The following is a 218,181-nucleotide window of genomic DNA, read 5'->3' on the forward strand; positions in this document are numbered from 1 at the left end:
AACGATCTGCGCTGTGGAAAGGGGCCCTTCGGGGCCCTTTTCTTTTGGGCTGGTTAAAAGTTGACACCCTCAGGGGGCATCCGTACAATTGCGCCTCCCTCGAACGGGCGTAGTCCGTCTGTGGGAATTAGCAGCTTGGAATCTGAGGTCAAAATGCAAAACCAACAAATCCGTATTCGGTTGAAGGCTTTTGACCATCGCCTGATCGATCAATCTACCCAGGAAATCGTGGAAACCGCGAAACGTACTGGTGCTCAGGTGCGTGGTCCGATTCCTCTGCCTACTCGTAAGGAGCGGTATACCGTTCTGGTCTCTCCGCACGTCAACAAAGACGCGCGCGATCAGTACGAAATCCGCACTCATAAGCGTGTTCTGGACATCGTCCAGCCGACGGATAAAACCGTTGATGCGCTGATGAAGCTTGACCTTGCGGCAGGCGTGGAAGTGCAGATCAGCCTCGGCTAAAACCTGGCGGTTTTAGTCGTGTAACGCTCTGAAATGGGCGGCCATAGCGGGTGAAAGCCCCGTACACTCATGAGGTTTACAACATGACTATTGGTGTAGTCGGTCGTAAAGCGGGTATGACCCGTATTTTCACCGAAGAAGGTGTCTCCATTCCGGTTACGGTCATTGAGATCGAGCCGAATCGCGTCACCCAGTTTAAAACCGAAGAATCCGATGGCTATCGCGCAGTGCAAGTCACTGTCGGTGAGCGTCGTGCTTCGCGTGTCACAGCAGCTCAGGCTGGCCACTTCGCCAAGGCGAACGTCGCGGCAGGTCGTACCGTTATGGAGTTCCGTCTTGAAGAAGGCGACTACCAGGCTGGCGATCTGATCAACGCTGAAATTTTCCAAGCTGGTCAACTGGTGGATGTCACCGGTCAGTCCAAAGGTAAAGGCTTCGCCGGTACCATCAAGCGTTGGAACTTCCGCGGCCAGGACAACACTCACGGCAACTCCGTGTCCCACCGTGTTCCGGGTTCCATTGGCCAGTGCCAGACCCCGGGTCGCGTATTCAAGGGCAAGAAGATGTCCGGCCACATGGGTGCTGAGCGCGTTACCGTGCAGTCCCTGGAAGTCGTGCGCGTAGACGCCGAGCGTAACCTGCTGCTGGTCAAGGGTGCCGTTCCTGGCGCTACTGGCGGCGACGTTATCGTTCGTCCGGCTGCCAAGGCGTAAGGGGAGAATCTGAGATGCAATTGAATGTAAATGGCGCTCAGGCGATCGAAGTGTCCGAAGCGACCTTCGGTGGCGAGTTCAACGAGACTCTGGTTCACCAGGCAGTCGTGGCCTATATGGCTGGCGGTCGTCAGGGCACCAAAGGTCAGAAGTCCCGTTCCGACGTTTCCGGTGGCGGCAAGCGCCCCTGGCGTCAGAAGGGCACTGGTCGTGCTCGTGCTGGTACCACTCGTGGTCCGATCTGGCGTGGCGGTGGTGTGACCTTCGCAGCGTCCACCCGCAACCATGATCAAAAGCTGAACAAGAAGATGTACCGCGCAGCACTGCGCTCCATTCTTGCTGAGCTGGTTCGTACCGACCGTCTGGTCGTGGTCGAAGACTTCGCCGTTGACGCGCCGAAGACCAAGACCCTGCTGGCCAAACTCAATGGCCTGGGCCTGACCGACGTGCTGATCGTATCCGACGCTGTCGATGAGAACCTGTACTTGGCTGCCCGCAACCTGCCGCACGTTGATGTACGCGACGTTCAGGGTTCCGATCCGGTCAGCCTGATCGCGTACGAGAAGGTGCTGGTCACCGTTTCGGCCGTGAAGAAATTCGAGGAGCTGCTGGGATGAACCAGGAACGCGTATTCAAAGTGCTGCTTGGCCCGCACATCTCCGAGAAGGCCACGGTTCTGGCTGACAAGCAAGGTCAGTTCGTTTTCAAAGTCGCTACCGATGCGACCAAGCTGGAAATCAAGAAGGCTGTCGAAGGCCTGTTCAACGTGAAGGTTGAGCGCGTTACTACTCAGAACGTTCTGGGTAAGAGCAAGCGCACCGCTCGCGGTCTGGGCAAGCGTAACGACTGGAAGAAGGCAGTTATCTCCCTTCAGCCGGGCCAAGAACTCGATTTCACCAGCAGTGCTGAGTAAGGAAGGGGTGCATCATGGCAATCGTTAAATGCAAACCGACTTCCGCTGGCCGCCGTTTTGTGGTCAAGGTGGTCAATCAGGAGCTGCACAAAGGCGCTCCGTACGCTCCGCTGCTCGAGAAGAAGTCGAAGTCCGGTGGTCGTAACAACAATGGTCGTATCACTACCCGTCATATCGGTGGTGGTCACAAGCAGCATTACCGTCTGGTCGACTTCCGTCGCAACGACAAAGATGGCATCCCTGCCACTGTCGAGCGCGTGGAATACGATCCGAACCGTACTGCTCACATCGCTCTGCTGAAGTATGCCGACGGTGAGCGTCGCTACATCATCGCCCCGAAAGGCGTGGTAGCTGGCGATCAGCTGGTAGCCGGCATCATGGCGCCGATCAAGCCGGGCAACAGCCTGCAGCTGCGCAACATTCCGGTAGGTTCGACCGTTCACGGTATCGAGCTGAAGCCGGGTAAAGGTGCTCAGATCGCTCGTTCCGCTGGTGCTTCCGCTCAGCTGATCGCACGTGAAGGTGCCTATGTGACTCTGCGTCTGCGCTCCGGCGAAATGCGCAAAGTCCTTTCCGAGTGCCGTGCGACCCTGGGCGAAGTCTCGAACTCCGAGCACAGCCTGCGTTCGCTGGGTAAGGCCGGTGCCAAGCGCTGGCGCGGTGTTCGTCCGACCGTTCGTGGTGTTGCCATGAACCCGGTTGATCACCCGCACGGTGGTGGTGAGGGTCGTACCTCCGGTGGTCGTCATCCGGTGTCGCCATGGGGCTTCCCGACCAAGGGCGCGAAAACCCGTGCTAACAAGCGCACCGACAACATGATCGTCCGTCGTCGCAAGTAAATAGAGGGATACGACAGTGCCACGTTCTCTGAAAAAAGGTCCTTTTATCGATCTTCACCTACTGAAGAAGGTCGAAGCGGCGGTGGAAAAGGGCGAGCGCAAACCGGTTAAAACCTGGTCGCGTCGTTCCATGATCCTGCCGCAGATGGTCGGTCTGACCATCGCTGTGCATAACGGTCGTCAGCATGTCCCGGTCCTCGTGAACGAAGACATGGTCGGCCACAAACTGGGCGAATTTGCCGGCACGCGTACCTATCGTGGTCACGTTGCCGACAAGAAAGGCAAGCGTTAAGGGGTTTGGAAATGGAAGTAGCCGCTAAGTTGTCGGGCGCTCGCATCTCCGCCCAGAAAGCTCGCCTGGTCGCCGACCAGATCCGCGGGAAGAAGGTGGGCGAAGCGCTCAACCTGCTGGCTTTCAGCAGCAAGAAAGCCGCCGAGATCATGAAGAAAGTGCTGGAGTCGGCCGTTGCCAACGCCGAGCACAACGAAGGCGCAGACGTTGATGACCTGAAGGTCAGCACCGTTTTCGTCAACGAAGGGCGTTCGCTTAAGCGCATCATGCCGCGTGCCAAAGGCCGTGCTGATCGCATCGTCAAGCGGTCTTGCCATATCACTGTCAAGGTTGCGGACAAGTAACGGAGTCGATCAGATGGGTCAGAAAGTACATCCCGTTGGCATCCGCCTGGGAATCGTCAAGGATCACACTTCGGTTTGGTATGCAGATGGTCGCACTTACGCCGACTACCTGAACGCCGACCTGAAGGTTCGTGCATACCTGCAAGACAAACTAAAAAGCGCGTCCGTTAGCCGTATCGACATCGCTCGCCCGGCTCAAACCGCACGCATCACCATCCACACCGCTCGTCCCGGCATCGTGATCGGCAAGAAAGGTGAAGATGTTGAGAAGCTGCGTCAGGACCTGACCAAGCAAATGGGTGTGCCGGTGCACATCAACATCGAAGAGATCCGCAAGCCGGAGCTCGACGGTATGCTGGTTGCACAGAGCGTAGCTCAGCAGCTGGAGCGCCGCGTAATGTTCCGTCGCGCCATGAAGCGCGCCGTACAGAACGCCATGCGTATTGGTGCCAAGGGCATCAAGATCCAGGTGAGTGGTCGTCTTGGTGGCGCTGAAATCGCCCGGACCGAATGGTATCGCGAAGGTCGTGTGCCGCTGCACACCCTGCGCGCTGATATCGATTACGCCACCTACGAAGCGCACACCACTTACGGTGTGATCGGCGTCAAGGTTTGGATCTTCAAGGGTGAGGTCATTGGTGGCCGCACTGAAGAGCTGAAGCCGCAAGCGCCCGCTCCTCGTAAAGCTGCTAAGAAATAAGGAGTACGCATCATGTTGCAACCAAAGCGTACGAAGTTCCGCAAGCAGATGACCGGCCACAACCGTGGTCTGGCTCAGCGCGGTAGCAAAGTCAGCTTCGGCGAGTTCGCGCTGAAGTCTGTTGCCCGCGGTCGTCTCACCGCTCGTCAGATCGAGTCCGCTCGTCGTGCTCTGACCCGTCACGTTAAGCGTGGCGGCAAGATCTGGATCCGCGTCTTCCCGGACAAACCGGTTACCAAGAAGCCTCTCGAAGTGCGTATGGGTAAAGGTAAGGGTGGCGTTGAATACTGGGTAGCCCAGATCCAGCCAGGCAAAGTCCTGTACGAGATCGAAGGCGTATCCGAAGAGCTGGCGCGCGAGGCATTTGCCCTGGCTGCTGCAAAGCTGCCGCTCGCCACCACCTTTGTTAAGCGGACGGTGATGTGATGAAAGCGACCGAACTTCGTGAAAAAAGCGCACAACAGCTGAACGAGCAACTGCTCGAGCTGCTGCGCGACCAGTTCAATCTGCGTATGCAGAAGGCAACTGGCCAGCTGGGGCAGTCTCACCTGCTCTCGCAAGTGAAGCGCGACATCGCTCGCGTCAAGACTGTCCTCAGCCAGCAGGCAGGTAAGTGATCATGGCCGAAGTTGAAAAAACAGTCCGTACGCTGACCGGCCGTGTTGTCAGCGACAAGATGGACAAGACCATCACCGTTCTGATCGAGCGTCGCGTCAAGCACCCGATCTACGGTAAATACGTCAAGCGTTCGACCAAACTGCACGCTCACGACGAAACCAACCAGTGCAAGATCGGCGACAAGGTTTCCATTCGCGAAACCCGTCCGCAGTCCAAGACCAAGTCCTGGGCTCTGGTTGAAGTCGTTGAACGCGCCGTCGAAGTCTAAGAGCTAGGGGTCGGAGAAATTTTATGATTCAGACTCAATCCATGCTCGATGTGGCTGACAACAGCGGTGCACGTCGCGTCATGTGCATCAAGGTGCTGGGCGGCTCGCATCGTCGCTACGCCGGCATCGGCGACATCATCAAGGTCACCGTCAAGGAAGCAATTCCGCGCGGCAAAGTGAAGAAAGGTCAGGTCATGACCGCAGTGGTCGTTCGTACCCGTCACGGCGTTCGCCGTGCCGATGGTTCGATCATTCGCTTCGACGGCAACGCTGCTGTTCTGCTGAACAACAAGCAAGAGCCGATCGGCACCCGTATCTTCGGGCCAGTGACCCGTGAACTTCGTTCCGAGAAGTTCATGAAGATCGTCTCGCTCGCCCCTGAAGTGCTTTAAGGAGATCCGACATGCAAAAGATTCGTCGTGACGACGAGATCATCGTGATCGCCGGCAAAGACAAAGGTAAGCGCGGTAAGGTGCTCAAGGTTCTCGCTGACGACCGTCTGGTCGTCGGTGGCATCAACCTGGTGAAGCGCCACACCAAGCCGAACCCGATGTCGGGCGTTCAAGGCGGTATCGTCGAGAAAGAAGCGCCGCTGCACGCTTCCAACGTTGCCATCTTCAACTCTGAGACCAACAAGGCTGACCGCGTTGGCTTCAAGACCGAAGACGGCAAGAAAATTCGTGTCTTCAAGTCCACCCAGAAGCCGGTTGGCGCTTGAGAATCCGTAGGTAAATACCATGGCACGACTGAAAGAGATTTACCGGAAGGAAATCGCGCCCAAGCTGAAGGAAGAACTGAAGCTGGCGAACGTGATGGAAGTTCCGCGCATCACCAAGATCACCCTGAACATGGGCCTGGGCGAAGCGATCGGTGACAAGAAAATCATCGAAAACGCTGTAGCCGACCTCGAGAAGATCACCGGTCAGAAAGTCGTTGTGACTCATGCCCGTAAGTCGATCGCTGGTTTCAAGGTTCGTGAAGGCTGGCCGATTGGCGTCAAGGTCACTCTGCGTCGCGAGCGTATGTACGAGTTCCTGGATCGTCTGCTGTCCATCTCCCTGCCGCGCGTGCGTGACTTCCGCGGTCTGAATGCCAAGTCCTTCGATGGCCGTGGCAACTACAGCATGGGCGTGAAAGAGCAGATCATCTTCCCGGAAATCGATTACGACAAGATCGATGCGCTGCGTGGTCTGGACATCACCCTGACTACCACTGCCCGTAACGATGATGAAGGCCGCGCTCTGCTGCGTGCTTTCAACTTCCCGTTCCGCAACTGATCGGAGTCCTGGACAATGGCCAAGACAAGCATGAAGAACCGCGAGCTGAAGCGTCAGCAAACGGTTGCCAAGTACGCCAAGAAGCGTGCCGAGCTGAAAGCCACCATCGCTAATCCGAACACCAGTCCGGAAGCGCGTTGGGAAGCCCAAGTCGCTCTGCAGAAGCAACCACGTGACGCCAGCGCCTCGCGCCTGCGTAACCGTTGCCGCATCACCGGCCGTCCGCACGGCGTTTACCGCAAGTTCGGTCTGTCGCGTAACAAGCTGCGCGAAGCCGCCATGCGCGGTGACGTACCAGGCCTGGTGAAAGCCAGCTGGTAATCAGCGCAAGCTGAAAAGCAGAGCCGGCCTTGTGCCGGCTTTGCCTTTTATTGAACAAGCCCCTTTTGGGGCTTGATTCATTTTTGATCGGTCTCTAGAATGTCCGGCTCTCCTGAGCCTGGTATTTCCATGCCGAGCTTTTGGATGATCCCACAGCCTTCGGGCTGTTCTTTTTGTATCAGGAGCGTCTAGCCCATGAGTATGCAGGACCCGTTAGCGGACATGCTAACTCGTATCCGTAATGCCCAGATGGCTGAAAAGTCCGTCGTAAGCATGCCTTCTTCCACTCTGAAGGTAGCAGTAGCCAAAGTTCTGAAAGACGAAGGTTATATTGCGGGTTATGAAGTCAATGGTGAAGCCAAGCCACAACTGTCCATCGAGCTGAAGTACTTCGAAGGCCGTCCGGTCATCGAGGAAGTCAAGCGCGTGAGCCGTCCTGGCCTTCGTCAATACAAATCCGTCGATGACCTGCCGAAGGTTCGCGGCGGTCTCGGTGTTTCCATCGTCTCCACCAACAAAGGTGTGATGACGGATCGCGCTGCGCGCGCTGCCGGTGTCGGCGGCGAAGTGCTCTGCACCGTGTTCTAAGGGGGGATAAGCATGTCTCGCGTTGCTAAGAACCCCGTTGTGCTGCCATCCGGTGTCGAGGTCAAACTCGCCGGTCAGCAGCTCTCGGTCAAGGGTGCCAAGGGCGCTCTGGAACTGAATGTTCACTCGTCCGTGGAAGTGATCCAGGAAGGCTCCGAGCTGCGTTTCGCTGCTCGCAATGGCGATCAGCAAAATCGCGCCATGGCCGGCACTACTCGTGCTCTGGTCAACAACATGGTCATCGGTGTCAGCCAAGGCTTCGAGCGTAAGCTGCAACTGGTCGGCGTGGGCTACAAAGCTCAAGCCAAAGGTCAGGTGCTGAACCTCGCACTGGGCTTCTCCCACCCGATCGACTACGAACTGCCGGAAGGCGTCGTGGCCGAAACCCCTAACCAGACCGAGATCCTGATCAAGGGTATCGACAAGCAACTGGTGGGTCAGGTGGCTGCGGAAATCCGTGACTTCCGTCGTCCTGAGCCCTACAAGGGCAAAGGCGTTCGTTACGCGGATGAAGTTGTCCGTCGTAAAGAAGCCAAGAAGAAGTAAGGGGCTGAAAAATGACCGACAAAAAAGTTACTCGTCTGCGTCGCGCTCGCAAAGCACGCCTGAAAATGCACGAGCTCGAAGCCGTGCGTCTGTGCGTGTACCGCTCTTCGCAGCACATCTACGCCCAGGTCATCTCGGCCGACGGCAGCAAGGTTCTGGCCAGCGCCTCTACCTTGGACAAAGCACTGCGTGATGGCGCCACCGGCAACGTCGACGCAGCCAAGAAGGTTGGTGCGCTGGTTGCTGAGCGTGCGAAAGCCGCTGGTGTAACCCAGGTGGCATTCGACCGTTCTGGCTTCAAGTACCACGGCCGCGTCAAGGCGCTGGCTGATGCTGCTCGTGAAGGCGGGCTGGAGTTCTAAGTTATGGCAAATAACGACCAAAAGCGCGACGAAGGCTACATCGAGAAGCTGGTTCAGGTTAACCGCGTTGCCAAGACCGTAAAGGGTGGCCGTATCTTCACCTTCACCGCGTTGACCGTGGTAGGTGATGGCAAGGGTCGCGTCGGCTTCGGCCGTGGCAAGTCCCGCGAAGTTCCTGCTGCCATCCAGAAGGCGATGGAAGCTGCTCGTCGCAACATGATCCAAGTTGATCTGAACGGCACCACTCTGCAGTACCCGGTCAAGTCCGCTCATGGCGCCTCCAAGGTGTACATGCAGCCGGCCTCCGAAGGTACCGGTATCATCGCCGGCGGCGCCATGCGTGCCGTTCTGGAAGTGGCTGGTGTGCAGAACGTTCTGGCCAAGTGCTACGGCTCGACCAACCCGGTGAACGTGGTTAACGCCACCTTCAAGGGTCTGAAGACCATGCAGTCTCCAGAGTCCGTTGCAGCCAAGCGTGGCAAGAGCGTCGAGGAGATTCTCTAACCATGGCTAATACCGTCAAAGTGACTCTGATCAAGAGCACCAATGGCCGTCTGGCCAATCACAAAGCTTGCGTCAAGGGCCTGGGCCTGCGTCGCATCGGTCACACCGTAGAGGTTCTGGATACTCCGGAAAACCGCGGCATGATCAACAAGGCTTACTACCTGCTGAAGGTGGAGGGTTAATCATGCAACTGAACGATCTGCGTTCCGCGCCGGGTGCCCGTCGCGAGAAGCACCGTCCGGGCCGTGGCATCGGTAGCGGTCTGGGTAAGACTGGTGGCCGTGGTCACAAAGGTCAGACCTCCCGCTCCGGTGGCTCCATCGCTCCGGGCTTCGAGGGTGGTCAGCAGCCGCTGCACCGCCGTCTGCCGAAGTTCGGCTTCGTCTCCCTGAAGGCTATGGATCGCGCCGAAGTGCGTACCTCCGAGCTGAACAAGGTAGAGGGTGTTGTAACTCTGCAGGCTCTGAAGGATGCCAATCTGGTTGGTCATCACGTACAGCGTGTGAAAGTCATGCTGTCCGGTGAGGTTACCCGTGCGGTCACCCTTAAAGGTATCGCCGCCACCAAAGGTGCGCGTGCGGCTATCGAAGCAGCTGGCGGTAAGTTCGAGGACTAAATGGCTAAGCAAGGTGCTCTCTCAGCGCTGGCAGGTGGCGGGTTGTCCGAACTCTGGGCTCGTCTGCGCTTCCTGTTCCTGGCGATCATCGTCTACCGGATAGGTGCGCACATCCCGGTTCCTGGCATCAACCCAGACCGACTGGCGGATCTGTTCCGGCAGAATGAGGGGACCATTCTTAGCTTGTTCAACATGTTTTCCGGCGGCGCGCTGGAGCGGATGAGCATCTTTGCACTGGGGATCATGCCGTACATCTCGGCATCGATCATCATGCAACTGATGACCGCCGTCAGCCCGCAGCTGGAGCAGTTGAAGAAGGAAGGTGAAGCTGGCCGTCGCAAGATAAGCCAGTACACCCGCTACGGCACTCTCGTCCTGGCATTTGTTCAAGCCATCGGCATGGCCGTTGGTTTGGGTAGCCAGGGCGTAGCGTTCTCGGTCGATTTCGGCTTCCACTTCGTGGCGGTTACCACTTTTGTGGCGGGCGCGATGTTCATGATGTGGCTGGGCGAGCAGATCACCGAGCGCGGTGTCGGCAACGGTATCTCGATGCTGATTTTTGCTGGCATCGTGGCCGGTCTGCCGTCGGCGATCGGGCAGTCTTTCGAGTCTGCTCGTCAGGGCGATATCAACATCTTCGCTCTGATCGCCATCGGCCTGCTGGCAGTAGCGATCATCGGTTTCGTGGTGTTCATTGAGCGTGGCCAGCGTCGCATTGCGGTGCACTACGCCAAGCGTCAGCAGGGCCGCAAGGTCTTCGCTGCGCAGACCAGCCACCTGCCGTTGAAGGTGAACATGGCGGGCGTAATCCCGGCCATTTTCGCCAGCAGCCTTCTGCTGTTCCCGGCCTCGCTGGGTGCCTGGTTTGGTCAGTCCGAGGGTCTGGGCTGGCTGCAGGACATTTCGCAGGCTATCGCTCCTGGTCAGCCGTTGAACATTCTGCTGTTTAGTGCAGGGATCATTTTCTTCTGCTTCTTCTACACAGCGCTGATGTTCAACCCGAAAGACGTAGCGGAAAACCTGAAGAAGTCCGGTGCCTTTATTCCGGGCATCCGTCCGGGCGAGCAGTCGGCACGCTATATCGATGGCGTTCTGACCCGCTTGACCATGTTCGGTGCTCTGTACATGACGGCCGTGTGCCTGCTGCCCCAGTTTCTGGTGGTTGCGGCCAACGTTCCGTTCTACCTTGGCGGGACCTCGTTGCTGATCGTGGTCGTGGTTGTCATGGACTTCATGTCCCAAGTGCAATCTCACCTCGTGTCTCACCAGTACGATTCCCTGATGAAGAAAGCCAACCTGAAGGGTTATGGCAGCGGCATGCTCCGCTGATCCACCCGTAAGGTTCGAGGAGTTGGTAATGAAAGTTCGTGCATCGGTGAAAAAGCTGTGCCGTAACTGCAAAATTATCCGTCGCGAAGGTGTCGTGCGGGTGATCTGCAGCGCAGAGCCGCGTCACAAGCAGCGCCAAGGCTGAGTGTGAACCACGCGTGATAAGCCCGGCAGCTAGTGCGCTGCCGGGTTGATTATTTGTTTTTACAGCGTTAATATCTCGCGCCCTATTTCTTGGCTTCCGGGGCGTAGGTAGCTGTCAATTGGAGTTCCACTGAATGGCCCGTATTGCAGGCGTTAACATTCCGGATAACAAGCACACTGTTATCTCGTTGACCTACATCTTCGGTGTTGGTCGCACCACTGCACAGAGCATCTGTGCCGCTGCTGGCGTAAACCCGGCTGCGAAAATCAAGGATCTGACTGACGAGCAGATCGAACAGCTGCGTGGCGAAGTAGCCAAGGTGAATACCGAAGGCGACCTGCGTCGTGAAGTGAATATGAAGATCAAGCGCTTGATGGATCTGGGTTGCTACCGCGGCCTGCGCCATCGTAAAGGTCTGCCGGTTCGCGGTCAGCGCACCAAGACCAACGCTCGCACCCGTAAGGGCCCGCGTAAGCCGATCCGCAAGTAATCGCATTCGCGAATCGACAGGAATTTAGTCATGGCAAAACCTGCTGCTCGTACTCGTAAGAAAGTCAAAAAGACGGTGGTTGATGGCATCGCCCACATCCACGCGTCTTTCAACAACACCATCGTGACCATTACCGACCGTCAGGGTAACGCCCTGTCCTGGGCTACCTCTGGTGGTTCGGGTTTCCGCGGCTCGCGTAAGTCCACTCCGTTCGCTGCCCAGATCGCCGCCGAGCGCGCTGGTCAGGCTGCACTGGAGTATGGCCTGAAGAACCTCGACGTTAACGTCAAGGGCCCGGGTCCAGGTCGCGAATCTGCCGTGCGTGCGTTGAACGCCTGCGGCTACAAAATCGCCAGCATCACCGACGTGACGCCTATCCCGCACAACGGGTGCCGTCCGCCGAAGAAGCGTCGCGTGTAAACAGGAGACAGTGAGAAATGGCTCGTTACATTGGTCCCAAGTGCAAACTGTCTCGCCGTGAAGGCACCGATCTCTTCCTGAAGAGCGGTGTTCGCGCGCTTGAATCTAAGTGCAACATTGAAGCAGCTCCCGGTATCCACGGTCAGCGTCGCGGTCGTCAATCCGACTACGGCACCCAGCTGCGTGAGAAACAGAAAGTTCGTCGTATCTACGGCGTTCTGGAGCGTCAGTTCAGCGGTTACTACAAGCAAGCTGCCAGCCAGAAGGGCGCCACCGGCGAAAACCTGCTGCAACTGCTGGAGTGCCGTCTGGATAACGTGGTTTACCGTATGGGCTATGGTGCTACCCGCGCCGAATCCCGTCAGCTGGTTTCGCACAAAGCAATCAGCGTCAACGGTCAGACCGTAAACGTACCGTCCTACCAGGTAAAAGCTGGCGACGTCGTTGCTGTTCGCGAGAAATCGAAGAACCAGCTGCGCATCGCTCAGGCTCTTGAGCTCTGCGCCCAGCGCGGCCGTGTTGAGTGGGTAGAAGTAGACGCTGAGAAGAAGTCTGGTGTGTTCAAGAACGTACCGGCTCGTGGCGATCTGTCCGCTGACATCAACGAGAGCCTGATTGTCGAGCTCTACTCCAAGTAAGGGCTAGAAAATAGGTGCATCCATGCAGATTTCGGTAAATGAGTTCCTGACCCCCCGTCACATCGATGTGCAGGAGGTCAGTTCGACCCGCGCCAAGATCACCCTCGAGCCTCTCGAGCGTGGCTTTGGCCATACCCTGGGCAACGCGCTGCGTCGCATCCTGTTGTCCTCCATGCCTGGCTGTGCAGTAGTCGAGGCCGAGATCGACGGCGTACTCCACGAGTACTCCGCGATCGAAGGTGTGCAGGAAGATGTAATCGAGATCCTGCTCAACCTGAAAGGTCTGGCTATCAAGCTGCACGGCCGTGACGAAGTGACCCTGACTCTGGCTAAGAAGGGCCCGGGCGTAGTTACCGCTGCCGATATTCAGCTGGATCACGATGTCGAAATCGTCAATGGCGACCACGTAATCGCCAACCTGGCCGCCAATGGCTCGCTGAACATGAAGCTCACCGTAGCTCGTGGTCGCGGCTATGAGCCGGCTGACGCTCGTCAGAGCGATGAAGACGAGAGCCGCAGCATTGGTCGCTTGCAGCTGGATGCTTCGTTCAGCCCTGTGCGTCGGGTTGCTTACGTGGTGGAAAACGCCCGTGTCGAGCAGCGCACCAACCTGGACAAACTGGTTATCGACCTGGAAACCAACGGTACCCTGGATCCTGAAGAGGCTATCCGTCGTGCCGCGACCATCCTGCAGCAGCAGCTGGCCGCGTTCGTCGACCTCAAAGGTGACAGTGAGCCGGTGGTGGTCGAGCAGGAAGACGAGATCGATCCGATCCTGCTGCGTCCTGTCGATGACCTGGAACTGACCGTACGTTCGGCCAACTGCCTCAAGGCAGAGAACATCTACTACATCGGTGACCTGATTCAGCGCACCGAAGTAGAGCTGCTCAAAACCCCGAACCTGGGCAAGAAATCCCTGACCGAAATCAAGGATGTTCTGGCTTCTCGCGGTCTGTCCCTCGGTATGCGCCTCGACAACTGGCCGCCGGCAAGTCTGAAGAAAGACGATAAGGCCACTGCCTGATCGTCATCATCACCGAACGAACAAGTTTGGTAAGGAATTGAACCATGCGTCATCGTAAAAGTGGCCGTCACCTCAGCCGCACCAGCGCTCACCGCAAGGCCATGTTCCAGAACATGGCGGTCTCGCTGTTCGAGCACGAGCTGATCAAAACTACCCTGCCGAAAGCCAAGGAGCTGCGTCGCGTTGCCGAGCCGCTGATCACCCTGGCCAAGGAAGACAGCGTTGCCAACCGTCGTCTGGCCTTCGACCGTACCCGTTCGAAAGCCATCGTCGGCAAGCTGTTCAACGATCTGGGCAAGCGCTACGCCACCCGTAACGGCGGCTACCTGCGCATCCTCAAGTGCGGCTTCCGCGCTGGTGACAACGCTCCGATGGCTTACGTTGAACTGGTTGACCGTCCGGTCGGCGGTTCGGTAGAAGCTGCCGAGTAAGTTGCTGTTTGTACAAGAAACCGGGCCTAGTGCCCGGTTTTTTGTTGCCTGAAATAACGCCCCGGGCGCAGCTTCTTGGCTGTTTTCAGCGGCCGCGGCTGCGTTGCCGCACAGTTGGGCCTCACGAAAGAAAATAACTATCGCGTCGTTACGCTTCATGAATTGGTTTGCCTGACAAAGCAGGTCTAGGCTTGTCCCATTGTTGGTCGCACTCGCTGCGGCCGACCCGATGAGGAGAAGGAGAGAACCATGTCGAATCAAGGCAAATGTCCGTTCAACCACGTAGCGGGTGGCGGCACGACCAATAAAGATTGGTGGCCTAATCAGCTGCGTGTGGATCTGCTGAATCAGCACTCGGACCGATCCAATCCGCTAGGCGAGCAATTCAACTACGCCGAAGCGTTCAAGAAGCTCGACTACAAGGCGCTCAAGGCCGATCTGGTCAAGCTGATGACCGATAGCCAGGACTGGTGGCCGGCCGACTTCGGTCACTACGGCCCGCAGTTCATCCGTATGGCCTGGCACTCCGCCGGCACCTATCGCACTACCGACGGCCGTGGCGGTGGTGGCCGTGGTCAGCAGCGTTTCGCGCCGCTCAACTCCTGGCCGGATAACGTCAACATCGACAAGTCGCGGCGCCTGCTGTGGCCCATCAAGCAGAAGTACGGCCAGTCGATTTCCTGGGCTGACCTGTACATCCTGGCCGGTAACGTCGCGCTGGAGTCGATGGGCTTTCGCACCTTCGGTTTCGCCGGTGGCCGGGAAGACGTGTGGGAACCGGATCAGGACGTCAACTGGGGCGCCGAAGTCTCCTGGCTGGGTGTCGATCCCAAGCGTGTCAACGACGATCGTGAGCTGACTGCACCGTTTGGCGCCACCCACATGGGCCTGATCTACGTGAACCCGGAAGGCCCCAACGCCAGTGGTGACTACCTGGCTGCGGCCAAGGACATTCGCGCAACCTTCTACCGCATGGCCATGGATGACGAGGAAATCGTTGCCTTGATCGCGGGTGGTCATACCTTCGGCAAATGCCACGGTGCTGCTCCCGAGTCGCACAAGGGCCCCGAGCCGGAAGGCGCGCCGATCGAGGCGCAAGGTCTGGGCTGGACCAGCAACTTCGGCAGTGGCTCTGGCAAGGACACCGTGTCCAGCGGCCTGGAAGTGACCTGGACGAAGACGCCAGCGCAGTGGAGCAACAACTTCTTCGAGAACCTGTTCGGTTTCGAGTGGGAGCTGACCCAGTCGCCAGCCGGCGCCAAGCAGTGGGTGGCCAAGGATGCGCCGGACATCATCCCGGACGCCCATGTGCCGGGTAAATTCCACAAGCCGACCATGCTCACCACTGACCTGACCATGCGTTTCGACCCGGAGTTCGGCAAGATCTCCAGGCGCTTCCATGACGATCCGCAGGCTTTCGCCGACGCCTTCGCCCGCGCCTGGTACAAGCTGACCCACCGTGACATGGGGCCGAAAGCCCGTTACCTCGGCCCGGAAGTGCCGAAAGAAGACCTGATCTGGCAAGACCCGCTGCCCGCAGCCACGCACAACCCGAGTGCCGTAGATATCGCTGACCTGAAGGCGAAGATTGCGGCCTCCGGTCTGTCTGTCGGTGATCTGGTGTCCGTGGCCTGGGCTTCGGCCTCGACCTTCCGTGGTGGCGACAAGCGTGGCGGCGCCAACGGTGCGCGCCTGGCCCTGGCGCCGCAGAAGGACTGGGCGGTCAACCAGCGGGCGCTCAAGGTGCTGCCGAAACTGGTGGATATCCAGCAGGCGTCGGGCAAGGCATCGCTGGCCGATGTGATCGTGCTGGCGGGTAATGTCGGTGTCGAACTGGCAGCCAAGGCTGCTGGTGTCGTGGTGGATGTCCCCTTCGCTGCCGGCCGCGTCGACGCGCGTCAGGATCAGACCGATGTCGAATCCTTCGATGTGCTGGAACCGGTTGCCGATGGTTTCCGCAACTACAGCAAGGGCAACCTGGGTGTGCCCACCGAGGCCATGCTGGTGGACAAGGCGCAGCTGCTGACCCTGACGGCTCCTGAGCTGACCGCGCTGGTCGGTGGTCTGCGTGTGCTGGGTGCCAACCACGATGGTGGTCAGCATGGTGTGTTCACCGACAAGGTCGGGGTGCTCTCCAACGACTTCTTCGTCAACCTGCTGGATATGGGCATCGCCTGGAAGGCGGCCGATGACAGCAACGAAGTCTTCGAAGGACGTACACGCAAGGACGGCCAGGTGAAGTACACCGCTACCCGTAACGACCTGGTGTTCGGCTCGAACTCCATCCTGCGTGCCTACGCTGAGGTCTATGCCAGTGCCGACGGTAAGCAAAAGCTGGTCAAGGACTTCGTCGAGGCCTGGACCAAGGTGATGAACCTGGATCGTTTCGATCTGGCCTGAACCTGACTCGCGCACCCCTGGTGCGTCGCTGAACCGCAGCGCCTCCCTCGTGGAGGCGTTGTGCTTTTGCTTGACCGAGCCTTACGTCAGGCGGAGCATTGCACCCTGTTCACGAATGCAACAAGGAAAGCCGGCATGAAAGGCCATACCGAAGTCATCGACTATCTCAAACATCTGCTCAAGGGTGAGCTGGCCGCGCGTGACCAGTACTTCATCCATTCGCGGCTGTACGAGGACTGGGGCTTCAGCAAGCTCTACGAGCGCATCAACCACGAGATGGAAGAAGAAACCCAGCACGCCGATGCACTGCTCAAGCGCATCATCTTCCTCGAGGGTGTGCCGGACATGGCGCCCAATACCTTCAAGTACGGGCAGACCGTGCCGCAGGCATTGAAGCTCGATCTCGACCTGGAATACGAGGTGCGTGCAGCCCTCAGCAAGGGCATCGAGTTGTGCGAGAAGCACCAGGATTATCAGAGCCGCGATATCCTCCTGACGCAGCTCAAGGACACCGAAGAAGACCACGCCTACTGGCTGGAGATTCAGCTGCAGCTGATCGACAAGCTGGGTTTGGAGAAATACCTGCAAAGCCAGATGTAAAGCAGGCTGGTGATGAAAGAGCCCCGCATGTGCGGGGCTCTTTCGTTTCAGGCGCGGTCACGTTCCAGCAGCGGTTTGAGGAAGTGTCCGGTGTGCGATGCCGGATTGTCCGCCACTTCTTCCGGCGTGCCGGTGGCAATGATCATGCCGCCCTTGGAGCCGCCCTCCGGGCCGAGATCCACCAGCCAGTCGGCGGTCTTGATCACGTCCAGGTTGTGCTCGATCACCACCACGGTATTGCCGTGATCGCGCAGGCGGTGCAGCACGTCGAGCAGCTGCTGGATATCGGCGAAGTGCAGGCCGGTGGTCGGCTCGTCGAGGATGTACAGGGTCTTGCCGGTGTCGCGCTTGGACAGTTCGCGGCTCAGCTTGACCCGCTGCGCCTCGCCACCGGACAGGGTGGTCGCCGATTGGCCCAGCTTGATATAGGACAGGCCCACATCCATCAGCGTCTGCAGCTTGCGGGCGATGGCGGGCACCGCATCGAAGAAGGTGCGGGCGTCTTCGATGGTCATGTCCAGCACTTCGGTGATGCTCTTGCCCTTGTACTTCACTTCCAGGGTTTCACGGTTGTAGCGCTTGCCCTTGCACACGTCGCAGGGCACGTAGATGTCCGGCAGAAAGTGCATCTCCACCTTGATCACGCCGTCGCCCTGGCAGGCCTCGCAGCGCCCGCCCTTGACGTTGAAGCTGAAACGGCCCGGGCCATAGCCGCGCGAACGCGACTCCGGGACGCCGGCGAACAGCTCGCGGATCGGTGTGAACAGGCCGGTGTAGGTGGCCGGGTTGGAGCGTGGCGTACGGCCGATCGGGCTCTGGTCGATGTCCACCACCTTGTCCAGATGCTGCAGGCCGTCGAACGAATCGTGCGGGGCCGCCTCCAGAGTGGTGGCACCGTTGAGCGCGGTGGCGGTGATCGGAAACAGGGTGTTGTTGATCAGCGTCGACTTGCCCGAGCCAGACACGCCGGTGACGCAGGTGAGCAGGCCGACCGGAATCTCCAGGTCGACCTTGCGCAGGTTGTTGCCACGGGCACCCTTGAGCTTCAGCGACTTCTTCTTGTCGCGCGGGGTACGGGTCGCCGGGTACTGGATCTTCTTGCGCCCAGAGAGGTAGCTGCCAGTCAGCGACTTGGGGTCAGCCATGACCTGATCCGGTGTGCCCTGGGAGACGATCTGCCCACCATGCACGCCGGCACCCGGGCCGATGTCCACGACATAGTCGGCCAGACGAATGGCGTCCTCGTCATGTTCGACCACGATCACCGTGTTGCCCAGGTTGCGCAGGTGGGTGAGGGTGCCCAGCAGGCGCTCGTTGTCGCGCTGGTGCAGGCCGATGGACGGCTCGTCGAGGATGTACATGACGCCGACCAGGCCTGCACCGATCTGACTGGCGAGGCGGATGCGCTGCGCCTCGCCGCCGGACAGGGTGTCGGCGCTGCGGTCGAGGGTCAGGTAGTCGAGGCCGACGTTGACCAGGAACTGCAGGCGCTCGCGAATTTCCTTGAGAATCTTCTCGGCGATCTCGCCACGCCGCCCCGTCAGGTGCAGCTCGCCGAAGTAGTCGCAGGCATCGCCCACCGGTAGGCCGGTGACTGCAGGCAGGGTCTTTTCGCCGACCCAGACGTGCCGCGCCTCGCGGCGCAGGCGAGTGCTGCGGCAGTCCGGGCAGGGCTGAGTGCTGAGGAACTTGGCCAGCTCCTCGCGCACGCTGGCCGACTCGGTCTCGCGGTAGCGGCGCTCGAGGTTGGGGACGATGCCCTCGAAGGGGTGCGAGCGTTTGACGATATCGCCACGGTCGTTGAGGTATTTGAAGTCGACGCTCTGCGTGCCGCTGCCGAACAGGATCACCTTCTGATGCTCGGCCGCCAGTTCGTCGAACGGCTCTTCCAGGCTGAAACCGTAGTGGCTCGAGAGCGAGCCGAGCATCTGGAAGTAGTAAACGTTGCGCCGGTCCCAGCCGCGAATGGCGCCTTCGGCCAGGGTCAGCTCGCCGTTGACCAGGCGCTTGGTGTCGAAGAACTGCTTCACCCCCAGGCCGTCACAGGTCGGGCAGGCGCCTGCCGGGTTGTTGAAGGAGAACAGCTTGGGTTCCAGCTCGCTGATCGAGTGGCCGCAGTGCGGGCAGGCGAAGCGCGCGGAGAAGATGATCTCGTCGCCCGGCTCATCGTCCATCGGTGCGATCAGGGCGATACCGTCGGCCAGGCCGAGCGCGGTCTCGAAGGATTCGGCCAGGCGCTGTTGCAGGTCTTCGCGCACCTTGAAGCGGTCCACCACCACGTCGATGGAGTGCTTCTTCTGTTTATCCAGCTTGGGCAGCTCGTCCAGCTCATGCAGCTTGCCGTTGACGCGGGCGCGGACGAAACCCTGGGCGCGCAGCTCTTCGAACACCGACAGGTGTTCGCCCTTGCGCTCGCGGATGACCGGCGCCAGCAGCATCAGCTTGCGGCCTTCAGGCAGGGCCAGCACCTGATCGACCATCTGGCTGACGGTCTGCGCTTCCAGCGGTACGTCGTGATCCGGGCAGCGTGGCGTGCCGACGCGGGCATAGAGCAGGCGCAGGTAGTCGTAGATCTCGGTGATGGTGCCGACGGTCGAGCGCGGGTTGTGCGAGGTGGATTTCTGTTCGATGGAAATCGCTGGGGACAGGCCCTCGATGGTGTCGACGTCCGGCTTCTCCATCATCGACAGGAACTGCCGTGCGTAGGCCGACAGGGACTCGACGTAGCGGCGTTGACCTTCCGCATAGAGGGTGTCGAAGGCCAGTGAGGACTTGCCGGAGCCGGACAGGCCGGTAATCACGATCAGTTTGTCGCGCGGCAGGGTCAGGTCGATGTTCTTGAGGTTGTGGGTTCGGGCCCCACGGATCAGAATCTTGTCCACTTAAAACAGGCCTCGCTGGGCGGGCGGAAAACCGTCGAGTATAGGGCTTGCGGCTACCCTGCGGCAAAGTGTGCGCCTGTGCCGAAGCGAGCGCTGCTGCTAGAATCGCCGGCTGATTTCCTCAGGGTTTATTCGATGCACGATCCGCACAGCGAGCGCATGAGCAGTAGCGAGACCCGCGCGGCCGGCGGCCTGGCCATGGTCTTCGCGTTTCGTATGCTAGGCATGTTCATGGTGCTACCGGTGCTGGCCACCTACGGCATGGATCTGGCCGGCAGCACGCCGGCACTGATCGGCCTGGCCATCGGCGCCTACGGCTTGACCCAGGCCATGTTGCAGATTCCCTTCGGCATCATCAGCGACCGCATCGGTCGACGCCCGGTGATCTATGTCGGCCTGCTGATCTTCGTCGCCGGCAGCGTGCTGGCGGCCAATGCCGACTCCATCTGGGGCGTGATCGCCGGGCGCGTGCTGCAGGGCGCTGGAGCCATTTCGGCAGCGGTGATGGCGCTGTTGTCGGACCTGACCCGCGAACAGCACCGCACCAAGGCGATGGCCATGATCGGCATGAGCATCGGTCTGTCGTTCGCCGTGGCCATGGTGGTCGGCCCGCTGCTGACTCGCGCATTCGGCCTGTCCGGTCTGTTCTGGGCGACTGCGGGGATGGCGCTGCTGGGCATGCTGATCGTGGTCGGCGTGGTGCCCAAGGATGCCGGGCCGCTGCAGCATCGGGAGTCCGGCGTGGCGGCGCAGGCGCTATGGCCGACCCTGAAGCATGGTGACCTGTTGCGTCTGGACTTCGCCATCCTGGCCCTGCATGCGGTGCTCATGGCCAGTTTCGTGGCCTTGCCGCTGGCGCTGGTGGAAGAGGGCGGGCTGGTCAAGGAGGAGCACTGGTGGGTCTACCTGACCGCGCTGCTGGTCGGTTTCTTCGGCATGGTGCCGTTCATCATCTATGGCGAGAAGAAGCGCCAGATGAAGCGTGTGCTGCTCGGCGCCGTCAGCGTATTGCTGGCCTGTGAGCTTTACTTTGCCCTGTTCGGCCATAGCCTGCGGGCGCTGGTGCTGGGCATCGTGGTGTTCTTCACCGCGTTCAACCTGCTCGAGGCTTCGCTGCCGTCGCTGGTCAGCAAGGTAGCGCCAGCGGGTGGCAAGGGCACGGCGATGGGGGTCTATTCCACCAGCCAGTTCCTCGGCGCAGCGCTGGGCGGCATTCTCGGCGGCTGGCTTTACCAGCACGTCGGTCTGGGCGGGGTGTTCATCGGCTGCGCCGTGCTCTGTGCAATTTGGCTGGCCATTGCTGTTACTATGCGCGAACCGCCGTACGTGACCAGTTTGCGCCTGCCGCTCGATGCCGCGGCACTGGCCGATGTCGGACTGGTCGAACGCCTCAAGGCGACGCCGGGAGTGGCGGACGCCGTGGTGGTGGTCGATGAAGCGGCCATCTATATCAAAGTCGATACCCAACAAGTGGATCGCACGACGCTGGAAAGCCTGATCACATCGGCACCAGTGGCGTGCCGAGTCTAGGAGAACGTTATGGCCCGTGGGGTTAACAAAGTCATTCTGGTCGGTACCTGCGGCCAGGACCCGGAAACTCGCTACCTGCCTAGCGGCAACGCAGTCACCAACCTGAGCCTGGCCACCAGCGAGCAGTGGACCGACAAGCAGACCGGGCAGAAGGTCGAGAAGACCGAATGGCACCGTGTCGCCCTGTTCGGCAAGGTCGCCGAGATCGCCGGCGAGTACCTGCGCAAGGGTTCGCAGGTGTACATCGAAGGCAAACTGCAGACCCGCGAGTGGGAAAAAGACGGCATCAAGCGTTACACCACCGAGATCATCGTCGACATGCAGGGCACCATGCAGCTGCTGGGCGGCCGTCCGAGCGGTGACGACAGCGGTGCTCCGCGTCAATCGCGCCCGGCACCGCAGCGTGAACCGCAGCAGCAGGCGCCGCGTCAGGAACGTCCGGCTCCGCAGCAGGCCCAGCCAGCGCCTGACTACGACAGCTTCGATGACGATATCCCGTTCTAAGCGCGTGATACCGAGCTGATACGAAAACCCCGAGCTGGCCTCGGGGTTTTTCTTTATGGCTTCAGATCAGGCCTTCGGCCTTGAGCGCCTCGATCACTTTCGGGCGTGCCGCGATGCGCGCGCGGTAGGCCTGCAGGCTCGGCCACGGCTCAAGGGAGACGCCAACCATGCCGGCCCAGCCCAGCACGGTGAACAGATAACCATCGGCTACGGTGAAATGCTCACCCAGCAGGTATTCGCGCTCCCCCATCTCCGTCACGAGCCAGTTCAGGCGCTTGCTCAACAGCGCCTTGGCCGCGGCTTTCCAGTCTTCGCTCTGGGCCGGGTTGAACAGGCTGCCCATCGGTTTGTGCAGTTCTGTGGAGATGAAGCTCAGCCAGCTCTGCAGCTGGTAGCGCGCTTCGCTGCCATTGGCTGGCGCCAGGCCGCTTTCAGGCCTGAGGTCGGCGATGTACTGCACGATGGCCGCGCCTTCGGTCAGCACCTTGCCGTTGTCCAGCGCCAGGGCGGGGACATAGCCCTTGGCGTTGATCTGGGTGAAGTCGGCGCCCGACTCGGTGCGCTTGGTTTGAAGGTCGACTGCTTCCATCTCGAAGGTGATGCCGGCTTCGCGCAGGGCGATGTGTGGCGAAAGGGAGCAGGCGCCGGCTTTGTAGTAGAGCTTCATGTGAGATTCCTTGTGGGGTGGCAGGTGTACGCGAAGGAGCTTACTCTTGGCTTTCTTTTCGGCAAGTACCTACCTTTGGGTAAGTTTTGGAGGCGCTTCGATGGCCGATGATTTTCGCCCCGGCAATGTATTCAGTGGCGTCTGCCCGGCGCGGCATGTGCTGACGGTGATTGCCGACAAGTGGTCGCTGCTGCTGATTCATGCCCTGGCTCACGGCGGTGTGCTGCGTACTGCCGAGCTGCGCCGTCGCGTCGAGGGTATATCGGAGAAAATGCTGATTCAGACGCTGCGCCGCCTCGAGCGCTTCGGCCTGGTGTCACGCCAGGCTCATGCCGAGGTGCCGCCACGTGTGGAATATGCGCTGACCTCTCTGGGGCATTCGTTGAGCGAGCCGATTCGGGCGCTCGATCATTGGGTGGAAAGCCATGTCGCCGAGATCGCCCGGGCGCAGCAGGTTTTCGATCAGGCCAATGCTCCGGCTCCTGCCGAGCCTTCGGGCGTGATTGCAGGGTGACGGCTCAGGGTAAAACCAGCAGAATATCGGCCATCGTGGCCGCCATACCGGCAGGCAGAACAATTCTGGAGTCACCCGAACCACCATGCGTATGCGCCTGATGCTGCTGGGCGGCGGTAGTGCCCTGGGGCAAGCGCTGATCCGCCTCGGTGCCGAGGAAGATATCGGCTTCCTGGCGCCGCGCCCGCCGCAAGAGGGCTGGGACGCCGCCAACCTCACCGAGCTGCTCGACGATACCCGCCCGGATGCACTGGTCAATCTGGCCTATTACTTCGACTGGTTCCAGGCCGAGTCGGTGGCCGAGTCGCGCCTGCAGACCCAGGAGCGTGCGGTGGAGCGGCTGGCCGAACTGTGCCAGCACCACTCCATCGTGTTGCTGCAGCCATCGAGCTACCGGGTTTTCGATGGCGCGCGGGTCACTGCCTACAGCGAAAAGGAGGAGCCGCTGCCCCTGGGACTGCGTGGCCAGGCGCTGTGGCGTCTGGAGCAGAGCGTGCGGGCGATCTGTCCACGGCATGTGCTGCTGCGCTTCGGTCTGCTGCTCGATGACAGTCGTGATGGTCTGTTGGGGCGCTTTTTGCAGCGCGCCGAGCGCGATGAGATGCTTTATCTCGCCGATGACCGGCGTGGCAATCCCACGCCGGTGGACGATGCCGCGCGGGTGATTCTAGCGGTGCTCAAGCAGCTCGACTGCGAGTCGCCCTTGTGGGGCACCTATCATTACGGCGGCCACGAGGCCAGCACCTCGTTGAGCCTGGGGCAGGCGGTGCTGACCGAGGCGCGTCACTATCGCAGCAATCTGGTCGAGGATGTCGCGCCGCAGGCGCACGCCGCTCGCCCGGACGCTGCGGATGAGCCGCAACATGCGGTGTTGGCCTGCAAGAAGATTCTTCACACCTTCGGTATCAAGCCGCGCGCCTGGCGCTCCGGTCTGCCGAGCCTACTGGATCGTTATTACCGTCATGGCTGAATTTCTCGTAACAGGTGGTGCGGGTTTCATCGGTTCAAACCTGGTCGACGCCTTGCTGGCCGCAGGTCACTCGGTGCGTGTGCTGGACAACCTGTCCATGGGCAAGCGCAGCAACCTGCCTCTGGACAATCCGCGCTTGCGTTTCATCGAGGGCGACGTCGCCGATGCCGAGGTGGTCGCGCAGGCGGTCGCGGGTTGTGCGGGGGTGGCGCATCTGGCTGCCGTGGCCTCGGTGCAGGCTTCGGTGGATGATCCGGTGTCCACTCACCAGAGCAACTTCATTGGCACCCTGAACCTCTGCGAGGCCATGCGTCAGCATGGCGTGCGGCGCGTGGTTTACGCCTCCAGTGCGGCTATCTATGGCAACAACGGCGAGGGCGTGGCAATCGATGAAGCGACCGCCAAGGCGCCGTTGACGCCTTATGCATCCGACAAGTTGGCGGGCGAGCACTATCTGGATTTCTATCGCCGCCAGCATGCCCTGGAGCCGGCGGTGTTTCGCTTCTTCAATATCTTCGGTCCGCGCCAGGATCCGTCATCGCCGTACTCCGGCGTGATCAGCATCTTCACTCAGCGCGCGCAGCAAGGGCTGCCGATCAGCGTCTTCGGTGATGGCGAACAGACCCGCGATTTCTTCTACGTTGGCGATCTGGTCGTGCTGTTGATGCAGGCGTTGCTCAATGAGCAGGTGGTGAGTGACCCGGTCAACGTGGGCTGGAGTCAGGCCGTCAGCCTCAATCAGCTGCTGACCGAGATCGGCGCGCTGTGTGGTGGCCTGCCGCAGGTGACGCACCTGCCGGCGCGCGCGGGTGATATCCGTCACTCGCGTGCCGACAATACGCGCTTGCAGGCGCATTACCGCCTGCCGCAGCAGACCCCGTTGCGCGAGGGTTTGCGGCAGTTGCTCGGCTTGTGAATCGAGCCCATGAAAAAGCCGGCGTACGCCGGCTTTTTCATGTCTGCGAGGGCTGTCAGAACTTGTAGCCCAGGCCGACCATGTAGACGAAGGGGTCAACGTCAACGTCGACCTTGGCGCGCACGCCGAGGGCGTTGTTGTCGACATAGGCAGTGGTATCGATGTCGATATAGCGCACCTGGGCGTTGAGCATCAGGCTGTCGGTCAGCATGTAATCGGCACCCACCTGCCAGGCCAGACCCCAGGAGTTCTTGGCGCGGAAGTTGTCGAAGCCGTTGGCGCTGGCAGCGCTGCCGACGTGCTCGTCAAAGATCCAAGTGTAGTTGATGCCGGCGCCGACGTAGGGCTGGAAGGCCGACTTCGCGTCCAGCGGGTAGTAGACCAGGCTGAGGGTCGGCGGCAGGTGCTTGAGGGTGCCCAGCTTGCCGTTGGCCGCATCGAGGACGGTGCCCTTGATCTTCACGTCGTGTTCGAACGGGGTTGCCGCCAGCAGCTCGATACCCAGGTTGTCGGTGAGCATGTAGGCGAAGTTCAGACCCAGCTGAGTGTCACTGCTCATGGTTGCCTTGCCGCCGAGATCGGTACCAGCGAGGCCGCCGCGATCAACCTTGACGCTGGAAGAGTCGGCGTCTGGGTTGACGGTGATGGCACCGGCACGGATGAGAATGTCGCCAGCCTGGTGAGCATGAGCGACAGGGGAGGCGATGGCCAGGGCCAGCAGAGAGGCAGTGAACAGTGACTTGTACATATCGAGCTCCAGTTCGAGTCGGTTGTGTCTTTGGCTGGAATCAATGCTAAGCCAAGCAACAATTCACTTTTTGACCTGGCTCAATAGATCGGCTGGCTCTGCTGCGGTGTTTTGTCCATTGCTTCAAATGCATCTCTAGATGATAATGTTTCTCTTTTTGAAGCAAGCCTGTCTGTCGAGGACCCTCTGCGCATGAATCGCTTCCCCCTCCGTTCCCTGGCCGTGGCCCTGATGTTGGCCAGCGGCTCGCTGGCTGCCGCGCCTCTGGATGCCGCGCTGGATGAAAGCCAGCGTCTGGCCGCCGAGGCCAAAGCCTCTCAGGGCCGTGTCGAGCAGCTGGATGATGCCAGCCGAGAGATGCTCAATGAGTACCGAAATGCCCTGCAGCAGGCTGAGGCTTTGAAAGGTTATAACAGTCAACTTCGTGATCTGGTCGAAGCCCAGCGTCAAGAGCTGGCCAGCTACCAGAAGCAGCTCGATGGCATCGAGCGTACCCAGGAAGCGGTGAGCCCGCAGATGGTCAAGATGGTCGAGGTGCTGGGTGAGTTCATCGCCGCCGATCTGCCTTTCCTGCCCGAAGAGCGTGAAGACCGTCTGGCGCAGCTGCAGGATCTGCTGCCGCGCGCCGATGTCAGCCTGGCCGACAAGTACCGTCGTATCCTCGAGGCCTATCAGATCGAGAGCGATTACGGCCGCACGCTCGAAGCCTGGCGTGGTGAGCTGAATCAGGCCGACGGCGGTTCGCGCAGCGTCGAGTTCCTGCGTCTGGGCCGCAGCATGCTTTATTACCAGACCCTCGACGCCCATGAGAGCGGCTGGTGGAACCCGCAGACCAAGGCCTGGGAAGTGCTCGATGGCAGCGCGCGTCGTCCGCTGACCCAGGCCATCGCCATTGCCCGCCAGCAGCAGGCGCCTGCCGCGCTGTCCCTGCCGATCAAGACCCTGGCCGAGGAGGCCGCACAATGAGTCGTCGTGTTGTAGCCGTACTGGCGCTCAGCCTGTTGCCGGCACTGGCCGCCGTGGCCGAAACCCTCAACCCCGATCAACTGCTGCAGCGCATTCGCAGTGAGCGTGCCGCCGAAGTCAGCGCCATGCAGGAGCGCGAGCAGGCGTTTCTCGCCAAGCGCGGCGAGCAGGCGCAACTGCTCGCTAGCGCGCGCTCCGCACTGAATACCCAGAAAGCCGAAAGCGAGCGTCTGAAAGCCGAATTCGACCGCCAGGAAGCCGAGCTGGCCGAGCAGGAAAAACTGCTGGCGCAGCGCGTCGGCCACCTCGGTGAGTTGTTCGGTGTGGTGCGCCAAAGCGCCGGTGACGTCGCCGGGCAATGGCAGGACAGCCTGCTCAACGCCCAATATCCGGAGCGCCTGAAGCGCCTCAAGGCGCTGGCTGAAAGCCGTTCGCTGCCGTCGGCCGAGGACCTCGACGGCTACTGGATGCTGCTGCTCGAAGACCTGGCCGCCAGCGGCCGTATCGAACGCCTGCAACTGCCGGTGGTGAATGCCGATGGTTCGCGTCAGCAGCAGCAGGTGCTGCGTGTCGGCGCGTTCGCCGTGTATGGCGAGGACGCCTTCCTGCGTTACGACGCCGATGCCGGGCAACTGGTAGCGCCGCCGCGTCAGCCGTCCGGCCTGGGTCAGGTCAAGGACTACCTGGACAGCACCGACGCACTGGCCACACTGCCGATCGACCCGAGCCGTGGCAGCCTGCTGGCGCAACTGCAGCAGCAGCCGACCCTGTGGGATCGCCTGCAGCAGGGTGGTCTGGTTGGCTGGGTGATCGTCGTGCTCGGCGCCTTCGGCCTGCTGCTCGCTGTATGGCGCATGGTCTACCTCGCTCGCGTTGGCAGTGGCGTCAAGGCGCAGATGCATGACCTCAGCGCGCCGCGTAACGACAACCCGCTGGGCCGTGTGATCGGGGTACTGGGCGCCAAGCCGCAACTGGCTGACCTGGAAACCCTGGAGCTCAAGCTCGACGAAGCGATCCTGCAGGAGACGCCGCCGCTGGAGAAAGGCCAGGGGCTGCTCAAGCTGCTGGCCGCCGTTGCGCCGCTGCTCGGCCTGCTGGGCACCGTGACCGGCATGATCGTGACCTTCCAGGCCATCACCCAGAGCGGTGGCGGCGACTCGCGCCTGATGGCCGACGGTATCTCCCAGGCGCTGGTAACCACCGTACTGGGCCTGGTCGTGGCCATCCCGCTGCTGTTCCTGCACAGCCTGCTGGCCAGCCGCAGCAAGGGGCTGATCCAGGTACTGGAGCAGCAGAGCGCCGGTTTGATCGCCCTGCACCTGTCGGGAGCGCCGCGCCGTGACTGATCTGTTCGCCTTCTGGCTGCGTGCGGTCGACAGTGCCTATGCACTGCTCGACTTCATGAGCGCCGGCGGCGTGGTGATGTGGGCGCTGGCGGTGCTCTGCGTGGTGTTCTGGACCCTGGTGTTCGAGCGCTTCTGGTACATGCGCAGGATTTTCCCGCGCTGGGTGCTGGAGCGCCGCGAGGCCTGGCAGCAGGTGCTCGCCGATGACAACGGCAACTGGCAACGCGCCGTGCGCCTGGCCTGGCTGGCGCAGGCGCGTCAGCAGCTGGCGGCGCCGCTACGCCTGGGCAAGACCCTGGTCGCGCTGTATCCGCTGTTGGGCCTGCTCGGCACCGTGCTTGGCATGATCGCCGTGTTCGACGTCCTCGCTCTCAACGGCACCGGTAACCCACGCGGCATGGCCGCAGGCGTCTGGCAGGCAACCCTGCCGACCATGGCCGGCATGGTCCTGGCCATTCCTGGATTGTTCAGCCTGGCGCGCCTCGAGCGCGAAGCCAGCCAGGCCATCGAGCGGCTGGCCGACCAGCTGCGTCACGACTGAGATCGCCCAACATGAGAATGCGTCGTCACCACCAGCAGGACGAAGACACCGGCATCGACCTTACGCCGATGCTCGACGTGGTCTTCATCATGCTGATCTTCTTCATCGTCACCAGCTCCTTCATCCGTGAGTCCGGGGTCGAGGTGCAGCGCCCGCAGGCGGAAACCGCCAACCCGCAGGACAAGGGCAACATCCTCATCGCCGTCACCGCTGACGGGCAGATCTGGATGGACAAGCAGCCTGTAGACATCCGCAGCGTACGGGCTCACGTCGAGCGCATGCGCGTCGATCAGCCCGAGGGCGCGGTGGTGGTGCAGGCTGACAAGGATGCGCGCACCGGCCTGGTCGTCCAGGTGATGGATCAGGCGCGTCTGGCCGGTGTGCAGGATGTCGCCCTGGCCGCCGGTAGCGGAGTCAACTGATGCGCCTGCCGCTGTCTTTTCTCTGCGCCTGCCTGATGGCCTTGGGGTTGTTCGCCCTGATGCTGTACATGGTCGCGCCGCCGAGCGCCAAGGTCAGTCAGGACCCGGTCAGCGTGGCCAACTTCGTGCGCATGGACGGCAATACCAGCGAGACGGCCAGCCGCACCCGTCAGCAGGCGCCGCAGCCACCTCAGCCGCAAACGCCGCAGCCACCCACGCCGCCGACCCCGCAAACCGCCACGCCGAGCGCTAACCTGCCGGCGCTGGATATCCAACTGCCCAGTCTGGCCAGCGGCATCGCCGTCAACAGCGCGCCGGCGCCGAGCCTGTCCGGGCTGGCGCCCGGGGCGCCGGCACCGACGCCGCCGAGCGAAGCTGCCGAGTCCGGCGGGCAGATGGGCGGGATGGAAAGCGAGGTCATGCCACTCAACGACGTGCGTCCTGACTATCCGGGCTATGCGCTGCAAAAGGGCATCGAAGGTTTCGTCAAACTGGCTTTCACCATCAACCGCTCCGGCAGCGTGGAAAACATCCGCGTGCTGGAGGCCAACCCGCGTAACGTTTTCGAGCGCGAAGCGCGTCGTGCCGCCTCTCGCTGGCGCTTCGCGCCGCGCACCGAAGGCGGCCTGGCGGTAGACCGCGAAGCGGTGAAAACCCTCTACTTCCGTCTTCAAAGGAGGTGACCATGTACCGTTGGGTGTTGCTCGTGATGCTCAGTGCTGCGGCCATGCCTGGCATGGCCCAGCAGACCGTCGATCCGGCCGTGTTCAAGGCTCTGAATGCGGCGCAGGCCGCGCAGCAGAAGGGCGACTACAGCGCCGCGCGCCAGGCCCTGGATGCCGTCAAACCGGCCGGTGGCAGCCTCGAAGAGGCGCTGGTCTGGCGCAGCAAGGCCTATGTGGCCTGGTCGGCCGGCAACAATGGCCAGGCCATCGACTGGCTGGACAAGGCCGTGCGCAGCGGCAAGCTGGACGACGAAATGCTGGTCGGCGAGCGCCTCAACCTGGCCAAGCTCAACCTCAGCGAGCGCCGCTACGCCAAGGTCGTCGAGCTGCTGGCGCCGAGTCAGGGCACTGCCTCCGAGGAGGTCTTGCAGATGCTGGTGCAGGCCTATCAGGGCATGAACCAGCCGGCCAAGGCGCTGCCGTTGGCCGAGCGTTATGTGCAGGCCAACCCCAATGCCGCTGACATCTGGCTGCAGTTTCTGGTGGGTGCCAATGCCGACCTGAAGCGCTATGCCCAGGCCGAGCGGTGGCAGCGTCAGTTGCTGGTCCGCCAGCCAAACGATGCCAAGAGCTGGCGCCAACTGGCGAGCCTGCAGCAGATGGCCGGCAGCAATGACAAGGCGCTGGCCACTCTGCGTGCCGCGCACAGCAAGGGCCTGCGCTTCAGCGAGTCGGAGCTGGACAATCTGGTACTGCTGGCCGGCGCCGCCGACCAGCCGTGGCAGGGCGCCAAGCTGCTCGCCGGCATGCTCGACAGCGGCCTGCTGGCCAACACCGCCGCGCGTCAGGAGCGCCTTGGCCTGTTCTGGTGGCAGGCGCGTGATCGCGCGGCTGCCGTTCGTGTGCTGCGGCCCCTGGCCGAGCGCAGCGGCAACGGTAAGCACTGGTTGTACGTCGCCCAGCTGGAGTTGGAGCAAGCGCGTTGGCAGGCCGGTCTGGACGCCCTGGCGCGTGCCGAGCGCAACGGTGCCGAACGGTCCAAGGTGCGTTCGTGGCGGCAGTGGGCAGAAAGCGAGCTGCGCTTCGAGCGTGAGAAGCGGGTCGCCAGTCGCAACTGACGACAGCGTTGCCGGATATGAAAAAGCCAGACGCGACGTCTGGCTTTTTCTTTGGCGGGGTATTGGTAGGGGCGGCGGGCGGCGTTGCGATTTATCCGCGAATCCTTTCGCGGCTGAAGCCGCGCCTACGATGATCAGCTGTCGGGCAGTTCGTAGGCGTAGATCTTGTTTGCCTCCATCTGGTAGCCGACCTCGGCCAGCTCACTGCTGACGTGCTCGGTTTTCAGCGGGCCTTCGACCCAGAACGGCTGGTACAGCGCATCGAGCAGCACGCCGAGCTCACTGGTGACATGAACGATCTGGTTCGACGGCGGTGGTGGCACGTGGATGCAGGCGCCGAAGTAGGGGACCAGCAGGAACTCCACCACCCGCCCTTCGTCGGTGACATCGAGCGGAACGATGTAGCCCGGCAACTTGACCATCTGCCCATTGAGCTCCTTCACCACGGGGGCCGCAGGCGATTGCTGCATGGCCGCGGGGCCGGACTCGGCCAATGCGTCGGCCAGTTGCGAGAGGTCATGAATGGGCGCCGGATCGACGACCTGCGGCGGTGCATTCGGAGGGATCAGATCGGACCAGGTGAGTTCGCGCACTTCAGCGGCAGCCAGGGGCAAGGCCAGGGTCAGCAGCAGAGTGGCGAGCAGGGGGCGGCGCATGGACTACCTCTGTAAAGTGATTCGCCCGCACAGTGTACAGGCGAATCGCGGCTTGGAGACCTGTTCAAGGTCTAGCGAGCTAGACCAATGCAAGGCAAAAAAACAGGCGAGGGCGCGCAGTTTACGAGCTGTAAGCGAGGCGCCCGAGCCTGTTTTCAACGCAGCAGTGCCGACACCGCAGACCTCGGGCAGGTTCTTACAGGCGAATCGACAGGCCGTCGGCCAGTGACTGCCGATAGGCGCGCCAGGCCGGCACGCTGCCCATGGCCACGGCGGCGGCGAGAATCCCGCCAAGTAGTTTCCATTCGTAGCTCGACGGCGCACTGAGCGCCAGGTACAGGCCGTAATTGGCCTGTACGAAGCCCTGGCTGCCAGCGATACCCAGATAGAGCAGCGCGACACCGAAAGCGACGCCGGCCAGTGCCAGGGTGAAGGCTTCGAGCACCAGCAGGCTGGCGATATGCCAGGGGCGCGCGCCCACCGAGCGCAGGATGGCCATCTCCCGGCGACGCTCGTTGAGGCTGGTGAGGATCGCCGTGAGCATGCCGATCAGCCCGGTCAGCACGACGAACAGCGAGACCACGAACAGCGCTTGCTCGGCCGTGCCCATCAGGCTCCATAGCTCCTGCAGCGCTACGCCGGGCAGGATCGCCAGCAGCGGCTCGCCACGGAACTCGTTGATCTCGCGTTGCAGGCTGAAGGTGGCGATCTTGCTGTTGAGGCCGAGCATGAAGGCGGTGATCTGCTTCGGCTGCAGATCCATGGCACGTGCCTGATCGGCGCTGACGCGTGCATCGCCACGGGCTGGCATGCCGTTCTGCCAGTCGATGTGCAGCGCCTCCATGCCGGCCAGGGAGATGTGCAGCGTACGGTCGACCGGTGTGCCGGTGCGTTCGAGGATGCCGACCACGGTGAAGGGCTTGTCGTCGTGCTTGACCAGGCTGATGGTGGCGACACCGTGCGCCAGAACGATCTTCTCGCCGAGGCTGTAGCCCAGCGCCTGCGCCACTTCTGCCCCCAGCACCACGTCGAAAGGATCGTCGGAAAATTCACGACCCTGAGCCAGCTTGAGCGCCTGGCCACGGGCGTAGCGGTAGTGCTCGAAGTAGGCGGTGCTGGTGCCCATCACCCGGTAGCCGCGGTGCGAGTCGCCGAGGGAAATGGGAATGGCCCACTTCACCTGACGGTGGTTGGCGAAGTGCTCGAAGCTGTCCCAGCGGATGTTGTTGGTGGCATTGCCGATGCGGAAAACCGAGTACAGCAGCAGGTTCACGCTGCCGGAGCGGGCGCCGACGATCAGGTCAGTGCCGCTGATGGTATTGGCGAAGCTGGCGCGCGCCTCGGTACGCACACGTTCCACGGCCAGCAGCAGGCAGACCGAGAGGGCGATGGCGAACACCGTGAGCAGGGCAGTGAAGCGACGATTGGCCAGGCTGGCCAGGGCTATGCGTAAAAGGTGCATCTCAGACCTCGACGGGTTTGGCGGCGCGGTTGAGTTCGGCCAGCGACAGGTTGCGGTCGAACAGCGGAGCCAGGCTCTGGTCGTGGCTAACGAACAGCAGGCTGGCACCGGCGGCGCGGCATTCGGCGAAGAGCAATTGCAGGAAGGCTTCGCGGGCGTCGTAGTCCAGTGCCGATGTGGGTTCGTCGGCGATCACCAGCTCTGGCTGACCGATCAGTGCGCGCGCGGCGGCGACGCGTTGCTGCTGGCCGATGGACAACTCGTCGGCACGGCGGCCGAGCAGGTCGGCGCGCAGGCCGAGGTGATCGAGCAGTGCTGCGGCGGCATTATCGACGCTGCCATGGCGCTGGCGCGCGCGGTCGGCACGCAGGCGCGAGAAGCGGCAGGGCAGTTCGACGTTCTCGCGCACGGAAAGAAACGGCAGCAGGTTGAACTGCTGGAAGATGTAGCCGGTGTGATCGACGCGGAAACGGTCGCGGGCACCGGCGGAGAGCTGGCCCAGGTCTTGGCCGAGCAGGCGGATATGGCCGCTTTGCGCCCGCTGCACGCCGCCGAGCAGGCCGAGCAGAGTGGTCTTGCCGCTGCCGCTGGGGCCTTTGAGAAACAGGGTTTCACCGCGTGCCAGGGTGAAGGTGGGAATATCCAGCAGCTGCGCCTGGCCGGGCCAGGCGAAACCGAGATCGGCGAGTTCGATCAGAGCTTGGGTCATGGTTTCTTCGAGTCGTCGTTCAAGAAAAGCCGCGTAGGGAGGCCTGATTGTCTGAGCCTAACTCACGGATGGCGTCAATACCGCCGGAGCAGGTTTTGTGGGAGGCGCTTTAGCGGCGAGCTTGCATTCGTAGCCAAAGCGAGTCGCCACCTGGTTCTCCCACAAAGCGAGTAGGGTGGATGCGGGGCACGTCAGCTACGCGCCCCGATCCACCCTACAGCATCAGAACGACAGACGCGGCTGGGCTGCAGTCAGTTCCGCGCCCTGCTGGCCGCTCGGGCCGATCAGTTGCACATTGACCTTGTGCGTGGCGGGGAAGCGTTTGAACAGCTCGCTCAGATCCAGTTCCTTGAGGGCGTCGGCCTGCTTGCAGGAGAGCTCATAGCTGGCTTCGATATCGCTGTGCTCGTGCTCGTGCTCGTGCTCGTCGGCGTCAGCGTGCTCATGCTCATGCTCATGCGCTTCGTCCTTGTGGTGATCGTGGTCGCCGAACAGCGGGCTGTCCAGCTCCTGCTTGGTCACCTGGCAGGCGCCAGCGGCCAGGCCGAACAACTCGATGGGTTTTTCCAGCTCGGCTTTGGCGGCGGCCACCTTGGCTTTGTCGGCATCGCTCTTGGCCGCGTGCTCGAAGCCAACGAAGTTCATCGCCGGGCTGTCGATCTGCAGTTCCAGGGTCTGGCCGTCGAGCGCCACGTTGAGGCTGGCCACGCCGTGCTCGTGCGCACCGAGACTGCCGTGTTCATGGTCATGGTCGTCATGGGCCTGGGCAGCAGCCAGGGGGAGCAGGGCGAAGGGTAGGGCGAGCAGCAGATGGCGCATGGAGGTCTCCGGCATGAGTGTAGTTTCTTGTTACGTTATAACAACTTTTATGCTGGGCTGGCCAGCACACAGGGAGCATGGGAGCATGCAGTTTCCTGACTGGAGGCTGAACATGATGCGAATACGTGGGCGCATCGGCGACTGGCCGGTGGATCTGACGCTGGAGCTGGACGCTGAGGACTGGGCGCAACTGGCGCAGCACGTGGTCGCTACGCCGACACCCAGCGCGGCGGCAGCGCCCGGCGCCACTGCCGATACGGGCGACGCGCTGTGGCAGACCGCGCTGCAATTGGTGCGCGATGCCGGCCAGGTCGAAGGGCCGCGGCTAATGACGCAACTGGCCGCTCTGGCTGGCGGAGAGGCTGCCGGTAAGCGCTTGCTGGTACGTCTGCGTCATTGCGAGCAGATTCGCATGGAAACCGGCGCGGATGCGCCGATCTATCACTGGCAGGAGTAGTCGCCCAGGCTGCACACACTAGCGCTGTGATCGGCGGTGCGCATGGTGCACCTTCACGGCGAGCGCTATGTAGACCCGAGAGATCAGTAGATCGCCTGATACAGCTTGCGGCGATAGGTGGTGACCAGCGGGTGGTCGCCGCCGAGGAGGTCGAACACCTGCAGCAGGGTTTTGTGCGGCAGGCCTTCATTGTAGCTGCGATTACGCACGAACAACTTGAGCAGACCGTCCAGCGCCGCTTCGTACTGCTGGCGCGCCAGTTGCTGTACGGCCAACTGATACAGCGCTTCGTCATCCTCGGCATTCTGTGCCAGGCGGCTCTTGAGCGAGGCCACTTCCGGCAGGTCGGCGGCCTGGCGCAGGAAGGTCAGCTGCGCCTTGGCGCCGGCCAGTGCCTGCTTGTGCTCGTCACCCTTGACCGCGTTGAGTACGGCTTCCGCTTCGCCCAGTTCGCCGCGCTCGGCCAGGCAGCGCGCGTAGAGGATCAGTGCGGCGGCGTTCTCGTTGTCTTCCGTCAGCACCTGCTGGAGCAGGGCTTCGGTTTCAGCGAAGCGACCTTCGGCGAACAGCGCCTGGGCGGCCTCCATCGGGTCAGCAGCGACAGGCGCCGGTTCGGCAACGTGGGGCTTGAGCATTTCGCGGATCGCCGCTTCCGGCTGTGCGCCGGCAAAACCGTCCACCGGCTGGCCGTCCTTGAACAGCACCACGGTGGGCAGGCTGCGAATGCCGAAACGCATGACGATATCCTGCTCGATATCGCAGTTGACCTTGGCCAGCAGCAGCTCGCCGGCATATTCCTCGGTGATCTTCGCCAGCATCGGCATCAGCGCCTTGCATGGCGCGCACCATTCGGCCCAGAAGTCCACCAGCACCGGTTTGTGGAAGGAATTCTCGATCACCAGTTGCTCGAAGTTGGCGGTGCCGGAGATGTCGAAGATGTAGGGGGAGTCGCTCATGGTCGGTCTCGAAAAGCAGGGCAATGGACTATTAATGCGGGCAGCGTCGTGCGGTTACAAGGGGCGTGCGGCGTGATACAGGCTGACTTCGCGAAATTGCGCGGGCTCGGCCAGGTCCGGCCAGGTGCAGCCGTCCAGCAGCGCCAGGCGCTGGTAGAGCGGATGCTGGAAATCCTTCACCCGTGAATCGGCCACCAGGGCCTGGCGTCCGCGGCTGAGGAAATGATCGAGCAGCGGCAGGTTGGCGCGATCATAAAGCACGTCGGCGACCAGGATCAGGTCATAACGATCCGCTTCGGTGAAGAAATCTTCCGAGTAGTTCAGCGTCACGCCGTTGAGTTCGGCATTGGCGCGGCACGCGCTCAGCGCCAGCGGGTCGAGGTCGCAGGCCACTACTTCTGCCGCGCCGGCCTTGGCGGCGGCAATGGCGGCCACGCCCGAGCCCGCACCGAAATCCAGCACCCGCTTGCCGCGTACCCATTCGGGGCGCTCGGCCAGCCAGCGCGCCAGCACCAGGCCGCTGGCCCAGCAGAAGCACCAGTACGGTGGCTCTTCGAGGATGCGCCGGGTTTCCTCGGGGTTGAACGCGCGATCCATGTTGCTGGCATCGATCAGCCACAGGGCGATGTCGCTGCCGGGCAGCTTCTCGGCGACCAGGCGGGCGTCGCCGAGCAGTTCGTGCAGCGCCTGCTGCAGGTGGACCGGAGGGATCATGGTGCCGGCACCAGGTGCAGGACGCCGAGGTCCTGATCGGTCAGTTCGGCGATGGTGCGCGCCGGCAGGCGTTGCACCAGGCGCCCGGAATGGCTGACGCGGCCGCGCAGCTCCAGGCGCAGGTCCTGCGGTGCGGCCTGGGTTTGCACTGGCAGATGAAACGACAGCGGTTCGCCATCGCCACGCAGATGAACCTGGCCAAGCAGCGCGCGTGGGCGGCCGAGCATGTCAACGCCGAGCAGGGCCAGGTCGACATCGGCACCTGGCGCGACGCCGAGCAATTCGCCACGCAGGCTGGGCGGCTGCGCGGCGGCTGCCTTGGCTTCACTCATTGCCGGTGCAGGCGTGGGCTCTGGCGGGGTGGTTCCAGGCGCGCTGGCGCAGGCCACGAGCAGGCCGCTCAGGGCGAGGGGGAGGAGGTGCAGGGATCGGTTCATGACAGGTTCTGCTCTTGGAGGTGCGTCCCCATAGCTTAATTTGTCTTGCTGCCTCGCCCACGTTTTTCAACGGCCTGCTATGCGCTACCATGGCGCCTTTGCCGCCAAAAGCCCGCGCCTGCCATGCATTGTCCCTTCTGCGCCGCCAACGACACCAAGGTCATCGATTCCCGTCTGGTCGCCGAGGGCGACCAGGTCCGTCGCCGTCGCGAATGCGTGGCCTGCGGTGAGCGTTTCACCACCTTCGAAACCGCCGAGCTGGTGATGCCGCGCCTGATCAAGCAGGACGGCAGCCGTCAGCCCTTCGACGAAGAGAAGCTGCGTGCCGGCATGCAGCGCGCGCTGGAGAAGCGCCCGGTGAGTGTCGAGCGCCTCGAAGAGGCCATCGCCCGCATCAAGCAGCAGCTGCGGGCCACGGGCGAGCGCGAGGTGAAGTCGCTGGTGCTGGGCGAGTTGGTGATGACCGAACTGAGCAAGCTCGACGAGGTGGCCTACATCCGTTTCGCCTCGGTCTACCGGCGCTTCCAGGATCTCAACGAGTTCCGCGAGGAAATCGAACGTCTGGCCCGCGAGCCGTCGAAAAGCCGATGAGCGAGCGCGATCATTTGTTCATGGCGCGCGCCTTGCGACTGGCGCGCAAAGGCCTGTACTCCACTCATCCCAATCCGCGTGTCGGCTGCGTCATCGTGCGCGATGGGCAGATCGTCGGGGAGGGCTGGCATGCCCGTGCCGGCGAGCCGCATGCCGAGGTTCATGCCCTGCGCCAGGCTGGTGACAAGGCGCGAGGCGCCACCGCCTACGTGACGCTGGAGCCCTGCAGCCATCATGGGCGTACACCGCCCTGCGCCGATGCATTGGTTGCCGCGGGTGTCAGCCGGGTGGTCGCGGCGATGCAGGATCCCAATCCGCAGGTGGCCGGCAGCGGTTTGCTGCGTCTGGCTCAGGCCGGTATCGAGGTCGCCAGTGGCGTGCTGGAAAGCGAGGCACGCGCACTCAACGCCGGGTTCATCAAGCGCATGGAGCATGGGCTGCCGTTCGTGCGGGTCAAACTGGCGATGAGCCTGGATGGCCGCACGGCCATGGCCAGTGGCGAAAGCCAGTGGATCACCGGGCCGGCGGCGCGCGCCGAGGTCCAGCGTCTGCGCGCGCAGGCCAGCGTGGTGCTCAGCGGCGCCGATACCGTGCTGGCCGACGATGCGCGACTGACCGTACGCGCCGACGAACTGGGCCTCGGCGCCGAGATGACCGAGCTGGCGCAGCGCCGGCCGCCGTTGCGGGTGCTGGTCGATGGGCGTCTGCGCGTGCCCTTGAGCAAGACTTTTTTCCAGGTCGGCCCCGCGCTGGTGGCGACCTGTGCGGCGGCTACCGCCCGTGATCGCTACCAGGAAGACGGCCATGAGCTGCTCGCGGTGCCGGGCAGCAATGGTCATGTCGACCTGCGCAAGCTGTTGCTGGAACTCGCCAGTCGTGGCGTCAACGAGGTGCTGGTGGAGGCTGGGCCGCGTCTGGCCGGCGCTTTCGCGCGTGCAGGGTTGGTGGACGAGTACCGAATCTTCATGGCGCCGAAGCTGCTGGGTTCCAGCGCGCGGGCGCTGCTCGACCTGCCGCTCAACCGCATGGCCGAGGCGCCAGAGTTGCAGATTCTCGATATTCGCGCGGTGGGCGACGACTGGCAGATCACGGCGGTGCCCAAGGCGCGCAGCTAGCCTGCATGGTCGGTAGGCGCGGATTTATCCGCGACAGGCGCTGGCGCCGCAGCCGTGAGGATCGCGAATGAAGCGCAACGCCGCCCGAGATCCGGCAAGCGCATGGGTATGCGCGACATCGCCGCAAACGGCCCGTACCGGCAGCATGCGCCGCGATAATAAATATGGTAAAACGCCACGCGGCCCTTTGAGGGCCGCAACGTTCTCAGGGCGGGGTGCAATTCCCCACCGGCGGTGATGGTTCGCAGAGCCTAGCCCGCGAGCGCTCGCCATGGCATCTGCCATGCGAGGTCAAGCAGACCCGGTGTGATTCCGGGGCCGACGGTATAGTCCGGATAAAGAGAGAGCGGGATTCCCTCCCCGGGCGGTCTATGCCAGCCTGTGAAATCCCTATCGATCGGCATTTGCCCTGTTTTTGACCAAAACAGGAGTTCGTCCATGCTGTTCAGCACCATCTTCAACGTGAAACCGGAGGGCGCATGTTCACCGGCATAATCGAAGCCATTGGCAGTATCCGCGCCATGACGCCCAAAGGCGGCGATGTGCGTGTCTACGTGGCCACCGGCAAACTCGATCTGGGTGACGTCAAGCTCGGTGACAGTATCGCCGTCAACGGCATCTGCCTGACCGCAGTTGAGCTGCCCGGCGACGGCTTCTGGGCCGACGTCAGCCGCGAGACGCTGGCGCGCACCGCCTTCGTCGATCTCAAGCCTGGCAGCGCCGTGAACCTGGAAAAGGCCCTGACGCCGACCAGCCGCCTTGGCGGGCACCTGGTCAGCGGTCACGTCGACGGCGTCGGCGAAATCGTTTCGCGCGCCGATAACGCCCGTGCCGTGCAGTTCAAGGTGCGCGCCCCGCGCGAGTTGGCCAAGTACATTGCGCACAAGGGGTCGATCACCGTCGATGGCACCAGCCTGACCGTCAACGCGGTCGATGGCGCCGAGTTCGAGCTGACCATCGTTCCCCATACCCTTGCCGAGACCATCATGGTCGACTACCAGGCAGGGCGTAAGGTCAACCTGGAGGTCGATCTGCTGGCCCGTTATCTGGAGCGTCTGTTGCTCGGTGACAAGGCCGCCGAATCCAAGGCCTCGGGCCTCACCGAGAGCTTTCTTGCCGAACACGGCTACCTGAAGAATTGAGGAGACGCCCCGATGGCGCTCAACACCGCTGAAGAACTGATCGAAGACATCCGCGCCGGCAAGATGGTCATCCTCATGGATGACGAGGACCGTGAAAACGAAGGCGACATCATCATCGCCTCCGAATGCGTCACCGCCGAGCACATCAACTTCATGGCCCGCTTCGCCCGTGGCCTGATCTGCATGCCGATGACCCGCGAGCGCTGCGAGCTGCTCAAGCTGCCGCTGATGGCGCCGCGCAATGGCTCCGGCTTCGGCACCAAGTTCACCGTCTCTATCGAGGCGGCCGAGGGCGTGACCACCGGCATCTCCGCCGCCGACCGCGCGCGTACCGTGCAGGCTGCCGTGGCGCGCAATGCGGTAGCTGAGGACATCGTCAGCCCCGGTCACATCTTCCCGCTGATGGCCCAGCCCGGTGGCGTGCTGGCGCGTGCCGGCCATACCGAGGCAGCCTGCGACCTGGCGCGCATGGGTGGTTTCGAGCCGAGCGGGGTGATCTGCGAGATCATGAACGACGACGGCACCATGGCCCGCCGTCCGGAGCTGGAGAAGTTCGCCGAACAGCATGGCCTGAAGATCGGCACCATCGCCGACCTGATCCACTATCGCCTGATCCACGAACGCACCGTCGAGCGCATCAGCGAGCAGCCGCTGGACACCGAGCTGGGTCAGTTCAACCTGGTGACCTACCGCGACGGTGTGGAGAACACCGCGCACATGGCCCTGACCCTGGGCACCATCTGCGCCGAAGAGCCGACCCTGGTACGTGTGCACAACATGGACCCGCTGCGCGACCTGTTCCTGGTCAATCAGCCTGGACGCTGGAGCATGCGCACCGCCATGGCCGAGGTGGCCAAGGCCGGTAGCGGCGTGGTGCTGCTGCTGGGTAATCCGCTGACCGGGCCGGAGCTGCTGGCGCTGATCAGCCGCCAGCAACCGGCCAATCCGGCGACCTACAGCACCGTGGGCGCTGGTTCGCAGATTCTGCGTGACCTCGGCGTGCGCAAGATGCGCCTGATGAGCTCGCCGATGAAGTTCAACGCGATATCCGGCTTCGACCTCGAGGTTGTAGAATACCTGCCGTCTAAATAAGAAGCGGCTCGACAGAGCCGCATCTGATGACCCTCTCCCATTTATGGGAGAGGGTGCCCGAAGGGCGGGAGAGGGTGTTTTCGCGCGCACCGCATACCCTCTCCCTACGCGGGCCGCCCCTGCCCCTCTCCCGCAAGCGGGAGAGGGGAGCTAAAGCACGTAGCCCGGATGAAATCCGGGAAGATCGGCACACTGTCCCCGGATTGCATCCGGGCTACGCTGATAAACGAATTTTATTTTCGGAGCGCACGGCGCTCCGGCTCTTTAACCCATGTGAGACCCGTCATGACCCTGAAGACCATCGAAGGTACCTTCATCGCCCCGAAGGGCAAATACGCCCTGGTGGTAGGCCGTTTCAACAGCTTCGTCGTCGAGAGCCTGGTCAGCGGCGCCATCGACGCCCTGGTGCGTCACGGCGTTAGCGAGAGCGACATCACCATCATCCGCGCCCCGGGCGCCTTCGAGATTCCGCTGGTGACCCAGAAGGTCGCCCAGCGTGGCGAATACGCGGCGATCATCGCCCTTGGCGCGGTCATTCGCGGCGGTACTCCGCACTTCGAATATGTCGCCGGCGAGTGCACCAAGGGTCTGGCTCAGGTTTCCATGGAATACGGCGTACCGGTTGCCTTTGGCGTGCTGACCGTCGACTCCATCGAACAAGCCATCGAACGTTCCGGCACCAAGGCGGGTAACAAGGGTGCCGAAGCTGCGCTGTCTGCCCTGGAAATGGTCAGCCTGCTGGCGCAGTTGGAGGCCAAGTGAGCAACTCCGGTAACGGCCAGCCGGCCAAGAAGGGCCCCAGCGGCAAGATTCTCGCACGCCGCGAGGCCCGTACTCTGGCCATGCAGGCGCTGTACTCCTGGCACATCGCCGGGCAGCCGCTGAACGAGATCGAAGCGCAGTTTCGCGTCGACAACGATTTCAGCAAGGTCGATGGCGCCTACTTCCACGAGATCCTGCACGGCGTGCCGCGGCAGAAGACCGAGCTGGACGAGGCTTTTACGCCGCTGCTCGATCGCCCGCTGGAAGAGATCGATCCGGTCGAACTGGCCATCCTGCGCCTGTCCACCTACGAGCTGAAGAACCGCGTCGACGTGCCCTACAAGGTGGTGATCAACGAAGGTATCGAGCTGGCCAAGGTGTTCGGGGCCACCGACGGACACAAGTTCGTCAACGGTATCCTCGACAAACTCGCGCCCAAGCTGCGTGCCGCCGAAGTCAACGCCAACAAACGTTGAGGTCTATGGGATGCTTGATTCACGATCTTGCGAGCTAGAGCCATGCAAGGCAAAAGCAGGCGAGGAAGCGCAGTGTGCTGTAGCACATGAGCTTTCCGAGTCTGCTTTTAACGCAGCAAGGCCGACGCGCAGCAGATCGTTGCTTGCCCGTGAATGAGTTCGAGCTGATCCGTCGCTATTTCGCCGCCGCTCTTTGTGCACAGGGCGGCGATGGCGTGGTTCGCGGTATCGGTGATGATTGCGCCCTGCTGGCGTTGCCGGCAGGTGAGCAGATGGCGGTATCCACCGACACGCTGGTTGCCGGGGTGCACTTTCCCGACGCCTGCGATGCCTTTCTTCTCGGCCAGCGTGCGCTGGCTGTCTCCGCCAGTGACCTGGCTGCCATGGGCGCCACGCCACTGGCCTTTACCCTCGCGCTGACCCTGCCGAGCGCCAGTGAATCCTGGCTGGCCGAGTTCGCCCGGGGTTTGCAGCTGATGGCGCAGAACTGCTCATTGGCCTTGGTCGGCGGTGACACCACGCGCGGCCCGCTGAGCCTGACGCTGACCGTGTTCGGTCGCGTGCCGGCCGGGCAAGCGCTGCTGCGCAGTGGCGCGCAGGTGGGCGATCTGCTGTGCGTCGGTGGTGAGCTGGGGGATGCCGCTGGCGCCCTGCCGCTGGTACTGGGGCAACGCGAAGCCGCGCCTGATGTCAGCGCCGCGCTACAGGCGCGCTACTGGTCGCCGCAGCCACAGCTCGCTCTGGGCCAGGCGCTGCGTGGCCGGGCCACGGCGGCTCTGGATATTTCCGACGGCCTGCTCGCTGACTGCGGGCATATCGCCAAGGCCTCGCAGGTCGCCCTGCAAATCGAACTGGCGCGTGTGCCACTGTCTGCGCCCTTGCGTGCCTTTGCCGGTGAGGAACAGGCGTGGGGCTGCGCGCTGGGTGGTGGCGATGACTACCGCTTGGCCTTTACTCTACCGCCAGCTCTGCTCGACGCGGTTGTGCGTGACTGGCCCGAGGTTCGGGTTATCGGTCGCGTGCTGGCCGGCTCCGGGGTGCAGTTGCTGGACGCTGTCGGCCAGCCAATCGAAGCGCCGCGCAGCGGCTACCAACATTTCTGACAGGACGGAGTGCGTGTGACCGATCACCCCAACCAGGTTCCCGCCGAGTACGTACCGCCCTCGGTGTGGCGCAATCCCTGGCACTTCATCGCCTTCGGCTTCGGCTCCGGCACTCTGCCCAAGGCGCCGGGTACCTGGGGCTCGCTGGTGGCGCTGCCGTTCGTGCCGCTGTGGCAGATGCTTCCGGACTGGGGCTACTGGCTGCTGCTCGGGGTCACCATGCTGTTCGGCTTCTGGCTGTGCGGCAAGGTCGCCGACGACCTGCGCGTGCATGATCACGAGGGCATCGTCTGGGATGAAATGGTCGGCATGTGGATCACCCTCTGGCTGGTGCCTGAGGGTTGGGTCTGGTTGCTGCTAGGCTTTCTCATGTTTCGTCTGTTCGACATCGTCAAACCCTGGCCGATTCACTGGATCGATCGCCATGTGCATGGCGGTGTTGGCATCATGCTCGATGACATCATCGCCGGGGTCTTCGCCTGGCTGGCCATGCAGGGGCTGGTCTGGGCCTGGGCCAACTATGGAGCGGGGCTGGGGTTCTAAGGAGTGAGCATGCGCATGAGGCAAGTCTGGCTAGGCGCGCTACTGATGCTGTGCATGGTGGTCGGCGCTCAGGCCAGCAGTGAGCTGCCAGGGGAGATACGCCTGGCCAGTGAAACCTGGGAGGCTTATACCGAGGCGGACGGTACCGGCCTGGGCTGGGACGTCATGCGCAAGGTCTTCGAGCCAGCCGGCGTTCGCCTGAGCATCCACAGCGTGCCCTACACCCGCGCCATCGGGCTGGTGCAGCGTGGCGAAGCCGACGCCTGGGTCGGTGCCTATCGTGACGAAGTCGAGGAGCAGGTGTTCTACCCCAAGCATTTCTATGATCGTGATCAGATCGTCGCGCTTGGCCTCAAGGACAAACCACGGCCGACCCTGAACAGCCTGGGCAAGTATCGGCTGGTCTGGGTGCGCGGCTACGGTTATCAGGAATATCTGCCGAATGTGCGCGACTACCGGGAAGTGCAGCGGCGAAGCGGTATTCTCGGCATGCTCGACCTGGGACATGCGGATTTCTATATCGACGCTCGCCCCGAGGTCGAAGTCGTGCTGAGCCAGACCGACAGCCCGCAGCAGTATCGGATGACGGATCTGACGCAGTTGCCGCTCTATCTCGGCTTTGCCGATACGCCACGTGGCCATGCCCTGGCTGAGCTTTTCGACCAGCGCATGACCAAACTGATCGCCAGCGGCGAACTGCGGCCTATCTTCGCTCACTGGCGCCAGCCCTATCCCTTCGACTGAGCCGGGAGGCCGTCACACATGCAGCTTCGTCACTGTCTCGCCGTGCTGGCGCTGTTGTGCTCGAGCCCTTCATGGGCCGCGTCTCAGGTTCAGGTGGTCGGCCTGTTTCCGGGGGCGGCGGTGATCAATGTCGACGGCCAGCGCAAGCTGGTTCGCGTGGGGGCCACCGGCCCTGGCGGCGTGCAGGTGGTCAGCGTCGACAAGCAGGGCGCGGTACTGCGTGTCGAGGGTGTCGATCGCGCCTATCCCTTGAGTCGTGAGTACAGCGCCGGTTTTGCCGAGCCGCAGAAGAAGCGCCTGAGCATCGCCAAGGGTATTGGCGGCCACTACTGGGTCGCGGGTTCGGTGAACGGTCAGACCGTGCAGTTTCTGGTCGATACCGGCGCCACCTCGGTCGCGCTCAACGATGCGCATGCCCGGCGCCTGGGCATCGATTACCGGGTCACGGGGCGGCCGCTGCAGGTCAGTACCGCCAGTGGCGTCACCCGTGGCTGGCGGGTGACGCTCGACCGGGTCAAGGTGGGCGATCTGGAAGTGCTTGGCGTCGATGCCGTGGTGCTCGAGGGCGGCGCGCCAAGCGATGCGCTGCTGGGCATGAGCTTTCTCGGCCGGGTTGGCTGGCGCGAGGAGCAGGGCATGCTGGTGCTCGAATCCAAGATTTGAGCGTCAGGCCAAAGTCTGCTGCGTGTCGCTTCTGACGCGTTAGATACAGGCCCAGCAGGCCGTGTGCGGCCAACCCGTTTTAGCGAGACCCCAGCCGGGCGCGCGAAGCGAGTACTGCTCATGCAGTCAGTAGATTCCGCTTCCTTGCCTGTTTGACTCGCTGGCGCTCGCCCTACGGGCCAGCCTTCGGCTGTTACTCCCGCTGGTCGTTGCGCCTGGCATTGCTCTGGCCCGCGAGACTTTGAAGCGACTCTGATCGTGCTTATTGACGGTTTCGATACTGATGATCGGCAATTCTGACTGACCCGCCAGCGGGGGCTGCTGATACAATGCCGGCCCTGTTTCGTACTCATTGCTAGGAGTATCCGGTGTCCGTCGTGTTCGTCGCCGCCTCCCAACTGCCTACACCCTTCGGTGTGTTCACCATGCATGGCTTCCTCGATGAGGCCACCGGCAAGGAACACGTCGCCCTGACCTTCGGCAACGTCGCCGATGGTGCCCCGGTGCTCGGTCGCCTGCACTCCGAATGCCTGACCGGCGACGCCCTGTTCAGCCTGCGCTGCGACTGTGGCGCCCAGCTGCAGGCGGCATTGCAGGCCATCGCCAACGAAGGCCGTGGCGTGCTGCTGTACCTGCGTCAGGAGGGCCGAGGCATTGGCCTGCTGAACAAGATCCGCGCTTACGAGCTGCAGGATGGCGGCGCCGATACCGTGGAGGCCAACGAGCGCCTGGGCTTCGGTGCCGACCAGCGTGACTACGCCATCTGCCTGCCGATGCTCGAACACCTGGGCGTGCAAAGCCTCAAGCTGATGACCAACAACCCGCGCAAGGTCAAGGCCCTGGGTGACATGGGCATCACCGTGGATCATCGCGTGCCGTTGCAGATCGCACACAATCCCTACAACAAGCGTTACCTGGCCACCAAGGCCGGCAAGCTCGGCCATATGCTGGGCAACCAGCATCAGGGCGAGACCGAGGAAAGCCTGTGACCCGAGGCCAGGTGAAACGTCGGCTGGCGCTGCTCTGGTGGCGTCATCTGGGCGTGGCCCTGGCGCCATTGCTGGTCTTCAACCTGCTGTTCGGCGGTGGTGCCCACACGGTCTTGAGCATGCCGATGTTCATTGCCGGCCTGGCCTCGATGTTCGTCAGCCTGCCGCTGTTTTCCGCATACAAGCATGCCCTGATCGCCACGCAGAACGCGCTCGACAGCGATCAGGAGCCTGCCGCCTGGCTGGAACTCGATCGCGTCCGCCTGCGTGCTCTGCTTGGCGCAGCGCTACCGGCCTGGATCGCCGCCCTGGCAGTGTTGGCCGGCCTTGAAGCGATTCCCCTGGTGTTGTTGGCGCTGTCGTCCATCGTGCTGCACAGCCTCTACCGTATTCCCCGTCAGTTGGGCTGATGCGCGCGCTGCTCTTCGCGCTTTGCCTGCTGGCGCTGCCGCTGGCTGCGGCCGAGCGGGTGATCAGCCTGGCGCCCTCGCTCAGTGAAATCATGCTCGACCTGGATGCTGCCGACCTGCTGGTCGGCGTGCTCGAAAGTGATGAGCGTCCGCCTGCGCTGGCGCATCTTCCCACCGTCGGGCGCTATGGCCAGCTGGAGTTCGAGCGACTGTTGCAGCTGGCGCCCGATCTGATCCTTATCGCACCCGGCAGCGTACCGCCGGCGCAACAGGCGCAGTTGCAGCGTTTCGGCATCGACCTGCTGATCATCCAGCCGCAGCGCCTCGATCAACTTGGCGAGGCCTTCGTGCGCATTGGCCAGCGCATTGGGCGGGCAGAGCGGGGCGAGCGCCTGGCTGCCGAGTATCGGGCCGAACTGGCCGCGCTGCGCCAGCGCTACCGACGTGAGCAGCCGCTGAAGGTGTTCTATCAGATCTGGCACCAACCGCTTTACACCATCGGCGGTGAGCAGCTGATCGGCGACGCCTTGCACGTCTGCGGAGCGCGCAACCTGTTCGCCGACCTGCCGCAACCGGCGCCGCAGGTCAGCGTGGAGGCGGTGCTGGCGCGTGACCCGGACGTGATTCTGGGTGGCAGCAATGCCGAACTGAGCGCCTGGCAGGCCTGGCCGCAGGTGCATGCCGTGCGCTTGGGACAGGTCTGGGCTGTGCCGGACAAGGGCCTGGAGCGGCCCAGCCGGCAGATGCTCGGGGCCATCCAGAAGCTCTGCGAGCGGATGGCGGGGGCACGGTAGCCCTTCTCAGGCGACGCGCCCGGGGCGCCCTACAGCGGTCGTAGGATGCGCCGTACGCGCCAAGGTCAGAGTTGCGGCGTCCAGGTTACGGCGAAAAGCGCGGTACGCCCGGCGCTGTTGTAGCCGAAACGGCCATTGGCTGTGCTGTAGGTCGCTTCTGCGTAATCCTTGTCCAGCAGATTATCCAGCTTCAGGCTCAGCCCCAGTTCCTCATTGGCCTGCCAGGCGGCGCGCAGGCTTAGCAGACCGTAGCCGCTCATTTCGATCTCGTTGTCGGCATCGTCGTAGCGGCCACTGATTGCACGCCAGCCTGCGCCCACCGACACATCGCCAAAGCGGCGGTCGAGGTCCAGGTTCAACGTGCGTTTGGCGCGGCGTTGCAGGGTATGGCCGTTGGCGCGGTCACGCGGGTCGGTCAGGGCTAGAGCGAGACTGCTCTGCCAACCGAACAGTTCCTGCTGTACGGCAGCTTCGAAGCCATGAATCCGGGCTGTCTGGACGTTCTGTGGAATGAAGTTCTGATCCAGGACGATGGCGTCCTCGATATCAGTTCGATACACGGAAGCCTGCAACGATCCTGTGTTGCTGTAGCGGCTGCGCCATTGCAGCTCGTAGCTCTTGGAGCGTTCCGGCGCGAGGTCGGGGTTGCCGTACCACTGATCGTAGAGATCGTTGAAGGTCGGCGCTCGGAAACCTTCGCTGTACGACAGAATCAGGTCGTTGGCACTGTTAAGAGGTAGGGTCAGTGCCGCGTTCCAGGTGTTTTCGCTGCCGAACTGCTGGTTATCATCGTGGCGCAATCCCAGCTCGGTCGAGAAGATGTCGCCGGTGTAACGGTGTTGCACGAAGGCCGCACGGTTCCAGCGTGAATCCTCCGCGAAGTCCGCGCTGCTTTGCAGGCGATCCTCATACCAGTCGGCGCCAGTCAGAATTTGCTGGTGGTCGGTGAGGGTCAGGGTATTCACCCAGCTCGCCGAGTCGCGATAGGTGGTGTACGTAAAGAATGAATAGTCTGGCGCTGCCGGTGAGTCATCACCCGTGTCGCGCTGGTCTTTGCTGTGACCCATTTCCAGGCGGCTGCTCCAGCGCTCGTTGAGGCGGCCGTCGATGAACCCGGAAAGGCTGCTGACCTGGAAGTCCGTTGTCGGCAGCAGGCCGGTAAAGACATCGTCGTACTCCACCTGGCCACGCTGATCGAGAGCACTGAGCCCGACCTGCAGATCGTCATTGAATCGGTGCGACAGATTCAGGCTGAGCGAGCGGTTGCGGTAGGCATCGTCGTCGCCATTGGCGCCGAAACCGTCTCGAGTGGCGTCGATGCCGGCGGTCTCGTCCAGGGCTGCGCCCAGATGAAAACGGGTGCGCTCGTCGCCGCCGGAGAGACCGAGGCTGCGCTGGTAGGTGCTGTCACTGCCAGCCGCCAGGCGCGCGTAAGGCTTGAGGCCCTGGCCATCGGCCTGGCGGGTGAATATCTGAATCACGCCGCCAATGGCGTCCGAACCATAGAGTGCCGAACGCGCTCCACGTACTACCTCGATACGCTCGATCTGCTCCGGGGCAAGGAACTCCAGGCTACTGGTGCCACTGGAGGCCGCCGCGATACGTTGGCCGTCGACCAGCACTAGGGTTTGTGCTGTGCTGGTACCGCGCAGGAAAACGCCCGTCTGGCTGCCAGCACCACCGGTGCGGACGATGCTGAGACCCGGCACACGCTCCAGCAACTCGGCGACGCTGCTGACCTGCAGGCGCTCGATATCGTCTCGCTCGAACACGGTCGTGGCCGCGGTGGCCTGAGCTTGCGGTTCGGCCAGGCGGCCGGAGGTGACGATCAGCGGCTCGGCCACGTAGGGCTCGGCGGCCAGCGAAAGACCAGGCATGACGGCGATGGCCAGAGCCAGACGGGACAGTTTCATTCTCTTTCCTCAACGGTCGGCAGACGTTCGAGGAGGGTGGACGCAAGCGCAGGCAGGGCAGCGCTTGACCGTGTCGCCCTCCGCAACACCAGTCGCACCGCCTTGGCCGGTCTCCGGGCTGTCGACCCGCGTCCGCCTTCCCAGGCTGGGCCCAGTGGCTGTTGGACGCGGCGCAAGCTCAGCGCTTGCCATCGATTACCGTTGCGGGGGCAGCGTCGGCATCGCACCGACTTCCCGTTTAACGCCGCTAGCGCAGCGCACCCTGGCGGAACATGAAGTGCGCGCACCTTAGTGCGCGCGCATATGAATCACAAGCAAGCGCCGCTCATTTAGCGATGAGCGGGCTTCATGCTCAGGCCTGCAGGCGGGCGAGGCGCTCACGTACGGCGCGTTCGATACCGGCGTCGTCCAGGCCGCATTCGGCGAGCATCTGGCTCGGCTTGGCGTGTTCGACGTAGTAGTCCGGCAGACCCAGGTGCAGCATCGCTACCTGGCGGTTCTCGGCGGCGAAGAATTCGCTGACCGCACTGCCGGCGCCGCCCATGATGCTGTTTTCCTCGATGGTCACCAGCAGCGCGTGGCTGCTTGCCAGTTCGCGCAGCAGGGCTTCGTCCAGTGGTTTGACGAAGCGCATGTCGACCACCGTGGCGTCCAGGGTTTCACCGACGCGCAGGGCTTCGGCCAGTTGCACGCCGAAGGCCAGCAGGGCGACGCCCTTGCCTTGGCGGCGCACCACTGCCTTGCCGATCTCCAGCGGCGCCAGGCCAGCATCGAGCGGCGCGTTGGGGCCGGTGCCGCGCGGGTAGCGCACGGCGGCCGGGCCGTCGAACAGGTGGCCGGTGGTGAGCATGCGGCGCAGCTCGTTCTCGTCGCTCGGGGTCATCACCAGCATGCCGGGGATGCAGCGCAGGTAGGAGAGGTCGAAGCTGCCGGCGTGGGTCGGGCCGTCTTCGCCGACCAGGCCGGCGCGGTCGATGGCGAACAGCACGTCGAGGTGCTGCACGGCCACGTCGTGAATCAGTTGGTCATAGGCGCGCTGGAGGAAGGTGGAGTAGATCGCCACCACCGGCTTGGCGCCTTCGCAGGCCATGCCGGCGGCCAGGGTTACGGCGTGCTGCTCGGCAATCGCCACGTCGAAGTAGCGATCGGGAAAGCGCTCGCTGAAGGCCACCAGATCGGAGCCTTCCTTCATCGCCGGGGTGATGCCGACCAGGCGGTTGTCGGCGGCGGCCATGTCGCATAGCCACTGGCCGAACACGTTGGAGTATTTCGGGCCGCTGGGTTTCTTCGGCGCGGCGACCGGGGTCACCGGTTCCAGCTTGGTGATGGCGTGGTAGCCGATGGGGTCGGCCTCGGCCGGGGCGAAGCCCTTGCCCTTCTTGGTCACCACATGCAGGAACTGCGGGCCGTCCAGGTCGCGCATATTGCGCAGGGTGGCCAGCAGGGTGGGCAGGTCGTGGCCGTCGATGGGGCCGACGTAGTTCCAGCCCAGTTCCTCGAACAGGGTGCCGGGCACCAGCATGCCCTTGGCGTGTTCCTCGACCTTGCGCGCGATTTCCCAGGCGCCGGGCAGGCGCGAGAGGATCTTCTTGCTGCCCTCGCGCATGCTGGCGTAGGTGCGGCTGGAGATGATCTTGGCCAGGTAGTTGGACAGGCCGCCGACATTCTTGGAGATCGACATGTCGTTGTCGTTGAGGATCACCAGCATGTTGGCGCCGACATCGGTGGCGTGGTTGAGCGCCTCGAAGGCCATGCCGGCGGTCAGGGCGCCGTCGCCGATCACCGCTACGCTCTTGCGCTTCTCGCCCTTCAGGCGGGCGGCGATGGCCATGCCCAGCGCCGCGCTGATGCTGGTGCTGGAGTGGCCGACGCCGAAGGTGTCGTACTCGCTCTCGCCGCGCCGGGGGAAGGCGGCCAGGCCGTCCTTCTGGCGCAGGCTGCCCATGCGCTCACGGCGGCCGGTGAGGATCTTGTGCGGGTAGGCCTGATGGCCGACGTCCCACACCAGGCGGTCATCGGGGGTGTCGAAGACGTAGTGCAGGGCGATGGTCAGCTCGATCACGCCGAGGCCGGCACCGAAGTGCCCGCCGCTCTGGCCAACGCTGTAGAGCAGGTATTGGCGCAGTTCGTCAGCGAGGGTTTCCAGGTCCGCTTCGGCCAGGCGGCGCAGTTCGTCCGGCGTGTTGGCGCTGTCGAGCAGCGGCGTCAACGGGCGCTCGCGGGGGATCTCGTGGAAAGTGGTCGGCATCAGGCGAATCGTTATAGGCGTAAAAGATGCGGCAGTTTACCTGATGCCAGGAAAACAGCCCAATCTGCTATCCATTTCGCCGTCAACGGTAGTGCCTGAGCAGGAAGTCCAGCAGCAGGGCGCTGACCCGCTCGCTGCATTCGGCCTGCAGCCAGTGGCCGGCGCCGGGTAGATCGTGGCGTTCCAGGCGCGGCACCTGGTCGGCCATGCGCTTGAGTGTCGGCGCCTCGAAGCGGCCGACCGGATCGTTCTCTCCAAGCAGGAACAGCGTCGGCTGCGCCACCTGCAGCCCGGCCAGGGGTTCAGTGCGCTGCCAGTTGCGCTCGAAATTGCGGTACCAGTTCAGCGCGCCGCGAAAACCGTGGTGCTCGAAGGTGCGCAGGTAGTGGGCGAAGGTCGCATCGCTGCACCAGGGCGGCAGCGGCAGGTCGTCCGGCATGTCATCGAACAGCCGCGCATCGGCCGGCTTGTCCGTCGCCAGCAGGGCATCGCCGAGGCCGCCGAGCAGCAGGCGCAGGCTGCGGCCGATGTCTTCGTCCAGTTCCGCCTCGGCCAGCCCCGGCTGCTGAAAGTAGAGGATGTAATGAAAACGCCCGGCGTAGGCTTCGCGCATCATGTCGATGGCCGGTCGCTTAGGCCGGCCGCCGAAGGGCACCGACAGCGCACCGAGCGCCTTGACCCGCTGCGGTTCCAGCAGCGCCAGGTGCCAGGCCACCGGCGCGCCCCAGTCATGGCCGACCACCGCCACCTCGCGCTGGCCGAGCATGTCCATGGCGGCCTGGATATCGCCGCACAGGGTGATCAGGTCATAGGCCGCCGGATCAGCCGGCGCGCTGCTGGCGCCGTAACCGCGCATCTCCGGGGCCAGCACGCGGTAGCCGGCGGCGGTCAGAGCCTCGATCTGCGGATGCCAGGCGTACCAGCACTCGGGAAAACCATGCAGCAACCACACCGGCTTGCCGTGCTCGGGGCCGGCGCTGTACAGGCTGAGTTCGATGCCGTTGACGGCGAGCAGGCGGTGATCGATAGGCATTGAGATGTCCTTACCAGGTGTCGACGAATGGACGTTTCTTGCCGTCGCGCCGTGGCGGACGCGGCGCCGCATTGAGACCGCGCAGCAGCCAGGCGCGGCTGTCGGCCGGGTCGATCACGGCGTCGATCTCAAGATAGCTGGCCATGTTCAGGGCCTTGCCGTTGTCGTAGGCCTTGGCCACCAGCTTGTCGAACAGCGCCTGGCGTGCGGCCTCGTCCGGCTGGGCTGCCAGTTCCTTGGCAAAACCCAGGCGCACTGCACCCTCCAGACCCATGGCGCCGAATTCGCCGCTGGGCCAGGCGGCAGTGAACAGCGGCGAATGGAAGCTGCCGGCGGCCATGGCCTGGGCGCCGAGACCGTAACCTTTGCGCAGCACCAGGGTGAAGAACGGCACCGTAAGGCTGGCAGCGGTGACGAACAGGCGCGAAACGTGGCGCACCGTGGCCTGCTGCTCGGCTTGCGGCCCGACCATGAAACCTGGGGTGTCGCACAGCGAGACGATGGGCAGGTCATGCGCCTCGCACAGTTGCAGGAAGCGCGCGGCCTTGTCGCCAGCCACGGCATCGATGGCGCCGCCCAGGTGCGCGGGGTTGTTGGCAATCAGGCCGAACGGCTTGCCTTCGATGCGGATCAGCGCGGTGATCAGGCCGGGGGCGAACTGGCGGCGCAGTTCCAGCACGCTGCCGTAATCGGCTAGCAGTTCGATCACCTTGCGGATGTCGTACACGCGCAGGCGGTTTTCCGGTATCACCTGGCGCAACTCGCGGCTATCGCTGCACTGCCAGTCGCTCACCGGGCCCTGGAAATACCCCAGGTACTGCTTGGCCAGGGCGACCGCTGCGGCTTCGTCCTCGACCAGCACGTCGATCACCCCGTTGGGGCCTTGCACGTCGGCAGGGCCGACCTGCTCGGGGGTGAAACTGCCGAGCCCGCCGCCTTCGATCATCGCCGGGCCGGCCATGCCGATAGTCGCGTTACGAGTGGCGATGATCACGTCGCAGCAGCCGAGCAGCGCGGCGTTGCCGGCGAAGCAGCGACCGGACACCACGCCCACCGTCGGCACCAGGCCGGAGAGTTTGGCCATGGCGACGAAGGTGTGGCAGTCCAGCCCGGCTACGCCGACGAAGTCGGTATCGCCCGGTCGGCCGCCGCCGCCCTCGGCGAACAGCACCACCGGCAGGCGCCATTGCTCGGCCAGGGCCAGCATGCGGTCGGTCTTCTTGTGGTTCATCACGCCCTGGGTGCCGGCGAATACCGTGTAGTCGTAGGCGATGGCCATGCAGCGTGCGGCCTCACTGCCGAAACTCGCGGCGTTCACTGTGCCGATAGCGGCGACCAGGCCGTCGGCCGGGCTCAGCTCCAGCAGTTCCTCGGGCGAGCGTCGTCGGCGCTGGGCGGCCAGAGCCATGGCGCCGTATTCGATAAAGCTGTCTGCATCGAGCAAGTCCGCCAGGTTTTCCCGCACGGTGCGCTGGCCGGTCTTGCGGCGCTTGGCAACGGCTTCGGGGCGGCGCGCATCGGTCAGGCGGGCGTGGCGTTCGAGCACCTCGGCCAGGTCGGCGCGGATATGCGCCAGGTCGAGCGCCTGCTCGCCGTGCTCGGCGAGGCCATCGACCTCGGCCGGCTGCAGGAACGCCAGCGCCTGGCCCTCGACTATGGTGTCACCGGGGGCCACGGCCAGCGCGTGGACGATACCGCTGTGCTCGGCCTTGACCTCGAACTCCATCTTCATCGCCTCCAGCACGGCGATGGTCTGGCCGGCGGCCACGGCATCACCCTGGGCCAGCGCCAGGCTGACCAGCACGCCAGCGCAAGGGGCGCTCAGAGCCAGCGTGCCAGGCGGGGCGTCGACAGTGGCATTGGCGCTGTGCAGCGCGGCGTCAGCGGCGAAATAACGGTGCGGGTGGGCCTGTTCGCGCGCCGCCAGCAGATCGCTCAGGTGGCGCTCGACATAGCTGGTGTCGACCCGGTTGGCGATCACCGCCTCGCATTGCAGCAGGTTCTGCAGCAGATGCAGGTTGCTCGCCACGCCTTCGAGGCGAAATTCGCACAGCCCCCGGTAGGCACGGCGCAGGGCGCCGGGGTAGTCGCTGGCGCTGGCGATCAGCTTGGCCACCAGCGAGTCGTAGGCCGGGCTGACGGCGTAGCCGGCATAGCCACAACCATCCACACGCAGGCCAGGGCCGGACGGCGGCTGGTAGGCGCTTAGCACGCCAGCGGCCGGGCGCGCGCTGCCGTCGGCGAGCAAGGTTTCCAGATTCAGGCGCACTTGCACGGCGTAGCCATTGGGTGCTGGCGGCGTGAGCAGGTTCAGCTCGGCCAGGCTTCGACCTGCGGCCAGGTGCAGTTGTGTGTGCAGCAGGTCGACGCCGCTGATCTGTTCGGTGACGGTGTGCTCCACCTGCACACGCGGGTTGGCTTCCATGAAGTAGAAGCGCCCTGGTTGGTCGAGGTCGAGCAGGAACTCGAAGGTGCCGATGCCGCGATACTGCACCTCGGCGGCCAGGCGCAGGGCGCTGGCGATGATGGCATCACGGGTAGCCACATCCAGATCGGGGCTGGGGGCGATTTCCACCAGCTTCTGGTGGCGGCGCTGCAGGCTGCAGTCGCGTTCCCACAGGTGGCTGACCGCGCCGCTGCCGTCGCCGAGCACCTGCACTTCGATATGCCGGGCGCGGCGCACGCGCTTCTCCACGTACAGCGCGCCACTGCCGAAGGCGCCCTGGGCTTCGGAGGTACAGCGGGCGAAGGCCTCGGCCAGTTGCGCCGGATCGTCCACCGCACGCATGCCGCGTCCGCCGCCGCCGGCCAGGGCCTTGAGCATCACGCTGCCGTGCTCGCGTAAGAAGGCATCGGCCTGTTCCCGCGTGATGGCGTGATTGAGACCCGGCACCAGCGCCACGTCGCAGCGCTGAGCGAGTTCGCGGGCGGCGGCCTTGTCGCCGAACAGTTGCAGCGTCTCGGGCGTAGGGCCGACGAAGGTCAGCCCGGCAGCCTGGCAGCGGCGAGCGAACTCGGCGTTCTCGGCGAGAAAACCGTAGCCGGGGTGGATGGCCGTGCAGCCCTGTTCGCGGGCGATGGCGATCAGCTGATCCATGTCCAGATAGGCTGCGACGCCACGTCCTGCGAGCGGCAATGCCAGATCCGCCTTGCGCGTGTGCAGGCAGGCGCTGTCATCCTCGGCGTACACCGCAACGCTACGGATACCGAGGTCGGCGCAGGCCTGGGCGATGCGGATGGCGATCTCGCCACGGTTGGCGATCAGCAGGGCGGGGAAGGGCATGGCGGCTCCGGACGTCTTGTCGTTATGGAGCCATCTTAGGAGGTTGGTGGCCGGGGTAAAGCAAGCCTTATACGGCGATCATGCAGTCATAGATGACAATGATGGGCAGGCGGCTAGCGCGGCTGAAGCCGCTCCTACAAGAGCGGCCTGGCAGGTAGTTGTTCAACAGGCTGCTAGCTGCGCCGCTCGACGATATAGCGCGCCAGCTCGCGCAGCGGTTCGGCGCTGTTGCCGAACGGGCGCAGCATGTGCAGGGCCTGGTCGCGCAGCTCCAGGGCATAGTCCTTGGCCGCACTGAGGCCGAGCAGGGCCGGGTAGGTGGGCTTGTCGTGGGCTTCGTCCTTGCCCTGAGTCTTGCCCAGGGTCGCGGTGTCACTTTCCACGTCGAGGATGTCGTCCTGCACCTGAAAGGCCAGGCCGATGGCCCGGGCGTACTGCAGCAGGGCCTTGTGCGTCAGTTCGTCGGCGTTGCCGCTGGCCAGGGCGCCGAGTGCCACGCTGGCCTCGATCAGTGCGCCGGTCTTGTGCCGGTGCATGATCTCCAGCGCTTGCTGGTCGAGTCGCACGCCGACCGAGCCGAGGTCGATGGCCTGACCGCCGACCATGCCCGCAGGGCCTGCGGCCTGGCTCAGAATTTCGATCATCTGCAGGCGCGTCTCGGCATCCTGCGGGTTGCGCCGGCGATCGGCGAGCGCGCCGAAGGCCAGACTTTGCAGGGCATCGCCGGCGAGGATGGCGCTGGCTTCGTCGAACGCTTTGTGGGTGGTCGGCTGGCCGCGACGCAGGTCGTCGTCGTCCATCGCCGGCAGGTCGTCATGCACCAGCGAATAGGCATGGATCAGCTCCACCGCGCAGGCGGCGCCGTCGGCTCGTTCGATATCGCCCTCAAGTGCTTCGCAGGCGGCGTAGACCAGCAGCGGGCGCACGCGCTTGCCGCCGTTCATGACGCTGTAGCGCATGGCCTGGTAGAGACGTTCGAGTTCGCTGCGCGGCGCTTGAAAAAGCTCCTCCAGGGCGCCGTCGACGCGGCTCTGGCAGCGTTTCTGGTACGCCGCGATCATGCCGATTCGTCCGTCTCGAAGGGCGCAGCCTGCAACTCGCCGTCGCGCTCCAGCAGGATCTGCACCTTCTGTTCGGCCTGGGCCAGGGCGGCCTGGCATTCACGGGTCAGGCCGATGCCTTGCTCAAAGGCGGTCAGCGAGTCCTCCAGCGACAGCTCGCCGCTCTCCATGCGTTCGACCAGAGTCTGCAACTCGGCGAGGGAGTGTTCGAAGTCGGGGGCGGCTTTCTTGCGGGCCATGGCGCGGATTCTCGCTGATTCTGGAACGGTCGCGACACTAGCAGAGCCGCGCCGTACGGGCAAATCAGCGGGCTGATCGATAGGCGCTTGCAGGAGCGGCTGGGTGGCATTCCGTTCTGTCCAGGCACCCACCGGCCATCGCGGCTGAAGCCGCTCCTACAAAGGAGTCGCTTTATTACGCAGAGAAGTAGGTACTCCAGAAGTAATAGAGCGTCATCGAACTACCCACGATGATCACGAAGCTGCGCAGCAGCGCCGGTGGCAGCTTCTCGCCCAGGGCGCCGCCGGCATAGCCGCCGAGCGTGGCGCCAGTGAGCAGGATGGCCAGCTCGTACCAGCTGACCCGCCCGGCGATGACGAAGGTCAGCGTGGCGATGCTGTAGATCACCGCCGAGATCAGATTCTTCAGGGCGTTGGCGCGGGCCAGCGGGTGACCTTCGATGGAGAACGCGGCGAGCTGCAGGATGCCCATGCCGGCGCCGAAGTAGCCGCCATAGATCGACACACCGATGTGCGCGCCCAACGACAGCGGCGTGTGCGGTGGGTGTTCGGCCTCCTTGCGCCGTGCGGCGAGCCAGCGCCCCAGCCAGGGACTGGCAGCGAACAGGGCGGTGGCGGCCAGCAATAGCCAGGGGATCAGCACGCGGAACACGTCGTCGCCGCCAGCCAGCAGCAACAGGCCACCGAGCAAACCGCCCGCCAGACCAGCGAACAACAGGGGCAGCAGATAACGGCCGAGTGGTCGCAGCGAAGCGCGTGCGGCCCAGGCCCCAGCCAGGCTGGCCGGCCACAGTGCCACGGCGTTGGTGGCATTGGCCGTTACCGGCGGCAGACCGGCAGCGAGCAGGGCAGGGAAGGAGAAGAAGGTGCCGCCGCCAGCCAGGGCGTTCATGCCCCCGGCGGCGAAACCGGCGAGGGCCAACAGCAGCAGATCGGACAGAGTCATCGGGCAGGCTCGCACTAAAAGAGTGCAGCATAAGAGCTGGCGCCTCATGCAGCCAGCCCGACCAATGGCTCAGGGGGTTTTGTCGCTCATACCATCATCGATAACGATGCCTTGCTCGCGCATCTGCTCGATCAGGTGTGCGCGGGTGTCAGGAAGGTTGAGCATGCTCACCTTGCGCAGACGGGCGACTTCGTTCTCGCTGTAGGGCTGGTAGTGCTCCGGCATGCTGGCACCCGCCATGCCGTTCTTGTCCAGCAACCAGTTGAGCAGGTCGGCCAGCTGCGCATTGTTGAGCGCCGATTGCGACATGCCGGGTACGCGCACCAGGAACTCGCGCCCGCCCTCGACCTTGAGGAAGTTGCCGACGAAGTCCTTCATCTTCGGCGTGTCGTTGATCTTCGAGCCGGTGCCATCGCCCAGGTGACAGCCGGCACACTGCAACTGGTAGTTGACCGGTGTGCTGTAGCCGGCCTGGGCAATCGGCGTTTGTGGCGACTCGTTGCCCGGCGCGTGTTTCTGGTTGGGATCGGGGATCGCCCGAGCCATGGCCAGGGGGGCGACCATGGCGCAGGCCAGTCCGATGATGAGCTTACGCATGCTGGCCCCCTTTTTCTCAGATCGCGACGCCGCGGATGACGGCGATGGTGCAGTTGTAGATGTTCGACTTGGCGGCCAGGCACCAGTTGATGTCGTTGTTGTTGAAGGGGCGATACAGCGGTTCCTCGCTGTCGTTGCGGGTACAGGCGCACTGGGTGCAACTGTGCTTACCGCAGCAGTCGTTGTAGGAAATGATGTAGTCCTTGCCATCGCCCGGGTTGCGGCAGGTGCCGATCCAGCTGACCTGCGATACCTCGGTGCCCGGTGGGCAAGAGGTGACGGAGCCGCCGCAGCAGCTGCAGAGGAAGCCGTCGATGGAGCAGTAGCGCCAGTAGTCGCAGCTATTGGGGTCGCCCGGATCACCGGCCTTGGGCGCTTCGGCGGCCAGGGCCTTGCTGGTGCGGTCGATGGGCAGCAGCAGGGGCAGGGCGGCGCCGGCGACCATCAGCGAGCCGAGGCGACCGAGGAAGTTGCGCCGCGAGGTGGTGTCGGCCACGTGGCGAGTGGAGCGTTCGAACAAGCGATCTAGCAATTTCATGTCAGGGCTCCCTGGCTCAGTGGTTGTGCGCGCCGTGGGCGTGCTGGCTGTTGTGCAGGTACTGCTGGAGGGTGGCGCTACCCAGGTGCTCGGTCTCGAACAGGCTGTCGAGGTGCTCGCGGGAGTTGACCAGGCCCTTGGCGCGCAGCACGCCGGCGTTATCGATCAGGGCGGCGTAGGGCAGCTTGCCGATCTGGTAGGTCATGCCCACTTCCGGGCCGACCACGTAGGTGGCGTCTTCGAGCTTGTGCTCGGCGATCAGCGCTTTTTGCGCGTCCATGTCACCGTCGCTGACGTAGATCACGTCGAGGCGATGGGCCTGTTCCTTGGCGATGGATTTGATCGACGGCAACAGCGACTTGCAGATCGGGCAGGTGGGCGAGAGGAAGAACAGCAACTGCGCTTTCTCGCCGGCGTAGCCGAAGTTCACCGGGCGACCAACGCGGTCGACGGCAGTCACTTGCGGGGCGGGCTCGTTGACGGCCACGCCCTTGTCGACCATCAGCGCGCCGGCGGGCGCCAGGCGACCATGCAGCACGCCGATCTGGCGTACCAGGCCCATGACGGCGAAGGCCAGAGCGATCAGCAGGCACCACAGCAGAATGTTAGAAACGATCAGAGCTTCCATGATTCACCTTCCGATGAGTTTGAGCAGACGGGGGCTGTTGGCCAGCAGGCCATCAGCGGTGGCGTAGATGAGCAGGGCCACGGCACTGGCGGCGATGGCGACGAAGCCATCGAACAGGCCCAGGTCGCGGCTCTGTGGGGCAACACTGGCGACCAATGCCAGGCTTACCAGTACGGCGTTGCGTGCCAGCAACAGCGGACGGATCGGCTGATCCTGCTGCGGCCCGGCGCAACCGCAATCGATGTCGCGACGACCGCGCCACAGGTTGATGGCGATGGCCAGCGCGTAACTGGCCAGCAGGGCGGCGGCGCCGAGTGCGGCGAAATGGCGAGCCATCGGCACCAGCAGGGTGAAGGCCAATACCGCTTCGAGCCACGGCAGCATGCGGGCGACGGGGCGCACCAGCGCTTGTGGCAGCAGCTGATAGTTTTCCAGCTGACTGGCGAAGCGGGCTGGCGCGCGCAACTTGTGGGTCGCGGCGCTGGCCAGGATCACCGCCACCGTGATGGCGGCGGCTATGACGAAGATCGGATCAGGTTGCATGACGGCACCTCGTCAGTGGCTGAGGACGTAAATCGCGGTCTTGGCGATTTTTTCCACGGTACCGTTGTGCTTGCCGCTGGTCAGGTCGAAGACCTCCAGGCCGCCGATGACGTTGGCGCCGAGCAGCAGCGGCTTGTCGTCGGTGGTGGCGCGCAGGCTCCAGATCGGCGCGGGAGCTTCCAGGGTACCGATGTGCTTGTGTGTCTTGAGGTCGAAGACCCAGATCACCGGGCTAGGGTCTTCCCACTTCAGCGATTCGTGTGCGTCGTGCATCAGCACATAGAGGCGATTGAGCTTCGGCGCAACGGCAATCGACTGCCAGCCGCCCGGCGCCCAGCCAGCCTTCTTGTCGGCGGCGTCGGTCACCAGCTCCCAGGCGGGAATGATCTTCGGCTTGTCGCCGGAGAAGTCCACGCCGCGAACGGTGCCGGTGGTGCTGACGAAGTAGTAGGTGTCGCCTACCGCGTAGGCACGCTCTACCAGCTTCTCGGCGTTGGGGTCGAAGAAGGCAGTGTGGCTACGGGCGACCTCCTTGCCGGAGTCGTCGATGGTCACTACCTGCAGATTGCCGTCGCCGCACAGCGAGGCGAAGCGGCGCTTGCCGACCGGGTAGTTGAGTACGCAGCCGGGAATCGAGATCTCGCTGACCACCTTCTTGGCCTGCGTGTCGACCACCGTGACCGAGGTGGACGGGGTGAAGTTGTAGATGTAGACGAAGCGGTCGTCCGCGCTGGTGCCCAGGGCATGCGGCTCCGGCAGCATGACCCCGCGCTTGCTCGGGATCACCACTTCCCAGTCTGGCGACAGGGTGCTGGTGTTCCAGGCTGTGAGCACGTCGGTGCGGGTACCGCGTACGCCGCGCGAGTAGTAGAGGTCGGCGGTGTACAGGTGCTTGCCGTCACGGCCCAGGGTCGACGGCGCGGCAAAACCGGTGCTGATCATGCCGAGCATGCGCTTGCTCTCGGGATCGACCACGGTGATGCGGCCGGTCACCAGGTTCTCGAACTCGGCGTCGATGATGTAGGCACGGTGCGGCGATGGCGGGAAGGGCAGGGTTTCCTGGCCGATGGTGTCATTGGGTAGATCGGCGTGGGCGCTGAGCCCAGCCAGGGACAGAGCTAGCGCAAGGGCTGTCTGCCGGATGATCCAGGGGGTTCGCATGGAGTTCTCCTTGTTCTTGGGCATGCAAGGCATTGCCCTCGGAGGTTGTAGCGGTCGGGCCAGGCGGGTGCTGAACATACGGGCTTTCTCCGGGAGCAGGTGATGGGGAATGGGCATCACAACGATCCTAAAAACGCTGCCTGGTGACTTGTAAGCGCCTGCACGAAACTTGTATTTGCCTGCCAGTCTCCAGCCCTCTGGCGCTCCATGGCGCGATCTGGCAGGCATCGGCAAATGAATGGCAGGCAGATGAAAGTTCGCGCGGGGGCATTGGACATAGCGTCGAGTCTCGCCAACTCCACTCACGACACTGGGGATCGCTATGCGCAAATTGCCAACGTTTCATCTATCCACTCTTGCCTTGCTGATCGGGACCGCGTTGCCGGCCGCTGCAGTCGAACTCTATGCCGATGACGACACACGCCTGCAGGGCAATCTCGAAGCCGCATTCGGCATTTTCCACAGCGGTGAGAACTACGCGGCCAGTGGCCGCCTGCAGGAAGGCAGCTCGTCCTGGCGAGAGGGCTACGTCAAATATGGTCTGAGCCTGGATCAGGGGCTGGGCAGCATGGGCAGTGGCTATGGCGCCTTCTCCCTGCTCAGCTCGGCGACCTGGGGCGACGGTGACGCGGCGGGCTTCTCCGATGGCTCCGAGCGCACCACGAAAATCGAGGACGCCTACCTCGGCTGGCGCTCGGGCAATCTCTTCGAGGCACTCGGCGAGGACGGCGTGGATGTCTCGTTCGGCCGGCAGAACGTCATGGTCGGCGACGGCTTCCTGATCAACGGTGATGCGCTGAACATCGGCAAGGGCCTGGCCGATGGTGAGTTCAACCGTGGCGGTGCCTACTACCTGGCCGCGCGCAAGGCGTTCGACCAGACCGCCGTGCTGCGTCTGGGCGGGCAGCAGGGCTGGCGCGGCGACCTGATGTGGTTGAAGTCAGACAACCGCGCGCAGGCCAAGACCGAACTCTACGTCGGAACCCTGGAGCACGTGGCCGATGCCGGTACGGTTGGCCTCACCTACATCCGTACCCGCGATGTCGACGAAAACTACGCTTCGCCCACACAGCTTCAGCGCAAGGGCATGGAGACCTACAGCCTGCGTGCAGCGGGTAATGCCGGCGTGGAAAACCTGTCGCTGTCCGGCGAGTACGCGCGGCAGGATCGTGACCAGGGGCCTGACGAAAACGCCTGGTACCTGGAGGCCGGCTGGACCTTCGCCGATGTCGCCTGGTCGCCGACCTTGACCTACCGCTACAGCCGTTTCTCGGAAGGCTTCGACCCGCTGTTCTACGGCTTCAGCCGGGGCTTCGGCACCTGGTTCCAGGGCGAGGTGGCGGGTAACTACGCCGGCCCGTTCAACTCCAACAGCCGTGTGCATCATGTCGGGGTGCGGGCCACGCCACTGGAGAATCTCAGCATCGGTGCGCTTTGGTTCGATTTCGATACGCTCGATCGTGAGCGGGGCGATTTCTCCGGTCGCGAGTTCAATCTCTATGCCGAGCTGGGGCTGACCGAAAATCTGGTGGTGATGCCGGTGGTGGGCCTGTATCAGCCGAAGAAAAGCGCAGACGAGGGCGGTGCCCAGTTGGGCAACAACGACCGTAATCTGTACAGCCAGTTGGTCGTTGCCTTCCACTTCTGACGCCTGAAACAGCTGCCTCGCCAGAGCCTCTGGCGAGGCGCTACGGCCCGTGAGGCGCTCTGTCACGGTGCAACGAATACTGGAATTATCTATTATCCCGGCTTGTTCCCCTCGCAGCGGTCAGTCCATGAAGGTGCCGAAGAAACGTCGCAATCGCTATAACCCGATTAGCGAAGAGTTCCACAAGGAAGAGTTCCCGTTCTATTGGCTGGTGCGTGTTCATGCTCGCTATTCGATGAGCATGGAGCGGTTGTTGAAGAAGGTCGATCTCGACATTCCTCGCTGGCGTGTTCTCAACATCCTTTACGAAACCCAGGATGCCAGCATCTCGGAGATTTCCGAGTTCGCCGTGGCCAAGCTGTCGACCATCACCAAGATCGTCTACCGGATGAAGGACGATGGTCTGGTCGATACCCGCCAGAGCGATGTCGACGGTCGCGTGACCCAGGTCTCCATCACGGAAAAGGGCCGTCAGGCCTATTTCTCCATGCACGAAGTCACCGCCGAGCTGTTCCAGGCTGGTTTCAAGGGCATGACCGAGGCGCAGATCCGCAAGCTCAATCAGACCTTGGCTGCCATGTTCGACAACCTTTCCGAGATCTGACTCGCGTCGAGTCAGCCGTGCAGGTGCGCCTGGCCTGCCAGTTGGCGGCTCAGGGCGGCGGCCCGGTAAGCCCGCGGTGACATGCCGTAGCAGTGCTTGAACACGCGGGAGAAATGCGCCGAGTCGGTGAAGCCCCATTTGTAGGCGATGGTGGTGATCGGTAACGCCTGGTTGCCGGTATCGGCCAGCTCCCTGGCGCTGCGCTCCAGACGCTGGCGCTGGATATAGCGGCAGATACTGTCACCGTCGATCTCGAACTGACGGTACAGCTTGCGCACCGACACGTTCAGTTTTGCTGCCAGCTCGGTCGGTGTCGGCGCATTGGGCAGCGACTCGCTGATGATCTTTTCCGCCAGACGGCGCAGCGGTCGGCCCGGTTCGAGCAACTGTTCGTCGTGGAAGGCGGGGGGCAGCAGGGCGATCAAGGCGTTCTGCAGTGCAGAGCCGTAGTGGTTCTGGGGCGCCGAGCCGAGCTCGCCGTTGGCGATCTGCTGCAGGATGCCCTGCAGCAGGTGCCCGGTCGGGCTTTCCTTCTCCAGCTTGCCGAAGCGCCGCGCCGCCACCGGCAGCAGCGGGTCGACCATGTCCCGGCACAGGTGCACGGAAAGCTGGCGGATCAGGCCCTGCGGCTTCATCTCGAAGGCTTGCGCCGAGTCGAGCAGGGCCATGTCGCCGGGGTAGAGCACGAACTCGCGATCACCCTGGTCGATGGCCATCATTCCTTCGCGCTGCATTACCAGGAAGTAGTAGCGATCATCGGCGCGGCCACTGTTGCCACGCTGGCGATTGATGGCCATGGCGTTGGTGCTGATGTCGGCAATCTCCAGGCCGCCCAGGTCGATGCGCTCGATCTCGCCGATGAAAGACGCGTCATGCCAGGACGGACGGGTTTCGAAACGTCCGCAAACGCTGTGAACGTTGTGGTTCCAGCGTTCGAAATCACGGGATGTATGCACGCTCATGGGGCAGCCTCGCTTTATTCTTGGTGTTTTGGTGCGCTGTTTGTGTCGTTTCTGCACACTTGACAAATAACGTGAATGTTCAAGCATTTTTTGAGCCAAAAATTGCCAGGCGATGTCGATTTGAGATCGGCGGGCGATTGGCTTCGGGCAGGTGAGTGCCTGCGCCTGTAGTGGGCCGCGGGCGGTGTTCGGAGGGGCTGTGGGGGAGGCCGCAGGGGGCAGAGGAGGGTGGGCCGCTGCCTGTGGCAGGCGGCCCGTTTGTAACTTTTTAGTAGCGGATCATCACCGATTTCAGCTCGGTGTAGTCGTCGATGAAGGCGCTGCCGAATTCGCGCCCGGTGCCCGAAGCCTTGATGCCGCCGAAGGGCACCGAGGGGTCGAGGAAGGTGTGCATGTTGACGTACACCGTGCCGGCCTCGATCTGCGGGATCAGGCGCAGTGCGCGGGACAGGTCGTTGGTCCAGATGCTGGCGGTGAGGCCGAAAGGCGAATCGTTGATCAGCCCTGGCAACTCTTCTACTTCGTCATAAGGCAGCACGCAGAGAATCGGGCCGAAGGTTTCCTCGTGCAGCAGGCGGTCCTGCGGGCCGTTGGCCAGCACCACGGTCGGCTCGACGAAGTAGCCGGCGCGGGCCAGAGGCTTGCCGCCGCACACCACCTTGCTCTGCTCGCGGGCCAGTTGCAGGAACTGCGCGACCTTGTCGAACTGCGGCTTGTTGGCCAGCGGGCCGAAGTTGACGCTTTCATCCAGCGGTGAGCCGATGTTCATGCCCTGCAGTGCTGCGGTGAATTTGGCCAGGGTCTCGTCGAGGCGCGAGCGGTGCACGTAGATGCGCTCCGGTGCGGCGCAGACCTGGCCCTGATGTACGTAGCCGGTCTGGATCAGGCCGGCCACCGCACCGTCGATATCGGCATCCGGCAGCAGCGCGGCGGCGTTCTTGCCGCCCAACTCCAGGGTCACGCGGGTGAGGTTGGCGGCCATGGCGCTCTGGCCGACCTTGAGGCCGGTGGGCACCGACCCGGTGAAGGACACTTTGGCGACATGCGGATGTTCGATCAGGCTGGCGCCGACCTCGCCGGTGCCGTTGAGCACGTTGAATACACCCGCCGGCACGCCGGCCTCGATCGCCAGCTCGGCCAGGCGCAGCAGGGTCAGCGGGGTGAACTCGCTGGGTTTGAGCACCAAGGTGCAGCCGGTAGCCAGGGCGGCGGCGATCTTCCACACGCCGATCATCACCGAGAAGTTCCACGGCACGATACCGGCCACCACGCCGACCGGCTCGCGGCGGGTGAAGGCGGTGTACTGCTCGCCGGCCATGGAGGGGAACGACGGGCTCATGGTTTCGCCGTTGATCTTGGTCGTCCAGCCGGCGTAGTAGCGCAGGAAGATGGCGCTCTGGCCGACTTCGAACATGCGCGAGAGGTGGATGGATTTGCCCGAGCACAGGGTTTCCAGCTGCGCCAGTTCCTCGCCGTTGGCTTCCATCAGGTCGGCCAGGCGGTTGAGGACCACGCCGCGCTGATAAGGCGAAGTCTGTGCCCACTCGCCCTTGAAGCTGCGCCGGGCGGCCGCGACGGCCGACTCGACCTCGTCGGCGGTGGCGCAGGTGATCTGTGCGATCACTTCGCCGTTGGCCGGGTTGACGATGGGAACGTGCCGGCTGGAGGTGCCCGCGCGGTACTGGCCGTCGATGAAATGGGCATGGCTGCGCTGGAGGAACTCGCGCACCTGGGGCAGTAATTGGATTTCGCTCATGAAGCACTCCGGAGTTGAGGCGGCCCGAGGTTCTGTGCCTCTGTGGCCGGCTGGGGCATGCGGGCAGCAACGGGCCCGGGCCGAGGGTATCTGGGCGCTATTCATAGCAGCGCCCGCGAGGGTGAAATTGAACGTGAGGGACAGCTTCTTGTAGATGCCTGCCAACCTGGCGCCGGGGATGGATCAGTGGCGTGCGGCCTTGATCCGATCCCAGGCGCTGTCGAGTACCTGCTTGCGGCGAGGCGGCAGGCCTTCCAGCAGGTAGCTGCGGCGCCGTTGCTCGGCGCTCAGCACCTGGGCCGGGTGTGCGGCGACGAAGGCTTGCATGCTGGGCGAGTCGCTGGGCAGGGGCGCGTAGAAACGGGTGGCGCTGGCGTTACGAATGGCCACGGGTGGATCGATGAGAAAGTCGATCAGGCGATAGGCGAGGTCCGGATGGGCGGCGTGGGTCGGTATCGCGAGGGTATCGATGGTGATGGCCGCTCCCTCGTCGGGAATCTGATAGAGCAACTTCGGGTTGCCCTCCATGGCGCGCAATGCATGGCCGCTCCAGGCCATGGCCAGGCACAGTCGGCCGGCGATCAACTCGTCGACGAACGCCCAGTTGTCCAGGCTGTGCAGCAGTGGCGCGACCTGTTCGAGGCCTTGCAACTGGCGGGTGATCTGCCGGTCGCTGCTGGCCGCCAGGCGCCGGCCACGGTAATTGAGCAGCAGCGAGCCGGTTTCCTCGGCGGCATCCAGCAGGCCCAGGCCGCAACCGCTGAGTTGCGCTGCCTGTTGTGGGTCGAACAGCAGACTCCAGCTGCTGGGCAATAGGCCGCTGTAATGCGCCTGGGCCAGCTGCGGATCGACCACCAGGCCGATGGAACCCCACAGGTAAGGCACCACGTGGCGGTTGGCGGCGGGGATGCCGGCCAGGGTCGACAGCAGCCAGGGGTCGAGGCTGGAATAGTGGCGCAGCCGGCTTGTATCCAATGGCGCCAGGCGGCCCTCGGCGATCAATTGTTCGAGCATGAAATGGCTGGGCATCACCAGGTCATAATCGGTACCGGCAGCCAGTGCCTCGAGCAGTTCGTCGGAGGTGGTGAAACCCTGGTAGTCGACGCTGATACCGGTCTGCGCCCGGAAGTCCTCGAGCACCTGCGGGTCGATGTAGTCCTTCCAGCCATAGACGCGCAGCACTTCCTCGGCATGGGCGGTGGTGCTGGCGAGCAGGAGCAGCAAAACGAGTAGCCGCTTCATCGGAGGGCCTCCTGGCTGGGCGAGTGGAGCGAGAGGCGCCGGCATGGAGCGACGCCTTTGTGTGTCATTCAATCGCCCGTTGCCGGCTGTGGCTTGATCCTGGCGGCCAAGTTGTTGTACCTGGCTGCCAGGTTCTCAACCCTTGAGGAAGCGTTGCGCCAGTCCCAACTGTGATTCGGCCAGCTGGTGCAGTGCCTGGCTGATTGCGCTGGTGCGTCCAGCCTGCTGGCTGGTGCGCTCGGTGAAGCCGGCGATCTCGGTGATCTGCTGGTTGATCTGCTCGGCGACCTGGCCCTGCTGCTCGATGGCGGCGGCCATCTGCAGGCTCATGCCGCTGATCTGCGCGACCTCGGCGCAGATGCGCGTCAACGCCTGGCGCGCCTGTTCGGCATCGCTGCTGGCACGCAGGGCCGCCTGTTCGCCGCGTTGTGCGGTGGCCAGGGCCGTACCGCTGTCCTGACGCAGACTTTCCAGTGAACGCTGGATCTCGTGGGTCGACTCCCGGGTGCGTGAGGCGAGGCTGCGCACCTCGTCGGCGACCACCGCGAAGCCGCGGCCGGACTCGCCGGCGCGGGCGGCTTCGATGGCCGCGTTGAGGGCCAGCAGGTTGGTCTGCTCGGCGATGCTCTGGATCACCGTGGCCACGCCGCCGATGGACTCGATGGCCGCCGCCAGGCTGCCAACCGCCTGGCCTATCTCGCTCACCGAGTGACGCATGGTCTGCGCCGAATGCTGGCTGTCATCGGACAGGCGCTCGCCATCGCGTGCCAGCTGATCGGCGTTCTGCGCCGCCTGCGCGGTGTGCTGCAGGTTGCGCGACAGTTCCTGGATGGTGGCGCTCATCTGGTTGATCGCAGCAGCGGTCTGCTCGGTCTCACGTACCTGGCGATCCAGCTGCTCGACCGAGTGCTCCACCACGTCGGCCGAGGTCTGTGCCTGCTGGCGCAACACCACGCTGTTGATGCAGATGCGCGACATCACCGTGCTCATGCGTGCGCGCTGGCTGTCCAGGGCCATGGCCAGCAGGCTGGTCGGGCCGGGGTGCCGGGCGTGCAGCGGGGTCAGCAACGGGTCGCTGTAGGCCTGCATGTGCTGGGCGAGCAGGGCGCGGCTCAACTGGCGCTGACGCAGTGCCGGTTGCAGTCCGGCAAGGCTCAGCGCCAGCAGCAGCGGCGCCCCCAGCGCCAGGGGCAGATAGCCCTGCACAGTGGCCAGCGCCAGGCCCAGGCCGATCGCCAGTTGCAGGCCATGCCCCAGCAGCAGTTCGCCAAGGCGTTGCAGCGCACTCCAGGGCGCCTGGCCGCGCGCCAGGCGCGCATAGAGGCGTTCGGCCTGGCGCACCTGCGCCGGCTCGATGGGTTGGTAGACGGTACCCAGCGCTGCCAGCTTGCCGTCGTCGAACAGCGGCACCACGTAGAGGCTGCGCCACTGCGCGTCGCCCTGCTTGCGACGGATCATCACCGGCGCCGTCCATGGCACACCGGCGCGCAGCGCCTGCCACATGCTGGCGATCACCGCTGCTGGCATGTGCGGATGGTTGAGCAGTTGGTGAGGCTTGCCGAGCAGTTCGTGTTCGGCGTAGCCGCTCATGTCCAGGTAGGCGGCGTTGCAGGTAAGCAGAACGCCCAGCGGATCGAGCCGGGAAATCGGCGGTTCCTGGAAACCTGATGGGGTGTTGCTGGCAGTTTGCATGGCACGACTCCTCGGCTGTAACCCGTTGCGGCCTGCCCTGGGGCAAGCCGTCCGATTACCAGTGCATGGCCCGCTCGGCGCGCATCTTGCGCACCATGGCGGCATAGAACTGGGTGGCGAAACCGCTCTCGCGAATCAGCATCGCGGTGAGGTCGGCGCACTTGGCGGCAACGCCGTCTTCCAACGGGTTGTCCTCGCCGCCCAGGGCACCGGCGGCGCACTGGTTCTCGGCGGCGCGCTGCACCGTCCAGAGCAGGAAGAAGGTCTTTTCGATGCTGCTCTCGCCGACCGCGATGCCGTGGTTGCGCAGCACCAGCACATGCTTGTCGCCCAGGCTTTCGATCATCCGCGCCTTCTCGTCATCGAACAGGGTGATGCCCTCGAAGCGGTGGTAGCCGATACGGCCATACAGCTGGGCGCCGTAGAAATCGTCGTGGGTAAAACCGCGTTTCTTCTGCACCACGGCGGAGATCGGTGTGGTGTGGGTGTGGATCACGCACTGGATGTCGTCGCGTGCGCCGTGCACGGCACTGTGCAGGGCGAAGCCGGCGGGGTTGCCGTCGTAGGGCGAGGGTTCGAGTTTCTTGCCGTGCAGATCGACCTTGAGCAGATTGCCCGGGGTAACTTCGCTGTAGTTCAGGCCGAAGGGGTTGACCAGGTAGTGATGCGCGCGGCCAGGCAGGCGCGCGGAAATATGGTTGAAGATGGTCTCGGTCCAGCCGAACCAGTCCACCAGGTGGTAGCAGTAGGCGAGCTTGACGCGCAGGTCCCATTCTTCGTCGCTGCAATGGGCGGGCTTGCTGAAATCGGTCATGGCGTTCATGGCGAAGTCTCCTATCAAGGTGCGGGGCAATGGGCCTGACCGGACACACTGCGAAAGCGCGCCAGGGCGAGGATGTCTCGGGTGATGGGCATGCTCAGGCCCTGGTAGCCGGCCAGCTCGACCACCGCGTCGCCGATCGCGGCGATCTCCAGCGGCCGGCCCTGTTCGTAGTCCTGCAGCATCGAGGTGCGCACCGCGCCCATGCCGGCGCCCAACTCCATGAAGGTCTGCGGGTCGAAGGCGATGCGCGCGCCATAGGCCGCGGCGGTGAGCAGGGTTTCCTGGAGGATCTTGCCGGCCACCGTCTTCAGCTCGGCCTGGCCATAGAGCTGCTCCAGGGTCGCGCCGGTGACCACCGACAGCGGGTTGGAGCTGAGGTTGGCGATGATCTTGGTCCACAGCTGGTCGCGGATGCGCTCGGTGGCGCGGGCCTCGATGCCGGCGGCGGCGATCAGTACGCGCACCCGCTCCAGGCGTTCGCTCATCCGTCCGTCCGGCTCGCCGAAGATCATCAGGTGCGGGTTGTTCGAGCGCACCACGCCGGGGGCGCTGGTTTCGGCGGTGATGAACACCACGCAACCGAGCACGTGGCACAGGTCGAGGCTGGCGCTGAGCGCGCCGCCTGGGTCGACCGCCTCGACGCGGCGACCGGCGAAGCGCCCTTCGAGGCCGTGGAAATACCACCAGGGCACGCCATTGATCAACGGCACCACCACGGTCTCGGGGCCGATCAGCGGTTGCAGTTCGGGGAGCAGGCCGACCAGGGCGGGAGCCTTGGTGCAGATGAACAGCAGGTCCTGTTCGCCGAGTTCGCGGCAGTCATCGCTGGCGCTGACGGGCACGCGATGCTCGCCGTCCAGGTCGGTCAACTGGATGCCGTTTTCGCGCAGCGCGGTGAGCGTTCGACCGCGCGCCAGCAGGCTGACCGGCTGGCCGCTTGTGACCAGGCGTGCGGCGAGGGTACAGCCGATGGCGCCGGCACCGGCGATGCACACGCGTAGTGGCTTGGAGTCGGGCATGGATGGGGTTCCTTGCAAGCTGACGACGGCGCCCGCCAGGCGGGCGCCGTGGGTTCAGGTGGCGAGCATTTCCTGATGCTTGCTGGCCAGGCCGAGGTAGGCCTCGATCACCCGTGGGTCATCGGCCAGCTGCGCGGCCGGGCCCTGCATGGCGATCTGTCCGGTTTCCAGCACGTAGGCGTAGTCCGCCACGCGCAGGGCGGCGCGGGCGTTCTGCTCCACCAGCAGGATCGACACGCCCTGCTGGCGCAGGGTGGTGATGATGCGGAAGATCTCGCGGGTGATCAGCGGCGCCAGGCCCAGGCTCGGCTCGTCGAGCATCAGCAGCTTGGGCTTGGCCATCAGCGCGCGACCGACGGCGAGCATCTGCCGTTCGCCACCGGAGAGGGTGGCGGCCAGTTGCTCGCGGCGCTCCCACAGGCGCGGGAACAGCTCATAGACTTCCTTGAGCGTCTGGCCGTGGTCACGGTGGCCGCTGCGGTGGCGCTGGAAGGAGCCGAGCAGCAGGTTGTCGGCCACCGTCATGCTGCTGAACAGCTCGCGCTTCTCCGGTACCAGGCCGAGGCCGCGGCCGACCATGACCTCGACCTCCGGCACGGCTTGCAGGCTGCCATCGAAGGCGACCCGGCCACGCGAGCCGAGCACGCCCATGATGGCCGAGAGCAGGGTGGTCTTGCCGGCGCCGTTGGGGCCGATCACGGTGACGATCTGGCCCTGGCCGACGCGCAGGCTGGCGTTGGACAAGGCCTCGACCTTGCCGTAGGCGACGCACAGGTCGCTGACCTCCAGCACCGGGTTGCTCACCTGGTTCTGCGTGCGCTGCAGGTTGTGCATGGGCATGTTCATCACTCCGCTCCTCCGAGATAGGCTTCCAGCACCGCCGGATCCTTCTGCACCTCGGCCGGCAGGCCGAAGGCGATGCGCTGGCCGAACTCCATCACCACCACGCGATCGACCAGGCCCATGACGAAGTCCATGTCGTGCTCGACCAGCAGGATCGCCATGCCTTCGCTGCGCAGGCGGCTGAGCAACTGGCCGAGGGCTTCCTTCTCCTTGTGGCGCAGGCCGGCGGCCGGCTCGTCGAGCAGCAGCAGGCAGGGGTTGGCGCACAGCGCGCGGGCGATTTCGAGAATGCGTTGCTGGCCCAGCGCCAGGCTGCCGGCCTCCAGGTACAGGGCGTCACCGAGGCCGAGCCGTTCCAGCTGGCGCCGCGCCTCGCCGAGCAGGCGCGCCTCCTCGGCGCGATCCAGGCGCAGGGCAGCGGCGAGCACGCCCTTGCTGCCGCGCAGGTGGGCGCCGAGGGCGACGTTCTCCAGTACGCTCATCTCCGGCAGCAGCTTGACGTGCTGGAAGGTGCGGCTCATGCCCATGCGTGCGATGCGCCGTGAGGGGATGCCGTTGATGCGCTGGCCGCGGAACAGCACGTCGCCGGAGGTGGGGGTATCGACGCCGGAAAGCTGGTTGAACAGGGTGCTCTTGCCGGCGCCGTTGGGGCCGATCAGGGCGAGGATCTCGCCAGCGTGCACCTCGAGGTTCATCGCGTCGTTGGCCACCAGGCCGCCGAAGCAACGGGTCACATCGCGCGCTTGCAGCAGTACTTCGCCGGCGGCCGGCGCTTCACGCTGTGGCAGCGCGCTGGCCGCGTCAATGGGCAGTGTGGCGCGGCGCGGCTTCCAGCTGTCCGGCAGCAGACGGGTCAGCAGTGGCCACAGGCCGCCGGGCGCGCGCTGCATCAGCAGCACGATGGCGATGCCGAAGACGATCACCTCGTAGTTGCCGGTATTGCCCAGCAGTTGCGGCAGCAGATCCTGCAGCCACTGCTTGAGCATGGTCAGCACGCCGGCGCCGAGCAGGGCGCCCCAGACGCTGGCCACCCCACCGATCAGCGCCATGAACAGGTACTCGATGCCCATGTGCAGGCCGAACGGCGTCGGGTTCACGAAGCGCTGGGTATGTGCGTAGAGCCAACCGGAGAGGGCGGCGAACAGCGCCGAGATGAGGAAGATCACCATTTTGGCGCGGAAGGTGTTCACGCCCATCGACTCGGCCATCAGCTGGCCGCCCTTGAGCGCGCGGATGGCCCGGCCCTCACGCGAGTCGAGGAGGTTCTGGGTCAGCAGCATGGCGCACAGCAGAATGGCCCAGATCAGGTAATAGATCTTCTCGCCCTTGTCCAAGGCCCAGCCGAACAGGGAGATGCTCGGCAGGCCGCTGACGCCGGTGTGGCCGCCGAGCGACTCCAGGGTGCCGAACAGGTAGTACAGCGACAGGCCCCAGGCGATGGTGCCCAGCGGCAGGTAATGGCCGGACAGCTTCAGCGTCAGCGCGCCGAGTACCAGCGCCACGAAGGCGGTCAGGGCCAGGCCGACCAGCAGGGTCAGCCAGGGCGAGGCGCTGGCCCAGGCCAGCCAGGTTGGCAGGTCCTGCACGGTGGTCAGGTAGGCACTGGTGTAGGCGCCGAGGCCGACGAAGGCGGCCTGGCCGAAGCTGGTCATGCCGCCGACGCCGGTGAGCAGCACCAGGCCGAGCACCACCAGGGTGTACAGGCCGATGTAGTTGAGCAGGGTGACGTAGTAGGGCGGCAGCACCGCTGGCGCCACGGCCAGCACGGCGACCAGGGCGAGGATCAGGTAGCGCGGTTTCATTCATCGTCCTCCACATGACGGCTGGTGAGGGAGCGCCAGAGCAGGAAGGGGATGATCAGGGTGAAGACGATGATCTCCTTGTAGGTGCTGGCCCAGAACATCGAGAAGGCTTCGATCAGGCCCACGGCGAGCGCGCCCAGGGCCGCCACCGGGTAACTGACCAGGCCGCCGATGATGGCGCCGACGAAGCCCTTGAGGCTGATGACGAAGCCGGAGTCGAAGTACAGGGTGGTGATGGGCGCGATGAGAATGCCCGACAGCGCGCCGATGAACGTGGCCAGGGCGAAGGTGGCCTTGCCCGCCAGGGTCGGCGAGATGCCCATCAGGCGTGCACCCATGCGGTTCACCGCGGTGGCGCGCAGGGCCTTGCCGTACAGGCTGCGTTCGAAGAACAGGAACAGGCCGATGATCAGCGCCAGGGACACGGCGATGACCCACAGGGTCTGGCTGTTGAACGTCACCGGGCCGAGCGTCAGGCCGGCTTCGGAGAACGGCTCGGTCCGCGCGCCTTCGGGGCCGAACAGCAGCAGGGCGATGCCGACCATGGCCACGTGTACGGCGATGGAGACGATCAGCAGCACCAGGGCACTGGCCGAGGCCAGCGGCTGGAACACCAGGCGGTAGAGCTGCGGGCCGAGCGGCACCACCAGCGCCAGGGTGAGCAGGGCCTGCAATGCCATGGGCAGCTCTGCCAGCGGCAGATAGCGAATCAGGCCGAGCATGGCCAGGGCGTAGGCGAGCTTGAGCGCGATGCGTTTCGGGAAGTGCAAGTGATGACTGGTGCGAATGGCGTCATACAGATCCATGGCGCAGTCGGCCAGGGTCAGGGCCAGCAGCAGCCAGACCAGCGCGGTGGGGTGGCCGGCCTGGATGGCGGCCATGGTCAGCGCACCGTAGGTGACGAACTCACCCAGCGGGATCAGCAGGATGCGCGTCACGGTGAAGACCAGCAGGATCGACAACGCCAGCAGCGCATAGATGGCGCCGTTGGTGATGCCGTCCTGGCCGAGCAGCAGGGCAATCTGGAAATTCATGTCGGAAACTCTTTTGCGGTATGGGCGTGCGGGTTGGTGCGGCCCGGGCGTAGGGTGGATGACGCTTTTCTCATCCCTCCTGCCGCTACCGGGCCAGGCTCCATCCGGTGGACAGAAAGCGCTGTCCACCCTGCGGGGCTGGACTCCGCGATCAGTCGCGCTTGAGCAGCGTCCAGGTGCCGTTCTTCACCTGGATCAGCTCGCGGCCGCGTTCGTCGAAGCCGCTGTGATCCTCGGGGCTCATGTTGTAGACGCCCTGGGTGGCGGCGAACTCGTGGGTCGCCTCCAGTGCGTCACGCAGTGCCGCGCGGAACTCGGGCGTGCCGGGCTCGGCCTTGGCGGCGGCCGCCGGAATCGCCTGTTGCAGCAGCAGCCCGGCGTCATAGGTATTGGCGCCGAAGGTGGCCGGCTTGCTGCCGTTGAGCTTCTCGTAGGCGGCCACGTATTCGCCGGCGATGGCCTTGGACGGATGGCTGTCGGGCATCTCATCGAGCACCAGCATCAGGCTGGCGGCGAGGATGGTGCCTTCGACCTTCTTGCCGCCGAGGCGCAGGAAGTCCGGCAGGGCCGCGCCGTGGGTCTGGTACATCTGGCCACGGTAGCCCTGGTCGAACAGGGTGGTCTGCGGCAGTACCGCCGAGCTGCCCGGTGCCGCCACCAGCACGGCGTCGGGGCGCGAGGCGAGAATCTTCAGGCTCTGCCCGGTGACCGAGGTGTCCTGGCGCTGGAAGCGCTCGTTGGCCAGCACCTTGATGCCGTGTTCGGCCGCCAGGGCGCTCATCACCTTCGACCAGTTCTCGCCGTAGGGATCGGCGGTGCCGATCAGGCCCAGGGTCTTCACGCCACGGGCGTCCATGTCCTCGACCAGGGCCTTGGCGATCAGGTCGTCGTTCTGCGTGGTCTTGAACACCCACTTCTTCTGCTCGGTCATCGGCACCACCACGGCGGCGGTACCGACCGGCGCCAGCAGCGGCACGCCGGCCTCGGCGACGAACTGGATCACGCCCATGGCGTTGGGCGAACCGCTTGGGCCGATGATGGCGTCGACGTTTTCCTCGCTGATCAGCTTCTTCAGCGCCTTGACGGTGGCGGTGGGGTCGCTGCCGTCATCCAGGGCGATGTACTTCACCTGTTGGTCGCCTGCCTGGGTGGGCAGTAGCGGTACGGAGTTCTTCTGCGGTAGCCCGACCAGTGCGATGGGGCCGGTAGAGGAGGTGATGACACCGACCTTTACCTCGGCCTGTGCGAAGGACGCGCAGACCGCGCTGAGAAGGAGGGTGGACACAGCTCGTTTGAAGTGCATGACGTACTCCGAGGGGTTGCAAGGCTATTGGAGAGACAGAGCCAGTCGGCGTGCGCATCGAGGCGCGATGCACGAATGGTGTGTCGTCTTCTTTTTGTTCTGGCGCCTTGTGGGCGCTGCCGGTGGTTGTCCCGTCCGACACGGGCTGAATTGCACCTCCCGTGCCAGAACGCCGTGCACCGCGCTGTTGCAAGACGGCCAGCCGCCGTGTTCGAGAGGGTTGCGAGTGGGCTGGCGAAGCGCTTGTCAGCCACGTTCGAGGAGGCGCCTGTTGATCGGCTCATGGCCGATGTCATCAGGGCTGACGGCACTTTTCGATTGCCTGAAATGGGTCGTTTCTTAGCGTTTTTTTATCTAAAAAATGATCATTTTCTGCTTTGAAAATGGCGTCATTTGAGGTGCATTTTTTGTGCGATTATCGGCCGTTAAAGTGAGCTTGTCAGATGGCCTGAAAATGCGAGTGCGTGATGATAGTGTTTCTCATGTTAGCGGTAAGTGGTTGATTTTAATGGATTAAAGTGCTGATTTTGCGTGAATGTTACAGGGTTTTAGTGTTACCGAACTGCACGGGAATGGTGCTCGAGGTAGCGAAAATGCACCGAATCTACACACTCTTTTTTGGGTGATAATTCAATTGACAATTCACGTAATTCTTCCGATTCTGGATTTACGTGAATCGCGGCTCGTCCTGCGGTTCTGTCGATCAACCGGAACAGCAATGGGTGAAGCAGATGGCGATAGTGGTCGAGAAGCTGACGCTCGGTGAGCATGGCCCCCGTGTGATGGTGAAAGACACCATCGATGTGGCTGGCCATCCCACTCGTGCTTCCAGCCGCGCCCTTGAACATGCGCCGGACGCCGAGTGCCATGCCGAGGTGGTTGAGACGCTGCTGGCTGCCGGCTGTCAGCTGATTGGCAAGACCAGCCTGCATGAGCTGGCCTTCGGCACTACCGGGCTCAATGCCTGGACGGGCACGGCCGAGAACCCGCGCTACCCCGGACACATTCCCGGTGGTTCCTCCAGTGGTTCGGCCGCTGCCGTGGCTGCCGGTCTGTGCGACTTCTCCCTGGGCACCGATACCGGTGGTTCGGTGCGTATTCCCGCCGCTTGCTGCGGTGTGTTCGGCCTCAAGCCCACCTTCGGCCGCATCAGTCGCGCCGGGGTGATGCCGGCGCAGACATCGCTCGATTGCGTTGGACCCTTCGCGGCCAATATCGAGATGCTGATCAGCGCGATGAAGGCCATCGATCCGACCTTCAAGGCGCTGCCGGACGTAACCGGCATCCGTATTGGCGTGGTTCCGGTGCAGGCTCATGCCGAGGTGCAAGCTGCTCTCGATGCCGTGCTCGAGGCGGCGGATTTCGCACAGTGCGAGATGCCGCTGCCCGGCATGCAGGCGGCCTACGACGCTGGCCTGGCGGTGATCAACCGCGAGACCTGGAATGCCTGCGGGCACCTGGTGGAAACCGGCCTGGTCGGCGCCGATGTTGCCGGCCGGCTGCTGGCCGCACGCGAGACCCGCGACGACGCTCTGGCTGACGCCGAACGCTGCCGCGCCGCCTTCACCGCCGAGGTGGACGCCGCCCTGGCGCAGTGCCCGATTCTCGCTCTGCCGACCATGCCGGATTACCCGGCGCGCGTCGCAGACGCTGCCGATACCCGCGCGGCCATCGGCATGACCGCTTTCGTACGCCCTTTCAACCTGACTGGCCACCCGGCATTGAGCATCCCTTTCGAGGGGGCCTCGAAATTGCCGGTAGGACTACAACTGATCGCCGCCAAGGGCGCTGACGAACTGCTTCTGGCAGTCGCCCGCGAGCTGCTGCGGCGCCTCGAACAATAACCGTGCCCATCCTGGAGAAGCCCATGTCTTCCCTAAGCCAGCTGGATCACCAGCGCCTTGCCCCGATTACCGCGAATGAAGCCTTTCAGGCGCTGTTGACCGATATCCGCGAGCGCGCCCGGCGTGAGGAGTTCGATAAGCAGCGCTACATCTCCCATGACGTCATCGCGCGTTTCAAGGAGCTTGGCGTCTACCGCGCCCTGGTGCCCACGCGCTTCGGCGGCGAGCAGCGCAGCCCCATGGAATTCTGCGAGATGGTGGAGGATGTCTCCGCCGCTGACGGTTCCGCCGGCTGGGTCGCCAGCTTCGGCATGAACCCGGTGTACCTGGCGGCCCTGCCCCTGGAGACGCTGGACAAGGTGTACGCCAACGGCCCGGATGTGGTGTTCGCCGCCGGCATCTTCCCGCCGCAACCGGCCGAGACCATCGACGGTGGCTTCAAGGTCAGCGGCCGCTGGAAGTTCTCCAGTGGTTGCATGGGCGCCGACCTGATCGGCGTCGGCATCAGCCCCAAGACTGGCGAAACCCTGTCGCTGCCGCGCCTGGCCGTGATGCCACGGGAAAAGGTCGGCATCGAGGACACCTGGGATGTGGTCGGCCTGGTCGGAACCGGCAGCCATGACCTGGTGCTCGACGGCGTCGAAGTGCCGGAGGAGTGGACCTTCGTCCGTGGTGGCCCGGCCAACCTCGACGAGCCGCTGTTCCGCTATCCGTCACTGTCTTTCGCTACCCAGGTGCTTTCCGTGGTCGGCCTCGGTGTTGCCCGCGCCGCGCTGGATTATCTGGCTGATATGGCCAGCGGTCGCTTCTCCGTTACCGGCGCGCCGGCCTTGGCCGACCGCCCGCTGGCGCAGATGCAGGTGGCCAAGGCTGAAGCGGAGCTGCGCGCTGCCCGCGCCTGGTTCTACGACGCCATGGAAAACGCCTGGGCCAGCGTGCTGGCCGGCGATGTGGTGAGCGTCGAGCAGACCAACCTGCTGCGCCTGTCTTCCACCCATGCTGCCCGTGTGTCGGCCGAGGTGGCGCGCACCGCGCAGATGCTCTCGGGCATGACCGGCGTCTACCGCCACAGCCCGCTGGCGCGCTTCGTCAACGACGCCCAGGTGGTTACCCAGCATGCCTTCATGGGCGACATGACCTACCAGAACGCCGGCGCGATCTTCTTCGGCGGCAAGCCGATGCCTGGCTACCTGTAATCGACAACTAACGATTGGTGATTGTGATGACTGATAAAAAAGCCCTGCGTGTCCTGTTCTGCATGGGCATCAACCAGAATTTCTTCGACGCCCCACGTGAGGAGCAGCTGGAAGTCTGGGCGGCGTTCAGCGCCATGTGGAACGGCATCCACGATCTGCCCGGCGTGACGGTGTTCGGCAACATGGACGACGACCAGAGCATGGTCGGCCCATCCACCGGCTACCCCTGGACCACCTACCTGCTGGCCGACGTGCCGGACATCGAGACGGTACACGCCGCCTGCAACCTGTTCCGCACCACCGCCGTGGGCGCTGGCCCGTACAAGCTGTGGCGCTACTGCAAGGTGGAAGCGCGTACCGGTCGTGAACTGATCATCCAACGGGCCTGAGCCATGAGCCGATCCCTCGAAGCCCGCCTGCACCAGCTGGAAAGCGAGAACGCCGTGCGTGCCTGCATGAACCGCTACATGGTGCTGTGCGACGCGCTCGATGCACGCACCCCGCTGGACGAGTTGGCCGGGTTGTTCACCGCCGACGCCATCTGGGAAGGCAAGGGCGCCAAGTATGCCAAGAGCTTTGGCGGCTATCGGGGGCGCGAGGCGATCCGCGCGATGTTCGCCGGCTACATGACCGAGCCGGCGCACTTCGCCCTCAACGTGCATTTCCTCTGCTCGGAGCTGATCCGTGTCGAGGATGACCAGGCCAGCGGCAGTTGGGTGATGTTGCAGACCTCTACCTTCGCCAGTGGCGGCTCGCACCTCAACGCGGCGCGACTGACGGTGCGTTTTCGCGAAGAGCAAGGCGTCTGGCGCATGGCTCATTTTCAGACCGAGAACCTGTTCGGCCGCCCGGTCGATGCATGGAACAGCGATGCCCACCTGCCCGTGCCGGGGCAGACCGAAGAATGACTTTTATGAGTCGGTGACCTGCGCCGACGAGGAGTGACCGTGACCAACCTGATCGAAACCGTGAACCTGGCCAGCTCGCCGGCCGACCTGGTGCTGCATGACCGCGTGCACACCTCCCTGTATACCGATGCCCGCCTCTTCGATGAAGAGCTGGAGAAGGTGTTCTACAGCACCTGGATCTGGGTGGCGCACGCCAGCGAGATTCCCGACAACGGCAGCTACAAGAGCACCTTCATTGGCAAGCAGCCGGTGATCGTCGTGCGTGACCGCAAGAAGGACGTACACGTGCTGCTCAACCGCTGCCGTCACCGTGGCGCCACCGTCTGTGAGCACAAGAAGGGCAAGACCAACAGCTTCGTCTGCCCCTACCACGGCTGGAGCTACGCCCTCGACGGCAGCCTGCGCGGCGTGCCGCACCCGGAGAGCTATGCCGACTGCCTGGACAAGGGCGAGCTGCCGCTGGTGAGCCTGCGCGTCGAGCAATACAACGGCATGATCTTCGCTACCTTCAAGGACGACATCGAGCCGCTGGAAGACTTCCTCGGCGCGGCCAAGAAATGGATCGACCTGTTCATGAAGCAGGGCGCTGGCTACGGCGTGAAGGTGTCCGGCGAGCATCGTTTCCGCTTCCCCGGCAACTGGAAGATCCAGCTGGAGAACACCACCGACGCCTACCACTTCCCGCTGGTGCACAAGTCCTTCCTGTCCTCGGTGGACGAGCAGACCCTGGAGCTGTTCGATTTCGTCGAAGGCCCCGGCTACGTCGAAGACCTCGGCAACGGCCACAGCGTGATGGTGATGATCCCCGACCTGGTGGATCTGGAAGCCGACCTGGACAAGCCGATCCCCGAGCGCTTCGAGGCGCTGGCTCAGGAGCTGCGTGACGAAGGCATCGAGGAACAGCAGGTGCGCCGCATCGTCCGTGCCGTCGGCGGTTCGGGCTTCAACCTCAACCTGTTCCCCAACGTCGCCTGCTCCATGGCCTTCTTCCGCGTGCTGCAGCCGGTCTCGGTGAACGAGACCGAGATCCACCACGCGGTGATCACCATGGACGGCGGCCCGGCCGTGGCCAACCGCTACCGCCTGCGCCTGCACGAGCACTTCCAGGGTCCGATGGGCTTCGGTACCCCGGACGACTCCGAGGCCTGGGAGCGCGTGCAGAAGGGCGCCCAGGCCGGCAGCGACCTGTGGATCATGCTCAACCGCGGCCTGCCCGGCGAGAAGCCGAGCGAGGACGGCCTGGTCAGCGACGTGAGTGCCGAGACCGGCATGCGCGCGGCCTACCAGCAGTGGAAAAAGATGATGTCGGCCTGAGCCGCCGCGCCCCTCTGCCCGCACGGGTGAGAGGGGCCCGTCATGCACCTATTTGAAGAGAACCACTATGAATCTTGAACTGCTCAACCACGTCAGCGCCTTCATCTGGCAGGAAGCGGACATGCTCGACCACGGCGATTTCGACGCCTGGCTGAACCTGTGGGCCGACAAGGGGACCTACATCATCCCCATCGACCCCAACGAGACCGATTTCGAGAACACCCTCAACTACGCCTACGACGACCATCACATGCGCAAGTTGCGTGTGCAGCGCCTGATCGGCGGCGAGTCCATCTCCACCAGCCCGCGTGCCCGTACCGTGCGCAGCCTGTCGCGCTTTCGCGTGCTCGGCGAGGAAGGCGCTGTGGTCACCGTGCGCTGCGCGCAGAACCTGCGCGAGTTCCGCAAGGACGTGCTCAAGCACTACACCGCGGATGTCACCTTCGAGCTCAAGCGCGACGGTGACAGCTTCAAGATCCAGCGCAAGCTGATCCAGTTGATCAACTCGACCGATACCCTCGCCGGTATTGGTTACATCCTGTAGGACGCCGTCATGACTCAGGTAGCCCTCGTCACCGGTGCCGCCCAGGGCCTCGGTCTGTCCATCGCCAACCGTCTGTTCGCAGCCGGTTATGCGGTGGTGATCACCGACCTGTCGCTGGAGCGTGCCCAGGCCGCCGCCGATCGCCTCGATCCGAGCGGCCAGCGCAGCCTGGCACTGCAGCTCGACGTCGCCAGCAAGGCCGACTTCGAGGCAGCACTGGCCGCCGTGCTGGCGCGCTGGGGCGCGCTGCACGTGGCGGTCAACAGTGCTGCGATGACCCGCACCACACCGGTCATGCAGATCAGCCCGGAGGAGTTCGACCGGGTCATGAGCCTCAACACCCGCAGCATCTTCCTCGGCTGCCAGGTACTTGGCGGGCACATGGCAGCTGCAGGCTACGGGCGGATCATCAACATGGCCTCGCTGGCCGGGCAGAACGGCGGCACCGCCACTGGGGCGCACTACGCGGCCTCCAAGGGCGCCATCGTCACCCTGACCAAGATCTTCGCCAAGGAACTGGCCGGTGCCGGTGTGACGGTCAACGCCATCGCCCCCGGCCCCATCGAGTCGCCCGCCGTACATGCGGCGGTGCCGCCGGAGCGCATGGCCGGCTTGCTCGCCAATATCCCGGTGAAGCGTCTCGGTGATGCCGACTTCCTCGGTGATCTGGTGGTACAGCTGGCGCGCCCGGAAGCCTATTTCACCACCGGGGCGACCTGGGATGTGAACGGCGGTCTGTTCATGCGTTGAACCCCGCCCGGCAGGCCCTTCGGGTGTGCCGGGCAAACGAAAGAATGCCGCGCGTGCGAGCTGCGGACTGTAACGAACGAGAACAATCAGCACCTCGAAGGGTGCGGGAAGGTCGGTATGACTGAGCAAGTGTTGAACCTGGTGGTACGCAAGCGGCAGGAACAAGGCGAGGGCGTGGTAATCCTCGACCTCGCCGATCCGACGGGCAGCAATCTGCCGGCCTTCGAGGCCGGTGCCCACGTCGATGTCCACCTCAAGCCCGGCCTGGTGCGCCAGTATTCGCTGTGCGGTGACCCGGCCAATGCCGCCGTCTACCGCCTCGGTGTGCTGCGCGACCCAGCCTCGCGCGGCGGCTCGGTGGCCGTCCACGAGCTGCTCAGCGAAGGCGCCCACATCAGCGTCGGCACGCCGCGCAACCTGTTTCCCCTGGCCGCTGGTGCCAGCCGTTCGATCCTCATCGGCGGTGGCATCGGCATCACCCCGATGATCGCCATGGCGCACCAGCTGACCGCCCAGGATAGCCCGTTCGAGCTGCACTACTGCGGGCGTTCGCGTCAGCGTTCGGCCTTCCTCGACGAACTGGCAGGCGCCGACTTCGCCGCCTGCGTGCGCACCCACTTCGATGACGAAGGCGATACGCAGAAGCTCGACCTGCCGGCCGTACTCGGCCAGCCGGGCGCTGGCGTGCACGTCTATGTGTGTGGCCCGAGCGGCTTCATGGACTGGGTCATCGAGGGCGCGCGCCAGGCCGGCTACGCCGAGGATCACATCCACCGCGAGTACTTCCAGGTGGAGGTCGACGCCAGCGGCGACAGCTTCGAAGTGGTCGCTCAGCGCAGCGGCAAGACCGTTCAGGTCGCCGAAGGCCAGACCATCATCGACGCACTCGCCACGGTTGGCATCAAGGTGGAGATCTCTTGCGAGCAGGGCGTCTGCGGCACCTGCCTGTGCGATGTGCTGGAGGGCGAACCGGATCACCGCGACGTCTACCTGACCGATGACGAGAAGGCCGCCAATGACCAGATTCTGGTCTGCTGTTCGCGCGCCAAGTCGAAAAAACTGGTGCTGGATATCTAACACGCGAGGGCAAGATCATGGTCGACACCACAGGTTTCCGTAATGCCATGGCGCTGCTGGGCGGCGCCGTTTCAGTGATCACCACCGACGGTGCTGCCGGGCGCTGGGGCTTCACCGCCTCGGCCGTGTGCAGCGTCACCGACCAGCCGCCGACGCTGCTGGTATGCATGAACCGCGCGTCTTTCTCCAATGGCCACTTCAAGCAGAACGGTGTGCTCAGCGTGAATGTGCTGAGTGCCGAGCTGAAGGACATCTCCGGCGTATTCGCCAACCGAGATATGGACTCCGACCAGCGTTTCGCTCAGGCCAGCTGGAGCACGCTGGAAAGCGGCGCGCCGCTGCTGGACAACGCCCTGGTCAATTTCGATTGCCGTATCGCCCAGGCGCATGAGGTGGGTTCGCATACCATCTTCTATTGCGAGGTGCTGGGTATTCGTAACGGCAACAGCCAGGAAGGTCTGGTGTATTTCAACCGCGCCTATCACCGTCTGGGCGAACAGTCGCGGTCGGCCTGCTGAGGCGCTTGGGTGGGCCTTGGTCCCACCCGCCGTCTTGCCAGTGCTGCAGGAATTTCCGAACTAATGTCGGAAATAACGGATGAAGTTTCACTTCATTCTGAAACAGGCAATACCCGTCAATAAGAAACAACTGCCTGATAGTGATAGGCAGTGCCTTGCTACGACCTTTTTTGCAGTAAGTGGTTATAAAAACAAAACTGCGGATTAACTGCCTCGGAACCGGTTAAACCTGTCGCATGCTCAAGCCAGGCCCGATAAAGCCTGGCGAAGCGGACGTTTTACCGATCTCGGTTATATCAACTGCCAATTAATCTGCTTCCACTCATTGTGCCTTGCACAGGTAACAAAGGATCAAAACAATGTTCCAGAACAACTGGCTGGCCAGCGGCATTGGTGCTGTGGGCCTGATGGGCATGTTCACGTCTATTTCCGCCCAGGCGGACTTTCTCGACGATCGGCAAGTCAGTCTTGGCTTGCGCAACTTCTATATCGATCGTGACTTCAAACAACATGACGCGCCCAAGTCGCGTATTGGCAGCTGGACGCAGGGTTTCGATTTTCGCGCCATTTCCGGCTATACCGAAGGCACCGTGCAGTTCGGTCTCGACCTCTCCGCGCAATATGCCTATCGCCTCGATGGCGGTGGTGGTCGCGGCCCTGACAGCATCATTCCGTACGACGACAGCAAGGGTGAGCAGGTCCGTGATTACGGCCGCGCCGCACTGACCGCCAAGATGCGTTACTCCAAGACCGAGCTGAAGATCGGCGAGCATCGTCCTACGCTGCCGGTGGCTTTCTACGATGACTCGCGCCAGCTGATCACCACCTATCACGGTTTCATGCTGGAGTCGCGCGAGGTGGACAAGCTGACCCTCACCGCCGGCCGTTTTACCGAGATCAGCAGCCGTGAGTCGTCCAACCGCGAGAAGATGTACCTGTTCAACGGGCCGAACATTCAGCGCCGCAGTGATGGCCTGAACTTCGCCGGTGCCACCTATGCCTTCAGCCCGGCATTCTCGGCGACCTACTTCTATGGTCAGCTGGAGGATATCTACCAGCAGCAGTACCTCGGTGCGACCTACAACGCCGACCTGGGCAACGGCTTCGGGCTGAAGACCGACCTGCGTTACTTCGACAACCGTGAAGATGGCAAGGCGCTTTACGGCGACATCGACAACCGCTCCTACGGTGCCATGACCACCTTGCGCAAGGGCTCTCATGCCATCGGTGTCGGCTACCAGCGCATGCTCGGCGACAGCACCTTCCCCACGCTCAATGGCTACGCACCACAGCCGTACCTGGTGAACTGGTCCACCGTGGCCTTCGTCAAGCCCAACGAAAGCTCCTGGCAACTGCGCTACGACCTGGACTTCGCCGGCTACGGTGTGCCGGGCCTGAAACTGATGACCCGCTACCTGCGCGGCACTGGCATTGACCGGGGCAGCAACGATCTGGATCAGAACGTCGAGAGCGAGCGCAACATCGTCCTCGGCTACGTGGTGCAGGACGGCCCGCTCAAGGGCGTGGGCTTCGAGTGGCGCAACATCGACGTGAAGACCCGTTACGGCAACGGCGCGGCGTCGGGTGCCGATTACCAGGAAAACCGCCTGATCACCTCCTACACCTTCAAGTTCTGACCGGCGGCGGGGCCGGGGGCAGATCCGGCTCCGCCTGCATTCACAGGCTGCGAGAAGACGATGCGACTCTACGAACTGATCACCTTCACCTTGCGCGTACGCACCCCGGCCGAAGCGCTGAAACGTCTGCGCGAAACCCTCGCCGAGGCGCGTGACGGCTGCGTGCTGATGGGCTGCTGGGCGTCGGAAGTCGGCCCACTGAACCAGGTCGCCGTGCTGCGTGGATTTCGTGACGAAACGGCGCGGCAGGTTGAGCGCGAGCGCTTCCTCCAGGCACCGGATGCCTTCGGCATCGAAGCCTTCATGCTCGACATGAAGGTGGAAAACTACACGCTGTTTCCCTTTCTCGAGCCGCTGGCGCCCGGCAAGCACGGGCCGTTCTACGAGCTGCGCGAATACAACCTGATTGCCTCCGGCCTGGCGCCGACGATGGCAGGCTGGGAAAAGGCCGTCGGCCCGCGCACCGGGCAGGATTATTCAGCGGTCTACGCGGCGTTCTTCGCCACCGACGGGCGCACTCCGCGCTACCTGCACATCTGGCCCTACGCCAGCCAGGAGCAGCGCCTGGACGTGCGCACCCGTGCCGTCGCCGACGGCGTCTGGCCACCTGAAAACTCCGGGCCGCAGCTGCGCGAGATGCATTCCACCCTCTACCTGCCGGCGGCGTTTTCGCCGTTGCAGTAGCAGGTGAACCTTTTCATGCCCGTCTTGCTCCTTGCGGGCTTTTTTCTTCCTCTGCGCTCAGCGTTGGCGAGCGCGCGACAGCTGGTCGACCAGCGCCAGGCAGTGATCGAGCGCCGGCGAGGCGTCGCCGATACGCTGGCTGATGATGATCGGCGAGGTGGCCTGCGCTTCCTGCAGCGGCGCGTAGTCGATGTCGACGCGGTGCAGCACCTGCACCGAGGCCGGCACCAGGGTGATGCCGATACCGGCAGCGACCAGGCCGATGGCCGTCTGCAGTTCGTTGGTCCATTGCGCCACGCGAATCTGCAGGCCGTGCGCGTCGAACAAGGCCAGCACATGATCGGCGTAGCTCGGCCGCGGATTACCCGGATACAGCACGAAGGGCTCGCGGGCCAGCTCGGCCAGGCTCACCGGGCCTGGCAGCAGCGCATGCCCGGCGGGCAGGGCGGCAACCAGCGGGTCGAGGGTCAGCACCTGCTGCTGTACGGCCGCGTCGTCGATATGGATACGACCGAAGCCGATGTCGATGCGTCCGGCCTTGAGTGCCTCGACCTGTTGCACCGTGGTCATTTCCGACAGCCCCAGCTCCAGGCCGGCGTCGCTACGCAGGCGCCGGATCAGCTCCGGCAGCACGCCGTAGAGCGTGGACGGGGCGAAACCGATGCCGAGCCAGGCTTTCTCGCCCGAGCCGATGCGCCGGGTACTGTCGCAGACCTTGCCCAGTTGCTCGAGCAGGGTGCTGGAGTGCTCGTGGAAGAAGCGTCCGGCCTCGGTCAGGCGCAATGGCCGGCCACGCTCGAGCAGCGTCACGCCGAGTTCGTCCTCGAGCTGCTGGATCTGCCGGCTCAGCGGCGGCTGGGCGATGTGCAGGCGTTCGGCGGCGCGGGTGAAGTTGAGGGTTTCGGCGAGCGCCTGGAAATAGCGCAGGTGGCGAAGCTCCATGGGCGGCTTTCCTCTGAAATTGACGATACCTTCAGGGTATTGTTGCAGACAAAATCAATATTGGAACCTGCCAAAATGCAGGATCAATATCCCATCACATACATGAACAACCTGATGGGTATTGAAATGAGCCACGCCGCGATCGAGTCGCTCGAAGCGATCATCGTCGACCTGCCGACCATCCGCCCGCACAAGCTGGCGATGCACACCATGCAGAACCAGACCCTGGTGATCCTGCGCCTGCGCTGCGCCGACGGCATCGAGGGCATCGGTGAAGCCACCACCATCGGTGGCCTGTCCTATGGCAACGAGAGCCCGGACAGCATCAAGGTCAACCTGGACTGTCACTTCGCGCCGCTGTTGATCGGTCAGGACGCCAGCAACATCAACGCCTGCATGCAGCGCATCGACCGTGTGGTGAAGGGCAACACCTTCGCCCGCTCGGCGGTGGAAACCGCACTGCTCGATGCCCAGGGCAAGCGCCTCGGCCTGCCGGTCAGCGAAATCCTCGGCGGCCGCGTGCGCGACAGCCTGGAAGTGGCCTGGACCCTGGCCAGCGGCGACACCCGCAAGGACATCAGTGAGGCCGAGCAGATGCTCGAAGCCCGTCGCCATCGCATCTTCAAGCTGAAGATCGGTGCCGGCGAGGTGAACAAGGACCTGGCTCATGTCATCGCCATCAAAAAGGCCCTGGGTGAGCGCGCCAGCGTGCGTGTCGACGTCAACCAGGCCTGGGACGAAGCAGTGGCACTGCGCGCCTGCCGCATTCTCGGGGACAACGGCATCGACCTGATCGAACAGCCGATCTCGCGCCACAACCGCGGCGGCCAGGTGCGCCTGAACCAATCCAGCCCGGCGCCGATCATGGCCGACGAGTCCATCGAGTGCGTGGAAGACGCCTTCAACCTGGCGCGCGACGGCGCTGCCCCGGTGTTCGCCCTGAAGATCGCCAAGAACGGCGGCCCGCGCGCCGTGCTGCGCACCGCCAGCATCGCCGAGGCGGCTGGTATCGGCCTATATGGCGGCACCATGCTCGAGGGCAGCGTCGGCACCCTGGCCTCGGCCCATGCCTTCATTACCCTGAACAAGCTGGCCTGGGACACCGAACTGTTCGGCCCGCTGCTGCTGACCGAAGACATCGTCATCGAGCCGCCGCTGTACCGTGACTTCCAACTGCACGTGCCGCGCCTGCCCGGTATCGGCCTGACCCTCGACGAGGAGCGCCTGGCGCGCTTCCGCCGTTCCTGATCCAGCCTGAAGGAGGAAAGCCAACATGCTGTTCCACGTGAAGATGACCGTGAAGTTGCCGGTCGACATGGACCCCGCCCAGGCGGCCAAGCTCAAGGCCGACGAGAAAGAACTGGCCCAGCGCCTGCAGCGCGAGGGCAAGTGGCGCCACCTGTGGCGCATCGCCGGGCACTACGCCAACTACAGCGTCTTCGACCTGGCCAGTGTCGAGGAACTGCACGACACCCTCATGCAGTTGCCGCTGTTCCCTTACATGGAGATCGAGGTGAACGGCCTGTGCCGCCACCCGTCTTCGATCCACCAGGACGATCGCTGATCAATCTTCCAGTCGATAAAAACAAGATGAGGACATAATCATGAGCATCAAACTGTCGCACACCGAAAGCGTGCAGAAGTTCTTCAAGGAGGTCAGCGGCCTCGACAACGACCAGGGCAGCCCGCGCATGAAGGCGCTGGTCAACCGCATCCTGCTGGACAGCATCCGCCTCATCGAGGATATGGAAGTCACCACCGAGGAGTTCTGGAAGGCGGTCGACTACCTCAACCGCATGGGCGCGCGCAGTGAAGCCGGCCTGCTGGTGGCTGGTCTGGGCCTGGAGCACTATCTCGACCTGCTGCTCGATGCGCAGGACGAAGCGGCCGGCCTGCTCGGCGGCACCCCGCGCACCATCGAAGGCCCGCTGTACGTGGCCGGCGCGCCGCTGAGCGAAGGCGAGGCGCGGATGGACGACGGTACCGATCCGGGCACACCGATGTATCTGCACGGCCAGGTGCTCGATGTCGACGGCAAGCCGGTCGCCGGTGCCGTGGTTGACCTGTGGCACGCCAACACCAAGGGCACCTACTCCTACTTCGATTCGCGCCAGAGCGAGTTCAACCTGCGCCGCCGCATCGTCACCGACGCCGATGGCCGCTACCGCGCGCGCAGCATCGTGCCGTCCGGCTACGGCTGCCCGCCTGATGGCACCACCCAGGAAGTGCTCAACCTGCTCGGTCGCCACGGCAACCGCCCGGCACACATCCACTTCTTCATCTCCGCGCCTGGCTATCGTCACCTGACCACGCAGATCAACCTGGCCGGCGACGAGTACCTGTGGGACGACTTCGCCTACGCCACCCGCGATGGCCTGATCGGTGACATCGCCTTCGTCGAGAACGAAACCGCCGCGCGTGACCACGGTTTCCAGGGCAATCGCTTCGCCGAAGTGAAATTCGACTTCCAGCTGCAGAGTGCTCCTGCACCTGACGCCGAGCAGCGCAACGCTCGTCCGCGCGCTCTGCAATAAACCGGGTGCCAACCACCCCTTTATAGCCGGCTTCAGGGCCGGCTTTTTTTATGTTTTCGCGCGTCGCAGGGCGCTTGTGGAATCGGGCTGGGAGCCGGGCAGGCTTTGCGGCATCATCACTGGCCTCCGCCTTTGGTGCTCCCGATGAACATCGACACCCGAATCAAATTCCGCCACTTGCTGTGTTTTCTGGAAATCGCCCGCCAGCGCAGTTTCGCCAGGGCGGCCGATGCGATGGCGGTCAGCCAGCCGGCGATTTCCAAGACGCTCAAGGAGCTGGAGGAGATTCTCCAGGCCAGCCTGTTCGAGCGCGGCAAGAGCGGGGTGAGCCTGACCGCTGCCGGGGTGGCGTTCATGCGCTATGCCGGGCCTTGCGTGCAGGCGCTGCGTGATGGCGTCAGCAGCCTGCGCGATGGCGAGCACGAGGCCGGGCAGGTGCGGGTCGGTGTGCTGTCTACCGTCGAGAGCCTGCTGATGCCCGAAGTGGTCGGGCGTCTGCATCAGCGTCATGCGGCGCTGGTGGTCAGCGTGGCCACCGGGCCCGGTGCCTACCTGCTGGGTCAGTTGCGCGTCGGTGAGCTGGATCTGGTGATCGGCCGCATGACCGACAGCCCGGACATCCAGGGCCTGACCTTCGAGCACCTGTACAGCGAGTCGATGACTCTGGTGGTGCGCCCGGGGCATCCGTTGCTGGCCGCCGGTGAGGATGCGCTGAGACGGCTGGGCGATTACCCATTGGTATTGCCGACGACCGGCACCACCATCCGTAAACATGCCGACAGCCTGTTCGTGCAGTGCGGGGTGACACCTTCGCGCCAGCGGCTGGAAACCCTCTCGCCGGCCTTGAGTCGGCGTTACGTGCTGTGTAGCGACGCGCTGTGGGTCGCCCCGCAGGACTCGGTATGCCTGGATGTGCGCCGTGGCGAGCTGGCCGAGCTGCAGCTGCCGGTACGCGAGCCGGGCGGCTCGGTGGGGATCTGCCGTAACAGTGTGCTGGGCCTGTCGCTGGCGGGGGAGCGCTGCTGCGATGTGCTGCGCGAGGTGGCGCAGGCCTATCGCGATGGGCATTTTCCATAACCATTTGGTTATGAATTGACGGCGTCTTTTCAATTTTCAGCTGCACTGCATTGGCCGAGACTGCGCCAACCTGCCGGGGCAACATGGCCCTCGCACGACTCCACAATACCCACAACAGGAGTGCAGCATGCCTGCCGAGGACAACCGTCGCTTTGCCATTCGCGACCGCAACTGGCATCCGAAAGCCTTCACCCCCGACTACAAGACCTCCATCGCCCGCTCGCCGCGCCAGGCGTTGGTGAGTATCCCGCAGTCGATTTCCGAGACCAGCGGCCCTGACTTCTCGCACCTGCAGTTCGCCGAGCACGACAACGACCTGCTGCTCAACTTCAACAACGGTGGCCTGCCCATCGGCGAGCGCATCCTCGTCTCCGGTCGGGTCATGGACCAGTACGGCAAGCCGATCCCGCATACCCTGGTGGAAATGTGGCAGGCCAACGCCGGTGGCCGCTACCGGCACAAAAACGACCGCTACCTGGCGCCGCTGGACCCCAACTTCGGTGGCGTCGGCCGTGCGCTGACCGACAGCGAAGGGCGCTACATCTTCCGCACCATCAAGCCCGGCCCCTATCCGTGGCGCAACAACCCCAACGACTGGCGCCCGGCGCATATCCACTTCTCCATCAGTGGCCCGTCGATCTCCGCGCGTCTGATCACCCAGCTGTACTTCGAGGGTGATCCGCTGATCCCGTTGTGCCCGATCGTCAAGTCCATCGCCAACCCGGACGCCGTGCAGACGCTGATCGCCAAGCTCGACATGAGCGCGGCCAATCCGATGGATTGCCTGGCCTATCGCTTCGATATCGTGCTGCGTGGGCAGCGCCAGACCCATTTCGAGAACCGTTAATGAGCCGCCCAGGATCTGCTGCGCGTCGGCCAGACGGCGTTAAAAACGGCTTCGGAATGCTCATTTACTACTCGTAAACTGCGCTTCCTCAGCCCTTTTTGCCTTGTCTGGTTCTAGCTCGCTAGATCCTGAGCAGGCTCATAGGAGGATGACCATGCCTGTTGAATTGCTGCCGGAAACCCCTTCGCAAACCGCCGGCCCCTACGTGCATATCGGCCTGGCCCTGGCTGCGGCCGGCAACCCGACCCGCGAGCAGGAAATCTGGAATCAGATGGCCAAGACCGAGGCGCCGGGCGAACACATCGTGCTGCTCGGCCACGTCTATGACGGCAACGGCCACCTGGTGCGCGATGCCTTCCTCGAACTGTGGCAGGCCGACCATCAGGGCCAGTACGACGAGGATTACGACCAGTCCAAACCCTTCAATGGCTTTGGCCGCACCGCCACCACCTTCGATGCCGGTAGCGAGTGGTTCGCTTACACCGTCAAGCCGGGTGTAGTGAAAAACGCTGCCGGCGTGCCGATGGCGCCGCATATCAACGTCGCGCTGTTCGCCCGTGGCATCAACATTCACCTCAACACGCGCCTGTATTTCGAGGATGAAGCCGAGGCCAATGCCAAGGATCCGGTACTCAGCCTGATCGAGCAGCCACAGCGCCGCGAGACCCTGATCGCCAGGCGCTGCGAAGTGGACGGCAAGCCGGCCTACCGTTTCGATATCCACATTCAGGGGGACGCCGAGACGGTCTTCTTTGACTTCTGAGTGGTGCACGCAGGCCGGGCGCTTCATCGAAGCGCCCGGCCTGCGGCGCGCTGATGCCCCGCTTACGGATCAACAGCGCCGTGGTTCCAGCCTCACTGGACAGCCGTTTTCTGTGGCTATTTACGATAACCGCACGATGGTTCGATAATCGCCAGGTGCTGTCAGCCCAGTCTCGGAGGCCCCATGAACGAAACCCGTCCGCCGCTTACCAGTCTTGCCCCGCCGCCCTACGTGTCACCGGCCAAGCGTATCGAGGAGTTCGCTGGCGACCCCAACTTCATGACCTCCCTGGCTCGTGGCCTGGCGGTGATCAACGCCTTCCAGGAGCGCAAGCGTCACCTGACCATCGCGCAGATCAGCCACCGCACCGAGATACCGCGCGCTGCCGTGCGCCGCTGCCTCTACAGCCTGATGAAGCTGGGCTACGTGACCACCGACGGGCGCACTTACTCGCTGTTGCCCAAGGTGCTGACCCTGGGCCACGCCTACCTGTCTTCGACGCCGCTGGCGGTGTCTGCGCAGCCGTTTCTCGACCGTCTCAGCGAACAGCTGCACGAGGCCTGCAACCTGGCCACGTTGGAAGGTGAACAGGTGCTCTACATCGCCCGTTCGGCGATTCCGCAGCGACTGATCTCGGTGGACCTGAGCGTCGGCAGCCGACTGCCTGCGTACTGCACGTCCATGGGCCGCATCCTCCTCGCCGCACTGGACGATGACCAGCTCCAGGATTACCTGGCCCACGCCGAGCTGCAGGCCAAGACCAGTCGTACCTTGCACACTCCCGACGCACTGTGGGAGTGCCTGCAGCGCGTACGCCAGCAGGGCTGGTGCATCGTCGACCAGGAGCTGGAGCAGGGCCTGCGTTCGCTGGCGGTGCCGGTGTACGACTCGGCCGGCCATGTGCTGGCGGCGATGAACATCAGTACCCACGCCAGTCGCGTGCCCACCGCCGAACTGGAAAAGCGCTTCCTGCCGCTGATGCTCAGTGCCAGTCGCGAGTTGAGTGGCCAGTTGTTCCGTCCAGCCTGAAGGTGGAAGTCGTTCGATAATCGCCCGGTATGGCGATTATCGGATTGTTCTTGTTCGGGCCGTTTTCTAAGGTTGCAGTCACCCGGTACCTGCAAACTGACGAGAACACCAAGATGGCCGACATCATCACGCTGCGCGAAGCCATTTCGCGCCATGTTCACGACGGCGATTGCATCGCCCTCGAAGGCTTCACTCACCTGATTCCCACTGCCGCCGCTCATGAGCTGATCCGCCAGGGCAAGAAAGACCTGCACCTGGTGCGCATGACTCCGGATCTGGTCTACGACCTGCTGATCGGTGCCGGTTGCGCGCGCAAGCTGACTTTCTCCTGGGGCGGCAACCCCGGCGTTGGTTCGCTGCACCGCCTGCGCGATGCGGTCGAGAAGCACTGGCCGCACAAGCTGGAGATCAGCGAGCACAGCCACGCGGCCATGGCCAACGCTTACGTCGCCGGTGCCTCCAACCTGCCGTTCGCCGTGTTGCGCGGCTACCAGGGTTCCGATCTGGTCAAGGTCAACCCGGACATCAGGTTCATCGACTGCCCATTCACCGGCGAGAAGCTGGCGGCCATCCCCAGCGTGCGCCCGGACGTCACCGTGATCCACGCGCAGAAGGCCGACCGCAAGGGCAACGTGCTGATCCAGGGCATCCTCGGTGTGCAGAAGGAAGCCGCCCTGGCGGCCAAGCGCTGCATCGTCACGGTCGAAGAAATCGTCGACGACCTGCAGGCGCCGATGAATGCCTGCGTGCTGCCGACCTGGGCCATCAGCGCGGTGTGCGTGGTGCCTGGCGGCGCCCATCCGTCCTACGCCCATGGCTACTACGAGCGCGACAACCGCTTCTATCAGGATTGGGACCCGATTGCCCGTGACCGTGAAACCTTCACCGCCTGGATCGACGAATACATCCGTGGCACCGAGGATTTTGCGCAGTACCAGGCGAAAGTGAATGGGGAGGCCAAGTGATGAGCGAGTTCAACACCAATGAAATGATGACCGTGGCCGCTGCCCGTCGCCTCGGCAATGGCAGCGTCTGCTTCGTCGGCATCGGCCTGCCATCCAAGGCCGCCAACCTGGCGCGCCTGACCCACGCCCCGGAAGTGGTGCTGATTTATGAATCCGGCCCGATTGGCGCCAAGCCGAGCGTGTTGCCGTTGTCCATCGGTGACGGCGAACTGGCCGAAACCGCCGACACCGTGGTGCCGACCGGCGAGATCTTCCGCTACTGGCTGCAGGGCGGGCGCATCGACGTCGGCTTCCTCGGCGCCGCCCAGGTCGACAAGTACGGCAACATCAACACCACCGTGATCGGTGACTATCACAACCCGAAAGTGCGCCTGCCGGGTGCCGGTGGCGCGCCGGAAATCGCAGGCTCAGCGAAGAAGGTGCTGATCATCCTCAAGCAGGGCCATCGCACCTTCGTCGACAAGCTGGCCTTCATCACCTCGGTCGGCCATGGCGAGGGCGGGGATCACCGCAAGCAGCTCGGTCTGCCGGGCGAAGGCCCGGTGGCGATCATTACCGACCTGTGCATCATGGAGCCGGAAGCCGGCACCAACGAGTTCATCGTTACCTCGCTGCATCCGGGCGTAACCCGTGAGCAGGTGATCGAGAACACCGGCTGGCAGATTCGCTTCGCCGACAGCGTGACCACCACCGAGGCGCCAACCGCCGCCGAACTGGCCGCTCTGCGTGACCTGGAGGCCCGCACCGCCAAGGCCCACGGTCAGGCCGGAGGTGAAGAATGAGCCGCGAGGTATTCATCTGCGACGCCATCCGCACGCCGATTGGCCGCCTCAATGGCGCGCTGTCGGCGGTACGCGCCGATGACCTGGCGGCGATTCCGCTCAAGGCGCTGATCGAGCGTAACCCGCAGGTCGACTGGAGCGCCGTGGACGAAGTGTTCATGGGCTGCGCCAACCAGTCCGGCGAGGACAACCGCAACGTGGCGCGCATGGCGCTGCTGCTCGCCGGCCTGCCGGAAACGGTGCCGGGTGTGACCCTCAATCGCCTGTGCGCCTCGGGCATGGAGGCGGTGGGCGCCGCCTTCCGTGCCATCGCCTCGGGTGAGATGGAGCTGGCCATCGCTGCCGGCGTCGAGTCCATGACCCGCGCGCCTTACGTGATGGGCAAGGCTGACAGCGCCTTTGGCCGTGGCCAGAAGCTGGAAGACACCACCCTGGGCTGGCGCTTCGTTAACCCGCTGATGAAAGCGCAGTACGGCGTCGACCCGATGCCGGTCACCGGTGACAACGTTGCCGAGGACTACGGCGTCAGCCGCGCCGATCAGGACGCCTTCGGCCTGCGCAGCCAGCAGCGTGCGGCTGCAGCTCAGGAGTGCGGTTACTACGCCGAGGAAATCGTCCCGGTGGTGATCAAGAGCAAGAAGGGCGAGATCGTCGTCGATCGTGACGAGCACCCGCGTGCCGACACCAGCGCCGAAGGCCTGGCCAAGCTCAAACCGGTCAACGGCGAAGGCAAGACCGTCACTGCCGGCAACGCCTCGGGCCTCAATGACGGCGCCTCGGCGATGATCCTGGCCTCCGCTGAGGCGGTGCAGAAGTACGGCCTCAAGCCGCGCGCCAAGGTGCTGGGTATGGCCAGCGGCGGCGTCGCGCCACGCATCATGGGCGTCGGCCCGGTGCCGGCGGTGCGCAAGCTGCTGGCGCGGCTGAACCTGAGCATCGAGCAGTTCGACGTGATCGAGCTGAACGAAGCCTTCGCCGCTCAAGGCCTAGCTGTAACCCGCGATCTCGGCTTGCCGGACGACAGCCCCAAGGTCAACCCGAACGGCGGCGCCATCGCCCTCGGCCATCCGCTGGGTATGAGCGGCAATCGCTTGGTGCTGACCGCCGTGCACCACCTGGAGAAGGCCGGCGGCAAGCTGGGCCTGGCGACCATGTGCGTGGGGGTGGGGCAGGGCCTGGCACTGGCCATCGAGCGGGTGTGAGGTTCTGAGCCCTGTGGGAGGCGCTTCAGCGGCGACGCTTTTAATCCGTCGCGGCTAAAGCCCCTCCCACAGACGCCCTCCGTGCGCGGCCCCGCAGGTTGATGCCACACTAGCCGTACATTTTTCCCAGGAGCGTTGCGCGCGTGAGCAACCAACTTTTCGATGCCTACTTCACTGCGCCGGCCATGCGCGCGATCTTCTGCGATGCCGGTCGGGTGCAGGGCATGCTCGACTTCGAGGCCGCCCTGGCGCGGGCCGAGGCGCGCGTGGGGCTGATCCCCATCGAGGCCGTGGCGCCCATCGAGGCCGCCTGCAAGGCCGAACTCTACGATTACCCGGCGCTGGCTCAGGCCATCGCCACGGCGGGCAATTCCGCCATCCCGTTGGTCAAGGCATTGGGCAAGCTCATCGCCGCCAGCTCACCTGAGGCCGAGCGCTACGTACACCTTGGCGCCACCAGCCAGGACGCCATGGACAGCGGCTTGGTGCTGCAACTGCGCGCTGCCATCGGCCTGCTGGAAAGCGATCTGGCGACGCTGGGCGATGCCCTGGCGGCGCAGGCTGAGCGTCATATCGATACACCGCTGGCCGGGCGCACCTGGCTGCAGCAGGCCACGCCGGTCACCCTCGGCATGAAGCTCGCAGGCGTACTCGGCGCGGTCACCCGTCATCGTCAACGCCTAAAAGAACTCAAGCCGCGTCTGCTGTGCCTGCAGTTCGGCGGTGCCTCTGGCAGCCTGGCGGCGCTCGGTGAAGACGGCTGGGCCGTCAGCGCAGCGCTGGCCCAGGAGCTGGATCTGAAATTGCCCGAGCAGCCCTGGCACACCCAGCGTGATCGTCTGGTGGAATTCGCCAGCCTGCTGGGAATGATCGCCGGCAGCCTGGGCAAGCTGGGGCGCGATCTGAGCCTGCTGATGCAGACCGAGGCCGGCGAAGTCTTCGAGCCGTCAGCACCGGGCAAAGGTGGTTCTTCGACCATGCCGCACAAGCGCAACCCGGTCAGCGCCGCGGTGCTGATCGGCGCCGCCACCCGTGCGCCGGGCCTGGTGGCGACCATGCTGAGCGCCATGCCGCAGGAACACGAGCGCAGCCTCGGCCTGTGGCATGCCGAGTGGGAATGCCTGCCAGAGCTGTGCTGTCTGGTCTCCGGCGCGCTGCAGCAGGCGCTGCTGGTGGTGCCGGGCCTGGAGGTGGATGGCGCACGCATGCGCGCCAACCTGGAACTGACTCAGGGGCTGGTGCTGGCCGAGGCGGTGAGCATCGCCCTGGCGCAGAAGATTGGCCGCGACGCCGCTCACCACCTGATCGAACAATGCTGCAAACAGGCCGTGCGTGAGGGCGCTCATCTGCGCACCGTGCTCGGCGCCAATGCCGAAGTCATTGGCCAACTTTCTGCCGCCGAGCTGGATCGTCTGCTCGATGCGGCGCATTACCTGGGCCAGGCTCGCCGCTGGGTCGAGCGGGCCGTTGCCGAACACAACCAACTTTCGCGCTAGGAGCTGTCCATGCCTGCCGTACGTCTCGCCGATGGCGATCTGAACTACCTGCTTGAAGGCCCGGCTGGTGCGCCGGTGCTGGTGCTGTCCAACTCCCTGGGCACCGATCTGCATATGTGGGATGCGCAGATTGCAGCTTTCACCCAGCACTTCCAGGTGCTGCGTTACGACACCCGTGGCCACGGCGCTTCGCTGGTCAGCGCGGGCCCTTACAGCATCGAGCAGAATGGCCGCGACGTGCTGGCCCTGCTCGATGCGCTGGGCATCGCCAAGGCGCATTTCTGTGGCCTGTCCATGGGCGGGCTGATCGGTCAGTGGCTGGGCATCAACGCGCCTGAGCGTATCGAGCGCCTGGTGCTGTGCAACACCGCCGCCAAGATCGGCACGCCGGAAGTCTGGAACCCACGCATCGAAACCGTACTGGCCGGTGGCGCGCAGGCCATGCGCGATCTGCGCGATGCGTCGATCTCGCGCTGGTTCACCGCCGACTTCGCCGAGGCCAATCCGGGCAAGGTCGAGCCCATCGTCGGCATGCTGGCGCAGACCTCGCCCGAAGGCTATGCCGCCAACTGCGCGGCGGTGCGCGATGCCGACTGTCGCGAACAACTCGGCAGCATCAGCGCGCCGACGCTGATCGTCTGCGGCAGTGGCGACCCGGTCACCACCACCGAAAATGGACGCTTCATGCAAGAACGCATCGCTGGCGCCGAGCTGGTGGAGTTCCATGCCGCGCACCTGTCCAATGTGCAGGCCGGTGACGAGTTCAGCCAGCGGGTACTGGCTTTTCTGACGGCCTGATCTGGTAGGAGCGGCTTCAGCCGTGATGCGACTTTGCGGCTAAAACGCAATGCCGCCCAGCCGCTCCTGCAGATCCAATTCGAGGATTGATCGATGGACGAGAAACAACGCTACGAAGCCGGCATGCAGGTGCGTCGCGCGGTGTTGGGTGACGCCCACGTCGACCGCAGCCTGCAGAACCTGACGCCATTCAACGAAGAGTTCCAGGAGATGATCACCCGTCATGCCTGGGGCGATATCTGGACCCGTCCGGGCCTGCCGCGCCATACCCGCAGCTTGGTGACCATCGCCATGCTGATTGGCATGAACCGCGAAGGTGAGCTGAAGCTGCACCTGCGCGCAGCGAAGAACAACGGAGTGAGCCGCGAAGAGATCAAGGAAGTGATCATGCAGAGCGCCATTTATTGCGGCATCCCGGCGGCCAACGCCACTTTCCACCTTGCCGAGGCGCTGTGGGATGAGCTGGGCGTGGAGTCGCTGCAGGACTGATCCGCGCGAGCACCGCAGCGCTGCCCGGACCACGCATCCGGGTGGCGCTTTTTACCTGGCAAGATGGGCAAGTTACACGGCTTCGGCTCAAACCTTACGCCGCATGCCGAGCGCGCTCAGTTATCTTGAGCCACGGCCTGACTGATTGGTCAGCGTGCGCCGGTCGGCGATAGGCGTCGGTACTCCACGCCTGTATAGTTGCTTACCTTGCTATCTTTCAAGGCACATCCTTCAGGTATTCCATGAGCATCATTCCATTGTCCGGCACCAGTCACCCGCTCAAGGGGATTGGTCTGATGGTAATGGCGACCTTCATGTTCGCCAGTCACGATGCCATGTCCAAGTACCTGTCGGGCTTCTATCCGATCATCCTCATCGTCTGGGCGCGCTATCTGGTGCACACGCTGCTGATGGCCGGCATCTTCCTGCCGCAATCGGGTTTGCGAGTGTTGCGCACCAAACGGCCTGGCCTGCAGGTGCTACGGGCGCTGTGCCTGCTCGGCGTCAGCCTGTTGTTCACCACCGGCTTGATGTTCATACCGTTGGCCGAGGCAACCTCGGTGATCTTTCTCGCGCCCTTGCTGGTCACGGCGCTTTCGGTGCCACTGCTCGGCGAACGCGTCAGCCGGGGGCAGTGGGCGGCGGTGATCATCGGCTTCGTCGGTGTGCTGATCATCGTGCATCCGGGGGGCAACCTGTTCACCCCGGCGGTGCTTTTGCCGCTCTGCGCCGCCCTGTGTTTCAGCTTCTACCAGATTCTGACCCGGCGCCTCAGTGAAGTGGACAGTGCGACCACCAGCAACTTCTTCGCTGGCCTGGTCAATACGCTGGTGATGAGCCTGCTGGTGCCGTTCTTCTGGCATGTGCCCAGCGTCACCCACGGGCTGATGATGCTGGCTCTGGGCGGCTGTGGCATGGCCGCGCACCTGTTGCTGACCCACGCCTTTCGCTACGCGGCCCCCGCCTTGCTGGCGCCGTTCGGGTACGTACAGATCATCTTCGCCGGCCTGCTCGGTCTGCTGGTGTTCGGGCATACGCCGGATGCCACCGTGCTGATCGGCATTCTGATCATCTGCCTCAGTGGTCTCGCGGCAGCCTGGCAGAGCCGCCGCCACTCACGCAAAAAAGCCTGAGTCAGCTGCATTCGCGCACTTTGCGCCACCACCGCGCAGGGTGCGCCCGCTCATGAGTTCGCTCAGCCGCCGTCCTTGCACATCAGCCTGGGGGCGGGCCGCCTGAGGCGAGACCAGACTTGGCCGGGGCGCAGGCAATAAAAAAGCCGGCTTGTGGCCGGCTTTTCGGAGGAGGTCAGGGCTTATTTTTGGTAAGCCGCGACTGCCTTGTTGATCAGGCTGCGGGCATCTTCAGCGCCGCCCCAGCCTTCTACCTTGACCCACTTGCCCTTCTCGAGATCCTTGTAGTTCTCGAAGAAGTGCTTGATCTGCTCGATCAGCAGCGCGGGCAGGTCGGTGTATTCCTGAACGTCTTTGTAGAGAACGGTCAGTTTGTCGTGCGGAACCGCGACCAGCTTGGCGTCGCCGCCAGCTTCGTCGCTCATGTGCAGTACGCCGACCGGACGCGCGCGGATCACCGAACCCGGAGCAACCGGGTAAGGGGTCACGACCAGCACGTCGAGGGGGTCGCCGTCGTCAGCCAGGGTGTGCGGGATGAAACCGTAGTTGGCCGGGTAGAACATCGGCGTGGCCATGAAACGATCGACCATCAGGCAATCGGTATCGTGGTCGATTTCGTATTTGATCGGCGCGTGGTTGGCCGGGATTTCGATGGCAACGTAGATGTCGTTCGGCAGGTCTTTACCAGCCGGGATCTTGCTGTAGCTCATGGGGGGAACTCCCAGGGAGGGCCAAAAAAGTGGGGCGCATTATAGGCGTATTCGCATGGCGTTACTACGCCAGCCGACTCAGCCATTGGTCGTGTTTTCGACCGTCTGGTAGTCGGGGTGTTGTGCCTGCAGACGCAGCAGCCTGGCCAGGGTGTCCTGGCGATAGAACAGCGACAGCTGGCGGTAGACATCGGGAAAGGCTGCCGCGAGCAGATCCGGTGCGGTGAAGAAGTATTCGCTGGTGACCGCGAAGAACTCCGCCGGGTCTTCGGCGGCGTACGGGTCGATGGCGGTTTCGGCATTCGGGTTGGCGTCCAGTTCGGCGTTCAGCGCGTCATAGGCGCTTTGCATGGCCGTTGCCCAGTCCTGCACACGCATGTCGCGATGCAGCGGTGGCAGACCATTGGCGCTGCCGTCGAGCATGTCCAGCTTGTGCGCCAGTTCGTGGATTACCAGGTTGTAGCCCTCCCAGCCGCCGCTGGACTCGACACCCGGCCAGGCAAGGATCACCGGGCCGTGCTGCCAGGCTTCGCCGCTGCGGGCGTCGTCCCATTCGTGTTCGATACCGCTGGCATCGCGGTGGCGCTGTGGGCTGAGGAAGTCATCAGGGTAGAGGATGATCTCGTGAAAGCCCTGATACCAGTCCAGCTCGCCCAGATGTAGCAGGGGGAGTTGCGCCTGTACAGCCAGCAGCAGGCGTTGGACCGGGTCGAGTTGCAGGCCGGACAGCGCGGTCAGGTGCTTGTCATGCAGGAACAGCACGGCACGCTCGCGCAGTTTTTGCTCTTCATGCTCATCGAGGCCATCGAGAATCGGCAGGCGCCGACGTACTTCGCTCCATTCGGTGGGCGCGACAGGGTTGTGTTCGAGGGTGCGACGACGGCGCCAGGCCTTGAGTGACCACATGCATGCGGGCTCGTTGAGAAGGTCTGGTAAACATAAGGGCGCCAGGCTCTCGCTACAAGTCGGCATAAAGGCTGCAACGTCCCATTCAGCTTCGCTGCAGCAGGAGGGCTGAGCATGGCGCTGCAATTGTTGGAACACCCCGGAATCAGTGTGGCTTGTGGTGCTGGACTGGACTTGCCGCACCAGGCCGCGCGGGCTCGGGCGATGTGGCTGGCCGGTCGCCAGCAACGCCCACCGTTGCTGTTGGTCATGCTGCTATGGGCGCGGCACTGCCCTGATGTGGTGCAAGCACTGGAGCTGCAACTCGATGCCCTGTTCGCCGATTTTCGCTGTACGCCGCAGGGCTGGAGCGAAACCCAGGCAGCGAGGCAGGTGCTCGCGGCCCTGAATCTGCAGCTGTTTCGACGACAGCAGGGCGGGCAGCAGATCGCTGAACTGCATGCGGGCGTGCTGCTGGTCCAGGGCGATGAACTGCAGTTTCTGCAGGCGGGTAGCGTTGGCCTGGCGCGTGCGCAGAATAAACAGCTGCATGTCCTCAGCGGGCGCGAGGGCCAGGCTCTGGGCACTCAGGCCGAACTGGCGCTGGTGCAGCACAGCCTGCTGCCGAGCCATGGCGAGCACCTGTTGCTGGCGCCACAACCTTTGCTCGATGTCAGCGAACTGCGCCCGCTGTGCAGCCAGGCGCAACCGCCACTGGAGGCGCTGGTGCAGCCGCTGTTGCAGGCGCCTGGGGCGGCGGCGCTGTTGCGCGTAGGCGAGCACCAGGGACATGAGCCTGCGCTGCCGAGCCCGGTACGCCCAGCCCTGGTACAGGTCGCCAGTGGTCAGCAGTTCGACGGCTGGACGCTTTTGCGAGAATGCCCTTATGGGCCGCCTGGACGGATGTTTGTCGGGCGTGATGAAGGCGGACGCGAGGCCGTGCTCTGGTTCGCCGAGGCGGATGCCGATGAGGCGTTCTGGCAGCGCGAGTGGGTCTTGCGCCGTAGTCCGCAGCAGGCGCTACCTCAGGTGTTGTCGTCGCGGCAGGCGCGCAGTCATGCCTATGTGGTGCTGGGCAAACCTCCCCGTGACATGCGCAATCTGCTCGACTGGGTGGCCGCTCGCGGTGCGCCGGATGTGCCGATGCTGCTGGCCATATTGACGCAGCTGATCGCCGCCGTGCGCTCGTTGCAGCGTCGCGGTATGCAGGGGCTCTGGTTGAATCCCAGGCAGATTCTGCTCGGTGATGATGGCCGGGTGCTGTTGCTGCCGGGGGTGGCTGCCATCCTGCCTGGCGTTGGACGTCAACCGGTGCCCGAACAGGCGGTGCCACTGGCCCCGGAACTGCGCAGCGGTCGAGCGCTGGATGGTCGTGCCGACCAGTTCGCCCTGGCGGCTCTGGTCTACTGGCTGATGTCTGGGCAATGGCCGGAGGCCGCGCGCAGCGATGTCGGCCCTGGCCATTGCTACGTCCCGCTGGCGACCTTTGCCGGGCATGTGCCGCAAGGCTGGGATGGCGTGCTCGCCCGCGCACTGGCGCCGCAACCGCAGGCGCGCTTCGAGGCACTGTCGGAGTTGCAACTGGCTTTGCAGCAGCCCTTGCAGGCGCGTCGCAGTCAGGCGCTGCAGCGCGCGCCCTTGCGGCCGTCGCGTCTGGCTGCGCTGGGGCTGGTCATGCTGCCGTTGCTGCTGGGGCTGCTGCTGAGTCTTGGCGGCTGACGGGCAGCCGCCGTATCGACGTCTCGCTCAATCGGAGTTGATGGGCAGCACGTAGTTCTTGAACTGCTCATCCTCGATGAAGCCGATGGACTCGTAGACCTTCTGCGCTACCTCGTTGTCGCGGCTGGTGGCAACGCGCATGCGCACGGCGCTGGTTTCCTTGGCCATCTGCTTGGCAGTGTGCAGCAGGCGGTCGGCGACCAGTTGCCGGCGTGCCTCCTCGGCCACATAGATGTCGTTGAGAATCCACACGCGTTTGAGCGACAGCGAAGAGTAGCTGGGGTACAGCTGGCAGAAGCCGAGCAGCTTGTCTTCGTCGTCGGCCAGCGCCAGGTAGATCACCGACTCCTTGCGGCGCAGGCGCTTCTCGAGAAACTTGCGCGACGACTCGGGGTAGGGCAGTTCGTTGTAGAACTCGCGGTATTTGACGAACAGCGGGGTCAACAGGTCCAGGTGCTCCAGGGTGGCTTGGACGATGCGCATGGTGGGCCTCGGCTTCTCTCTGTAATAGGGCAGGAGTGGCGATGCAGCTGTTGTGCCAGCGGTCAGCCGATGCTGCCTCAAAGCCAGTTGAAAGCGCAATCCAAGCAAGCGTTTGATTTGATCCTGGTTGGGCAACTTGGTATTCGTGCGTCTGTCTGAACAGGGGCAGCGGTCGCCTGGCGGGCGCTGTGCTAACCTGCCGCCATCGCTTCACGCCCCGTCGTTGGGCATGTTCAGAGGTCATTCATGCACATTCACATTCTCGGCATCTGCGGCACCTTCATGGGGTCGCTGGCCGTTCTGGCCAAGGAACTCGGCCACCGCGTCACCGGTTCCGATGCCAACGTCTACCCGCCCATGAGTACCCAGCTCGAAGCTCAGGGCATCGAGTTGATGCAGGGCTTTGACCCGGCGCATCTGCAGCCGGCGCCCGACCTGGTGGTGGTGGGCAATGCCATGAGCCGCGGCAACCCGGCGGTGGAGTATGTGCTGAACAAGGGCCTGCCTTATGTGTCCGGCCCGCAGTGGTTGGCCGACCATGTGCTGCAGGGGCGCTGGGTGATGGCAGTGGCCGGCACCCATGGCAAGACCAGCAGTTCCAGCATGCTGGCCTGGGTGTTGGAGCACGCCGGCATGGCGCCGGGATTTCTGATCGGCGGCGTGCCGCAGAACTTCGGGATTTCCGCTCGTTTGGGTGACACGCCGTTCTTCGTGGTCGAGGCCGACGAGTACGACAGCGCTTTCTTCGACAAGCGCAGCAAGTTCGTTCACTACCGCCCGCGCACGGCGATCCTCAATAATCTGGAGTTCGATCACGCGGATATCTTCCCTGATCTGGCGGCCATCGAGCGGCAGTTCCACCATTTGGTGCGCATCATCCCGAGCGAGGGCCTGGTTATCCATCCGGCCAGCGAAACGGCGCTGGCGCGGGTCATCGAGATGGGTTGCTGGACGCCTGTGCAGACCACCGGCGAAGGCGGCCAATGGCAGGCGCGCCTGCTCAGCGCGGATGGCTCGCGTTTCGAGGTGAGTTTCGACGGCAAGGTCGAGGGCGTGGTGGACTGGCAACTGACCGGCCAGCACAACGTCGCCAACGCCTTGGCCGTGCTGGCGGCGGCGCGCCATGTCGGCGTGGTGCCGGCGCTGGGTATCGAGGCGCTGGGCCTGTTCGTCAACGCCAAGCGGCGCATGGAGAAGGTCGCCGAGGTGGCTGGTGTGACCGTCTTCGACGACTTCGCCCATCACCCGACTGCCATCGCCACGACACTCGATGGCCTGCGCAAGCGCGTCGGTGACGACACCCAGGTGATCGCGGTGATCGAGCCGCGCTCCAATTCGATGAAGCTCGGCGCCCACCGCGACGGCCTGGCCGAGTCTGCCGAGCAGGCCGACGCGGTGTTCTGGTACGCGCCGGCCAATCTCGGCTGGGACCTGGCCGCCACCGTGGCACAGGCGCGCAACCCGACGCGGGTGTGCGATTCGCTGGAGTCGATCATCGACGGTGTGAAGGCGCTGGCGCGACCTGGTACCCAGGTGGTGATCATGAGCAACGGCGGCTTCGGCGGCCTGCATGGCAAGCTGGCAGCAGCTCTGGAGGGATGAATGTCCGGACCTGAGAGAGTCACCCTGGCCATGACCGGCGCCTCGGGCGCGCAATACGGCCTGCGCCTGCTCGATTGCCTGGTGCAGGAAGATCGCGAGGTGCACTTCCTGATCTCCAAGGCTGCGCAACTGGTGATGGCCACCGAGACCGACGTGGCCCTGCCGGCCAAGCCGCAGTCCATGGCGCAGTTCCTCACCGAGTACACCGGCGCGGCGCCCGGGCAGATTCGCGTCTACGGCAAGGAAGACTGGATGGCCCCGGCGGCTTCCGGCTCCGGGGCGCCCACTGCCATGGTGGTGGTGCCGTGCAGCACCGGCACTTTGTCGGCCATCGCCACCGGCGCCTGTAACAACCTGATCGAGCGCGCCGCCGACGTGGCGTTGAAGGAGCGCCGCCAGCTGATTCTGGTGCCGCGTGAGGCGCCTTACTCAAGCATCCATCTGGAGAACATGCTCAAGCTGTCCAACCTGGGCGTGACCATCCTGCCGGCCTCGCCGGGCTTCTATCACCAGCCGCAGACGCTGGATGACCTGGTGGATTTCGTCGTCGCGCGCATCCTCAATTGCCTGGGCATTCCCCAGGACATGCTGCCGCGCTGGGGCGAGCATCATCTGGTGTCGGATGAGTAAGGTGTCCATTACCAGTCGTTGTTTGCTGGCAAGCGCGCTCACCTTGGCGTTGCTGCCGGCGGCCGAGGCCTCGATGCGCTGTGGTACCTCGCTGGTTTACGAGGGTGAGCTGAGTGTCGACGTGTTGCGCAAATGTGGTGAGCCCGATCAGCGCGAGGTAACGCCCCCGAGCAGTCCGCAGGGCGGCGGGGTGACGGTGGAACGTTGGGTGTACGGGCCACGCAACGGCGTCTATCGCTACTTGCGCTTTCTCGATGGCAAGCTGGTGGAGATAAGGGTCGAACGCGGATGAAGCGGCCCATGGCGCTCACCTTGCTGCTGGCGCTGAACCTGACCGGTTGTGCCACCGTGCGTACTCTGGATGCGGCAAAGCCCGACGCGCCGGTGGTTTACGCCGGCACGCGACTGGACTGGTATGCGCTCAATGGTGGCTGCTGCCCGATGGACCGTTTTGGTGCCGAGGCGCCGCGGTATGCAGGGCTGGATCTGCCCGCCAGTGCACTGCTCGATACCCTGCTGCTGCCCCTTTCCCTGGCCACCGCACTGGGGCTGAGCCTGGGTGTCAGCGGCGGGCTGTAGGCCAGCTAGATACGCCACACTCGGCCCCGGATTGCATCCGGGCTACACACCTTCCGACACCACAGTGTTCCGCTGTGCGCACCCTACGCTTGCGTCGAGCTGTTCAGCAGGCTTGCGTTTCCACTTCCTGACACACATCGATCCACTCGGCATCGACCAGTTCGGCCATGCGCTGCGGGGTAATGCGCACGGCGCTGTGGGTGGCGCCGGCCGCTGGCAGCACCTCATCGAAGGCCAACAGCGAGCGGTCGCAGTAGACGCTGAGCGGCGTGGCCAGGCCAAACGGGCAGACGCCGCCCACTGGATGGCTGGTCAACTCGATCACCGTCTGCGCATCGAGCATGCGCGCCTTGGCGCTGAAGCATTCCTTCATCTTGCGGTTGTCGATGCGGGCGTCACCGCGGGCGACGATCAGCACGTCGCGTTCGGCGATGCGAAAGGCCAGGGTCTTGGCGATCTGGCCCGGCGAAACGCCATGTGCCTCGGCAGCCAGCGCCACGGTGGCGGTACTGGACTGCAGCTCGATGATCGAAATTTCGGGCGCCTTGGCGGCGAAGAAGGCGCGTACAGAGGCCAGGCTCATGAAGCGATTCCCCCAGGGCTGTCGAGGTGCACACGACGCGGTGGCCAGTCTGCTGCTGGCCAGCAGCAGCGCCTTGCTGGCGCCAGCGTGGTCGTGAACACGGCGAAAAAACAAGCGGCCATGCTCGCGCTGCATGGCCGGCACGTCAAGGCCTGATGCTGTCAGTTCGCTAGCAGATGTGTCGTTTTCGACGCCTCATCAAGCCCATAACGACCTTTTTCATCTCGCGTTACCCGGCCCATGGCCACCTCTGGATCATGGGTGAAGACCAGCCGCCCGCCGCGTGAAAACAGGTCCGCGAGCAGTGCTTCCTTCTCCTCGATCAGGCCTTCAGGGAAACGGTCGTAACCCATGGTGATCGGTAGATGCACCCAGGGCGCGCCGGGAATCAGGTCACCGGGAAATACCACCGGTCCGCCCGGCATGGCCACTTCCGGTAGCAGTTGGCCGGGTGTGTGGCCGTCGCTCCAGTGCAGGCGCCAGTCGGGGCCGAGCAGCTCGCAGCTGTCGGTGTCATCGATCAGCAGCAGGCGGCCGCTGTGTTCCAGCAGATCGAGCAGCTCCGGGATGTAGGAGGCGCGGTCGCGGGCATGAGGGTGGCGTGCGCGCTGCCATTGACGACGGCCGGTGATGAACCGGGCGTTGGGAAACAGCAGGCGAGCGGGCTGATCTGCCTGCCAGGCGGCGAGCAGGCCGCCGGCGTGGTCGAAGTGCAGGTGGGTGAGCACCACGATATCGATGTCGGCGTCGCTCAGGCCCAGCGCGGTCAGGCTGTCGAGCAGCACATGGCGATCTTCCTGTACGCCGAAACGCTGCTTCAGCTCGGGGCTGAAGAAGGCGCCGATGCCCGTCTCGATGAGGATGTTGCGCTCATCCTCCTGCACCAGCAGGGCGCGGCAGCCGAGGTCGATGCGGTTCAGCTCGTCGGCTGGCATCCAGCGCTGCCAGAGGGCCTTGGGGGCATTGCCGAACATGGCGCCGCCATCGAGTTTCTGGCTGTTGCCGGTCAGTGTGGTCAGGGTTCGCATGGGCTTTCTCTTGTTCTTCTCTGGGCTTGCAGGGTGGATCGGTGAGCGTGATCCAGCGTGCGGCTGATGCTGGCGTAGGCCAGCTGGCGCTTTATACAGCCAGCGGCTCGTTGGCTCCGGGCTAGCGTTCGATGGCCAGGGCCACGCCCTGGCCGCCGCCGATGCACAGGGTGGCGAGGCCACGGCGGGCATCGCGGCGCTGCATTTCGTGGATCAGGCTGACCAGAATGCGGCAGCCGGACGCGCCGATGGGGTGGCCAAGGGCGATGGCGCCGCCATTGACGTTGACCTTGGCGCTGTCCCAATGCAGTTCGCGGCCGACGGCGATGGCCTGGGCAGCAAAGGCTTCGTTGGCCTCGATCAGGTCGAGCTGCTCCAGGCTCCAGCCGGCGCGCTCCAGCGCCTTGCAGCTGGCGAACACCGGGCCGATGCCCATCACCGCCGGATCGACCCCGGCGCTGGCGTGGGCGGCAATGCGCGCCAGCACCGGCAGGTTCAACTCTGCGGCTTTCTCGGCGCTCATCAGCAGCACTGCGGCGGCGCCGTCGTTGAGGGTCGAGGCGTTGCCGGCGGTCACCGTACCGTCGCTCTTGAATGCCGGGCGCAACTTGCCGAGGCTGTCCAGGCTGGCGTCGGCGCGCGGCTGTTCGTCACGTTCGACGATCAGTGCTTCGGCGCCACGGCGGGGCACCGTGACCGGGACGATCTCATCGCTGAAGCGTCCGGCGAGAATGGCCGCCTGCGCGCGTTGCTGCGAGCGCAGGGCAAAGGCGTCTTGTTCGGCGCGGCTGATGCCGTATTGCTCAGCCAGGTTCTCGGCGGTGATGCCCATGTGGTAGTTGTTGAAGGCGTCCCACAGGCCGTCCTGGATCATGGTGTCGACCAGCTGTGCGTGGCCCATGCGCAGGCCAGTGCGGGCGCCGGGCATGACGTAGGGCGCCAGGCTCATGTTTTCCTGGCCGCCGGCGATGATGATTTCGGCGTCGCCACCGCGAATGGCCTGGGCGCCGAGGATCACCGCCTTGAGGCCGGAGCCGCAGACCTTGTTCAGGGTCATGGCCGGCACCGTGTGCGGCAGGCCGGCGAGCAGGGCGCTCTGGCGCGCCGGGTTCTGTCCGCTGCCGGCGCTGAGCACCTGGCCGAGGATGACCTCGTCCACCTGGGCCTCATCCACGCCGCTACGAGCCAGCAGTTCGCGTATCACTATCGCGCCCAGCTCCGGTGCCGGGATGCGGCTCAGCGATCCCTGGAAGCTGCCGATGGCGGTACGGCAGGCGGCGACTATCACGACTTCACGCATAACTAATCCTCGCCGCTATCCGGCGCAATCTGTGGGTGTGCAGAGCACGCCCTGGGGGAATAAAAAGGCGCGGCGCCGAAGCGGCCGCGCAACACGCTCAACTGTTCAAAACTGTTCGGCGGCCAAGCCGTAAAGAGACTGGCTGCCGGCGCGAATGCTCGCCTCCAGGCTCAGGGTGCGCGGCAGCAGGCGGGCGAAGAAGAATTCGGCGGTGGCCAGCTTGGCGCTGTAGAAGGCTGCGTCTTCGCTCTGCTTGCGCTGCGCCACGGCGGCCATGCGCGCCCACATATAGGCGTAGGCGACGTAGCCGAACAGGTGCAGGTATTCCACCGAGGCGGCGCCCACCGAGTTCGGGTCGGCCTTGGCCTGCTCCAGCAGCCAGCCGCTGACGGCCTCCAGGCGCTCCAGCGCTTCGACCAGGATCTCGCCAAAAGGCGACTCGTTGGCGTGGGCGAAATCGCGCACCTCACCGGCGAACAGGCGCAGTGCGGCGCCGCCATTGGCCACCACCTTGCGCCCCAGCAGGTCGAGCGCCTGGATGCCGTTGGTGCCTTCGTAGATCTGTGCGATGCGCACGTCGCGCACCAGCTGTTCCTGGCCCCATTCGCGGATGTAACCGTGGCCACCGAATACCTGCTGGCCGTGCACGCAGCTTTCCAGCCCGGTGTCGGTGAAGAAGGCCTTGGCTACCGGGGTGAGCAGGGCGACCAGGGCTTCGGCGTTGTGCCGCTCATCCGCGTCCTCGGCGTACTTGGCCAGGTCGAGCTGCTGGCCGACGTAGCAGGCGAAGGCGCGTCCGCCCTCATTCAGCGCCTTCATGGTCAGCAGCATGCGGCGCACGTCGGCATGCACGATGATCGGATCGGCGACCTTGTCGGGGGTCACCGGACCGGTGGCAGCGCGGCTCTGGATGCGCTCGCGGGCGTAGCCGACCGCCGACTGGTAGGACGCCTCGGCGCAGCCGATACCCTGGATGCCGATGGACAGGCGCTCGTAATTCATCATGGTGAACATCGCCGCCAGGCCGCGATTCTGCTCACCGATCAGGTAGCCGGTGGCGCCGTCGAAGTTCATCACGCAGGTGGCCGAGGCCTTGATGCCCATCTTGTGCTCGATGGAGCCGCAGCTCACCGCGTTCCGCTCGCCCAGGCCGCCGTCGGCGTTCACCATGACCTTGGGCACCAGAAACAGCGAGATGCCTTTCGGCCCGGCCGGCGCGTCCGGCAGCTTGGCCAGTACCAGGTGGATGATGTTCTCGGTCAGGTCCTGCTCGCCGCCGGTGATGAAGATCTTGCTGCCGGTGATGCGGTAGCTGCCATCAGCCTGCGGTTCGGCGCGGGTGCGGATAATGCCGAGGTCGGTACCGGCATGGGCCTCGGTCAGGCACATGGAGCCGGCCCAGCGCCCCTCGTACATCGGTGGCAGGTAGGTGGTTTTCAGTTCATCGCTGGCGTGGGCGTCGATAGCCAGGCAGGCGCCGGAGCTCAGTGCCGAGTACAGGGCGAAGCTGGAACCGGCGGCGTAGAGCATTTCCTCGAAGGCCACGGCGAGCATTTTGGGCATGCCCATGCCGCCGTACTCGGGGTTGCCGGAGAGGCCGACCCAGCCGCCCTCGGTGTAGGTGGCATAGGCTTCGCGGAAACCGGCCGGGGTGCGCACGTCACCGCCTTCCCACTGCGCGCCTTCCTCGTCGCCGCTGCGGTTGAGCGGGGCGATCAGGCCGCCGGTGACCTTGGCCGCTTCTTCGAGGATGGCGTCTGCGGTGTCGGCATCGACGGTTTCCGCCAGGGCCGGCAGGCGCGCCCACAGGCTGGGCGCCTGGAACACGTCATGAAGGACGAAGCGCATGTCGCGCAACGGGGCGTTGAACTCGGGCATGGTGCAACCTCGACAGCAGGGGCGCCGCGACAAGCGCGGCGCGTGTGGAACGAAAAAGCGTCAGTCGGCTTGCGCCGGATTCTGCGGCTTATCTGTGACGCTGGTGAATTTAAGCAGATGGGTGCGTTCGACCAGAATGTACAGCGCCGCGCCTGCGGCCAGGCCCCAGCCTGCGCCGTAGACGGCGAGCACCACACCCATGGTGCCGGCGATGCCGCGTTCGGTGTTGTTGTTCAGTTGCTCGAAACCGACCATCAGGCAGATATAGCCGGTGAGGATCAGCGTCAGCGACAGGGCGATCGGCAGCACCGGCTGAAAGAAGCTGACCAGCGGCAGCATGAACAGCGCGGCGAAGCCGGTGATCCAGAAGGTGCCAGCACCGCTGTAGATCGAGTCCATCGCCTTGCGTCCGTACTTGTAGCGCTCGGCCATGGTCGCCGCCACGGCCGTCCACAGCGGGCCGGCCAGGCCCGGGTAGGGCGCGAAGAAGGCGTGCAGGGCGTTGCGGATGGCAGTCACCAGGTGGATGCGGTCGACGTTGTTTTCGATCACCTCGTCGGTACGCAGTTCATCGGCGCGTTGCATCAGTGACTGACCGACGATGATGTCGCCGAAGGCGATCACGTAGGCGATCACTGCGGTAGGCACCGCCAGCATGAACACGTCCAGGCCGGGGAAGCCGACATTGAACGGCAGGTAGTTCCACATCTCGCCGAAGGCCGGCGCGGTGATGCCCCATTTCACGTCCGGCATCTTGTATTCGCCCACGGCGATGCCGATGAAAATGGCGATCAGCATGCCCGGTACCATGCCGTAGTTGACGATCTTGCGTGCCAGCGGCACGCGTTCGGTCAGGCCCTTGAACGACACCGAGAACATCAGGTAGAGGCAGATCAGGCTGCCCAGCACCAGGGAGATCGGCGTGTTGGCCAGGCGGCCGCCGGCGCTGATCTCGCCCATCAGCGCAGCGATACCGGCGCCGATGATGATGCCGCCCTTCATCGAGTTGGGGATCAGCCGCACCAGGGCGCTGCCCAGGCGGGTCACGCCGAGGAACAGGAAGATCACGAACACCAGGAACTGCAGGGCGAACAGCGCCTGGATCGCTTGCGGGCCGGGCTCGTAGTTGCCGAGAAACAGCAGCACCACAGGGATGCCGGGGGTGATCCAGCCGGGCACCAGTGGCACGCCGAGCAGCGCCGGCAACATGAAGCCGATGCCACATACCACCACGTAGGCCAGGGCCACGTCGTAGGGCAGGCCGAGGTACTTCTCCAGCAGCGGGATCATCGCCAGGCTGACCACGAACATGATCAGCGCCTGCAGCATCTCGGCGGTTTCCCAGCGGTAATGCACGAAGGGCAGGCGCAGCTTGAACGGGCCGAGAGGCCAGTGCGGTTGCTCATCGCCGTCACGGCGCTTGAAAATTTGCATGAGGGTTCTCCGTCGGCCGTCTTGGCCGGTTCTTGTTGTTGTGAAAACGGTGCGGTTGTGCCGTAGCCCGGATGCAATCCGGGGAATCCGAATCGCTGTCCCCGGATTGCATCCGGGCTACGTGATCAAAGGGCCTTGGCCATGTCGCGCAGGACGAACTTCTGGATCTTGCCGGTGCTGGTCTTCGGCAGTTGGGTGAAGACCACGGTCTTGGGCACCTTGAAGCCAGCCAGGTGCTCGCGGCAGAAGGTCATGATGTCGCTGTCGTTGACCTGCTGGCCGGTCTTGAGGGTGATGAAGGCGCAGGGCGTCTCGCCCCATTTCTCGTCCGGTCGGGCGACCACGGCCGCCTCCAGTACGGCGGGGTGGCGATAGAGCACGCCCTCGACCTCGATGGTGGAGATGTTCTCGCCGCCGGAGATGATGATGTCCTTGAGGCGGTCGCGGATTTCCACGTAGCCGTCTGCGTGGCATACGCCCAGGTCGCCGGTGTGGAACCAGCCGCCCTCGAAGGCTTCGGCGGTGGCGCTGGGGTTCTTCAGGTAGCCCTTCATCACGGTGTTGCCGCGCATGAAGATCTCGCCGATGGTCTGGCCATCACGCGGCACCGGTTCCAGGGTTTTCGGGTCGGCGACGATCACCCCTTCCAGGGTCGGGTAGCGCACGCCCTGGCGCGCCTTGATGGTGGCGCGTTCCTCCAGCGGCAGTTCGTCCCATTCGGCGTGCCAGGCGCACAGGGTCACCGGCCCGTAGACCTCGGTGAGGCCGTAGACGTGGGTCACGGAAATGCCCATCTCTTCCACCGCACCGATCACCTTGGCCGGTGGCGCGGCGCCGGCGACCATGGCCTTGACCGGATGATCGATGGCCGCCTTGGCCTCGGCCGGCATGTTCACCAGCGCATTGAGCACGATGGGCGCGCCGCACAGGTGGCTGACCTGCTCGTCGCGGATCAGGGTGAGGATCTTCGCCGGGTCGACGCGGCGCAGGAATACGTGCACGCCGGCCAGGGCGGTGATGGTCCAGGGGTAGCACCAGCCATTGCAGTGGAACATCGGCAAGGTCCACAGGTAAACCGGGTGGTTGCCCATGTTCCAGGTCATCTGGTTACCCATGGCGTTGAGGAAGGCGCCGCGGTGGTGATAGACCACGCCCTTGGGGTTGCCGGTGGTGCCGGAGGTGTAGTTGAGGCTGATGGCCTGCCACTCATCCGTCGGCCACTGCCAGGCGAACTCGGGGTCGCCCTCGGCGAGGAAGGCCTCGTAGTCCAGGTCGCTGACCGCCTGGCCTTCGCCGTACTCGGGGTCGTCGACATCGATCACCAGTGGCGGATGGTCGAGCATGCCGATGGCGGCGTGCACCACGTCGAAGAACTCGCGGTCGGCGATCACCACCTTGGCTTCACCATGCTGCAGCATGAAAGCGATGGCTTCGGCGTCCAGACGCACATTGAGGGTGTTGAGCACGGCGCCGATCATCGGCACGCCGAAATGCGCTTCGAGCATCGCCGGAATGTTCGGCAGCATCACCGCCACCGTATCGCCCTTGCCAATGCCGCGCCCGGCCAGCGCCGAGGCCAGGCGCCGGCAGCGTGCGTAGGTTTCGGCCCAGTCGCGACGAATCGAGCCGTGCACCACCGCCGGGTAGTGCGGGTACACCGCCGCCGTGCGTTCGATGAAGCTCAGGGGGCTGAGGGCGACATGGTTGACGGCGGCGCGGCCGAGGCCCTGCTCGTAGATCGACATGGCGGATACACCTTTGGCTGATTGTTAGCTCTGGTTATTCCGGTAATGATGCAGGCATTACCGAAGCTTACTGGCGGTAATTTATAGGTCATTTCTATTTTTTATGGAAGTTGTACCAAGGTTTTATAGAATAATTACTATATGAATCTTTCGAGTGATCAGGCGGCGGTGCCGCTGCAGGCCTGGCTGCGTATCCAGCGCGAAGCGCCATCCCTCAACGAGCGGGCGGCCGCTTTGCGTCGTGCCGTGCTGGGCTGCCCGCAGGTGCGCCAGGCCTGGTACCTGACCTGGCAGCCGGCCAGCCGCACCTACGCCCAGGACGACAACGGGCCGCGGTTGCCGCCGGGCCAGGGGGATCCGCTGGCGGCCAGCGACCAGGCGCTGTTCGAGGCGCTGGCGTCGCAACCTTGTCTGAGCCTGGAGACGCTGCGTCAGTTGCCCTGCTGGCTGGCCGGGCGACTGCGCCGCGCGGCGATTCACCACGGTCAGGCGCTGGCGCTGAGTCTGGAGCCGGGCGCGGCCGGCCTGCTGTTGCTTCAGGTCGACGAGAACGCCGGCCTGGAATGGCTACCCTGGCTACGCGAGCTGCTCGCGCAACTGGTCGCGCTGGCCGGTGGCATGGCTCGCAGTGCGCCGCTGCTGTCGGCCGACCCGCAGCCGGCGCTGCTGCTCGACGAACAGGCGCGGGCGCTGGAATTCAACCAGGCGTTGCAGGGGCTGCTCGGCGAACGCACGTTGGCGCAGGTCGACGCTTTGCTGCCGGTCAACCATGTACCACTGGTGCGCGCCTGCCTGGAGCAGGGCCGCGCCATCGAGGCGGTGGAGGCGCAGGACGGCGAACGCATCCTGATCTGGAGCTTCATTCCCGACCTGGCTGAGCGCCGCGTGCTGGCGCGCTGCCGTGAGGCGACCCAGGAAATTCGCGAGCAACGCGAAGCGGCGCGGGCGCGCCGCCTGTATCGCCTGATCACCGAGAACACCACGGACCTGATTTCCCGCCACACGCCTGATGGCGTTTTCCTCGATGCCTCGCCGGCGAGCTGGACGCTGCTCGGCTACTGGCCGGAGGAGTTGCGTGGGCGCAGCGTCGACAGCCTGTTGCACCCTCTGGATCAGACCCAGCAGGCGCAGCAGGCTCGTGAGGCGCTGGAGCAGGACGGCTACCACACCATGACCTATCGCATTCGTCATCGCGACGGTCACTATCTCTGGTTCGAGACCGCCAGTCGCGCCATCCGCGAGACCTATACCGGTGCGGTGGTGGAAGTGGTCAGCGTCTCGCGCGACATCACCGCGCGCATCCATGCCGAGGAAAACAAGCGGCGCCTGGAGGACGAGCTGGCGCACACCACGCGCCTGATCACCCTGGGCGAGCTGGCCTCCGGCATCGCCCATGAGATCAACCAGCCGCTGGCGGCGGTAGTCAACTACGCCAGCGCCAGCCAGCGTTACCTGCAGGGCGTCGGTGGCGACCCGGTAGGTGTCGGCAAGGTGGCCCAGGGGCTGGCGCGGATCACCGAGCATGCCAACCACGCTTCGGTGGTGATCAAACGTCTGCGCGCCTTCCTGCGCAAGGGCCAGCGGCGCATGCAGGCACTGGATCTGGCCGAGGTGGCGCGCGAAGCCGTGCGTCTGTGCAACTGGGAGGCGGGCGCGGCGCAGGTGGCGGTCAGCGACGCCTTGCCGGACAATCTGCCGCCGGTATTCGCCGACCGTGTGTTGCTCGAGCAGGTGTTGCTGAACCTGCTGCGCAATGCCATCGAGGCCAATCGCGATCGGCATCCGGGCTCTGCGTCGCAGATACGCCTGGAGGCCGGCGAGGGCAGTGGCAGCCTGGCGATCCGGGTGATCGACCAGGGGCCGGGTGTCAGCGACGAGCAGATGGGCAAGCTGTTCACCCCGTTCTACACCAGCAAGGCCGATGGCCTGGGGCTTGGCCTGTCCATGAGCCGCAGCATCATCGAAGGCTTTGGTGGGGCGCTGGAGGCGTTTCCCGCCGACGGTGGCGGGCTGTGCCTGGAGTGTCGCCTGCCATTGGGCAGGGACGACGAGTCGTTGTCGAACGGTCGCGGCTAAAGCCCCTCCCACGCAGCTTGCAAGCTGTGGGAGGGGTGTTCGCCGCGACCGATGAAACGCATAACAACAAGAGGAGCTGCACAGGGATGCAACAACTGGTTTATGTGGTCGATGACGACCAGGGCATGCTCGACTCGACCCTCTGGCTGCTGGAGTCGGTGGGCCTTACCGGCGTGCCGTTCACCAACGGTCGCGCCTTTCTCGACGCCTGCGATGCGGCGGCCAATGCCTGCGTACTGCTCGATGTGCGCATGCCGGGCATGGGCGGGCTCAATGTCCAGGAGGAGATGCGCGCGCGCGGCATCGACCTGCCGGTGATCTTCGTCAGTGGTCACGCCGATGTGCCTATCGTGGTGCGCGCATTCAAGGCCGGTGCGGTGGATTTCATCGAGAAGCCCTACAACGAGCAACTGCTGCTCGACAGCGTGCAGCAGGCGCTGGCGCGCCGTGCTCCAGTGCCCAGGCAGGACCCACGCCTGGCCGAGGTTCAGGCGCGACTCGACCAGCTGACTCCGCGTGAGCGCGACGTGCTGCTGCCGCTGGTGCGCGGCTACACCAACCGTGAAGTCGCCGAGCAGCTCGATATCAGCGTGAAGACCATCGACCTGTATCGCTCGCGGGTGATGAAGCGCATGCAGGCCGAGAGCCTGCCAGAGCTGGTGGGGATGGCCATTGCCGCTGGTCTGGTGGATGGCCTGGCACTGCGTGCCTGAGTCTCAGGCCGCGCCCGGTGGCAGGTCGAGGGTGCTTTCGCCATAGACGCCGATGCGTTCGGCCACCTGCGGGACACCATACAGGTAGCCCTGGAAGTAACGGCAGCCCAGGCTTAGCAGGGCATCACGCTGCGCCTGGCTCTCTACGCCTTCGGCGATGACCCGCAACTCCAGCGCCTGGCCCAGGGCGAGGATGGTGCGCACGATGGCGGTGTCGCTGGCGTTGTCGAGCAGATCGCCGACGAAGCTGCGGTCGATCTTCAACTGGTCGAGTGGCAGGCGCTTCAGGTAACTGAGCGATGAGTAACCGGTGCCGAAATCATCCAGCGAGAAGCGCACACCATGGGCCTTGAGTTGCACCATCTTGTCGATCAGCGCTTCGATGTCCTGAACCAGCTGGCTCTCGGTCAGCTCCAGCTCGAGCCTGTGCGGGTCGGCTCCGGTTTCCTTGAGTGCGGCGAGCACGTCGGCGACGAAGTCCGGGTGATGGAACTGGCGGGCGCTGACGTTGATCGCCACGGTCAGCTCGGCGCGCTGCGCATCACGGGCCCATGATGCAAGTTGCTGACAGGCCGTGTGCAGGATCCAGCGCCCCATGGGCAGGATCAGCCCGGTGCTTTCAGCCAGCGCAATGAACTCGCCGGGCGGCACCAGACCACGCTGCGGATGTTGCCAGCGCACCAGGGCTTCGGCGCCAAGCAGCTCTCCCTGTTCATTGACCTGAGGCTGGTAGTGCAGGAGCAACTGGCCCTCGCTCAAGGCGCGACGCAACTCATGTTCCAAGGTGGCGCGTGCCGCCAGTGCCTGCTGCATGCGCGGGTCGAAGAAGCACAGGGTGTTGCGCCCGGCAGCCTTGGCTTCATACATGGCCAGGTCGGCGTGCTTGAGCAGTTCCTCGGGCTTCTCGTGGGGTTGGGAGAACAGCGCTACGCCGATGCTGGCGCTGCCACTGTGGCTGTAGCCGGGCAGCTCGAACGGGGTGGCCAGGGCGCGCAGGAGCTTGTCGGCGACCTGCTCGATGGCGGCGATGGCCGCTTGTGGCTCGGGCTCGAGGTTTTCCAGAATCAAGACGAACTCGTCGCCGCCCAGGCGCGACAGGCTGTCCTCGAGGCGTATCTGGCTGAGCAGGCGCTCGCTGACCTGTTGCAGCAGCAGGTCGCCCATGTCGTGGCCGAGGGTGTCGTTGAGCAGCTTGAAGTTGTCCAGGTCGATGAACAGCAGAGCGCCTTCGCGCTGGTTGCGTTTGCGGCGGGCCAGGGCGAACTGCAGGTGCTCGAGCAACAGGCGGCGATTGGGCAGGCCGGTGAGGGCATCGTAGTAGGCGAGTTGATGGATCTGCTCGAGGTTCTTCTTGTGCTCGGTGATGTCGGTGGAAATACCGCACAGGGCGTAGATACTGCCGTCGGCCGCACGCAGCGGCAGCTTCACCGAGAAGTAGGTGCGCTCGTTGCGGCCCTGGCGGTCGCGGTTGGTTTCCTCGCTTTCGATGCGTTCGCCTGCCAGTACGCGCCGGTCGTTGATACCCAGCGCTTGCGCCGTATCGCTGTCGAAGAAGTCGGTATCGGTGTGGCCGATGACCTGCTCGGCGCTGCGCCTGAACAGTTCGCAGACCTTGCGATTGGCGTACTGGTAACGCAGTTGCGGGTCCTTGATGTAGATATGCGCTTCGACGCTGTCGAGGATGGTGTTCAGGCGCGCTTCGCTGGTCTTCAGGTGACGGGTCTTGTCGGCAACCTGGCGGCGCAATAGCAAGCTGCCGCCAATGGCCAGGTTCAGCAGTGCGACCAGCAGCGCCAGGCCCCACCAGAGCAGGACGGGAACGCTGTGGCTATGAGCTTCGCCACTCCAGCGGTGCAGCACCTGGAAGTAGATCGAGTTGGGCGATGACTGCCAGGACTTCAGGTGGCGGTCGATGGCACCGAGCAGCTCGCCGTTACTGCCCTTGCGCGTGGCGTAGAACAGCTGCGCGGGCTGGAACATGATCGGGGTCGCGTTCAGGTGGTAGCGGGCCGCGTGGTAGTCACCAAACAGCTGGTTGGCCACCACCGCATCGGCTCTGCCGTCGAGGACCATGGTGAAGCCCTGGCCCAGGTCGTCGAGTGGAATCATCTGCGCTTGCAGGCCAAAGCCGTCGAGCAGGTCTTGCAGGTACTGGTACTGGATCGACCCCTGCAGGGCGGCGATACGCAGGCCGCGCAGGTCAAGCATGCTGCTCAGCTGGAGCGTCTCGTGGGCGAAAAGCTGCGACCAGCTGAACAGCGACGGAATCTGGTGAAAGTCCATCGTCTTCGCCCGCTCGTCACTGAAGGCCACATCCGGCAGCAGATCGATCTCGCCGCCCTGCACCATCTGCAGGCATTGCTGCCAAGTACAGGGCACTGCCTGCAGCTGCCACCCTTCCTCGTTGGCGATGGCCTGCAGCAGTTCGCCGAGAATGCCCGATGGTTGCCCGTTGCCATCGGCAAATATCTTCGGCTCGTTGGCGTACACGCCGACCCTTACGGTTCGCGCTTCAGCCGCGAGGCTGAAGGTGCAGCTGAGCAGACCAAGGCACAGCAACAGGGGCGCGAGGCGTGGCAGGGAGAGGGTGTACATACGCAAGTCGATTTCCATTCGCAGAATTCCAGCAATCTGCTCTGCAGTATGGCTGTCTATACGGAGGATGCGAGTCGCGCGCTGCTAGTCGGCCCAGCCGCGAAAGACATGGGTCATGGGCCTTGGCCCCTTCAGGTAGCCGCTATCCAGCTGGCGGATGTGAAAGCCACCGGCGGCGATCAGCGCAGGTATGTCGCGGTCCAGATGGCAGCCGCCAGCCACAGGCTTCCACAGCGGGGTGAGCCGGCGTTGCCAGCGCACCACTGGCAGGTCGGGCGCCAGGCCATGTTCGCAGAACAGCAGGCGACCACCGGGTTTGAGCACGCGGCGCATTTCGCGCAGGGCGGCGACGGCATCGGGGATGGTGCAGAGGGTGAAGGTGCAGACGATGTCGTCGAAGCTGGCGTCCTCGGCCTGAATCTGGCCCAGCTCCAGGGCGATCATTTCCACCGGCACCTGGCAGCGTGCGGCGCGTTCGCGGGCCAGGCGCTGCATGGCGGCGGACGGGTCGACGCCAACGACCACCTCGACCCGCTGCGGATCGTAGAAACTCAGGTTGAGGCCGCTGCCGATGCCGATCTCCAGCACGCGGCCGTGCGCCAGCGGCACGATTTGCGAACGGGCCTTCATGACCGCTCCCATGCCGCAGGCGAAATCGATCAGATGCGGCAGGATATGGCGGTCATAAAGGCCCATGGCTCAGGCCTCGTCTTGCCCTTCGTCGTCCTCGTCGTTGTCGCCACGATAGGCGGCGAAACACTTGAGGGCGTGACTGACCTCGTTGCTTTCGATCTGCCAGCTGTCGTCCGCTTCGCTGTAGCGTGCGGCCTGCACCGAAGCCAGGGAAAACTTCCACAGACGGCGCTCGCGGCCATCGATGCAGTGCACCTGCAGCAAGGGTTTGGCGGAGCTGTCGCTGCCAGCCGTGCCGGCGCTGATCTGCGCCAGCAATTCGGTGTCGAGGTCGAACTGCCAGGCATACAGGCCATCGATCTCCAGCATGTCGGCGTCTTGCAGGGCCTCGATCAGGCTTGTCGGTTTCATCGCATCATCCACGGCATCAGCGCCCCAGGCGGCGCAGGTCGGAAGACTCTATCACGCGCACACCGTCTTCCTCCTCCAGGGCCAGACGCCACAGGGCGCGGGCCAGGGCGCAGGCGTCGATGCCGCGGTACTTGCCTGGCAACCAGCGCAGCAGCGGCGCCGCCAGGCGCTCACCGAGACGGAACTCATGGCGCGTGCCGAGCAGCAGCGACGGGCGGGCGATGGTCAGCTGCGGCCAGTCCATGGCTTTCAGCGCTTCTTCGGCCTCGCCTTTGACGCGGTTGTAGAACACCGACGAATTGGCGTTGGCGCCCAGGGCGCTGATCACCACCAGATGCCGCGCGCCGAGCTCGCGAGCGCGGCGCGCGAAGGCCAGTACCAGATCGTGGTCGACGGCGCGGAAGGCCTCTTGCGAGCCGGCCTGCTTTATGGTGCTGCCCAGGCAGCAGAAAGCGGTGTCGATCTGGCCGGACAGTTGCGGCAGCAGGGTCTGCAGTTCACCCACCGGGTTTTCCAGGTGAGGGTGCGTGGCCAGGGGGCGGCGGGTCGGCGCCAGCACGCGGGCGACCGTCGGCTCGCTGAGCAGACGGTCGAGCAGGTGCTCGCCGGTGAGTCCGGTGGCGCCAGCGATGAGGATGTGCTGCGGGGTCAGGTACATGCAGTCGTCTCTTGTTCGTTACAGTTCAGCTTAACAGGCTGTTGAAAAACTACCTCGGCTTTGGCTTTCTGCATGCAGTCGTGCGTTGGCAATGCTGCGTCAAAAACCGTCTTGCCTGGCTCTCCTGTGTTTCTCAACGGCCTGTCAGTCCTTGGTCGGAGCGTTGGCCACGGCGCCGAGCGCCCGTTCGGCCTGGCTCTGGCGCAGCTCACGCCAGTGCTGGAGGACGCCGCGTGGCGCCCAGATCTGTGGTTCGGACGGTTCGAAGCCGTCGCTCTGCTCACGCTCGGCGACCCGTTCCTTGGCCAGTTCGAAGGCCCGTTCGAGGTTGTCGGTTTCGCCGAGGGCTTCGGCGAACAGGGCGCGGCCGAAATAGGTGAAGTCGTTTTCCTCGCTGCAGCCGAAGGACACCCGGTCGGCGCGCGCGGCGGTCATCACCAGGGTCTTTTCATCTTTCAGCGGCGGGATGAAACCACCGGAATAGCAGGCGGAGATCACCACCACCTTGTCGCGCTGCTTGAGGGGGGCGAGCAGGGCGGCCAGTTCGCTGGCGGGCAGATCGGCCAGTTGCAGGCGCGGTTGGTCGAGGTTGAGTTCGTGGCGGCGCGAGCCGTGGCTGGTCAGGTAGATGAAGATCAGGTCTTCCTCGCCGCTGCGCTCGGCCAGCGCCTGGATCGCGCGGGCGAGGTTCTCGCGGGTGGCCAGCGGGCGGTCGGCGAGATGGTCGCGGTGGTTGACCAGGGTGATGCCGCCATAGGCGCCGAAGCGCTCGCGCATCAGCCGGCTGACGTAGTCCGCCTCGCGCATGAACACACTTTGCTTGCCGTCACCGGCCAGGGTCAGCGCATACAGTTCGCGTGCCGGCGTCGAGGCCGGGATGGCGGCAATGGCCTGGTCGAGCAGCTGTCCTTGCAGCAGCAGGCCCAGCTCGAGGCTGTCAGGCAGGACCTGCCCCTGCTCGTCGCGCACCAGACGGCCGCTTTGCCAGGTGCCGGACTGGCGGCTGCCATCGGCCAGGGTCAGCGTGCCTTTGCCGCTGTATTCGCCACCCGAGAAGCGCCCTCGGTAAGCGCTGCCGTCAGGCAGGGTGAGCAGGCCTTCGCCTTCGTATTGCCAGTCGGCGAAGTCGCCGAGGTAGCGGGTGCCGTTTTCGTCGGTATATTCACCAGGGCCCTGCAACACGCCCTCGACGAACTCGCCGGCCCAGAGTTCGCCGCTGGCGCTCTGGTAACGGCCCTTGCCGTGAAATTCGTCGTTGAGGAAGCCGCCGCTGTAGTTGTCGCCATCGGCATTGCGGTAGCTGCCCTGGCCGCTGAGCAGGCCCTGGACGAATACGCCGCTGTACTGATTGCCATAGGCGTCGCTGCGCACGCCCTGGCCCTCCAACTGGCCGTTGACGAATTGGCCCTGGAAGCTGCTGCCATCGGCCATTTCCAGTTTGCCCAGGCCGTGGAAGCGGTCGTTGAGAAACTCCCCCTGGTAGCGTTGGCCGCCCTGTTCGAGCAGGCCCACGCCGCTGAATCGGTTGCGTTCGAAGCCACCCTGGTAACGGCTGCCGTCGCTGTAGGTCAGGGTGCCCTGGCCATGGAACATACCTTCATGGAACTCGCCCAGGTAGTGTTCGCCGCCGGGGCCCTGCCACTCACCGCTGCCTTCGAGCATGCCGTCCTTGAACTGGCCGACGAACCAGCTGCCATTACGGTAGTCCAGGCGCCCCGGGCCCTGCAGCAGGCCGTCGACGATCTCGCCGCGATACTGGCCGCCATCCGGCAGGGTGGCATTGGCTGGCAGCAGCGGGCGTGCTTCGTCGCAACCGGCGATCAGCAGGGAGAGGCACAGAGGCAGCAAACGCAAGGCGAGAGGATTCATGACGGACGTCCAGGTCGGTGCTTTGGGCGGCAGTATGCCGCAAGCCTGGACGCTTGCGCTGCCGCATCGCACGCTTTGCCGATGCGAGACGGTTCCCGTTTCGACGGTTGAAGCCGGAAACGGGAACGCGCGGATGTCAGACGAAGCAGAGGGTCAGCGGTTCGGCGATGTAGGCCGGTTTCTCCTGACCTTCGATCTCCAGCACGGTCCGCGCCTTGAGCAGCCACTGACCGGGGTTCTTCTCGGTGGCTTCGATCAGCGTCACCACCAGACGCACCTTGGAGTCGACCTTGACCGGCTGGACGAAGCGCACGCTGTCGAGGCCGTAGTTCACCGCCATCTTCAGGCCCTGCGGCAGGATCATGATCTTTTCCATCAGCATCGGTATCAGCGACAGCGACAGGAAACCGTGGGCGATGGTGGTGCCGAAGGGGGTCAGCTTGGCCTTTTCCGGGTCGACGTGGATGAACTGGTGGTCGCCGGTGCACTCGGCGAACTGGTTGATGCGCTCCTGATCGATGCTCAGCCACTCGGACTTGCCGAGTTCCTTGCCTACATAGTCCTTGAGCTCTGCTACGGGTACTAACGGCATAGTTCCTCCTTGAGGACGCGGGTGTTTTTCTTGTGTGCGTGAAACCGTTGCGGCCTACATGATCATGGGGGCGGCAGCGGGTCAAGCTTGCCTAGGCGTGATGAATGACGAGGCATAGGCCTGCTCGACGAAGCAATACGGGGGCCAGTGAAGGGGGATCGGGCCTATAATGGCCGACATGCCCCAATAGATGCCCGGAATCCCCTCTAGTAGGCCGCTGGAAAGCCATGTGCATTTTTCAGCGGCTTGCTGGTAAGCAACGCTCGCGGTCATCGCTCGTCTTCTGGAGACCACAAACATGCTGCTTCGCGGCCTTTCCTGGCTGGTGCTGTGCCAGTTGCTGGGTACCGTCCTCAATGTGCTGCTGCTGCCGATGCTGCCAGGGCCAATTATCGGCATGCTGCTGTTGTTCGTTTTTCTCATGCTGCGTGGCGAGGTGGGCGAGTCGCTCAGTATCGCGTCCAGCAGCCTGCTCAAGTATCTGCCGCTGATCCTGGTGCCGCCTGCCGTGGGGGTGATGGTCTATGCCAGTGATATCGCCGCCGATTTCTGGGCCGTGGTCGGTGCCCTGGTACTGTCGCTGCTGCTGTCGCTGGCTTTCGCCGGCTGGCTGATGCAGAAACTGATCGAGCGCCAGCAGCGCGGGGAGGACGCATGAGTCCGGATTGGCTGGGCGCCTGGCAGGCGCTGACCCATCACCCGCTGTTCGGCATCGGTATTACCCTGGGCGCCTATCAGCTGGCCATGGCCGGCTACGAGCGCACCCGCTGGGTGTTCCTGCAGCCGGTGCTGGTCTCGATGCTCACGGTGATCGGCATTCTGCTGCTGTGTGGCCTGAGCTTCGCCGAGTACCGCAACAGCGTCGCGGCGATGACCCTGTTGCTCGGCCCGGCCACCGTGGCTCTGGCCGTACCGCTGTATCTCAATCTGCGGCGGATTCGCCAGCTGTTCTGGCCGATCATCCTGACCCTGCTGATCGCCGGCACCTTCGCCACCGTGCTCGGCGCAGGGCTGGCCTGGTTGTTCGGCGCCGAGAGACTGGTGCTGATGAGCATGGCCCCCAAGTCGGTAACCTCGCCGATCGCCATGCTGGTGGCCGACCAGATCGGCGGTATCGCCGCGCTGGCGGCAGTGTTCGTGATGATCACCGGGGTCATCGGCGCCATCGTCGGGCCGACCATCCTGCGCCTGTGCCGGGTTCATCACCCCGCCGCGCAGGGCATGGCGCTGGGCCTGACCGCGCATGCCGTGGGTACGGCGCGAGCGCTGCAGGAGAGCGACGAGTGCGGTGCCTTCGCCGCCTTGGCGATGAGCCTGATGGGCGTGATCACGGCCGTGTTGTTGCCTCTGGCGATTGTCCTGTTCCTGTGAGAGCCTGCGCGGCGATCTCTGTTGCCCCGGCACCATTGCATTGATAGCAGGCCTTTAAACCATGAATCTGCCACTGTTTCCGCTCAACACCGTACTGTTTCCCGGCTGCGTGCTCGACCTGCAGATATTCGAGGCGCGCTACCTGGACATGATCAGCCGCTGCATGAAACAGGGCAGCGGTTTCGGCGTGGTGTGCATCGTCGAGGGCGAGGAAGTGGGGGAGGCCGCCAGTCGTTTCGCTGCCATCGGCTGCGAGGCGCTGGTGTGCGACTTCCAGCAGCGTCCCAACGGCCTGCTTGGGATTCGCGTGGAAGGTGGCCGTCGGTTCAAGGTGGGACGCGCCCAGGTGCTGCCGGACCAGCTGACCATCGCCGACGTGGAATGGCTCGAAGAGCATGAAGAGCTCCCGCTGCTCGGCGAACATGCTGACCTGGCGGCGCTGCTCTCGGCCCTGGCCCAGCACCCGCTGGTGGAAGGGCTGGGCATGGCCGGGTTGCCCAGTGGCCAGTTGCAACTGGCCAATCAGCTCGCCTATCTGCTGCCGCTGGAGCCCGGGCAGAAGCTGCAGTTGCTGCAACTGGACGACCCCGAGCTGCGCCTGAGCCAGCTGCAGGCCATGGTGGAGCAACTGCAGGGCGATGCCTGAGGCGACAGGTCAGTAGGCATAACGCAGTAGCGCGTTGGACAGCTGCCAGGTCGCCATGCCGCCCAGTACCGCCAGGCAGGCCGGCAGGATGATCCACCACAGGCGGGCCGGCAGCGCCGGCAACGGCTCCTGACGCTGGCACAGGGCCAGGCTGAGGCCGCAGACGGCCGATGCCAGCAGGGATCCGGCAATGATATCGCTGGGCCAATGCACGCCCAGATAGACCCGCGACAAGGCAATCGCCGCGGCTGGCAGGCACGCCACTGTCAGCCAGGCCAGGCGCAGGCGTGCGGATTGACCGCGCCCTGCCAGCACCCCGAGAACCAGAAAGAAGGCGAAGGCTGCCGAGCTATGGCCGCTGGGAAAGCTGAAGGTGCTCAGTGGCTCGCTCAGCACATCGGGCCGCGCCCGGGCGAATCCGTGCTTGAGTGTGGTGTTGCCGATAGCGGTGACCAGCAGGGTCGAACCGGCAAAAAACAGGTGGCGCCAGCGGCGCGCCAGCAGCAGCAGGGTGCAAAGTACTGCCGCCGCCACCAGCTGGATATGAAAGTCCCCAAGTCGGGTCAGGGTGCCGATCCATTGATCCAGGTGCGCCTGGCGCTGCTCCTGCACCAGGGTCATCAACCCCTGATCCAGCGCATCGAGATGCGGCCAACCGATGACGATGGCTATCAGCAGCGCCAGGCTGAGGCCGCCGCCCAGCAGGCTGGCCCGTGGTTTTTCCGCCAGGCTGGCCTGAATGGTCAGCAGCAGGATCATGCCGATACCGGCCAGCAGCACCGCCGCTTCGGTCCAGAAACCTTCCGCCATCGGCAGGCGCAGCGCGGCGCCGGTTGCCCAGCCCGGCAACAGGTAGGCCACGGCCCAGCCGGCCGCCGCCACCAGGCTGACGAGGATGAAGCGCAGCAGCGGCATGTTCAGCATGCCGGCTACCAGCGGCAGCATGGGGCGCAGCGGGCCGATGAAGCGACCGACCAGCAGGCTGGCCACGCCGTAGTGACGGAAATAGAGTTCGGCGCGCAGGATCCACTGCGGATGGCGACGCAGCACTGGCAGGCGGCCGATGTCGTGCTTGAAACGTCTGCCCAGCGAGTAGGAAATCAGGTCGCCACACAGTGCGCCGGCATAGGCCAGCAACAATGTCTGCGGCAACGTCAGTACACCACTGCCGGCGAGCAGCGCGACGCTGAACAGCAGCACCACGCCGGGCAGCACAATGCCCACCAGGGCCAGGCATTCGAGCAGGGCGATGAGAAAGATCGCCACACCCAGCCATTGCGGATTGCCACTCAGCCAGGTGGTCAGGTTGTCCAGCCAGACGCTCATCGCTCTGCTCCAGAGAGGTTCAACAATCGATAGTTACGCCCTTCGACCTGTCCTCGGCGCAAAGGGTTGCGCGTGCAGTGACGGGCATACCGGGCGTCGACGAAACGGTACGGCAAGTGCTCGTCCCGCCCCTTGGGAATGCCCAGGCGCGCGCACTGGATGATCGCTTGCGGTCGTTCGCCGACATCCTCGACGAACAGCCGTTGCTGATCGAAGCGGCGTGCATCCCAGTCCGGCACTTTCAGGCCAAGCGCCTTGCACAGCAGGGTCTGCCCGGCACACAGGCGCTCCGGCACGCGCGGCAGGCCCTGGCTGTCGGGGTTGTTGCGCTGCATCGCGGCCAGGGCATCGGCACCGCTGACGGCATCGAGCCAGGGATGGGCGGATTTGATCAGCACCGCATTGCCCGGCCCATGGGCGCTGAAGTTCAGCGAGTCACCGCCGCGTGCGTAGTACATGTAGATATGCCCGCCGTCAGCGAAAAGCGCCTTGCGTTTTTCGGTGTAGCCGAGCGAGGCATGACTACCTTTGTCGACCAGATAGTAGGCCTCGGTCTCGATGATTCTTGCGCTCAGCCACAGTGCGCCGACGCGATGGCGAATCACCTTGCCGAGCAGCTCGCGAGCGACCAGCTGCGCGTCGCGGTCGAAAAAGGCATCAGGCAGCGGCCGGGCGCCGGGCCAGGGCAAACTAAGGGTGGGTTCGGTGGGCATGAACTGTCGTATTCACTCAAGCAGGCATAGTCTGGGCGCGCGAGCATAACAACAAGAGCCTTAAAAATGCCTGAACGCGCCCGAGCCAGCAGCGCCCATATCAGCCCGTCGGCGCATTACACCGGTTACGTCTGGTATCGCCACCGCCTCGCCGAGCCTGCCTTCGTCACCGCGTTCGGCAGCCTCGTGCACAAGTTGCTGTGGCCGCTGGCCTGGGGGGCCAGGGCTGGTTTCGGGCTGGATATCGAGGCATTGCTGCTGCAACGGCACCTGCAGATCGATGCACAGCTCAGCGCTGCCATCGAGCAGCAGGGGGTGCGCCAGGTGGTGGAAATCGCCTGTGGGCTGTCGCCGCGTGGTCGCCGCTTTTGCTCGCGTTACCCTCAGTTGCAATACCTGGAGGCCGATCTGCCGGCCATGGCGGCGCGCAAGCGTCTGCTGCTGCATGGCGAAGGCTGGCTGGATGGTCGGCATCGGGTGTGTGCAGTGGACATTCTCGCCGAGCGTGGCAATCAGCAACTCAACACGCTGTTCGCGGATCTGGACCGCAGTCAGCCGGTGGTGGTGATCACCGAGGGGCTGGTCAACTATTTCCCGCTGGCGCTGATCGAGGGCTTCTGGAGCCGGCTTGCCAGCGAACTGAGTGACTTCCCCAGTGCGATCTATCTGACCGAGCTTTATCCGGATCTGCATGAACATCCGCGCTATCGCCAGCTGCGCTGGGGCGTCGAGCTGATCGGCAGGCTGACCCGCGGCAGCTATCCACTGCATTACCGCAGTCACGACGAGATCGTCGCGGGTTTCCAGCGCTGCGGCTTCGCTCAGGTTCAGGTGCTCGACCCCAGTGCCGATGCCTCCAGCCTGGGCCTCAAACCGTCGCGTTTGCCCGGACTGGTGCGGGTGATTCAGGCGCAGGTTTAGCGCCTCGCGCGGCTCGATACGTGGCCCGAGTCAGGCGCATGCGGCCGTCGGCAGGGGCGCTGGATGGATACGCTCGGCCAGCGCCAGGCAGGCCTCTGCATCGGTATGCGGGAAGACGAAGGCCAGGCCCTGCTCGTCCTGGCGCAGTGGCAACAGTGGCTGGTGCGGCAGGTCGGCGTAGCTCAGTTGCCAGCCGCGCAGCGGCAGGTCACGAGGCAGGTCGCCTTGCAGCTGGCCGCCGAAGAAGCCCAGTTCGCTCAGCTCGACTACCCATTGCTGGCCCTCCGCATGCTGCAGCCGTGCCTGACGCTGGCGGGGTGCAAGGCGGGGTTCGCAACGTTTCTCCAACTGCAGTAGCTGCTCGCCCTGCAGGCGCTTGCTGCCTGGGCTGCGCAGGGGCACAGCTCGCTCGCCAAGAAACGGACGGTACAGCGTGGCGCAGGCTTCGCGCTGTTCGAACTGGGCGAGGTGGTCGGCATGGTGGATCAGCACGCAGTCGGCACTGGCGCAGGCGGCGGCGAAGTGGGCGTGCTCCCAGGGCTGGGTGAAGTGGTCATGTTCGCCGGCCAGTACCAGGGTTGGGCATTGCGGGTGCTGGCTGAAGCCGCCGAATGCCAGCAGACGCTGACTGTTCTGCCGATAGCGCTCTACCTCGGTCGGTGACAGACGCTGAATCTGCCGTAGCAGCGCCTTGCGAAATACCGGCGAAATGCCGGTCGCCTGCAGTTGCAGCGGGTTGAGCAGACCGCATACGGCGCCATGGGCGAACTCGCCACTACGGCCTTCCTCGAGCAGGGCCAGGCCTTCCTCCAGCATTCTCCGAGCGCCTGGACGGCCGAAGGCGGTGATGCCGGCCAGCAGCAGGCGCGCGCAACGCTGCGGATGGCGTGCGGCGAACAGCGCCGCCAGTGCCGAGCCATAGGACAGGCCGATGGGCATCAGTGGCGGCAAGCGCAGTTGCTCGGCGAAGGCGGCGATCAGATCGGCCAGCTGCTCCAGGCCGAGCTCGGGGGCCAGCTGCAGATTGCCACCCTGGCTGGGCAGGTCGAGCAGGATCACGGGGTGTTCCACCAGCAGCTCGTCGACTTCCGCGGCAAAGGAACGAAAACTCTGGAACGCCCCGCCCAGCATCAGCACCGGTGCGCGAGCGTCGCGCTGGCGTTTGGAGTAGGCCTGATAGTGGAGGCGCCAGCCGGCGATCTCGATCACTTCAGGCGGGCTGGCGAGCAGGGCGGCGCTGTAGTCGGTGCGGTAACGCATAGGGTGCACTCCAGGGTCTTTTATCGTTGTTCTGGTGGGGCGGCACTCGGCGCCGTCTCGCCGGCTTCGGCAAAACCTCGATTGCAAGGTAAACATCAGGCGGCGATTTGTTTACCCAACCTTCGGGCGGCCTCTGTGCGTGGGTGTCACCGTTGCGCTGCAGGCGCCTTTGCAGCGCGGCTGCCGGCGTTACCGCCGGGTTCTGGCGAACGTGCTGTCTACCGCTTGCCAGACGCCGCTGGGCGCGGACTTGCGAGCCCGCTATAATCAGCCCCTTTTTCCAACTGCCAGACCTCCGCCGCCATGACCGAGTCCGTGCACGCATACATGACCCGCCTGGGCCAGGCCGCCCGCCAGGCTTCGCGGGTGCTCGCCCGCGCCAGCACCGCGCAGAAGAATCGCGCGCTGCAGGCCGCCGCCAATGCCCTCGACGCCGCCCGCGCCGAGCTGACCACCGCCAATGAACGGGACCTGGCCGCCGCCCGCGCCAGTGGTCTGGAGCCGGCCATGGTCGATCGCCTGGCGCTGACGCCGAAGGTGATCGACAGCATGATCGAGGGGCTGCGCCAGGTGGCGACCCTGCCTGACCCGATCGGCGAGATTCAGGGCATGCGCTACCTGCCGTCCGGCATCCAGGTCGGCAAGATGCGCGTACCGCTGGGGGTGATCGGCATCATCTACGAGTCGCGTCCGAACGTGACCATCGATGCCGCCAGCCTGTGCCTGAAGTCGGGCAATGCCACCATCCTGCGTGGCGGCTCCGAGGCCATTCATTCCAACCAGGCGATTGCCCGCTGCATCCAGCAGGGCCTGGCTGAGGCCGATCTGCCGGCTGCCGCCGTGCAGGTGGTGGAAACCACCGACCGCGCCGCGGTCGGCGAGCTGATCACCATGCCCGAATACGTCGACGTGATCGTGCCGCGTGGCGGCAAGGGCCTGATCGAGCGCATCAGTCGCGACGCCAAGGTGCCGGTGATCAAGCACCTGGACGGCGTCTGCCACGTCTATGTCGATGTCGCGGCCGATCTCGACAAGGCCATTCGCGTCTGCGACAACGCCAAGACTCAGCGCTACTCGCCGTGCAACGCCATGGAAACCTTGCTGGTGCACCAGGCCATCGCCGCACGCGTGTTGCCGCCGTTGGCCGCCATCTACCGCGACAAGGGCGTGGAGCTGCGTGGCGATGCCGCCACCTGCGAACTGCTCGGCAGCGACGTGCTGCAAGCGAGCGAGGACGACTGGTTCGCCGAATACAACGCGCCGATCCTGGCGATTCGCATCGTCGACTCGCTGGATGCGGCCATCGAGCACATCAATCATTACGGCTCGCAGCACACCGATTCGATCATCACCGAGAACTTCAGCGATGCGCGGCGCTTCCTCACCGAAGTGGATTCCGCGTCGGTGATGGTCAACGCTTCGACCCGCTTCGCCGATGGTTTCGAATACGGCCTGGGCGCGGAGATTGGCATCTCCACCGACAAGCTGCACGCTCGCGGCCCGGTCGGGCTGGAGGGGCTGACCAGTGAGAAGTACGTGGTCTTCGGCGACGGACACATTCGTACATAAATGAAAGGACTCGGCGCCCGACGCATCGGCCTGCTCGGCGGTACCTTCAACCCGGTGCATATCGGGCATCTGCGTGCCGCGCTGGAAGTGGCCGAATTCATGGCGCTGGACGAACTGCGGCTGATCCCCAGCGCCAGGCCGCCGCACCGCGATACGCCGCAGGCGACGGCGGAACAGCGTCTGGCCATGGTCGAGCTGGCGGTAGCTGGCGAGACGCGGTTGACGGTCGATGACCGCGAACTGCGCCGCGACAAGCCGTCGTACACCCTGGACACGCTGGAGTCGGTGCGTGCCGAGCTGGCAGACGACGATCAGCTGTTCCTGTTGCTTGGCTGGGATGCCTTCTGTGGCTTGCCGAGTTGGCATCGCTGGCAGGAGTTGCTCGAGCACTGCCACCTGTTGGTGCTGCAGCGGCCGGATGCCGACAGCGAGGCGCCGGAGGCTCTGCGCGATCTGCTGGCGGCGCGCAGTGTCAGCGACCCTCTGAGCCTGGAGGGGGCTGGCGGGCAAATCAGTTTCATCTGGCAGACTCCGTTGGCGATTTCCGCCACGCAGATTCGCCATCTACTGGCAACCGGCCGCTCGGCGCGTTATCTGCTGCCCGATGCGGTACTGGCCTATATCCAGGCGCACGATCTGTACCGTGCGTCCCATGCTTGAAACGCCGTGCATGTGCGCTGGCGTCCATTACACGAGGCAAATGAGTTTTTATGAGCAAGCAGAACATGCCCAGCGAAGAGCTGGTCAAGATCGCCGTGGCGGCGCTGGAAGAGATCAAGGCGACCGACATCACCGTGATCGACGTCAAGGACAAGACCAGCATCACCGACTTCATGGTGATCGCCAGCGGTAGCTCCAGCCGTCAGGTCAAGTCGCTGGTGGAAAACGTGCTGGAAAAGGTCAAGGAGCAGGGCGTGCGCCCGATCGGCAGCGAAGGTCTGGACAGCGGCGAATGGGCCCTGCTCGACCTGGGCGATATCGTCGTGCACGTGATGCTGCCGACCGCACGTCAGTTCTACGACCTCGAGCGCCTGTGGCAGGGCGCCGAGCAGAGCCGCGCCCAGCACAGCGCAGAGTAAGCGCAAGCCGTGCGGATAAAACTGATCGCCGTCGGCTCGCGCATGCCGCGCTGGGTCGAGGAGGGCTGGCAGGAGTACGTCAAGCGTCTGCCGGCCGAATTGCCGCTGGAGCTGGTGGAGATTCCGCTCAACACGCGCGGCAAGAATGCCGACGTTGCCCGCCTGATCCGTCAGGAAGGCGAGGCCATGCTGAGCAAGGTGCAGCCCGGCGAACGTATCGTCACGCTGGAGGTCCATGGCAAGCCATGGAGCACCGAGCAATTGGCGGCGGAGCTCGATCGCTGGCGCCTCGATGCGCGCAACGTCAACCTCATGGTCGGCGGCCCGGAAGGGCTGGCGCCGGAGGTCTGTGCGCGCAGCGAGCAACGCTGGTCGCTGTCGCCGCTGACCCTGCCTCATCCGCTGGTGCGTATCCTGCTTGGCGAGCAGATCTACCGGGCCTGGACCGTGCTGTCCGGCCATCCGTACCACAAGTGAGCCAGTAGTCCACGATGCCGCAGCCGATTCGCCTCAAGGATCACGAAAAGGACGCTCGCCTGGTCAAGCGCCGGGTGGTCGTCGGCGGCGTGGTGATCGTCCTGCTGACCTGTGTGCTGATCATGCGCATGTACTACCTGCAGGTGGTTCAGTACGAGCATCACAGCACCCTGGCGGAAAACAACCGTATCCATGTACAGCCCGTTCCGCCCACCCGGGGGCTGATCTATGACCGTAACGGCGTGATCATCGCCGACAACCGGCCCAGCTTCAGCCTGACCGTGACCCGCGAGCGTGCCGGCGACTGGCAGCAGGTGCTCGATACCGTGGTCGAGGTGCTCGACCTGACCGAGGAAGACCGTGCTCTGTTCGACCGTCGGGTGCGCCAGGGGCGGCGCCCGTTCGAGCCGGTGCCGATCCTGTTCGAGCTTTCCGAGGAGCAGATCGCCCGCATCGCGGTCAACCAATTCCGCCTGCCGGGTGTCGAGGTGGCTGCGCAGCTGGTGCGTCATTACCCTTTGCAGGAGCACTTTGCCCACTCGGTGGGGTACGTCGGGCGGATCAACGAGCAGGAGCTCAAGCGCCTGGATCCGACCGAATATGCGGGCACTCACCATATCGGCAAGACCGGTATCGAGCGCTTCTACGAGGATGAGCTGCACGGCGAAGTCGGCTATGAAGAGGTCGAAACCAACGCCCGTGGCCGCGTGCTGCGGGTGCTCAATCGCATCGATCCGAAGCCGGGCAAGGACATCGTCCTGAGTCTCGACTCGCGCCTGCAGGAAGCAGCCGAGAATGCCCTGGGCGGGCGGCGCGGGGCGGTGGTCGCGATCCAGCCGAAGACTGGCGAGGTACTGGCCATGGTCAGTCAGCCGAGTTTCGACCCCAACCCTTTCGTCACCGGCATCAGCTTCAAGGCCTACGGCGAGTTGCGCGACTCCATCGACCAGCCGCTGTACAACCGGGTGTTGCGTGGCCTCTATCCGCCGGGCTCGACCATCAAGCCGATGGTCGCCGTCTCGGGGCTGGATGCCGGGGTGATCACCCCGGCCACGCGGGTATTCGATCCGGGCTTCTACCAGTTGCCCAACAACAGCCACAAGTACCGTAACTGGAACCGCAGCGGTGATGGCTGGATCGATCTCAATCTGGCCATCGCCCGTTCCAACGACACCTATTTCTACGAGCTGGCGCACAAGATGGGCATCGACCGTCTGCATGACTACATGAGCCGCTTCGGTCTCGGCCAGCGAGTGGCGCTGGACATGTTCGAAGAGACCTCGGGCCTGATGCCGTCGCGCGACTGGAAGCGTGCGCGCTTCCGCCAGCCCTGGTATCCGGGCGAGACGCTGATTCTCGGCATCGGTCAGGGCTACATGCAGACCACGCCGCTGCAGCTGGCGCAGGCCACCACCTTGATGGCCACGCGTGGCAAGTGGATTCGTCCGCACCTGGCCAAGAGCGTCGGCGGTGTCCAGCCGGTGGACCCCAACCCGATTCCGGATATCGTCCTGCGTGATCCTAAGTTCTGGGAATACGGCATTCACGGCATGGAAGAAGTGCTGCACGGTGCTCGCGGCACGGCGCGCAAGGTGGGCGACAGCGCGGTCTATCGCATCGCCGGCAAGAGCGGGACGGCGCAGGTGGTCGCTATCAAGCAGGGCGAGAGGTACGACCGCAACAAGGTGCAGGAGCGCCACCGTGACCATGCGCTGTTCATCGGCTTTGCGCCGGCGGACAACCCGCAGATCGCCGTCGCGGTGATGGTGGAGAACGGTGAGTCCGGCTCCGGCGTCGCCGCGCCAGTGGTCAAGCAGGTAATGGATGCCTGGCTGCTGGATAAAGATACCGGTCAGCTCAAGGCCGAGTTCGCCTTGCCCACGCCTGCCGAGGTCAGTCAGCGATGATCAGCAATTTCGACCGTACCCTGTCCGACGAAGACGTCCTGCGCCGTCGCGCCAGCCTGTTGCAGCGCATGCATATCGATGGCTGGTTGCTGTTGCTGTTGCTGATTCTGGGGACCGGCAGCCTGTTCATTCTCTATTCGGCCAGTGGCAAGAACGTCGAGCTGCTGATCAAGCAGGCGTCGTCCTTCGGCATCGGCATGGTTGCAGTGGTGGTCATCGCCCAGTTCGACCCGCGCTTCATGGCGCGCTGGGTGCCGCTGGCCTACGTGATCGGAGTCGCCCTGCTGACGGTGGTGGAGGTCATGGGGCACACCGCCATGGGCGCTACGCGCTGGATCAACATCCCCGGGGTGATTCGCTTCCAGCCCTCGGAGCTGATGAAGATCATCATGCCGATGACCATCGCCTGGTACCTGTCGCGGCATAACCTGCCGCCGCGCTTCAAGCATATCGTCGTCAGCCTGGCCATGATCATCGTGCCGGTGGTGCTGATCGCCAAACAGCCGGATCTGGGCACCTCGCTGCTGATTCTCGCCTCGGGTGGTTTCGTCGTGTTCATGGCGGGGCTGCAGTGGCGCTGGATCCTGGGGGCGGCGGCAGCGGTGGTGCCGATTGCCGTGGGCATGTGGTTCTTCCTCATGCATGACTACCAGAAACGCCGCGTGCTGACCTTCCTCAACCCGGAGAGCGATCCGCTCGGCGCGGGCTGGAACATCATCCAGTCCAAGGCCGCCATCGGCTCTGGTGGCGTACTGGGTAAGGGCTGGTTGCTGGGCACCCAGTCGCACCTGGATTTTTTGCCGGAAAGCCATACGGACTTTATCATTGCCGTGCTCGCGGAGGAGTTCGGCCTGGTCGGTGTCTGTCTGCTGTTGCTGCTCTACATGCTGTTGCTGGCGCGCGGCCTGGTGATCACTGCCCAGGCGCAGACGCTGTTCGGCAAGCTGCTGGCCGGGGCGCTGACCATGACCTTCTTCGTCTACGTATTCGTCAACATCGGCATGGTCAGTGGTTTGCTGCCGGTGGTTGGGGTTCCGCTGCCCTTCATTAGTTATGGCGGAACCCATCTGGTCACGCTGTTGTCAGGCTTCGGGATATTGATGGCGATTCACACTCATAGAAAGTGGATCGCTCAGGTTTGATTTTGGGGGTTTTGAGTTAATGCATTCTCTGCGCAGTTGGGCAGCTCGTACGTTCATTGGCGTTGGCATCGCCGGCATGCTCGGCAACAGTGCCCAGGCGCTGGCGGCCGATTACCAGAACTCACCGCAGGTGACCGAGTTCGTCGAGGAAATGACACGCGACTACGGTTTCGCCAGCGAGCAGTTGTACGCGCTGTTCGCCGGTGTCGAGCGTAAGCAGGCCATTCTCGACGCCATCTCGCGTCCGGCCGAGAAGGTCAAACCCTGGAAGGAATACCGGCCGATCTTCATCACCGACAAGCGTATCGCCCAGGGTGTTGAGTTCTGGAGCAAGAACCAGGCGGCGCTGGAGAAGGCCGAGGCCGAGTACGGCGTGCCGCCGCAGTTCATCGTTGCGATCATCGGTGTAGAGACCTTCTACGGCGGCAACACCGGCAGTTGGCGCGTGATGGACGCGTTGTCCACCCTGGCGTTCGATTATCCGCCGCGCTCGCCGTTCTTCCGCAAGGAGCTGCGTGAGTTTCTCATGCTGACCCGTGAAGAGCAGGTCGACCCGCTCTCGCTCAAAGGCTCCTACGCCGGGGCCATGGGCCTGCCGCAGTTCATGCCGAGCAGCTTCCGCGCCTATGCCGTGGATTTCGACGGCGACGGGCATATCAACATCTGGAGCAACCCGACCGATGCCATTGGCAGTGTCGCCAGTTATTTCAAACGTCACGGCTGGCAGGCCGGTGGTCAGGTCGCCAGTCGCGTTGAGGTCAGTGGTGCGCGTGTCGACGAAGGCCTGACCCAGGGCCTGGATCCGGTGAAGAACGTCGCCGAGCTGCGCGAACTGGGCTGGAGCAGCCAGGACCAGCTGGCTGAAGACGTGCCGGTCACCGCGTTTCGTCTGGAAGGTGCCGAAGGCGACGAATACTGGTTCGGTTTGCCCAACTTCTACACCATCACCCGCTACAATCGCAGCGTGATGTATGCCATGGCAGTCAACCAACTGGCCGAGCTGCTGGTCGAAGCACGGGGTAATCGATGAGTGCATCAAAACTGCTGCCGCTGGCAGCCTGCGTAACGGCAGCGCTGTTGCTGGCGAGCTGCTCCTCCAATCGGGCGCCGCAGCCAGGCACCGCGCCCGGGCAGTCGGCCGGTATCTCCGGGCCGGACGATTTCAACCGCCCGCATCGTGATGGCGCGCCCTGGTGGGACGTCGACGTCTCCAAGATTAAGGATGCCATTCCCATGCCGCACTACGGGCCGGTCAAGGCCAGCCCCTATGTGGTGTTCGGCAAGCAGTACTACCCGATTCAGGACGCGCGCCGTTATCAGGCGGTCGGCCCGGCGTCCTGGTATGGCACCAAGTTTCACGGCCAGGCCACCGCCAACGGCGAGACCTACGACCTGTACGGCATGACCGCTGCGCACAAGACCCTGCCGCTGCCCAGTTACGTGCGCGTGACCAACCTGGAGAACGGCAAGGTCGTGATCCTGCGAGTCAACGACCGTGGGCCGTTCTATTCGGACCGCATCATCGACCTGTCTTTCGCGGCGGCGAAGAAGCTTGGCTATGCCGAGAAAGGCACGGCGCGGGTCAAGGTCGAAGGTATCGATCCGCATGAGTGGTGGGCGCAGCAGGGTCGTCCGGTGCCGCTGGTGCTGGCCAACAACCAGCCAGCCAAGGCAGCCGTCGCCCAGCCGGCGGCCCAGCCAGTAGCGCCTGCCGTCGAGAAGTACGCGCCGCCGCCTGCTCAGCACGCCGCTGCGGTGGTGCCGGTACAGATCGACGCAAAAAAAAACGATTCACTCGGAGCTTCTGGCCTGTATCTCCAGGTGGGAGCCTTCGCCAATCCGGACGCTGCGGAGCTGCTCAAGTCCAAGCTGAGCCAGACCAGCAGTGTGCCGGTGTTCATCAGCTCAGTGGTGCGCGACCAGCAGATTCTGCATCGGGTCCGAATGGGGCCGATCAGCAACCAGGGCGAGGCTGAGCAGCTGCAGAGCAGCGTGCGGCTTGCCAACCTTGGCCAACCCACACTGGTACGTGCCGACTGATGGCACTTAACCGGCTTTTGCCGGACTAAATCCGAGGCTTGCCCGTTGGCGAGCCGCAAGATGGCCCTGCGGGGCCGTACAAACCCATGCAACGATTTTCGAGAGACGGATGAACATCACCAGCTTCGTGCAACGTGCTTCACTGGTACTGACCCTTCTGGCCGCGCCACTTGCCATGGCCAACCAGCAGGTGGTGCCTGCGGCGCCGCAACTGGCCGCCAAATCCTACGTGCTGATGGACGCCGCCAGCGGCAACGTCCTGGTCGAGAACAATGCTGACCAGCGCTTGCCGCCAGCCAGCCTGACCAAGCTGATGACTGCCTACATCGCCACCCTGGAAATCCGCAACGGCAAGATCGGCGAGAAGGATCTGGTCACCATCAGTGAGCACGCCTGGCGTACCGGTGGCGCCGCCTCCGGTGGTTCCACCATGTTCCTGCCGCTCAACAGCCAGGCCACGGTCGACGACTTGCTGCACGGCATCATCATCCAGTCCGGTAACGACGCGAGCATCGCCATCGCCGAGTACATCGCCGGTAGCGAAGACGCCTTCGCCGACATGATGAATGCCACTGCCGAGCGTCTCGGCATGAAGAACAGCCACTTCATGAACGCTACTGGCCTGCCGCATCCGGATCACTACTCCAGTGCCCATGACATGGCGATCCTGGCTCGCGCGATTATCGATGAAGACGCGGAGCACTATGCGATCTACTCGCAGAAGGAGTTCCTCTGGAACAACATCAAGCAGCCCAACCGTAACCTGCTGCTGTGGCGTGACCGCACTGTCGACGGCCTGAAAACCGGCCACACCTCCGAGGCTGGCTACTGCCTGGTGGCGTCGGCCGTACGCGATGGTGCACGTATGATCACCTCGGTGTTCGGCACTGACAGCGAGCAGGCTCGCGCCGCGGAAACCCAGAAGCTGCTGACCTATGGCTTCCGTTTCTTCGAAAGCCGCACCTTCTACCAGAAGGGCGCCGAGCTGGCCCAGGCCACCGTGTGGAAAGGCGCGACGAACCAGGTCAAGGCGGGGCTGGCGGAAAACCTGACCATGACCATGCCCAAGGGCCAGCTGGAAAAACTGCAGGCCAGCATGACGCTCAACCCGCAGCTGATCGCACCGATCCAGCAGGGCGACGTGATCGGCAAGGTCGAAGTCAAACTGGGTGACGAGGTGGTGCGCAGCACCGATCTGGTGGCGCTGCAGTCGGTGGAAGAGGGCGGCCTGCTGCGTCGTCTGTGGGACAGCATTCGCCTGTTCTTCTTCGGCCTGTTCAACTGATCGGGCACGCTGGAAGCGAGCCACGTTGTGCTCCAGCATTGAAAACGGCGGAGCAGTACCCATTTACGTCTTGTAAAGGGGGCTGCTCCGCCGTTTCATTCAGCCTGTCTTCTGGGCGCTGGGTCTTGTGCCGAGCGTCTCATGGACGCGCCCTGACTTACCAGTCCGCTCCAGTCCGGGGCGGCCCTTTCTGGACGGGCCACAGGCCCGCTGACGACATGACCGATAATGACGTTCAACCACCCAAGATCGAATTTCCCTGCGAGCGTTACCCGATCAAGGTGATCGGCACTGCTGGCGAAGGTTTTTCCGATCTGGTGATCGAAGTGATCCAGCGCCATGCGCCGGATCTGGATGCATCCACGCTGGTGATGCGTGATAGCCGCAATGGCAATTTCCTCTCCGTGCAGGTGCTCATCACCGCGGCCAGCATCGAGCAGCTGCAGGCGATTCACGTCGATCTGCGTGCCACCGGCCGCGTGCACATGGTGCTGTGAAGCCGATGCCTGAACTCATCGTTCGCCACCTTGGTCTGGTCGATTACCAGCCCACGCTGGAGGCCATGCGTCGGCTCACCGTCGAGCGTGACGCACAAACGCCAGACGAGATCTGGTTGTTGCAGCATCCCGAGGTGTTCACCCAGGGGCAGGCTGGTAAAGCCGAGCATCTGCTGGCGCCAGGCGACATTCCGGTGGTGCAGGTCGAGCGTGGCGGCCAGGTGACCTATCACGGTCCTGGCCAACTGGTGGCCTATCTGATGCTCGATCTGCGTCGTCTCGATCTTGGCGTGCGTGAGCTGGTCACCGCCATGGAGCAGAGTCTGGTCGACCTGCTGGCCAGTTACGGCATCGAGGCCGCGCCCAAGGCGGATGCGCCGGGTGTGTACGTGGCGGGCGACAAGATCGCGTCCCTGGGCCTGCGCGTCAGCCGTGGCTGCTCGTTCCACGGCCTGGCGCTGAATGTCGATATGGACATGTCGCCGTTCTTGCGCATCAATCCTTGCGGTTACGCCGGGTTGAAGATGGTGCAGGTGCGTGACCTGCTGCAAGCGCCGCCGGCGTTCGACGAGGTGGCACAGCGTCTGGAGAAGGCGCTGCGTGACAGGCTGGGCTATCAGTAAGCAGCGGCAAACGTGCAGAAACAAAAAGGGGCGCCATGGCGCCCCTTTCGTTTATCCAACGCTACCCGTCAGTTCAGGTTCAGTGCCGGAATCAGGCTGGTATCGACTTCCTGGCCAGGCACCGGAACCGGTGCGGCAAGGCCTAGGTTGTTCTTCTCGAACACGCGGTCGGCGCGGTAGCTGGAGCGCACCAGCGGGCCAGCGGCGACTTCCATGAAGCCCTTCTCCAGGCCGATGTCACGGAAGCGATTGAACTCTTCCGGGCTGACCCAGCGCTGCACCTTGAGGTGATTGCGCGTGGGCTGCAGGTATTGACCGAGGGTGAGGATGTCGACGCCGATGGCGCGCAGATCATCCATGGTCTCGATGATCTCTTCGTCGGTTTCACCCAGGCCCAGCATCAGGCTGGTCTTGGTCAGCACGTCGGGGCGGTGCTTCTTGGCGTGCTCGAGGACCTTGAGGGTCTTCTCGTAGCCGGCGCGTGGGTCGCGCACCACATGGGTCAGGCGTTTGACTGTCTCGACGTTCTGCGCGAAGACTTCCAGGCCGGAATCGACCACGCGCTCGATGGCCTGGTGATCGCCGTCGAAATCCGGCGTCAGGGCCTCTACTACCACTTGTGGGGTGTTTTCCTTGATTGCGCGCACGCAGGCCGCATAGTGCCCGGCGCCGCCGTCTTCCAGGTCGTCACGGTCTACCGAGGTCAGCACGATGTAACGCAGCGCCATCAGTTCTACTGACTTGGCGGTGTTTTGTGGCTCTTCCAGATCCAGCCAGCCGTTGGGGTTGCCGGTGTCGACGGCGCAGAAGCGGCAGGCGCGGGTGCATACCGAACCCATCAGCATGATGGTGGCCGTGCCGTTGGACCAGCATTCGCCCATGTTCGGGCAATGCGACTCCTGGCAGACGGTGCTCAGGCGGTGCTCGCCGACGTTGCGCTTGACCGCTTCGAAGCGGCTGCCGCCAGGGGCCTTGACTCGCAACCACTTGGGTTTGGGTTCGAAGACCTGGGGTTCGGCCGAGGCGCGGCGCTTCTGACCATCCTTGATCGCGGTGATGCCTTGGGCGGTGCGGAATTTTTCGCCGCTGGCGACGGATTTGGGCGAGGAGGTGTCGGACATCGGAAATCAGGGCTCCGGTAGAGGCTCCGTGGGCAGGTGGCTTTTGGCCGCCGGCCAGTCTACCACAGAAGGTGTATGCAGACGCTGGGGCCGCCTGTCGACAAAATGCCGATGACACGCCTGGTCGGGCCGTTGCCTGCCAGCGATGGCAGGTAACAGGGACGGCGTTTGGGCTTAGCGTGCGCGCAGCTGTTGCAGCAGCTCGGTATTGGGGTAGCCATCGGCTGGCCAGTTCAGTTGCAGCTGCAGGGCACGGATGGCTTTGCGCGTATTGGCGCCGATGATGCCGTCGGCCGGGCCGGGATCGAATCCGGCCTTGGTCAGCAACTCCTGCAGTTCGACGCGTTCGCTACGCCCCAACTGGCGTTCGCCGCGTGGCCACTGCCCTTTGACTTCGCTCGGGCGCAGCAGGTTGTCGGCCAGCAGGCCGATGGCCAGCGCGTAGGAGGTGGAGTTGTTGTACTTGAGGATGCTGCGGAAATTGTCCAGCAGCAGGAAGGCCGGGCCCTTGTGCCCGGCGGGCAACTGCAGGCTGGCGCGTGCGCTGGCGGCGGCGCCGGTCGGCGCCAGTGGACGTACGCCAAGCTCGGCCCATTCGGCCAGCGTGCGGCGCTGGTCCGGGTCGGCCAGGGCGTAGTCGAAGCCATCGGGCAGGTTCACCTCGAAGCCCCAGGGCTGGCCACGCTGCCAGCCAGATGCCTGCAGGTAGTGCGCCGCCGAAGCCAGGGCATCGGTCGAGGAGTTCCACAGGTCGCGCTTGCCGTCCCCGTCGAAGTCCACCGCATGCTGGTTGTAGGTCGTGGGCATGAACTGGGTCTGGCCCATGGCGCCGGCCCAGGAGCCAATCATGCGCTCGCTGGCCACGTCGCCGTTCTGCAGGATCTGCAGGGCGGCCAGCAACTGCACGCGCCAGAAACCCTGACGACGACCGTCATAGGCGAGGGTGGCGAGAGAGCGAATGACACTGTTGCTACCGATGTTGTTGCCGAAATTGCTTTCCAGGCCCCAGATGGCGACCAGAATCTGCGCTTCGACACCATATTGCTGTTCGATGCGTTGCAGTACGGCGTTGTGCTGCGCCAGCAATACTCGGCCACGGCCAATACGGCTGGAGGACACGGCGCCGTCGAGATACTCCCACACCGGGCGAGTGAACTCGGGCTGGCTGCTGTCGGCCTTGAGCACTGCAGGGTCGGGGCTGATGCCGGCGAATGCGTGGTCGAACAGGCTGGCGTCGATGCCGGCGGCAATCGCTTCACTGCGCAAGGCTTGGCGCCAGTCGGCGAAACTGCTCAATGGCACTGCGATGGTGGGCTGGGGCATTGCCGGAGTCGTGGCGGTCGGCAGATTTTCCGCTGGGGCCTGGGCACAGGCGGCCAGTAGCAGGAGAGGAAGCAGAGCCAGGGCGCGACGAGGAAACTGGTGTGGCATGTCTATCTCAGGGCGTTTAAGCAGGCGGTTACCTTAGCATGCCCGACGGGGATTCTGGGCTATCAGCGAAACGAAGAGGCCCATAAAGCAAGAAGCCTCCCAATTGTGGGAGGCTTCGCGGCGGTAGCTGCCTTTGCCTTTCTGTGGTCGTTCCTGGCGGGAGCGAAACAGTGGCTGGGCGACGATGGATTTGGCCTTGTTCGGCCGTTTGCCGGTTTTCTTGCTCATGGCGTTTCCTCATGCAGACTGGTCTGCGCCAATGCAGACGGCGCGGACTATGCGCCGCTGTACAGAAAATGTCCAGCGTACCCAGGCTCAGTCGAGGCGTAGCCGTTGCCCGGACAGCTGCAGGGTCAGCATGGCCAGCTCGCTCCAGGGGTTACCAGGCGCCTGACCCTTGATCTGCGCGTCGATCAGCTGCGCCTGCTGCAGCAACTGGCCCCAGCGCTTGCTGCTGTGGCGTTGCAGCGCCTTGGAGACCAGCGGTCTGCGTTTGTCCCATACGGGCGGACGAGCGCTGGAGAAGGCCTTGTCCAGCGGGATGCCCTGGCTCTGCTGATGGGCGATGCAGGCCAGCAGGCGAATCTCGCGTGCCAGGGCCCAGAGAATCACCGGGGTTTCCACGCCTTCGCCGCGCAGTCCTTCGAGCATGCGCAGGGCGTGAGCGGCATCGCCGCCGAGCGCGCAGTCGATCAGGCCGAATACATCGAAGCGGGCGCTGTCGGCCACGGAAGCCTGGACGGTTTCAGCGTCGATCTGGTTGCCTGTGGCGAGCAGCTTGAGTTTTTCCACTTCCTGGGCGGCAGCCAGCAGGTTGCCTTCCACCCGTGCGGCGATCATGTCCACAGCGTCGGCGCTGGCGCTGAGGCCGGCCTGGGCCAGGCGCTGGCGAATCCACTGCGGTAACTGGTTGGCATCCACCGGCCAGATCTGGATGAACTGGCAGGCCTGGCCGTCGATCAGGGCCTTGGCCCATTTGGATTTCTGCGTGCTACCGTCGAGCTTGGGCAGGCTCAGCAACAGGACGGTGTCCTCGGGCGGCCGGGCCAGGTATTCCAGCAAGGCTGCGGCGCCCTTGTCGCCAGGCTTGCCGGACGGCAGGCGCAACTCCAGCAGACGCTTCTCGGCGAACAGCGACAGGCTCGCGCCCGCCTGCAGCAGATTGCCCCAGTCGAAGTTGGCTTCGGCATTGAACACCTGGCGTTCGCCGAAACCCTGCTGGCGGCAGGTATTGCGGATGGCGTCAGCGGTTTCCTGGCACAACAGCGGCTCGTCACCGCTGATCGCATAGACCGGTGCGAGAGAGCCTTGCAGGTGTTTGCCGAGCTGGGCGGGGGCGAGCTTCATCGAGGTGATGCCATCGAGGCGAGTGGATCAGGGCCACCGCAGCGGCCCTGGTGCCGTTACTGGACCGGCAGTTCGATCGGCGACTGCTGCGGGGCGACCTGGCTTTCGCGAGCACGACGCGCCGCTTCCAGGGCTTCGGCTTCTGCCTTGGCGCGGGCTTCGGCGGTCTGCTGCAGTTGGTCCAGATGCTCAGGGGTGATCTGCTGCAGGTTCTGCGCAAGTTGCTGGATCATTTCACGGCGCAGCTCGCCGCGCAGTTGAGCCGCTTCCTGGTCGGAGCCGGCCAGGTTGTTATCGTCCTGCTGGTAGTAGTTCTGCACTTCCACCTCGTTACCGGTCAGCAGCAGGTTCTTCGCGCCGCGGATCTCATATTCCAGGCGCATGGTCAGCTCGTACTCGGCGGTACGTGCGCCGCTGCTGTAGCTGGCACTGCGACGATTCTCGGTTTCGCGGGTGATCACCAGCTTGTAGGGCGCGCCGGCGTAAACGCGGACATCGTTGTTTTCCAGTACTTCACGCACTTGCTGCACGGTATCGCCATAGGCGTCGCGCGCGCTGACATCGAGTTCCTTCAGGGCGAACTGCACATCGCCGGTGCCGCGCAGCTGGAAACCGCACGCGCTGAGCAGGCCAGCCAGGCCGATGACCAGCAGATTCCGTTTCATCATTCTCATATCCCCTTGGCGGATCACGACGCCACACATGTGTGGCGCCGAGCTTAATCAGTTGGCGACTATGTTGACCAGCTTGCCTGGCACCACGATGACCTTGCGAATGCTCAGGCCTTCGGTGAAGCGCAGCACGTTCTCGTTGGCGCGGGCGGCGGCTTCGACCTCTTCGCGGGAAGCGGATGCCGGAACCTCGATCTGCCCGCGCAGCTTGCCGTTGACCTGTACCACCAGGGTCAGGCTGTCCTGCACCAGAGCGGACTCGTCGACCTGCGGCCATTGCGCATCGATCACCGCATCGGCGTGACCGAGGCGCTGCCACAGTTCGTGGCTGATGTGCGGGGTGATCGGCGCCAGCAGCAGGGTGACGACTTGCAGGCCTTCGTGAACCAGTGCGCGATCCTGTTCGGTCGCGGTGGCAGCCTTTTCCAGCACGTTCATCAGCGTCATCACCTGGGCGACGGCGGTGTTGAACTTGTGGTGCTGGCCGATATCGTTGCTGGCCTGCTTGATCGCCAGGTGAATGGCGCGGCGCACGGCTTTCTGCTCGTCGGACAGCGCGGCGACATCCAGCTGGTCCGGCAGGCCGGCGGCGACATGGCTGTGGGCCAGACGCCAGACGCGACGCAGGAAGCGGTTGGCGCCTTCGACGCCGGCATCCGACCATTCGCAGCTCTGGTCGGGCGGCGAGGCGAACATCATGAACAGGCGGCAGGTGTCGGCGCCGTAAGCATCGATCATGTCCTGCGGGTCGACACCGTTGTTCTTCGACTTGGACATCTTCTCGGTGCCGCCGATTTCCACGGCCAGGCCGTCGCTCTTGAGCTTGGCGCCGATGACCTTGGCCTTGGTATCACGCTCGACTTCGACGTCGGCCGGGTTGAACCAGTCCTTGCCGCCGTTTTCCAGGGTGCGGTAATAGGTCTCGGCGACCACCATGCCCTGGGTCAGCAGGTTCTTGAACGGCTCGTTGGAGGACACCAGGCCCTCGTCGCGCATTAGCTTGTGGAAGAAGCGCGCGTACAGCAGGTGCAGGATGGCGTGCTCGATGCCGCCGATGTACTGATCCACCGGCAGCCAGTGGTTGGCCGCAGCCGGATCGACCATGCCCTTGTCGTAGTTCGGGCTGGCATAGCGGGCGAAGTACCAGGACGACTCGACGAAGGTGTCCATGGTGTCGGTTTCGCGCTTGGCCGGGGCGCCGCATTTCGGGCAGCTGCATTCGTAGAACTCGGGCATCTTGGCCAGCGGCGAGCCGGCGCCATCCGGCACCACGTCCTCGGGCAGCACCACTGGCAACTGGTCTTCCGGTACCGGCACGTCGCCACAGCTGTCGCAGTGGATGATCGGGATCGGGCAGCCCCAGTAGCGCTGGCGGCTGATGCCCCAGTCGCGCAGGCGGAACTGGGTCTTGCGGGTGCCGTGCGCGCTGGCTTCCAGGTCGCCGACGATGGCGTCGAAAGCGGCGCTGAAGTCCAGACCGTCGTACTTGCCGGAATTGATGGTGGTCAGGCCGGTCTTGTCGCCGTACCAGTCCTGCCAGGTGCTGGCGTCGTAGTCCTTGCCTTCGCCGGTGTAGACCTGCTTGATCGGCAGGTCGTACTTGCCCGCGAATTCGAAGTCGCGCTCGTCATGCGCCGGTACGGCCATCACCGCGCCTTCGCCGTAGCCCCACAGCACGTAGTTGGCGACGAATACCGGCAGCTTGTCGCCGGTCAGCGGATGAGTGACGAACTGGCCGGTGGCCAGGCCTTTCTTCTCCATGGTGGCCATGTCGGCCTCGGCCACGGAGCCGGCCTTGCACTCGGCGATGAAGGCGGCGATGGCCGGGTTGCCCTCGGCAGCGCGCTGGGCCAGCGGGTGCTCGGCGGCCACGGCGACGTAGGTGGCACCCATCAGGGTGTCGGGGCGGGTCGAGTAAACCTTCAGTTGGCCGTCGATGCCGATGCTGGCGACGTCGTAGTCGAAGACGATGTCGGCACCGAAACTCTTGCCGATCCAGTTGCGCTGCATGGTCTTGACCTGCTCGGGCCAGCCATCGAGCTCATCCAGGCTGCTCAGCAGCTCTTCGGCGTAAGCGGTGATCTTGAAGTAGTACATCGGGATTTCGCGCTTCTCGATCAGCGCGCCCGAACGCCAGCCACGGCCGTCGATGACCTGCTCGTTGGCCAGTACGGTCTGGTCCACCGGGTCCCAGTTGACGGTGCCGTTCTTGCGGTAGATCACGCCCTTCTCGAACAGGCGGGTGAACAGCCACTGTTCCCAGCGGTAGTAATCCGGCTTGCAGGTGGTGACTTCGCGTGTCCAGTCGATGGCCAGGCCCAGCGATTTGAGCTGGGACTTCATGTAGGCGATGTTCTCGTAAGTCCACTTGGCCGGCGCCACCTGGTTCTTCATCGCGGCGTTTTCCGCCGGCATGCCGAAGGCGTCCCAGCCCATCGGCTGCAGCACGTTCTTGCCCTGCATGCGCTGGTAGCGCGCGATCACGTCACCGATGGTGTAGTTGCGCACATGCCCCATGTGTAGCTTGCCGCTGGGGTAGGGGAACATCGACAGGCAGTAGAAGGTGTCCTTGCCGGGCTGTTCGCTGACGACGAAGGATTTTTGCGCGTCCCAGTGGGACTGCGCGGCGGCTTCTATTTCACGGGGCGAGTACTGTTCGTGCATGGCTCTGGCGCTGAAGGAATGGGGCTTGCGGAAAACGTCGTAGCATACATGAGCGCCGTCTGCCGAGGGAAACCCGATTGTGCTGCCCCCGCCGTTTGTCGCGGCGCCAGGCTGCCTGCAGGGCCTTCGCTAAGCTTTACTCAAGGCCCGCAGTCGTCGGGGCTCGCGAGGTGTTAGATGGTCGATGCTTGGCAGGCGGAACGGGGTGGTGGTCTTTACGAACGACTGCTGCAAAGGCTTGCCTTGGCGCTGGAGGAGGCCGACACCGCCAACCGCCTGCATGCCGAGCCGCTGCGCGAGCTGGAGCTCGATGGATTGAGTCCGGCGGAGCTGGAGCTGATCCGCGCCTATCTCAATCGCGACCTGCACTGGCTGCGCGGTTGGCACGCAGCGGCCGAGGAGTTGGCGTTGATCCAGCGCCAGCCACTGCGTAGCGCCAAGGCCGCCGGCGGCAAACCGATGGCCAGGGTCAAGCCGCTGATGAAGCGCCGTCAGGCGCTTTGCTGTGCGCTTTGTGGCACCGCGGTGAGCTGGCATCGCGGGCAGGATGCACAGGCCTGTCAGGCCTGTGGTTCGAAGTTGTTTCGTAGCGGTAAACCTCGTTAGGCTTGGGCGCCCCGGAGGTGCCTGATGCCGATTCGCTACATCCTCAAACAATTGCTGATGCCGCCAGGCGTTCTGCTCCTGCTGATTTTGCTGGGTTGGTGGCTGCGCCGCCGCTTTCCGCGAGTGGCGGTTACGTGTTTTGCCGTCGGTTTCGCTGGGCTGTGGCTGATGAGCCTGCCGGCGGTGATGCAGTGGAGCGCCGCCTGGCTCGAGCGTGAGCCGGTACTGGAGCAGACGCAGTGGCCGACGCTGGCGCAGCGTGCCGATGCCATCGTGATTCTCGGCGCCGGGCGCGAGCAGAACGATCCGGGTTGGGGTGGAACCGATCAGCCGGGGCTGATGGCCCTGGAGCGGCTGCGCTACGCCGCTCGTCTGGCGCGTGCGTCTGGCCTGCCCCTGGCAGCCACTGGTGGCCTGCATTACGGCCAGCCGCCCAGCGAAGCTGCACTGATGGCCGATACCATGAACCGGGATTACGGCCTGAACATCCGCTGGCTGGAGGAGGAAAGCCGCACCACCTGGGAGAACGCTGTGCTCAGCGCGCGGTTGTTGCAGCCGCAGGGCGTACGACGCGTGGTGCTGGTCACCCAGGCCTGGCATATGCCGCGGGCGCGCTGGTGTTTCGAGCAGGCCGGTTTCGAGGTGATCAGCGCGCCCATGGGCTACCTCAGTGCCGGCTACAGCCGGCCCCTGGGCGGTTGGCTGCCCGAGTCACGGGTGATCTGGCAGAGCAGTCAGTTGCTCAATGAGGTCATTGGCCTGCTGAGCTATCCGCTGATATATGGCGGTGATCGAGGCTGAACCTTCGCGTAGGAGCGGCTTTAGCCGCGAGCGAGGCTGGCAGAGCTTTCGCGGCTGAAGCGGTGTGCCGCCCAGCCGCTCCTACGGTTCTGTGGCTTGGCGGCTCGATCGCGCTTCAAGGCCTGTTCGGTGTCTCGCTCCGCTACTCCTATACCGTCTTGGCCATGCGGCTGGCCAGCAGCGCCCAGCCCAGCAGTAGGGCGCAGAGTATCGCCAGCGGCCAGATGCGCCACTGCAGATAGGGCGTCAGCCCCTGCATGGGCAGGACCTCACCGTACAGCACGCCGCGTTCGAACTGTGGCAGGCTGAACTGGATGCGCCCCTGTGGGTCGATCACCACGGTCATGCCGTTGTTGGTGGCGCGGATCATCCAGCGCCCTGCTTCCAGTGCACGCATCTGCGCCATCTGCAGGTGCTGCAGCGGGCCGATGGAGGTGCCGAACCAGGCGTCGTTGCTCACGGTCAGGAGGATGTCGCTATCCGCCGCCAGCGCTGCCGCGAACTCCGGATAGACCACTTCGTAACAGATGAACGGCGCGATGTGATGTCCCTTGGCCAGTAGCGGCTGTTGGTCGGCCGGGCCGCGGGCGAAGTCGGACATGGGCAGGTCGAAGAAGGCGATCAAGCCGCGCAGCAGGTCCTGCAGGGGCACGTACTCGCCGAATGGCACCAGCTTCTGCTTGAGGTAGGTGCCCTGGCCTTCGCCGAAGCTGGTGATGGCGTTGTAGTAACGAATTTCCCCGTGCTCGTTGGACTGGCGCACGGGAACGCCTGTGATCAGCGCGCTGTTGCGGTCACGGGCGAAGCGGTCCATCACGCCGATATAGCCCTGGGCCATGTCCTTGAGCACCGGGATCGCCGTTTCCGGCCAGACCAGAATGTCGACCGGCTTGGCGCTGAAGCTGAGATCGCGATAAAGCGCGAGCTGCGCGTTGAGCTGGGCCGGATCCCATTTCATGCTCTGCTCGACGTTGCCCTGCACGGCGGCGACGCTGAGGCTGTTGCCCGATGGTCGCGCCCAGTTGTGATCCTTCAGGGCCAGGCCAGCGAGCCAGGGGCTCAGCAGCAGGAGCAGGGCGCAGACGTAGCGCGGTTTGTGCGGGCGCAGGCGCTCCAGATTGACGATCAGCGCTGCCGACAGGGCAATGACGAAGGACGCCAGCCAGACCCCGCCAACCGGCACCAGACCGCTCAGCGGGCCGTCGAGCTGGCTGTAGCCGGCATACAGCCAGGGGAAGCCGGTGAGGAACCAGCCGCGAAACACTTCCTGAGCGACCCACAGCGCGGCGAACGCCAGGGCATCGGCCAGCGGCGCTTCGCTGCGACGTAGCCAGCGTGCCCAGAGGGCGGCGGTCAGGGCGAAGAGCAGGCCCAGGCCTGCGACGAAGCCCAGGGTGAGAGCACCCGCCAATGCGGGGGAGGCGGCGCCGTAGTCGTGGATGCTGACATACACCCAGCTGGTGCCAGAGGCGAACAGGCCGAAGCCATAGCTCCAGCCGCGTAGCGCTGCCTGGCCGGGGCGCAGATGGCGCAGGCCGAAATAGAACAGGGCAATGGACAGCACGGCCAATGGCCAGAGATCGAACGGGGCGAGCGCCAGGGTGGTCAGTGCGCCTGCGCCGCAGGCGAGCAGGTGGCCGGGCCAGCCCGGACGAGTGATCCATTGCAGCATGGGTTGATCCTTGGAATCAGGGTGGCGCAAGGGTAGGGGCAGGCAGTGGCAGGCGGCAAGTCGTAGCCGGATGCAATCCGGGGAGGCGCGCTCGCCATCCCCGGATACCAGCTGTCAGCGGCTGACCGGGGTCAGGCGCAGCAGGTGGATGCGGCGGCTGTCGGCATTGAGCACGCGGAAGCGGAACTCGCCGATCTCGGTGACTTCGTTGCGCTTGGGCAGGTGGCCGAAGGCATTCATCACCAGACCGCCGACGGTGTCGTACTCGTCGTCGGAGAACTCGCTGTCGAAGGTCTCGTTGAAGCTGTCGATGGGCGTCAGCGCCTTGATCAGGTAGTCGCCGGAGGGCAGCGGCTTGATGTAGCCGTCTTCCTCGACATCGTGCTCGTCCTCGATGTCGCCGACGATCTGTTCGAGCACGTCTTCGATGGTCACCAGGCCGGCAACGCCGCCGTATTCGTCGATGACCACGGCCATGTGGTTGTGGTTGGCGCGAAACTCGCGCAGCAGCACGTTGAGGCGCTTGGATTCGGGCACGAAAGTGGCCGGGCGCAGCAGATCCTTGATGTTGAAGTTGGGCTGTTCGCCCTGCAGGATCAGCGGCAGCAGATCCTTGGCCAGGAGAATGCCGATGACGTCGTCGAGGCTCTCGCCGACCACCGGGTAACGCGAGTGGGCGGCGTCGATGATGGCGGGCAGGAATTCGCGGGGCGTCTGGGTGGCCTTGATGCTGATCATCTGCGAGCGCGGGACCATGATGTCGCGAACCTGCAGGTCGGCGACCTGAATGGCGCCTTCGACAATGGCCAGCGCTTCGCTGTCGAGCAGTTTGTTCTGGTGGGCTTCGCGCAGGACTTCCAGCAGTTCCTGGCGGTTCCTTGGTTCATGAGCAAAAGCCTGGGTCAGCTTGTTGAACCAGGACTTCTGCTCGTTGCTCGATCGGTCTTCGCTCATGGCGTTTTACTCGGGGTCCTTATCAATAGGAGATTCGTCGTCCGCATAAGGGTCGGGGTGACCCAGTTCGGCGAGCAATTGTCGTTCCAGTTCTTCCATCTCGAGGGCTTCGTCTTCCTCGATATGGTCATAGCCCAGCAGGTGCAGGCAGCCGTGGATCACCAGGTGGGCCCAGTGCGCGTGCAGGGCCTTGCCTTGCTCGGCCGCCTCGCGCTCGACCACCGGCACGCAGATCACCAGATCGCCCAGCAGCGGGATGTCGAGAATCCCATCGGGAATCTCGGCAGGGAAGGACAATACGTTGGTGGCGTAGTCCTTGTGCCGCCAGGTGTGGTTCAGCTCGCGGCCTTCGGCCTCGTCGACCAGGCGAATGGTCAGCTCCGAATCGGCGGTGCGCTGGCGCAAGGCCAGTTCGCACCAGCGGCGCAGTTGCGCCTCGTCCGGGTGCTGGCCGTCGCTGGCCAGTTGCAGATCCAGTTCAAGCATCGTGGCTGTCGCCCTTGCCGTTCAGGCGTGCGTCGTGGCGTTCGTAGGCTTCGACGATGCGCTGCACCAATGGGTGGCGCACGACGTCCTTGGGCTTGAAATGGGTGAAGCTGATGCCAGGCACGTCACGCAGTACCTCAATTACGTGCGCCAGGCCGCTCTTGGTGCCGCGCGGCAGGTCGACCTGGGTGATATCGCCGGTGATCACGGCGGTGGAGCCGAAACCGATACGGGTGAGGAACATCTTCATCTGCTCGACGGTGGTGTTCTGACTCTCGTCGAGAATGATGAAGCTGTTGTTAAGCGTGCGCCCGCGCATGTAGGCCAGCGGCGCAATCTCGATGACTTGCTTCTCGATCAGTTTGGCCACGTACTCGAAGCCGAGCATCTCGTACAGCGCGTCGTACAGTGGGCGCAGGTAGGGGTCGATCTTCTGTGCCAGGTCGCCGGGCAGGAAGCCGAGCTTCTCGCCGGCCTCCACCGCCGGGCGCACCAGCAGAATGCGGCGTACCTGCTCGCGCTCCAGCGCGTCCACCGCGCAGGCCACGGCCAGGTAGGTCTTGCCGGTACCGGCGGGGCCGATGCCGAAGTTGATGTCGTTGTCGAGGATCGCCTTGACGTAGCGCTGCTGGTTGGCGCCGCGCGGCTTGATCACGCCCTTCTTGGTGCGCAGGGTCACCTGAGGCAGGTTGCTCGGGTTGACCAGCTCTTCGACACCGGACTCCTGCAGATACAGGTGCACCAGATCGGGCGACAGCTCGGTGGCTTTGGTTTCGCGGTACAGCTTGCGCAGCAGGGTTTCGGCGGCCTGGGTCTTGTCGGCGCCGCCAAGCAGCTCGAACTGGTTGCCACGGTTGCGGATTTCCAGGCCGAGGCGCTCTTCGATCAGGCGCAGATGCTCGTCGAACTGGCCGCAGAGGTTGGCGAAACGGCGGGCCTCGAAAGGTTCGAGGGTGAAGCGATGAGGTTCTAGAGAGGCGTTCAAGGTGATGGTGTGATCGTCACTTGTCTGGGGGTTGAAAGGCAGCATAACGCCGGGCGCCCACAACGCAAGTGGGGGCGCCCGCTACATTAGTGGAGGGTGCCGGCATCCAGCAGAGTGCCGCGCAGCGAATGCGGCAGGGCATCGTCGATGTGCACGTCGACGAACTGGCCGATCAGGCGCGGGTTGTCGCAACGGAAGTTGACGATGCGGTTCTGCTCGGTACGGCCCTGGAGCATGCCTGGGTCCTTCTTCGAATAGTCGCTGACCAGGATGCGCTGCACCGTGCCGACCATGCGTCGGCTGTTCTCGAAGCCGTTCTGGCTGATGCGGTGCTGCAGCAGAGCCAGGCGCTGCTTCTTCACTTCGTCCGGGGTGTCGTCGACCAGGTCGGCTGCCGGGGTGCCCGGACGCGAGCTGTAGATGAAGGAAAAGGAGAAGTCGAAGCCGACGTCCTCGATCAGCTTCATTGTCTGCTCGAAGTCCTTCTCGGTCTCGCCAGGGAAGCCGACGATGAAGTCCGAGCTGATCAGGATGTCCGGCACCGCCGCGCGCAGCTTGCGGATGCGCGACTTGTACTCCAGTGCGGTGTGGTTGCGCTTCATCGCCGCAAGGATGCGATCCGAGCCGGACTGCACCGGCAGGTGCAGGTATTTCACCAGCTGCGGAATCTCGGCATGGGCTGCGATGATCGCGTCGGAGAACTCCAGCGGGTGGCTGGTGGTGTAGCGGATACGCTCCACACCATCGAGGGCTGCCACGGCATGCAGCAGCTCGGCGAAGTCGGCGATATGGCCGTCCGGCGCTTCGCCACGGTAGCCGTTGACGTTCTGCCCGAGCAGGGTGATTTCCTTCACGCCCTTCTCGGTCAGGGAGGTTATTTCCATCAGCACATCGACCAGCGGGCGGCTGACTTCCTCGCCACGGGTGTAGGGCACCACGCAGAAGGTGCAGTACTTGCTGCAGCCTTCCATCACCGAGACGAAGGCGCTGGGGCCGTCGACGCGCGGCTCGGGCAGGCGGTCGAACTTCTCGATCTCGGGGAAGCTGATGTCCACCTGGGCGGTCTTGGTGGTGCGCGCCGCGTCGATCATTTCCGGCAGGCGGTGCAGGGTCTGCGGGCCGAACACCACATCGACGTAGGGCGCACGGTCGCGGATCGCTGCGCCTTCCTGGCTGGCCACGCAGCCGCCGACGCCGATCACCAGATCCGGGTTGGCCTGCTTCAGCTCGCGCCAGCGGCCGAGCTGGGAGAACACCTTGTCCTGCGCCTTCTCGCGGATCGAGCAGGTATTGAGCAGGATCACGTCGGCTTCTTCGGGTTTTTCCGTGACCTCCAGGGCCTGATGCTCGCCCAGCAGGTCGACCATGCGCGAGCTGTCGTACTCGTTCATCTGGCAACCGTGGGTTTCGATATAGAGCTTCTTGGTCATGGCACTGTCTGAGGTGGTTAAAAAATGACCGCGCATTATAGGCCTGTGCCAAAGTGGATGCTACCGCTCAGTTCCCGTAGCCCGGATTGCATCCGGGCTACGCTTGCCGGGCTGTGCTATCCTGCGCGCCCCGTTTTTCCTGACTTCGAGTCTTCATGAGCAAGCGCGATCCCATCTACAAGGTGATTTTCCTCAACCAGGGCCAGGTGTACGAGATGTATGCCAAACAGATCTATCAGAGCGATCTGTGGGGTTTTCTGGAGGTGGAGGAATTCGTCTTCGGCGAACGCAGTCAGCTGGTGGTCGACCCCAGCGAGGAGAAGCTCAAGGCGCAGTTCGAAGGTGTGGTGCGCAGCTTCGTGCCGATGCACGCGATCATCCGTATCGACGAGGTGGAGCGTCTGGGCACGGCGAAGATCAGCGAAGCCAAGGGCGGCGGCAACGTGATGCCGTTCCCCATGCCGATGCCGGACAAGTAAGCCCGGAGCCCTAGGGGCGCCGCGCGCACCCGCGTTTTTAAGGCAGTGGCGAGAAGGGCGAGCGGCCTTCGGCGGTCTGCAGTTCCAGCAGGTAGCTGCGGAAGATCTGTCCCAGCACCTGGCTGGCGATTTCCAGTTCGTCGCGACGCATCTGTGCCGAGACCAGGTCGGCACTGTCCATGGCTTCGTCCGAGCCATTGACCGACGCCATCTTCAGCACGATGTAAGCCTGCACATTGTTGGCCGGTACGCCTTCGCCCCGGAAGAACATGGTGCCCAGGCGCAGTTGCGCTTCGGCGTGCCCTTGCAGCGAGGCGCGTTCGAACCAGGTCAGGGCCTGCTTGAGGTCGCGCGGGGTACGCTTGCCGTCGTAGTAGTACTCACCCAGCTCATAGGCCGCCTGCATGCTGCCGGCGCGCGCCATTTCCTGGCAACTGGCCAGGGCGTCGGGCATCTCTTCGGGGGAGGCGTTCAGGGCACAGCTGCCGCTGGCTGGGATCAGCAGGGAGTTGCCGCCTGCGAACGCAAACAGCGGGAGGAAAAGCAACAGGCAGCCCAGGGACAGGGTGCGGCCGGTGCGGTTCATCTGGATAACGGGACCTCGGCAGTTCAGGGCGGGTGACGTGCCCGGCCGGCGCAAGGCGTGCCGGCCGTCGCATTATGGAATAAACCGGGGGCTTGTTACAAAGGCTTTACCGGGCTGTTTTTTGGCTTCCTGCTTCGCTCTACCGCCTGCATCCATGCAGTCGTCGCCGACGTTTTTCAGCGCTCTGTTAACCGGGCTGTCGCTTTGCGCTTGCCGGCAGGCTCAGCAGCAGCCAGGCCAGCAGCGGGTAGGCCGGTGCCAGTAGCAGATGGAACAGGTCGACGCGGCGCAGCGGCCCGATCATGCCCTCGCTGCCAACTGCCAGGCCAGCCAGCAGAAACAGGCCCGCCGCCACGGCAGCGATGATCGCAGGTGCACGGCGTGGCCATTGCACGGCGCCGGCAAGGAGGATCAGTACCAGCGTGGCCAGGTTCAGCGCCAGGCGGTAGTCCTCCAGATAACCCAGTTGACGGAACAGCTCGAAGAACGCGCACAGTCCGAGCAGGATGCGCCCCCAGTTCGGTCGGCTCCAGGCCCAGCCGCGGCCCAGCGCCAGGGCGGCGGCGCCGAGCAGGGGCAGGCCGAGAAAACTGCTGGCTTGCGTGAGCCACAGATGTGCGGGCTGCCAGCTTGGGTCGAAACCGTAGCGAATCACGCCGACGCTGGCGGCCGCTGCTGGCAGCAGAAAACCGAGCAGGGCGCAGAACAACGCTGGCTGATCGCCCTCGCCGTAGCGCCCGCGTGCCCGGCCGATCAGCCAGGCGCAGGCGGCGCACGCCAGTGCCAGCAAGGCATCGGTGAAGGCGGTGCTGTATTGCATCAGGCTTTTTTCAGCTCGGCGAAAGCGCGCTCGGCGGCGGCGAAGGTGATTTCCAGCTCCTTGTCACCGTGGGCGATGGAGGTGAAACCGGCCTCGAAGGCGCTTGGCGCCAGGTACACGCCGCCATCGAGCATCAGGTGGAAGAAGCGGTTGAAGCGCGCGCTGTCGCTGGCCATCACATCGGCGAAGGTGACGATGTCGTCGGCACCGCTGAAGTACAGGCCGAACATGGCCCCGGCTTGCGTGGTGACGAAGGGAACGCCTGCCGCATCGGCACGCTCCTGCAGGCCCGCGAGCATGCGCGAGGTGTAGTCGCTGAGCTCGGTGTGGAAGCCCGGGCGGCTTATCAGCTTGAGAGTGGTCAGGCCGGCGGCCATGGCCAGCGGGTTACCTGACAGGGTGCCGGCCTGGTAGACCGGGCCGAGCGGGGCGATGCGTTCCATGATCGCGCGCTTGCCGCCGAAGCAGCCCACCGGCATGCCGCCGCCGATGATCTTGCCGAAGGTGGTCAGGTCCGGAGTGACGCCGTAGTGCGCCTGGGCGCCGCCGAGGGCGACGCGGAAACCGGTCATCACTTCGTCGAAGATCAGCACCACGCCATGCTTGTCGCACTGCTCGCGCAGGCCTTCGAGGAAGCCCGGCGCTGGCGGTACGCAGTTCATGTTGCCGGCCACTGGCTCGACGATGATGCAGGCGACTTCCTGGCCGACCTGGGCCAGGCACTCGGCCACGGCGGCGATGTCGTTGAACGGCAGGGTCAGGGTGTGCTTGGCGAAGGCCGCCGGCACGCCCGCGGAGTTCGGCACGCCCTGGGTCAGCAGACCGGAGCCGGCCTTGACCAGCAGGCTGTCGGAGTGACCGTGGTAGCAGCCTTCGAACTTGATGATGCTGTCGCGGCCGGTATAGCCACGGGCCAGGCGGATGGCGCTCATGGTCGCCTCGGTGCCGGAGCTGACCATGCGTACCATTTCCATCGACGGCACCAGGCTGCAGACCAGCTCGGCCATTTCGGTTTCCAGAGCGGTCGGCGCGCCGTAGGACAGGCCGTGTTCCAGCTGGCGGCGCACCGAATCGAGTACGTCCGGGTGGCTGTGGCCGAGGATCATCGGGCCCCAGGAGCCGACGTAGTCGACGTAACGCTTGTCGTCTTCGTCGACGACATAGGCGCCAGCGGCGTGCTTGAAGAACAGCGGGGTGCCGCCGACGCTGCGGAAGGCGCGCACCGGCGAGTTGACGCCGCCGGGAATGTGTTTCTGGGCGTTGGCGAAGAGGATCTCGGAGCGGGACATGACGGGTTCTCTCTGCAAAAGGGTCAATCGAACAGCGCGGCGAAGGCGCGGGCGCGGTCTTCTACCTCGAGGGCGGAGTCCGCAGCGAACAGGGCGTGGATCACGGCGACCATGCTGGCGCCGCGGGCGATGAGGCCTGGCGCGGTGCCTAAGGTCACACCGCCGATGGCGACGATGGGCTGGGCAAAACGCGCGCGCGCTTCATCCAGCAGCTCCACGGTGGCAGCCGGGGCGCCAGGTTTGGTGTTGGAGTTGAAGAAGCGGCCGAAGGCGATATAGCTGGCGCCTTCGGCGACTGCACGTTCGGCCAGCTCCAGCTGGGCATGGCAGGTGCCGCCGATCACCGTATCGGCACCGAGGCGGGCACGGGCGGCGGCTAGCGAGCCGTCGCTTTGCCCCAGGTGCAGGCCAACGCCCAGGCGTGCGGCCAGCTCCAGGTCGTCGTTGATGATCAGCGTGGCGCCGTGGCGTTGGCACAGCTCGGCCAGGGCCTGGGCTTCATCGAAGCGGCGTGCGGCGTCGGTGGATTTGTCGCGGTATTGCAACAGGCGCGCGCCGCCGCGCAAGGCCGCTTCGGCGTAGGGCAGCAGCTTGCCGCCGGCCAGCAGCGGGGTGTCGGTGATGGCGTAGAGGCCGCGCAGGCTCATTGGCCGTAATCCAACGGCAGGCGGCGCGGCACGTACTGGCCGTGGCCGGGTTGCTCGGCGTCACGCAAGGTGCACCAGGTGTAATCGAGGGCGCTCTTCACTGCACTGACCAGTTTCTGTCCGAGGGCCAGGCGACCGGCCAGAGTGCTGGCCAGGGTGCAACCGGAGCCATGGTAGCTACCGGGCAGGCGCGCGCAGGTGAAGGTGTGACGGCTGCCGTCGCGGCAGTACAGGCGGTTGTGCACTTCGGCTTCGTCACCGTGGCCGCCAGTGATCAGCAGGTGCTCGATAAACGGCAGCAGCTTGTCGGCGCATTCGTCGGCGCTGCCTTGCGGCAACTCGGCGAGGATACGTGCTTCCGGCAGGTTCGGTGTGGCGATGGTGGATGCGGCGAACAGGCGCTCGCGCATGGCATAGCCGACGTCTTCCTTGCCCAGCGAGCCGCCGCCGCCAGCGCGCAGCACCGGGTCGCAGACCAGTGGGACGCCGGGTAGCTGGCTCATCACCTCAAGCACGGTGTCGACCATCTCCACCGAGCCAAGCATGCCCAGCTTGACGGCTGCGACGGGCATATCGGCGATCACGGCGCGGGCCTGGGCCAGTACCCAGTCACGGTCGAGTACGCGGAAATCGCTGACGTTGACGGTATCCTGCACGGTCAGGGCGGTCACCGTCGGGGCGGCGTGGCAGCCTTGGGCCAGCAGGGCTTCGATGTCGGCCTGCAAACCGGCACCACCGCTCGGGTCGTGGCCGGACATGCAGAGCACTACGGGGCGGAAGTTTGGCGTTTTCATGGTGCGCGAGCTTATCACTAACCGCCTGTCGGTCGCTGCATGCCATGGCGCTGGGCAGCCGTTGTGATTGTCGCAGGCATCGAAGCTGGCCAGTCTGGGAATGGCATCATTCCGGGCCACCACCTCGGGTTGCATCGAACGAGCGCTGTGCTCCATGCCGGAGCGCGCGCCTCGGTGCCTTCGAGCTGAAGCCGTAGCGGGGTGTCTGCCTAGCCGTACCTGGCTGCGACTATGGTCTACACACTGCTGAAACTGCCGCCTGAATCTGGAAAAGCGTCCCAACAGTCCCTAGAGTAGAGCGATTCGAATATAAGTCTGCCGTGCGTGACGGCGCCATCCGATGGGCTAATGGGGGCCTGGGCGTCGTTCGACAGGGTTTTGGAGTCGTATGTACCGGCTGCTCCTGCTCATCCTGAGCCTCGTTCTTCCCTCGCTTGTGGGCGCCGTTACCTTCGACGAACAGACGCGTGCGCTGCCGCTGGGACAGAGCATGTACGTGTTCGAGGACGTGCGTGGCGACGCCAGCATCGACGATATCGCCTCGCCGGCCGTGCAAGGCAGCTTCCGTCTGCATGACAAGCCGGTGCTCAATGCCGGCTATTCGCGCTCGGTATTCTGGCTGCGCCTGGACCTGCATTACCTGCCTCACAAGGCGCGGGGCGCGCGCAACTGGTTGCTGGAACTGGCCTATCCGCCGCTCGATCACCTGGAACTGTATCTGCCGGATGAGACGGGCGGCTTCGCCCTGGCTCAACGCACTGGCGATGCGTTGCCGTTCGACAGCCGGCAGATCCGCCAGAACAACTACCTCTTCGAGGTGAGCCTCGAGCCTAACCAGGAAAAACGCATCTACCTGCGCCTGGAAAGTCAGGGCTCGATCCAGGCGCCGCTGACCCTCTGGGCACCCAATGCCTTTCTGGAAGAGCAGCCGGGGCGCATCTACGTGCTCGGTATCATCTACGGCGTGTTGCTGGTGATGCTGTTCTATAACCTGTTCATCTTTCTCAGCGTCCGCGACACCAGTTACCTCTATTACATTCTCTATATCGCCTCGTTCGGCCTCTATCAGATCTCGGTCAACGGTGCCGGCATCGAGTATTTCTGGCCCGACAACCCCTGGTGGGCCAACGCTGCGACTCCTTTCCTGATTGGTTCGGCGGCGCTGTTCGGCTGTCAGTTCGCGCGCAGCTTCCTGCACACCTCGGAGCACAGTCCCTGGGTCGACCGCCTGTTGCTGCTGCTGATGGCCTGTGGCGCCGGGGTCATGATCCTGGCGCTGTGCCTCAGTTACGCGACGGCGCTGCGCCTGGCGACCTACCTGGCCCTGCTGTTCACCGTGGTGATCTTCGCCGCCGGCATCCTCGCCTGGCTGCGCGGCATGCGTGTGGCGCGCTACTTCATCTTCGCCTGGAGCGCCTTTCTCATCGGTGGCATCGTCAACACCCTGATGGTGCTGGGCTATCTGCCCAACGTCTTTTTCACCATGTATGCCAGCCAGATCGGTTCGGCGCTGGAAGTGGGCCTGCTGTCGCTGGCACTGGCCGATCGCATCAACGCGATGAAGGAAGAGCGCACGCGCATCCTGCAGGAAGCCGGCCGCAAGCTCGAAGCGTTGAACCAGGAACTGGCCGACAGCAACCGGTTCAAGGACGAGTTCCTTGCCACCGTCACCCACGAGTTGCGCACGCCGATGAATGGCGTGATCGGCTCGCTGGAGCTGATGCAGACGGTGAAGATGGACATCGAGCTGGAGCAGTACCAGAAGACCGCGGCGGCGTCCGCACGCGACATGATGCGTATGGTCAACGACATCCTCGCCCTGACCGAACTGCAGGCCGGCAAGCTCTACCCGCGGCGTGAGGCGTTCAGCCTGCGCGGACTGTTCGACGGCCTGCGCGCCCAGTACGCGCCGCGTGCGGAAGAGAAGGGGCTGACCTTCACCCTGGAACTGGATGACCACCTGCCCGATACCCTGGATGGCGACGCGGCCAAACTGGCTCAGGCCCTGGGTTACCTGCTGGACAACGCCATCAAGTTCACCAGCGACGGTGGCGTGGTTCTGCAGGTCGGCCGTGCCGGTAGCGTGGGCAGCAGTCTGCCGCTGAGCGTGGTGGTCAGCGACAGCGGGATCGGTTTCACCCATGAAGGCGACCTGTATCAGCGCTTTCATCAGCTCGACGGCTCCATGACCCGCAAGTATGGCGGCCTTGGCATCGGCCTGGCGATCTGTCGCCAGTTGGTCGACCTGCTCGGCGGCAGCCTCAGTCACGAGTCGCAGCCTGGCGTCGGCAGCCGCTTTCGCCTCAACGTGCCGCTGACCCTGCCGGAGCAGCAGGCGGCGCCGGCTGCGCGTCCGCCGCGCGCACCGACTGGCACGGTGCAGCGCCAGGCGCAGCAGTGCACGGTGCTGATTGTCGAGGACAACGCGATCAACCAGCTGGTAACCCGCGGCATGTTGCTCAAGCTCGGCTACCGGGTGCGCACCGCCGACAACGGTGCCGAGGCGCTGGAGCTGCTGCGCGGCGAAACCGTCGACGCCGTGCTGCTGGACTGCCAGATGCCGGTGATGGACGGCTTCGCCACCTGCCGGGCGATCCGTGCGCTGCCAGGTTGCGTCGAGTTACCGGTGCTGGCGATCACGGCGCATAGCCACAGCGGCGACCGTGAGCGCTGCCTGGCCGCAGGCATGAGCGATTACCTGGCCAAACCGGTGAAGTTCGAGGAGCTGCGCATCCTCCTGCATGAATGGGTGCTGTGCCATGCCGCTACGGTTTCCGGCGGTTCCGCGCCGGCCTGAGCGGCGGCCTGCTCCAGCTCGTCTGCTTCCCGATTCAGCGGCAGGTTTGGCCGGATAGCCTCTTTAGCCATGGTCTGAATCCTGATTCACTGCATACATGTGAATCAGGATTCAGACCATGGCTTATCGCATCACTGAAGCTCGACTCGACCGCGATCATGCGCAGCGCCAGCGCATCCTCGATTGTGCCTTGCTGCGGGTGGCCGCGGGTGGTTTCGCCGCCCTGACCATGCAGGCACTGGCCGATGATGTCGGTATCGCCACCGGCAGTCTGTACCGGCACTTTCGCAGCAAGGGCGAACTGGCCGCCGAAGTCTTCGCCGCTGCCAGCCAGCGAGAGGTCAACGCCCTGGCTGCCGCCTTTCGTGGTCCGGGGCGTGCCAGCGAGCGCCTGCGCATCGGTCTGGAACAGTTCGCCGCCCGCGCCTGGCACAGCCGCCGCCTGGCCTTCGCGCTGATCGCCGAGCCGGTCGATCCGGAGGTCGACGAGCAGCGCCTGCTCTATCGCGAAGCCTACGCCGAGCTGTTCATCGATTTGCTGGAGGAGGGCGCCGCTGCCGGCGAGTTTCGCCTCGAGCAGATCGGTCTTACGGCGGCCTGCCTGGTCGGTGCGATTGCCGAGGCGCTGGTCGGCCCCCTGTCGCCACCTGCCCGCGCCGCTCGCGAAGCGGGTAGGCCCACCCTGGAGCTGGCGCAGGTCAGCGCCAGCCTTGCCACCTTCTGCCTGCGCGCCGTCGGCGCCGAGGAGCTCACGCGATGAACCACAGCCTGAATGCCGAAACCCACGAGGTGTTCAACCAGGTGCCGAGCCTGGACGGTGCCAACCTGTATCGCCTCGACCTGCCCTTGCAGGAGTGGACTCGTCGTTACGACGGCGGCTGGGCCTACGAGCGCCTGAGCGCCTATGGCGCGCTGACCGGCGGCGCCCTGATGCAGGCCGGCTTTCTCGCCAACGAGAACAAGCCGGTGTTCAAGAGCCATGATCGTTACGGCAATCGCATTGACCTGGTGGAGTTTCACCCGGCCTATCACGAGCTGATGCGCACGGCGGTCGAGCATGGCTTGCCGTCGCTGCCCTGGACCGATCCGCGCGCCGGTGCGCATGTCGCCCGCGCCGGCCTGACCTACCTGCACAGCCAGGCCGAGGCGGCCAGCGGCTGCCCGCTGACCATGACCTTCGCTGCGGTGCCAGCCATTCGCTTGCAGCCCAACGTGGCCGAGCAATGGCTGCCGAAGATCCTCTCCACCGAGTACGACCCGCGCAACCTGCCGATGGAGCAGAAGGCCGGCGTCACCATCGGCATGGCCATGACCGAGAAGCAGGGCGGCACCGACGTGCGCGCCAACACCACCCGCGCCTATCCCATCGGCTTGGGCGGGCCGGGGCAGGGCTACGAACTGGTCGGCCACAAGTGGTTCTGCTCGGCGCCGATGTGCGACGCCTTCCTCACCCTGGCCCACACCGACAGGGGCCTGTCGTGCTTCCTGTTGCCGCGTCACCGCCCGGACGGCACGCGCAACCAGTTCTACATCCAGCGTCTGAAGAACAAACTGGGCAACTGGGCCAATGCCTCCAGCGAGGTGGAATACCGTGGCGCCTTCGCCTGGATGCTCGGCGAGGAAGGGCGTGGCGTGCCGACCATCATCGAGATGGTGGCCATGACCCGCTTCGACTGCATGGTCGGCTCCAGCAGCCTGATGCGCCAGGCACTGACCCAGGCCGCGCACCACTGCGCGCATCGCCTGGTGGGCGGCAAGCTGCTCGCCGACCAGCCGCTGATGCAGAACGTGCTGGCCGACCTGGCGCTGGAGAGCGAGGCCGCGCTGGCGCTGTGCATGCGCATGGGCCGTGCGCTCGACCACGCGCATGACGCGCAGGAAGACAAGTTCGCTCGCCTGGTCACCGCCGTGGGCAAGTACTGGATCTGCAAGCGCGCCCCGGAAATGATCTATGAGGCCAGCGAGTGCATGGGCGGCGCCGGTTACGTCGAAGAAACCATCCTGCCGCGTCTGTATCGCGAAGCGCCGGTCAACTCGATCTGGGAAGGTTCGGGCAACGTGCAGTGTCTGGACGTGCTGCGCGCGCTGTCCAAGGAGCCGGGCGTGCTCGACGCGCTGTTCGCCGAACTGGGTGATGGCCACGGCGATGCTCGCCTGAAGGCGCATATCCAGCGCTTGCAGGCCGATTTTGCCGACACCGCCGACATCCAGTACCGCGCTCGCCAACTCACCGAAGACATGGCCGTGGCGCTGCAGGCCAAGCTGCTGCTGGAGGCGGGCAACAGCGTGGTGAGCGATGCCTTTATCGCCAGCCGCCTGGAAGGGCGTGGCCGGGTCTACGGCACCTTGCCGCGTGGTGTCGACGTCGAGGCGCTGTTGGCGCGCAGTGCGCCCCACCTGGCCTGAGCGAGTGCCGAGGGCGGATTGCCTGGCGCGCTGTTTTTTAGCCGGGCAGGCGAGTAATCTTGCGGCCGATGGTTCTGCGTGCACGCCTGTGACGCGGATGAAAAGGGAACAGGGTGCGGCGAATCTCGCCAATGCCCTGGCTGCCCCCGCAACTGTAAGCGGCGAACGATGCCCTCATGCCACTGACTTCGGTCGGGAAGGCGGGCGAAGTGCCAAGCCGTGAGCCAGGAGACCTGCCATCGACAACGGGCGTTTTGCCTACCCTTCATCCGAATCGTCGCGCGGTGGGCGCGGCAAAGGAACTCGCATGCATATCGAACCGGGCGTCGTCGAAGGCGCCAAGATCCTGCTCAGCTACGCAACGGCCGTCACCGCTTTTGGCCTGACCGCCAAACTCGCCCTGGACAGCGTCCGCAACAACGGCGGCGTCGCCGCCCTGGCGCTGCGCAGCCTGCTGACCACCGCTCTGGTGTTCTGCTTCTTCGAGGTGTTTCCGCATCATGCGGTGGGCGTTTCCGAGGTGCACCTGATCCTCGGCTCCACGCTGCTGCTGCTGTTCGGCGCCGGTGCCACGGCCATCGGCCTGGCTGCGGGGCTGTTGCTGCAGGGCTTGCTGTTCGCCCAGTTCGACCTGCCGCAGTACGGCATGAACGTCACCACGCTGTTGATCCCGCTGTGGGGCATCAGCCTGCTGGCCAAGCGCATCGTCGCGCCGGGCACCGCCTACGTCGATCTTTCCTACAAGCAGGCGCTGGCGCTGTCGACTGCCTATCAGGGCGGCATCGTTGCCTGGGTCGCGTTCTGGGCCTTCTACGGTCACGGTTTCTCCAGCGAGAACCTGGCGGCAGTGGGCAGCTTTGGTCTGGCCTACATGAGCGTGATCCTGATCGAACCGCTGGTCGACCTGGGCGTGCTGGCCGCTGCCAAGGCCATGTCGCGTTTCAGCCTGGGGCCGCTGTTCAACGTGCGCCTGCACCAGGCGGCCTGACCCCGCCGCTCAGCGGCGGCGCTGCCAGATCATCTTGCCGGTATTGCTCTCGGTGACCAGGTACTGGTCGCTGAAGCGGTAGTAGGCGGCGGGTTGATAGTCGGCGGCGCCTGCCAGGCGCACCATCAGCATGCCGTCCTGGCTGCGCCAGTGGCCGCTGTACTGCACTTCGCCCGGGCTGTCGTAGCTCCAGTCGCTGCCGCCGCCAGCAGAGCGGCTCCACTGGGTGACGCTGCCGTCGGCGTTCAGCTGCAGGGTCATCAGGGTGTTGAACGAGGCGAAGTTGGCACCGCCGCTGTTGATGATCTTCTCGTGCACCCAGGTGCCGACCAGCGCCGGGTCCTGCGCGCCGGCAGCGGGCGGCGTCGCCGCCGTTGCTGCGGCTTCGCGTTTGAACAGCGCCTGGCGTTCCAGCACCTCGCCGTTGCGAGGGTTGCGCGCGGCAATACTGGTATTGAGCATGGCATTGGCGTAGGTGGCGTTCATGTTGGCCAGCAGCAGGCCGGACTGCGGATCGCTGATCTCTGCGCGCAACACCTGGCCGTCGTAACGCCCCCTGAGGTTCAGGCGCAGGGTGCGATTCTCCACGTACTGCCCTTCGACCTGTTCGCCCTTCTGGCGCAGGATCAGCTCGGTAGGCTGGCCATCGAGGGTGGCCCGGTAATGCCCATCGAGGTCTCCGGACCAGGCGCTGACGCATGAGGCGCTGGCCAACAGCAGAACGATTGCACGACGCATGAAGATGACCTCTGACAGTTTGATCCAAGACTAGTCGCTGCTAGTGAGGGGCGAGGGTTGTCGCGCTATGTTTTCCTCTCCGTATGCAGGCAAGATAGACACGTACGTTCAGTCAGGAATATGCACAGTGAAAGCCTGCTCAGATGATTTCATCATTGCCCACACCCCCGAAGAGGCAGTCGACCGCCTTGCCGCCCTGCACCAGGAAGCCACTGGTGCGTTGAGCCAGGCGCTCAAGCGTTACCTCAAGGAGCGTATCCGCCCGGATGCCAGCGAGCATTGCCTGTTCCGTTATCCCGAACTGCGCCTGACCTACCTGTGCCAGGGCGAGGTGCCGACCACCGTGCGCGCCTACGCCAAGGTGCAGATTCCGGGTACCTACGCGATCACCGTGACCCAGCCGGCAGCGTTTCGCAAATACCTGCTCGAGCAACTGCGCCCGCTGATGAGTGACTTCACCCTGCGTGTCGAGGTCGGCCGCAGCCAGCAGAACATTCCCTATCCCTACGTGGTCGAGGGCGGCGATGAACTGGCCGGCAGTGGCGTGACCGCCGCCGAGCTGGCGCGGGTGTTCCCCAGCACCGACCTGTCCGCCGCCACCGACGGTACCGCTGACGGCCTGTACGACTGGGAGAACATCGACCCGCTGCCGCTGGCGCTGTTCGACGCCGCGCGCACCGACTTTTCCCTCAAGCGCATCCAGCACTACACCGGCAGCGACTGGCATCACGTGCAGCCGTGGATCCTGCTGACCAACTACCACCGCTACGTCGACCAGTTCATTCGCCATGGTCTGGACATGCTGGTGGGCAACTCGCGCTTCACCCGCATGGTGCTGCCGGGCAACGTGGTGGTCGAGCGAGGCATGGCCGAAGGCGAGATGCAGGCCATCATCGAGAACGTGGTCTGGCACCGTTACCAGATGCCGGCCTACCACCTGCAGGCCGAGGACGGTCACGGCATCACCCTGGTCAATATCGGCGTCGGTCCGTCCAACGCCAAGAACATCACCGACCACCTGGCCGTGCTGCGCCCGCACTGCTGGCTGATGATCGGCCACTGCGGCGGCCTGCGTCAGTCGCAGACCATCGGCGACTACGTGCTGGCCCACGCCTACATGCGCCGTGACGGCATCCTCGACCGCGTGCTGCCGCCGAACATTCCATTGCCGGCGCTGGCCGAAGTGCAGCAAGCACTGCAGGAGGCCGCCAAGCTGGTCACCGGCGAGCAGGGCGATGAGCTGAAGAAGCGCCTGCGCACCGGCACCGTGCTGACCTACGACGACCGCAACTGGGAGCTGCGCTGGGCCCAGGAGCGACCGCTGATCAACCTGTCGCGTGCGGTGGCGGTGGACATGGAGAGCGGCACCATCGCTGCCCAGGGTTATCGCCTGCGGGTGCCCTACGGCACGCTGCTGTGCGTGTCGGACAAGCCCCTGCACAGCGAGATCAAGCTGCCCGGCGCGGCGGGCGCCTTCTACGAGCGCGCTGTGACCCAGCACCTGCACATCGGCATCGCGGCGCTGGAGCTGATGCGCAGCCAGCTGAACTCGTTGCATTCGCGCAAGTTGCGCAGCTTCGACGAGCCGCCGTTCCGCTAGGGGCTGATCCGACAGCGTGGCCTGGCGCACAGTCCGGCCACGTCTGTGCGGCGTTCGTTCACGCTCGGGTTTAAACTCGCGCCCGTCATGGACGAACGAGGCGATACGCATGGAACAGGCACGCTTGCTGCTCACGGCGTTGTGGGAACCCTTCAGCTTTTTCAGTCTTTTCCTCTACACCGGCCTGGCCCTCACGCTGGGTGCTGCGCTCGGCCTGTTGCTGGCCTTCAAGCTGCAGCGCCTGGGCTGTCTGGCGCGTAACAAGCGCTGGCACCACTTGCTGCTCAAACTCTACTTTCTGCTGCTGCCCCTGGCCGGAGGTTTTCTCGGTTTTCAGGGTGGGCTGCTGTACGGCAGCCAGCAGCAGATCAACCGCCATCTCGACAGCTATGCACCGGTGGTGCAGGAATTGGCCGATGGCATCTGGAGCGACTTCCAGGCTTACGTCGAGGCGCAGGGCCAGCAGGGTGCCCTGGCGGTTCGCGATGCCAGCGTGCAGGAGGTGCTCAACCAGCTGGCGCTGGACTACCTGCGCAGCGAGCGGCTAATGGAGGCCGAGGCGCGTGCCGAGGCCTCTACCGCCGAGCGCATCGCCTTCGACCTGTTCGACCGACTGCGCGCCAGCCTGCTGGGCAAGGCGCTGGGTGAGATGGCGGTAGAGGAAACCGCGCGCTACAGCGGGCTCAACGAAAAGGTGCTGACGCAGGTGCTGGATGCGCGTATCGAGCAGCTCTTCCACGCCGAGTTCCTCTTGGGTCTGCTCAAGCGGCAGATCGGCCATGTATTCAAACCCTTCTATATCGCGCTGCTGATCCAGCTCGGCCTGCTGCTGAGCGTGATCGCGGCGGAGTGGGGCCTGTCGCGCTGGTTGCGGCAGATACCCGCTCGCCTGCCGCCTGCCGAGTCCCTTGCCATGGCCTGAGTTCAGGCGGCCGCCGGCGCCGCGTCGCTCAGCAATTCGGCCAGCGCTGAGCGGTCGATATTGGCGCCGCTGAGCACCACGGCCACGCGCTGGCCGGCGTTGAGCTCGCGCTCCTGCAGCAGGGCGGCCAGCGCCGCTGCACCGGCGCCCTCGGCAAGATTGTGGCTGTCCTCGTGATAGCTGCGGATGGCGGCGCGGATCTCCTCGTCATCGACCCGCACGATGCGCGCGGCGCCAGCGCGGATCACGTCCAGCGCCAGTTGCTGCGGCTGGCGGCAGGCCATGCCGTCGGCCAGGGTGATGGCGCGTTCGGTTTCGATCAGGCGGCCCTGCTCGAAACTCTGTGCGTAGGCATCGGCACCGCTGGCGACCACGCCGACGATCTCGGTGTCGAGGCCAAGCAGGTCACGGGTGCGGATCATCCCGCAGATGCCTGAGCCGAGGCCGATGGGCACGTACACCCGGCGCAGATTCGGCACCGCCTCCAGCAGTTCCAGAGCATAGGTGGCGACGCCGCGCACCAGATCTTCATGCAGGGATGGCACCCAGTGCAGGCCGTCGCGGTCGGCCAGGCGCGCGGCCTCGGCACGGGCTTCGTCGAAATCGCGGCCATGCTCGATCACCTCGGCGCCGAGGGCGCGCATCGCCGCGTTCTTCTCGCGGGCGTTGCCATGTGGCACCAGGATACGGATCGCCAGCCCGGCCTGGCGTGCAGCCAGCGCCAGGCTCTGGCCGTGGTTGCCACGGGTGGCGGTGACCAGGCCGCGCACCTGTGGCTCGCGGCGTAGCAGAGCGTCGATATAGACCAGCCCGCCACGCACCTTGAAGGCGGCGGTGGGCGCGTGGTTCTCGTGCTTGACCCACAGCTCGCACCCCGTGCGCTCACTCAGCAGCGGCCAGTTCAGCTGCGGCGTGGGTGCCATATGGCGGTGAACCAGTTGTGCGCTCTGGCGCAGTTGGGCGAGGTCGAACATGACGGATGCTCCGGGTGGCGTTGACCCCGATGCTAGTGCGGCGCATTGTATGGGTAAATACTTATATTGCATGGCAAACAATGTGGCTTCCTGATCTGCACGACAGTTCCCTGCCCACTTACCTGGCACTGGTCGAGGCGATTGCCGCGGCTATCGGCCGGGGCGAGCTCAAGCCCGGTGAGCGCCTGCCGCCGCAGCGCCGTCTAGCCTGGGCGCTGGGTATCAATCCGAGCACGGTGATGCTCGCCTACCGCGAGGCGGCGCGTCGGCATCTGGTATCCGGCGAGGTCGGGCGTGGCACCTACGTGCTCGCTGGCAGCCGCGAGGCGAGCCTGTTCCGTCTCAAACAGCCGGCCACGCAGGGCGCGCTGATCGACCTGTCGACCAACGTGCCGGTGCATGACCCGGACAACCACGATCTTTCCGCCAGCCTCGCTGCGCTGGCAGCACGCGGCGAGCTGGATGCGCTGCAGGCCTACCCCTCGGCGGCGCTGGTCGAACGCGCGCACCTGGCCGGCGCCACCTGGCTGCGCCGCCGTGGCGTGCTGCTGGCGCCGGGTGGCCTGCTGCTTTGTGCCGGTGCCCAGCAGGGCGTCTCCGCTGCTTTGCTGGCGCTGTGCGAGGCGGGCGAACCGATCCTGGTGGAGCGCTACACCGCGCCGGGGATCAAGGCCGCCGCGCGCCAGTTGCGTCTGCCGCTGCACGGCGTGGCGATGGACGCGCACGGCATTCTGCCCGATGACTTCGACCGCCTGGCGCGTGCCACCGGTGCGCGTGTGGCGGTGCTCACGCCCTGTCTGCAGAACCCCACTGGCGCCAGCCTGAATGCCGAGCGCCGCGCGGCGATTGCCGAGGTGGCGCAGCGCCGCGGCTTGTGGATCATCGAAGACGACGTCTACGGCGTGCTCGGCAGCGAGGCGCCGCTGGCAGTGCAGGCGCCCGAGCGCTGTCTGCTGATCAGCAGCCTGTCCAAGAGTGTCGCGCCAGGCTTGCGCCTGGGCTTTATCGCGGGCGCGCCGCAGCTGCTCGAACGCATCGACCCCGAGGCCCAGGCCACGCGCTGGGCGGTGACGCCGCTGAGCCTGGCGCTGGCCTGCGAGTGGATCGAAAGCGGGATTGCCGATCAGCGCCTGGCCTGGCAGCTCGACGAGCTACAGCAACGCTGGCGCCTGGCCGCGCGCGTGCTCGGGCCGCGCATGCCGCAAGGCCGGGCGGTGGCGCCGCATCTGTGGCTGGACGTTGCGGCGCCGGCCGGCCTGGCCGAGGCCTGTCGGCAAAATGGCGTGGAGGTGGTGCCGGCCGAGGTGTTCGCGGTGGAGGCCAATCCGGGCTGCGCCGTGCGCATCAGCCTTGCGGCGGCAGCCAGCCGGGTGCAGCTCAAGCAGGCGCTGGAAGGGATCGTGTCCGCTTGGCCTATTGGCTGAGCGTCATATGCAGGATGGGGAAGGGCCGTCCGCCCCCGTCCAGCCGCGAGCGCTCGGTGACCACGAAGCCCAGATGCTGGTAGAAGCCCACGGCCTGCGGGTTCTGCTCGTTGACGTCGACGCGGGTGGCGCCCAGTTCGTCGATGGCATGGCGCATCAGCCGCTTGCCTACGCCCTGGCCATGGCAGGCCGGGTCGACGAAGAGCATTTCCACCCTGTTCTCTGCGCAACCGAGAAAACCCAGTATCCGTCCCGCTTCGTCTCGCGCGCAGGTCAGTTGCACGGCCGGGAAATACTGCTCACGCAGCAACGGCTTGATCACCTGCAGGTCGCTTTCCGGCAGGAAGTGGTGAGTGGCGCGCACGGCGGCCTCCCAGATTTCCACCAGGGTGGGCAGGTCGGCTGCAGTGGGGGTGTCGAGCATCATTGGCATGCTGGCAGGTATCAAGGGAGAGCAGGGCGCAGAGCATGCCAGCTCTGCGCCTGTGCTGTCATTTGCTGGCGTCGAGCACCACGCGGTAGCGCGCCTTGCCGCTGCGCAGGTGATCGATGGCTGCATTCACCTGGCTCATGGGAAATTGCTCGACCTGCGGCAGGATCTGGTGGCGGGCGCAGAACTCGAGCATGGTCGCCATGGTTTTCGGCGAGCCTACTGGCGAGCCGGACAGGCTCTTCTGCTGCGGGATCAGGTTGAACACATGCACCGGGATGGCACTGGGCACGATACCGACGAAGTGCAGGCGACCCTTGCCGCCCAGGGTGCCGATCAGTGCCGCCCAGTCGAGGTCGGCACTGGCGGTGACCAGAAGGAAATCCAGGGTGCCGGCAATCGCCTTCATCGCCGCGCTGTCGGTGGAGGCCACCACCTTGTGCGCGCCCAGGCGCTTGGCTTCGTCCTGCTTGTTCAGCGATGAGGTGAAGGCGGTGACCTCGCAGCCCCAGGCGTTGAGAAAGCGCAGCGCCAGATGACCGAGGCCACCGATGCCGACCACGCCGACGCGGTCGGTGGGCTTGATGTCGAACTCCAGCAGTGGGCTGAACACCGTGGAGCCTGCGCAGAACAGCGGGCCGACCAGGGCCGGGTCGAGGCCCTCGGGCAGCGGCACGGCCCAGGCCCAGTGCGAGCGCAGGCGATCGGCGAAGCCGCCGTGGCTGCCGACGATGGTCGGTTTCACCGAGCGGCACAGGTTGTGCGAGCCTTCCATGCACGAGCCGCAGTGCATGCAGCTGCCCTTGTACCAGCCGATGCCGACACGTTGCCCCAGCTTGAGGCCGCGCGCCTGATCGCCCAGGCGGACGATGGTGCCGACCACTTCATGGCCGGGGATGAAGGGGTAGCGAGCATTGCCCCATTCGTTGTCGATCATCGACTGGTCTGAGTGGCAGATGCCGCAGTACTCCACCGCCACCTCCACCTCTTCGGCGCCGAGCGGGCCGGGGTCGTAGCTCAGGCGTTCCAATGGCGCCTTGGGCGTGGTGGCGGCCCAGCCGGTGAAGGTGGCGAGTTCGGCGTTGTTGCTCATCGGTGGCTCCTGATCGCAGGGTAGAACCAGCAGCTTAGTCGCTCTGGCTGGACGTGGAAGCACCATCAGCGGCGCTTATCGTGGGTTACACTGCGCGGCCCGGTTCCAGCGAAGCCCGTTGCATGTCACGCCCTCGTTCCCCTGCCAATCGCCGTCCAGCCGCTCCCCGTCGCGTGGCCAAGGCGCCGCCTGCACAGCCACGCCTGCTGCTGCTGAACAAACCGTTCGACGTGCTCACGCAGTTCAACGACGACCAAGGCCGCGTCACGCTCAAGGACTTCGTCGAGGTGCCTGGTGTTTATCCGGCCGGGCGCCTGGATCGTGACAGTGAGGGCCTGCTCCTGCTGACCAACGATGGCCGTCTGCAGGCGCGTATCGCCGACCCCAAACACAAGTTGCCGAAGACTTACTGGGTGCAGGTAGAGGGCGAGCCGAGCGAGGCGCAGCTGCAGCAGTTGCGCGAGGGCGTGACGCTCAATGACGGTCCGACCCTGCCGGCCGAAGCGCGATGCCTGGACGAACCCGAACTGTGGGAGCGCAACCCGCCGGTACGCTTTCGCAAGAACGTGCCGACCGCCTGGTTGGAGCTGGTGATTCGCGAGGGACGCAACCGTCAGGTGCGGCGCATGACGGCCGCAGTCGGTTTGCCCACGCTACGCCTGGTGCGCGTGGCCATCGGCCCCTGGCGTCTGGAAGGGCTGCAGCCCGGCCAATGGCGCGAGGAGCCGGCCAGGCTGGATTGAACTCAGGCGTTTTGTCGCAGGGGCGGCCCCGGCGAACATGACCTGAGTCAATAACCGGCCTTGATCACGGCGATACCTTTGTTCAGCACTTCACGCCAGGCCTGGCGCACATCGGCGTCGCATTCCTTGTCGTGTTCGCTGATGGTCAGCAGCAGTGCGTCGAGCCACAGGTCGTAGAGTTCCGGGCGAATGTCCAGATGCTGGCGCGAGTGGGATTCGCCGAGGGCACGCAGCTTGGTGTCGGACATGCCGCGGGCGTGCATCACCAGATTCATGATGCCCTGGCGCAGCAACTGCTTCTGCGCGGTCATGTCGGTGTCGACGAATTTCTCGCGGATCAGCGGCGAGCTGGCGAGGAAGTGGCGGTAGAAACTGTCGAAGAAATCCGGGCTGGCGCAGCAGCGTCCATAGCTTTGCATCACCAGATTGGCGGCGCTCATGTGTAGCTCCTTGAGTGGACTGCAGGCCGCACCTGGGCGACCTGGCATCGAACGGATATGTCGCGTTGGCCGGGCAGTCAGCCGTGAATGCCGCGCGCGGTCTCGATGATATAGGTGATGATCGGCTTGGCAAGGAAGGCGAACAAGCACAGGCCCAAGCCAAGGAACAGGATGGCGGTGCCGAGGCGGCCTGCCTTGGACTTCTTCGCGAGGTCCCAGATGATGAAGAACATGAACAGCATCAGGCCGCCCACCAGGACGTACATCATCAGGGCTTCAAATTGTTCGGTTTCCATGGTGCCTCGTAGTTCGTACGGAAAGCGCAGGGCGGAAATTATACGCGCCCTGACCTGGTGCGCGGCATGATCCGCCTCAACCTGCGACTTTCAGTCGCGCAGGTGCTGCAATGGCAACTGCGTACTGGACAGAATCTGCTGCAGCACGAAGCTCGAACGCACGCTGGAGACACCGTCGATACGGGTCAGGGTGCCCAGTAGCAGTTTCTGGTAGTGGTCCATGTCCGGTACCACCACCTTGAGCTGATAGTCGGCGTCCATCCCGGTCACCAGGCAGCACTCCAGTACTTCCGGGCATTTGCGGATTTCATCCTGAAAGTGCTCGAAGCGCTCCGGGGTGTGCCGGTCCATGCCGATCAGCACGTAGGCGGTCAGGCTCAGGCCGAGCTTCTTGCGGTCGAGCAGAGCCACCTGGCCGGTGATGTAGCCGTCGTCTTCCAGCTGTTTGACCCGACGAGAGCAGGGCGAGGGGGACAGACCGATGCGTTCGGCCAGCTCCTGGTTGGACAGGGCAGCATTGCGCTGCAATTCGGCGAGAATATTCAGGTCGTAGCGGTCGAGTTTGTCCATTTTTTGATTGGCTCATTATTTGATTGCGCTAGATAGTGCTCCTTTAGCTTTAAATTGCGCAATTGGTAAATTTGTAAGCAATATTAGCAATCTTATTTCGGTGCGGCGGGCGTAAGCTTTCTCTCAGTTTCACGGCCCGGACGACAAGTCCTACCGGCCTCGCCCAACCAGGTGAGCCGGCGCCGACGGTCCTACCGGATCGCACCGGCACCCGGGTCCGCACTGCCCAACCAGGCGGGCGACGAAAGCGGCGACAACATCGCCAGTACCGGACAGATTCCCCAAGGGGGCCGCAAGGCCCCTTTTTTATTGCCTGGAGTTTCTGTGGCGCGAGGATCGGAAGGCGGGCAGGAAGGGCGCAGCGCGCTCAGTGCTGGACGACTTCCTGCGGGTCGGCGTGCACCAGCACTTCGGCGCGCGGGTAGTGCTCATGGATCGACTTTTCCACCGCCTCGCAGTGTGCATGGGCCTCGGACAGGCTCATCTCGCCTGGCAGCTCCAGGTGCAACTGGACGAACCAGCGTGTACCGGAAATGCGGGTGCGCAGGTCATGGGAGCCGAGTACCCCAGGTACGGCGTTGGCCAGTGCGTACATGTGCTGCGTGGTGTCGCTGGGCAACTCCTCGTCCATCAGCACGGCCACCGCGCCACGCACGATGCTGATGGCACTCCAGAAGATGTAGAAGGCGATACCGATGGCGAAGATCGCATCCATCTGCAGCCAGCCGAATTGGGTCAGCAGCAATGCAAGGAGGATGCTGCTATTGAGCAGGATGTCGGAGCGGTAGTGCAGCGAGTCGGCGTGAATCGCGGTGGAGCCGGTCTCGCGCACCACCTTGCGCTGGAACACCAGCAGGGCGCCGGTCAGCGCCAGCGACAGCAGCATGACGGCGATGCCGACACCTTCGCCTTCCAGCGGCTGCGGCGACTGCAGGCGCTCGATGCCCTGCAGACCAATGAGCACGGCGCTGACGCCGATGAACAACGCCTGGCCCAGCCCTGCCAGGGCTTCGGCCTTGCCGTGGCCGTAGCGGTGATCCTCGTCGGCCGGACGTAGCGCGAAGTGCACGGCGATCAGGTTGATCAGCGAGGCGGCGCTGTCGAGCAGCGAATCGGTGAGGCCGGCCAGCAGGCTGACCGAACCACTGAGCCACCAGGCAATCGCCTTGGCCAGCACCAGCGTCAGCGCCACGCCCAGCGCGGCGCGGGTGGCCAGGCGCATCAGCCTGGCATGCTGCGGGTTGTGCATGGACTCAGGCCGCCGGACGCAGGCCGTACGCGGCCAGTTGCTCGCTGCTGCCGCTGTGCTGGATCAGGCGCGGATCGTCGAGCGGCAGCTGGTGCCCGGTGCTGGTTTCGATCAGGGTTTTCAGCGCGTACTGGTCGACCTTGCCGTCTGCGTCGATCAGTTGCTTGAGCTGTTGCGGGTCGACCTGGGCGCTCTGGCCTTCGGGCAGGTAGATGGCACCGGTGGCGAAGTCCACGGCGAAGGCGATCAGCCCCGGAATCACGTAGAACAGGATGCCGATGGCGTTGGCCCCGGCGATCACCGGGTCGATCTTGCCTTCGATCTGACCCCGACGATCCGGGTAGAAGATCGAGCCGCAGGCGGTCAGTTGAGCGAGCAGGGTGGCGGCGACAACGCCGGCGATGACGCGGGATTTCGTGCGCATGGGCACCTCCATAAATAAAGTGGCGCAACTATAGCAAGGCGATGATTGCAAAACTGCTGCCCGCTGTTTCAGACCGGCAAGTCGGCTGGCGGTTCGCCGCTATAATCGGCGGCCTGTTGTGGAGAAATGATGAACAGCCTGCCAATCGACATCCTGTTACCTGCTTTGCGCGACGCCCTGGCCGAGCGTCACGAAGTTGTACTGGAGGCGCCGCCCGGCGCCGGCAAGACCACCCGTGTGCCCCTGGCGCTGCTCGATGCGCCCTGGCTGGCCGGGCAAACCATCCTCATGCTCGAACCGCGTCGCCTGGCTGCGCGCGCTGCGGCCGAGCGCCTGGCCAGCGAGCTGGGCGAACGGGTCGGTGAGACGGTCGGCTACCGCATTCGTCTGGACAGCAAGGTGGGGCCGAACACGCGCATCGAGGTGGTCACCGAGGGCATCCTCGCCCGCCGCCTGCAGGATGACCCGGCGCTGGATGGCGTCGGCCTGGTGATTTTCGACGAATTCCATGAGCGCAGTCTCGATGCCGACCTGGCCCTGGCGCTGACGCTCAACGGCCGCGCCATGTTCCGTGCGGCCGACAGCGGTGAGGCGCCGCTCAAGGTGCTGCTGATGTCGGCCACGCTGGAGGGCGAGCGCCTGGCCGCGCTGCTCGGCGAGGCGCCGGTGCTGCGCAGCGAAGGGCGCATGTTCCCGGTGGATATCCGCTGGGGCGCGCCGTTCCAGCCAGGGGAATGGATCGAGCCGCGCGTGCTGCAGACGGTGCAGCAGGCGCTGGCCGACGAGCCTGGCAGCCTGCTGGTGTTCCTGCCGGGCCAGGCCGAGATTCGCCGCGTGGCCGAGCAACTGGGCGAGCTCCTGGCGGGGCGCGATGACATCCTGCTCTGCCCGCTGCATGGCGAACTGGAGCTGACTGCCCAGCGCGCGGCCATCGAGCCGGCTCCGGCCGGCAAGCGCAAGGTGGTGTTGGCTACCAATATCGCCGAGACCAGCCTGACCATCGACGGCGTGCGCGTGGTGATCGATGCCGGCCTGGCACGGGTGCCGCGTTTCGATCCGGCCAGCGGCATGACCCGTCTCGACACCCAGCGCATCTCCCGCGCCTCCGCCACTCAACGCGCTGGGCGTGCTGGCCGTCTTCAGCCCGGCGCCTGCTATCGGCTGTGGTCGCAAGCGCAACATGAACAGCTCAGCGCCTATTCCGGCGCGGAAATCCTCGCGGCCGATCTGGCCGGGCTGGCCCTGCAACTGCTGCGCTGGGGCGTGACGCCGCAGGAGCTGTGCTGGCTCGACGTGCCACCGCCTGCGGCATACGCCCAGGCCGTCGACCTGCTGGCTCGTCTCGGTGCGCTGGACGAGCGTGGCGCGCTCAACGTCCATGGCCAGGCCATGGCCGAGCTGCCCAGCCATCCGCGTATCGCCCATCTGCTGCTACGCGGCCAGGCGCTGGGCCTCGGTGCGTTGGCCTGCGACCTGGCGGCGTTGCTCTCGGAGCGCGACATTCTGCGCGGCGGTGGCGCCGATCTGCACAGCCGCCTGGCCCTGCTCAGTGGCGAAAGCCGCGCCGGGCGCAATGCCCAAGGTGGCGTGCAGCGCGCGCGGCAGTTGGCCCGGCAATTTGGGGGGCTGCTGAGAGGCCGGCCGATCAGTCAGGCGGTAAGCGACCCCGAGCATCCACGCTGGCTCGGCTGTCTGCTGGCCTTCGCCTACCCGGATCGCATTGCCCAGCAGCGTCGTGCCGGTGGCGCCGACTACCGCCTGGCCAATGGCCGCGCGGCGCAGTTCGGCGAAGCCGACGCATTGATGAAGCACGAATGGCTGGTGGTGGCCGATCTGGGCAGCCGCCAGGGCCAGCGCGAGGAACGCATCTACCTGGCCGCCGATCTCGACCCGGCGCTGTTCGCGGGTGAGCTGGCCGAGCAGGTCGAGGTACTGGAGGTGCTCGACTGGGACGAGCGCGAAGGCGTGCTGCGCGCCGAGCGTCAGCGCAAGGTCGGCGAACTGGTGCTCGAGCGTCAGGCGCTGGCTGCGCTGGACGAAGAGGCGCGGGGTCGCGCCCTGGTCGGCCTGGTACGACACAAGGGCCTGGAACTGCTGCCGTGGACGCCCGAGCTGCGTCAGTGGCAGGCGCGGGTGGCGCTGCTGCGTGAGCTGGACATCGAGCAGCAGGGGCAGAGCGAATGGCCGGATTTGTCCGATGCCGCGCTGCTGGCCAGCCTGGAACAGTGGCTGACGCCGTTTCTGGGCAAGGTCAATCGCCTCAGCCACTTCGCCAACCTCGACCTGCCTTCGATCCTGCAGACGCTGTTGCCCTGGCCGCTGCCGCAACGCCTCGACGAGCTGGCGCCGCGTGCGCTGGGTGTGCCGTCCGGCTCGTGCATCGCCATCGACTATACGGAGCACCCGCCGGTACTCGCCGTGCGCCTGCAGGAGCTGTTCGGCCTGGCCGCCACACCACGCATCGCCGGTGGGCGTCTTGGCCTCAAGCTGCACCTGCTGTCACCGGCGCGCCGGCCAGTACAGGTGACCCAGGATCTGGCCAGTTTCTGGGCCAACACTTACATCGATGTGAAGAAGGATTTGAAAGGTCGGTATCCGAAGCACTACTGGCCAGACGATCCCTTGATTGCCGAACCCACTGCGCGGGCCAAGCCGCGCAAGTGAGGGCTCAGGGTGTTTCGCGGCGTAGCGCTGCGCCCAGTTGCACTTCCAGGCCATCGCCATGGGCGATGAACTGCAGGGTGCAGCCGCAACGTTCGGCGATGGCCTTGACGATGGAAAGGCCGAGGCCGCTGCCATCGCTGTCGGCGCTGCGCCAGAAGCGTTCGGTGAAGCGCTGCAGGCGTTCAGGGGTAATGCCCGGTCCCTGGTCGCGTACCTTGAACAGCACGCCATGCGGGCCATCAAGGGCTATGTGCAGAGACACCGAGGTTCCTGCTTTGGTATGGCGGCGGGCGTTTTCCAGCAGATTGCGCAATGCCGCGATGGCCAGGGCCGGTGGCATCGCCAGGCAGCGTTCGGGCAGATCGTCGGCGCAGCTCAGCTCGATGGCCGCACCGGTTTTCTGCGTGGCATCGGCGATAGCCTGACGAGCGATCTGCAACGGTCGGCAGGGCAGGCCTTCATCGAACGGCAGGTTGCCCTCGACCCGTGCCAGCATCAGCAACTGCTCGAGGATGCGTTGCAGGCGGTCGGCGCCCTGTTCGGCCATGGCGATGGCCGTGCGTGCGTTGTCGCCCTCGGTCATCGCCGCCACTTGCAGGTGGGTTTTCACTGCCGTCAGCGGGCTGCGCAGTTCGTGTGCGGCGTCGTCGGTCAGCCTGCGCTCGCGCTCCAGGGTGTCGCCGATGCGTTGGAACAGTTGGTTCTGCGCCTCGACCAGGGGCGCCAGTTCTGCCGATAGACCGGTCAAGGGCAGCGGCTCGCTGGTATGGGCGCTGCGCCCGGCGAGTGCGGCGCGGATTCGTTCCAGTGGCGCCAGGCCGCGACCGAGCCCGATCCACAGCAAGGCCAGGCTACCAAGCAGGGCGACCACGACGGGCAGCGCCGCAGCTAGCAGAATCGAGCGTTTCAGCGTGGCACGCTCATCCAGGCGATCGGCCGTGGTGATGCGCAGATCACCCTGGATCAGGGTGAAGCTGCGCCAGGGGCGGTCACCGATGATCTGGTCGCGAAAACCTTTCTGACCCGCGTCGAGCAGGTCGTTCGGTGTCGAATGGCTGCGCGCCAGTACCTCACCGCGCAGCGAGCTGATCTGGCAGGCCAGGCCGTTGGGAATACCCAACTGCTCTGCGCTCAGATGTGGCACGCCATCATTGGCCGTGCGTGCCTGCGGTAGTTGCACCAGCAAGCCCGCGACCATGCGCGCGGAGGCGGCCAGGCGTTCGTCGAGCGACTGCATCAGTTGGTTGCGCAAGTCATAGAGCATCCAGGTCGCGGCCAGCGACCAGAGCAGGACGAAGGCGGCGCCGAGGCCCAGGGTCAGGCGCAGACGCAAGGTCATGGCTGCTGCCCCCCATGTCCGGCAGGGCCGAGGCGGTAGCCCAGGCCACGCACCGTTTCGACGATGCCGTTGCCGAGTTTTCGCCGTAGGTGATGGATATGCACGTTGAGGGCGTTGCTCTCGACCTCGTCATCGAGGCCGTAGACCGAGTCCTTGAGGTGTTCGCTGCTGAGGATGCGCCCCGGATTCTGCAGCAACGCCTGCAACAGCGCCTGTTCGCGGCGCGAAAGATCGATGGGCTGGCCGCAAAGACTCACCGCACAGGTGGTCGGGTCGTACTGCAATGGCCCGTGATCGATCAGGTGCGTGGTCCGGCCTGCGGCGCGGCGCAGCAGGGCGTGCAGGCGGGCAGCCAGCTCGCGCAGATCGAAGGGTTTGGTCAGGTAGTCGTCGGCGCCCGCTTGCAGGCCGGCAACCCGCTCGGCAACGGCGTCGCGTGCGGTCAGGATCAGGACCGGCAGCACCATGCCGTCGCGGCGCAGACGTTGCAGCAAGGCCAGGCCGTCTTCGTCGGGCAGGCCGAGGTCGAGAATCAGCAGGTCGAAATGGCTGTGCTGCAACAGGCTTTGCGCCGCCGCCGCACTGGCAGCATGGGCGACGGTGAACCCCAGGGCTTGCAGGCCGGCGATCACGCCGCTGGCGATCAGCGAGTTGTCTTCGGTAAGCAGAACATGCATGGGCGGTAGTGGCGGCAGAGGGCGAGTCGACAGTATCGCTCATCGCGATTAAGGCAGGATTATTGGCGCTGATTGGCGGGCTGTTAATCGGCTGTTAATTGCACTTTGGCATCCTCGACATCTCCTCAGTTGTGCGGTGCCGTCATGCGTTCGCTCGTTGTTCTCCTTAGTCTGTTCTGTAGCGCTGCGTTTGCCTCGCTGCCCATCGACGGCCTGCGCTCGGGCGATGATTTTCTCGCTGCCGAGCAGGCATTCGTGCTCGACGTGCAGCAGCAAAGCGAAGGTGAAACGACGCTGAGCTGGGACATAGCACCGGGTTACTACCTGTATCAGCAACGGCTCAAGTTCACTGGCCTGAGCGATGAACAGGCGCCAGAGCTACCGCCAGGCCTGGCTCATGAGGACGAGTATTTCGGCGCCTCGCAGATCTATCGCGAGCGCCTGCAACTGACCCTGCCAGCCGAGGCGCGCGGGCGTATCGAGGTGCAATGGCAGGGCTGTGCCGATGCTGGCCTGTGTTACCCACCGCAAACCCGGATGCTCGATCTTGGTGGTGCTGGCACCGACGAAGCCGGTCGGGCCGATGACCTGGCTTTGCTCGATGGTCTGCAGCAGCAGGCGCTGTGGCTGAGCATGGCAGTGTTCTTCGGCCTGGGCCTGCTGCTGGCATTCACCCCTTGTTCACTGCCGATGCTGCCGATTCTCGCGGGTATCGTGGTGGGTAGCCGCGCTTCGCCATCACGTGGCTTTGCCCTGGCGGGTACTTATGCGCTGAGCATGGCGCTGGTCTATGCGCTGCTCGGCGTACTGGCGGCAGCGCTCGGCGCCAATCTGCAGAGTCTGTTGCAGCAACCCTGGTTGATTGGCTCGTTCGCGACGCTGTTCGTGCTGTTGGCGCTGCCGATGTTCGGTTTCTTCGAGTTGCAATTGCCGGCTGCGCTGCGTGATCGCCTGGAGCGGGTCGGGCGCGGGCAGCAGGGCGGTAGCCTGGTGGGGGCCGGTTTGCTCGGCGTGCTTTCTGGTCTGCTGGTCGGCCCCTGCATGACCGCACCGCTGGCGGCTGCCTTGCTGTTCATCGGGCAGAGTGGCGACCTGTTGCAGGGCGGCCTGGTGCTGTTCGCGCTGGGGCTGGGCATCGGTACGCCGCTGGTGCTGCTGGTAACGCTGGGCAATCGCCTGCTGCCCAAGCCGGGGCTGTGGATGGAGCGGGTCAAGGCGGTGTTCGGTTTTCTCTTCCTGGCCACGGCGCTGTACCTGCTGCGGCCACTGCTGGCCGAGTCGATCTGGCTGGCGCTGAGTGGTGCCTGGTTGATCCTGGCGGCCAGCAGCCTCGTGCACCTGGCCGCTCAGCTACAGGCGCAGCGTGCGCTGGCCCATGCCGGCGCGGCGTTACTCGGATTGTGGGGCGTGGCGATGCTGCTGGGCGCGGCGGCTGGCGGCAGCGATCCGCTACGTCCGCTGGGGGTGTTCACTGCTGTCGCTGCGCCCCAAGCCGAGGTACGCACGGCCAGCTTCGTCGACGTGCGCGAGAGCGAACACCTGCAGCGCGAACTGGATGCAGCCAAAGCGCAGGGACAATGGGTACTGGTGGACTACTACGCGGACTGGTGCGTGTCGTGCCAGGTCATGGAGCGCGAGGTATTCGGCAACACCGAGGTGCAGGCGCGCCTGGCCGATGCGCGCAAGCTGCGTCTGGACGTCACCGCGCCGGGGGCGGCAAGCCGTGAACTGCTCAGCCGTTATCAGGTACTGGGGCCGCCGACCCTGCTGCTGATCGGCCCGGACGGCGAGGAGCGACGCCAGCAACGCATCACCGGCGAGGCGGATGCACAGCAGTTTTTGCGGGTCTGGGATAGCACGATGGAGCGTGGCTGATGTTGACGATAGGTGTAGGTCCGCTGGCGCTGGGCGTCGGCCATGTATTGCTGTTGCTGAGCCTGCTGCTGGCGACCCTGGTCGGCTGGTGGCTGGGGCGCAAGCGCCAGGTCAATCCGGAAAAACTGATCTTTCGCCTGTTGCTGGCCGCCTTGCTGGGCGCGCGCCTGGCTTTCGTCGCGCTGTATTTCGAGCACTATCAGGATGCGCCCTGGCGCGTGATCGACATCCGCGACGGCGGCTTCATCGCCTGGGGCGGCTTGCTGGCGGCTGGGCTGCTGGGCGCCTGGTATCTGTGGCGTCACGCGCAGTTGCGAGTGGCGCTGGGCGGTGGCATGGCCACGGGGCTGCTGATCTGGGGCATGGGCAGCCTGGTGCTGCACACGCTGGAGCAGGGCACACGGCTGCCGGAACTGGCCCTGCGCGATGTCCAGGGGCAGTCGGTGGTGCTGCGCGAACAGCTTGGCCAACCCATGGTGATCAATCTCTGGGCGACCTGGTGCCCGCCTTGCCGGCGGGAGATGCCGGTACTGGCCGAGGCACAGCGTGAGCATCCGGGTGTGACCTTCGTCTTCGCCAACCAGGGCGAGGGTGCTGGAGAGGTCAGTGCCTTTCTCACTAGCCAGGCGCTGCAACTGGACAACGTGCTGCTCGACAGTGGCGGCCGCCTCGGGCAACTGGTCGGCTCACGGGCGCTGCCCACCACCTTGTTCTACGACGCCGAGGGTCGCCAGGTTGGCAGCCACCTCGGTGAACTGTCCCGCGCCAGCCTGGCCCGGGCCCTGGAAACCCTGAAGACGGACGAATGATCATGAACTCAATCAAGTCTCTAGCCTTGCTCGGCTTGTTGCTGACGCCACTGGCCCAGGCCGATGAGCTGCCTGCGGCGATCAAGGCTGTCGAAGGCCGTGGGGCCAAGGTAGTGGGCAGCTTCGACGCGCCTGGTGGACTCAAGGGCTATGCCGCGCGCTACAACGGCCAGGGGCTGGCACTGTACCTGACGGCCGATGGTGAGCATGTGCTGATCGGTACCTTGCTCGATGCCAAGGGTGAGGACCTGACCAAGGAGCCACTGGAGCGCCTGGTCTATCAGCCGCTGGGTCAGGAGATGTGGCAGCAGTTGCAAGGCAGCACCTGGATCGCTGACGGCGACGACAAGGCGCCACGCGTCGTTTACATGTTCTCCGACCCCAACTGCCCTTACTGCAACATGTTCTGGCGTCAGGCGCGGCCTTGGGTCGAGGCCGGGCGTGTGCAGGTACGCCACGTCATGGTCGGCATGCTGCGCCCGGACAGCCCCGGCAAGGCGGCGGCGCTGCTCGCTGCCAGCGATCAGCGCAAGGCGCTCGGCGAGCATGAATCGGCCGGGCGCGAAAGCACGCTCAAACCACTGGGCAAGATCCCCGAAAAGATCACGGAGCAACTGAACGCCAACATGGAGCTGATGGGCGAAATGGGCGCCTCCGCGACGCCGGCCATCTACTACCTCGATGATGCGGGCCGTCTGCAGCAGCAGAACGGTGCGCCGCGTCCGGACATGCTGGAAACCATCATGGGCTCTGCCAAGCCCTGAGTGACGGTGCACAGCCTTGGCTGTGCATCTGGAAAGCCTGATAACAACTATTGAAGAGGATGCCAATGAGAGCCTCTCGTTTATCTCTGCTAGGGCTGTGTGCGACGTTGACGTCCAGCGTGTTCGCTTTCGAGCCGCTGCCGCTTGCGCAGCAAGGCGGCGTCAGCCAGGTGATGCTGACTTGCACGGCGTGTCACGGCGATGCCCTGATGGGCGTGGCGGCTGCCGGTTTTCCACGTCTGGCCGGGCAATCTGCCGACTACCTGGCCAAGCAGCTCTATGACTTCAAAGCGGGCAATCGCTCCAATCCCTTCATGCAGCAATTCGCGGCCGGACTGAGCGATCAGGACATCCAGTCCGTGACGAGGTTCTTCGCTGCGTTACCAGCGGCTCAGTACGCAAGACCCAACCGTGCCGCAGCGGCCAGCGACCTCGGTGCGCGCCTGGCTTTGCGTGGCGCCTGGGAACGCAATATTCCCGAGTGCGTGTCCTGTCATGGCCCGGGAGGTGTCGGCGTTGGCAAGACCTTCCCGCCCCTCGCCGGGCAGCCTGCTGCGTACCTGGCCAATCAGTTGCACGACTGGCAGAAGGGCGTGCGCCGCAATGATCCAAACGACCTGATGGGGCATATCGCCAAGGCCCTGAACGAAGAAGAAATCCAAGCCGTGTCCGACTACTTTGCCGGCCTGCCTGCCGGAGGTGCCCGATGAAACACCTGATCCCGTTCGCGCTTGGCCTGGCCAGCGCTGCCACCGCCCATGCCGCGACCATCGCCATGGAAGACCAGAGTCAGCTACCCGCAGCGCCGGCCAAGGCCGAACACAGCGAGTGGTTTCAGCCTCCGCATGAGCAAGACCTGCCCAACGATGGATTCGGCCAGCTGGTACGCGAGGGGCGAGCGATCTTCGTCGATACCCGCAACCAGGCCGGTGAGTATGTCGGCAATGGCATGAACTGCACCAACTGCCATCTGGATCAGGGGCGCAAGGCAAACTCGGCGCCGTTGTGGGGTGCCTACACCATGTATCCGGCCTATCGAAAGAAGAACGACAAGGTCAACAGCTTCGCCGAACGCATCCAGGGCTGCTTCCAGTTCAGCATGAACGGCACCGCGCCAGCGGTGGACAGCCACATCATCAACGCCATCACGGCCTATTCGTACTGGCTGGCGACCGGTGCACCGGTGGGCAAGGCGCTACCGGGGCGGCTGTATCCAGTGGTGCAGGAACCGGCGGGGGGCTATGACCTGGCCCGTGGCGAGCAGGTCTATCAGCAGCAATGCGCGGTTTGTCATGGCGATAACGGTGAGGGGCAGAAAGCCGGCAAGGACTATGTCCTGCCGCCGCTATGGGGCAAGGACTCCTACAACTGGGGGGCGGGCATGCACCGTATCAACACCGCAGCCGGCTTCATCCGTCACAACATGCCGCTGGGCAAGGGCGGTACGCTCAGCGATGCCGATGCCTGGCATGTGGCGGCCTACATGAACAGCCACGAGCGCCCGCAGGACCCTCGGTTGATCGACGGCTCGATCGAGAAAACCCGCGACAAGTACCACGCCGATGATGGTGTGAACCTGTACGGCAAGGTCGTCAACGGCGTGATGCTCGGGCAAGGGGTGGACTGAACCCGTGCCCTGGAGAGCTGCCGATATCTCGGATCAGTACAGCCACAGATCCTCGCCGGCATCCTGCAACTGCTGATACACCCGATCCAGGTCCTCGCGCAGGCGCTCGGCTCCAGGCGCGTGGCGGGAGTAGATCAGCCGCAGCGACAAGCGCTGCAACTCGACGAAGGGCAGTTCACCGATGTCGAGTGTGCGCTTGGCCTGGTCGATGGGGGCCTGGTAGTCCAGCAGGTAGTCGCCGCGGCGGCGCTGGAGCATTTCCAGGGCCGAAGCGTGGTTGGAGGTGCGGTGCAGGGTGATGTTGCGCGCCGGGTCCCGCAGCCACTGATTGACGCCCTGCCAATAGCTGTAGCCATTGATCAGGATCACCCCGCGATCCTGCAGGTCTTGTGGAATGCGCGGTATGGGCGTGTCGGGGCGAAAGTACAGGTTGAGGCTGATATCGCCCAGCAGGTGCTGGCTTTCGAGGGTGTGTTCGGCTAGCTCCGGTTTGCCTGAGGCGCCGAGCCAGAGCGCGATGCTGCCATCGAGCAGACCGCTGTACAGGCGTGCGCCGGGGTAGGAGCGAAAGTCCGCCTGGTATCCCGCCTCCTCGAGCAGGCGCGTGGCCAGCTCCAGGCCCGAGCCGCTGGGCAGGCCTTGCTCGTCGGTGTAGGAGTAGGGCGGAAACTCGTAGTAACCCACGTGAACGCGGCGCTCGGCCTCGGCGGCATGGGCGGCGTGCAGCCATAGCAGGGCGATGAACATCAGGCAGCAGCGTGTTGGCATCCGTGTACCGCGGCTCTTCGCCGTCTTGTCGTTGTTATCGAGTGGTGCTCGGGGAGCATGGGCAAGCCCCGGCGGACTTGTCCAGTCCGGCGCGCTTCATTCCTGGTTCGGCAGGAAGAAGCGACCGATCACCGGCAAATGATCGGAAATGCTCAGGGTGTCGCGCTGGCGAACCAGGCTGGCGAGCGGCGTCAGGCGTGGGCTGTATAGCAGGTAGTCGAGGGTACGATCCGGACCGCTGGCCGCCGGGTCGTTGGGGTAATGGGTATACCAGCTGGCCTGGTCCTCACCGCTGGCCTGTTGCAGGCTGGGGATCATCGGATAGCGGCGGGCCATGGCCTGCAGCTCACTGTCAGGTGCGTACCAGCTGCGCTGGGCCTCTGGCAGACGCTGGAACTGGCCGGGCGGCAGCAGGTTGAGATCGCCGCCCAGCACCCAGGTCTTGTCGTCGTTCTGCAGTTGCTGGAGCAGAGCGTCGGTCATTTCCACCTGGCGCTGCATGGTATCCGTGCCTTGGGCGAAGGCATCGAAGTGGGTGTTGATGGCCACCAGTTCGTCGCCGCCGCGAATCGGCAGGTAGCTGACCAGCAACGCGCGCTTGAGCTGGAACTGGCGGCGCAGCAGGTCGCTTTCCGGCATGGGCAGTTGCAGGCGTTCGGCGCGGGCGATCTGGAAGCGGCTGAGGGTGCCGAGTTTCATGCCGACGCTGCCAAGGATGCGCGGATGCGGAACGAAGCCGGCCTTCCAGTAGAACGCCTGGGTGCTGCAAGGGTAGAGGTCGCCCAGGCGCGCCTGCAACAGGCCCAGTTGGTCCTGATAGTCACTGGCCTTGGCGTTGTCATGCAGCTCCTGCAGCAGCACAACGTCCGGTTGTTCGTCACGCAGTACACGCACCACTTCATCCAGCGTCAGGGCCAGGTCCTCGCTGCTCGGGCGTTCGTCCGGGCCATCGCCGCCGGGCAGGTCGTACCAGAACACATGACGTTTGCCAGCCAGGTACTGCACGTTCCAGGTCATCACCTTGAGCGCCTGGCCGGGTTGCAGCGGTGCGACCTGGCCGTTGCATGACACGGCCGCCTCTTCCTGGGGTGGCGGGCGCCAGGTCAGGGCATAGGTCAACGCCAGCAGCATGGCGAGCGTGAGCAGCGCAACGAGCAGGAGCAGGCGAAGAGGGCGAGGCAGAGACATGGCGAAACGGACGACTATGCTGGAAGGAGGCCGAGAATACCCGAGTGTGCCGGATCGGCCCAGGCATGTGCGTGGCATTGTCGCTGCACTCGTTTCGCCGCACCGTTCGCCAGCAAGGACAGCGGCAAGGGGCTGCAGTACCATGCCGAAAGGTTCGACAAGCCGCGCCGTCGGTCGCCCTGGCGGATCAAGGCTGACGGTACTTCCAACACTTGGCCTCCGGGAGCCGTGCATGTATCGCAAGGTATTTGCCAACAAGGTATTCGACCGCAAGGTGGTGCTGATCACCGGCGGCTGTGCCGGTATTGGTCGGGCGCTGGCCATGCGTATGGCGCAGGCGGGTGCGCGGCTGGTGATCCTCGATCTCAATCAGGCCGCGCTGGACAGTCTGGTGCAGCATCTGGCCGATCATCACAACGCCGAGTCGCTCGGCCTGCTCTGTGACGTCGCCGACGCCGAGGCGGTGCAGCGCGCCGTGGCGCTGGCGGTCGAACGATTCGGTGGCATCGACGTGCTGGTCAACAATGCCGGCATCACCCACCGCAGCACCTTCGCCGAGACCAGCCTGGAGGTCTTCCAGCGGGTCATGGCGGTCAACTATTTCGGCGCCCTGCATTGCACTCAGGCAGCCTTGCCCAGCCTGATCGCCCGGCGAGGCCAGATCATCGTGCTCAGCTCGCTGTCGGGTATCGCGCCCTTGCTCTATCGCAGTGCCTACAACGCCAGCAAGCACGCGCTGCATGGGCTGTTCGAGACCCTGCGTTACGAGCTCAAGGGTTCGGGGGTGAACGTGATGCTGGTGTGCCCCGGCTTTACTGCCACCGATCTGCGCAAGAACGCCCTGGTCGGCGACGGTTCGGTGGCAGCGCAGCCGCCGCTGGCGATGGGCAAGGTGGCCTCGCCACAGGACGTAGCGGACGCCATCTACCAGGGCGCGCTCAAGCGCCGCCGACTGCTGGTGCTGTCGAATGTCGACTGGCGAGCGCGGGTGCTGGCGCGCTTCTTCCCCAGGCTGTTCGAACGTGTGCTGCTGCCACGGCTGTCCGGCCTGAAACCGCGAAATCAGGGGCGCATCTGATGCGTGCCTGGCTGTTCATCCTGCTGGTGCTGGCGCCTCTGTGCCGGGCCGGTGAGGTGCAGCCGCTGCGAGTGATGACCGACCTCTGGCCACCGTTTCGCATGCTCAAGGAAGATGGCCATCTGCAGGGGTTGGACATTGATCTGCTCAACGAGCTGTCACGCCGCACCGGCATGCGTTTCGAGGTAAGGCGGGCGCCGTGGGCGCGTGGCCTGGCTGCGTTGGAGCAAGGCTCCGCGGACATGATGACCGGCCTGGCCAAGACCGCCGAACGTGAGCGTTATATTCGCTACCTGGATGCGCCGTACTACGCCTGCGCGCCGCGTTTCTACGCCAGCCCGGCGCTGGCCACGCTCTTGAACGACTATGCGTCGCTGCGCGGGCTGCGTATCGGCTATGTGCTGGAATCGGTGTATTTCCAGCCGTTCGACAGCGACAAGGCGCTGGACAAGGTCGGCGTCAGCAACGAGCAGCAACTGCTGGAAATGCTCGCGCTTGGCCGCATCGATGCTCTGGTCGGCACCGACTGCCAGGTCGACTATTCCCTGCTCGACCCCAAGCTGGCCGGGCGCATCGTCAAGGCCGCCTACCAACCCCAGGCGCGTACCGAGCTCTATATCGGCTTCTCACGCAAGCGCCTGGAGCGCATGCCGGAGTTGGCCGCTGCGCTCGATACCTTGCTGCGTGAGGGCTGGATCGCCAACGCCGCGTTGCGCTATCAGCCGGTGGTGGCGCACCAGTAGGCGCACCGCGTTTCAGCCGTGGTTGTGCTGCGCTGCACCGGCCAGCATCAGCTCCATGTCCCAGAAGGCCGCCTCGATCTTGTGGCCGTCGAGGTCCCTGACGAAGCAACCATAGTAGGGCTCGCCATAGTCCGGGCGCGGCCCTGGCTGGCCTTCGTCCTGGCCCCCGGCGGCCAGCGCCGCTTCGTGAAAGGCATGCACCGAAGCCTTGTCCGCGGCGACGAAGCCGAAATGACAGCCGTTGCCGAGTGTCGCCGGCTGGCCGTTTATCGGCGTCTGCACCCAGAACTCCGGGTATTCGCGGCCGAACGCCACGGCACCGGGGTGACGCATGATCTCTCGGCAACCGAGAGTGGCCAGCACCTTGGCGTAGAAAGCGCTGGCGGCGTCGAAGTCGTTGCTGCCGATGGATACGTGGGACAGGATGCTGGGGTTGGTGTCGCTCATGACGCTCTCCGTGCTCTGGCCAAAGCTGCAAGCCTAGTCGCTGTTTTCGCTATTCGCCGTTTGCTGCGGTTCGAGCAGCATGTACAGGCGAAACAGCACCACGATGGCGAACAGTTGCAGGAAGCCGTTGCCGGTCTGATGCAGCACCCACAGCAAGGTGTCGCTCTGGCTCGGCAGCGTCCACCAGTCGAGCAGCCACAGCGGTACCAGCACGTTGACCAGGCAGGCGAACACCGGCCAGAAACGTCCTTCGGTCATGGTGAAACTGGCCTGCAGTGCGCGCAGCGGTGGCTCCTGGCGCAGCACCAGGATCAGTTCGGAGAAAGCCAGGCGCATCATGATCCAGATGCCCGGCACGATGAACAGCGACAGGCCGAGCATGATTGCCAGGGTGCTCAGCCCGGTCATCAGAGCGAAGCTCGGCCACAACTGCAGGCCTGCCGCGAACAGCTGCGCGCTGCCCGGCGTCTGGCCGTTGCTGCGCGCATGCAGGAAGAGAATCAACGGCGCGGCATACAGCGGGTAGAAGAGGATGCCGAGCAGGACCCCGTAGGCCGGGTTGGCGTCTTCGCCGAGCTGGGCAGCGAGTATCGCCTGGGCGACGGCCTCGATGAGCAGCAGCGGCAGGGTCAGGCGGGCAATCGCCGCCAGGTTGTGGCTGGAGAAAAACCAGGCATCACGGATGATGGAAAGTGGGTTCATCGGCAGGTTACCAAGTATCGGGGCGTGGCCGCTGAGGCCGTGCGCCAGGGCAGTCGAATGGGCTCAAGGGTACTCCAGCTGGCTGTTGGGCAGGGCGCCGAGCAAACGTGGCAGTTCGCCGCCGGGCACTTCCAGGGTCAGCTCGGGTGGGCCGGGTGAATACAGCAGAAAGTCGCAGGCCAGCACCGCGCGGTCGATCAGCAGGGTGATGCTGGCGTCATGGCCGAACGGGCAGGCGCACATCGGGACGCACCCGGTGTGCTCGCTCAGCTCCTCGTCGCTGGCGATGCGCGGGCGACTGCCGAGCAGCGCCTTGAGCCGGGACCAGTCGGCGCGAGCGCCTTCGAGGGTGACCAGCATGGCGTAGCGCTGCGCCCCCGTGCGCAGGAACAGGCTCTTGCTCTCCATGCCGCGCAGGCCGAAGCGCTGGCGCACGGCGTGGGCGGTGGGATAGTCCAGTACCGGCTCATGCTCGACCAGACGATGGGCGATATCCAGGCGCTGGAGCAGGTCGATATTGCGCTGGCACAGCTGTTGTAGAGGCGTCATGGCGGCAAGGATAGGGGCTGCGTTGCGCTCGGGCCAGCCCCGGGCGCGCCTGCCGCCCAGCTCTGGCATACTGGCGCCTTCGTTGCTCCCCGAGGACTCCCGGTGAAGAAGATCGCCGTATTCGCCGATGTGCAGAACCTCTACTACACGGTGCGCCAGGTCTACGGCTGCCACTTCGACTACAGCGTGCTCTGGGCCGAGGTCAGCCGCCGTGGCGTGATCGTCGAGGCCTACGCCTATGCCATCGACCGTGGCGATGCCAAGCAGCAGCAGTTCCAGCAGATCCTGCGCAAACTGGGCTTCACCGTGAAGCTCAAGCCCTACATCCAGCGCAGCGACGGTTCGGCCAAGGGCGACTGGGATGTCGGTATCACCATCGATGTGCTCGACGCCATCGGCCGGGTCGATGAGATCGTCCTGGCTTCCGGCGACGGTGACTTCGACCTGCTGCTCGAGCGCGTGCGCAGCCAGGGTGTGGAGGCTATCGCCTTCGGCGCGCCTGGGCTGACGGCGCAGTCGCTGATCCGCGCGGCCAGTCTGTACGTGCCCATCGAGGGCGATCTGTTGTTGCGCAATGACTGAGCCCTTGTAAGCGCTGCGCCTGGAATCTCGCACGTTGGCGGTGCTCGCAAGGCTCATGGTTTTCAATACACTGCGCTTGCTGTGCGCCGGCCCGGCACGACCTGCCTGCGCTCGCGACGACTTTTTCAAAAGCTCTGAGGTTTTACGTGGAATCCATCGCCGTCATCGACTTCGAAACCACCGGCGTCTCGCCAACCCAGGCGCGCGCCACCGAAATCGGTGTGGCCATCATCGAAGGCGGGCGTATCGTCGACCGCTATCAGAGCCTGATGAACAGCGGTGCCTGGGTGCCGCCGTTCATCGAGCAGCTCACCGGCATCAGCAATGCCATGCTGCGCAAGGCGCCGCCGTCGGATCAGGTGATGCACGAGGTGGCCGACTTCATCGGTGAGCGGCCACTGCTGGCGCATAACGCCTCCTTCGACCAGAAGTTCTGGGACGCTGAGCTGGCGCGCGTGCGCCGTCGTCGTGCGCAGCCCTTCGCCTGCTCGCTGCTGCTGTCGCGCCGCCTGCTGCCAGAGGCGCCGAGCCACAAACTGGGCAACCTCAACACCTGGGCCGGCCTGCCGGACACCGGCCGCGCCCACCGCGCCTTGGCGGATGCCGAGATGGCGGCGAACCTGACCCTGCACCTGTTCGGTCTGTTGCGCGAGCGCCATGGCCGGCACCAGGCCGATCATGCCTTTCTCTGCCAGCTGCAGAGCCTTTCGGCGGCCAAGGTGCGGGCGCTGCTGGCCACTGCCAGCTGAGTTTGCCTCGAACCTGTAGGAGCGGCTGGGCGGCATCCCGCTTCAGCCGCGAGCCTTTGTCGCGGCTAAAGCCCCTCCCACTGTTCTGTCCTGCTGCAGGCTGCGGACATTTCGCGGCTGAAGCCGCTCCTACGGGTTGGTAGCCCGGATGCAATCCGGGGAGGCGGTGGCAATGGCCCCGGATTTCATCCGGGCTACCTGAAATTACCGCTGTACCTTCTGCATCTATGCAGTCGTAGCGGCGAGCCTTTATCGCGGCTAAAGCCCCACCCACTGTTTTGTCCTGGCACAGACCTCGGGAATTTCGCGGCTGAAGCCGCTCCTACGGCGAGTGTGAACGGGTAAACTGCGCGACTGTTTCCATTGCCATTCTGGTTGCCCCATGACCTTCGCCTCCCTCGGTTTGATCGAGCCGCTGCTGCGTACCCTCGCCGATCTCGACTACCAGACCCCGACCCCGGTACAGAGCCAGGCCATTCCCGCCGTGCTCAAGGGCCGCGACCTGATGGCGGCGGCGCAGACCGGCACCGGCAAGACCGCCGGTTTCGCCCTGCCGCTGCTGCAGCGCCTGACCCTGGAAGGCCCGCAGGTCGCCGGCAACAGCGTGCGTGCGCTGGTGCTGACGCCGACCCGCGAACTGGCCGAGCAGGTGCTGCAGAGCTTTCTGAGCTACGGCCAGCACCTGCCGCTGACCAGCTACGCGGTGTACGGCGGGGTCAGCATCAACCCGCAGATGATGAAGCTGCGCAAGGGCGTCGACGTGCTGGTGGCCACGCCGGGCCGTCTGCTCGATCTGTATCGGCAGAACGCCGTGAAGTTCTCCCAGCTGCAGACCCTGGTGCTCGATGAAGCCGACCGCATGCTCGACCTGGGCTTCGCCCGCGAGCTGGACGAGCTGTTCAGCGCGCTGCCGAAAAAACGCCAGACCCTGCTGTTCTCCGCCACCTTCTCCGATGCCATCCGGCAGATGGCCGGCGAGCTGCTGCGCGACCCGCTGTCGGTGGAAGTCAGCCCGCGTAATGCTGCCGCCAAGACCGTCAGGCAATGGCTGATTCCGGTGGACAAGAAGCGCAAGAGCGAGTTGTTCCTGCACCTGCTGCGGGAAAAGCGCTGGAGCCAGGTGCTGGTGTTCGCCAAGACGCGCAAGGGGGTCGATCAGCTCGAACAGGAGCTGCTGGCCATGGGCGTGGCGGCTGATTCGATTCACGGCGACAAGCCGCAGCCGAGCCGTCTGCGCGCGTTGGAGCGGTTCAAGGCCGGCGAGGTGCAGATTCTGGTGGCCACCGATGTGGCTGCGCGTGGCCTGGATATCGACGACCTGCCGTTGGTGGTCAACCTCGACCTGCCGATCAATGCTGAAGACTACGTGCACCGCATCGGCCGTACCGGTCGCGCCGGCAGCACGGGGGAGGCGATCTCCCTGGTCTGCGCCGACGAGGTGGATCAACTGGCAGCCATCGAGAACCTGACCCAGCAGTTGATCAAACGTGTCGATGAGCCGGACTTCATCCCCGATCACCGCGTACCGCTGACTGCGGTGGGTGGCCAGGTGCTGAAAAAACCGAAGAAGCCCAAGCAGAAGCTGATCCCGGGCGCGGCCAAGCCGGCCGGCAAGGGCAATATTCACCTCGGCCGCTGGTTCGAGGACGACGACGCCAAGCCCAAGGCCAAGGCGGTGCGCAAGGTACCGAGCTTCGGCAGCAAGCCCAAGGGCGGCAAGAAGTAGTTATCGGAAAAGCGCGCGGCTAGAGCGGGCGCTCCCACATCACAGACGCTCTACCTGTGGGAGGGGCTTTAGCCGCGACAGGGCATAGGGCGGACAACGCCAAGCTTGTCCGCCAATGATGCTCAGATGTTCTGCGCTATGCGCCAGAGCACGCCGCTGGGGTCGAACACCATGAACTCGCGCATGCCCCAGGGTTGCTCCTGTGGCGGTATCAGACGCGTGCCGAAAAGTGTCTCCAGGCGTGCCACCTGAATCTGCTCCCACCAGGCATCGACTTCTTCCACCAACAGGTGCATGACGAAGTTCTCCGCCTGTTCTTTCACGTAGAAGTTCTGCAGCAGGAAGGCGCAGTGCTCGCCATGGCTGAAGTAGGCCATCTGTTCGTCCGACCAGCCTGGTCGAAAGCCCATCGCCTGGTAGAAGTCCTTGCTCAGGGCGAAGTCCCGTGCCGGGGCGAAGGTTTTCAGTTCGATGCTGCGCAGCATGTAAATCCCTTTCCTTGGCGCCGTAGCCTGGATGCAATCGGGGAGCATTGTATTCAGCCTGACCCGGATTGCATCCGGGCTACGACAGTCTCAACTCGTAGACTGCATCTGCGCCGCCACGGCCGCTGCGGTCATGTCATAGATCACCAGGCACACGTGCTCCACTGGCTGGCCGGCCAGCGGCAGCAAGGTCACGTTCTGGTACATGAAATCGGCCTGGCCGGTGATCGGCTGGTAGCTCTTGAAGCGCATCAGGTAGGGGCGCTGTTGCCACAGGCTGAAGGCGCGGGTGCCCAGTTGCACCACGCTTTCCACCTTGCGCTCCAGCCAGGGGCGATCAATGTCGGGGAACAGCTCGAACAGCGAGCGTCCCTGCACCTGGTCCGGGCCGAGGCCGGAGTGGTTTTCCATGAAGGCGTTCCACACTTCGACGTGGTACTGGCGGTCGAGCACCACCACGCCAACGTCGATGCACTGCACGATGTCGAGCAGCCAGTGGACTTCCTTGATATCGATCTGCGCGGGCATCGCCTTACTCCATCAGGTAGCCGATCTTGCCGGTCAGGCGTTTGATCGAATCTTCGGTGAACAACAGCAGCAGATCGAAATGGATGGCATGGCCTTCCAGGCTGTAGCTGATTTCCACGGCCAGGGTCTTGCGCCAGCGCTGGCGGTTGACCTGGATGATCTGGTCGAGGCTGGCGTGCTGGCCGAGCAGTTGCGGGTGGCCCTGGGAGAAACGCAGGTCGAGCTGTTCGGCGATACCGGCCAGGCAGGCGCCAATGAGGATGCTGGCCAGGTCCAGCAACATCTCCGAGGTCTCTGCTTCGTTCTTCGGTTGCCAGCCGAGCAGGCGGGCCATGTCGTTCACTTCCGAATCATGGAACAGCAGCAGGGCTTCACCGGCGATGGCTTCGCCGATGAAACCCTGGCAGATGGCACTGAAGCGCTCGCCGCGTTGGGCGTCGAGCAGGGTCATGTGCAGTTCGCTGACTTCGAAAATGTTCACCTGCGGCACCGGCAGCTGCACGAAAACGCCCAGCACCTTGGCCAGCAGCGCGGCGGCGCGGCCCATGGCGACGTTGCTGACTTCGCGCAGGGCGTCGCGGAAGCTGATTTTCAGGTCCGACAATGCCGCTGCCTGAGCCTGCGCCACGGCTGTGCCTTGTGGATTGAACAGGCCCAGTTCGATCAGCGTCTGGCGCAGAATCTCGGGGTCGGCAGGTTTCTTGATGAAGGCCAGGGCACCCAGCTCGCGCACCCGGCGTACGGCTTCTTCCTGCACGTCGCCGGAGACCACGATGACCTGGCTGTTGAGTCCTTCGGCACGCAAGGCGGCCAGGGTCTGGTAGCCGTCGAGCACCGGCATGGTCAGGTCGAGCAGCATGACCTGGCCCAGGCCCTGACGGATTGCCGTCAGCGCTTCCTCGCCATTGCTGGCTTGGCTGAGGGATACCGGCCATTCAGCCGGCAGGGCGCGGATCAATTGCTTGCGCGCCATGTTGGAGTCATCGCAGACCAGCAGAGGAATCACGGCACAAGGTTACCTGTGTGGGGAGCGCTGGGGTTGAGCATAGTCGCAGCCTGCGCGGCATCACAGGGTTTTTCAGCGCTTTTTCACGCTGCCCTGGAGCCAGTTCAGCATACCCTGCGCCGCAACCCGTCCACTGGCGAAGCAGGCGGTGAGCAGGTAACCGCCGGTGGGCGCTTCCCAGTCGAGCATCTCGCCTGCGCAGAACACGCCTGGTAGCGCCTTGAGCATCAGTCCGTCATCCAGGGCCGCGAAGGGCACGCCGCCGGCACTGCTGATCGCCTCGTCCAGCGGTCGGGTGCGCAGCAGGGTAATCGGCAGCGCCTTGATCCAGGGCGCCAGCGCGGCAGGATCGGCGAAGGTCTCGGCGGGCGCCAGCTCGCGCAGCAGCGCGGCCTTCACCCTGTCGAGGCCGGCCTGACGGTGCAGGTGCTTGGCCATCGAGTGCTTGCCGCGCGGCTTGGCCAGCGCCTGTTGCAGCTTGGCCAGTGGCATCTGTGGCAGCAGGTCGAGGTGGATCACGGCCTGGCCATCGGTTTCGATGGCGCGGCGGATCTCGGCGGAAAAGGCGTACACCAGGCTGCCTTCGATGCCGCCTGCAGTCAGCACGAATTCACCGATGCGGCCAGGCTGGTCGGGCAGGGCCAGGGCGACGTTCTTCAGCGGCGCACCGGCGAATTTCTCGCGCAGGTATTGGCTCCAGCCGGCCACCTCGAAACCGCAGTTGCTCGGCTTCAGCGTCGCCACCTCGATACCTTTGGCTTGCAGCAGCGGCACCCAGGCGCCGTCGGAGCCCAGGCGCGCCCAACTGCCGCCGCCGAGGGCGAGCAGGCAGGCATCGGCGGCCAGGGCGCGCTCGCCGTCCACGCTGGTGATACGCAGGCTGCCGTCGTCGTTCCAGCCCAGCCAGCGGCTGCGCGTATGGAGGGTCACACCCAGTTCGCGCAGGCGGCGCAGCCAGGCACGCAGCAGCGGCGCGGCCTTCATGTCGCTGGGGAACACGCGGCCGGAGGTGCCGACGAAGGTGTCGATACCCAGGCCATGGATCCAGGCGCGCAGGGCGTCGGCGTCGAAGTCCTGCAGCAGCTTCGCGACCTCTGCCTGGCGTTCGCCATAGCGAGCGATGAAGGCGGTCTTGGCTTCGGAGTGGGTGATGTTCATGCCGCCGACGCCGGCCAGCAGGAACTTGCGCCCCACCGAGGGCATGGCGTCGAACAGCTCGACGCGTACGCCGCCTTGCGCCAGTACTTCGGCGGCCATCAGGCCGGCAGGACCACCGCCGATGATGGCGACGTGAGGAGCGGTGGACTGAGGCGTGGCATTCATGGCGGCAGGACGGTCAGGAAACGGCTGGGCATTCTACCTGACCGTGCCCTGGCCTTGTCATTTGCCCGGGGTTAGGGCAGGTTCTGGAGCTATCTTCCTGCCTGGAGTCCGTTATGTCCCAGATCTGCCCCGACATCGATCCCGATGGCCTGATCGAATATTCGGTGGTCTACACCGACCGCTCGCTGAACCATATGTCGCAGTCCTTCCAGGGGGTGATGCGCGACATCTCTGCCACCCTGAAGCAGGTCTACAACGCCCATGCCGTGGCGGTGGTGCCGGGCAGCGGCACCTATGGCATGGAGGCGGTGGCGCGGCAGTTGGCGACCGACCAGAAGTGCCTGGTGATCCGCAACGGCTGGTTCAGCTACCGCTGGACGCAGATCTTCGACATGGGCCGGATTCCCGCCGAGTCCCTCGTGCTCAAGGCGCGCCCGGTGGCCGAAGGCCCGCAGGCTGCCTTCGCCCCGGCGCCGCTGGACGAAGTGCTGGCGACCATCGCTGAGCAGAAGCCGCAGGTGGTGTTCGCCCCGCACGTGGAAACCTCCTCGGGGATGATCCTGCCAGACGACTACCTGCGCGCGGTGAGCGACGCGGTACATGCGGTCGGCGGCCTGTTCGTGCTCGACTGCATCGCCTCCGGCACCCTCTGGGTGGACATGCAGGCCTGTGGCATCGACGTGCTGATCAGCGCCCCGCAGAAGGGCTGGAGCGCCTCGCCGTGCTGTGCCCTGGTGATGCTGAGCGAGGCGGCGCAGGCGCGCGTCGAGGCGACCCAGAGCAGCAGCTTCGCCTGTGACCTGAAGAAGTGGCTGCAGATCATGCAGGCCTACGAACAGGGTGGCCACGCCTACCACGCCACCATGCCCAGCGACGCTCTGGCGCGCTTCCGCGATGCCATGCTGGAGGCCAAGGCGCTTGGTTTCGCCAAGGTGCGTGAGCAGCAGCAGGCGCTCGGTGATCGGGTGCGCGCACTGCTGGCCGCGCGTGGCTTCAAGAGCGTCGCGGCCAAGGGCTTCGAGGCCCCCGGCGTGGTGGTCTGCTACACCGACGATGTGCAGATCAAGAGCGGCGCCAAGTTCGCCGCCATCGGCCTGCAGATCGCCGCCGGCGTGCCGCTGCAATGCGACGAACCGGCGGACTTCCAGACCTTCCGCCTGGGCCTGTTCGGGCTGGACAAGCTGGGCCATATCGAGCGCAGCGTGGCGACGCTGGAGCAGGCCCTGGACAAGGTGCTGGCTGGCTGAGCAGCGCGCGCCGTCAGCGATTCTTCACCGCCTGCAGCGTGTAGCTCAGCGGCAGGCGCTCGGGCCGCGAGCGCAGGCGCCATTCGCCGTCTGCGCCCAGCTGCATCTGTCCGGGCAGGGCCTCCCAGGGCACGCTGTCGTGCTCTTCCAGCGCGGTAAGCGTCAGGCCATGGCGCAGCAGGGCCGAGATGATCTCCCCCAGGCCGTGATTCCATTCGTGGGTCAGGGTGGCGGTCAGCTTCGCGTCGGTCTGCACGTAAGTCTGCTCGTCGTCCCAGACCTGGGGCTCGCGGTGTTCGAAGTACGGATGGGCAATGCGCAGTTCATCCTCGCAGCTCTCATCCAGGCTCAGCAGAATGGGATGCGCTTCGCGCAGAAACAGCCGCCCACCGGGCTTGAGCAGGGTTGCGACGTTCTGCGCCCAATCATCGATGCGGGGTAGCCAGTTGAGGGCGCCTATGCTGGTGTAGACCAGCTCGTAGCGCTGCTCACCGAGCTTTTGTGCTGCCTCGTAGACCGAGGCTTCGACGAACTGGATGCCCTGCTGGCAGGCTTCAGCCAGGCGGCGTGCCTGCTCCAGCGAAGCGCAGGAAAAATCCAGGCCGGTGAGGCGCGCGCCCAGGCGAGCCAGCGACAGGGTGTCGGTGCCGATATGGCATTGCAGATGGAGCGCTTCCAGCCCGCGGATGTCGCCGAGGCGAGGCAGGTCGAAGCGCACGACATCGGACAGGTGTTCGGCCGAGTCGATGAATTTCTGCACCTGATAGTCGGGTGAGGCCGCGTGCAGGGCCGCGCGTTCGTTCCAGTTGGCCTTGTTCAGCTCGAATGAATCGTCCATGAGGCTATTTCCATGCAGTGACAAAAGGTGATTATGCCGAGGTGTGGTCAGGCGTGCTCGTCAACTCAAGCCGCGCGCGGCCCAGACCTTCGCTGCGCTGTGATGGAGGATGCCGTGGCGGCGGGCGAGGGCGGCGTGATCCTTGGAGTAGCCGCCGCCGATCACCCCCAGCACTGGAATATCGCGGCCCAGGCAGTGCTGCAGTACGGCTTCGTCGCGTGCGGCCAGGCCGGCGTCGGTCAGTTGCAGGTAGCCCAGAGCGTCATCCTTGTGCACGTCGACGCCGGCGTCGTAGAGCACCAGATCCGGCTGGTAGATTGGCAGCAGGTAGTTCAGCGTGTCGTCCACCACTTTCAGGTAGTCGGCGTCGCCCATGCCGCGAGGCAGGGGGATGTCCCAGTCGCTCTGCGCCTTGCGCGCCGGGAAATTCTGTTCGCAGTGCAGTGACACAGTGATCGCATCCGGCTCGTTTTCCAGCAGCCGTGCGGTACCGTCGCCCTGGTGCACGTCGCAATCGAAGATCAGCACGCGCTGCACGCGGCCGGCTTCGAGCAGGTAGCGGGCGATCACCGCCAGGTCGTTGAAGATGCAGAAACCCGAGGGGAAGTCGTAGTGCGCATGGTGCGTGCCGCCGGCCAGGTGGCAGGCCAGGCCGTAACGCAGCGCCAGTTCGGCGGTCAGCAGCGAGCCGCCCACGGCGCGCACGGTGCGCTGTGCTAGCGCATCGCTCCAGGGCAGACCGAGGCGGCGCTGATCGTCGTAGGAGAGTTCGCCAGCCATGTAGCGGGCGATGTAGTCCGGGCAGTGAACCAGGGCGAGAATCTCTGCCGGACACAGGTCGGGCCGTTGCAACTGGGCATCGCTGGTCAGGCCGCTGTCCACCAGGTGATCGCGCAGCAGGCGGAATTTTTCCATGGGGAAACGATGCCCGGTGGGAAAGGGCGGGCTGTAATCCTCGTGGTAGACCAGCGGTAGCGGCATACAATGGGTGCTCATCGAATCGAATCACTATGGTCGCAGCCCGTCGAGACAATCGCCATGCCCCTGATCGAAACCTCCACTCAGCGCCTGTTGCTGCGCGCCTGGCGCGACAGTGACCTGCCGGCGCTGGCCGCGCTCAATGCCGACACCGAGGTGATGCGGCATTTCCCGGCGCCACTGGATGCCGAGCAGAGCGCGCAGTTGCTGGCGCGCATAACAGCGCATTTCGCTGAGCACGGGTTTGGCTTCTGGGCGCTGGAGCGGCGTGATACTGGCGAACTGATCGGTGTCACCGGTCTGGCGCAGGTCAGCTTCGATGCGCCGTTCGTGCCTGCGGTGGAAATCGGCTGGCGCCTAGCGCGTGCCCACTGGCGTCAGGGTTACGCCAGCGAGGCCGCGCGCGCCGCACTGGCCGTGGCGTTCGAACGGCTTGGGCTGGATGAGGTGTTGAGTTTCACCGTGCCGGCCAATCTGCCGTCGCAGGCGGTGATGCGCAGCATCGGTATGCAGCGCGACGAGCGTGGTGATTTTCTCCATCCACGGGTGCCGGCCGGTCATCCCCTGCAGCCGCACGTGCTCTACCGCATCCGCCGCGAGCAATGGGAAGCGCAGCCATGACGGACGTGCTCACCTATCACCAGCTCAGCAAACACGCGCCCGAGCGCTTCGCACCCGGGCCGGGGCAGCTGGACTGGGCGACCCAGCCAGCGCCATTTCGCCGCTACCAGGGCGCGCGACTGATCGAGCTGTACCACCGTCCGCTGGAGGAGGGGCCCGCCTACGACAGGGTATTCGCCGGGCCGCAGACGGCGCCCGCAGCCCTGGATCGCGTCAGCGTCTCGCAGCTGCTGTACGACAGCCTGGCCATTTCCGCCTGGAAGGAGGCCGGGGGCAATCGTTGGGCGCTGCGGGTCAACCCGTCATCGGGCAACCTGCACCCTACCGAGGCTTATCTGCTATTGGCGCCGGGCGTGGTCGGCGACGATGGCGTGCTGGCCCACTACGCGCCGGATATCCATGCCCTGGAGGTGCGCTGCGAGCTGCCGGCGGCGCTGGGCCAGACGCTGGCGAATAGCCTGCCGCCGGGTGGTTTTCTCCTCGGCCTGAGCAGCATCGCCTGGCGCGAGGCCTGGAAGTACGGCGAGCGCGCTTACCGTTATTGCCAGCACGATCTCGGTCATGCCGTGGCGGCGCTGGCCATCGCCGCCAGTGTTCAGGGTTGGCAAGTACGGATGCTGCATGGCGTGGCCGAAGCACGCCTGGATGGCCTGCTGGGGCTCGATGGTGAAGGGTTCCACGAAGCCGAACACGGCGACTGCCTACTATGGATCGGCCCGGCGCAGGCGATGGAATTCCCGCTGCCCGAGACGCTGCTGACGGGGTTGACGCAGCTGCAGTGCATCGGCACGCCGAATCGTCTGTCACGCGACTATCGGCAGTGGCCGGAACTGCAGCGTGTGCACGGCCTGTGCCGCGTGCCAGCCCGTCCGCGTGCGCTCTGGAGTGTGGAGACGGCCGGTGTTCATGCCGACAACCCCGGCCTGCCGCTGCGGCCCATCCTGCATCGCCGGCGCAGCGCACAGGCCATGGACGGGCGCAGCGGCATCCAGGCCGACCTGCTGCTGGCCTGGTTGCGCCGCCTGATGCCGGCGCAGTCGCCGGTGCCGTTCGCCGTGAGCGGCGAGCCGAGCGAGGTCGACCTGCTGCTGTTCGTCCATCGTGTGCAGGACCTGGCGCCCGGCCTTTACTGGCTGGATCGCACGGGCAGCGGTGTGCAGCCACTGCGCGAGGATTACCTGTGGCAGCGGGTCGACGACGAGCTGCCGCTGTATCGTCTGCTCGAAGGTGATGCCCGGGGGCTGGCGGGCTTTCTCAGTTGCGGCCAGGACATCGCCGCCGACGGCTGCGTCGCCTTGGCCATGCTGGCGCGGCTGGAGCGCGCCGTTGCCAATGGCAACTGGCGTTATCCCAGGCTCTACTGGGAATGTGGCCAGATTGGCCAGTTACTCTATCTGGAGGCCGAGGCAGCTGGGCTTTCCGGGACGGGGATTGGCTGCTATTTCGACGACGCTCTGCGCGAATTGCTCGGAGATGCCGACAATGGCTGGCAAAGCCTTTACCATTTCACCCTTGGCCGCGCCGTGTGGGATGAACGCCTGACGTCGCTACCGGCCTACCCGCAATTGCGTATACCCCCGTGCAAGGAGACCACACCCCATGACTCAGGTGCTCGATGATCTGGTAGCGCTGCTCAGCCTGGAGCAGATCGAGGAAAACCTGTTCCGTGGCCGTAGCCAGGATCTCGGTTTTCGCCAGCTGTTCGGCGGTCAGGTGCTCGGCCAGTGCGTTTCGGCGGCCAGCCAGACGGTCGAAGAGGCGCGCCATGTGCACTCCATGCACGGCTACTTCCTGCGCCCGGGCGATGCCAGCCTGCCGGTGGTCTATCAGGTCGAGCGCACCCGCGATGGTGGCAGCTTCAGCACCCGTCGCGTGGTGGCGGTGCAGAAGGGCAAGCCGATCTTCTTCTGCAGCGCATCGTTCCAATACGACGAGGAAGGTTTTCACCACCAGAGCCAGATGCCGGATGTGCCCGGCCCCGAGGGCCTGAAGTCGGAGACCGAGTTGGCGCGCATGGTGGCGTCGATGATTCCCGAGCGCATGCGTGAGCGCGCGGTCAGCGACAAGCCCATCGAAATTCGTCCGGTCACCCTGATCAATCCCTTCGCCCCGCAGCCTTGCGAGCCGGTGAAGTACGTGTGGTTCCGTGCGGCGGGCGAACTGGCGGACGACCCGCAACTGCACAAGTACCTGCTGGCCTACGCCAGCGACTTCAACCTGCTCACTACGTCGATGCAGCCGCATGGCGTGTCGGTGTTCCAGAAGTTCATGCAGGTGGCCAGCCTCGACCATTCGCTGTGGTTCCACCGGGATCTGCGCATGGACGACTGGCTGCTGTACGCCATGGACAGCCCCTGGGCCGGCAACGCCCGTGGCTTTTCTCGCGCCAGCATCTACAACCGTCAGGGCGAGCTGGTGGCTTCGACCGCGCAGGAAGGTCTGACGCGTGTGCGTGAGGACTGGAAATGAAGGCGCTGCGCGAAGCGCGCCACTGGGTGTTCGACATGGACGGCACCCTGACTCTGGCGGTGCACGACTTCCCGGCCATCAAACGGGCGCTGGGCATCCCGCAGGAGGACGACATCCTCCATCACCTGGCGGCACTGCCTGCAGACGAGGCGGCGGCCAAGCATGCCTGGTTGCTCGAGCATGAACGCGAGCTGGCGGTGGCTTCGCGCCCGGCGCCCGGTGCGATCGAACTGGTGCGCGCGCTGAGCGAGCGTGGCTGCCAGCTCGGTATCCTCACGCGCAACGCGCACGAGCTGGCCTTGCTGACGCTGCAGGCCATCGGCCTGGATGACTGCTTCGCCAAGGCGGATGTCCTCGGCCGTGACGAGGCACCGCCCAAACCGCATCCGGACGGCTTGCTGCATCTGGCCGAGCGCTGGAGCGTGGCACCGCACGAACTGGTGATGGTCGGCGACTATCGCTTCGATCTGGAATGCGCCCAGGCTGCAGGCGCGCGTGGCGTGCTGGTCAACCTGCCGGACAATCCCTGGCCGGAGCTGACCGAGCTGCATGCACAGGATTGCGCTGAACTGTTGAGACAATTGGGCTGAAGCGCCCTGGCCGGGAACCTGGTCCGAAGTGCATTTTGGTCAGTTTATGGATCCAAATATGCCTGGTTTGACTCTGTAAAGTTCCGGTGTTCGATCATCGAACACAATATTGCCTTCCATTGTTTAGGTCAAAAGCCGCTATCCATAAGGCTTTGGTGCGTTTTTAGGCGGTTCGATCTGTCGCTGCCAAGGTGCTGGTGAATTGTTCTTTGGATCCATCTCTGCGAGCTTCGCATCAGTGGTTTCCCGATAAGAACAATCAAGGGTTTGCGCTGATGACTCATGCCTTCTTCCTCACGGCAGGCGGTGCCTGGCTGTCTTCCTCCTTTTGCTCCCTGGGCGCACGACTGCCGGTATCCGGCTGGGCTGGTGCGCGATGAGCGATCTGCGTCAGATCGTCGATCAAGGCCCGATGCGTGGTTTTCAGTGGCTGGCCATCGCCGTGTGCGTGGTGCTCAACATGATCGATGGCTTCGATGTGCTGGTCATGGCCTTCACCGCTTCGTCCGTGACGGCGCAATGGTCGCTGAGCGGTGCCGAGCTGGGCATGTTGCTCAGCGCCGGTTTGCTCGGCATGGCGTTGGGCTCGCTGCTGCTCGCGCCCTGGGCTGATCGCATTGGTCGGCGTGCGCTGATTCTGCTGTGCCTGATGCTGTCCGGTACCGGCATGGTGCTGTCTTCGCTGAGTCAATCGCCTATGCAATTGGCGCTGCTGCGCGGCCTCACCGGCCTGGGCATCGGCGGCATCCTGGCCTGCAGCAATGTCATCGCCAGTGAATATGCCTGCGCGCGCTGGCGCGGTCTGGCGGTAAGCCTGCAATCAACCGGCTATGCCCTGGGGGCGACGCTCGGTGGTCTATTGGCTGTCTGGTTGCTGTCGCACTGGGGCTGGCGCTCGGTGTTCCTGGCCGGCGGGCTGATCACCTTCGCGGCTATCCCGCTGGTGCTGCTGTGGCTACCGGAGTCGCTGGACTTTCTCCTGAGCAAGCAACCACGTAACGCCTTGCAACGCGTCAATGCTCTGGCTGCGCGCCTGCACCAGCCGAGCCTGAGTGCCTTGCCAGCTCGGCCCGTTCAGGTGGCCGGGAGCAGTGGCAATCCGGTACTGCGACTGCTCGAGCCGGGCATGCTGCGCAGTACCTTGCTGATCTGGCTGCTGTTCTTCCTGGTGATGTTCGGCTTCTACTTCATCATGAGCTGGACGCCCAAGCTGCTCACTTCGTCCGGGTTATCGGTGCAACAGGGGGTTACCGGCGGGGTTTTGCTGAGCATCGGCGGCATCTTCGGCGCCACGCTGCTGGGCTTGCTCTCGGCGCGTTTCCCTCTGTCGCGGGTGCTGGCTGCTTTCATGCTGATCACGGCCGTGATGCTGCTGCTGTTCACGGGGATCGGTTCGTCTTACCTGGCGGCGCTGGGCATGGGGCTGTTGATCGGGCTGTTCTCCAATGGCTGTGTCGCGGGCCTGTATGCGTTGTCGCCGTTGCTCTATGGCGCATCGATTCGCGCGACCGGCGTGGGTTGGGCCATCGGCATCGGTCGTGGTGGTGCGATTCTTTCGCCGACCGTGGCCGGGTTGATGCTCGATGGTGGCTGGCAGCCGCTTGAACTGTACGGCTGGTTCGCCCTGGTGTTCGTTGCGGCGGCGCTGCTCCTGCTGGTGCTGTTGCCGGCAAGGCAGGCGGCGGGCTTGAGATCGTCGCAGGCTTGATCATCCTTGCCTGGGCAACCACTCTGCGCGACCTTCTGCCGCTCGCGAGGGCGGCGTCGGCACGGCCTGAGTCCCCCAGGCAGCTTGCCGCGTTGCGCTGACCGCTATTGCATCGGCATAAAAAAACGCCCCCGCAAAGACTGCGGGGGCGGCGCGTTGTAGAAGGTCGTCCTTGAAGCGGGTTACGCGCAATCAACTTTGTGGGGCATTGCTCCCGGCATTGCTCCAGCCGCCACCCAGGGCCTTGTACAGCTCCACTTCGCTGCTGAGCTGGGCCAGGCGGTCGGTGATCAGCTGCTGGCGCACGCTGAACAGCTGACGCTGGGCGTCGAGCAAGGTCAGGTAGCTGTCCACGCCGGTGCGATAGCGGCGTTCGGCCAGGTCGTAATAGGTCTCGGTGGTTGCCAGCAGGGCACGCTGGGCGTCCAGTTGCTGGCGGTAGGTGGTGCGCGCGGCGAGGCGGTCGGCAACTTCCTGGAACGCCACCTGGATGGCTTTCTCGTATTGCGCGACCTGGATATCGCTCTGCAGCTCGGCGTAGTCGAGGTTGGCGCGCAGACGACCGGCGTTGAAGATCGGCAGGCTGATCTGCGGCTGGAACAGCCAGGTGCCCGAGCCACTGTCGAACAGACCGGACAGCTGGCTGCTGGCGGTGCCGGCGTTGGCGGTCAGGCTGATGCTGGGGAAGAACGCCGCGCGTGCCGCGCCGATATTGGCATTGGCCGCCTTGAGCTGGTACTCGGCCTGCAGCAGGTCGGGGCGACGCTGCAGCAGGTCGGCGGGCAAACCGGCAGGCACCTGCTCGAGCAGTTCGGCGCTCAGCGCCAGACCCCGTGGCAGGTCGGCGGGTAGGCCGGTGCCGAGCAGCTGGGTCAGCGCGTTGCGATCCTGGGCGACCAGGCGCTGGTACTGCGCCAGGCTCACCCGTGCGCTGTCCACTGCGCTGCGTGCCTGGCTCAGGGCCAGGGCATCGGCCACGCCGACATCGAAGCTGCGTTGGGTCAGCTGGTAGCTTTCCTCGAAGGTCTTCAGGGTGTCCTGGGTCAGCTGCAGCAGCGCCTGATCGGCCTGCCACTGCAGGTAGGCGTTGGCGACGCTGGCCACCAGGCTGATCTGCGTGCTGCGCTGGGCCTGTTCGGTAGCCAGGTATTGTTGCAGGGCCTGCTCGCTGAGGCTGCGGATACGGCCGAAGAAGTCCAGCTCCCAGGCGTTGACGCCCAGGGTGGCGCTGTACTGGCCGCTGGTGCGTGCTTCGCCGGTCTGGGTCAGGTCGCCCGGCAGGCGCTGACGGGTACCGGCGCCATCGGCGGAAACCGAGGGCAGCAGGTCGGCGCGCTGAATGCGGTACAGCGCGCGATAGGCTTCGACGTTCAGCGCGGCGACACGCAGGTCACGGTTGTTCTCCAACGCCAGCTGCACCAGTTGCTGCAGAGCCGGATCGCGGAAGAACTCGCGCCATTGCAGGTCGGCAGCGGCGCGGCTGCCTTCACTGGCAGCGCTGCCGTAGGCTTCGCCCTGCGGCCAGTCGGCCGCCACTGGAGCGTCAGGGCGTTCATAGTCGGGAATCAGGCTGCAGCCGCTGAGCACAGCGGCGGCCACGGCCAGGGACAACAGGGACTGCCTCATTGCAGTACCTCCTTCTCTTTTTCACTGGCCTGCTCGGGGCGTTTTTTCTCGAACAGCGAGCAGACCACCACGTAGAACAACGGAATCCAGAAGATCGCCAGCACCATGGCGCTGAGCATGCCGCCGATCACCCCGGTACCGATGGCGTGCTTGCTGCCCGCGCCGGCGCCACTGGCGATGGCCAGCGGCAGACAGCCGAGGATGAACGCCAGCGAGGTCATGATGATCGGGCGCAAACGCATGCGGCAGGCTTCGATGGCCGCTTCGGCGAGGGTCATGCCCTGTTCGTACTGCGCCTTGGCGAACTCGACGATAAGGATCGCGTTACGCGCCGACAGGCCGATGGTGGTGAGCAGGCCGACCTGGAAGAACACGTCGTTGGACAGCCCGCGCAGCTCGGTGAACAGCAGGGCGCCGATGATCCCCAGCGGCACGGTGAAGATGACCGCGAACGGAATCGACCAGCTTTCATACAGCGCCGCCAGGCAGAGGAACACCACCAGAATGGAAATGGCGAACAGCGCGAGCTTCTGCGAGCCAGCCAGACGCTCCTCATAGGACAGCCCCGTCCAGGCATAACCGACGCCTTCCGGCAGCTGCTTGGCGATTTCCTCCACCGCAGCCATGGCATCGCCCGTGCTGTAGCCCGGTGCCGCAGCGCCGAGAATCTCCACCGCCGACACGCCGTTGTAGCGCGCCAGCTTGGGTGGGCCGTAGACCCACTCGCCACTGGCGAAGGCACTGAACGGCACCATGCGTCCCTGATCGTTGCGCACGTACCACTTCTTCAGGTCTTCCGGGCTCATGCGCGCTTCGGACTCGCCTTGCAGGTAGACCTTCTTCACCCGACCGCGGTCGATGAAATCGTTGACGTAGCTGGCGCCCCAGCCGATCGACAGGGTGCTGTTGATGTCCGACAGCGACAGGCCGAGGGCGCGGGCTCGCTCGTCATCGATCAGCAACTGGTACTGAGGCTCGTCACGCAGGCCGTTGGCGCGTACCGAGTTGAGTACCGGGTGCTGGTTGGCCAGCTTGAGGAACTTGTCGCGTGCCTCGTTCATCACCTCGTGACCGACGCCGGCCTGATCCTGCAGGAAGAAATTGAAGCCGGTGGCGTTGCCAAGCTCCATCACCGCTGGCGGGGCGAAGGCGAAGACCATGGCGTCACGGAAGCTGAAGAAGTGCATCTGCGCACGCTGCGCCAGCGCGGCTACGCCATTCTCCTCACCCGGACGTTCACCCCAGGGCTTGAGCATGATGAAGGCCATACCGGAGCTCTGGCCACGACCGGCGAAGTTGAAGCCGGTGACGGTGAATACCGATTTGACCGTGCTCGCTTCGTCTTTCAGCAGGTACTCACGCATTTCATCGACCACCACCTGGGTGCGCTCGGCACTGGAGCCAGTCGGCGTCTGCACCTGGGCAAAGAGTACGCCCTGGTCTTCCTCGGGCAGGAAGGAGGTGGGGATGCGGGTAAACATCCAAAGCATGATGCCGACCACCACCAGGTACAGCAGCAGGTACGGCGCCTTGCGTTTGAGCATGCCGCTGACGCCACGCTGATAAGCGTTGCTGGTGCGGTCGAAGTTGCGGTTGAACCAGCCGAAGAAGCCGCCTTTGGCATCGTGGTGATCGCCATCGATAGGCTTGAGCAGGGTGGCGCACAGTGCCGGGGTGAAGATCAGTGCCACCAGCACCGACAAGGCCATGGCCGAGACGATGGTGATGGAGAACTGGCGGTAGATCACCCCGGTGGAGCCGCCGAAGAAGGCCATCGGCAGGAACACGGCCGACAGCACCAGGGCGATACCGATGAGCGCGCCCTGAATCTGACCCATGGACTTGCGCGTCGCCTCCTTGGGCGAAAGACCATCTTCGCGCATCACCCGCTCGACGTTCTCCACCACCACGATGGCGTCGTCCACCAGCAGGCCGATGGCCAGCACCATGGCGAACATGGTCAGGGTGTTGATGGAGAAGCCGAACGCTGCCAGCACACCGAAGGTGCCCAGCAGCACCACCGGCACTGCCAGGGTGGGAATGATGGTCGCCCGCAGGTTCTGCAGGAACAGGAACATCACCAAAAACACCAGCACGATGGCTTCGAACAGGGTGTGGACCACCCCTTCGATGGAGGCCGAGATCACGGGTGTGGTGTCGTAGGGGAAGACCACTTCCATGCCGGCCGGGAAGAACGGCTTGAGGTCGTCGATGGTCGCCCGCACGGCCTTGGCGGTATCCAGCGCGTTGGCGCCGGTGGCCAGCTTGATCGCCAGGCCGGAAGCAGGCATGCCATTGAACTGGGCGTTGATCGAGTAGTTCTCGCCGCCCAGCTCGACCTTGGCCACATCACCCAGGCGCACCTGCGAGCCATCGGCCTGAACCTTGAGCAGTATCTTGCGGAATTCTTCCGGGGTCTGCAGGCGCGTCTTGCCGATGATGGTGGCGTTGAGCTGGTTACCCGGTACGGCGGGCAGGCCGCCGAACTGGCCGGAGGATATCTGCACGTTCTGCGCCTGGATGGCGCTCTTCACGTCTACCGGCGTGAGCTGGAAGCTGTTGAGCTTGGCCGGGTCGAGCCAGATACGCATGGCGTACTGCGCGCCGAACACCTGGAAGTCGCCGACCCCCTTGGCACGTGAGATCGGATCCTGCAGGTTGGAGACGATGTAGTCCGACAGATCCTCGCGGGTCATGCTGCCGTCGGTGGAAACCACCCCGATCACCATCAGGAAGTTCTTCACCGCCTTGGTCACGCGGATACCCTGTTGCTGGACTTCCTGCGGTAGCAGCGGGGTTGCCAGTTGCAGCTTGTTCTGCACCTGAACCTGAGCGATATCCGGGTTAACCCCCTGCTCGAAGGTCACGATGATTTCCATGCTGCCGTCGGAGTTGCTCGACGAGCTGACGTAACGCAGGCCGTCGATACCGTTGAGCTGCTGTTCGATCACCTGCACCACAGTGTCCTGCACCGTCTGCGCCGAGGCACCCGGGTAGCTGACCTGGATGGAAACGGCAGGCGGGGCGATGCTCGGGTACTGGTTGATCGGCAGCTTGAGGACGGACAGGCCGCCGGCCAGCATGATCACCAGGGCGATTACCCAGGCAAAGATCGGCCGGTCGATAAAGAATCTGGACATTCAGTACTTCTCCGTTAGTCCTGGCCGTTGGCTGGTTCGGCGTCTTGGGCAGGCTGCTCGGTCTTGATGTTGCTGGCCGGCACGGCTTTGACCTCGGCGCCGGGCTGCACGAACTGCAGGCCTTCGGTGATCAGGCGATCGCCTTCCTTGAGGCCATCCTCTACCAGCCAGGCGTTGCCGGCGGTGCGGTCGGCCTTGAGCACGCGCTGCTCCACCTTGTTCTCGGCATTGACCACCAGCGCAACGGGTTCACCGCGTTGGTTGCGGGTCACGCCCTGCTGCGGGGCGAGAATGGCGTTCTGCTTGACCCCGGAGAGCAGCTCGGCATGCACGAACATGCCCGGCAGCAGCAGGTGATCGGGGTTGGGGAACACGGCGCGCAGGGTGACCGAACCGGTGCTTTCGTCCACGGCCACCTCGGAGAACTCCAGGGTGCCTTCGTGTGCGTAGCGGCTGCCGTCTTCCAGTTTCAGCGCGACCTTGGCAGCGCTTTCACTGACCTTCTGCAGGCGGCCGTCGGCCAGATCGCGGCGCAGACGCAGCAATTCCGTGCTCGACTGGGTGACATCGACGTAGATCGGATCGAGTTGCTGGATGGTGGCCATGGCGTTGGCTTGGCCGTTGCTGACCAGCGCACCCTCGGTCACGGCGGAGCGGCCGATGCGACCGCTGATCGGGGCCAGCACCTTGGTGTAGCGCAGGTTGATGCGTGCCTGATCCAGGGCGGCGTCCGCCTGCAGGCCGGCGGCCCGGGCTTCATCGTAGGCCTGCTGGCTGACGGCCTTGTCGGCGACCAGCAGCTTGTAGCGATCAGCCAGGGACTTGGCAGAGACCTGAGTCGCCTGGGCGCTCTTGAGTGCGGCCTGGTAAGTGGCAGCGTCGATCTGATACAGCTGCTGCCCCGCCTTGACCTCGCTGCCCTCGGTGAACAGGCGCTTCTGGATGATGCCGTTGACCTGTGGGCGGACTTCGGCGATGCGGTAGGCGCTGGTACGCCCCGGCACTTCACTGGTCAGCGTGAAGGGTTTGGCCTCGAGCGTGATCACTCCGACCTGTGGCGTTTGCTGGGTCTGTGGTGCGCTGGATTCCTGGCAGCCGGTGAGACTGAGCGTTGCCACGGCGATGGCGGAAACCAAGACAGCGAAGGCTGGCTTCGAGTGCATCTGAGAACCTCGTTTTAATCGAATCATGGCCCCAAGGGGCGAAGGGGACGAAGGCAGGGAAAAATCGATGGAGGAATATACTTACGTACGTGAATGTTTGTAAATGCCTAAAGCCGCCTGCATACTCTCGCCCGTCCTTCTTTACCGAAGGGTTACGGCAAGGCAAAAGCAGGTGACATATGGCCAGAAGAACCAAAGAGGAAGCGCAGGCGACGCGGGTGCACATACTCGACGCTGCCGAGCGGGTGTTCCATGCCCAGGGCGTTTCCAGGGCGTCTCTGGCTGAGGTGGCGAAAGAGGCCGGCGTCAGTCGTGGCGCTATTTATTGGCACTTCGAGAACAAGATAGACCTGTTTCAGGCCATGCTCGAACGTCTGCGCCTGCCGCTCGAGGAACTGGCGCGTGCCAGCGAGAGCGAAGACGAGCCAGACCCGTTGGGCTGCATGCGTGAATTGCTGATCAAGGCGCTGACGCAGTTGGCCAGTGATGCGCAAACCCACCGCGCCCACGACATCCTGCGTTACAAATGCGAGTACACCGGTGAGCTAATTGGTCTGCGCGAGCGCCTGCAGGCATTGAGCCTGGAATGCGATCAACGGATCGCCAAGGCATTGAGCAACGCCGTCAACAAGGGGCAATTGCCAGGTGATCTGGATTGCTCGCGGGCTGCGGTTTGCCTGCATGCCTATATGGAGGGCATCGAGGCCAACTGGCTGCTGGTGCCCAACTTCGACCTGGCGCAGCAGGCGCCGGCGCTGGTCGATACCGTGCTGGATATGCTGCGCAGCCCGGCGTTGCGCCTGATGCCGGTCGAACCGGTGGCAAGCCAGGCGTAGGGGCGCACAGCGAACCCTACGCCATGGCTGCTTCTCAGCTCGCCATGCGTTGCGCGGGCCAGTCGGGCAGGCTGTGTGGCTCGCGCAGTCGCGCTTCCAGCCTGGCTACGAACTGGCGCGCCTCTTCTTCGCTGCGAAAGCTCACGCAATGCTGATCCAGGCGAACCTGCCAGAGGCGTTCGTCACCCTGTTTCTGCGGTTGGACGACAATCTTCATACGGACTACCTCCTTGAGCTGCGACGAGTCGTCGGCGCTTGTGGGGAGGCTCAGCATAGTCCGCCTGCATGACCTTTTTCTGACGAGGATCAATCCGGCGACCGGCATCAGGGCTGTTTTGCGATGGACGGTGCCGCGAGCAGGGGGCCAGTCGAACGCGTCGCCTGCCCTGCGCTGTCGTCATCAGGGCGGGGCGGCATTCGCCGCAATCCGCCATCGCGCCTCAGAATCCCTCGAGTACGATCTTGCCTTTGGCCTTGCCACTTTCCAGCAACGCATGGGCGCGGCGCAGGTTGGCAGCATCGATGGTGCCGAAATGCTCACCGAGCGTGGTCTTGATCACGCCGCTGTCGACCAGCGCGGACACCCGCTCGAGCAAGCGATGCTGCTCGATCATGTCCTCGGTCTGGTACAGCGAGCGGGTGAACATCAGCTCCCAGTGCAGCGACAGGCTCTTGCGCTTGAGTTGCATGACATCCAGCGGTTGTTGCGGGTCGTCGATCAGCGCCAGGCGTCCCTGGGGTTGCAGGCACTCGATCAGTTGCGCGTAGTGCTGGTCGGTCTGCGTCAGGCTGGCGACGTGAGTCACCTGGCCGACGCCGATACGTGCCAGCTCCTCGCTCAGGGGCTTGCGGTGATCGATCACGTGATGCGCGCCCAGCTCCCGCACCCAGGCCTGGGTTTCCGGGCGCGACGCGGTGCCGATCACGGTCAGGCCGGTCAGGCGGCGGGCCAGCTGGGTGAGGATCGAACCGACACCGCCGGCGGCGCCGACGATCAGCAGGCTCTGGCCCAGGTCGCTGGAGCCTTCGGCGACCTGCAGGCGTTCGAACAGCAGTTCCCAGGCGGTGATGGCGGTCAGGGGCAGGGCGGCAGCCTCGGCGAACGACAGGCTGTTCGGCATATGGCCAACGATGCGTTCATCGACCAGATGCAGCTCGCTGTTGGCACCGGCGCGGTCGATGGCGCCGGCATAGAACACCCGGTCGCCAGGCTGGAACAGGCTGACCTCGCTGCCCACGGCCTGGACGACGCCGGTGGCATCCCAGCCGAGCACCTTGGCGCTGCCGTTCGGCGGGGTAACGCCGAGGCGGATCTTGGTATCGACCGGGTTGACCGAGATGGCGCGAACCTCGACCAGCAGATCGCGTGGACCCGGAGTCGGATCGGCCAGCTGCACGTCCTGCAGGGCTTCAGGATGGTCGGCGGGCAGGGATTGGTAGTAGGCGACGGCTTTCATGGGAAATGGTCCTCTGTGAGAAATCAGGCGAGGCGTTGCAGCGGGAGCAGGTCGATGCCCGCCAGCCGCTCGCCGAAGTCGTGGGTGAACAACAGGAAGTGCGGTGTTGCGCGATGCAGCTCCAGCGCGTCGGCATCGCGCCATCGCTCGATCATCACGAACTGATTCGTATCGACCTCGCTGCGGTGCAGTGCGTACTGCAGGCAGCCTGGCTCTGCTCGGCTGGCAATCACCAGCTGTCGCAGGCCAGCGGCCACTGCCTCGGCATGTCCTGGCAGCACTTTGATGGTGGCGATCAGCGTTAGCTCGGTGGTCATGGCGGGCTCCGGAAGTGAAACTGCAGCCATGCTCGTTTATTTGTGTGGCGAGAAAAAGTGGCTGGTAATAGAGTCTCTTTCATTATTATTTTGAAAGTGAGCGACCATGCTGCGCTTCGACGATCTGCAACTGTTCGTGCGCACGGCCGAGACCGGCAGCCTTTCGGCAGCTGCCCGGCTGCTGGATGTCTCGCCTGCCGTGGCCAGCGCTGCACTCAAGCGTCTGGAGCAGCAACTGCAGGTGCGTTTGCTGGTGCGCTCGACGCGCAGCCTGCGTCTGACGCCCGAGGGCGAGTTGTATCTGGTGCACGCCCGGCTGGCGTTGCAGAGCCTGGAGGAGGGGCGCCAGCAACTGCTCGGCAGTCAGCAGGGCATTCACGGCGTGCTGCAGTTGTCGGCACCGTCGGATCTGGGACGCAACACGCTGCTGCCCTGGCTCGACGCGTTTCAGGGTGAGCATCCGCAACTGCAGTTGCGCCTGTTGCTGGCCGACCGGGTGACCGATCTGTTTCGCGAGCCGGTGGATATCGCCTTGCGCTATGGCGCGCCGGAAGATTCCAGCCTGGTGGCGCTGCCGGTGGCGCCGGACAATCGCCGGGTGCTCTGCGCGGCACCGGGCTACCTGGCCCGACACGGCTCGCCCCAGAGCCTGGACGATCTGCATCGGCACAATTGCCTGCTGTATATGCTGCATGGTCGCGTGCATGACCGCTGGCGCTTTCAGGATGGCAAGCGCGAAGCGGTGATGAACGTTGCCGGCGACCGGGTTTGCGACGATGCCGACGTCACCCGGCGCTGGGCCGTGGCCGGGCGGGGTGTGGTGTACAAGTCCTGGCTGGATGTGGCCGAAGACGTGCGTGAGGGGCGCTTGCAGGTGCTGCTGCCGAACTGGCTGGGCGAGCCGACGCCGCTGTACCTGGTCTGTGCGCACCGCGCCCAGCTGAGCAAGGCGGTGCACCTGCTGCGCGAGTTCGTGCAGCTGCGTTGTGAGACCCTGCTGGCTACGGCGCCCTGGCGCGGCTGAGTGCCGCAGTAACGATGAGCGCGCGGCTCTGCTAGACTCCTGCCGCAAATGCCTGCGGCAACGCACCGCAGTGTCGTGCTGCCATCCTCTGTTTAGAGTCGCGCCCCATGAAACTGGCTCGCAAAGACCGCTCACTGACCGCCTGGATGCTGTACTTCAGCGTCCTGTTCAGTGCGTTCGTCTGCGCGATCAGCCATGGTCAGATGGCCGGCATGCAGCTCAGTGGCCTGGACGGTCAGTACTGCTCGTTCGATGGCAACTTCGGCGCAGGCGCCGACCTCGACGGCTCCGGTATCGTCGCGCCGAATCCGGCTACCGGCACTGGCTGCGTCCTGGGCAGCCTGTTCAGCGCGATCATTCTCGCCGCCTTCTTCGGCCTGTTGGGCCTGCTCGCCAGTGACAGCGTACGGCCCTTGCCGACGCTGCACATTCCCCGTCTTACCCGCTATCGCTGGCCACCGGCCAATCCTCGCGCCTCTCCGTTGACTGCCTGATCCGTCCGCCCTGAACCGGGCGTTTCCATCATGCGCAGTCGTCGTCTGCTTGCTCGCAGCCGACTTGGGAGAGGCTTCATGTCGTCGCGTTTCGACACCCCTGCAGGTGCAGCCATGCGCCCGCAACCTTCGTTCTACAACCTGGCCTGGCGCTGGCATTTCTATGCCGGGCTGTTCGTCATTCCGTTCTTCATCCTGCTGTCACTCACTGGCTTGATCTACCTGTTCAAGCCGCAGCTCGATGACCTGATGTACGCCGACCTGTTGCAGGTGCCGGTGGCCGGGCAGCGCCTGGCGGCTGACCAGCAACTGGCGCGGGTACGCGAGGCCTACCCGCAGGCCGTGATCAAGCAATACCTGCCGCCGACTGCGGCGGACCGCAGCGCCCAGTTCGTCATCACCGAGCAGGGGCACGACCTCAATCTGTTTCTCGATCCCTATCGCGGTGCGGTGCTCGGCACCCAGGACGCGCTGT

230 protein-coding genes, 1 pseudogene and 3 riboswitches (1 of these 234 only partly in view) are annotated in these 218,181 nt (G+C 64.5%); of the genes and pseudogenes, 136 read left to right on the plus strand and 95 right to left on the minus strand.

The window, feature by feature from the left end:
- Window positions 1-153 precede the first annotated feature (153 nt).
- The 30 genes from rpsJ (at window position 154) to bfr (ending at window position 16,843) form a co-directional block, all read left to right on the plus strand.
- Window positions 154-465, plus strand: a complete 312-nt coding sequence (gene rpsJ / locus PCLY_RS16400) for a 30S ribosomal protein S10 (RefSeq protein ID WP_003463313.1) — start codon at window positions 154-156, stop codon at window positions 463-465.
- Between the two features lie 83 nt (window positions 466-548).
- Entirely contained in the window at window positions 549-1,178 is a 630-nt protein-coding gene (gene rplC, locus PCLY_RS16405; protein ID WP_061240712.1) for a 50S ribosomal protein L3, read from the plus strand.
- A 14-nt stretch (window positions 1,179-1,192) separates the two neighbouring features.
- Complete coding sequence (gene rplD / locus PCLY_RS16410) at window positions 1,193-1,795, plus strand: 50S ribosomal protein L4 (protein ID WP_036999711.1); 603 nt, start codon at window positions 1,193-1,195, stop codon at window positions 1,793-1,795.
- The gene (gene rplW, locus PCLY_RS16415) at window positions 1,792-2,091 is read left to right on the plus strand and encodes a 50S ribosomal protein L23 (RefSeq protein WP_061240713.1); all 300 of its coding nucleotides are present in this window, start codon (window positions 1,792-1,794) and stop codon (window positions 2,089-2,091) included. The genes rplD and rplW overlap by 4 nt, the downstream gene beginning before the upstream one ends.
- A 14-nt stretch (window positions 2,092-2,105) precedes the next feature.
- A complete protein-coding gene (gene rplB / locus PCLY_RS16420) occupies window positions 2,106-2,930 on the plus strand; it encodes a 50S ribosomal protein L2 (RefSeq protein ID WP_061240714.1) in 825 nt (274 codons plus the stop codon).
- 16 nt (window positions 2,931-2,946) lie between these two features.
- Window positions 2,947-3,222 carry a 30S ribosomal protein S19 gene (gene rpsS, locus PCLY_RS16425; RefSeq protein WP_003463302.1) on the plus strand — a complete coding sequence of 92 codons (276 nt, stop codon included), beginning with the start codon at window positions 2,947-2,949 and terminating at the stop codon, window positions 3,220-3,222.
- Window positions 3,223-3,233: 11 nt separating this feature from the next.
- Window positions 3,234-3,566 (plus strand): 50S ribosomal protein L22, encoded by a 333-nt coding sequence (gene rplV / locus PCLY_RS16430; protein ID WP_003103908.1) that lies wholly within the window; start codon window positions 3,234-3,236, stop codon window positions 3,564-3,566.
- A gap of 13 nt (window positions 3,567-3,579) precedes the next feature.
- Window positions 3,580-4,266: a 30S ribosomal protein S3 gene (rpsC, locus tag PCLY_RS16435; protein ID WP_017675617.1), complete on the plus strand. Its 687-nt coding sequence runs from the start codon at window positions 3,580-3,582 to the stop codon at window positions 4,264-4,266.
- A 12-nt stretch (window positions 4,267-4,278) separates the two neighbouring features.
- The gene (gene rplP / locus PCLY_RS16440) at window positions 4,279-4,692 is read left to right on the plus strand and encodes a 50S ribosomal protein L16 (RefSeq protein WP_003243901.1); all 414 of its coding nucleotides are present in this window, start codon (window positions 4,279-4,281) and stop codon (window positions 4,690-4,692) included.
- On the plus strand, window positions 4,692-4,883 hold the full coding sequence (gene rpmC / locus PCLY_RS16445; protein WP_003243902.1) for a 50S ribosomal protein L29: 192 nt from the start codon (window positions 4,692-4,694) through the stop codon (window positions 4,881-4,883). The genes rplP and rpmC overlap by 1 nt, the downstream gene beginning before the upstream one ends.
- 2 nt (window positions 4,884-4,885) lie before the next feature.
- Window positions 4,886-5,152, plus strand: a complete 267-nt coding sequence (gene rpsQ, locus PCLY_RS16450; protein ID WP_061240715.1) for a 30S ribosomal protein S17 — start codon at window positions 4,886-4,888, stop codon at window positions 5,150-5,152.
- Window positions 5,153-5,175: 23 nt separating this feature from the next.
- Window positions 5,176-5,544: a 50S ribosomal protein L14 gene (rplN, locus tag PCLY_RS16455; RefSeq protein WP_003243907.1), complete on the plus strand. Its 369-nt coding sequence runs from the start codon at window positions 5,176-5,178 to the stop codon at window positions 5,542-5,544.
- An 11-nt stretch (window positions 5,545-5,555) separates the two neighbouring features.
- Window positions 5,556-5,870, plus strand: coding sequence for a 50S ribosomal protein L24 (rplX, locus tag PCLY_RS16460; protein WP_017675615.1), 315 nt, complete (start codon window positions 5,556-5,558; stop codon window positions 5,868-5,870).
- 19 nt (window positions 5,871-5,889) lie between these two features.
- Window positions 5,890-6,429, plus strand: coding sequence for a 50S ribosomal protein L5 (gene rplE / locus PCLY_RS16465; RefSeq protein WP_017675614.1), 540 nt, complete (start codon window positions 5,890-5,892; stop codon window positions 6,427-6,429).
- Window positions 6,430-6,444: 15 nt separating this feature from the next.
- A complete protein-coding gene (gene rpsN / locus PCLY_RS16470) occupies window positions 6,445-6,750 on the plus strand; it encodes a 30S ribosomal protein S14 (protein ID WP_003463288.1) in 306 nt (101 codons plus the stop codon).
- Window positions 6,751-6,945: 195 nt separating this feature from the next.
- Window positions 6,946-7,338: a 30S ribosomal protein S8 gene (gene rpsH, locus PCLY_RS16475; protein WP_003243915.1), complete on the plus strand. Its 393-nt coding sequence runs from the start codon at window positions 6,946-6,948 to the stop codon at window positions 7,336-7,338.
- Between the two features lie 12 nt (window positions 7,339-7,350).
- The gene (gene rplF, locus PCLY_RS16480; RefSeq protein ID WP_061240716.1) at window positions 7,351-7,884 is read left to right on the plus strand and encodes a 50S ribosomal protein L6; all 534 of its coding nucleotides are present in this window, start codon (window positions 7,351-7,353) and stop codon (window positions 7,882-7,884) included.
- 11 nt (window positions 7,885-7,895) lie between these two features.
- Complete coding sequence (gene rplR, locus PCLY_RS16485; protein WP_017675612.1) at window positions 7,896-8,246, plus strand: 50S ribosomal protein L18; 351 nt, start codon at window positions 7,896-7,898, stop codon at window positions 8,244-8,246.
- A 3-nt stretch (window positions 8,247-8,249) separates the two neighbouring features.
- Complete coding sequence (gene rpsE / locus PCLY_RS16490) at window positions 8,250-8,750, plus strand: 30S ribosomal protein S5 (RefSeq protein WP_061240717.1); 501 nt, start codon at window positions 8,250-8,252, stop codon at window positions 8,748-8,750.
- 2 nt (window positions 8,751-8,752) lie between these two features.
- Window positions 8,753-8,932, plus strand: coding sequence for a 50S ribosomal protein L30 (rpmD, locus tag PCLY_RS16495; RefSeq protein WP_003243922.1), 180 nt, complete (start codon window positions 8,753-8,755; stop codon window positions 8,930-8,932).
- Between the two features lie 2 nt (window positions 8,933-8,934).
- Window positions 8,935-9,366 (plus strand): 50S ribosomal protein L15, encoded by a 432-nt coding sequence (gene rplO, locus PCLY_RS16500; RefSeq protein WP_017675610.1) that lies wholly within the window; start codon window positions 8,935-8,937, stop codon window positions 9,364-9,366.
- Complete coding sequence (gene secY, locus PCLY_RS16505) at window positions 9,367-10,695, plus strand: preprotein translocase subunit SecY (protein ID WP_061240718.1); 1,329 nt, start codon at window positions 9,367-9,369, stop codon at window positions 10,693-10,695.
- 28 nt (window positions 10,696-10,723) lie between these two features.
- Window positions 10,724-10,840 carry a 50S ribosomal protein L36 gene (gene rpmJ, locus PCLY_RS16510; protein WP_002555468.1) on the plus strand — a complete coding sequence of 39 codons (117 nt, stop codon included), beginning with the start codon at window positions 10,724-10,726 and terminating at the stop codon, window positions 10,838-10,840.
- A 133-nt stretch (window positions 10,841-10,973) separates the two neighbouring features.
- Window positions 10,974-11,330 (plus strand): 30S ribosomal protein S13, encoded by a 357-nt coding sequence (gene rpsM, locus PCLY_RS16515; protein ID WP_061240719.1) that lies wholly within the window; start codon window positions 10,974-10,976, stop codon window positions 11,328-11,330.
- A gap of 30 nt (window positions 11,331-11,360) precedes the next feature.
- Complete coding sequence (gene rpsK, locus PCLY_RS16520) at window positions 11,361-11,750, plus strand: 30S ribosomal protein S11 (protein WP_003243933.1); 390 nt, start codon at window positions 11,361-11,363, stop codon at window positions 11,748-11,750.
- 17 nt (window positions 11,751-11,767) lie between these two features.
- Entirely contained in the window at window positions 11,768-12,388 is a 621-nt protein-coding gene (rpsD, locus tag PCLY_RS16525; RefSeq protein ID WP_061240720.1) for a 30S ribosomal protein S4, read from the plus strand.
- Between the two features lie 22 nt (window positions 12,389-12,410).
- Window positions 12,411-13,412, plus strand: coding sequence for a DNA-directed RNA polymerase subunit alpha (locus tag PCLY_RS16530; RefSeq protein WP_061240721.1), 1,002 nt, complete (start codon window positions 12,411-12,413; stop codon window positions 13,410-13,412).
- 44 nt (window positions 13,413-13,456) lie between these two features.
- On the plus strand, window positions 13,457-13,843 hold the full coding sequence (gene rplQ / locus PCLY_RS16535; protein ID WP_003243945.1) for a 50S ribosomal protein L17: 387 nt from the start codon (window positions 13,457-13,459) through the stop codon (window positions 13,841-13,843).
- A 249-nt stretch (window positions 13,844-14,092) separates the two neighbouring features.
- Entirely contained in the window at window positions 14,093-16,243 is a 2,151-nt protein-coding gene (gene katG / locus PCLY_RS16540; protein ID WP_061240722.1) for a catalase/peroxidase HPI, read from the plus strand.
- A 135-nt stretch (window positions 16,244-16,378) separates the two neighbouring features.
- Window positions 16,379-16,843, plus strand: a complete 465-nt coding sequence (gene bfr / locus PCLY_RS16545; RefSeq protein ID WP_061240723.1) for a bacterioferritin — start codon at window positions 16,379-16,381, stop codon at window positions 16,841-16,843.
- A 47-nt stretch (window positions 16,844-16,890) separates the two neighbouring features.
- Here the strand turns inward: bfr and uvrA are convergent, their stop codons facing one another.
- Window positions 16,891-19,725, minus strand: coding sequence for an excinuclease ABC subunit UvrA (uvrA, locus tag PCLY_RS16550; protein ID WP_061240724.1), 2,835 nt, complete (start codon window positions 19,723-19,725; stop codon window positions 16,891-16,893).
- 135 nt (window positions 19,726-19,860) lie between these two features.
- On the opposite strand from uvrA, the gene PCLY_RS16555 reads away from it, so the two are divergent.
- Both PCLY_RS16555 and PCLY_RS16560 read left to right on the plus strand, forming a co-directional pair.
- Window positions 19,861-21,255, plus strand: a complete 1,395-nt coding sequence (locus PCLY_RS16555; RefSeq protein ID WP_061240725.1) for an MFS transporter — start codon at window positions 19,861-19,863, stop codon at window positions 21,253-21,255.
- Window positions 21,256-21,264: 9 nt separating this feature from the next.
- Window positions 21,265-21,759 (plus strand): single-stranded DNA-binding protein, encoded by a 495-nt coding sequence (locus PCLY_RS16560; RefSeq protein ID WP_061240726.1) that lies wholly within the window; start codon window positions 21,265-21,267, stop codon window positions 21,757-21,759.
- Between the two features lie 61 nt (window positions 21,760-21,820).
- On the opposite strand, the gene gstA is transcribed toward PCLY_RS16560, so the two are convergent.
- Window positions 21,821-22,426, minus strand: coding sequence for a glutathione transferase GstA (gene gstA, locus PCLY_RS16565; protein ID WP_061240727.1), 606 nt, complete (start codon window positions 22,424-22,426; stop codon window positions 21,821-21,823).
- A gap of 100 nt (window positions 22,427-22,526) precedes the next feature.
- Here gstA and PCLY_RS16570 point away from each other — a divergent pair, with 100 nt between their 5' ends.
- From PCLY_RS16570 to PCLY_RS16580, 3 genes are all read left to right on the plus strand, one after another.
- Entirely contained in the window at window positions 22,527-22,940 is a 414-nt protein-coding gene (locus PCLY_RS16570) for a winged helix-turn-helix transcriptional regulator (RefSeq protein WP_061240728.1), read from the plus strand.
- 85 nt (window positions 22,941-23,025) lie between these two features.
- Entirely contained in the window at window positions 23,026-23,910 is an 885-nt protein-coding gene (locus PCLY_RS16575; RefSeq protein WP_061240729.1) for a sugar nucleotide-binding protein, read from the plus strand.
- The gene (locus PCLY_RS16580) at window positions 23,903-24,826 is read left to right on the plus strand and encodes an NAD-dependent epimerase/dehydratase family protein (RefSeq protein WP_061240730.1); all 924 of its coding nucleotides are present in this window, start codon (window positions 23,903-23,905) and stop codon (window positions 24,824-24,826) included. The genes PCLY_RS16575 and PCLY_RS16580 overlap by 8 nt, the downstream gene beginning before the upstream one ends.
- A gap of 55 nt (window positions 24,827-24,881) precedes the next feature.
- On the opposite strand, the gene PCLY_RS16585 is transcribed toward PCLY_RS16580, so the two are convergent.
- Window positions 24,882-25,574: an OmpW/AlkL family protein gene (locus tag PCLY_RS16585; protein ID WP_061240731.1), complete on the minus strand. Its 693-nt coding sequence runs from the start codon at window positions 25,572-25,574 to the stop codon at window positions 24,882-24,884.
- A gap of 192 nt (window positions 25,575-25,766) precedes the next feature.
- On the opposite strand from PCLY_RS16585, the gene PCLY_RS16590 reads away from it, so the two are divergent.
- From PCLY_RS16590 to PCLY_RS16615, 6 genes are read left to right on the plus strand one after another with little or no spacing between them, the layout of a single operon-like run.
- Entirely contained in the window at window positions 25,767-26,540 is a 774-nt protein-coding gene (locus PCLY_RS16590; protein WP_061240732.1) for a DUF3450 domain-containing protein, read from the plus strand.
- Window positions 26,537-27,886, plus strand: a complete 1,350-nt coding sequence (locus tag PCLY_RS16595) for a MotA/TolQ/ExbB proton channel family protein (protein ID WP_061240733.1) — start codon at window positions 26,537-26,539, stop codon at window positions 27,884-27,886. Before PCLY_RS16590 ends, PCLY_RS16595 begins: the two co-directional genes overlap by 4 nt.
- A complete protein-coding gene (locus tag PCLY_RS16600) occupies window positions 27,879-28,427 on the plus strand; it encodes a MotA/TolQ/ExbB proton channel family protein (RefSeq protein ID WP_061240734.1) in 549 nt (182 codons plus the stop codon). Before PCLY_RS16595 ends, PCLY_RS16600 begins: the two co-directional genes overlap by 8 nt.
- An 11-nt stretch (window positions 28,428-28,438) precedes the next feature.
- A complete protein-coding gene (locus tag PCLY_RS16605) occupies window positions 28,439-28,849 on the plus strand; it encodes an ExbD/TolR family protein (protein WP_061240735.1) in 411 nt (136 codons plus the stop codon).
- Window positions 28,849-29,532, plus strand: a complete 684-nt coding sequence (locus PCLY_RS16610; RefSeq protein ID WP_061240736.1) for an energy transducer TonB — start codon at window positions 28,849-28,851, stop codon at window positions 29,530-29,532. The genes PCLY_RS16605 and PCLY_RS16610 overlap by 1 nt, the downstream gene beginning before the upstream one ends.
- A 2-nt stretch (window positions 29,533-29,534) precedes the next feature.
- The gene (locus PCLY_RS16615) at window positions 29,535-30,632 is read left to right on the plus strand and encodes a tetratricopeptide repeat protein (RefSeq protein WP_061240737.1); all 1,098 of its coding nucleotides are present in this window, start codon (window positions 29,535-29,537) and stop codon (window positions 30,630-30,632) included.
- Between the two features lie 134 nt (window positions 30,633-30,766).
- Here PCLY_RS16615 and PCLY_RS16620 read toward each other — a convergent pair whose 3' ends face one another.
- From PCLY_RS16620 to PCLY_RS16635, 4 genes are all read right to left on the minus strand, one after another.
- Window positions 30,767-31,288: a DUF3299 domain-containing protein gene (locus PCLY_RS16620; RefSeq protein ID WP_061240738.1), complete on the minus strand. Its 522-nt coding sequence runs from the start codon at window positions 31,286-31,288 to the stop codon at window positions 30,767-30,769.
- A gap of 196 nt (window positions 31,289-31,484) precedes the next feature.
- Window positions 31,485-32,750, minus strand: coding sequence for an ABC transporter permease (locus tag PCLY_RS16625; protein ID WP_061240739.1), 1,266 nt, complete (start codon window positions 32,748-32,750; stop codon window positions 31,485-31,487).
- 1 nt (window position 32,751) lies between these two features.
- A complete protein-coding gene (locus PCLY_RS16630; RefSeq protein ID WP_061240740.1) occupies window positions 32,752-33,459 on the minus strand; it encodes an ABC transporter ATP-binding protein in 708 nt (235 codons plus the stop codon).
- A 222-nt stretch (window positions 33,460-33,681) separates the two neighbouring features.
- The gene (locus tag PCLY_RS16635; protein ID WP_061241588.1) at window positions 33,682-34,278 is read right to left on the minus strand and encodes a DUF2796 domain-containing protein; all 597 of its coding nucleotides are present in this window, start codon (window positions 34,276-34,278) and stop codon (window positions 33,682-33,684) included.
- Between the two features lie 112 nt (window positions 34,279-34,390).
- Here PCLY_RS16635 and PCLY_RS16640 point away from each other — a divergent pair, with 112 nt between their 5' ends.
- Window positions 34,391-34,735 carry a hypothetical protein gene (locus PCLY_RS16640; RefSeq protein ID WP_061240741.1) on the plus strand — a complete coding sequence of 115 codons (345 nt, stop codon included), beginning with the start codon at window positions 34,391-34,393 and terminating at the stop codon, window positions 34,733-34,735.
- Window positions 34,736-34,818: 83 nt separating this feature from the next.
- Here the strand turns inward: PCLY_RS16640 and trxA are convergent, their stop codons facing one another.
- From trxA to PCLY_RS16655, 3 genes are read right to left on the minus strand one after another with little or no spacing between them, the layout of a single operon-like run.
- A complete protein-coding gene (gene trxA, locus PCLY_RS16645; protein ID WP_061240742.1) occupies window positions 34,819-35,691 on the minus strand; it encodes a thioredoxin in 873 nt (290 codons plus the stop codon).
- 54 nt (window positions 35,692-35,745) lie between these two features.
- Window positions 35,746-36,405, minus strand: a complete 660-nt coding sequence (locus PCLY_RS16650) for a class I SAM-dependent methyltransferase (protein WP_061240743.1) — start codon at window positions 36,403-36,405, stop codon at window positions 35,746-35,748.
- Entirely contained in the window at window positions 36,402-36,842 is a 441-nt protein-coding gene (locus tag PCLY_RS16655; RefSeq protein WP_061240744.1) for a YbaY family lipoprotein, read from the minus strand. Before PCLY_RS16655 ends, PCLY_RS16650 begins: the two co-directional genes overlap by 4 nt.
- A gap of 123 nt (window positions 36,843-36,965) precedes the next feature.
- On the opposite strand from PCLY_RS16655, the gene nrdR reads away from it, so the two are divergent.
- From nrdR to PCLY_RS16720, 13 genes are all read left to right on the plus strand, one after another.
- Window positions 36,966-37,433, plus strand: coding sequence for a transcriptional regulator NrdR (nrdR, locus tag PCLY_RS16660; RefSeq protein WP_003243991.1), 468 nt, complete (start codon window positions 36,966-36,968; stop codon window positions 37,431-37,433).
- Complete coding sequence (gene ribD / locus PCLY_RS16665) at window positions 37,430-38,548, plus strand: bifunctional diaminohydroxyphosphoribosylaminopyrimidine deaminase/5-amino-6-(5-phosphoribosylamino)uracil reductase RibD (RefSeq protein WP_061240745.1); 1,119 nt, start codon at window positions 37,430-37,432, stop codon at window positions 38,546-38,548. The genes nrdR and ribD overlap by 4 nt, the downstream gene beginning before the upstream one ends.
- 197 nt (window positions 38,549-38,745) lie before the next feature.
- Window positions 38,746-38,900, plus strand: a riboswitch (FMN riboswitch).
- 127 nt (window positions 38,901-39,027) lie between these two features.
- The gene (locus PCLY_RS16670; protein WP_061240746.1) at window positions 39,028-39,690 is read left to right on the plus strand and encodes a riboflavin synthase; all 663 of its coding nucleotides are present in this window, start codon (window positions 39,028-39,030) and stop codon (window positions 39,688-39,690) included.
- Window positions 39,691-39,702: 12 nt separating this feature from the next.
- Window positions 39,703-40,782 carry a bifunctional 3,4-dihydroxy-2-butanone-4-phosphate synthase/GTP cyclohydrolase II gene (gene ribBA, locus PCLY_RS16675; protein ID WP_061240747.1) on the plus strand — a complete coding sequence of 360 codons (1,080 nt, stop codon included), beginning with the start codon at window positions 39,703-39,705 and terminating at the stop codon, window positions 40,780-40,782.
- Between the two features lie 285 nt (window positions 40,783-41,067).
- Window positions 41,068-41,544, plus strand: coding sequence for a 6,7-dimethyl-8-ribityllumazine synthase (gene ribH, locus PCLY_RS16680; protein ID WP_012019761.1), 477 nt, complete (start codon window positions 41,068-41,070; stop codon window positions 41,542-41,544).
- Window positions 41,541-42,020 (plus strand): transcription antitermination factor NusB, encoded by a 480-nt coding sequence (nusB, locus tag PCLY_RS16685; RefSeq protein ID WP_003463208.1) that lies wholly within the window; start codon window positions 41,541-41,543, stop codon window positions 42,018-42,020. Before ribH ends, nusB begins: the two co-directional genes overlap by 4 nt.
- A 149-nt stretch (window positions 42,021-42,169) precedes the next feature.
- Complete coding sequence (thiL, locus tag PCLY_RS16690) at window positions 42,170-43,123, plus strand: thiamine-phosphate kinase (protein ID WP_061240748.1); 954 nt, start codon at window positions 42,170-42,172, stop codon at window positions 43,121-43,123.
- A gap of 15 nt (window positions 43,124-43,138) precedes the next feature.
- Window positions 43,139-43,666: a phosphatidylglycerophosphatase A family protein gene (locus PCLY_RS16695; protein WP_061240749.1), complete on the plus strand. Its 528-nt coding sequence runs from the start codon at window positions 43,139-43,141 to the stop codon at window positions 43,664-43,666.
- Window positions 43,667-43,675: 9 nt separating this feature from the next.
- Window positions 43,676-44,410, plus strand: a complete 735-nt coding sequence (locus PCLY_RS16700) for a substrate-binding periplasmic protein (protein ID WP_061240750.1) — start codon at window positions 43,676-43,678, stop codon at window positions 44,408-44,410.
- Window positions 44,411-44,428: 18 nt separating this feature from the next.
- Window positions 44,429-45,073 (plus strand): retropepsin-like aspartic protease family protein, encoded by a 645-nt coding sequence (locus PCLY_RS16705; RefSeq protein WP_061240751.1) that lies wholly within the window; start codon window positions 44,429-44,431, stop codon window positions 45,071-45,073.
- A 368-nt stretch (window positions 45,074-45,441) separates the two neighbouring features.
- A complete protein-coding gene (ribA, locus tag PCLY_RS16710) occupies window positions 45,442-46,062 on the plus strand; it encodes a GTP cyclohydrolase II (protein ID WP_061240752.1) in 621 nt (206 codons plus the stop codon).
- Window positions 46,059-46,472, plus strand: coding sequence for a hypothetical protein (locus PCLY_RS16715; RefSeq protein WP_061240753.1), 414 nt, complete (start codon window positions 46,059-46,061; stop codon window positions 46,470-46,472). The genes ribA and PCLY_RS16715 overlap by 4 nt, the downstream gene beginning before the upstream one ends.
- Window positions 46,472-47,266, plus strand: coding sequence for a cobalamin-binding protein (locus tag PCLY_RS16720; protein ID WP_061240754.1), 795 nt, complete (start codon window positions 46,472-46,474; stop codon window positions 47,264-47,266). Before PCLY_RS16715 ends, PCLY_RS16720 begins: the two co-directional genes overlap by 1 nt.
- Window positions 47,267-47,331: 65 nt before the next feature.
- Here PCLY_RS16720 and PCLY_RS16725 read toward each other — a convergent pair whose 3' ends face one another.
- The 12 genes from PCLY_RS16725 to PCLY_RS16780 all read right to left on the minus strand — a co-directional run bounded on the left by PCLY_RS16725 (window position 47,332) and on the right by PCLY_RS16780 (window position 61,456).
- Entirely contained in the window at window positions 47,332-49,179 is a 1,848-nt protein-coding gene (locus tag PCLY_RS16725; RefSeq protein ID WP_061240755.1) for a TonB-dependent receptor domain-containing protein, read from the minus strand.
- Between the two features lie 87 nt (window positions 49,180-49,266).
- A riboswitch (cobalamin riboswitch) is annotated at window positions 49,267-49,459 on the minus strand.
- 72 nt (window positions 49,460-49,531) lie between these two features.
- A complete protein-coding gene (gene dxs, locus PCLY_RS16730) occupies window positions 49,532-51,427 on the minus strand; it encodes a 1-deoxy-D-xylulose-5-phosphate synthase (RefSeq protein WP_061240756.1) in 1,896 nt (631 codons plus the stop codon).
- A gap of 82 nt (window positions 51,428-51,509) precedes the next feature.
- Entirely contained in the window at window positions 51,510-52,460 is a 951-nt protein-coding gene (locus PCLY_RS16735) for an alpha/beta fold hydrolase (protein WP_061240757.1), read from the minus strand.
- A gap of 10 nt (window positions 52,461-52,470) precedes the next feature.
- Entirely contained in the window at window positions 52,471-55,743 is a 3,273-nt protein-coding gene (locus tag PCLY_RS16740; protein WP_061240758.1) for an acetyl-CoA carboxylase family protein, read from the minus strand.
- A 173-nt stretch (window positions 55,744-55,916) separates the two neighbouring features.
- Window positions 55,917-56,804, minus strand: coding sequence for a polyprenyl synthetase family protein (locus tag PCLY_RS16745; protein WP_061240759.1), 888 nt, complete (start codon window positions 56,802-56,804; stop codon window positions 55,917-55,919).
- On the minus strand, window positions 56,801-57,043 hold the full coding sequence (locus PCLY_RS16750) for an exodeoxyribonuclease VII small subunit (RefSeq protein WP_061240760.1): 243 nt from the start codon (window positions 57,041-57,043) through the stop codon (window positions 56,801-56,803). Before PCLY_RS16750 ends, PCLY_RS16745 begins: the two co-directional genes overlap by 4 nt.
- A gap of 175 nt (window positions 57,044-57,218) precedes the next feature.
- Entirely contained in the window at window positions 57,219-57,989 is a 771-nt protein-coding gene (locus PCLY_RS16755) for a sulfite exporter TauE/SafE family protein (protein ID WP_061240761.1), read from the minus strand.
- Window positions 57,990-58,058: 69 nt separating this feature from the next.
- Window positions 58,059-58,586, minus strand: coding sequence for a hypothetical protein (locus PCLY_RS16760; protein ID WP_061240762.1), 528 nt, complete (start codon window positions 58,584-58,586; stop codon window positions 58,059-58,061).
- Between the two features lie 16 nt (window positions 58,587-58,602).
- On the minus strand, window positions 58,603-59,124 hold the full coding sequence (locus PCLY_RS16765; protein ID WP_061240763.1) for a methylamine dehydrogenase light chain: 522 nt from the start codon (window positions 59,122-59,124) through the stop codon (window positions 58,603-58,605).
- Between the two features lie 16 nt (window positions 59,125-59,140).
- On the minus strand, window positions 59,141-59,752 hold the full coding sequence (gene mauD, locus PCLY_RS16770; protein ID WP_061237225.1) for a methylamine dehydrogenase accessory protein MauD: 612 nt from the start codon (window positions 59,750-59,752) through the stop codon (window positions 59,141-59,143).
- A 3-nt stretch (window positions 59,753-59,755) separates the two neighbouring features.
- Window positions 59,756-60,295: a MauE/DoxX family redox-associated membrane protein gene (locus tag PCLY_RS16775; protein ID WP_061240764.1), complete on the minus strand. Its 540-nt coding sequence runs from the start codon at window positions 60,293-60,295 to the stop codon at window positions 59,756-59,758.
- Between the two features lie 12 nt (window positions 60,296-60,307).
- Complete coding sequence (locus tag PCLY_RS16780; protein ID WP_061240765.1) at window positions 60,308-61,456, minus strand: amine dehydrogenase large subunit; 1,149 nt, start codon at window positions 61,454-61,456, stop codon at window positions 60,308-60,310.
- Window positions 61,457-61,778: 322 nt separating this feature from the next.
- On the opposite strand from PCLY_RS16780, the gene PCLY_RS16785 reads away from it, so the two are divergent.
- A complete protein-coding gene (locus tag PCLY_RS16785) occupies window positions 61,779-63,104 on the plus strand; it encodes an alginate export family protein (RefSeq protein ID WP_061240766.1) in 1,326 nt (441 codons plus the stop codon).
- 127 nt (window positions 63,105-63,231) lie between these two features.
- Window positions 63,232-63,708: a MarR family winged helix-turn-helix transcriptional regulator gene (locus PCLY_RS16790; protein WP_061240767.1), complete on the plus strand. Its 477-nt coding sequence runs from the start codon at window positions 63,232-63,234 to the stop codon at window positions 63,706-63,708.
- A gap of 11 nt (window positions 63,709-63,719) precedes the next feature.
- Here the strand turns inward: PCLY_RS16790 and feaR are convergent, their stop codons facing one another.
- The 10 genes from feaR to PCLY_RS16840 form a co-directional block, all read right to left on the minus strand.
- Complete coding sequence (gene feaR / locus PCLY_RS16795; protein WP_061240768.1) at window positions 63,720-64,670, minus strand: transcriptional regulator FeaR; 951 nt, start codon at window positions 64,668-64,670, stop codon at window positions 63,720-63,722.
- A gap of 268 nt (window positions 64,671-64,938) precedes the next feature.
- Window positions 64,939-66,426, minus strand: a complete 1,488-nt coding sequence (locus tag PCLY_RS16800) for an aldehyde dehydrogenase family protein (RefSeq protein ID WP_061240769.1) — start codon at window positions 66,424-66,426, stop codon at window positions 64,939-64,941.
- Window positions 66,427-66,609: 183 nt separating this feature from the next.
- Entirely contained in the window at window positions 66,610-67,668 is a 1,059-nt protein-coding gene (locus PCLY_RS16805) for an extracellular solute-binding protein (RefSeq protein ID WP_061240770.1), read from the minus strand.
- Between the two features lie 135 nt (window positions 67,669-67,803).
- Window positions 67,804-69,360, minus strand: coding sequence for a methyl-accepting chemotaxis protein (locus PCLY_RS16810; RefSeq protein ID WP_061240771.1), 1,557 nt, complete (start codon window positions 69,358-69,360; stop codon window positions 67,804-67,806).
- Between the two features lie 55 nt (window positions 69,361-69,415).
- The gene (locus tag PCLY_RS16815) at window positions 69,416-70,183 is read right to left on the minus strand and encodes a class II aldolase/adducin family protein (protein WP_156458616.1); all 768 of its coding nucleotides are present in this window, start codon (window positions 70,181-70,183) and stop codon (window positions 69,416-69,418) included.
- Between the two features lie 14 nt (window positions 70,184-70,197).
- Entirely contained in the window at window positions 70,198-71,202 is a 1,005-nt protein-coding gene (locus tag PCLY_RS16820) for a ketopantoate reductase family protein (protein WP_061240772.1), read from the minus strand.
- Between the two features lie 54 nt (window positions 71,203-71,256).
- The gene (locus PCLY_RS16825; protein ID WP_061240773.1) at window positions 71,257-72,048 is read right to left on the minus strand and encodes an ABC transporter ATP-binding protein; all 792 of its coding nucleotides are present in this window, start codon (window positions 72,046-72,048) and stop codon (window positions 71,257-71,259) included.
- Complete coding sequence (locus PCLY_RS16830; protein WP_061240774.1) at window positions 72,048-73,847, minus strand: branched-chain amino acid ABC transporter ATP-binding protein/permease; 1,800 nt, start codon at window positions 73,845-73,847, stop codon at window positions 72,048-72,050. Before PCLY_RS16830 ends, PCLY_RS16825 begins: the two co-directional genes overlap by 1 nt.
- Window positions 73,844-74,881, minus strand: coding sequence for a branched-chain amino acid ABC transporter permease (locus PCLY_RS16835; RefSeq protein ID WP_061240775.1), 1,038 nt, complete (start codon window positions 74,879-74,881; stop codon window positions 73,844-73,846). Before PCLY_RS16835 ends, PCLY_RS16830 begins: the two co-directional genes overlap by 4 nt.
- Before the next feature lie 151 nt (window positions 74,882-75,032).
- Window positions 75,033-76,184 carry an ABC transporter substrate-binding protein gene (locus PCLY_RS16840; protein WP_061240776.1) on the minus strand — a complete coding sequence of 384 codons (1,152 nt, stop codon included), beginning with the start codon at window positions 76,182-76,184 and terminating at the stop codon, window positions 75,033-75,035.
- Between the two features lie 731 nt (window positions 76,185-76,915).
- Between PCLY_RS16840 and PCLY_RS16845 the strand changes: the two genes are divergently transcribed.
- The 11 genes from PCLY_RS16845 (at window position 76,916) to PCLY_RS16895 (ending at window position 86,656) form a co-directional block, all read left to right on the plus strand.
- Window positions 76,916-78,028 (plus strand): amidase, encoded by a 1,113-nt coding sequence (locus tag PCLY_RS16845; RefSeq protein WP_061241591.1) that lies wholly within the window; start codon window positions 76,916-76,918, stop codon window positions 78,026-78,028.
- Between the two features lie 23 nt (window positions 78,029-78,051).
- Window positions 78,052-79,224 (plus strand): acyl-CoA dehydrogenase family protein, encoded by a 1,173-nt coding sequence (locus tag PCLY_RS16850; RefSeq protein WP_061240777.1) that lies wholly within the window; start codon window positions 78,052-78,054, stop codon window positions 79,222-79,224.
- A gap of 26 nt (window positions 79,225-79,250) precedes the next feature.
- Complete coding sequence (locus tag PCLY_RS16855; protein WP_061240778.1) at window positions 79,251-79,613, plus strand: hypothetical protein; 363 nt, start codon at window positions 79,251-79,253, stop codon at window positions 79,611-79,613.
- Between the two features lie 3 nt (window positions 79,614-79,616).
- On the plus strand, window positions 79,617-80,132 hold the full coding sequence (locus PCLY_RS16860) for a nuclear transport factor 2 family protein (RefSeq protein WP_061240779.1): 516 nt from the start codon (window positions 79,617-79,619) through the stop codon (window positions 80,130-80,132).
- A gap of 39 nt (window positions 80,133-80,171) precedes the next feature.
- The gene (locus PCLY_RS16865) at window positions 80,172-81,446 is read left to right on the plus strand and encodes an aromatic ring-hydroxylating oxygenase subunit alpha (RefSeq protein ID WP_061240780.1); all 1,275 of its coding nucleotides are present in this window, start codon (window positions 80,172-80,174) and stop codon (window positions 81,444-81,446) included.
- A 67-nt stretch (window positions 81,447-81,513) separates the two neighbouring features.
- Window positions 81,514-81,990, plus strand: a complete 477-nt coding sequence (locus tag PCLY_RS16870; RefSeq protein WP_061240781.1) for an aromatic-ring-hydroxylating dioxygenase subunit beta — start codon at window positions 81,514-81,516, stop codon at window positions 81,988-81,990.
- Window positions 81,991-81,999: 9 nt separating this feature from the next.
- Window positions 82,000-82,740: an SDR family NAD(P)-dependent oxidoreductase gene (locus PCLY_RS16875; RefSeq protein WP_061240782.1), complete on the plus strand. Its 741-nt coding sequence runs from the start codon at window positions 82,000-82,002 to the stop codon at window positions 82,738-82,740.
- A gap of 117 nt (window positions 82,741-82,857) precedes the next feature.
- Window positions 82,858-83,817: a PDR/VanB family oxidoreductase gene (locus PCLY_RS16880; protein WP_061240783.1), complete on the plus strand. Its 960-nt coding sequence runs from the start codon at window positions 82,858-82,860 to the stop codon at window positions 83,815-83,817.
- A 17-nt stretch (window positions 83,818-83,834) separates the two neighbouring features.
- The gene (locus PCLY_RS16885; RefSeq protein ID WP_061240784.1) at window positions 83,835-84,335 is read left to right on the plus strand and encodes a flavin reductase; all 501 of its coding nucleotides are present in this window, start codon (window positions 83,835-83,837) and stop codon (window positions 84,333-84,335) included.
- 359 nt (window positions 84,336-84,694) lie between these two features.
- Window positions 84,695-85,972: an OprD family porin gene (locus PCLY_RS16890; RefSeq protein WP_061240785.1), complete on the plus strand. Its 1,278-nt coding sequence runs from the start codon at window positions 84,695-84,697 to the stop codon at window positions 85,970-85,972.
- Window positions 85,973-86,032: 60 nt separating this feature from the next.
- Window positions 86,033-86,656 (plus strand): NIPSNAP family protein, encoded by a 624-nt coding sequence (locus PCLY_RS16895; protein ID WP_061240786.1) that lies wholly within the window; start codon window positions 86,033-86,035, stop codon window positions 86,654-86,656.
- 57 nt (window positions 86,657-86,713) lie between these two features.
- On the opposite strand, the gene PCLY_RS16900 is transcribed toward PCLY_RS16895, so the two are convergent.
- Window positions 86,714-87,598, minus strand: coding sequence for a LysR family transcriptional regulator (locus PCLY_RS16900; RefSeq protein WP_061240787.1), 885 nt, complete (start codon window positions 87,596-87,598; stop codon window positions 86,714-86,716).
- Window positions 87,599-87,724: 126 nt separating this feature from the next.
- Between PCLY_RS16900 and PCLY_RS16905 the strand changes: the two genes are divergently transcribed.
- From PCLY_RS16905 to PCLY_RS16970, 14 genes are all read left to right on the plus strand, one after another.
- Window positions 87,725-88,846 (plus strand): muconate cycloisomerase family protein, encoded by a 1,122-nt coding sequence (locus PCLY_RS16905; protein WP_197432207.1) that lies wholly within the window; start codon window positions 87,725-87,727, stop codon window positions 88,844-88,846.
- A gap of 25 nt (window positions 88,847-88,871) precedes the next feature.
- Complete coding sequence (gene catC / locus PCLY_RS16910; protein ID WP_037000634.1) at window positions 88,872-89,162, plus strand: muconolactone Delta-isomerase; 291 nt, start codon at window positions 88,872-88,874, stop codon at window positions 89,160-89,162.
- 40 nt (window positions 89,163-89,202) lie between these two features.
- Entirely contained in the window at window positions 89,203-90,132 is a 930-nt protein-coding gene (gene catA, locus PCLY_RS16915) for a catechol 1,2-dioxygenase (protein ID WP_061240789.1), read from the plus strand.
- A gap of 144 nt (window positions 90,133-90,276) precedes the next feature.
- Window positions 90,277-91,209 carry a pca operon transcription factor PcaQ gene (gene pcaQ, locus PCLY_RS16920; protein WP_061240790.1) on the plus strand — a complete coding sequence of 311 codons (933 nt, stop codon included), beginning with the start codon at window positions 90,277-90,279 and terminating at the stop codon, window positions 91,207-91,209.
- 127 nt (window positions 91,210-91,336) lie between these two features.
- On the plus strand, window positions 91,337-92,056 hold the full coding sequence (pcaH, locus tag PCLY_RS16925) for a protocatechuate 3,4-dioxygenase subunit beta (RefSeq protein WP_061240791.1): 720 nt from the start codon (window positions 91,337-91,339) through the stop codon (window positions 92,054-92,056).
- A gap of 154 nt (window positions 92,057-92,210) precedes the next feature.
- Window positions 92,211-92,819: a protocatechuate 3,4-dioxygenase subunit alpha gene (gene pcaG, locus PCLY_RS16930; RefSeq protein ID WP_061240792.1), complete on the plus strand. Its 609-nt coding sequence runs from the start codon at window positions 92,211-92,213 to the stop codon at window positions 92,817-92,819.
- 183 nt (window positions 92,820-93,002) lie between these two features.
- Window positions 93,003-93,848, plus strand: coding sequence for an IclR family transcriptional regulator (locus PCLY_RS16935; RefSeq protein WP_061240793.1), 846 nt, complete (start codon window positions 93,003-93,005; stop codon window positions 93,846-93,848).
- 113 nt (window positions 93,849-93,961) lie between these two features.
- Window positions 93,962-94,813 carry a CoA transferase subunit A gene (locus tag PCLY_RS16940; RefSeq protein WP_061240794.1) on the plus strand — a complete coding sequence of 284 codons (852 nt, stop codon included), beginning with the start codon at window positions 93,962-93,964 and terminating at the stop codon, window positions 94,811-94,813.
- A complete protein-coding gene (locus PCLY_RS16945) occupies window positions 94,813-95,595 on the plus strand; it encodes a CoA-transferase subunit beta (RefSeq protein WP_061240795.1) in 783 nt (260 codons plus the stop codon). The genes PCLY_RS16940 and PCLY_RS16945 overlap by 1 nt, the downstream gene beginning before the upstream one ends.
- The gene (pcaF, locus tag PCLY_RS16950) at window positions 95,592-96,797 is read left to right on the plus strand and encodes a 3-oxoadipyl-CoA thiolase (RefSeq protein WP_061240796.1); all 1,206 of its coding nucleotides are present in this window, start codon (window positions 95,592-95,594) and stop codon (window positions 96,795-96,797) included. The genes PCLY_RS16945 and pcaF overlap by 4 nt, the downstream gene beginning before the upstream one ends.
- Window positions 96,798-96,940: 143 nt before the next feature.
- The gene (locus PCLY_RS16955) at window positions 96,941-98,293 is read left to right on the plus strand and encodes a 3-carboxy-cis,cis-muconate cycloisomerase (RefSeq protein WP_061240797.1); all 1,353 of its coding nucleotides are present in this window, start codon (window positions 96,941-96,943) and stop codon (window positions 98,291-98,293) included.
- 9 nt (window positions 98,294-98,302) lie between these two features.
- A complete protein-coding gene (gene pcaD, locus PCLY_RS16960; RefSeq protein WP_061240798.1) occupies window positions 98,303-99,091 on the plus strand; it encodes a 3-oxoadipate enol-lactonase in 789 nt (262 codons plus the stop codon).
- A 93-nt stretch (window positions 99,092-99,184) separates the two neighbouring features.
- Window positions 99,185-99,580, plus strand: a complete 396-nt coding sequence (pcaC, locus tag PCLY_RS16965; RefSeq protein WP_061240799.1) for a 4-carboxymuconolactone decarboxylase — start codon at window positions 99,185-99,187, stop codon at window positions 99,578-99,580.
- Between the two features lie 242 nt (window positions 99,581-99,822).
- A complete protein-coding gene (locus PCLY_RS16970; protein ID WP_061240800.1) occupies window positions 99,823-100,713 on the plus strand; it encodes a DMT family transporter in 891 nt (296 codons plus the stop codon).
- Between the two features lie 182 nt (window positions 100,714-100,895).
- Here the strand turns inward: PCLY_RS16970 and ppa are convergent, their stop codons facing one another.
- Window positions 100,896-101,423, minus strand: a complete 528-nt coding sequence (gene ppa / locus PCLY_RS16975; protein WP_061240801.1) for an inorganic diphosphatase — start codon at window positions 101,421-101,423, stop codon at window positions 100,896-100,898.
- Between the two features lie 78 nt (window positions 101,424-101,501).
- Window positions 101,502-102,329, minus strand: a complete 828-nt coding sequence (locus PCLY_RS16980; protein WP_061240802.1) for a M90 family metallopeptidase — start codon at window positions 102,327-102,329, stop codon at window positions 101,502-101,504.
- A 114-nt stretch (window positions 102,330-102,443) separates the two neighbouring features.
- Between PCLY_RS16980 and PCLY_RS16985 the strand changes: the two genes are divergently transcribed.
- Window positions 102,444-104,027, plus strand: coding sequence for a serine/threonine-protein kinase (locus tag PCLY_RS16985; protein WP_061240803.1), 1,584 nt, complete (start codon window positions 102,444-102,446; stop codon window positions 104,025-104,027).
- A gap of 27 nt (window positions 104,028-104,054) precedes the next feature.
- Here PCLY_RS16985 and PCLY_RS16990 read toward each other — a convergent pair whose 3' ends face one another.
- Window positions 104,055-104,510, minus strand: a complete 456-nt coding sequence (locus PCLY_RS16990) for a GNAT family N-acetyltransferase (protein ID WP_061240804.1) — start codon at window positions 104,508-104,510, stop codon at window positions 104,055-104,057.
- Window positions 104,511-104,756: 246 nt separating this feature from the next.
- Here PCLY_RS16990 and mpl point away from each other — a divergent pair, with 246 nt between their 5' ends.
- The 4 genes from mpl to PCLY_RS17010 are packed head-to-tail and all read left to right on the plus strand — an operon-like array spanning window position 104,757 to window position 107,321.
- On the plus strand, window positions 104,757-106,112 hold the full coding sequence (gene mpl / locus PCLY_RS16995; RefSeq protein WP_061240805.1) for a UDP-N-acetylmuramate:L-alanyl-gamma-D-glutamyl-meso-diaminopimelate ligase: 1,356 nt from the start codon (window positions 104,757-104,759) through the stop codon (window positions 106,110-106,112).
- Window positions 106,113-106,742, plus strand: coding sequence for a flavin prenyltransferase UbiX (gene ubiX / locus PCLY_RS17000; RefSeq protein ID WP_061240806.1), 630 nt, complete (start codon window positions 106,113-106,115; stop codon window positions 106,740-106,742).
- Between the two features lie 22 nt (window positions 106,743-106,764).
- Window positions 106,765-107,034: a DUF2845 domain-containing protein gene (locus PCLY_RS17005; protein WP_394326859.1), complete on the plus strand. Its 270-nt coding sequence runs from the start codon at window positions 106,765-106,767 to the stop codon at window positions 107,032-107,034.
- 8 nt (window positions 107,035-107,042) lie between these two features.
- Window positions 107,043-107,321, plus strand: a complete 279-nt coding sequence (locus tag PCLY_RS17010) for a YceK/YidQ family lipoprotein (protein ID WP_394326854.1) — start codon at window positions 107,043-107,045, stop codon at window positions 107,319-107,321.
- Between the two features lie 103 nt (window positions 107,322-107,424).
- Here PCLY_RS17010 and PCLY_RS17015 read toward each other — a convergent pair whose 3' ends face one another.
- From PCLY_RS17015 to PCLY_RS17040, 6 genes are all read right to left on the minus strand, one after another.
- The gene (locus tag PCLY_RS17015; RefSeq protein ID WP_061241593.1) at window positions 107,425-107,904 is read right to left on the minus strand and encodes a YbaK/EbsC family protein; all 480 of its coding nucleotides are present in this window, start codon (window positions 107,902-107,904) and stop codon (window positions 107,425-107,427) included.
- 161 nt (window positions 107,905-108,065) lie between these two features.
- Window positions 108,066-108,932, minus strand: a complete 867-nt coding sequence (locus PCLY_RS17020; protein WP_061240809.1) for an MBL fold metallo-hydrolase — start codon at window positions 108,930-108,932, stop codon at window positions 108,066-108,068.
- Window positions 108,933-109,053: 121 nt separating this feature from the next.
- Window positions 109,054-110,232 carry an acetyl-CoA C-acetyltransferase gene (locus PCLY_RS17025; protein ID WP_061240810.1) on the minus strand — a complete coding sequence of 393 codons (1,179 nt, stop codon included), beginning with the start codon at window positions 110,230-110,232 and terminating at the stop codon, window positions 109,054-109,056.
- Between the two features lie 105 nt (window positions 110,233-110,337).
- Window positions 110,338-112,110, minus strand: coding sequence for an acyl-CoA dehydrogenase C-terminal domain-containing protein (locus PCLY_RS17030; protein ID WP_061240811.1), 1,773 nt, complete (start codon window positions 112,108-112,110; stop codon window positions 110,338-110,340).
- A gap of 60 nt (window positions 112,111-112,170) precedes the next feature.
- Complete coding sequence (locus PCLY_RS17035) at window positions 112,171-113,544, minus strand: solute carrier family 23 protein (protein WP_061240812.1); 1,374 nt, start codon at window positions 113,542-113,544, stop codon at window positions 112,171-112,173.
- A 125-nt stretch (window positions 113,545-113,669) separates the two neighbouring features.
- Window positions 113,670-115,289 (minus strand): acyl-CoA synthetase, encoded by a 1,620-nt coding sequence (locus PCLY_RS17040; RefSeq protein ID WP_061240813.1) that lies wholly within the window; start codon window positions 115,287-115,289, stop codon window positions 113,670-113,672.
- 141 nt (window positions 115,290-115,430) lie between these two features.
- On the opposite strand from PCLY_RS17040, the gene PCLY_RS17045 reads away from it, so the two are divergent.
- Window positions 115,431-117,365, plus strand: a complete 1,935-nt coding sequence (locus PCLY_RS17045; protein ID WP_082768096.1) for a PAS domain-containing sensor histidine kinase — start codon at window positions 115,431-115,433, stop codon at window positions 117,363-117,365.
- Between the two features lie 86 nt (window positions 117,366-117,451).
- On the plus strand, window positions 117,452-118,078 hold the full coding sequence (locus PCLY_RS17050; protein ID WP_061240814.1) for a response regulator transcription factor: 627 nt from the start codon (window positions 117,452-117,454) through the stop codon (window positions 118,076-118,078).
- Between the two features lie 3 nt (window positions 118,079-118,081).
- On the opposite strand, the gene PCLY_RS17055 is transcribed toward PCLY_RS17050, so the two are convergent.
- The 6 genes from PCLY_RS17055 to PCLY_RS17080 all read right to left on the minus strand — a co-directional run bounded on the left by PCLY_RS17055 (window position 118,082) and on the right by PCLY_RS17080 (window position 124,836).
- Entirely contained in the window at window positions 118,082-120,691 is a 2,610-nt protein-coding gene (locus PCLY_RS17055; RefSeq protein ID WP_197432200.1) for an EAL domain-containing protein, read from the minus strand.
- A 66-nt stretch (window positions 120,692-120,757) separates the two neighbouring features.
- Window positions 120,758-121,369, minus strand: coding sequence for a class I SAM-dependent methyltransferase (locus PCLY_RS17060; RefSeq protein WP_061240815.1), 612 nt, complete (start codon window positions 121,367-121,369; stop codon window positions 120,758-120,760).
- Window positions 121,370-121,372: 3 nt separating this feature from the next.
- Window positions 121,373-121,717, minus strand: coding sequence for a DUF5629 family protein (locus PCLY_RS17065; protein WP_061240816.1), 345 nt, complete (start codon window positions 121,715-121,717; stop codon window positions 121,373-121,375).
- Between the two features lie 16 nt (window positions 121,718-121,733).
- Entirely contained in the window at window positions 121,734-122,375 is a 642-nt protein-coding gene (locus PCLY_RS17070; protein ID WP_061240817.1) for an oxidoreductase, read from the minus strand.
- Between the two features lie 144 nt (window positions 122,376-122,519).
- Window positions 122,520-124,244, minus strand: a complete 1,725-nt coding sequence (locus tag PCLY_RS17075) for a C13 family peptidase (RefSeq protein WP_061240818.1) — start codon at window positions 124,242-124,244, stop codon at window positions 122,520-122,522.
- A 136-nt stretch (window positions 124,245-124,380) separates the two neighbouring features.
- Complete coding sequence (locus PCLY_RS17080; RefSeq protein ID WP_061240819.1) at window positions 124,381-124,836, minus strand: MaoC family dehydratase; 456 nt, start codon at window positions 124,834-124,836, stop codon at window positions 124,381-124,383.
- A gap of 298 nt (window positions 124,837-125,134) precedes the next feature.
- On the opposite strand from PCLY_RS17080, the gene PCLY_RS17090 reads away from it, so the two are divergent.
- From PCLY_RS17090 to PCLY_RS17100, 3 genes are all read left to right on the plus strand, one after another.
- On the plus strand, window positions 125,135-125,494 hold the full coding sequence (locus tag PCLY_RS17090) for a CidA/LrgA family protein (protein ID WP_061240821.1): 360 nt from the start codon (window positions 125,135-125,137) through the stop codon (window positions 125,492-125,494).
- Window positions 125,491-126,207: an LrgB family protein gene (locus PCLY_RS17095; RefSeq protein WP_061240822.1), complete on the plus strand. Its 717-nt coding sequence runs from the start codon at window positions 125,491-125,493 to the stop codon at window positions 126,205-126,207. The genes PCLY_RS17090 and PCLY_RS17095 overlap by 4 nt, the downstream gene beginning before the upstream one ends.
- Before the next feature lie 61 nt (window positions 126,208-126,268).
- Window positions 126,269-126,853, plus strand: a complete 585-nt coding sequence (locus PCLY_RS17100) for an LON peptidase substrate-binding domain-containing protein (protein ID WP_061240823.1) — start codon at window positions 126,269-126,271, stop codon at window positions 126,851-126,853.
- A gap of 9 nt (window positions 126,854-126,862) precedes the next feature.
- Here PCLY_RS17100 and PCLY_RS17105 read toward each other — a convergent pair whose 3' ends face one another.
- Both PCLY_RS17105 and PCLY_RS17110 read right to left on the minus strand, forming a co-directional pair.
- Window positions 126,863-128,179: a bifunctional DedA family/phosphatase PAP2 family protein gene (locus tag PCLY_RS17105; protein WP_061240824.1), complete on the minus strand. Its 1,317-nt coding sequence runs from the start codon at window positions 128,177-128,179 to the stop codon at window positions 126,863-126,865.
- The gene (locus tag PCLY_RS17110; protein ID WP_061240825.1) at window positions 128,176-128,892 is read right to left on the minus strand and encodes a DNA-3-methyladenine glycosylase; all 717 of its coding nucleotides are present in this window, start codon (window positions 128,890-128,892) and stop codon (window positions 128,176-128,178) included. Before PCLY_RS17110 ends, PCLY_RS17105 begins: the two co-directional genes overlap by 4 nt.
- Before the next feature lie 66 nt (window positions 128,893-128,958).
- Here PCLY_RS17110 and PCLY_RS17115 point away from each other — a divergent pair, with 66 nt between their 5' ends.
- Window positions 128,959-129,813, plus strand: coding sequence for a class I SAM-dependent methyltransferase (locus tag PCLY_RS17115; RefSeq protein ID WP_061240826.1), 855 nt, complete (start codon window positions 128,959-128,961; stop codon window positions 129,811-129,813).
- 30 nt (window positions 129,814-129,843) lie between these two features.
- Here PCLY_RS17115 and PCLY_RS17120 read toward each other — a convergent pair whose 3' ends face one another.
- Window positions 129,844-131,073: an alpha/beta fold hydrolase gene (locus PCLY_RS17120; protein ID WP_061240827.1), complete on the minus strand. Its 1,230-nt coding sequence runs from the start codon at window positions 131,071-131,073 to the stop codon at window positions 129,844-129,846.
- 303 nt (window positions 131,074-131,376) lie between these two features.
- Between PCLY_RS17120 and PCLY_RS17125 the strand changes: the two genes are divergently transcribed.
- The 11 genes from PCLY_RS17125 to lipB all read left to right on the plus strand — a co-directional run bounded on the left by PCLY_RS17125 (window position 131,377) and on the right by lipB (window position 141,692).
- Window positions 131,377-132,642 carry a glutamate-5-semialdehyde dehydrogenase gene (locus tag PCLY_RS17125; protein ID WP_061240828.1) on the plus strand — a complete coding sequence of 422 codons (1,266 nt, stop codon included), beginning with the start codon at window positions 131,377-131,379 and terminating at the stop codon, window positions 132,640-132,642.
- On the plus strand, window positions 132,643-133,302 hold the full coding sequence (gene nadD / locus PCLY_RS17130) for a nicotinate-nucleotide adenylyltransferase (protein WP_061240829.1): 660 nt from the start codon (window positions 132,643-132,645) through the stop codon (window positions 133,300-133,302).
- 65 nt (window positions 133,303-133,367) lie between these two features.
- Window positions 133,368-133,721 carry a ribosome silencing factor gene (gene rsfS / locus PCLY_RS17135; RefSeq protein ID WP_003240193.1) on the plus strand — a complete coding sequence of 118 codons (354 nt, stop codon included), beginning with the start codon at window positions 133,368-133,370 and terminating at the stop codon, window positions 133,719-133,721.
- A gap of 9 nt (window positions 133,722-133,730) precedes the next feature.
- Window positions 133,731-134,198: a 23S rRNA (pseudouridine(1915)-N(3))-methyltransferase RlmH gene (gene rlmH, locus PCLY_RS17140; RefSeq protein WP_013717179.1), complete on the plus strand. Its 468-nt coding sequence runs from the start codon at window positions 133,731-133,733 to the stop codon at window positions 134,196-134,198.
- A 14-nt stretch (window positions 134,199-134,212) separates the two neighbouring features.
- Window positions 134,213-136,105, plus strand: coding sequence for a penicillin-binding protein 2 (gene mrdA, locus PCLY_RS17145; RefSeq protein WP_061240830.1), 1,893 nt, complete (start codon window positions 134,213-134,215; stop codon window positions 136,103-136,105).
- Window positions 136,102-137,247, plus strand: coding sequence for a rod shape-determining protein RodA (gene rodA / locus PCLY_RS17150; RefSeq protein ID WP_061240831.1), 1,146 nt, complete (start codon window positions 136,102-136,104; stop codon window positions 137,245-137,247). The genes mrdA and rodA overlap by 4 nt, the downstream gene beginning before the upstream one ends.
- A gap of 19 nt (window positions 137,248-137,266) precedes the next feature.
- A complete protein-coding gene (gene mltB, locus PCLY_RS17155) occupies window positions 137,267-138,277 on the plus strand; it encodes a lytic murein transglycosylase B (protein ID WP_061240832.1) in 1,011 nt (336 codons plus the stop codon).
- Window positions 138,274-139,287, plus strand: coding sequence for a septal ring lytic transglycosylase RlpA family protein (locus PCLY_RS17160; protein ID WP_061240833.1), 1,014 nt, complete (start codon window positions 138,274-138,276; stop codon window positions 139,285-139,287). Before mltB ends, PCLY_RS17160 begins: the two co-directional genes overlap by 4 nt.
- 109 nt (window positions 139,288-139,396) lie before the next feature.
- A complete protein-coding gene (locus PCLY_RS17165) occupies window positions 139,397-140,572 on the plus strand; it encodes a D-alanyl-D-alanine carboxypeptidase family protein (RefSeq protein WP_061240834.1) in 1,176 nt (391 codons plus the stop codon).
- A 218-nt stretch (window positions 140,573-140,790) separates the two neighbouring features.
- Window positions 140,791-141,069 carry a DUF493 domain-containing protein gene (locus tag PCLY_RS17170; RefSeq protein ID WP_061240835.1) on the plus strand — a complete coding sequence of 93 codons (279 nt, stop codon included), beginning with the start codon at window positions 140,791-140,793 and terminating at the stop codon, window positions 141,067-141,069.
- A gap of 5 nt (window positions 141,070-141,074) precedes the next feature.
- Window positions 141,075-141,692, plus strand: a complete 618-nt coding sequence (lipB, locus tag PCLY_RS17175; RefSeq protein ID WP_061240836.1) for a lipoyl(octanoyl) transferase LipB — start codon at window positions 141,075-141,077, stop codon at window positions 141,690-141,692.
- A gap of 68 nt (window positions 141,693-141,760) precedes the next feature.
- Here lipB and lipA read toward each other — a convergent pair whose 3' ends face one another.
- The 6 genes and pseudogenes from lipA to leuS all read right to left on the minus strand — a co-directional run bounded on the left by lipA (window position 141,761) and on the right by leuS (window position 148,926).
- Window positions 141,761-142,813, minus strand: a complete 1,053-nt coding sequence (gene lipA / locus PCLY_RS17180) for a lipoyl synthase (RefSeq protein ID WP_061240837.1) — start codon at window positions 142,811-142,813, stop codon at window positions 141,761-141,763.
- 174 nt (window positions 142,814-142,987) lie between these two features.
- Window positions 142,988-144,244 carry a lytic murein transglycosylase gene (locus PCLY_RS17185; RefSeq protein WP_061240838.1) on the minus strand — a complete coding sequence of 419 codons (1,257 nt, stop codon included), beginning with the start codon at window positions 144,242-144,244 and terminating at the stop codon, window positions 142,988-142,990.
- 81 nt (window positions 144,245-144,325) lie between these two features.
- Window positions 144,326-144,472: pseudogene (gene arfA / locus PCLY_RS24555) on the minus strand (alternative ribosome rescue factor ArfA); the annotation flags it as partial.
- A gap of 87 nt (window positions 144,473-144,559) precedes the next feature.
- Window positions 144,560-145,591, minus strand: a complete 1,032-nt coding sequence (gene holA, locus PCLY_RS17190; RefSeq protein WP_061240839.1) for a DNA polymerase III subunit delta — start codon at window positions 145,589-145,591, stop codon at window positions 144,560-144,562.
- A 56-nt stretch (window positions 145,592-145,647) separates the two neighbouring features.
- Window positions 145,648-146,259 (minus strand): LPS-assembly lipoprotein LptE, encoded by a 612-nt coding sequence (locus PCLY_RS17195; protein WP_061240840.1) that lies wholly within the window; start codon window positions 146,257-146,259, stop codon window positions 145,648-145,650.
- A 54-nt stretch (window positions 146,260-146,313) separates the two neighbouring features.
- Window positions 146,314-148,926 carry a leucine--tRNA ligase gene (gene leuS / locus PCLY_RS17200; protein ID WP_061240841.1) on the minus strand — a complete coding sequence of 871 codons (2,613 nt, stop codon included), beginning with the start codon at window positions 148,924-148,926 and terminating at the stop codon, window positions 146,314-146,316.
- A gap of 177 nt (window positions 148,927-149,103) precedes the next feature.
- Here leuS and PCLY_RS17205 point away from each other — a divergent pair, with 177 nt between their 5' ends.
- Complete coding sequence (locus PCLY_RS17205) at window positions 149,104-149,532, plus strand: hypothetical protein (RefSeq protein WP_061240842.1); 429 nt, start codon at window positions 149,104-149,106, stop codon at window positions 149,530-149,532.
- 24 nt (window positions 149,533-149,556) lie between these two features.
- Complete coding sequence (locus PCLY_RS17210; RefSeq protein WP_061240843.1) at window positions 149,557-150,333, plus strand: YdcF family protein; 777 nt, start codon at window positions 149,557-149,559, stop codon at window positions 150,331-150,333.
- A gap of 148 nt (window positions 150,334-150,481) precedes the next feature.
- Here PCLY_RS17210 and lnt read toward each other — a convergent pair whose 3' ends face one another.
- The 5 genes from lnt to miaB all read right to left on the minus strand — a co-directional run bounded on the left by lnt (window position 150,482) and on the right by miaB (window position 155,860).
- Entirely contained in the window at window positions 150,482-152,005 is a 1,524-nt protein-coding gene (gene lnt, locus PCLY_RS17215) for an apolipoprotein N-acyltransferase (RefSeq protein ID WP_061240844.1), read from the minus strand.
- Between the two features lie 114 nt (window positions 152,006-152,119).
- The gene (locus PCLY_RS17220) at window positions 152,120-152,959 is read right to left on the minus strand and encodes an HlyC/CorC family transporter (RefSeq protein WP_061240845.1); all 840 of its coding nucleotides are present in this window, start codon (window positions 152,957-152,959) and stop codon (window positions 152,120-152,122) included.
- 6 nt (window positions 152,960-152,965) lie between these two features.
- Window positions 152,966-153,445 (minus strand): rRNA maturation RNase YbeY, encoded by a 480-nt coding sequence (ybeY, locus tag PCLY_RS17225; protein WP_061240846.1) that lies wholly within the window; start codon window positions 153,443-153,445, stop codon window positions 152,966-152,968.
- The gene (locus PCLY_RS17230) at window positions 153,438-154,430 is read right to left on the minus strand and encodes a PhoH family protein (protein ID WP_061241599.1); all 993 of its coding nucleotides are present in this window, start codon (window positions 154,428-154,430) and stop codon (window positions 153,438-153,440) included. The genes ybeY and PCLY_RS17230 overlap by 8 nt, the downstream gene beginning before the upstream one ends.
- An 86-nt stretch (window positions 154,431-154,516) precedes the next feature.
- On the minus strand, window positions 154,517-155,860 hold the full coding sequence (gene miaB, locus PCLY_RS17235) for a tRNA (N6-isopentenyl adenosine(37)-C2)-methylthiotransferase MiaB (RefSeq protein ID WP_061240847.1): 1,344 nt from the start codon (window positions 155,858-155,860) through the stop codon (window positions 154,517-154,519).
- Between the two features lie 155 nt (window positions 155,861-156,015).
- Here miaB and PCLY_RS17240 point away from each other — a divergent pair, with 155 nt between their 5' ends.
- The gene (locus tag PCLY_RS17240) at window positions 156,016-156,339 is read left to right on the plus strand and encodes a DUF1820 family protein (protein WP_013717157.1); all 324 of its coding nucleotides are present in this window, start codon (window positions 156,016-156,018) and stop codon (window positions 156,337-156,339) included.
- 37 nt (window positions 156,340-156,376) lie between these two features.
- Here PCLY_RS17240 and PCLY_RS17245 read toward each other — a convergent pair whose 3' ends face one another.
- The 5 genes from PCLY_RS17245 to PCLY_RS17265 form a co-directional block, all read right to left on the minus strand.
- Window positions 156,377-156,925 (minus strand): tetratricopeptide repeat protein, encoded by a 549-nt coding sequence (locus PCLY_RS17245; RefSeq protein ID WP_061240848.1) that lies wholly within the window; start codon window positions 156,923-156,925, stop codon window positions 156,377-156,379.
- A gap of 187 nt (window positions 156,926-157,112) precedes the next feature.
- Window positions 157,113-157,745 (minus strand): DUF6962 family protein, encoded by a 633-nt coding sequence (locus PCLY_RS17250; RefSeq protein ID WP_061240849.1) that lies wholly within the window; start codon window positions 157,743-157,745, stop codon window positions 157,113-157,115.
- Entirely contained in the window at window positions 157,745-159,034 is a 1,290-nt protein-coding gene (gene hemL / locus PCLY_RS17255) for a glutamate-1-semialdehyde 2,1-aminomutase (protein WP_061240850.1), read from the minus strand. Before hemL ends, PCLY_RS17250 begins: the two co-directional genes overlap by 1 nt.
- A 23-nt stretch (window positions 159,035-159,057) precedes the next feature.
- Window positions 159,058-159,681 carry a thiamine phosphate synthase gene (gene thiE, locus PCLY_RS17260; protein WP_061240851.1) on the minus strand — a complete coding sequence of 208 codons (624 nt, stop codon included), beginning with the start codon at window positions 159,679-159,681 and terminating at the stop codon, window positions 159,058-159,060.
- A complete protein-coding gene (locus tag PCLY_RS17265; RefSeq protein ID WP_061241601.1) occupies window positions 159,678-160,475 on the minus strand; it encodes a hydroxymethylpyrimidine/phosphomethylpyrimidine kinase in 798 nt (265 codons plus the stop codon). The genes thiE and PCLY_RS17265 overlap by 4 nt, the downstream gene beginning before the upstream one ends.
- Before the next feature lie 388 nt (window positions 160,476-160,863).
- Here PCLY_RS17265 and PCLY_RS17270 point away from each other — a divergent pair, with 388 nt between their 5' ends.
- The 4 genes from PCLY_RS17270 to PCLY_RS17285 all read left to right on the plus strand — a co-directional run bounded on the left by PCLY_RS17270 (window position 160,864) and on the right by PCLY_RS17285 (window position 166,666).
- Complete coding sequence (locus PCLY_RS17270; protein ID WP_061240852.1) at window positions 160,864-163,272, plus strand: hybrid sensor histidine kinase/response regulator; 2,409 nt, start codon at window positions 160,864-160,866, stop codon at window positions 163,270-163,272.
- Window positions 163,273-163,390: 118 nt separating this feature from the next.
- Window positions 163,391-164,032 (plus strand): TetR/AcrR family transcriptional regulator, encoded by a 642-nt coding sequence (locus PCLY_RS17275; RefSeq protein WP_061240853.1) that lies wholly within the window; start codon window positions 163,391-163,393, stop codon window positions 164,030-164,032.
- Window positions 164,029-165,678, plus strand: a complete 1,650-nt coding sequence (locus tag PCLY_RS17280) for an acyl-CoA dehydrogenase family protein (protein WP_061240854.1) — start codon at window positions 164,029-164,031, stop codon at window positions 165,676-165,678. The genes PCLY_RS17275 and PCLY_RS17280 overlap by 4 nt, the downstream gene beginning before the upstream one ends.
- Before the next feature lie 52 nt (window positions 165,679-165,730).
- A riboswitch (cobalamin riboswitch) is annotated at window positions 165,731-165,933 on the plus strand.
- A gap of 52 nt (window positions 165,934-165,985) precedes the next feature.
- Window positions 165,986-166,666: an energy-coupling factor ABC transporter permease gene (locus PCLY_RS17285; RefSeq protein WP_061240855.1), complete on the plus strand. Its 681-nt coding sequence runs from the start codon at window positions 165,986-165,988 to the stop codon at window positions 166,664-166,666.
- Window positions 166,667-166,675: 9 nt separating this feature from the next.
- Here PCLY_RS17285 and PCLY_RS17290 read toward each other — a convergent pair whose 3' ends face one another.
- On the minus strand, window positions 166,676-167,404 hold the full coding sequence (locus PCLY_RS17290) for a hypothetical protein (RefSeq protein WP_061240856.1): 729 nt from the start codon (window positions 167,402-167,404) through the stop codon (window positions 166,676-166,678).
- Between the two features lie 127 nt (window positions 167,405-167,531).
- Between PCLY_RS17290 and amn the strand changes: the two genes are divergently transcribed.
- Window positions 167,532-169,004, plus strand: coding sequence for an AMP nucleosidase (gene amn / locus PCLY_RS17295; RefSeq protein ID WP_061240857.1), 1,473 nt, complete (start codon window positions 167,532-167,534; stop codon window positions 169,002-169,004).
- A 109-nt stretch (window positions 169,005-169,113) separates the two neighbouring features.
- Window positions 169,114-169,926 carry a hypothetical protein gene (locus tag PCLY_RS17300; protein WP_061240858.1) on the plus strand — a complete coding sequence of 271 codons (813 nt, stop codon included), beginning with the start codon at window positions 169,114-169,116 and terminating at the stop codon, window positions 169,924-169,926.
- Window positions 169,927-169,928: 2 nt separating this feature from the next.
- On the opposite strand, the gene PCLY_RS17305 is transcribed toward PCLY_RS17300, so the two are convergent.
- Window positions 169,929-170,900 carry a threonine dehydratase gene (locus PCLY_RS17305; RefSeq protein ID WP_061240859.1) on the minus strand — a complete coding sequence of 324 codons (972 nt, stop codon included), beginning with the start codon at window positions 170,898-170,900 and terminating at the stop codon, window positions 169,929-169,931.
- Window positions 170,901-170,980: 80 nt separating this feature from the next.
- On the opposite strand from PCLY_RS17305, the gene PCLY_RS17310 reads away from it, so the two are divergent.
- Window positions 170,981-172,324, plus strand: coding sequence for an aminotransferase-like domain-containing protein (locus tag PCLY_RS17310; protein WP_061240860.1), 1,344 nt, complete (start codon window positions 170,981-170,983; stop codon window positions 172,322-172,324).
- Here the strand turns inward: PCLY_RS17310 and PCLY_RS17315 are convergent.
- Both PCLY_RS17315 and ahr read right to left on the minus strand, forming a co-directional pair.
- Window positions 172,314-172,757, minus strand: a complete 444-nt coding sequence (locus PCLY_RS17315) for an acetyltransferase (protein WP_061240861.1) — start codon at window positions 172,755-172,757, stop codon at window positions 172,314-172,316. The two genes, PCLY_RS17310 and PCLY_RS17315, sit on opposite strands and share 11 nt — an antisense overlap.
- A gap of 58 nt (window positions 172,758-172,815) precedes the next feature.
- Window positions 172,816-173,847 (minus strand): NADPH-dependent aldehyde reductase Ahr, encoded by a 1,032-nt coding sequence (ahr, locus tag PCLY_RS17320; RefSeq protein WP_061240862.1) that lies wholly within the window; start codon window positions 173,845-173,847, stop codon window positions 172,816-172,818.
- Between the two features lie 122 nt (window positions 173,848-173,969).
- Between ahr and PCLY_RS17325 the strand changes: the two genes are divergently transcribed.
- A complete protein-coding gene (locus tag PCLY_RS17325) occupies window positions 173,970-174,590 on the plus strand; it encodes a pseudouridine synthase (RefSeq protein ID WP_394326855.1) in 621 nt (206 codons plus the stop codon).
- Between the two features lie 47 nt (window positions 174,591-174,637).
- Here the strand turns inward: PCLY_RS17325 and PCLY_RS17330 are convergent, their stop codons facing one another.
- The 5 genes from PCLY_RS17330 to PCLY_RS17350 all read right to left on the minus strand — a co-directional run bounded on the left by PCLY_RS17330 (window position 174,638) and on the right by PCLY_RS17350 (window position 177,569).
- Window positions 174,638-175,030 (minus strand): globin, encoded by a 393-nt coding sequence (locus PCLY_RS17330; RefSeq protein ID WP_061240864.1) that lies wholly within the window; start codon window positions 175,028-175,030, stop codon window positions 174,638-174,640.
- Window positions 175,031-175,107: 77 nt separating this feature from the next.
- A complete protein-coding gene (locus PCLY_RS17335; protein ID WP_003240295.1) occupies window positions 175,108-175,326 on the minus strand; it encodes a DUF2788 domain-containing protein in 219 nt (72 codons plus the stop codon).
- Window positions 175,327-175,416: 90 nt separating this feature from the next.
- Entirely contained in the window at window positions 175,417-175,896 is a 480-nt protein-coding gene (locus PCLY_RS17340) for an Lrp/AsnC family transcriptional regulator (RefSeq protein ID WP_004424680.1), read from the minus strand.
- Between the two features lie 367 nt (window positions 175,897-176,263).
- The gene (locus PCLY_RS17345; protein ID WP_061240865.1) at window positions 176,264-177,145 is read right to left on the minus strand and encodes a cation diffusion facilitator family transporter; all 882 of its coding nucleotides are present in this window, start codon (window positions 177,143-177,145) and stop codon (window positions 176,264-176,266) included.
- Window positions 177,146-177,149: 4 nt separating this feature from the next.
- Window positions 177,150-177,569, minus strand: a complete 420-nt coding sequence (locus PCLY_RS17350) for a hypothetical protein (RefSeq protein WP_061240866.1) — start codon at window positions 177,567-177,569, stop codon at window positions 177,150-177,152.
- Between the two features lie 129 nt (window positions 177,570-177,698).
- Here PCLY_RS17350 and hrpB point away from each other — a divergent pair, with 129 nt between their 5' ends.
- A complete protein-coding gene (gene hrpB / locus PCLY_RS17355) occupies window positions 177,699-180,233 on the plus strand; it encodes an ATP-dependent helicase HrpB (protein WP_061240867.1) in 2,535 nt (844 codons plus the stop codon).
- Between the two features lie 4 nt (window positions 180,234-180,237).
- Here hrpB and PCLY_RS17360 read toward each other — a convergent pair whose 3' ends face one another.
- Window positions 180,238-181,572 carry a sensor histidine kinase gene (locus PCLY_RS17360; protein ID WP_061240868.1) on the minus strand — a complete coding sequence of 445 codons (1,335 nt, stop codon included), beginning with the start codon at window positions 181,570-181,572 and terminating at the stop codon, window positions 180,238-180,240.
- Window positions 181,569-182,249 (minus strand): response regulator, encoded by a 681-nt coding sequence (locus PCLY_RS17365; protein ID WP_061240869.1) that lies wholly within the window; start codon window positions 182,247-182,249, stop codon window positions 181,569-181,571. The genes PCLY_RS17360 and PCLY_RS17365 overlap by 4 nt, the downstream gene beginning before the upstream one ends.
- A gap of 144 nt (window positions 182,250-182,393) precedes the next feature.
- On the opposite strand from PCLY_RS17365, the gene dsbD reads away from it, so the two are divergent.
- The 5 genes from dsbD (at window position 182,394) to PCLY_RS17390 (ending at window position 187,324) form a co-directional block, all read left to right on the plus strand.
- Window positions 182,394-184,124: a protein-disulfide reductase DsbD gene (gene dsbD / locus PCLY_RS17370; RefSeq protein WP_082768099.1), complete on the plus strand. Its 1,731-nt coding sequence runs from the start codon at window positions 182,394-182,396 to the stop codon at window positions 184,122-184,124.
- Entirely contained in the window at window positions 184,124-184,933 is an 810-nt protein-coding gene (locus tag PCLY_RS17375) for a TlpA family protein disulfide reductase (RefSeq protein WP_061240870.1), read from the plus strand. The genes dsbD and PCLY_RS17375 overlap by 1 nt, the downstream gene beginning before the upstream one ends.
- A gap of 2 nt (window positions 184,934-184,935) precedes the next feature.
- On the plus strand, window positions 184,936-185,697 hold the full coding sequence (dsbG, locus tag PCLY_RS17380) for a thiol:disulfide interchange protein DsbG (RefSeq protein WP_061241605.1): 762 nt from the start codon (window positions 184,936-184,938) through the stop codon (window positions 185,695-185,697).
- A 65-nt stretch (window positions 185,698-185,762) separates the two neighbouring features.
- On the plus strand, window positions 185,763-186,407 hold the full coding sequence (locus tag PCLY_RS17385) for a c-type cytochrome (protein ID WP_061240871.1): 645 nt from the start codon (window positions 185,763-185,765) through the stop codon (window positions 186,405-186,407).
- On the plus strand, window positions 186,404-187,324 hold the full coding sequence (locus PCLY_RS17390) for a c-type cytochrome (RefSeq protein ID WP_061240872.1): 921 nt from the start codon (window positions 186,404-186,406) through the stop codon (window positions 187,322-187,324). The genes PCLY_RS17385 and PCLY_RS17390 overlap by 4 nt, the downstream gene beginning before the upstream one ends.
- 33 nt (window positions 187,325-187,357) lie before the next feature.
- On the opposite strand, the gene PCLY_RS17395 is transcribed toward PCLY_RS17390, so the two are convergent.
- Both PCLY_RS17395 and PCLY_RS17400 read right to left on the minus strand, forming a co-directional pair.
- The gene (locus PCLY_RS17395; RefSeq protein WP_061240873.1) at window positions 187,358-188,092 is read right to left on the minus strand and encodes a substrate-binding periplasmic protein; all 735 of its coding nucleotides are present in this window, start codon (window positions 188,090-188,092) and stop codon (window positions 187,358-187,360) included.
- A 96-nt stretch (window positions 188,093-188,188) separates the two neighbouring features.
- A complete protein-coding gene (locus PCLY_RS17400) occupies window positions 188,189-189,280 on the minus strand; it encodes an endonuclease/exonuclease/phosphatase family protein (protein WP_061240874.1) in 1,092 nt (363 codons plus the stop codon).
- A 232-nt stretch (window positions 189,281-189,512) separates the two neighbouring features.
- Here PCLY_RS17400 and PCLY_RS17405 point away from each other — a divergent pair, with 232 nt between their 5' ends.
- Window positions 189,513-190,358 carry an SDR family oxidoreductase gene (locus PCLY_RS17405; RefSeq protein ID WP_061240875.1) on the plus strand — a complete coding sequence of 282 codons (846 nt, stop codon included), beginning with the start codon at window positions 189,513-189,515 and terminating at the stop codon, window positions 190,356-190,358.
- Window positions 190,358-191,101: a substrate-binding periplasmic protein gene (locus tag PCLY_RS17410; RefSeq protein WP_061240876.1), complete on the plus strand. Its 744-nt coding sequence runs from the start codon at window positions 190,358-190,360 to the stop codon at window positions 191,099-191,101. Before PCLY_RS17405 ends, PCLY_RS17410 begins: the two co-directional genes overlap by 1 nt.
- Window positions 191,102-191,113: 12 nt before the next feature.
- On the opposite strand, the gene PCLY_RS17415 is transcribed toward PCLY_RS17410, so the two are convergent.
- The 3 genes from PCLY_RS17415 to PCLY_RS17425 all read right to left on the minus strand — a co-directional run bounded on the left by PCLY_RS17415 (window position 191,114) and on the right by PCLY_RS17425 (window position 192,799).
- Window positions 191,114-191,548, minus strand: a complete 435-nt coding sequence (locus PCLY_RS17415) for a VOC family protein (RefSeq protein ID WP_061240877.1) — start codon at window positions 191,546-191,548, stop codon at window positions 191,114-191,116.
- A 33-nt stretch (window positions 191,549-191,581) separates the two neighbouring features.
- Window positions 191,582-192,250, minus strand: a complete 669-nt coding sequence (locus PCLY_RS17420) for a YciC family protein (RefSeq protein ID WP_061240878.1) — start codon at window positions 192,248-192,250, stop codon at window positions 191,582-191,584.
- Between the two features lie 63 nt (window positions 192,251-192,313).
- Complete coding sequence (locus tag PCLY_RS17425; RefSeq protein ID WP_061241607.1) at window positions 192,314-192,799, minus strand: YbaK/EbsC family protein; 486 nt, start codon at window positions 192,797-192,799, stop codon at window positions 192,314-192,316.
- A gap of 102 nt (window positions 192,800-192,901) precedes the next feature.
- Here PCLY_RS17425 and PCLY_RS17430 point away from each other — a divergent pair, with 102 nt between their 5' ends.
- The 3 genes from PCLY_RS17430 to PCLY_RS17440 all read left to right on the plus strand — a co-directional run bounded on the left by PCLY_RS17430 (window position 192,902) and on the right by PCLY_RS17440 (window position 195,856).
- On the plus strand, window positions 192,902-193,381 hold the full coding sequence (locus PCLY_RS17430) for a LabA-like NYN domain-containing protein (protein ID WP_061240879.1): 480 nt from the start codon (window positions 192,902-192,904) through the stop codon (window positions 193,379-193,381).
- Between the two features lie 146 nt (window positions 193,382-193,527).
- The gene (locus PCLY_RS17435) at window positions 193,528-194,130 is read left to right on the plus strand and encodes a 3'-5' exonuclease (protein WP_061240880.1); all 603 of its coding nucleotides are present in this window, start codon (window positions 193,528-193,530) and stop codon (window positions 194,128-194,130) included.
- 382 nt (window positions 194,131-194,512) lie between these two features.
- Window positions 194,513-195,856 carry a DEAD/DEAH box helicase gene (locus tag PCLY_RS17440; RefSeq protein ID WP_061240881.1) on the plus strand — a complete coding sequence of 448 codons (1,344 nt, stop codon included), beginning with the start codon at window positions 194,513-194,515 and terminating at the stop codon, window positions 195,854-195,856.
- 122 nt (window positions 195,857-195,978) lie between these two features.
- On the opposite strand, the gene PCLY_RS17445 is transcribed toward PCLY_RS17440, so the two are convergent.
- From PCLY_RS17445 to PCLY_RS17460, 4 genes are all read right to left on the minus strand, one after another.
- Window positions 195,979-196,341, minus strand: coding sequence for a VOC family protein (locus PCLY_RS17445; RefSeq protein WP_061240882.1), 363 nt, complete (start codon window positions 196,339-196,341; stop codon window positions 195,979-195,981).
- A gap of 90 nt (window positions 196,342-196,431) precedes the next feature.
- Complete coding sequence (locus tag PCLY_RS17450) at window positions 196,432-196,869, minus strand: PAS domain-containing protein (protein WP_061240883.1); 438 nt, start codon at window positions 196,867-196,869, stop codon at window positions 196,432-196,434.
- 4 nt (window positions 196,870-196,873) lie between these two features.
- Entirely contained in the window at window positions 196,874-197,875 is a 1,002-nt protein-coding gene (locus tag PCLY_RS17455; RefSeq protein WP_061240884.1) for a response regulator, read from the minus strand.
- Window positions 197,876-197,947: 72 nt separating this feature from the next.
- Window positions 197,948-199,198 carry a TIGR03862 family flavoprotein gene (locus PCLY_RS17460; RefSeq protein WP_061240885.1) on the minus strand — a complete coding sequence of 417 codons (1,251 nt, stop codon included), beginning with the start codon at window positions 199,196-199,198 and terminating at the stop codon, window positions 197,948-197,950.
- A 113-nt stretch (window positions 199,199-199,311) separates the two neighbouring features.
- Here PCLY_RS17460 and PCLY_RS17465 point away from each other — a divergent pair, with 113 nt between their 5' ends.
- Window positions 199,312-200,445 (plus strand): aminotransferase class V-fold PLP-dependent enzyme, encoded by a 1,134-nt coding sequence (locus PCLY_RS17465; protein WP_061240886.1) that lies wholly within the window; start codon window positions 199,312-199,314, stop codon window positions 200,443-200,445.
- 13 nt (window positions 200,446-200,458) lie between these two features.
- Here PCLY_RS17465 and PCLY_RS17470 read toward each other — a convergent pair whose 3' ends face one another.
- Window positions 200,459-201,283 carry a class I SAM-dependent methyltransferase gene (locus PCLY_RS17470; protein ID WP_061240887.1) on the minus strand — a complete coding sequence of 275 codons (825 nt, stop codon included), beginning with the start codon at window positions 201,281-201,283 and terminating at the stop codon, window positions 200,459-200,461.
- A 60-nt stretch (window positions 201,284-201,343) separates the two neighbouring features.
- Window positions 201,344-202,264: a histone deacetylase family protein gene (locus tag PCLY_RS17475; RefSeq protein WP_061240888.1), complete on the minus strand. Its 921-nt coding sequence runs from the start codon at window positions 202,262-202,264 to the stop codon at window positions 201,344-201,346.
- A 57-nt stretch (window positions 202,265-202,321) separates the two neighbouring features.
- Here PCLY_RS17475 and PCLY_RS17480 point away from each other — a divergent pair, with 57 nt between their 5' ends.
- From PCLY_RS17480 to PCLY_RS17500, 5 genes are all read left to right on the plus strand, one after another.
- A complete protein-coding gene (locus PCLY_RS17480; protein ID WP_061240889.1) occupies window positions 202,322-202,882 on the plus strand; it encodes a GNAT family N-acetyltransferase in 561 nt (186 codons plus the stop codon).
- Window positions 202,879-204,501 (plus strand): SagB/ThcOx family dehydrogenase, encoded by a 1,623-nt coding sequence (locus PCLY_RS17485; protein ID WP_061240890.1) that lies wholly within the window; start codon window positions 202,879-202,881, stop codon window positions 204,499-204,501. The genes PCLY_RS17480 and PCLY_RS17485 overlap by 4 nt, the downstream gene beginning before the upstream one ends.
- Window positions 204,482-205,351: an acyl-CoA thioesterase II gene (tesB, locus tag PCLY_RS17490; protein ID WP_061240891.1), complete on the plus strand. Its 870-nt coding sequence runs from the start codon at window positions 204,482-204,484 to the stop codon at window positions 205,349-205,351. Before PCLY_RS17485 ends, tesB begins: the two co-directional genes overlap by 20 nt.
- Window positions 205,348-205,941: an HAD family hydrolase gene (locus PCLY_RS17495; protein ID WP_061240892.1), complete on the plus strand. Its 594-nt coding sequence runs from the start codon at window positions 205,348-205,350 to the stop codon at window positions 205,939-205,941. The genes tesB and PCLY_RS17495 overlap by 4 nt, the downstream gene beginning before the upstream one ends.
- 376 nt (window positions 205,942-206,317) lie before the next feature.
- Window positions 206,318-207,649 (plus strand): MFS transporter, encoded by a 1,332-nt coding sequence (locus PCLY_RS17500; RefSeq protein WP_061240893.1) that lies wholly within the window; start codon window positions 206,318-206,320, stop codon window positions 207,647-207,649.
- 192 nt (window positions 207,650-207,841) lie between these two features.
- On the opposite strand, the gene adeC is transcribed toward PCLY_RS17500, so the two are convergent.
- From adeC to PCLY_RS17515, 3 genes are read right to left on the minus strand one after another with little or no spacing between them, the layout of a single operon-like run.
- The gene (gene adeC / locus PCLY_RS17505) at window positions 207,842-209,275 is read right to left on the minus strand and encodes an AdeC/AdeK/OprM family multidrug efflux complex outer membrane factor (protein WP_061240894.1); all 1,434 of its coding nucleotides are present in this window, start codon (window positions 209,273-209,275) and stop codon (window positions 207,842-207,844) included.
- Entirely contained in the window at window positions 209,272-212,415 is a 3,144-nt protein-coding gene (locus PCLY_RS17510; RefSeq protein WP_061240895.1) for an efflux RND transporter permease subunit, read from the minus strand. The genes adeC and PCLY_RS17510 overlap by 4 nt, the downstream gene beginning before the upstream one ends.
- A gap of 14 nt (window positions 212,416-212,429) precedes the next feature.
- Complete coding sequence (locus tag PCLY_RS17515; RefSeq protein WP_061240896.1) at window positions 212,430-213,578, minus strand: efflux RND transporter periplasmic adaptor subunit; 1,149 nt, start codon at window positions 213,576-213,578, stop codon at window positions 212,430-212,432.
- Window positions 213,579-213,757: 179 nt separating this feature from the next.
- Between PCLY_RS17515 and PCLY_RS17520 the strand changes: the two genes are divergently transcribed.
- Window positions 213,758-214,414 carry a TetR family transcriptional regulator gene (locus PCLY_RS17520; RefSeq protein WP_061240897.1) on the plus strand — a complete coding sequence of 219 codons (657 nt, stop codon included), beginning with the start codon at window positions 213,758-213,760 and terminating at the stop codon, window positions 214,412-214,414.
- 34 nt (window positions 214,415-214,448) lie between these two features.
- On the opposite strand, the gene PCLY_RS17525 is transcribed toward PCLY_RS17520, so the two are convergent.
- The 3 genes from PCLY_RS17525 to PCLY_RS17535 all read right to left on the minus strand — a co-directional run bounded on the left by PCLY_RS17525 (window position 214,449) and on the right by PCLY_RS17535 (window position 216,188).
- Window positions 214,449-214,631: a hypothetical protein gene (locus PCLY_RS17525; protein WP_061240898.1), complete on the minus strand. Its 183-nt coding sequence runs from the start codon at window positions 214,629-214,631 to the stop codon at window positions 214,449-214,451.
- 223 nt (window positions 214,632-214,854) lie between these two features.
- Window positions 214,855-215,871: a zinc-binding alcohol dehydrogenase family protein gene (locus tag PCLY_RS17530; RefSeq protein WP_061240899.1), complete on the minus strand. Its 1,017-nt coding sequence runs from the start codon at window positions 215,869-215,871 to the stop codon at window positions 214,855-214,857.
- A gap of 23 nt (window positions 215,872-215,894) precedes the next feature.
- On the minus strand, window positions 215,895-216,188 hold the full coding sequence (locus PCLY_RS17535; RefSeq protein WP_061240900.1) for a putative quinol monooxygenase: 294 nt from the start codon (window positions 216,186-216,188) through the stop codon (window positions 215,895-215,897).
- Window positions 216,189-216,294: 106 nt separating this feature from the next.
- On the opposite strand from PCLY_RS17535, the gene PCLY_RS17540 reads away from it, so the two are divergent.
- The 3 genes from PCLY_RS17540 to PCLY_RS17550 form a co-directional block, all read left to right on the plus strand.
- The gene (locus PCLY_RS17540) at window positions 216,295-217,212 is read left to right on the plus strand and encodes a LysR family transcriptional regulator (RefSeq protein WP_061240901.1); all 918 of its coding nucleotides are present in this window, start codon (window positions 216,295-216,297) and stop codon (window positions 217,210-217,212) included.
- A 107-nt stretch (window positions 217,213-217,319) separates the two neighbouring features.
- Entirely contained in the window at window positions 217,320-217,706 is a 387-nt protein-coding gene (locus PCLY_RS17545) for a DUF2946 domain-containing protein (RefSeq protein WP_061240902.1), read from the plus strand.
- A gap of 78 nt (window positions 217,707-217,784) precedes the next feature.
- Window positions 217,785-218,181, plus strand: the 5' portion of a protein-coding gene (locus tag PCLY_RS17550) for a PepSY-associated TM helix domain-containing protein (protein WP_061240903.1). The gene runs 1,040 nt beyond the window's last position; only the first 397 of its 1,437 coding nucleotides appear in the window; it begins with the start codon at window positions 217,785-217,787; its stop codon lies beyond the right edge, outside the window.

It is taken from the genome of Ectopseudomonas composti (assembly GCF_001567565.1).
Classification (GTDB): Bacteria; Pseudomonadota; Gammaproteobacteria; order Pseudomonadales; family Pseudomonadaceae; genus Aquipseudomonas; species Aquipseudomonas composti_A.

What these genes read in the sequence shown, in the direction of transcription:
- rpsJ (WP_003463313.1), top strand. Translation starts at nt 154, where the DNA reads ATGCAAAACCAACAAATCCGTATTCGGTTGAAGGCTTTTGACCATCGC.
- rplC (WP_061240712.1), top strand. Translation starts at nt 549, where the DNA reads ATGACTATTGGTGTAGTCGGTCGTAAAGCGGGTATGACCCGTATTTTC.
- rplD (WP_036999711.1), top strand. Translation starts at nt 1,193, where the DNA reads ATGCAATTGAATGTAAATGGCGCTCAGGCGATCGAAGTGTCCGAAGCG.
- rplW (WP_061240713.1), top strand. Translation starts at nt 1,792, where the DNA reads ATGAACCAGGAACGCGTATTCAAAGTGCTGCTTGGCCCGCACATCTCC.
- rplB (WP_061240714.1), top strand. Translation starts at nt 2,106, where the DNA reads ATGGCAATCGTTAAATGCAAACCGACTTCCGCTGGCCGCCGTTTTGTG.
- rplV (WP_003103908.1), top strand. Translation starts at nt 3,234, where the DNA reads ATGGAAGTAGCCGCTAAGTTGTCGGGCGCTCGCATCTCCGCCCAGAAA.
- rpsC (WP_017675617.1), top strand. Translation starts at nt 3,580, where the DNA reads ATGGGTCAGAAAGTACATCCCGTTGGCATCCGCCTGGGAATCGTCAAG.
- rplP (WP_003243901.1), top strand. Translation starts at nt 4,279, where the DNA reads ATGTTGCAACCAAAGCGTACGAAGTTCCGCAAGCAGATGACCGGCCAC.
- rpmC (WP_003243902.1), top strand. Translation starts at nt 4,692, where the DNA reads ATGAAAGCGACCGAACTTCGTGAAAAAAGCGCACAACAGCTGAACGAG.
- rpsQ (WP_061240715.1), top strand. Translation starts at nt 4,886, where the DNA reads ATGGCCGAAGTTGAAAAAACAGTCCGTACGCTGACCGGCCGTGTTGTC.
- rplN (WP_003243907.1), top strand. Translation starts at nt 5,176, where the DNA reads ATGATTCAGACTCAATCCATGCTCGATGTGGCTGACAACAGCGGTGCA.
- rplX (WP_017675615.1), top strand. Translation starts at nt 5,556, where the DNA reads ATGCAAAAGATTCGTCGTGACGACGAGATCATCGTGATCGCCGGCAAA.
- rplE (WP_017675614.1), top strand. Translation starts at nt 5,890, where the DNA reads ATGGCACGACTGAAAGAGATTTACCGGAAGGAAATCGCGCCCAAGCTG.
- rpsN (WP_003463288.1), top strand. Translation starts at nt 6,445, where the DNA reads ATGGCCAAGACAAGCATGAAGAACCGCGAGCTGAAGCGTCAGCAAACG.
- rpsH (WP_003243915.1), top strand. Translation starts at nt 6,946, where the DNA reads ATGAGTATGCAGGACCCGTTAGCGGACATGCTAACTCGTATCCGTAAT.
- rplF (WP_061240716.1), top strand. Translation starts at nt 7,351, where the DNA reads ATGTCTCGCGTTGCTAAGAACCCCGTTGTGCTGCCATCCGGTGTCGAG.
- rplR (WP_017675612.1), top strand. Translation starts at nt 7,896, where the DNA reads ATGACCGACAAAAAAGTTACTCGTCTGCGTCGCGCTCGCAAAGCACGC.
- rpsE (WP_061240717.1), top strand. Translation starts at nt 8,250, where the DNA reads ATGGCAAATAACGACCAAAAGCGCGACGAAGGCTACATCGAGAAGCTG.
- rpmD (WP_003243922.1), top strand. Translation starts at nt 8,753, where the DNA reads ATGGCTAATACCGTCAAAGTGACTCTGATCAAGAGCACCAATGGCCGT.
- rplO (WP_017675610.1), top strand. Translation starts at nt 8,935, where the DNA reads ATGCAACTGAACGATCTGCGTTCCGCGCCGGGTGCCCGTCGCGAGAAG.
- secY (WP_061240718.1), top strand. Translation starts at nt 9,367, where the DNA reads ATGGCTAAGCAAGGTGCTCTCTCAGCGCTGGCAGGTGGCGGGTTGTCC.
- rpmJ (WP_002555468.1), top strand. Translation starts at nt 10,724, where the DNA reads ATGAAAGTTCGTGCATCGGTGAAAAAGCTGTGCCGTAACTGCAAAATT.
- rpsM (WP_061240719.1), top strand. Translation starts at nt 10,974, where the DNA reads ATGGCCCGTATTGCAGGCGTTAACATTCCGGATAACAAGCACACTGTT.
- rpsK (WP_003243933.1), top strand. Translation starts at nt 11,361, where the DNA reads ATGGCAAAACCTGCTGCTCGTACTCGTAAGAAAGTCAAAAAGACGGTG.
- rpsD (WP_061240720.1), top strand. Translation starts at nt 11,768, where the DNA reads ATGGCTCGTTACATTGGTCCCAAGTGCAAACTGTCTCGCCGTGAAGGC.
- PCLY_RS16530 (WP_061240721.1), top strand. Translation starts at nt 12,411, where the DNA reads ATGCAGATTTCGGTAAATGAGTTCCTGACCCCCCGTCACATCGATGTG.
- rplQ (WP_003243945.1), top strand. Translation starts at nt 13,457, where the DNA reads ATGCGTCATCGTAAAAGTGGCCGTCACCTCAGCCGCACCAGCGCTCAC.
- katG (WP_061240722.1), top strand. Translation starts at nt 14,093, where the DNA reads ATGTCGAATCAAGGCAAATGTCCGTTCAACCACGTAGCGGGTGGCGGC.
- bfr (WP_061240723.1), top strand. Translation starts at nt 16,379, where the DNA reads ATGAAAGGCCATACCGAAGTCATCGACTATCTCAAACATCTGCTCAAG.
- PCLY_RS16555 (WP_061240725.1), top strand. Translation starts at nt 19,861, where the DNA reads ATGCACGATCCGCACAGCGAGCGCATGAGCAGTAGCGAGACCCGCGCG.
- PCLY_RS16560 (WP_061240726.1), top strand. Translation starts at nt 21,265, where the DNA reads ATGGCCCGTGGGGTTAACAAAGTCATTCTGGTCGGTACCTGCGGCCAG.
- gstA (WP_061240727.1), bottom strand. Translation starts at nt 22,426, where the DNA reads ATGAAGCTCTACTACAAAGCCGGCGCCTGCTCCCTTTCGCCACACATC.
- PCLY_RS16570 (WP_061240728.1), top strand. Translation starts at nt 22,527, where the DNA reads ATGGCCGATGATTTTCGCCCCGGCAATGTATTCAGTGGCGTCTGCCCG.
- PCLY_RS16575 (WP_061240729.1), top strand. Translation starts at nt 23,026, where the DNA reads ATGCGTATGCGCCTGATGCTGCTGGGCGGCGGTAGTGCCCTGGGGCAA.
- PCLY_RS16580 (WP_061240730.1), top strand. Translation starts at nt 23,903, where the DNA reads ATGGCTGAATTTCTCGTAACAGGTGGTGCGGGTTTCATCGGTTCAAAC.
- PCLY_RS16585 (WP_061240731.1), bottom strand. Translation starts at nt 25,574, where the DNA reads ATGTACAAGTCACTGTTCACTGCCTCTCTGCTGGCCCTGGCCATCGCC.
- PCLY_RS16590 (WP_061240732.1), top strand. Translation starts at nt 25,767, where the DNA reads ATGAATCGCTTCCCCCTCCGTTCCCTGGCCGTGGCCCTGATGTTGGCC.
- PCLY_RS16595 (WP_061240733.1), top strand. Translation starts at nt 26,537, where the DNA reads ATGAGTCGTCGTGTTGTAGCCGTACTGGCGCTCAGCCTGTTGCCGGCA.
- PCLY_RS16605 (WP_061240735.1), top strand. Translation starts at nt 28,439, where the DNA reads ATGAGAATGCGTCGTCACCACCAGCAGGACGAAGACACCGGCATCGAC.
- PCLY_RS16610 (WP_061240736.1), top strand. Translation starts at nt 28,849, where the DNA reads ATGCGCCTGCCGCTGTCTTTTCTCTGCGCCTGCCTGATGGCCTTGGGG.
- PCLY_RS16615 (WP_061240737.1), top strand. Translation starts at nt 29,535, where the DNA reads ATGTACCGTTGGGTGTTGCTCGTGATGCTCAGTGCTGCGGCCATGCCT.
- PCLY_RS16620 (WP_061240738.1), bottom strand. Translation starts at nt 31,288, where the DNA reads ATGCGCCGCCCCCTGCTCGCCACTCTGCTGCTGACCCTGGCCTTGCCC.
- PCLY_RS16625 (WP_061240739.1), bottom strand. Translation starts at nt 32,750, where the DNA reads ATGCACCTTTTACGCATAGCCCTGGCCAGCCTGGCCAATCGTCGCTTC.
- PCLY_RS16630 (WP_061240740.1), bottom strand. Translation starts at nt 33,459, where the DNA reads ATGACCCAAGCTCTGATCGAACTCGCCGATCTCGGTTTCGCCTGGCCC.
- PCLY_RS16635 (WP_061241588.1), bottom strand. Translation starts at nt 34,278, where the DNA reads ATGCGCCATCTGCTGCTCGCCCTACCCTTCGCCCTGCTCCCCCTGGCT.
- PCLY_RS16640 (WP_061240741.1), top strand. Translation starts at nt 34,391, where the DNA reads ATGATGCGAATACGTGGGCGCATCGGCGACTGGCCGGTGGATCTGACG.
- trxA (WP_061240742.1), bottom strand. Translation starts at nt 35,691, where the DNA reads ATGAGCGACTCCCCCTACATCTTCGACATCTCCGGCACCGCCAACTTC.
- PCLY_RS16650 (WP_061240743.1), bottom strand. Translation starts at nt 36,405, where the DNA reads ATGATCCCTCCGGTCCACCTGCAGCAGGCGCTGCACGAACTGCTCGGC.
- PCLY_RS16655 (WP_061240744.1), bottom strand. Translation starts at nt 36,842, where the DNA reads ATGAACCGATCCCTGCACCTCCTCCCCCTCGCCCTGAGCGGCCTGCTC.
- nrdR (WP_003243991.1), top strand. Translation starts at nt 36,966, where the DNA reads ATGCATTGTCCCTTCTGCGCCGCCAACGACACCAAGGTCATCGATTCC.
- ribD (WP_061240745.1), top strand. Translation starts at nt 37,430, where the DNA reads ATGAGCGAGCGCGATCATTTGTTCATGGCGCGCGCCTTGCGACTGGCG.
- PCLY_RS16670 (WP_061240746.1), top strand. Translation starts at nt 39,028, where the DNA reads ATGTTCACCGGCATAATCGAAGCCATTGGCAGTATCCGCGCCATGACG.
- ribBA (WP_061240747.1), top strand. Translation starts at nt 39,703, where the DNA reads ATGGCGCTCAACACCGCTGAAGAACTGATCGAAGACATCCGCGCCGGC.
- ribH (WP_012019761.1), top strand. Translation starts at nt 41,068, where the DNA reads ATGACCCTGAAGACCATCGAAGGTACCTTCATCGCCCCGAAGGGCAAA.
- PCLY_RS16700 (WP_061240750.1), top strand. Translation starts at nt 43,676, where the DNA reads ATGCGCATGAGGCAAGTCTGGCTAGGCGCGCTACTGATGCTGTGCATG.
- PCLY_RS16705 (WP_061240751.1), top strand. Translation starts at nt 44,429, where the DNA reads ATGCAGCTTCGTCACTGTCTCGCCGTGCTGGCGCTGTTGTGCTCGAGC.
- PCLY_RS16720 (WP_061240754.1), top strand. Translation starts at nt 46,472, where the DNA reads ATGCGCGCGCTGCTCTTCGCGCTTTGCCTGCTGGCGCTGCCGCTGGCT.
- PCLY_RS16725 (WP_061240755.1), bottom strand. Translation starts at nt 49,179, where the DNA reads ATGAAACTGTCCCGTCTGGCTCTGGCCATCGCCGTCATGCCTGGTCTT.
- dxs (WP_061240756.1), bottom strand. Translation starts at nt 51,427, where the DNA reads ATGCCGACCACTTTCCACGAGATCCCCCGCGAGCGCCCGTTGACGCCG.
- PCLY_RS16735 (WP_061240757.1), bottom strand. Translation starts at nt 52,460, where the DNA reads ATGCCTATCGATCACCGCCTGCTCGCCGTCAACGGCATCGAACTCAGC.
- PCLY_RS16740 (WP_061240758.1), bottom strand. Translation starts at nt 55,743, where the DNA reads ATGCCCTTCCCCGCCCTGCTGATCGCCAACCGTGGCGAGATCGCCATC.
- PCLY_RS16745 (WP_061240759.1), bottom strand. Translation starts at nt 56,804, where the DNA reads ATGATCGCGGCGTACCAGAAACGCTGCCAGAGCCGCGTCGACGGCGCC.
- PCLY_RS16750 (WP_061240760.1), bottom strand. Translation starts at nt 57,043, where the DNA reads ATGGCCCGCAAGAAAGCCGCCCCCGACTTCGAACACTCCCTCGCCGAG.
- PCLY_RS16755 (WP_061240761.1), bottom strand. Translation starts at nt 57,989, where the DNA reads ATGACTCTGTCCGATCTGCTGCTGTTGGCCCTCGCCGGTTTCGCCGCC.
- PCLY_RS16760 (WP_061240762.1), bottom strand. Translation starts at nt 58,586, where the DNA reads ATGCGTAAGCTCATCATCGGACTGGCCTGCGCCATGGTCGCCCCCCTG.
- PCLY_RS16765 (WP_061240763.1), bottom strand. Translation starts at nt 59,124, where the DNA reads ATGAAATTGCTAGATCGCTTGTTCGAACGCTCCACTCGCCACGTGGCC.
- mauD (WP_061237225.1), bottom strand. Translation starts at nt 59,752, where the DNA reads ATGGAAGCTCTGATCGTTTCTAACATTCTGCTGTGGTGCCTGCTGATC.
- PCLY_RS16775 (WP_061240764.1), bottom strand. Translation starts at nt 60,295, where the DNA reads ATGCAACCTGATCCGATCTTCGTCATAGCCGCCGCCATCACGGTGGCG.
- PCLY_RS16780 (WP_061240765.1), bottom strand. Translation starts at nt 61,456, where the DNA reads ATGCGAACCCCCTGGATCATCCGGCAGACAGCCCTTGCGCTAGCTCTG.
- PCLY_RS16785 (WP_061240766.1), top strand. Translation starts at nt 61,779, where the DNA reads ATGCGCAAATTGCCAACGTTTCATCTATCCACTCTTGCCTTGCTGATC.
- PCLY_RS16790 (WP_061240767.1), top strand. Translation starts at nt 63,232, where the DNA reads ATGAAGGTGCCGAAGAAACGTCGCAATCGCTATAACCCGATTAGCGAA.
- feaR (WP_061240768.1), bottom strand. Translation starts at nt 64,670, where the DNA reads ATGAGCGTGCATACATCCCGTGATTTCGAACGCTGGAACCACAACGTT.
- PCLY_RS16800 (WP_061240769.1), bottom strand. Translation starts at nt 66,426, where the DNA reads ATGAGCGAAATCCAATTACTGCCCCAGGTGCGCGAGTTCCTCCAGCGC.
- PCLY_RS16805 (WP_061240770.1), bottom strand. Translation starts at nt 67,668, where the DNA reads ATGAAGCGGCTACTCGTTTTGCTGCTCCTGCTCGCCAGCACCACCGCC.
- PCLY_RS16810 (WP_061240771.1), bottom strand. Translation starts at nt 69,360, where the DNA reads ATGCAAACTGCCAGCAACACCCCATCAGGTTTCCAGGAACCGCCGATT.
- PCLY_RS16815 (WP_156458616.1), bottom strand. Translation starts at nt 70,183, where the DNA reads ATGAACGCCATGACCGATTTCAGCAAGCCCGCCCATTGCAGCGACGAA.
- PCLY_RS16820 (WP_061240772.1), bottom strand. Translation starts at nt 71,202, where the DNA reads ATGCCCGACTCCAAGCCACTACGCGTGTGCATCGCCGGTGCCGGCGCC.
- PCLY_RS16825 (WP_061240773.1), bottom strand. Translation starts at nt 72,048, where the DNA reads ATGAACATGCCCATGCACAACCTGCAGCGCACGCAGAACCAGGTGAGC.
- PCLY_RS16830 (WP_061240774.1), bottom strand. Translation starts at nt 73,847, where the DNA reads ATGAAACCGCGCTACCTGATCCTCGCCCTGGTCGCCGTGCTGGCCGTG.
- PCLY_RS16835 (WP_061240775.1), bottom strand. Translation starts at nt 74,881, where the DNA reads ATGAATTTCCAGATTGCCCTGCTGCTCGGCCAGGACGGCATCACCAAC.
- PCLY_RS16840 (WP_061240776.1), bottom strand. Translation starts at nt 76,184, where the DNA reads ATGCACTTCAAACGAGCTGTGTCCACCCTCCTTCTCAGCGCGGTCTGC.
- PCLY_RS16845 (WP_061241591.1), top strand. Translation starts at nt 76,916, where the DNA reads ATGGCGATAGTGGTCGAGAAGCTGACGCTCGGTGAGCATGGCCCCCGT.
- PCLY_RS16850 (WP_061240777.1), top strand. Translation starts at nt 78,052, where the DNA reads ATGTCTTCCCTAAGCCAGCTGGATCACCAGCGCCTTGCCCCGATTACC.
- PCLY_RS16855 (WP_061240778.1), top strand. Translation starts at nt 79,251, where the DNA reads ATGACTGATAAAAAAGCCCTGCGTGTCCTGTTCTGCATGGGCATCAAC.
- PCLY_RS16860 (WP_061240779.1), top strand. Translation starts at nt 79,617, where the DNA reads ATGAGCCGATCCCTCGAAGCCCGCCTGCACCAGCTGGAAAGCGAGAAC.
- PCLY_RS16870 (WP_061240781.1), top strand. Translation starts at nt 81,514, where the DNA reads ATGAATCTTGAACTGCTCAACCACGTCAGCGCCTTCATCTGGCAGGAA.
- PCLY_RS16875 (WP_061240782.1), top strand. Translation starts at nt 82,000, where the DNA reads ATGACTCAGGTAGCCCTCGTCACCGGTGCCGCCCAGGGCCTCGGTCTG.
- PCLY_RS16880 (WP_061240783.1), top strand. Translation starts at nt 82,858, where the DNA reads ATGACTGAGCAAGTGTTGAACCTGGTGGTACGCAAGCGGCAGGAACAA.
- PCLY_RS16885 (WP_061240784.1), top strand. Translation starts at nt 83,835, where the DNA reads ATGGTCGACACCACAGGTTTCCGTAATGCCATGGCGCTGCTGGGCGGC.
- PCLY_RS16890 (WP_061240785.1), top strand. Translation starts at nt 84,695, where the DNA reads ATGTTCCAGAACAACTGGCTGGCCAGCGGCATTGGTGCTGTGGGCCTG.
- PCLY_RS16895 (WP_061240786.1), top strand. Translation starts at nt 86,033, where the DNA reads ATGCGACTCTACGAACTGATCACCTTCACCTTGCGCGTACGCACCCCG.
- PCLY_RS16900 (WP_061240787.1), bottom strand. Translation starts at nt 87,598, where the DNA reads ATGGAGCTTCGCCACCTGCGCTATTTCCAGGCGCTCGCCGAAACCCTC.
- PCLY_RS16905 (WP_197432207.1), top strand. Translation starts at nt 87,725, where the DNA reads ATGAGCCACGCCGCGATCGAGTCGCTCGAAGCGATCATCGTCGACCTG.
- catC (WP_037000634.1), top strand. Translation starts at nt 88,872, where the DNA reads ATGCTGTTCCACGTGAAGATGACCGTGAAGTTGCCGGTCGACATGGAC.
- catA (WP_061240789.1), top strand. Translation starts at nt 89,203, where the DNA reads ATGAGCATCAAACTGTCGCACACCGAAAGCGTGCAGAAGTTCTTCAAG.
- pcaQ (WP_061240790.1), top strand. Translation starts at nt 90,277, where the DNA reads ATGAACATCGACACCCGAATCAAATTCCGCCACTTGCTGTGTTTTCTG.
- pcaH (WP_061240791.1), top strand. Translation starts at nt 91,337, where the DNA reads ATGCCTGCCGAGGACAACCGTCGCTTTGCCATTCGCGACCGCAACTGG.
- pcaG (WP_061240792.1), top strand. Translation starts at nt 92,211, where the DNA reads ATGCCTGTTGAATTGCTGCCGGAAACCCCTTCGCAAACCGCCGGCCCC.
- PCLY_RS16935 (WP_061240793.1), top strand. Translation starts at nt 93,003, where the DNA reads ATGAACGAAACCCGTCCGCCGCTTACCAGTCTTGCCCCGCCGCCCTAC.
- PCLY_RS16940 (WP_061240794.1), top strand. Translation starts at nt 93,962, where the DNA reads ATGGCCGACATCATCACGCTGCGCGAAGCCATTTCGCGCCATGTTCAC.
- PCLY_RS16945 (WP_061240795.1), top strand. Translation starts at nt 94,813, where the DNA reads ATGAGCGAGTTCAACACCAATGAAATGATGACCGTGGCCGCTGCCCGT.
- pcaF (WP_061240796.1), top strand. Translation starts at nt 95,592, where the DNA reads ATGAGCCGCGAGGTATTCATCTGCGACGCCATCCGCACGCCGATTGGC.
- pcaD (WP_061240798.1), top strand. Translation starts at nt 98,303, where the DNA reads ATGCCTGCCGTACGTCTCGCCGATGGCGATCTGAACTACCTGCTTGAA.
- pcaC (WP_061240799.1), top strand. Translation starts at nt 99,185, where the DNA reads ATGGACGAGAAACAACGCTACGAAGCCGGCATGCAGGTGCGTCGCGCG.
- PCLY_RS16970 (WP_061240800.1), top strand. Translation starts at nt 99,823, where the DNA reads ATGAGCATCATTCCATTGTCCGGCACCAGTCACCCGCTCAAGGGGATT.
- ppa (WP_061240801.1), bottom strand. Translation starts at nt 101,423, where the DNA reads ATGAGCTACAGCAAGATCCCGGCTGGTAAAGACCTGCCGAACGACATC.
- PCLY_RS16980 (WP_061240802.1), bottom strand. Translation starts at nt 102,329, where the DNA reads ATGTGGTCACTCAAGGCCTGGCGCCGTCGTCGCACCCTCGAACACAAC.
- PCLY_RS16985 (WP_061240803.1), top strand. Translation starts at nt 102,444, where the DNA reads ATGGCGCTGCAATTGTTGGAACACCCCGGAATCAGTGTGGCTTGTGGT.
- PCLY_RS16990 (WP_061240804.1), bottom strand. Translation starts at nt 104,510, where the DNA reads ATGCGCATCGTCCAAGCCACCCTGGAGCACCTGGACCTGTTGACCCCG.
- mpl (WP_061240805.1), top strand. Translation starts at nt 104,757, where the DNA reads ATGCACATTCACATTCTCGGCATCTGCGGCACCTTCATGGGGTCGCTG.
- ubiX (WP_061240806.1), top strand. Translation starts at nt 106,113, where the DNA reads ATGTCCGGACCTGAGAGAGTCACCCTGGCCATGACCGGCGCCTCGGGC.
- PCLY_RS17010 (WP_394326854.1), top strand. Translation starts at nt 107,043, where the DNA reads ATGGCGCTCACCTTGCTGCTGGCGCTGAACCTGACCGGTTGTGCCACC.
- PCLY_RS17015 (WP_061241593.1), bottom strand. Translation starts at nt 107,904, where the DNA reads ATGAGCCTGGCCTCTGTACGCGCCTTCTTCGCCGCCAAGGCGCCCGAA.
- PCLY_RS17020 (WP_061240809.1), bottom strand. Translation starts at nt 108,932, where the DNA reads ATGCGAACCCTGACCACACTGACCGGCAACAGCCAGAAACTCGATGGC.
- PCLY_RS17025 (WP_061240810.1), bottom strand. Translation starts at nt 110,232, where the DNA reads ATGCGTGAAGTCGTGATAGTCGCCGCCTGCCGTACCGCCATCGGCAGC.
- PCLY_RS17030 (WP_061240811.1), bottom strand. Translation starts at nt 112,110, where the DNA reads ATGCCCGAGTTCAACGCCCCGTTGCGCGACATGCGCTTCGTCCTTCAT.
- PCLY_RS17035 (WP_061240812.1), bottom strand. Translation starts at nt 113,544, where the DNA reads ATGCAAATTTTCAAGCGCCGTGACGGCGATGAGCAACCGCACTGGCCT.
- PCLY_RS17040 (WP_061240813.1), bottom strand. Translation starts at nt 115,289, where the DNA reads ATGTCGATCTACGAGCAGGGCCTCGGCCGCGCCGCCGTCAACCATGTC.
- PCLY_RS17045 (WP_082768096.1), top strand. Translation starts at nt 115,431, where the DNA reads ATGAATCTTTCGAGTGATCAGGCGGCGGTGCCGCTGCAGGCCTGGCTG.
- PCLY_RS17050 (WP_061240814.1), top strand. Translation starts at nt 117,452, where the DNA reads ATGCAACAACTGGTTTATGTGGTCGATGACGACCAGGGCATGCTCGAC.
- PCLY_RS17055 (WP_197432200.1), bottom strand. Translation starts at nt 120,691, where the DNA reads ATGGAAATCGACTTGCGTATGTACACCCTCTCCCTGCCACGCCTCGCG.
- PCLY_RS17060 (WP_061240815.1), bottom strand. Translation starts at nt 121,369, where the DNA reads ATGGGCCTTTATGACCGCCATATCCTGCCGCATCTGATCGATTTCGCC.
- PCLY_RS17065 (WP_061240816.1), bottom strand. Translation starts at nt 121,717, where the DNA reads ATGAAACCGACAAGCCTGATCGAGGCCCTGCAAGACGCCGACATGCTG.
- PCLY_RS17070 (WP_061240817.1), bottom strand. Translation starts at nt 122,375, where the DNA reads ATGTACCTGACCCCGCAGCACATCCTCATCGCTGGCGCCACCGGACTC.
- PCLY_RS17075 (WP_061240818.1), bottom strand. Translation starts at nt 124,244, where the DNA reads ATGAATCCTCTCGCCTTGCGTTTGCTGCCTCTGTGCCTCTCCCTGCTG.
- PCLY_RS17080 (WP_061240819.1), bottom strand. Translation starts at nt 124,836, where the DNA reads ATGCCGTTAGTACCCGTAGCAGAGCTCAAGGACTATGTAGGCAAGGAA.
- PCLY_RS17090 (WP_061240821.1), top strand. Translation starts at nt 125,135, where the DNA reads ATGCTGCTTCGCGGCCTTTCCTGGCTGGTGCTGTGCCAGTTGCTGGGT.
- PCLY_RS17095 (WP_061240822.1), top strand. Translation starts at nt 125,491, where the DNA reads ATGAGTCCGGATTGGCTGGGCGCCTGGCAGGCGCTGACCCATCACCCG.
- PCLY_RS17100 (WP_061240823.1), top strand. Translation starts at nt 126,269, where the DNA reads ATGAATCTGCCACTGTTTCCGCTCAACACCGTACTGTTTCCCGGCTGC.
- PCLY_RS17105 (WP_061240824.1), bottom strand. Translation starts at nt 128,179, where the DNA reads ATGAGCGTCTGGCTGGACAACCTGACCACCTGGCTGAGTGGCAATCCG.
- PCLY_RS17110 (WP_061240825.1), bottom strand. Translation starts at nt 128,892, where the DNA reads ATGCCCACCGAACCCACCCTTAGTTTGCCCTGGCCCGGCGCCCGGCCG.
- PCLY_RS17115 (WP_061240826.1), top strand. Translation starts at nt 128,959, where the DNA reads ATGCCTGAACGCGCCCGAGCCAGCAGCGCCCATATCAGCCCGTCGGCG.
- PCLY_RS17120 (WP_061240827.1), bottom strand. Translation starts at nt 131,073, where the DNA reads ATGCGTTACCGCACCGACTACAGCGCCGCCCTGCTCGCCAGCCCGCCT.
- PCLY_RS17125 (WP_061240828.1), top strand. Translation starts at nt 131,377, where the DNA reads ATGACCGAGTCCGTGCACGCATACATGACCCGCCTGGGCCAGGCCGCC.
- nadD (WP_061240829.1), top strand. Translation starts at nt 132,643, where the DNA reads ATGAAAGGACTCGGCGCCCGACGCATCGGCCTGCTCGGCGGTACCTTC.
- rsfS (WP_003240193.1), top strand. Translation starts at nt 133,368, where the DNA reads ATGCCCAGCGAAGAGCTGGTCAAGATCGCCGTGGCGGCGCTGGAAGAG.
- mrdA (WP_061240830.1), top strand. Translation starts at nt 134,213, where the DNA reads ATGCCGCAGCCGATTCGCCTCAAGGATCACGAAAAGGACGCTCGCCTG.
- rodA (WP_061240831.1), top strand. Translation starts at nt 136,102, where the DNA reads ATGATCAGCAATTTCGACCGTACCCTGTCCGACGAAGACGTCCTGCGC.
- mltB (WP_061240832.1), top strand. Translation starts at nt 137,267, where the DNA reads ATGCATTCTCTGCGCAGTTGGGCAGCTCGTACGTTCATTGGCGTTGGC.
- PCLY_RS17160 (WP_061240833.1), top strand. Translation starts at nt 138,274, where the DNA reads ATGAGTGCATCAAAACTGCTGCCGCTGGCAGCCTGCGTAACGGCAGCG.
- PCLY_RS17165 (WP_061240834.1), top strand. Translation starts at nt 139,397, where the DNA reads ATGAACATCACCAGCTTCGTGCAACGTGCTTCACTGGTACTGACCCTT.
- PCLY_RS17170 (WP_061240835.1), top strand. Translation starts at nt 140,791, where the DNA reads ATGACCGATAATGACGTTCAACCACCCAAGATCGAATTTCCCTGCGAG.
- lipB (WP_061240836.1), top strand. Translation starts at nt 141,075, where the DNA reads ATGCCTGAACTCATCGTTCGCCACCTTGGTCTGGTCGATTACCAGCCC.
- lipA (WP_061240837.1), bottom strand. Translation starts at nt 142,813, where the DNA reads ATGTCCGACACCTCCTCGCCCAAATCCGTCGCCAGCGGCGAAAAATTC.
- PCLY_RS17185 (WP_061240838.1), bottom strand. Translation starts at nt 144,244, where the DNA reads ATGCCACACCAGTTTCCTCGTCGCGCCCTGGCTCTGCTTCCTCTCCTG.
- holA (WP_061240839.1), bottom strand. Translation starts at nt 145,591, where the DNA reads ATGAAGCTCGCCCCCGCCCAGCTCGGCAAACACCTGCAAGGCTCTCTC.
- PCLY_RS17195 (WP_061240840.1), bottom strand. Translation starts at nt 146,259, where the DNA reads ATGATGAAACGGAATCTGCTGGTCATCGGCCTGGCTGGCCTGCTCAGC.
- leuS (WP_061240841.1), bottom strand. Translation starts at nt 148,926, where the DNA reads ATGCACGAACAGTACTCGCCCCGTGAAATAGAAGCCGCCGCGCAGTCC.
- PCLY_RS17205 (WP_061240842.1), top strand. Translation starts at nt 149,104, where the DNA reads ATGGTCGATGCTTGGCAGGCGGAACGGGGTGGTGGTCTTTACGAACGA.
- PCLY_RS17210 (WP_061240843.1), top strand. Translation starts at nt 149,557, where the DNA reads ATGCCGATTCGCTACATCCTCAAACAATTGCTGATGCCGCCAGGCGTT.
- lnt (WP_061240844.1), bottom strand. Translation starts at nt 152,005, where the DNA reads ATGCTGCAATGGATCACTCGTCCGGGCTGGCCCGGCCACCTGCTCGCC.
- PCLY_RS17220 (WP_061240845.1), bottom strand. Translation starts at nt 152,959, where the DNA reads ATGAGCGAAGACCGATCGAGCAACGAGCAGAAGTCCTGGTTCAACAAG.
- ybeY (WP_061240846.1), bottom strand. Translation starts at nt 153,445, where the DNA reads ATGCTTGAACTGGATCTGCAACTGGCCAGCGACGGCCAGCACCCGGAC.
- miaB (WP_061240847.1), bottom strand. Translation starts at nt 155,860, where the DNA reads ATGACCAAGAAGCTCTATATCGAAACCCACGGTTGCCAGATGAACGAG.
- PCLY_RS17240 (WP_013717157.1), top strand. Translation starts at nt 156,016, where the DNA reads ATGAGCAAGCGCGATCCCATCTACAAGGTGATTTTCCTCAACCAGGGC.
- PCLY_RS17245 (WP_061240848.1), bottom strand. Translation starts at nt 156,925, where the DNA reads ATGAACCGCACCGGCCGCACCCTGTCCCTGGGCTGCCTGTTGCTTTTC.
- PCLY_RS17250 (WP_061240849.1), bottom strand. Translation starts at nt 157,745, where the DNA reads ATGCAATACAGCACCGCCTTCACCGATGCCTTGCTGGCACTGGCGTGC.
- hemL (WP_061240850.1), bottom strand. Translation starts at nt 159,034, where the DNA reads ATGTCCCGCTCCGAGATCCTCTTCGCCAACGCCCAGAAACACATTCCC.
- thiE (WP_061240851.1), bottom strand. Translation starts at nt 159,681, where the DNA reads ATGAGCCTGCGCGGCCTCTACGCCATCACCGACACCCCGCTGCTGGCC.
- PCLY_RS17265 (WP_061241601.1), bottom strand. Translation starts at nt 160,475, where the DNA reads ATGAAAACGCCAAACTTCCGCCCCGTAGTGCTCTGCATGTCCGGCCAC.
- PCLY_RS17270 (WP_061240852.1), top strand. Translation starts at nt 160,864, where the DNA reads ATGTACCGGCTGCTCCTGCTCATCCTGAGCCTCGTTCTTCCCTCGCTT.
- PCLY_RS17275 (WP_061240853.1), top strand. Translation starts at nt 163,391, where the DNA reads ATGGCTTATCGCATCACTGAAGCTCGACTCGACCGCGATCATGCGCAG.
- PCLY_RS17280 (WP_061240854.1), top strand. Translation starts at nt 164,029, where the DNA reads ATGAACCACAGCCTGAATGCCGAAACCCACGAGGTGTTCAACCAGGTG.
- PCLY_RS17285 (WP_061240855.1), top strand. Translation starts at nt 165,986, where the DNA reads ATGCATATCGAACCGGGCGTCGTCGAAGGCGCCAAGATCCTGCTCAGC.
- PCLY_RS17290 (WP_061240856.1), bottom strand. Translation starts at nt 167,404, where the DNA reads ATGCGTCGTGCAATCGTTCTGCTGTTGGCCAGCGCCTCATGCGTCAGC.
- PCLY_RS17300 (WP_061240858.1), top strand. Translation starts at nt 169,114, where the DNA reads ATGGAACAGGCACGCTTGCTGCTCACGGCGTTGTGGGAACCCTTCAGC.
- PCLY_RS17305 (WP_061240859.1), bottom strand. Translation starts at nt 170,900, where the DNA reads ATGTTCGACCTCGCCCAACTGCGCCAGAGCGCACAACTGGTTCACCGC.
- PCLY_RS17310 (WP_061240860.1), top strand. Translation starts at nt 170,981, where the DNA reads ATGTGGCTTCCTGATCTGCACGACAGTTCCCTGCCCACTTACCTGGCA.
- PCLY_RS17315 (WP_061240861.1), bottom strand. Translation starts at nt 172,757, where the DNA reads ATGCCAATGATGCTCGACACCCCCACTGCAGCCGACCTGCCCACCCTG.
- ahr (WP_061240862.1), bottom strand. Translation starts at nt 173,847, where the DNA reads ATGAGCAACAACGCCGAACTCGCCACCTTCACCGGCTGGGCCGCCACC.
- PCLY_RS17325 (WP_394326855.1), top strand. Translation starts at nt 173,970, where the DNA reads ATGTCACGCCCTCGTTCCCCTGCCAATCGCCGTCCAGCCGCTCCCCGT.
- PCLY_RS17330 (WP_061240864.1), bottom strand. Translation starts at nt 175,030, where the DNA reads ATGAGCGCCGCCAATCTGGTGATGCAAAGCTATGGACGCTGCTGCGCC.
- PCLY_RS17335 (WP_003240295.1), bottom strand. Translation starts at nt 175,326, where the DNA reads ATGGAAACCGAACAATTTGAAGCCCTGATGATGTACGTCCTGGTGGGC.
- PCLY_RS17340 (WP_004424680.1), bottom strand. Translation starts at nt 175,896, where the DNA reads ATGGACAAACTCGACCGCTACGACCTGAATATTCTCGCCGAATTGCAG.
- PCLY_RS17345 (WP_061240865.1), bottom strand. Translation starts at nt 177,145, where the DNA reads ATGCACAACCCGCAGCATGCCAGGCTGATGCGCCTGGCCACCCGCGCC.
- PCLY_RS17350 (WP_061240866.1), bottom strand. Translation starts at nt 177,569, where the DNA reads ATGCGCACGAAATCCCGCGTCATCGCCGGCGTTGTCGCCGCCACCCTG.
- hrpB (WP_061240867.1), top strand. Translation starts at nt 177,699, where the DNA reads ATGAACAGCCTGCCAATCGACATCCTGTTACCTGCTTTGCGCGACGCC.
- PCLY_RS17360 (WP_061240868.1), bottom strand. Translation starts at nt 181,572, where the DNA reads ATGACCTTGCGTCTGCGCCTGACCCTGGGCCTCGGCGCCGCCTTCGTC.
- PCLY_RS17365 (WP_061240869.1), bottom strand. Translation starts at nt 182,249, where the DNA reads ATGCATGTTCTGCTTACCGAAGACAACTCGCTGATCGCCAGCGGCGTG.
- dsbD (WP_082768099.1), top strand. Translation starts at nt 182,394, where the DNA reads ATGCGTTCGCTCGTTGTTCTCCTTAGTCTGTTCTGTAGCGCTGCGTTT.
- PCLY_RS17375 (WP_061240870.1), top strand. Translation starts at nt 184,124, where the DNA reads ATGTTGACGATAGGTGTAGGTCCGCTGGCGCTGGGCGTCGGCCATGTA.
- dsbG (WP_061241605.1), top strand. Translation starts at nt 184,936, where the DNA reads ATGAACTCAATCAAGTCTCTAGCCTTGCTCGGCTTGTTGCTGACGCCA.
- PCLY_RS17385 (WP_061240871.1), top strand. Translation starts at nt 185,763, where the DNA reads ATGAGAGCCTCTCGTTTATCTCTGCTAGGGCTGTGTGCGACGTTGACG.
- PCLY_RS17390 (WP_061240872.1), top strand. Translation starts at nt 186,404, where the DNA reads ATGAAACACCTGATCCCGTTCGCGCTTGGCCTGGCCAGCGCTGCCACC.
- PCLY_RS17395 (WP_061240873.1), bottom strand. Translation starts at nt 188,092, where the DNA reads ATGCCAACACGCTGCTGCCTGATGTTCATCGCCCTGCTATGGCTGCAC.
- PCLY_RS17400 (WP_061240874.1), bottom strand. Translation starts at nt 189,280, where the DNA reads ATGTCTCTGCCTCGCCCTCTTCGCCTGCTCCTGCTCGTTGCGCTGCTC.
- PCLY_RS17405 (WP_061240875.1), top strand. Translation starts at nt 189,513, where the DNA reads ATGTATCGCAAGGTATTTGCCAACAAGGTATTCGACCGCAAGGTGGTG.
- PCLY_RS17410 (WP_061240876.1), top strand. Translation starts at nt 190,358, where the DNA reads ATGCGTGCCTGGCTGTTCATCCTGCTGGTGCTGGCGCCTCTGTGCCGG.
- PCLY_RS17415 (WP_061240877.1), bottom strand. Translation starts at nt 191,548, where the DNA reads ATGAGCGACACCAACCCCAGCATCCTGTCCCACGTATCCATCGGCAGC.
- PCLY_RS17420 (WP_061240878.1), bottom strand. Translation starts at nt 192,250, where the DNA reads ATGAACCCACTTTCCATCATCCGTGATGCCTGGTTTTTCTCCAGCCAC.
- PCLY_RS17425 (WP_061241607.1), bottom strand. Translation starts at nt 192,799, where the DNA reads ATGACGCCTCTACAACAGCTGTGCCAGCGCAATATCGACCTGCTCCAG.
- PCLY_RS17440 (WP_061240881.1), top strand. Translation starts at nt 194,513, where the DNA reads ATGACCTTCGCCTCCCTCGGTTTGATCGAGCCGCTGCTGCGTACCCTC.
- PCLY_RS17445 (WP_061240882.1), bottom strand. Translation starts at nt 196,341, where the DNA reads ATGCTGCGCAGCATCGAACTGAAAACCTTCGCCCCGGCACGGGACTTC.
- PCLY_RS17450 (WP_061240883.1), bottom strand. Translation starts at nt 196,869, where the DNA reads ATGCCCGCGCAGATCGATATCAAGGAAGTCCACTGGCTGCTCGACATC.
- PCLY_RS17460 (WP_061240885.1), bottom strand. Translation starts at nt 199,198, where the DNA reads ATGAATGCCACGCCTCAGTCCACCGCTCCTCACGTCGCCATCATCGGC.
- PCLY_RS17465 (WP_061240886.1), top strand. Translation starts at nt 199,312, where the DNA reads ATGTCCCAGATCTGCCCCGACATCGATCCCGATGGCCTGATCGAATAT.
- PCLY_RS17470 (WP_061240887.1), bottom strand. Translation starts at nt 201,283, where the DNA reads ATGGACGATTCATTCGAGCTGAACAAGGCCAACTGGAACGAACGCGCG.
- PCLY_RS17475 (WP_061240888.1), bottom strand. Translation starts at nt 202,264, where the DNA reads ATGCCGCTACCGCTGGTCTACCACGAGGATTACAGCCCGCCCTTTCCC.
- PCLY_RS17480 (WP_061240889.1), top strand. Translation starts at nt 202,322, where the DNA reads ATGCCCCTGATCGAAACCTCCACTCAGCGCCTGTTGCTGCGCGCCTGG.
- PCLY_RS17485 (WP_061240890.1), top strand. Translation starts at nt 202,879, where the DNA reads ATGACGGACGTGCTCACCTATCACCAGCTCAGCAAACACGCGCCCGAG.
- tesB (WP_061240891.1), top strand. Translation starts at nt 204,482, where the DNA reads ATGACTCAGGTGCTCGATGATCTGGTAGCGCTGCTCAGCCTGGAGCAG.
- PCLY_RS17495 (WP_061240892.1), top strand. Translation starts at nt 205,348, where the DNA reads ATGAAGGCGCTGCGCGAAGCGCGCCACTGGGTGTTCGACATGGACGGC.
- PCLY_RS17500 (WP_061240893.1), top strand. Translation starts at nt 206,318, where the DNA reads ATGAGCGATCTGCGTCAGATCGTCGATCAAGGCCCGATGCGTGGTTTT.
- adeC (WP_061240894.1), bottom strand. Translation starts at nt 209,275, where the DNA reads ATGAGGCAGTCCCTGTTGTCCCTGGCCGTGGCCGCCGCTGTGCTCAGC.
- PCLY_RS17510 (WP_061240895.1), bottom strand. Translation starts at nt 212,415, where the DNA reads ATGTCCAGATTCTTTATCGACCGGCCGATCTTTGCCTGGGTAATCGCC.
- PCLY_RS17515 (WP_061240896.1), bottom strand. Translation starts at nt 213,578, where the DNA reads ATGCACTCGAAGCCAGCCTTCGCTGTCTTGGTTTCCGCCATCGCCGTG.
- PCLY_RS17520 (WP_061240897.1), top strand. Translation starts at nt 213,758, where the DNA reads ATGGCCAGAAGAACCAAAGAGGAAGCGCAGGCGACGCGGGTGCACATA.
- PCLY_RS17525 (WP_061240898.1), bottom strand. Translation starts at nt 214,631, where the DNA reads ATGAAGATTGTCGTCCAACCGCAGAAACAGGGTGACGAACGCCTCTGG.
- PCLY_RS17530 (WP_061240899.1), bottom strand. Translation starts at nt 215,871, where the DNA reads ATGAAAGCCGTCGCCTACTACCAATCCCTGCCCGCCGACCATCCTGAA.
- PCLY_RS17535 (WP_061240900.1), bottom strand. Translation starts at nt 216,188, where the DNA reads ATGACCACCGAGCTAACGCTGATCGCCACCATCAAAGTGCTGCCAGGA.
- PCLY_RS17540 (WP_061240901.1), top strand. Translation starts at nt 216,295, where the DNA reads ATGCTGCGCTTCGACGATCTGCAACTGTTCGTGCGCACGGCCGAGACC.
- PCLY_RS17545 (WP_061240902.1), top strand. Translation starts at nt 217,320, where the DNA reads ATGAAACTGGCTCGCAAAGACCGCTCACTGACCGCCTGGATGCTGTAC.